The following is a 230,686-nucleotide window of genomic DNA, read 5'->3' on the forward strand; positions in this document are numbered from 1 at the left end:
CAATTTTGTGGATCACTGTGAATGTGGCGATACCGCATACGCCAGATAATATAAATGAGTACTGCTCAACCTCAGACAAGTAAATTTCAGCAATAAGGAATATTCCCAAGGCCGCCAGTATTTCAGCGGCAAACTTAAATTTTCCTAGATATAAAAGCGGACGTTCGATGGGGCCGACCCAATGATCATCTTTATCTTGGCTTAAGAAAAAATGTAGGCCGACTAATAATAGGAATGCACCACCAAACCCCATCAGAGAGATATGGGCGCTTTCCATTAACATTTTATATTGAGATGGGTCATCTATTGCAATTCTTATGGCTTCCCATGGCGAGACTGCTGCAATGACGGAGACTACGGCGACAGGAAATACAATACGCATGCCAAAAACGGCAATGAGGATCCCCCAAGTTAAAAAACGTTTGCGCCAGACCTCGTCCATGTCTCGCAATACTGTTGCGTTAACGACGGCATTATCAAATGACAGTGAGATTTCAAGCACTGACAACACGAAAACTAAAAACAAAGCTTCAAAGCCGCCTATGCTGTAACCTGCGACAGCACCTGCGAATGTGACTAAAAAACTTCCCTTAAAATACTTCAAACTGTCCATTTATTATTGCTCCTATATATACTCAAATGGCATGCGGGTTCTGATGCCGTGAGTATCGTTATTTTATGGGAAAACATGGCGGTGAATATAACAATTAGTCTTAGATTAACCAAACTTTTTTAAATTAAATTTTGTACATAGTTCTTTTGTTATCAATATGTTTCTATTCTGGAGTGTGTTATTATTAGCTTGACGATTTGATTATTATTTAGGAGAGAAAAAATAAGCTCAAATTAAGCTCAATAGATCGGTTATCGGCAGGGTATTTTTCGCCACAACTTTAATATCAAATAAAGATTCGGATAAACAATATAATCAGCCTTCATTCAAAGGCCAATTCATTTGGCGCTATTGCAGTTATCTTTTTCTACTTACTGAGATTGACGGTATCTATTATCCATTTTTGTAGACCTTTGGTGTTGGTCATGTCTCCTTTAAAAATATATTGAGGGAGGTAACTTTCATTATTACCTCTGAGCCGTTTTCGATAGACCTTTTGTGCAAGGCTAAACCTTCCTAGTCCACTGTTTAAATTGATGATTCGAATATCCATATAAACGGTGTCAGCTGAGGTTTCTTCACCTACATGTATTAATCCCGGAATCGATAAACTGAGATCCGCGAAATCTAAACAGGCGCTGCCACAATAACTGTCGGTTAACAAAATGGTTTTTCCTTGGTACGAGGGTTTGGTTGTTAATTGCTGGAGATCTCGTGATGGGACAGGTTTAGTTTTTTCATGTGTAATCTCACTTTCCGATTGAGCTTGTTTGACATATTTCTGATTGTTTTCTAGTGCTTCTTTCATATTAACTTGTGTTTGGATGAAGGATTGGGTTATGTCGCTCTCGCCACCAAACTGCTGAATTAAACTGTCTTGTATGCTCGATAAATTTGCCAAGTTATCAGGGCTTACTCGCCAAAGAGCATAACTATTATCAGGTGTGAGAGTCGATAATTCTTCTATGTATTGCTTGCCATAGATAGCCTGAGCAATATCGACCCCCCATTGAGAATTACCTCCTCCATTGCCACGCACATCAAGTACGATCATTTCACTGTTTCTAAGCTGTTTGATTTGTTCAATGATGTCTTTTAGTGCTGTGGATTCGACTGCGTTGGTATTAAATGTCGGTAAAGTTAACCAGTAATGATGGGGGAGAAACTCGAGAAGTGTAAACTGACTTGGTAAGACACCAGTGTTTAGCTTATCGGTGAGTTTGGTACTATCAATACTGTTCCAAGTGAGCTCAAAGGAGTGCGTATTACCATTAAATGTAAAGTCGCAATGATTAGCTTGGCTTCGCTCTCCTATACCATCGTGGATGAGGAGTTTTGGCGCGTAGCGGACTTTTCTAGCATTAAGCTTGTTATTGTTAAATCGGTAGCGGAGAAGATCTTCTTGCATGATGTTAGGAGTACTTCGCTTGTCGCAAGAGGTGAGTGTTGCACCAATAGGGGGTAAGGGAGTGGGCCAGTTTAATTCACGATAAGTGACATTATAGTCATTACCTTGCTTCTTGATCCCAAGACCTGCCCAAGATTGATAACGAGCTTGATAGTTGAATCTTATCCCAAAATGCCCATCGGCAAATCCTGCTACGTAGTAAATCAAACTGTTCATGGCATCTTGAAGTGATGAGGCTTGAGTCGCTCGTTCAAGTCCTTCAAGATAACCCTCTTCTAGCCATTTTTGAAAGTAAGGATTCTCATCATCTACAGCTCCTGGATGATTGGCTTTGGTCGTTTGGTAGATTTGTTGCAGATCTTTGGTTGCTAGTTCTGCCCAAGGGTTATCAGTTAGGTCTGTTGTTATTGAGGGCGGTGTATCGGTGGCGCTCAGTTGAAAACTTATTACTAAGACGAGAGGAAGTAAAAAAGGTTTAAACATTTATCAATTTTCCTTTTGAAATATCACTTATTATTGTATTTTTGTGAATCCTTAAGACAAGGACGGGCGTCAGTTTACGATACTCAAATGGTATAAACCAGTTTATTGAATGTTAGGTGGACTGTCGTACCTTGATATTTATATTCAAAACCTTTACCTGTTGGTGAATTATCAGAATTATTGTTAACTCTTAACAAATCAGGTAATCATGGTTTAACATTTTTAAGATAAGCGATTCATATGAGTTCTGCTGAAAACAGTAATTGAGCAATTATAAATTGAATGGATTTGATTCGCCATAATTAGGCCTGTCTCTTGGTCTGTTCTCTAACCGCGACATCTCTTTGGTTATCTTAGCTTAGGCGTGATTGTTTTATCATTCCCATTGAGATCGGGGCCTATTTTTGAAGGAAAATATCGCATAATACTGCTACACTGCCAGCCACTTTATTTAGGCTTATCATGGGTGTTTTTATGTCTTTTTCTTCTCTGAACTTGAGTGCTAAATTAGTCACAGTATTAACGGAGCTAGGTTACTGCTTCCCTACTCAGGTACAGGTCGAAACGATCCCGGCTATCTTAGCGGGTGACGATGTCATGGTAGGTGCGCAGACTGGGACTGGTAAAACAGCCGCATTTGCGTTGCCTATTTTGCAGCAACTCAGTGAAAAAATCAGCGTAGATAATGTCGAGACTAAGGTTAGGTTTGTGCAAGCGTTAATACTAACCCCTACTCGTGAGTTAGCACTTCAGGTGCATCAAAGTTTTGTTCGCTATGGTAAAAGTTCAGATCTTCATAGTGCTATTGTCTATGGAGGTGTGAGTATTGATGCTCAGGCCGCTATTTTACAGGCTGGTGTTGATATCCTTATCGCGACACCTGGTCGCTTGCTTGATCACTTAAGGCGCGGATCATTAACACTGAAACAACTTGCCTTTTTGGTGTTCGATGAAGCAGATCGTATGTTGGATATGGGCTTTAAGGATGAAATAGATGCGATCCTCAAACAAGTGAATCCTAATAGGCAGACGTTATTGTTTTCTGCGACGTTCGATAAGGGAGTATTTGATTTAAGCCATACCTTGCTTAGGGATCCTAAACGCATCGAAGTGGGTAAACGAAATGCCGTTGCTAGCAAGGTCGAGCAACGGGTTTATGTTGTCGATGCCGAAAGAAAAAGTGAACTAATCTGTCATCTTATGAGGTCTAAAAAATGGCAACAAGTATTGATTTTTATCCGTAAAAAGCAAGGCGTCGATAAGTTAGCTACGACTTTGGTTGATGCGGGAGTTAAGGCTGAGGCGTTTCACGGTGATCTTTCCCAGAGTGTCCGTGAAAAAGTGTTGCAGCAGTTTAAGAAAGGTGACATTCAGGTGCTGGTAGCCACTGATGTTGCGGCGAGAGGATTAGATGTTGAATCATTAGAAGTCGTGGTGAATTATGAACTTCCCTTTATTGCTGAAGATTATGTTCACCGTATTGGGCGTACTGGTCGAGCAGGGAACTCAGGCATTGCTATCACCTTATACAGCGAAGAAGATGCTTTACTGCTTGAGGAGATTGAGGCAGTGCTGGATACTCGATTACCACAGCAGTGGTTGGAAGGATTCGAGCCAGATCTGACTCGAAGTTCTATGGACATCAGAAAAACCCGCAAGTCAGCTCAAAAGCAGCGTGCTAGACGTAGAGCTGTAGGCAGTAGGAAACAATAAAATAAGGTTAACGGTATTTGATGCTATCGAGATCTGATGCAACCTAATGTTAAGCCAAATGTGTTAACGGATTATAGAATATTCCCGTGTTATTTTGAGCGACGTTGGAGGGAAATTCACTAGCCAATTTGAGTCGTATTGTCGCTATAAAGACAAAGATATTCAATATGGGTAAGAATAATGGGCAGGTAATCGACTATTCTGGAATGTGGGTTTTAGTTGGTTCAGTTCGGCAGTAACTTCAAGTAGGGTATTATCAGGTTTAATGGATTGAGTATAAGGTGTTGGGAGATGAAGCTTAATGGGTTACGTAAAAAGTCCACAGTAATAAAGCGATTGAAATGAGCCCTAGGGCAAGGTTTGTTGACCCTTTTTACTACGTTGTCACTTCTTGGTGTAGAATCACTAGACGACACAAGTTTACCCTTGTGTAAAAAACAATCATGAAAGATAAAAAGGTGCTAAAACCTGAGTCTGTTATTAACCAACTTTCATGATGTTTGTCACCTGTCGTTCCAGTACTTTAAATCTCAACGGGTCTAATTCATCACCACTTGCAACGTTGACTATAAATACGATACCTCTCTTCGCGTAGTTAATTTGAGCCAAAACGACCCACTCGGGCGAGGTCGTTTATTTTTTGGTTATTGAGTTATAAAGTCTGTTTGAGAATAGATATTGAATAAATCGTATTTACTAAAGTAAATGTCTACTAGTCAGTCATCTGCTTTGTGCTTTTAAAGTATTGCTGTACAATTCGCCGCCAATAACTGCGCTCCTTGGTTTTTCTGTTAAGTGAAGCCTTCAGCGTAGCGTCACTCTAAATGTGTAGTGATTATTTACAGTGTTTAGGCGACAGTAGAAACATTGAGTGAACAGTCAGTTTTTTATCCGAGCCGTTTAGCGGCTCTTATTTGTCATGGCCTTCAACATTAAATAGAGGGTAAAAAGGTATTAGTATGCAGTCTGAACAACACCCCATTAAACGAGAACTTACTTCTAATCAAGAACGAAATTCTATGACATTACTCGATCGTTATTTTACTATTTCAGACAGGGGTAGTACGGTACGGCGTGAGATGATTGCAGGTTTAACGACTTTCTTAGCGATGGTCTATTCGGTTATTGTTGTGCCTAATATGTTGGGAACTGCAGGGTTTGATACTGGTGCTGTTTTTATTGCGACTTGTTTAATCGCTGCATTTGGCTCTTTGTTAATGGGACTTTGGGCCAATTTACCGATGGCGATAGGCTGTGCAATTTCGTTAACAGCTTTTACGGCTTTTAGCATGGTATTAGGGCAGGGGATCTCTATTCCTGTCACTTTGGGTGCTATCTTTTTGATGGGGATTATATTCACCTTTATTAGTGTAACCGGAATACGTCAGTGGGTATTAACTAACCTGCCTAAAGGTATTGCCCATGGTACAGGGATTGGCATTGGTTTATTTTTATTGCTAATTGCAACCAATAGTGTGCAGTTAATCGTGGCTAATGAAGCTGGGTTACCTGTTAAATTGGGTGATATCAATAGTCTTTCTGTTGTTGCGGCTATTATAGGTTTAGCCGCCACTATAGGGCTAGAGCGTCGTGGTACACCCGGTGGTATCCTAATAGTCATTATCGCACTCTCAGTATTTGGGTTGATATTCGATCCTGCGGTTCAATATAAAGGTTTTTTCGCGTGGCCTAATTTAGTGTCAGATCAATCTATGATTGGTCAACTCGATATCATGGGAGCGTTAAATCCTGTAGTACTGCCTATTGTATTGGCCTTGGTCATGACGGCTATTTTTGACGCTACAGGTACTATTCGTGCTGTAGCAGGTCAGGCTGATCTACTTGATAATAAAGATAATATTATTGGCGGTGGCAAAGCGCTTACTTCTGATTCTGTAAGTAGTATCGTGGCTGGTATTGTTGGTGGTGCTCCGGCTGCTGTGTATATAGAATCTGCAGCAGGTACAGCTGCTGGTGGTAAAACCGGATTAACGGCGACGATCGTTGGTGTTTTGTTTTTATTGATGATGTTTCTTGCTCCGTTAAGTTATCTAGTGCCTGCTTACGCGACAGCACCTGCTTTGATGTATGTAGGATTACTGATGCTAAGTAATGTGACTAAGCTTGATTTTGAGGACAAGGTCGATGCGATGGCAGGGCTGACTTGTGCGGTATTTATTATCTTAAGTTGTAATATTGTCACCGGGATTATGATTGGTTTTACCACCTTGGTAATAGGCCGATTGTGCAGTGGTGAATGGCGTCAATTAAAGCCTGGTGTTGTGGCAATAACTTTGGGTTTAGTCGTTTTCTACATGGGGGGCTGGGCGATTTAATGATAAATTTTATGTTCATTGAGTGGGGGTCACGGTGACGTGTCCCACTCTCACATTTATCTGTTAACTAGAATAAGCTCGTAATAGATCTTTCCAAGTGATAATACCCACTAGTTTTCCTTGTTGTAATACTGGTAGTGAGCCTATCCCATGTTTGACTAATAGCTGGCTCGCATCTTTGATTGTTTTGTTGTCTGCTATGGTGATGGGGTTTCGAGTCATCACTTGATGGGCACGTTTTAGTAGGGTATCAGTATCTCGTTCCGTCTCATTGATGTTACCAATGTTTGGGCTTAACGCGCGTAAAAAATCTCGCTCTGAGAGGACACCTTGCAGTTCATTATCTTCGACAACTAACAGGTGATGGAAAGGGGCGTTATCAAATATTTCTTTAGCGATATCGAGTCTATCATCCATTTCGATAGTGACTATTCTGCTGGTCATAATTTCTGATACTTTTATATCCATAATTGCACTTCCGTATTTACCTATTCAGATAGGAATGAAGCCTAATGGTGTATGATGTCAACTGGCAATAACACTTCGTAGATAAGCTTGAACATTCAATTATGTTGGTTTGACTAAAATGCTTGAGGGTAAAGATATTTTGAAAAGACAACCCTTTTCGATATCAGAGGTTAAACTAATTTCTCCTTCAAGCTCAAGAGTGACAAGATTGTAGACGATATTCATGCCTAAGCCACTGCCCCCTTTACCGCGTTTAGTTGTAAAAAATGGGGCAAATATTTTTTCTTGTATCTCTTCTGACATACCGCAACCATCATCTTTGTAGTAGAGCTCAATGCCTGACTCTGAACATAAAACCTCTAAATTAAGATTGCCAATACGACCATCTGGGAATGCATGAACGAGGGAGTTGTTTATTAAGTTGCTAATAATTTGGTAAAATGTACCGGGATTACTTTTTATCATAATGTGATCTTCACATTGATAGTGATAATGATGAATAGTTCGTGAGAGCATAGGGTTAAGCGATAGAAAAATTTCATCAAGATAGGATTTTAGATCAAACTCTCTGATATCTTCATGCGATTGATCGACAGATACTTTTTTAAAACTTTGAATTAATTTAGATGCACGTTCTAAGTTCGTTAACATTAGTTTTGAGCAGTTAGCGACTTCGACTTGATATTCTTCAAACTCTTCATGAGACACATCACCGTTGGAATAGCTTTGATTAAATCTGTCAACACTGGTTTGAAGGTGAGATGCAGCTGTCACACTGATCCCGATAGGTGTGTTGATCTCGTGTGTGATACTTGACACTAAACCACCTAAAGTTGCCATTTGCTCTTTATCAATCAATTCAGTTTGAGTTATTTTTAATTCTGCGAGAGTCTCGGCTAGCTCGCTATTAATCAGTTGTAATTCCTTTGTGCGACTGGAAACTCTGCTTTCTAAATCTTGATTTAATGAACGTAATGCTGCTTCTGTCTCTTTTTGTGATTGAATGTTCTTAATTGTCCCTGCTAGTCTAGATGGGCGAGAGAGCTTATCGCGAGCAACAACCTGTCCTCTATTTAATACCCATAACCAGTTACCATCAGCCAGCTTAGAGCGGTACACTAATTCGAATTTATCTTCCCCCTTATTCATACAAGTATCAATTTTTTGTACGATAGCAGAGATATCATCGGGGTGAACACACTGCAACATAGTGTCATTTAAATTTGTTTCATTTTCTGGGTATTCTAGGAATAGATTGGTACGTGTAATATGTTTTTCTGTAATATTCCAATCCCAAAACTCATCCCCACTTCCCCATAATGACAGCTGTAGCCTCTGTTCACTTTGCGCGATTTCTTTTAGCAGCTGATTTTGCTGGTTGTATTTTCTTAATTTAGAGTAATAAAATAGCGAAAATAAGGTGATAAAGCTTATAAAATATAGAGTATATGCCCACCAAGATAACCAAGGTGGTGCTAATATTTGAATCTCGAGTTGTCGAATTGGGCTATATTTACCATCGATGTCTTTTGCCCTTAATAGAAAGGAGTATCGACCTGATGATAGGCCAGTAAATTGAACACTTTGCGATTCATTGGCGATAAACCAGTTATCATGCAAACCTAACATTTTGTACTCATAAATTAATCGGCTTGCTCTATGGAGTGCTGGATTAAGAAAGGTGAGATTAAAAATGTCTTGGGTATGGTAAAGGGTAATTTTTTCAACTTGTGATATATTTGATTTTTGTGTCTTAGTGCTGTTTGACTGAGCGTCATTTAAAATCGTCAGTGTATCTAGTAAAGGTTGTTTAAGTGGAGAGGCGGTTGGGAGTTGAGATATGAAAAAATGGTTAAAACCATTCACGCCGCCAAGATAGATACGATTATCGGTATCAATAAAGCCTGCACCAAAGTTAAATTCATTATCTTGTAGTCCATCAATATAGGTAAAGTTTCTGATGTTTAAACTATGAGTATTGAGCATGCTAAGGCCTGAAGCTGTACCTATCCATAGGTTTTTCTTATGATCCATGATAGTTAAGTAGGCCACATTACCAATTAACCCTTTTTTAGTGTTGAATAATTCAGTTTTAAAAGTTTGAGTATTAAATGAAAAAATTCCATCATTGGTACTGATCCATAAGGTATTTTTATCTCCTAAATGGATCGACATCAAATGTTTATTTGGAATAGCTGATTCTGTTTGAGTGTTAAAATGGGTAAACTTCCCTTGTTTGTCTAGTTTACTTAGTCCGTTGTCGTAAGAGGTAAACCAGTAATTCCCATCCATATCTTGAACTAGGTTGGTTATTTCATTACTGGGCAGTGAGTTCAGATTTTTTTTGTCATGTTTATATTGAATAAATTCTTTTTCGTCATCTAAATACCTTACAACTCCAGCATCTTTAGTTGTGATCCAGGCACGATCTTCATCATCAAAGAACAAGCTATAGAGATAGTTACTTGGCAACCCATTTTTGTTTTTGGCTTGATGTCGGTAATGCGTGTAACTTTTTTTATCTGATGAAAAGATAAATAGCCCTTTTCCTCTTGTACCTACCCAAAGTCTGTTGTGCTTATCTTCTTTTATAAAGCTAATAAAAAGATCATTGATTTGGACTCCAGATACTTCCAATGGTGAAAAACCGATTATTTCTCTATTTTTATTTTCATGGGCTCGGAATAGACCCGCGGCTGTGCCTACCCAAAGTTGCTGTTGATGATCTCTGAATATACTTCTTATATTACTATTTCCAAGCGGATTAACCTTAAAGGTTCCTGTACTGATATGGCCGAAGCTTTCTGCCTCTAAATAGGTTTTGTTCAGTCCACCGCCTCTGGTTCCTATCCAGAGTTGGTGTTCATTATCTATGGTAAATGAAGTGACATGGGCATTATTGAGACTGTATTTGTCTTGTGCTGAACTATTGAAAAATAACAAGCGACTAGATTGAGGTGAGTATCTAGCGAGGCCTTTACCATGAACCGCTATCCATAATCGACCAAACCTGTCTTTTTTAAGGTGGGTGATCGTGTCATTATTAAGTTTGGAGGTGGCAGAGATAGGGGTAAGTGACTCTGTTTGAATATCGAATAAATATAATCCTTTCTCTTTAGTACCAATCCATAAAGTATTGCTACTCCCTATCTCTAAGCTGCTGATACTATTTCCTAATGTTGTATTTATCCTTGAGTAATTTTTGACTGTATGTTTTGCATCTATCATGGATAACCCTTTGTCAGAGGCTACCCAAATTCGGTCAAATTGGTCGCCTAAAAGCAAGGTTAGTTTATTACTGGCAATCACTTGATTTTCTGATGTGGTGAGGAAATGGTGAATGATTTTATTTTCGCTGGGTGAGTAATGGAGTAGTCCATTATTGTGAGTGGTTAACCATAGGTTACCATCATCATCTTGATATAAATCAATTATCTCAATATTAGAAAGTGGGCTATTGGATTCGTTGAAGGAAGTAAAACTATCTGATTCAGGTAGGTATAAATTTAAACCATCACTCTTAGTGAGTAGCCACAACTGGTTCTTCTTACCAAAAAAAAGTTTTTTGATATGTTTTTCTGTGGGCCCTTTATCTTGGTTTACTTGATAGATTTTGAAATTTTTTCCATCGTATCTATTCAGTCCCGCTTGAGTCGCGATCCAGAGAAAACCCTTATCATCGGTTACTATATCATTAATTGTATTCATAGATAATCCTTGTTCGTCTCTATAAGAGTCGAACAAGGGTTGAGTTTCCATGGCAAAGAGAGGGTTGCCAATTAACCAGATCGAAAATAAAATTAAAATTCTCATTCGATAGAGTTATTTCACCTTGTGTTGATGGGTGATAAGTCTATAAGTCTAGAAGTGAATAGCAAAATAGCGAGCAGGTTGAGGAAATATTTGCGTAAATAAAGAGTGGTAAAACCACTCTTTATTTACTTATGTTAGAAAATGAGGTGGGCTATGCCAGCGATGATAGGTAGGGTCACTAAAGTTCTAAGTATAAAGACGACAAATAATTCGAGTATATTAACAGGAATTTTACTGCCGATAAGTAGCGCTCCGACTTCGCTCATGTAGATAAGCTGGGTGACAGACATGGCTGCGATAATGAATCGCGTCATATCTGACTGTATCGAACTGGCTAGAATTGAAGGTAAGAACATGTCGGCGAAACCAACGACTATAGTTTTTGAAGCTGCTGTAGCCTCTGGAACTTGAAGTAGTTCTAACAGAGGTATAAATGGCATTCCTAAGTAATCGAAAATAGGGGTATGTTCTGCAACGATAAGGGCCAGTGTACCTATTGCCATGACGACAGGTATTACGCCAAATACCATATCAATAACATTTTTCATACCGTCATTTAATGTGTGTTTTAACCCTCCCGCTTTTGATGCTCTTTCTAATGCTTGTTCTAACCCCCAAGAGAAAACGCTTTTACCAGCTGGTATCATTTCATCATCAGCATGTCTCGGTGTCTCGTCAATATAAATGTCTTTCTTCCATGATAAAGGAGGAAGTTTAGGTACAATAATAGCAGCCATTATTCCTGCAAAACAAACGGTAAGGTAGAAGGGAACAAACATATGTTCTAATTTAACTTGAGAAATAACGACTAATGAGAATGTTATCGACACAGCTGAAAAAGTTGTGCCAATGACAGCGGCCTCTCTCTGAGTATAGAAACGAGATTCGTATTGTTTACTTGTCATTAATATGCCAACACTGCCATCGCCTAACCATGAGGCCATACAATCTATAGCACTACGACCTGGAAGGTTGAAAACTGGACGCATTAGTTTTGTCAGTAAAGTACCAAATAACTCTAATAAACCAAAGTTAAGTAGTAATGGAAGTAACATACCGGCGAAAATAAAGACACAGAATAATACTGGGAGTAAATCATTTAGCACTAAAGCACCAGTATTGCTAGAACGAATAGCCTCTGGACCAATTTGTGCGAATGTCAGTAGAATAAAGGCTGCACCTATTACACGAATAATAACCCACATTGCTGATACGTTAAGCAGTGAATTAAGAAAATGTTGTTGTGTGATAAAAGCTGGTTTTAGTCGCTTTGTGATTACAGATGCAATAGCGGTAAGGCAGACAATCGCCGTTACTATCGCGGTTAAAAAGTCACCAAGGAATGCTTGTAATCCTTTTGATATGATAGCAATTGGGATTGTGATAGCATTTTGATAGCTGATAGGGGTCATAAATAGGAGTAAGCCTATTAACGACGGAATAATAAATGTCAGTATGGTTTTTATATTATAATTTTGTTTTTTAGCCACGTTTTAATACTCTAAATTATCGGTTCAGCACAATTGCAATAAGTTTTTCTCATTATATTTTTTAAAAATTTTTTTTGAATATAGATTCAATTCAACGAGGCAAGATTACCCCCTAAACTCGAGTATGTAAAACCTTATCTATTTTCTCTAGCAATTCTTACAACCGTGAATATTTTATTGATAATTTTAACTGTAAATATCACGGATTTTTTTTGCTTTATTTGTATTGTTTTTTTGATTTAACATACTGAATTTTATAGATTGTGGATGGATCCCTTTTTAGTTAGTGCAGGTTAAACCAATAGAGCATACGGTGCTATTATTTAGCCAATTATATCGAAGCAGAAGGTTTAGAGGATTAAAGCGTTGCTACTATTGATAGCCTGTTATTCTTAGGTCTATTGTCTGTTTTAGTTAGTTGTTAATGTCGTACTGACATCTTTTTTGTTGTGGTTATGTGGCATTTAAACTTTAAGTTCAGTGTTTTAGCTTGCTTTAAGGTGTCAATATCTTTCTATAAAAAGCTAACATATTCCTCCTTCCATGGAGGTTAAGTCGTTTAAAGTGTTGAAAATGGGCTATTAGAGCCGATATGACGAATAATTTTATCTCTATTTAGTAAAACCGTGAGATTGGAAAATAATATTGGCTTTATCGCTGCTCAAGTAACGATAAAACTTTTTCGCAGCATTTTCTGCATCATTACGGATCACAAGGTTAAGATCTCTATAAATTCGACGTTCAGCTTCAATCTCAACAAGATCTGCTTCATTTGAGTTATTTATTTGCCATTCAGGCCAAGAAATCCAGGCATCGGCGTGACCTTGGCTTGTTGCTTTTCCATTAGCATCTATTCCTTTGAATGCTTTAAATGCAGCTCCACTACCTGGCGCCTGTGAAATGATTTTGTTGCGGAAAAGTTTGATGTCTTCTAATTTACCTAAACGTCCTGCTATGTCTTCCCAAATTGCAGTACCAGAAGTGAGGCTTTGTCGTGTTTGATTATTAACCACAATTTTTTTAACTTGATCGTTGTGAATAAGATCATCGATTCCAGTGATTTTTAATGGGTTTCCCTTCTGTACTAGGATGACCGCTGGTCGCAGGTAAATCGGTTCGACTTTACTCGAATCAAATCCAAGTGGTTCAAAGGTACTGATAAGGTCAAGAATAACATGCTCAGCAGTACCCCAGATAATATCAGCTTTTTTTTCTTCACAGCCGATTTCTTTACCTTGAGCACAAGCTTCCCAGCGAGTAACAGGACCAGGGATCACTTCTATTTTAATATTTTCATTGCCTGCTTCCTGAGTAAAAGCGTTAGCGACATCTTTTATTGCATGGTGTGGACCACCAGCTCCATAGAGGTAGACCGTGTTTTTTGTTTCAGCCATAGCGACAGATACATTGCCGAGACTTGCTAGTATGATAGAGACGGTGTAAATTTTTTTTATATAATTCATAAAATAATCCTATTTTGTGTAAAATATTACATTTCTTTTAAATCAATACTTTAAGTAGTAAAGCTCATTTTTTAATGTTGAGCCATGATTCCGGAACCATTATTTAACTTCGCGCTAAAAGACCCGTTGATTTGCCGATTTATTTCAAAGTAGTCGATTTTTTGTTGTATTTAACATTTACAACAAGATTCTATAATGATAAATAATAATTTTTTGGATTTTATTAAAGGTAGTATTTTTTAGCTTGAGTCAGATTGGCTGCATAATTGAACGTTTTTCGTTATAGTCGAGTAGGACGTTGTTGCTCAAATCTCGACTCTAAACGCAGCACCCCAAGGTGTTTCACCCAATTAGGCAGCGTGTTTCCTAACTGGCATTCCTAACCCTATGACTTTATTCATTGCTTTAACACCCGCTAACGCTTCACCTACCTGAGCGTTATAATCCCGAAGACTCAGTTTTGGACTAATTAACTGTTTATATCGATACATCGCTGTTTCTGATAGTGATCTCTGATGATAATCATTATCCTGTTTCCATTGCGCTAATTGGTTAGCCTTGAGTGCTTTTACTGCTTCATTTCTGGGGTGGTCATCCTCCCAATATCCAGCATGACTTCTCGGAGGGATAGTTGGCTTGCATCCTTTGCGCTGAAGTAGTTTATGACATGCCTTAGTGTCATAGGCACCATCAGCTGAGACTTGAGTTATATTTCTTCTTAATGGGTTAAGTAATGTGGGAAATACTTCATTATCGGCAACGTTAACTAAGCTTATTTCAGCTGACACAATTTCATGGGTATTACTATCCACTGCAAGGTGTAGCTTTCGCCAAGTACGGCGTTTTTCTTTACCATGCTTACGCGTTTTCCATTCTCCTTCTCCATAAACTTTCAGACCTGTTGAATCAATCACAACATGTGCCGCAGAGCCACGACTCGGTGCTCGATAGTTGATCTCAACAGTCTTAGCTCTTTTGCTTATACAGCTATAACTTGGTGAGGTCAGTGGCACATCCATAAGTTGAAATACAGAGTTGGTGAATCCTTCAAGTGCTCGTAATGACAAGTTAAAAACGCCTTTCACAACGAGTGCTGTTTCAATAGCAACATCAGAGTAAGTGAACCCTCGACCACGACGCCCGTGGTGTTCACAACAATACCAAGACTTAATTGCTTGCTCATCAATCCAGAAAGTGAGTGAGCCTCGATTAATCAACGCCTTATTGTACTGAGACCAATTGGTTATTTTATGTTTAGATTTTCCCACTTTTCAGCTTCCGTATAGCTATCTTTAGGGATCAGATCACGCTAACGGCAAAAGGTTCCCTCGATTTAGGAAACAAGGCTGTCGAGTAGCATTAAAAAATTTAATCTCCCACTTCTTTCGTTTACAAAATAAACATTGATTGACGATTGATCAGGTGATGTTTAATTCGATTATAATCCTCATGTTTCCCTCTAGTGTCTGAGTATTATTAATAGTGTGATATTAATAAAGTAAAAAATACCTCTGCAATCAGTAATATGGTGATACTGATAGTATGCAGAGATATTTAATATTAAGTGCTATACAGCGTTAGTATTAACACTTCTTAAACATGAGGCCGTAACGATGAGATAGTTTTCCATCGATGGTATCTGTGGTGATTAAGCCACTTTTACTATTATCTCGTGTGTTATTGACTTTTATTTCCGTTTTGATCACAACAGGTGCAGTTGCATTGCACGATGACCATACTAGACTGTTAATTCCTAAACGGTCACTAATTACGTAATCCTTCGATATTGGCCCAATAAATTTAGAACTTAATCGTGCTTCTTGGCGTTCACCAGCAAAGAAGTAAGTTGATGTTTGCATTGCTTCAACTTTTTTGTCTAAATCTGCATAACCACGATAGTTTACATCAGCAATGGTAAATGCATATCCATTAGGGATGTCGAGTACTGCAGTCAGTTGGCAAGTTTTTCTATTTTCGCGTCTAGGTATACCAGGACCTACTTCAGCAATATATTCGTCGAAGCCCAATACAAATGATTTTCCATCAGGTGCGACGGTAGAAGAAACTGTGCCAAAAGGACAACCAGATCCTGAACTTTCCATACTGATAATTGAAACTTCAGTAGAATCAAAGTGAACGATTTCATTTGTTGATTTTGCAGGAGCTGGCAGAGAATTGTCTTCTGCTATTGTTGCAGTTGATACAAGTGTCGTTGTTATTAAACAGATGGCTGATGCTAATAAATTCTTTTTAATCATTCTCATTGATATTTCCATTTTAAATTTCATAAATTAATATTTTTACTAAAAAACCTCAGGTATGCAGTGAAATATTCAATTTAACCTTTTGGTAACATCATGTTATCACACTGTTCTGTTATCGTCTGCTATGTATTTATCACTATCTCTATTTTTAAATTTATTAAAGTTGTTCGTCACTTCAATGTTTTTATTATTAAATAATACTTTAGGGTGGTTTCTTTATATTCAATATGGTTTTCTAAGTTAGATATACAAAATATAATCCTTAAAGCTTACGTATTTATACTTACTTTTTTGTTTAACTAAATAATGTGATTAAACTAATTATCTTGTATTATTTTTGTGATGGGTAATGTCTAGGTTTTATGTCACGATAGACACTGAGCTTAAAGTTTTTAGAGATTAGATTTAACTGCTTGATTGTCTAAATCATACCGTATTTGATAACCTGTATATTGGAGCTGTTCAAAAAAAGAACTGAACATCTAATGGTTTCAGCGTAGGTACTTAGTCAAATAATGGTGCGATAGGGAGCTTTCATCGAATGTTTAGTCCTATATGCATCATGTAAGCTAGGTTGTTTGCACCATTATTATGACAGATAAGGCTGTAACGTGGCTAAAAAATAAATTTATAGATTAATTTTCAATGTTAAAACTCCAAAATATATTATTCAACTAAACTAGTTAAGTAGCTAACTTTTATCTGGTGTTCAAGGTGTTACTGCAACGGGAGCAATAGGTCGTTATTGTCCATTACAGTGCACCATTTAGATTAATTTGAGATCAACTATGAAAAATGTGCAGTTATTTATCTGTATCTTTATTTATCTATATATCACAAGGTTAGCATTAGCGGCTGATATTGAGGTAGAGATTTATGCCGACGATTCCTATCCTCCCTACTCATATAATGAAGGCGGTGAGTTGAAAGGAATATATACCGAAATCCTTAAAAAAGCATTTTCTAGGATGAAAGGGTATCAGGTTAAAATCAATGCAGTGCCTTGGAAGCGAGCTTTATCTTACATCGAAAGGGGAAAAGGTTTCGCTATTTATCCTCCTTATCATAGAGCTGAAGATAGACCTTATATGTGGCCTTATTCTATTCCTATCTTAGATGAAAGAGTGATTGTTGTTTGCCGAGCTGAAGTTTTTTCCGATTCTGTTAGACCCGTTTGGCCAGATGATTATTATGGTTTAGTTATTGGTCAGAATGCAGGCTTTGCATCAGGGGGAGATAAATTTAATCAAGCTGTGAAAGATAAAAAAATCATCGTTAATGAGGCAAACGGTAATGAGAAAAATATTATTATGCTTGGCGTCGGACGTAGTGATTGCTACATTAATGATCGAATTTCAATTTTATGGCAATTAAAGCAGTTAAAAAAATCAGGGAAGTATGATGAAGGTGGCAAGCATGCAGCGTTGATGGAGGGAGTGACAATTAGTATTGAGCAAGGTTTTTTAGCTTTTACCGCTAAAAGTGGTGCTAATTACCCTTATATGGATGACTTTATTTTACAATTTGATACAGAGATTTATGCTATGAGAAGAAGTGGTGAATTGCAGAAGATCATTGACGATTTTATTCGGTGATCTTTTGTTTGTGTATACCAAAATTAGATGATTTAAAATGGACTGTTACATTGTATCATCAAACGTTCGCCGCTGAAGGGATGTTCGAAGCAGAGTTCTGTAGCATGTAGCATCATACGTGTTGTCATAAAGTAAGCTTCGTCACTGGCATAAAGATCACAACCTAAGATCGGATGGCCAATGAATTGTGAGTGGACCCTTAATTGATGAGTTCGACCTGTTATGGGTTCAAATTCAATGAGCGTGACATGACGAGGAGTAGACGTTGTAAAGGAGCGGTAAAAGCTATTAGTTTGATTTTGGGTATAACGTGCTAACACACGATATTTTGACTTAGCAGGTTTGCCTGAGTGCTCGCATAGTTTCATTAAGGGGAAGTTATTAACATCTTTTGCAATCGAAGACTCTATTATCCCATTGTCATTTATTACCAATCCATGAAGTAAAGCTGTATAGCGTTTCGTCACCGTCCTATTGCTGAATTGTTTACAGAGTAAAGCATTAACTGTTTTATTTAAGCTCAGTAATAAAATACCTGAAGTGCCGAAATCCAATCTATGGATCATACTACAGGTAGGGTAATCCTGAATCAATCTGTGATGAACTGAATCAATATTCAGCGGGTGTTTACCTGAGAGACTTAATAATCCACTTGGTTTGTTAACGACCAAAATATGCTCATCTTGATACAATATTTTAATTGAATCTAAGCATTTTGGAACAATAAAAGGATCAGTTTGAGGCTGCATGCATTCACTCATAGAACAATTCAGGCTCAATAATAGCGAAAATTTACCATGGACAAAAGCTTGTTGTGCTGATCGAACATAATTCATTACACATCTGGATCAAGCCTGAATGGTAGCTGAACAAGTAAGAAGTAATGTGTTTAGTCGTGACTTATTATCTCTACCTATTCGTTAAAGGTGTTAGCATCCTAGTTAAATATAAAAATAACGTAAGTAGGAATATATATCAAAATGTTAAGAAAAGCTGTTGCAGTTTTGATGATATTGTTTTTTTTAAGTGGTTGCAATTCATCAGATTATAGGCTTAATAGTACATTGCTACATAATGGGAATTTGGTTGGGCCACATCAAATAAACCTTAGGATTGGGGAGACTGTAGATATTCCGATTAAGACTGAGTCAGCTAATATCTTACGTCTCACTTTGATTGAGAATGGTGAAGTTGTCGATGTTATTGGGCAACTTGTCTATCGAATGGATGATTATCGAAATTCTTTCAGTCTTCCAAGCATCACTCTTGTTCCAGATGGAACAAGAGTATCGACAGAATCTCAAGAGCTTGAATTAAAAATTAAATGGACTATATCCGTATCGGAGTTATAAATTTAAAATGTTTTTATAATCAAATAATGTCGACCATTGTTTAATTTTTTCTACGTATGTTATACGCCACTGGCAAGCATGACGCTCTGAATAGGCGAAGCAGCAAAATACACGGTTTATTTACTGTTGTACTATAATTATTTAGTCGCCATTTTCAGTTAATTTCATAGGCTTAAATAAGGTGTGTATGAGAGTTGTAAAAGGAATATTGCTCGGGCTGGTGTCACTCTTCATTTGCTATCGTTCTTATGCTGTTGTTTTAGATAATTCAACCTTAATGATTGATAATATTCAGCCTAGTGATGTGTTTATGAGGGCACGTTTAATCGAAGGAGAACTTCTAACCTTTGATTTAAATGAAGATTTATTTACTAAATATAATTCAACAGTCGCTTATCAAGTGATAAATGCACAACCAAGGGAAGTTTTTTTTATTGCTAAGTCTTTGAACCTTAACGCTAAGCGATTTAGCTTTAAGCACACTGATAATGTTGGTCGTGAGTTTTCTGTTCATGTCTATCGTAATGAACCTTTGCATGTTTATCGAGTTTTTAGCGAAGTATTAAAGTCTATTCGTGCGGTACAATCTTCACTTACCATCGAAAGCTATAATATACGTATCCCACATGAGCCTGCTACTCCGACCCAAGTTTATAATAAAACTTTGTCTAATAATCGTTTACTGTCAATATTAAACTCCAATAAGATGCAGCCAAAGGATGTGATTAAGGTGGTTGAATATTGTTATGAATTAAGTCTATTGTTATTTGCTAGTCAGTATCCTGGAGTCAAAATAGCTCCCTATGTACAACTTGAAATTGAGCCCATTGACAAGACACCAACTGATGTTTTTTATCTCTTAATTGATACTTTTCAAACTCTAAAGTCATATGCAAAGTTGAATTTTAATTTAACCAGTATGGATATCATAGCAGTAGACATATCAAGAGAGATCTTACCATCTGATGTGATTGATCTGACCATGGCATTAAATGCTGAGCTGACCTATCTAGCTTATCAAGCTAAAGTAAAAATTCCAGCCAATAAAGATAGAGGGCGACAAGAGGTAACGCCAAGCATGGTGTTCGATATGGTAAGTAGAATTCAACACGTATTGAATCAAAAAAATGATTAACTGGTCATACTTTGTTATTTTAGTGATTATGGGTGACCAGTTTGAGAATAATATGATGCAGCAAAATATAGAAACTGAGCGATTAGTACTACGACCTTTTAAGTTAAGCGATAGCAAGAGAGTGTCCGAATTAGCCGGAGATAAGCAAATCGCAGAAATGACGGAAAATATTCCTCATCCTTATAACGAATCGATTGCCAAGAATTGGATTCTAGGCAGTGAAGCCCTTTTTGCTGAAAGTAAAGGCATCGTTTATGCGATTACTTTTAAGCAGAAGGATGAGATCATTGGTGCAGTTAGTTTTCCTAAACTCGTAGATGGCAGTGGTGTGTTAGGATATTGGGTTGGCGTTCCTTTTTGGGGGGTGGGTATAGCTTATGAGGCTGCTGCGGCTTTAGTGGAGTATGGTAAACAACATTACGGTTTAAATAAGCTCGAGGTAACCCATTTAACAGAAAATAAACGTTCTAAATCAGTGGTAAGAAAACTCGGTGTACCTTATGTTAAAAACAAAATTAAGCATATACAAGGTCAAGATAGAACTGTATGCGTATATGCCTCTAAGATTTGATAGCGGAATAATGTCAGTTTAATTAGACTCGATACTCTACAAGGTTCCTGTCGAAAAATGAGTGACGTGCAAACAATCCAAATCGAAGAAACAATGCTTTACTATTGTTGATAATAAAAAGCTGTAGATGTGGCTACGAGCTTCCAAAAAAGACGTTTTGGTAGAGCTTATAGCGACATATTTACAGCGTCTCACTGAAGCATCTACACATAAACTTGCAGCAAGCAATAAACACCAATAATACTATAGTAATTTTGTGGGGTGTTAATCGCTAAAGCCTTCGCGTAAAAACAGGTGGCGTGTTTGGTTAAAGACTGATTCATCAGCTTGTATAAAGTCGATGGCGAGCTGAAAACTCTCTAAGCGACACTTAGTGAGTTTAGCAATTTCATACTCATTCATCACAATATTCATCGCCTCCACTGTCCACTCTGGTTCGCCTAGGCCAATATCCGTTTCATCAGGATCATAATGAGTGATCATCCAATCTTGAAGTTGCGCAGTGGTGATAATTGAATTGCCCCAAGATAAAATAATATCGGTGAGTACTTGTTTACTGATGTTAGGTTTGTTTGCAGTCTTGCTCATAAGAAATTGGCTCTTACTAGGGATTGTAGTGCTGTAACGCCAAAGGGTAACCGAATTGTGTGCTAAGAGCGAGAATAAGAAAAGCAATGGGGATAAGTTGTTGTGTCGGCATAGTCAAGGGCAATGAACTTGCCCTCGATATTAAGATGTTAATTTAGCTCGTAAATTTATAGATCTGCGTGCGGGCCAAAGACTTCGTAATGGATGCGATCGTCACTGACATTTAATTCAAGGAGTTGTTGCTTAGCAAAACGCATAAATGCAATTGGACCACAGAGGTAGAAATGACCATCTGTTAATGGCAGTTGTGATTTCAATAGCGCTAAATTCATAAAACCTTGCTGAACATTTGCATTGGCTTCAGGATTTTCTATGCCACTTGCATCACGGTACCAAGTATGGTGTTGCAGATTTATTTTTTCGCTTAATAGGCTTACACGTTGATTAAACGAATGTTGCTCGATGCTTTCACAAGCATGCAAGTAGAACACAGGCTTATCAAATTGTTTATCTGCTAGCATTTCCAACATAGATTGCATTGGTGTCACGCCAACACCTGCTGAGATGAGTGCCACTGGTGCGTTACGCTCAACGTAATGAAAGTCACCTGCAGGTGGATAAATATCAACAATGTCATCAACATTAAGATCGTCGTGCAGATGGTTAGAGACTACACCTGGGATCCCAATTGCTTCTCGTTTGACCGAGATTCGATAACTGTTACCATTTGGTTTATCTGATAGTGAATATTGGCGTATTTCGATAAACTCATGATTTTTAGGCTCCACCTTAATACCTAAGTATTGACCCGGTTGATAACTGATCACCGCTTGTTCATCGATAGGCTTAAAGACAAAACTGGTGACTAAACTTGACTCTTCACGCTTTTCAGCCACTTTGAATTTTCTTGCACCAAGCCAACCTCCAACCTGATTAGCACTGTTTTGATAAAGCTCATCTTCACGTTTGATAAAGATGCCAGCGAGTAACCCGTATGCTGCGCCCCAAGCTTCTTCAACTTCAGCGGTGAACGCATCTGGAGCGAGTTCTTTGAGTGTTTCTAATAGGTGATGGCCGACAATGGGGTAGTGATCAGGTTGAATATTAAAGGTGGTGTGCTTATGAGCAATGCGTTCGACAGCGCCAGATAGTGCGCCTAAATTGTCAATGTTTTTAGCATAGGCTGCTACCGCGTTAAAAAGTGCAGCAGGTTGACCACCGGTTTGTTGGTGACTCATATTAAATACGTTTTTAAGTTCAGGATGATGACTGAACAGTCTTTTATAAAAATGCTCAGTAATTGCAGTATTAGCAGATTCTAATAAAGGAATGGTGCTTTTAACGATGCTGATATGTTTTGCAGATAACATGTATATATCCTTAATTGTATGATGATTGCATCAAAATAGGTGTAATAATCGGGTTTGTGTTATTTAACTGACTCTTTGGCTCATTAGAATTCGAGCGTAGTGCCAAATAAAGAGAGAGAATGCAGCAATCCAGCAGACGGCGCTGATGTCCCAACCTAGGCTCGACATTTCAAATAGCGGTAGCAAAAATCTTGTTGCGGTCCCGATAAATATCAGTGCGAAAGCCATGTTTAACGATGGGTGTGGTTTAAGAGCTCTGCCTGTGTGTCCTAAAGAGACACGAGCAATCATCGCTAATATCATGCCGCCTACGGTACCAATAGTGATCAGATGGAGTGCATCAGCAAAGGCTATCGAGTGAGTCAGAAAACTAATACCTAGCATAATGAGTCCTAAGCCAAGAAAAAAATAAGCCAATTGTAGTGACCAAAGTAGGGGGACTTTTCGGGTAGAAAGTGGATCCCAATGTAATAACCTTAGCAAATGTATCGTACCTGCACCGATTAAAAGAATGGCAGGGGTCATAGGCAGTCTAGTGAACTGGCTCATAGCAAAGACACCGATCCCAATGATGGTGAGCACAGGCAAGATTTTATCGAGTATAGGTGTCGCTGTGACGGTAGCATTTTGGCCACCACGCTCAGTAAAAAAAGGGATCACTCGCCCTCCAACGATCCCGACTAAGAGTCCGAATGTCAAAATAGCAATGTGAGCCAGATGAAGTGCAAATTTAGTATCACCAGTAAAATCGGCGATTAAAAAACTCATATTGAGTAGCATCATGACTGACAATAACGGGATAAATTGATAATTTCGGCGACTTTTGGCACTAAACACCATAGAGGCTAGAAAACTAATACAGGTTAACCACCAAATGCCTTGGAGGACAATGGCGATGACTTGAAGCCTATGATCGCTGCTCCATAATAATGTCCGTACCATTAGCCAAATTAAGGTCAAACATAACAAAGCACTACCATTGAGGCTGCGTTTTTGAGTCCAAGTTTGCGCTGCCGTTAGTAAAAATGCGACAGCGATGGTGGCGCCAAATCCAAATAGCATCTCGTGAATATGCCAGGCTAATGGTGTAAGTCCAGTATTCGCTAGCGCTGGCAGATGACCATGGAGAAAGAGTAGCCATGCTCCGATACTGAGTACTGAACTTAATGTGCTAATGAGAAACCAAGGACGAAATGCAAGATCCCAAATAGGCAGCTGGGTAAAATCTAATACCTGAGCAGGGAGACTGTTTTTTATGTGATCCATTTCTCCTGGTCGGTTTGACAAGTCGCCAGTAGAATTAAGCTGCTGGTTGAGCCTTGTCTTGCTGCTGAGTGTTTGTTTGGTTGGCTCACTTATCATACGTAAAGGTTGGCTCATTAATGACTCTTATTATCTAGTTATTGTTTACACCTAAGCGATATATACATCTTAAAGTTGAATAGCACCTAAACCGTGTAAACCAATACAGCGCATGACGTATCCTATTTTTAGTGCTGCTGCCAAGAGAATAAGTGCAACGTGGCTGGCAACTTGAGTCCATAAAGAGAAATACTCATCATGGGTATAACCAATGATGATACACATTATGATCCCTAACATTGCGACGAGCATAATGCCGTTACCACTGAGCATGACACGTGAAAAATTGCGTTGATACTCTTGATCTGAAGATCCATTTTCAGCAGAAGTTGATGTCACCGAAAAACCTGATTGAGTAGCAGTTTGTGATGTGTTCATACTTAAACTCCTTAAATGGATGATCTATCATGCAGTTAGTGGTCGAATAAAGCTGGCCAGTTACGCATGTGAATCTTGTAAACGGGGTTAACTTAAATTATATAAAGCTATTATCATGCCAACTTTACAAACACTTATCTTTTAAGTGTTTACGTTATTCCCAAGGCTTGGATAGAGTCATAATGACCTTTACTTTGTGTAGTCGTTATGACTCTTATGATGTGTTTTGTATCACTCTGTGTTAAATTTACTATCCCACACGATAAACAAATGAATAAAGAGGTTAATCTTGGATGAGATATCGCCACAAGCTCTGATAGAACTCGCCTTGGATCTGGCGAATAGTCTAACCACGAAAGATAGGTTCGAGCGTCTGCTGAGCACTGTCAGGCATGTAGTAACCTGTGATGCGGTGGTGTTGTTAGATGTTGAGTCGGGCTTTCTTAAGCCTTTAGCACAACAAGGATTAAGCCAAGATGCATTAGGACGTCGTTTTGAGATCATGGCTCATCCGAGATTTGCCGCTATTTGTAACTCTGTGACACCAGTGCGCTTCGCAACTGAAAGCCCTTTGCCTGATCCTTATGATGGAATGTTGCTTGCCTACGAAGGTGATTTACCTGTACATGCTTGTATGGGGTTGCCCTTAATGTCTGATCATAAATTGATCGGGGTGCTGACTTTGGACAGCATGAGTCCTCATGTTTTCGATGATATTCCCAAGCGTACTCTAGATATTATTTCAGCCATGTCAGCGGCAACGTTAAAAACGGCGATTTTATTGCAAGAATTGGAACGTCATTCTGTTCATAACCAGCAAGTGTTGGCTGAATTGACCCATGAAGCTTTGGTCAAAGATGGTGGAGAACTGATGGGGAACAGTCACGTCATGTTGAAACTTAAACGTGAGATTGATATGGTCGCCATTTCAGACTTCTCCATTCTTATTGAAGGTGAAACCGGCGTAGGCAAAGAGTTGGTGGCCCGAACGTTACATCGGCAATCCAAACGAGGTGAAGGCCCGCTAGTGTATGTCAATTGTGCAGCCCTGCCAGAAAGCTTAATTGAGAGTGAGTTATTTGGTCATGTTAGAGGGGCATTTACGAGTGCTGATCGAAACCGGATAGGTAAATTTAGTTTGGCTGATGGTGGTACCATTTTTCTTGATGAAATTGGTGAATTACCGTTACCTGTACAAAGTAAGTTACTGCGAGTATTGCAAAATCAAGAGATCCAAGTGGTGGGAAAAGATGCCGTTGAGCAGGTCAATGTGCGCATTTTGGCAGCGACTAACCGTCAGCTTAAAGTGGAGGTGGCACAGGGACGTTTTAGGGCCGATCTTTATCACAGGCTCAGTGTATATCCGATCTCTGTTCCTCCTTTGAGGGGACGTGAGGGGGATGTTACTTTACTCAGCGGCCACTTTATTGAGTTGACCCGTAGAAAACTGGGTATGCAACAACTCACGTTGAGAGCATCAGCGATAGATGCACTCAATCAATATGATTGGCCTGGTAATGTCAGAGAGTTAGAGCATGTGATAGCCCGTGCCGCCTTACGCGCTAAAGGCAGTGCGAGTTCTGGCATTATTCGCATTGGTTTAGAGCACATGGAGCATCTTGTTGCAACTCAGTCTCAGTTATCAACCTTGGGATCACAATCAGGTTTACCACAGCTAAATGACCATCTTTCAGAACAAACTTCTGTTGCTGAGTTTGACAATGATCTTAAATCGGCTACCGAAGCGTTTCAACGTAAAATGATCACTCAAGTACTGTCTGAAGAGTCAGGAAATTGGTCCGCTGCGGCCAAGCGCTTGCAAACCGATAGAGCCAATTTAAATCGTTTAGGCAAACGTTTGGGGATACGAGTGACTAAGAATATAGTGACAGGGAGTTAATGTTTGTAGCGTTATCTTTACATTAAATGCGCATCCTCTTTAGCGTTTAGTTGACTTAATAGCCTACTGATATGTTAGGATTTTGCGCAACTGTAAGTTCAGTGATTTTAAAATTTAATTTATTGAATAACTTACGCCCCATCGATAAAGAAGGCTGGTATTGTTAATGACGAAACAGGAGGTAGCGTGAGTCTATTCTTTATCATTTGATATGTTACGATCTGGAAGATAATAAAAAATGAATAATAATACTGCTTCACAGACCAAACCCGACTTTCCAAGAATATTTTGGATTGCAAACGGGGTAGAACTACTAGAACGTGCCGCCTATTATGGTGTGTTTATTGTTATCACCCTCTATTTATCTCGAATTTTAGGTTTTACCGATGTTGAAGCAGCCTGGTTAGCGGGTTCGTTTTCTGCTGGTTTATATTTTTTACCCACTTTTACCGGTGCACTTGCCGATAAAATGGGATTTAGAAGTGCTTTGTTATTAGCCTTTGCTCTACTAACGATAGGTTACTCAGGTTTGGCCATATTTCCTGCATTACTCGAGGGCCAAGGCTTAGTCGAGTACGGTAGAGAGGTGACCTATCATGGTTTGAAAAGTGCTGACATACGTTGGGTGATAGCCCCTATTCTTATTGTTATCATGATCGGTGGCTCATTTATTAAGGCGGTGATCACGGCAACCGTGGCCAAATCGACCACCACAGCCAATCGAGCAAAAGGTTTTTCTATCTTTTATATGATGGTTAATATCGGAGCTTTTTCGGGGAAAACAGTGGTTAAGCCGCTGCGTGAGTCGATGGGGGATCTGGGATTAATCAACTTAAACTATTTTGCCGCCAGTATGACCTTAGTGGCGTTTATTAGTATCTTATTTTTCTTTAAAAATGCTGAGTCAAACGCCGAAGGTAAATCCCTGACGGAGGTGGTGAATGCATTAGGTAAAGTGTTAACTAATACGCGTTTGATCACGCTTATTTTGATCATTACCGGTTTTTGGATGGTGCAACACCAGTTGTATGCCACCATGCCTAAGTATGTGCTGCGTATGGCGGGAGAGGGGGCTTCACCTTCTTGGTATGCTAACGTTAATCCTTTAGTTGTGTTTCTTAGTGTTGGTTTTGTGACCTCACTGATGAGTAAAAAGAGCGCACTTTTTTCGATGACGATAGGTATGTTTATCATGCCGTTATCAGCATTACTGATGGCATCAGGTAATATGCTGCATGAGAATATCGATCTTGGCTTTATGCAGATGCACCCCATTGCCGCCATGATGATATTGGGTATTGTGTTTCAGGGATTGGCAGAATCTTTTATCTCACCGCGATTTTTAGAGTATTTTTCGCTGCAGGCACCAAAAGGTGAAGAGGGGCTCTATCTTGGGTTTTCACATCTTCACTCTTTTATCAGTTCGTTACTCGGGTTTGGTTTGTCTGGCTACTTACTGCAAGCTTATTGCCCTGATCCACGTACCTTCGAGACCCATGAAGCGTGGGCTAGTGCTGCATCTAATGCTCATTATATCTGGTATGTATTTGCTGGAATTGCCACAGTGTCAGCCATTTCCTTGATGATCTATGGTGTTGTGATTAAGAGGTTAGATGCCGATAAATTTGATGAAACACAAGCTGTGATAGCCTAATTTTTTATTAAGGTAAATATCACCGACTTTAAGTGGATAAGCTTTAACTATGATATTGTTACTTAATAATTGAAGGTTCGTAGCTTGTTAAAACAATGGGTAACGTACAACTCGGTCGTTTACGGCGGCCGAGTTTTTGATTGCTTTATTGGCTATGAGGAGCAAATCCTGTGAATAACACTTAGGAGTCAGACTCCTTTGCAAAAATATAAAAATATTGAATTTTTACATGAACCATTATTGTATTCATAAATAATGACTGTAACTAGAGGCATCCTTATTCTTTATCTATTGATTCATCTTTTCCAAACCAAAATTTTTCTATCTCCTTTAATTTACCACTCTCAATGAGTTTCTGTTTTCCGATATCAAAATCTTGTAAAATTGTCTGACCATTAGGGTTGGTTTTAAGCACTGCGATATATTCTTTGGTAGAACCAAAAGACGGCATTTTGTTATATTTATTGCTCCAACCTTGTTGTTTTAAGATATAATCCCACGTATTTTCATAGCCTATAAATCCATCAATACGTCCCTTTTCAAGCATCTGAAATCCCTGTGAAATTGTATTTACATCATACTTTGTCACATAATCCACAGAATGCCACTTATCGCCATAGTTAAAACCACGTTTAACGCCAATCACAAGGTTGTTAAGTGATTCGAGTCCTATCCACTTAATAGGACTCTCTGCTCTAACATAAATTAAAAATTTGGCTTCATTAACAAATTCGTGAGAGTAATCAAAAACCTTTAATCTCTCTTCGTTCATTCCTGTTGGAAAAAGAATGTCTATCTTGCCCGTTTTGACATTTTGCATTGCACGTGGCCATGGTGAGACCGACAACTTAATGGTGTATCCCATAATATGAAAACTTTCTCGCAGAATATCCCAGCTATACCCTTGATAACCTGGTATGTTCTCTCCTGGCCGAACAATTGTTTCTACAATACTATTCCCCTCAATAAAGCTAAAAGGGGCATAATCACCTAAAGTCGTCACTGATACTATGTTATCTTCACCGTAAAGCATCGAACTTGTAAAAAACAGAACTAAAATAACACTGTTCCATTTACCATACATAAATTACCACCCACTTTTCTAAAAGCTACTGTAAATTTCCAATTGCACTCTTATGTTCAATTTCTAGTAACAATAGCTGTATCTTCCTACATAAAAGCTATGATTTTGCTATTAATCATTAACCCCTTCCTAGAAGATAAATATTGTACAACAAAGGTGTGTCATCACAATAACCATAGCCTCTTACTGATGTTGTCGCAAACGGATGAAATACTGTATAAACCGATTAACACTGATTCCTTCAATCATCATTCGTGGTAAATCAATCCAAAATCAGTTTTGTACATGCGTATGTACCAAAGGGGATTTGATGTATGTGATACGAAATGTGGGCAGTAAAAAGATTCGTAACATTTATACCTAAGCCAAAGTTAAGCGCGCCATTAACACGATAATGAGGCTTTGAGCTTCAATAACACTGTTTAATTAAAAATTAGCCTAAATAGACAATATGATCAGATTTCATTTAAAGTTTCAAAACCTTAGTATCCGGTTAACTCGAGATATCCTTCTCCTTGATGGCTGCCGGAGATGAGTACTGGACCTTCCCAGTAAGAGATAGTTAACGACATTTTAGCGTTAGGGTTTAAGGCGTTGATCTTAATATCGATGTGTTCAGATGGAATGGATATTTGCCATGAAGTTGGATATCGGGTTAAGTCTATTGTATGCCAGTCTAGCGCCGTGAGAGTGATGTTGGTAGATGCTATATTGTGTCCGCTACCATCGGCAAACATGCGTCTTGCACTGTAAAAGTTAGCTGTGCTTTGATTCGCTGGTGATTTGGCTTGATCCCTAAGCTGAAACAACATCAAGGTTGATCCGTCATGTAATCTAAGCGCAAACCAATCCCAACCAGCCTGTGTTTTATTTAAAAACTGCGAACTCCATTCTCTGTCTAGCCAAGCTTGACCTGTGACGTTATGCTCTTCTCCTTGCAAAGTGATGTTACCAGATACTTGAATGTAGGGTTGACTATAGTAATGTGAAGCGACAGATCCATCTGCGGTTTTTACGCTATAACCTTGGTTACCTTGTCGCTGATAAGGGGCACTTGAATGCAAAGTTAGCCGATAATTAAATTGTTCTCCTGTTACCTCTAAAGTTGCAGGAAATAGGGTGTTGCCATCACTTATCCAGCGCCAGTCATCTATTTTTACCGTGAATGGGTGATTGGATACATTAGCAAGTTGTGGGTGCTGCCTTGACCATTTCTCTGTGGCGAAATGCTGACTGGCACTGGTCACCGCAGCGTGAGCCATATAGAGCTGATTGCTTATCCAGCTCGGTTCATTGTTTTTTATTGATATTGGCTTATTCGATGATGTTGCAAGCTGGTTTTTTAATAATGTTGAGTGGGGTGCTACTGGCGTCATCGCGATGCGAAACTGGGTCCATTGTAGGCCGATTTTTTTGCCATGTTCAGTTTCTAAGTTAGCGGTTAAGTACCACCATTCTTGTCGAAAATCGTCATGAGCTAAATGATCTTGAGGAAATACAATGACCTTATTTTTATCGACTTGAGTGTATGTATTATTTGCGTGTGGAGATGAACTCATTAATTGTCCCATAGAAAGAGTGTTGTTAGCTGTTTGGGGATCTGAGCAAGCGCCAAGTATTAACCCTAAAATTATGCTGGTAAATATTGAGTGATAATAGGTGTTTTTGATTATCATATAACCTCACGTTGCAAGCTTGAAACAAGCGGTTTTTTGACTTGTTGGTACAAGGGCAGAGCAACAGCCACTAAACTTGAAGTAAGCGCTAAGGCCACCACCTTGAAATAAGCTAACCAATCCCATTGCATCGCGATACTCCAGCCGAATGCTTGTAGGGTTATTTTATGGATTAATATATACCCTAATATCAGACCTGTTGGCAGGGCGATTAAACAGGTAAATAGCACAATAATGATCATCTGAGTGAACACCATTTGAGTCAACTGAGCCTGCGTGACACCTAAGGTGTGTAAGCGTGCCATTGGCGCTATTCTGGCTTGAGTTAGCATAAAGCAAGCACTAAACAGGCCAATTGCAGCCACCAATAAGGTCAAACTGTTGAGTACTTGTGTGATTGAGAAGGTTTTCTTAAACATAATAATAGCTTGCTGCTTTATTAATGTCTGACTGTAAATCATTGCATTTGGAATTAAAAAATGTTGTTGCAAACTTTGCTTTAATTCGTCAATGGATCCGCTATAGCCCACAGCTAAGCTGATTGGATCACTTGGAAAGCCCTGACTTCGCCACACAACAGGTGAGATAACGATTTCGCCATAGGGATCGCCATAGCTATAAAATATCCCACCAACAATAAACTCTTTATTGGGTATCGCGGTTAAGATCAGTTTGTCACCTAAGCTAATGTTAAGTTTAATCGATAATGGCTCGCTTATCATTACGAGCTTACCGGCCATTAATCCTAGCCAAAGATCACCCAAAGCTGATTTAAGTACTGTGGTTTGCTTAAGAGATACTTCATCACGAGTCACTAGATTGATAGGCAAGTTTTGATGCTCGCTTCTAAGAGACCACTGTTTATATATCGCATCGACATCGCTGCGCGCCCTTAGGAAAGCATCGATTGCTTGTACTTGCTCTGAGGCAGGCTTGATATAAAGTTCTGCATGTAATCGTGAGTCTAACCATTGCCTAAGTGTACTTTCAAAACTGCCCACTAAAGTGTTCATTGATATATTGGCTGTCAGTGCTAATAACATGGCCATCATGGCTAATGATAGGGGCGCTATTAGCTCCTTGGTTTCAGCCACTTGATAGTAGAATAACCCTCTGTATCTGTGTTCAGACTTGAGTTTTACAAGCAGTTTAAGTAATAAGTTAATCATCATGAGTAGCGATGAGGGTAAAGCCAAAGGGATGGCGATAAGCACCAGAGCAAGTAAGGCCATGCTATAGCGATGATCTTGACTCAATGGCAGTAAGACGCTCGCGATAACCGCTAATATTGCTGCTGTCATTAACTGAATTTTTTGCATTTTAGCTGTACTGCTTATTTGAGGTAAATGGCTGATATTACCTGACAGAGGCTGGTGAATAAGCTGTAATAATAATGAAAAACAGGCAGAAAATGCAGCAAGTAGTGTTAATGAAATAGCGTGAAATAACCAAGACCATTGCCAGTTCCCGGGCAGTATTTTAGCACCGTAGAGCTGCTCTAAGGTAACTGATATCATAGGTTGCAGCCAGTAGCTCAACTGTAAGCCAAAGATAAAGCCAATGACAGATCCAATGATCACTAAGATAAGTATTTCAGTGAGCAGAGCCGACATCAAGGTGGTCTTCTTAACCCCCAATTGTTGAAGTTGACTTAATAGTCTTTGCCGCTTAAGTAAGCTGTAGCGCACCCCGTTATAGGCGATAAATAGTCCGACGATGAAAGCCAGCAAACTCATGGCCGTCAGATTAAGATGAAAACTTTGCGTTAATGCGGTGAGGCTGTCCCCCTTATCGTTTTCAATCAGTTGAGCGTGTTTGCCAAGCAGGCTGTTCAGCTGAGTTTGTTGTGACGAAATATCATTAAACAGTGCGATATAGCTCAGCTTTCCGACCTGATTGAGAAGTTTCTGAGCCAAAGATATGTCCATTAATATACTTGAGCCTAAGTGACGGTTGTCATCGAGGACGATAATGCTGAGTTCTACACCAGCAAGCGATAACTTTTTTTGTTTACCAAATTGTTCAGCCACGGTCCTGCTCATCATGATAATCGGCGCACCAGATAACATCTCTCCAAGAGGGAGCTGGGGTGAAAGTATCGTGGATGGGGTGGTATTGCTTTTATTTGCGTTGATATCCGTTGAAGTATTGTTACTAGCAAGTGAAGTTAACGCTGCGACCAGATCGCTTCCTTGTATTTGCCAGCGTTTGCCATCTGGGCTGGTGGCTGTGCCCTGCAGTACCGGGAGGCTGCGGTTAAATCCAGCTGCGCGGAGCTTAAAATACACTGACTCATCTAAGTATTTCTCCCCAAGAGGAGCCGTAATGTTCCATTTGGCTTGTAGGCTTAATAGTTCGGTGGCTGAGTGGTAGCTTTGCAACGCATTTTCATTGGTCGCACGGACACCAGTTAGTAACGTGACGGCCAATATGACACCGACAGTAATGGCGCCAGCCTGCAGTGGTGCTTGACGATAATGGGCGATAAATATACGTAAACTTAGCCAAAAGTTATTCACCAGTTTGCCTTGTGATGTAAATATAGGGTGCTGTCACATTGGCATCGAGAGTTACTCATGGATCTTACCCTCCTTTATATGCCACCTTTGTTGCATAAAGTTAGCGCACTCGATGCTATGAGTGACCATTAAAATGGCCGTATTATGCTCTCCTGCCAGAGTGCATAGTAGCTGCATTACTTCAAGGCTTGCTGCTTGATCTAGGTTACCTGTCGGTTCATCAGCTAAAATAAGCGGTGGTTTATGGGCAAGCGCACGGGCGATTGCTACTCTTTGTTGCTGCCCACCTGAAAGGCTATTCACATGGCGTTCGAGTAATGAACTCAGGCCTAAACTATGGCTTAAATGTTCGCACCAAGAATTCCAATTTTGGTGATTAAGTCTAAGAGGGAAAGCAATATTATCTTTGACGTTAAGCGGCGTCAGTAAGTTAAACTGTTGAAATATAACACCTAGCGATTGTTGCCTAAATAGGCTCCAATGTTTATCTTGCCAGTTTATTGTGTTTTGGCCAAGTAAAGTTAGTGTACTCTTGGGTGGCTTTGGAGCTGTGACAGGGTCTTGATTTGAGTCGTGCTTCTCGAATCCTGCGATCACATTAAGTAAAGTGCTTTTACCGCTCCCACTGGCTCCCATAAGGGCGACTGTTTGTCCTATTTTTTGGTCTAGTGTTAGGGAGATTTTGTCCAGAACACTGTGTTGCTGTTCACCATCGATGAACGTTTTACTGACATTAGTGAGTTGAACTAAAGGTGCATGAGTGGTCATTTCAGCTTCATTACTTGTGCTTAATTGAGGGTAAATGCGAAGTTAGAATAGCCTAACTTTATTGTGAGTGGTTATTTATTATTGGAACCATTTGATCGATAAAGTGATCATTATTCTGAGTTGAGCAGCTAGATCATCAAGGGAATGAGTTAGCATTTTTGCCATTGGTAAGAATTAAAGTCACTTGAAAATTATTTTATTCTATAATTTATAGTTAAATCACATGTATATAGACAGGATTAAATATTTTAAGGTGGTTTGGTAATAAATAATAATAAATACTTTAAAATCAAAGTTTTATAGGTTTGCCGCTGATAAGGATGAAACGAATAGTATGGGAAATAAACCGTTAACAGAATTTGAATATTTAGATTCGATGCCCTGTAATACTGAAGTTTACATGCAGATTTTGACTCAAAGTAAACCGATCCGTTTAAAAACTCGCCTTATTGGTGTTCATAGTCAAAAAGCCATCATTTTAGAGTTCGGTGAAGATAAAAATTGGGTATTAGCGAAGCATTGTATTTGTGACAATACCAGTGTTGTTGTACGTATGTTTAATAGCTTTGATCCCAATGCTCATGTGGTTGCATTTAGGTCAAGCATCTCCAAGTTAATGTCATTGCATCATTGGATTGTTATCTATTATCCAAAAAACTTAGAAAAAATTGCTTTACGCCAGTCGGGTCGGATCCCGGTGAATATTCATGCCCAATTAAGTCACAATAGTAACGATAAAGAGGAGCAATCAGGGTGTTCAGTTGAAGGTCACTTAGTCGATATTTCAATTCGAGGTGGTGGGTTTATTGGCACTGAAAATGAGGAGCTTAGCGTTGATGATAAATGTACATTAACACTACTTGGAGCTGTGGGTGATGAGGCTATTCATGTCAATGTTATTATTAAAAACAGACAAGTTTTTGATGCTGAAAATAACCTCATCCACTATGGTTTAATTTTAGATTCCGATCAAAATGCTGCTGAATGTTTTGTGCAACAAATAATACTAAGACACCTTAACCAGTAACGTCATCTACATTCAGTGTATACCCAAACGACCTCAAGATGCAGGATCCAGCATGTCGAGAAGTGACCGAGTTTAATGGCGTTAATTGTTGCTGCATAATTCTACCTTCTCCCATCAATGGGCTCGTACCTCCGATATCCAGATCGTCGTGCTTCGCCCAGCTCCTGAATCCGGCGAGTCGTTGATGATTGTTTTCTTATCAAGGCTATATAAATCCTGCTACGATTTTAAAATTCATATAAATACAGTGACTTAGTGGTGTGTTTGTTTTAATTTAGCCAAATGACATGGGGTTCTATGTTTCTATGAGGAGTGGTGATAGACTTTGGTTACATATTGTTAACTTTTTACATGACGGAACCCCATGATGAAAGTTGGACACCGTTTTACCTCCTTGTTAGTTGCTGGTGTACTCAGCATACCCACCTATTCATTGGCTAATACTGAAGATGTTGATTTATTACACCAGACTTATCGTCCAGTGAAAGTGAAGCAAGTATCCTTAGATCATGCTTTTCATCAACGGATTTTACCTGGAGAAGTTAGCGCCTCCGATCGCGCGACTTTATCTTTTCGTGTGGCAGGTGAAATTGCCACGATTAATGTGCACCCGGGAGAAGATGTTAACGCCGGTGATCTGCTGGCGACATTGGATCCTGCTATTTTTGAACAGCAATTAGAGGTGGCCAAAGCTCAATTTTATCTGAATAAAGTATTATTTGAACGCTCGTCCAATCTTGTTGAGCAAGGGGTGGTATCTCGTAATGATTTCGATCAATCCAAAAGTGACTACGCGATAGCGCAAGCTGCCTTGGATAAAGCCAATACTGAACTTGCCTATACTCATTTGTATGCGCCTTATGATGGGGTTATTTCTCGGCGTTTTATGCGCATGTTCGAATTTACACAGCAGCAAGAAGCTGTCCTTGGGATTCAAACAGAATTATCCGTTGATGTCAGCTTTCAATTGCCCGAACAGTTCATCGGTGCAGTGCAGCGTAACCGTGCTAGTGGTGAAAGTCATGCCGAAGTTCAAGTGAAGTTTGATAGCCGCGACGAATGGTTTGATGCCAAGTTAAAGGAACTTAACACCGTTGCCGATCCTTCAACGGGGAGCTATACCATTATTTTAACCTTACCAGCTCCTGATGAGCTGAATGTATTCCCAGGAATGGCGGCAAAAGTGAAAGCAATATTGCCTAATAATGAAAGCTCCGCCAGTTTTCTTATTCCTTCAGGTGCATTAGTTGAGGAGGCAAATCAAGCTTATGTCTTCATATGGTTGCCTGATATCAATCAATTAAAGAAGGTGCCAGTGAGTGTGAATGGTGAGCAAATCGTTGATGGTTTACAAGATGGTGATTGGTTAGTTGTCGCCGGTGCGAGTGAGCTCAGCGATGGACAAAATGCGGTACGTTGGGTAAAAGAGAGAGGGCTATAAAGATGAAAAACATAATACTTTTATCTTCTCTTCTCATGTTGGCTTTATTGATTGGATGTGGTGAGCCCATCCCTATTAATGACAATATAAAACGAGTCAACAGTTTCATCTTACCTAAATCAGATAACCAAGTGATCCGCGAGTTTAATGCTGTCGCCAGAGCACAAGATTTAACTCGGTTATCGTTTCGTATTGATGGCCACATTGCCAGCATCCCAGTGTCGAAAGGGCAGCGAGTAAAAAAAGGCGAGTTGCTCGCAGTATTAGATAAGCAAGATTATCAAATTGTCTTAAATGATCGTAAAGCCCGCATGCAACTTTCTAAGAAGCAGGTACAACGTACTCAGCCTCTGGTGGATAAAGAGCTTATCTCTCAGTCTGAATTTGATAAGATTAATGCTCAATATCTAGCCGATCTTGCCGAGTTTCGTCAGGCGGAATTATTGCTACTTTACACAGAACTCAGAGCGCCATTTAGTGGTGTCGTTAGTGATGTATTGTTGCAATCTTTTGAAAATGCCCAACCCGGGATTGTTGTTGTGACTATGCACAAGCTTGAACGGATTGATGTTGAAGTACAAGTGCCTGATATTTTACTAGCAGTATCGAAACGTAAAGAAGTTATCACGTCACCAAAAGAGTTTGATGTGAGCTTTGATGCGTTTCCTGGAGTGATATTTAAGGGCACAATGTTAGAAATGAATACTGAAAAAGATCCTGAAACGTATACCTATATTGCCACATTAGCGGTGCCATTAGACCCTCAATATAAAGTGCTTGAAGGTATGCCTGCAAAGGTGAAAGTTAATTTAAGTGACATCACATACACATACAGTCGTCAATATCTCATCCCTATAGAGGCAGTAATGATGCGTGATGGCAGTCATATAGCCAATCAAAATTCTGGCGTATGGTTGTATCAGTCAGACTCGAAAACTGTTAAATACCAGCATGTTATTCTTGGCGTTATCGTGGGGGATACCATTGAGGTTGTATCTGGTTTACAAGATGGCCAAGTGATCATAACCCGTGGCGCAACCCGTTTGGTTGATGGCCAAGCGGTTGAGCTGATAAAGGGATAAGGACAAACAATGAACATAGCTGGATATTTTGTCAAAAATGCCGTGATTAGTTGGATGTTTATACTGATTTTACTTATCGGTGGGTTAATAGCCTTTACAGGGTTAGGTCAGTTAGAAGATCCTCCATTTACCATTAAAGATGCCGTTGTGGTGACGCTTTATCCTGGGGCGATATCTACCGAAGTCGAAGAGGAAGTGACCTATCCAATAGAAAAAGCCATTCAAGCTTTACCTTATGTTGATAAAATTCGTTCTTTAAGTACCTCTGGTATGTCACAAATTACGGTGACGATGAAGAATAATTATGGTCCAGATGAGCTGCCTCAAATATGGGATGAACTTAGACGTAAAGTGAATGATATGTCCAATCAACTCCCACCAGGAGTTCATTCACCTATGGTGAATGATGATTTTGGTGATGTTTATGGCATCATGTATATGGTTACTGGAGCAGATTATAGTTACCGTGATTTATTAGATTATGTTGATTTTGTTAAACGTGAACTTGAGTTGGTCCCTGGAGTGGGCAAGGTTTCATTAGCTGGCACTCAGCAAGAACAAGTGTTCATCGAAGTGTCGCTAAATAAATTATCGAGTTCAAATATCGATCCTACCACGATAACCGATCTGCTTAATTCACAAAACATGGTTTCAGATGCGGGTAATTTACGTATTGCAGGGGATAATTTACATATTCGTACCAGTGGTGGCTTTAATAGTGTACTTGAATTGGGTGACTTACTTATTCCTGGTACCGCTGGTGCTAAACTCATATACCTCAGAGATGTAGCCACGATTAAACGAGGCTTTCAGGATATTCCAAGTAATGTGCTGAGCTTTAATCAACAAGATGCAATTAATATTGGTATTTCATTTTCTTCTGGTGTCAATGTGGTTTCGATTGGTCAAGCAATTGCTAACAAATTAACTCAAATTGACCGTGCACGCCCTGCGGGCATGAAAATTGAAACCATGTACAATCAACCTCAAGAGGTGGATAAATCCGTCAGTAGTTTCGTCTGGAATTTGATTGCTGCGGTGGCTATTGTCATTGGTGTCTTATTGGTTTTTATGGGATTTAAAAGTGGTGTGTTAATCGGCTTAATCCTGTTTTTGACCTGTCTTGGTACTTTTATTTTAATGCAACAGGCTGAAATTGAACTGCAACGTATTTCATTAGGTGCATTAATCATTGCGCTTGGTATGTTGGTCGATAATGCCATTGTGATCGTAGAAGGGATCTTAATTGGTCGCCAGCGTGGTCAATCCACGCTAGAAGCCTCTCAGGCGATTGTTAAACAAACTATGTGGCCTTTATTGGGGGCCACAATCATTGCTATTATTGCTTTTGCTCCTATTGGCTTATCGCCAGATGCCACCGGTGAGTTTGCCGGTTCATTGTTTTGGGTGCTACTGTTTTCATTATTTTTGTCTTGGATCACAGCTATCACCATCACGCCATTTTTTGCCCAACTATTCTTTGGTGAAAAAGCGCAATCCACAGGAGACACAGCACTAAAAGATCCTTACTGTGGTGCTTTTTTTACTTTTTATAAAGTGCTGCTGAATGTGTGTATGCGTTATCGTTGGGTGAGTGTTATTTGCGTAGCCGTAGCATTTGTTGCTTCGGTTGCGGGCTTTGCCTACGTCAAACAATCTTTCTTTCCTCCATCAACCACTCCGATATTCCTGGTTGATGTCTGGTTACCTGAAGGGACCGACATTCGGGAAACTCAGCACATCACTCAAAAAATGGAAGCTATGTCGACTCAGGTTGAAAATATTGAATTTGTCACTTCAACAGTGGGCAAAGGTTTTCCACGTTTCTTATTGACTTATAGCCCCGAGAAAAACTATTCATCTTACTCTCAATTAGCATTACGGGTGAGTAGTTTTGATGCTTTACAATCGACCATGATTAGCTATCGAACCTTAGTTGAAGCTGAATTCCCTCAAGTACAATTTAAATTCAAACGCCTTGAAATTGGCCCGTCTACGGATGCTAAAATAGAAGCGCGGATCAGTGGCTCAGATCCTGATGTATTGCGAACTATAGCTGCGCAAATCATGACCGAATTTAATCACACTGCGGGTACAGTTAATGTTCGTCATGATTGGCGTGAGCGAGTAAAAAACATCTCTCCTCGTTTTAATGAATCTCAGGCACGCCGTTTAGGGATCGTTAAAAGCAAAGTAGATGAAGCCCTTAATTTTGCCTTTGCTGGACTGCAAGTTGGACTATACCGTGAAGGAACCACGCTGCTACCAATCTTAAGTCGATTACCTGAAGGTGAACGGGTCGATATTGGTTCTTTGGAAAGCCTGCGTATATGGAGTCCGGTATTAGGGGCTTATGTGCCTATGCAGCAAGTCGTTGATGGATTCGATGTTAAATTTGAAGACCCTATTATTCAACGCCGTGATCGTAAACGTACTATTACCGTCTTTGCTGATGCTGATTTCGCCTATGAGGTCTTACCTGCTGAGTTGTTTACCAAGGTTCGCTCTAAGGTCGAAGCCATCAAGTTACCTTTGGGCTATGAACTGGTTTGGGGGGGCGAATTTGAATCCTCTAACGATGCACAAGCGTCGCTCTTTGCCACTTTACCACTAGGCTTCTTATGCATGTTTTTGATCACTGTATTTCTCTTTAATTCTGTGCGTAAACCTTTAGTGATTTGGTTAACCGTGCCATTGGCTATTATTGGGATCACCGCAGGGCTCTTAATATTAGGCAAGCCATTTAGTTTTATGGCTTTGTTAGGAATGCTGAGTTTATCAGGCATGTTGCTTAAAAATGGTATTGTGTTACTCGATCAAATTAATACTGAAATTGAAAGTGGCACTGAAATATTCGAAGCGGTATTTAATTCAACGGTAAGCCGCGTTCGCCCTGTGTGTATGGCTGCGGTCACGACGATTCTAGGCGTGTTGCCCTTGATAACCGACGCTTTCTTTGAATCGTTAGCGGCGGTGGTGATGTTTGGCTTAGGCGTTGCGACTATTCTGACTTTGCTTATTGTGCCAGTATTTTACATTATCTTTTTCAACGTTAAATATCGCGATTATAAAAAGTTTGCTCACTAGTTATCATTATGATAACTAGTGAGCTTAAATATATTATTAATAAATAAGCTTGGTGACAGTGTTACCAGGCTTTTTTAATGCATGTCTTACTGAGTATGGATGCATATTAGAACCAGTGAACAGATAGGATCTAATACAAATAATAAAGCGTTATGGACTGTTATGTCTGATTGTTTTATGCATCAAATGAAGATGGCTATCGATTTATTCGTCCGTAAATTAGGTTAAAACCCCCGTCTTTAGACGGGTAGCTTTCAGCTAGCAGTTTGCTTTATGATAAGGGATGAAATATCGACGTAGTTCACATACAAAATTTAAACTCGAATATCACTTTGTTTGGGTTACTAAGTATCGTTATAAGGTCCTTACAGGTGATGTTGGCCTACGAGTTCGAGAGTTGGTAAGACAAAGTTGTGAACACCTTGAAATAGAGATACTCAGAGGAGTTATCAGCAAAGATCATGTTCACCTGTTAGTGTCAGCCCCTCCAAATATATCTCCTTCAGATATCATGAAGCGAGTTAAAGGAAGAAGCTCAACTAAACTTTTTCAAGAGTTCCCACGTTTGAAAAAGAGATACTGGGGTCAGCATTTTTGGGCTAGGGGGTTTTTCTGTGTCACTGCGTGAGAGTTAACGAAGGAAATGATTAATGAGTATTTGGAACATCATTTCGAACGAAAAACAGAAGATAACTTTGATGTTGAGTGAACATATGGGCTTCTTTACCGGCTTTAGCCGGAATGCTGGACTTTCAGTCCGCGTGCTTTTAACCCACCGTCTTTAGACGGTGGTTGTTTAGTACTTAATCCCTGTTTAAGACAAGCCATTAATGTTGGAGAAATGATGTCTTCCTGATTATCATCTTTAACGGATGCGGCACAGTGTTTACTACTGAGATAATTGCGTATTTCTTTTGTATTAGAAAGGAGTGATTCAGGCCTGTATACCACAGCAGTCATAGCTTCCATACTTCTTTTTCCTGTTTCTCTGGTCTTAATATGTCCTCCATCTACATTGATGATCAGTTGCTCTGCAGGTTCGACTGTGAGCACTTCTTTCTCTATGTTGTTAATCTGAGAAACCTGTAGACCAACGGACTCAACACTTTGTTTAACCCGGACATGATTATTGACTTTTCGTTCACAGTTAGAAAACAGATCTAGTAAATACTCTGCTTCTCGAAATGTGTGTTGAGACCCCAGTTCAGACTGGATCCTAGTGAGTTCACCAGTAAAAGTCATCCCTATTAGTTGCTTCACCGTTGAAGGAGTTTTAAAAGCACAACTGGGACACCTGAGGCGGTGAATATAAACCGTATGGTCGGTAAAAACGTCATGTAAGGGTGAGTCCTGACGACCCACCCGATTCAGTTTATGCTAACAGTCAGGGCAGTCCATACTCTGGCTAGCATCCAACAATCCCATTTTTTCTGACAAAACAAGAGCCTGAATCTGGCGGATAAGCGTAAGCTGATTCCCCATGGCCATGGATATGTTCAGATAATTAGTAGGTGTCGTTATTTGAAGATCCATGACTTCTGATTCTCTGAGTATTTCTGCTGGAGATAAGGGGTCATAAGTCTGGACTATAACGCGACAATGGATGCTAATAATAAAACCTGATTAGGGACTAATTGGGGAAAACCTATCAGATTTATGAATCAAAGTTAACCGCTGTTAATAACACTTCCTCCAATGCTCAACAGGATAATGATAAATTCCAGTATTTCATCTTTATCCTTCATCAAGCCATCTGTAGTCTTTTAGTGCTTTTAGTGCTTTTAGTGCTTTTAGTGCTTTTAGTGCTTTTAGTGCTTTTAGTGCTTTTAGTGCTTTTAGTGCTTTTAGTACAATTAATACCCTGATTAGCTCCGTGAAGTCGAGCCAAAGCGAGAGAGCTTGCAACGGGGTTTTTTATTTTTATGCTGCATTGATTTAGGCTCTTTATTTTGGTGTCTGTATATCAAAAGTGCATGAAAAATAAAGAAATAAAACGTATCAATATGTACAGGTAAATACCAGTTTTGACATCATAATCTCATCAAGATTGAAGTGAGATAATAGTTATCATGCACTCCGAAATAAGCGTTAGTTAAGTCGTGTGACCAACAGGGTTTAATTTTAACGATAAATTATCTAACTTAAGAGAAACTTTAAAATGCAGTGTAAAACAGGTAAAAACTTTCGCGGTTACAAGAAAGCGCGGGGATTGGCCTTACTCGAAATCTTAATCGCCATTGGCATCTTAGGCATTATTGCAGCGGGCGTGGCTACCTTGGCCTCTCGTACGTTTGAAGAGCAAAATGTTAATGATATTAATGATTCAGTTGTCGATCTTTCCGTTTCTTTAAAAGATGCGTACAGACGATCCGGTGGGTATTATCTATCAGGTAGTAGTGATGAGACGTTAGATACATTAATCGATACTTCTGCGATATCAATTGATTCAGTACGAAATCCAGTTACAGGTGCATATTATGATTTTTTCCCAACGAAGAAAGATGGTGCTGGTGCCACGGCTAATAACGATGCCTTTGTACTAACGATAGATGGATTAAGTGACTCGCTGTGCAGAAAACTTGTCACGGGATCTATGTTTCAAGATGCTACCTATTTAGAAATCGCAGCTGGTGGCTCCACAACAGCGACAACAAGCTTTAATGTTGCTCCTAGCGTTACAGTTGTTAAGACACTCCAAGGTTATATGAGTGGTCCTGTTACTCCTCCTGGTGGTGGTGCTCCTACTGGTAGTACTTTAGATATGGATAATCCTTTAACCTATGATTTATTATGTACTAATGGCAGCAATGCTATCTTATTCGGATCTTACTAAGTTATAAATAAAGAGCAGCGTTTAACTAGAAATAGTTAAACGCTTTCTCAACCATCTTTGTATTTGGATATTTGTCTATGAAGAAACAAAATGGTATTGCGCTATTAGAAGTCTTGATCGCTGTTTCAATTGTTGGAGTGATAATGCTGTATGTTTCACAGTTGCAAAGCAGCCAATTAGTGCATAAATCACAAACACTAGCAGCAGCCAAAGTCGCTAAAATCTATCAATTGACAACAGAGGTGATGTTTGACCCCTTGGTAAGACGAAAAAATTCAGATATTAATGACATTGAAACTTGGGAAACCAATGACACCATTGAGGGATTAAAAAATAGTATATCGACAGGAGTTGAATATATTTATCTTGATGCACAAACGCCAGGTAATCAAAAGGTCGCTAATTTTTTTAATGGTGCTTATTTCAATACCAATAGGGATAGTTGTGCTGTTAGTAATGGGGTTGAAAATGAGCGAGTTGGTTGTACTGCGGGGCTTGAAGACGAATTTATCTTAGGTCACAGCTACAGGGTTAAAGGTATAAAAGTCGATGGCGTAGAGCAATCGTATTTCTCAATAAATCATCTTGATAATTCAAATATCAGTGATGTTAAACCCACCGTTATTACTATATTTATTGATGGTCTTCATGGGCAAAAGGGTCTTAAGGATATTTATGATCTCGCCGAAGCGGTGAGTGAGCAAGTGTCACAAATCGATGACATGAACAGCAGTGCGTATGCGGATATTCATATTGCAGATTTCAGTGGGGCGGTGACGAGTTATGACACAGGGATTAATACCCACGAAGCCCTGTTAGGTGACACTTCAATTACAATAACTGGAGATATGGGGCTTGCCATTGTTTTTGACTTGAGTGGCACCCAAGCGTTAAGAAGCGATGGCATGATAGCGATGCAAGCAAGTCGCTCGCTGTGCTGGAATGTCAGCACTGGCAGCAGCGGGGATGATTTAATTTGTCAGTCGGCCATTGCATCTGATGTTACTAGTGATAATGGCGCCGATGGTAACAATGATCCGTCAAGGTTTATAAAAACAGAAGGCAACTTACTCTATCAAACAGCGGATCAAGAATCGACGGATAAGGTTTATCGCACCCCAGTCGAAGTTGTGGTAGAGGCGTTTCAGTCAGGTAATGCCCCTATTGATATAGCAAAGCCTGTGTGTCCGACAATTCAAGGAGATGAGTTATTGCCGTATTTATCTGTGGTCGGCAGCTCGTTTTCTAACAGCGGTGTGGGTGACTTTCCTGAAGTGGATGACACTAATTATGGTGATAACAGCGTCTCTGATGTTAATAATGAAGCTGAAATGGTGTCGGGGATATTGTTTCGATGGGAGGATAAAACAAGTTATTGGGAGGTGACAGGCAATGTCGGCTCAGCAAATGATGCAACAGGTTATGAAGGAACAAACCCAGAGTCATTACAAATAGTGGCATTACGTTGGTGTGAAGCGGAAAAAACATAATGAAAATAAAGTTAATATTAATAAGCGTGCTGAGTTTAAGCTTATTGCCGACGGTTGTTTTGGCAAATGATGATTTAGCAGTGAATGATGATACGAATATAGAGATTAACGGCGAGAGTAATATAGAAACTAACGACGAAACGAATATAGCAATGGACGATACCAGTAACAAAATAAGTCTTGTCATTGAAAAAGGCAGTAGTGTTGAATCTATTTTGACTGACTTTGTTACACAGTTTGATTATCAAATAAAATGGGACACCGAAGATTTTATTTCTGGCTATCGCGTGAGCTATGTAGCCACGGATCCTATGGATGTGCTTAAACAATTTATTAATGATGTACGTGAAAATGGTAAGCTAATTAAAGCCACTATTTACAAAAATAATATATTGGTGGTAGAAAATGAAAGTAAGTAAGTTATTATTTGTTGTTATCACTGGCCTATTATCAGCCTGTGCCGACATGTCGTCCTTGACACGAGAAACCGATGAAATTAAAGCTAGAAAAGGTGAAATGGAAGCACAGTTTTCATCTTTTAAAGTTTCAGACTCTAATTACTTGGACATACAAGATAATAGTTTGTATCCGAACAGTTATTGGGCATTAAATATAAAAACAACCTATTTTACTCCGGTATCGCTTAATGAGGTGCTTGCTGATCTGGCGAATAAAATGCATGTATCTTATTTTGACAAAGGGAATAATACCGATCCCAAAATAAAGATCATGTTTGAAGGTTCAGTGGATGACTACCTTAAATATTTGGCCGATGCTTATGATGTGTTTATTGATGTGGATAAAAGTAAAATTGTCAAAAGAAACCATAAAACAAAAATATATAAACTTTATAATTCACGATATCTTAAAAATGAATCTAATTATGCGTTTGGCTCACAGGTTGTTGAGGGGGGAGGAAATGGTTTTTCAGGTTCAATAGCCATTGGCGGTACCGTCGATTTATGGAAAGAGGTGGAAGATTATCTGGATTCGATGGAAAAGACCAGCGGCGCTTTTAACTATTCTATTTTTAGAGAGTTTTCGCAAATCTCGACAACTGGCTCTAAAAATGAGTTAGATCGTGTTGCACTTTTTGTTAATAAATATAACAAGTTGGCTTCTACTGAGGTTAAGATTTCCTATAAAATAGTGACGATTAGTCAAGACTCAATGAAGGCCATTGGCGCGGATATTCAAGGCGGTGATGGTTCATCATTCCAAATCGGCGCGTCGGCAGCAGGCGGATATGGTGGCCAGGATGTGGGCTCTATATTACTTGGTTATGCGGTAGATGGCAGTACAGACAAGATAGGTGGCTCGTTAACGGCACAGTTAGTAAAAAGTGGCGCTAAAATCATGAATGAAGGCGTTGCGATTAGTTTGAACGGTAAACCTGTGCCAGTTAATTCAATAGATGAAATAGGCTATGTGAGCACGATTACTCGGGAGCCGGGTAGCGACAATGTTGAGGCGGCTGAGACAATCGAAACCGATACATTAGAAACCGGCATGTCGTTTATGATTGTTCCTGAAGTGTTAACTGATGGTCGAGTGAATATCACCATGGGATATTCAAGAAAAAGATTGAATCAATTGGTACCCTTTGGTGATGAAGGGGATTCGGTGCAATTACCCGATGTATCACGCAATGAGAATATAAATAATCTTATTGTAGAAGAAGGCCAAGAAACCGTGGCTGCCATATTTACAGAAGAGCAAACTACTCGAGGTGACTTTACTGGACTAATGGGCAAGTCGATGAGTGATTCTGATTCAGGCAGTGTTACTGCGCTTATCGTTAAGGTCGATACCAAGAAATGAAAATCATCACGGATTCAATATGGTATTGTAGCCACCCGGAAAAATTAAATTTTCTTGAGAAGAATAAAGGTATATACAAACTTATATTTAATAGTGATGAGTCGGGGAAAATAAACTTATGTATTAATATGAAATTGCAAAGGAAAGATGAATCTAAAAATATTCCATTAGCAAAATTTCTTATTGATAAAGAGTATATTACTCAGGAGGGTCATTATTATGTCGATTATAAAGATGGTAACCAATACAGTATTTTTTATAAACATGACATGATATACCCTTTTTCAGACCGAGTGTGCAGTGAGCATATCGTTAAGCAACTCAAACGATTCTTTGCTATCGAAGATACTCAAACGATTGTACTGGGTAAAGAAGACTTAAAACTGGTCAAAAATAAAGAGATTATGATTAAAATGAGCACAGTAATAAAAATAATACTAGGTATATTTACCTCGTCGACATTAGCATCATTAGCCTACTTTTTTTTATAGATCATTATGGATATCGTATTAAGTAAAGCCAAGTTGTATTTATTGGTCGCCGCAGCATCTGCGGTGGTGATGGGGGGGGGAGTTGGCACCTATGTTTATAAAGAAAAAAAGAAAAAAGAAGAAGCACATCAGCAGGAACTGAGAAAGATTAGCGCGGCTAAAAAAGACTATTTAACATTAATGAACAGTGTTGAAAAAAAGTTGTCATTTTCGCTATCAGATTATAAAAAAGTAGAAAGTGAATTCTCGAATCTCAATTTACTTGGTTGGCAGCCAGTAGAGTTTACATGTCAATCTCTAGCTTGTGAATATACATTAAATACCGATAACAAGCATTATGTTGGTATACCGAATGTCGCCATGGGGTATCAAGATTTAAATATCCTGATGTCGGGTGACAACTTGATGATAAAGGGTATTAATCTTGTAAAAGTAGAGCGAGTGTTTGATAGTACCGCCTATGAAAGCTTGCCTCTTTGTACTGACTCTTTATCTGACATGAGAAAGTTTACTGATATTGCCGACTTTTCAGTGGGCAATCAAGGAGGCGCTAACGCATCGACATTTACTTTTCAGCAACCAGCTGTGTTAGTAAAGAATAAAAACTTGCTAGTGAAAGCAGGGGCTAGCTATCTCGATATCTATGGTATTAATTGGAATGCACAGGGATTTGACCGGATGAAAATAAGTTATTTATCTCGGTATATCTCAAACCGAAAAAATGTCGGGATATCAGCAATGCGTAAACGTTATGGTGAAAAGAACCTAGGTTACAGCGTGACTGGAACAATTTATTGTAAGGCGAATTAGATGAAAGTTAAATTATTGTGTGTATTAACCTTGTTAGCCTCTGTTAACGTTTTTGCCGTCACTGAGGCCAGTGATGTTGATAATAAGAAAGAGGGGAATCAACAAATTGCAGGAGATGTATTAGAGACGGCAAACTTAATGGATGAAATTAATCTATTAGAGCTTAAGCTTGCCAAAGAAAAGCTGGATAAATCGTTAAATGAAGCATTGTTAAGTAATATCGAAATTAAAAAAGAAATCGATAAATACCATAGTGTGGGGAGGGCTAAAGTCGATGATCCGGCGGATGGCCCCTTTAATCAAAATGGCATTAGGCTCTTATCCGTGACGTCTTTACAAAATAGCCAAAAAATGGCGGTATTTAGCTTTTATGGTCGCAAGTATAATCGTGCACCCGGCGAAACATTTAAAGGTTCCAATGTGTTAATTAATGCTGATGATGTTGTTTTTAGCTACAACGGACAACAGTATACGTTTAGGTATTAGCCCGATGGAAAACATAATTACTGCACAATTCGGTGATATCTGTCTTGAGAGGAGTCATATTGTACCGGGTAAAAAAGGGTTAATGATCTGCTGGTTAATTAGCGAAGAAAATTACTTCTTGGTTGATGATAGCGGCGGAAAACAAGCTATCTTTGATTATTTGATATTGGATAATTTTAAGAATGAATTTGGCGCTTTACCCAAGTTTGCTGCCGTCGCCATTATTTCTAATACTGATTTTTATAAAGTATTTACCGCTCTGGATTCGAACTCGGATAATACGTCAAGACAAAGTACAGATTTGGCCGATTCTATTGATGCCTTGTTTGAAAATGCCATCATGGCTGGTGCCAGTGATATTCATTTTGTTAGGAATGATCAAGTGGCTGTGATATCTCTCAGGGTTAATGGTTTGCTGACACGATTAAAAACCATATCCTCGGAGAGTTGTGATGAGATGATGTTTGTCTCTTACAATATTTTGGCTACGACTAAGGAGTCTACATGGAATAGGAATATCCCTCAGGATGCCAATATATTGCGGGAATTACCTTCTGGATCCTATCGATTCAGATACGCGCATATGCCAATATTTGGCAGTTTGGGCGGGTGCTATCATGCGGTATTGAGGATCATCAAGGCGGAAGCTGGCGAAATATTTGATGTGGTTGAAAGCAAAAACCCGTTAGAAATACTGCAGCTCAGTGCTGATGAGCAACAGGATTTACAGTTGATGATGCAGTCACCCCATGGCCTCTTGTTAATCACAGGTGTCACAGGCTCCGGTAAATCAACCACAATCAAAAATGTACTTGAGTGGATGTATAACAAAAAATACGGCCGCAATGCGTGTTTTGTGACGGTAGAAGATCCGGTGGAGTATCGGATCATGGGGGCAATACAAAGCTCGGTAGTTCGGCTTAAAGCGGATGTGAATCCTTTTTTACCGGCACTTAAATCGGCCATGAGGCGAGATCCTGATGTGTTGATGATAGGTGAAACCCGTGATGGTCAAACGGCCACAGCATTAACAGGGGCGATTGAAAGTGGCCACTATGCGGTGACTACAGTGCATGCGGGCTCAGTAACTACCGCGATTCAGCGACTAGAAAGCTTAGGGGTAAAAAAAGATCGCTTGGCTTCTCCCGGATTTATTGCGGGGATCATCACCCAAACGTTGATCCCGACACTATGTGAACATTGTAAAATCTATTGCACGACGGATTGCTTTGAAAATCAACTTTTCACCAAGAATGAATCAGGCTGTGAAAAATGTAAGTATTCGGGCACCTCTGGCAGAAGGCCGGTGTTTGAAATGCTGGTGCCGGATCTGAATATTTTACAGGAAATCACGGCGGGTAATCCAACAAGAGTCTATACATATTGGCGCGATAAACATAAGGATCAGGGGAAACTCAATCAAGGTTACCTGATGAAAGAAAAAATATTTATTCTGGTGATGGAAGGGCTGGTCGACTACCAATGGTTTATCGATTTTTACGGTGCCATAGATGAAACTATTATGAGAGAGATGCATGAGAAAATTACCAACCAGTGACCGTATACAACTCTACCAAATGTTAGCTGACTTAATGAAAGATGGCTTGCCTTTATTTGAGTCATTAAGTCTTATAGAGAAAGAAGGCAGTGGGGTATATAAGGCGTCATTTTTAAAAAAAGTTAATCTAATTTTAAAGCGATTACAAGGATCTTCATCTATTTCAAATGCGTTCTCAGGTATTATTCCGGATGGTGAGCAATCGGTGTTAGCTTCATCTGAGTTGGCTGGCGACCTCGTTGAAGGCTTGGAAGCTGTGATTAGCTCAGTGCAGGTTAAAAAACAAATATACGCGAAATTAGCCAATGCGCTAACGGTCCCTGCCATATTAATCTTTGCCTGTATATTAGTTGTTATCATGTATAGCGTAAAAGTATTCCCAGCCTTTGAAGCCGTTATCCCATTAGATAAATGGCCTGATCTGTCCTATGTGATGTATAGCTCGGGATTATGGTTGATGAAATCAGGCTTGATTATTTTATCTGTTGTATTTTTGGTTTTGTTTGTTGTTATTTCGAAGTCCATGTCTTCATTAACGGGTAATTTTAGAAATAACGTGCTCGATAAACTTCAGCCTTTTAAAACCTATAAGAAACTACAGTCGTCCCAGTTTTTGATGGATATCTCCATCTTGATCAAGTCAGGTGTACCTATTGCGGATGCGATTGAAAAAAAGGCTGAAATGTCGACAGGTTGGGTAAAATATCATTATGATCTAATGTACCGGAACCTATCAATAGGCCTATCCTATAAAGAAGCACTAGATACGGGATTTTTTTCCAAAGAGGACATCTTTGTTATCACTATCTACAGTACACTCAATGGGTTCGTGGAAATGTTAACGCAAATATCGAATAAATCTAACGAGTCCACCATAAAAAGTATTGAAAAATTATCTGCTGTGTTGAATCTATTGTCACTACTAATCTTTGCCTGTGTCGTATTAGCGATATTTGGCTCAACCTTTATGTTGAGTGGTTCAATCGCGGATGCACGGTAATGCTCGCAGTGTTAATGTCGCTGATTATTGCCATGGCTTGTAGCTGTATTATTAGTTTTTTACAACTTTGTTTTTATAGAATTAAGTCTGGTTTTAGTTTAGTTGATATGTTGTTTAAAGCATCTCACTGTGAACATTGTAACAGTAAAATAGGTGCACTTTTCCTTATTCCTGTTTTTGGGTTTATGTTATCAGAAGGTTCGTGTCAACATTGTAACAAGTCTATTTCTGTAAAGTATTTTATTGCTGAACTATGTATTTTTATTATATCACTCTATGTATGCTTTCAGTTCATTATAAAGTCATCATATTTTACGATATAAAACATGAGATAATTTAAATTAATTTAATATCAAGGAATTAATCCATGCTTAAGTTTTTATCTATATTGGGAACTACTCTATTGCTACTTTCTTCTATGAGTCAAGCCGATGAGGGGAATGTCATACACTCTTCATCTTATTTAGCCGGTGTGAGTAAGTCATTTTATATTAAATTTAAATTATACACTGATGGTAAAGATGGTGGTGATGATGGATTTGAATGGTTTGGAAATATTACTATTCGTAAAATGAATAATAAAGATCTTGATCTCACTATATGGAGTTATAATGAAGATGATTATACTAATAGCGGGCAAGATGATTTAGTGGTGGAGCCTAATAGTGCCATCGTGATGTCTGATGCTAAAGAACCGTATTTTACGCTTGAAGCTGATTTACGAGATCAAGATGGTGGTCTGACTGGAAACCCTGATGTGATCTGTAAATTTAGTTCTAGCTATCATATAACTGAGAGTGACCTTAATAACACTCTTACAGATAGTAATAGTAGTCTGATTTATGATGATCACAGTGACTGTCGTTTTCAGTTGCTTAGGTTTGAAAGAATTTGATTTATTTATTACTCATGATGCTTATAATTTTTTCTGGTAGTAAGCCTTGAGTCTCTATAGGAGTCTGCTATTCATATTCAATGTTATAAAGTTATGTGAGATAGGTATGCTACACCAGTAACCTCTTCAATAAACTTTGGGTATACAGGAGGCATTATAAATTACTTCATCTTAAGCTCAGCCATCTTTGTCTTTTAGTGTGCGATTTTTGAATTTCATGGTTGAATTTTATATAAACCCCTTCTTTATTGGGAGGGTGGGAGAGTTTTCACTGCGGCACATGAGATATCTAGGCATTGACGATGTAATACGTTACAAATAGTTTTTTAATCTTACAATATCATGTGGAAAATAAGGTGTTTTAATTGTTTTAATTGTTTTAATTGTTTTAATTTATTTGATGTTAGATTGTATTAAAAGTGTGGGTGCTGTAGTTAATTATCATGAATTATCATGAATTATCATGAGTTATGGCTTTTTAAGTATCTCAACTTATATATTGATAATGTTTAAATGATATTTTTTTTATTTTTTTTAAATGTTGGATGATATCATTTGTAATTCCTGGTGATTAAGAGTGGTTGACGATTTTAATTGTTTTAATTGATATCTAATCACGTGTTAAGTTTTTAATAAATTAATACCAAACATAATAATAATAACTGTGAACTTTAATTATGAATAACAAATTGCTTTTGCTTGAGAATTACTATTACCACCATGATGGTATTCTGATTAAGTGTGACAATAATGATAAATATTATTTACCTAATCAGGAAAATAAAGTCTTACAATCCCTGATTAAACATTCCGGTAGATTGATAAGTAAACAGGTATTAATTGAGGAATCATGGGGACATTTAGATGTCAGTGATGAGTCCCTTACCCGCTGTGTTTATAGTTTGAGAAAGTGTCTTTTTGACAATGGTAAGGAATTTATAAAATCGGTATATGCTAAAGGTTACTTACTACGTTCAGCTGAAATGGTATCAAAAAGAGAGTCTCCAGAATGTGATTCTGGTGTGTTGATCTATCCTTTTTCTTGTGAAAATTCGTTAGAATTACAATATTCATTAATCAAATTACTTGTAGAAAAAAATGAGTTTAATGTATATCCCGCTTCTTTAATTGATTATGGTAAAGAGATTAAAGTGGGTAAGCAATCTACGTTTAAAGTGATGGGGAGTGCTATTTCAAATAAAGGAATAAGATTGGATATAGTTGATGGTGATAGTAATTATTTAATTGGTTCAGAATTGGTTAATAATGATCTTAAGTCTATTTTTAGTGGGATCTGTGAAATATTGGGCCTAATGAATCAATCGATAAAAAAGTTAGTACATTCACTGTGATTTCTATCATTATTACCTGTTCATCATCATTGGGAAACGTTATCTTCCCACCCAGGGTGAGAGCATGAACGTTTTTCGAACCAGAACTGAATGATTTTAGAACTTGTGTAGTGCAATAAGCAATCAAACCAATACAATCAGTTCTGAATTAAGCTTGTATATTGAACATAATTAATAAAGAAAATTCACTCGTGATCTTGCTCTGCCCCCTATGTCAGGGTAGTTGTTATTACATAAAAAAACTATAAATATCTTTAAAAAATAAGGCTGAGAAATATAAAATGAAAGATATAAATAAAATAATATTATTAAGCATAGAGAATAAATATTCTGACATTCATTTATCTACTAAAGAAAAAAATATATGTTCGACAAAAAGGTTCAATTTTAGAAATTTCAGACTTTACGGTAAATGATGATTATATTATTAAGTTTATAAGTGAAACTTGTCAGGAGATAGACTTTAATTTTAAGAAAGATATTAATTATGCTTACAGATTTAATGAAAATACTATGTTGAGAGTTAACTTTTACAGGCATAACTTTGGATTAGGTCTAGTCATTAGAGTTTTAAATCAAAATATTATCGATTTAGAGTTTTATGATAATGGTGATGTTTTAAAAAAAATAGCCGATCATAAAAAAGGATTGATTTTATTAGCTGGAAGCACAAATAGTGGCAAGTCAACAACTCTTTCGTCGATGGTTGATTATATAAATAAAAGAAAAAACCTCCATATTTTGACTATTGAAGAACCAATAGAAACCGTGTTTAAAAGGGATAAGTCAATCATCAATCAAAGGGAAGTTGGCACCCATGTCGCTTCATTTGAAGATGCTATTTATTCCGCTCTTAGGGAAGATGTTGATGTTATTGTGGTGGGGGAAATAAGAAATAGAGAAACATTAAGAGCATCATTATTAGCGGCAGAAACCGGACACTTAGTGATTGCGACCATACATACATATTCTTCCTTAAAAACAATTGATAGAATCATTAATTTTTTCTCTGGAGATGAGCAACCTTTAGTGAGAGACATTTTATCTGAAACGCTCACATCTATAATATCACAAGAATTAACGTTAGATAAAGATGGAAATATTATTCCAATTCAAGAAATAATTATAAATAACAATGCAGTTTCTAACTTAATTAGAACGAATAAATCATTGCAAATACCTTCAATCATACAATTGGATAATTCTTTAGGAATGATTACCAGAAAAGATCATATTAAGAGATTAATAAATAATGGTGTCCTATGTCCTTGTTATAATTGAACGCGAATTTTTAGATCCGTTTATAATAGAACCGATAATTTAACATGAACGCTTCTAGAAATAAGATTATTGGTGCCCTTTGGCCTGTCTCTTGATCAGATCTCATAAGGATTGGCCTGACTCTAACATTTGTTTGGCTATCTGTTATCCAGTCACTCTTTCTTGCAGCTTATCCCAACCGTCCCAAATGGTGGTCAAGATGTATATGGCGAGATGAATGTATATTTAAATCAGTCAGATGAGACTCACAAAGTGTGGGAGAGAAGTAAAAACGATACTGTCGAAACATTAACGATAAATGTTGTTACAGGCGCGCTTATTGGTAGCGAGTCAAAAGAGAACTATATTACTCTTTCAGGCAATATTTGGGATGACGATCTTGCAGGTAATCCAAATGATCATCTTTGTAACCTCAATTCAGGTGTTAAGATTTATCAAAAGGACGTAGGGAAGAGGTTAACAAATGTCTTTACGGGAGGTGATAGACAATGTGAATATTTAGAGGTGACTAAATTCACTCTAGCCGAATAGCGGTAGCTTGTTAGATGGAGCGAGATCTTACTATCTCGCTCCCCTTAATGCTGCACGAGTCAGGTGCTTGAGGCCTCAGGTTATAAAAGTAATAAGTCATTCGTTACTTTTTTTAAAACGAGCATCTTAAATTCATTTTAACCGTACTACAGGCCATTAAGTTAAAACTTGCCATAGGTATGTCCGGCGTAATCGGAGTCTGGTGTGATCAGTGTATTATTACTTCCAGCTTGCCATGTCCAGCCACCATCGTGACGTCTTTTTACACATTTCCATTCAATTTTAGTGGTTGCTGCCAGCCCGGATATTAGGCCGGTCCACACCGGATTTGAAGGTCCAGGGCCATGATGTCCCAATGGAGGAGAGCGGATATATTGCCAATAGATACTGGCATTCAATTGCATGCCTTGAGCAGGATCCCAATTGCCTAAAGAGGAGGTGTTTCCGGTCACATAAATGGCTTCATCTGTTGTTACCCAAGCATTATCACAAATGAAATTCGCAGAGGTGACAGGGTTAACCGCGCTGAGTGTAAATGTAAACTTCTTAGCTTCAGTGACGTTTAGCTTGTCTGATTTCGCTAAAATAAGATTATTTTCTGCATTAAACCACCCAGAGCTTGACGACTCAAAATCACTGATATTTGTTTTTTTAACTAAGGGAACCCCATTCATCTTAACTGCAATGGCTTGTTTACGATCAACCACAAGCTTGATTAAATTCTGTCGTTTATTTAGCGCGCCAGCATAAGTCCCCTGCGCTGCCGCGACAGTAACAGTGGCACTGTTAGCATTAATCTTCTGAGAAATTACCGATGTGCGAACTGAATAGACGGGGTTGCTAGTAGAGTCATAAGCTAAGGTTTCACCGTCATCTTCGTATAAGGTAAAGTGACTAGGCTCAATATCTGCATAGACTTTCACGATCAATTCATCATGTGCTGCAGCACCTACTTTTCGATTGCCAAAGGCATCCTTAGTCGCAGTATCCACATGCATCTGCGGAAAAATCCCTCCAGCTTTGGCATAAACAGGCAGAGTGAACAGGCCATTTTGATAAACAGGCACATTTTTTACCCATTCTCCCTTACTGTCGACCCACTCATTAGTGTGATAATTTATCCAGCGTGCAGCAGGTAAATAAATATCGCGCTCATACTCACCGTGGCTGGCCACAATTCCCACCAAGAGTTTTTCACCGATCAACTTTTGGTGACCTAAATTACGCACATTACGATCGTTCTGATAATAATAAACTAACGGTGGGATCACCGGCTCTGCGAATAAATGTGCTCGATGAGCCAAAGAATAATAATAAGGGATCAGCGCATAACGTTGGCGGATATTAGCCAAGTTTGAGGATTTACTTCCTACTAAATTAGGCGATGTTTCATAACGTTGGCTAGTTTGAAAAGCATTATCTGTATGGGGGCGAATGGGAATATCGAACCAGGCAGCATTGGCAAACCATTGGGTGTACATTTCATCTTCATACTGACGGTGACCAGAATGTTCAGCATTGTAGGGCATGGCTTCTCGCCGAAAGCCTCCTACGTCTGCGCCATAATAATCGATGCCTGAAAATGACATGTGTAATTGTGCATTAGAGTGAGTCGCTAATAATGCTAAATTAGCTCCGATATCACCAGACCAGATCGCGGTACCAAATCGTTGGATCCCAGATGTGCCCGAGCGACTCAGGACAAAAGATCGGTGATCTTCTTCAGCTCGCTTGTCATAGTACCCATCATAAATAGACTTCACCCACATAAAAGCATACAGGTTATGAATATCTCCATGGGTGTTTTTTTTGCCCTTAGCGTCTGTTTCTATGCCGTGATAACAGGCATCGGCGTCATATTTTTCAGGCTCACCCAGATCTGTCCAATGAGTGAAGATCCCTTTTTTTGTCAAATTAGGATAGCGTCGATTATCATGGATCCATTGAGATGCTGCGGGATTGGTCCAATCTATCATTGCTCCATGACCAAACCAGTCAGATAAATGGATCGGTGTGTATAAATCAGGATCACACTTTCCTGCAGTGCGGCCATAAGCAAAAAGATTGCCCTCGTTTTGCATGGCTGAAAAGGTATCGGTATTGAGGTTGACATAAGATTCCTCAATGGCCACGAGACCAATATGATCTCGGCTCAAGTCTGCGATCTTTATTTCAGGGCTTGGAAAATAATAATCATTGTCATCGGTATTGCTGATATCCCAATCTAGCTTGCCCATTGCACTGTTGGCACTATTAGCTTCAATGCCACCAAACCAGAAGAGATCAAGCACAAAGCCATCTAAAGGGAAGTTATCTGTACGTAGGCTGTCTTTAAGATCATCAATATCATGCCAGTTTTTATAACCGAATTCTGACACCCAAAGACCAAAAGATTTTTTAGCGGGTACTGGTGGGTGGCCAGTTAATGCCATGTAATCTTCTCTGAGGTCGATAAGATTTTTTCCAGTCATGATGTAATAACGTAACTTATCTCCCCACATGTTAACTTGCCAGTTGGCCTGAGTAAAATCCCATTGGTGTTTATACACATTATCGATAAACAAGGCATATTGGAGATTATTATCTCCAAGCGCATACATGATGGGGAACTGCACATTGCCAACCATGCCCGCCTGACCAAAAGGCATAAATCCATTGCCATGAGCTTGACTTTGTCCTGAGGGTTGCGCTTCGCGGGAACCATGACTTAACCAGTCGCCATCTGCCGATCCCAAACGTTTAAATTGCTGGCCTAATCCATAGACATGTTTTATTTGACCCGGATCAAGTGTCAGTCCTTTCCAATCTAACGTAAGATCGGTAGGGCATATTTGAGTTAAAAACGCATTTTTATTTTTTTTATCCCATGATTTTACACATAATGTGCTCGTATCCACTTCTAATTTTATTTCAGCCGTTTCTAAGGTCTTGCCTTGCTGAATTAGCTTACTTGCACCCGGATAATCTGTCTTATCCACCATAGGGGAGGTGGGTAAGGGCAATGTAATATCGGGCCCTGTACCTGTGGCTGAAATTTCAAAATGAATAAGATCGTCAGCTAGAACTTCAACAATTAAATATTGTGTTTCAGAGTCATGAAAGTATTTTGTTCGAAAAACATTTGCTTGAGCCAGCGGTGACAATAGTATAATAGCCATGGTGACTAGTAGGCGTTTTTTAACTGATTTTAATCTATTTGCCATCTTAATCCTTGAGTAACCTAATGTCTTAACTTGTATGTCAGCGCAAGTATTTATGCATTAGGTTATATTAACCATAAAAAATCAGGAAGTGCTCAGGTAATAAATAGGTTAAATGGCGTAGTTCTAGTCTTTATTTTTATAGTGTTTATTTTCATTGATGAATATCGAAATAAAGATAAATAAAAATGGGATATTGATTAAGCTGGAAGCTAATTTTAAAAAAGGTTTTTCAAGCATGGGTGATGAGATGGACGCCCCCTAATTCGGCGTCAATGCGCCAAACTGATGTTGACCATTCAGTTACATTAAGGAGCGTCCACTATGAAAGTTACCACTATTGCTATCGATCTTGCAAAGAATGTATTCCAAGTACTTGGAATGACTGCAGATGCTAAGAAAGTCTATAACAAACGGCTGAACAGAAATCAGCTTAAAGAGCTGTTATGCAACACGCCTGCTTGCACTGTGGTTATGGAGGCCTGTTATTCATCACACTATTGGGGGCGTGTCGGTTTACAATTTGGCCATAACGTTAAGTTGATACCCGCTCAACATGTTACCCCATTTGTTCGCGGCAATAAAAATGACAGTAACGATGCATTAGCTATCTTTGAAGCAAGTTCAAGACCTAATATTCGTTTTGTGCCAATTAAGTCAGAGGCTCAGCAAGAGGTCTTGATGATGCATAGAATAAGAGACCGGTTAATCAAGCAGCGCATTGCTTGCACCAATCAAATTCGAGGATTATTGGTTGATTTTGGCTTTGTTTTCCCACAAGGTTTTACCGCTTTTGAACAAAACATCTGGGATATCATCAATGACAGTGAGCAGAGACCTTTACTCAGATATCTCCTCAACCAAGTTTATGATGAATACTTGCAAATAACTAAGCAACTCAAAGACCTCAATAAGTTGATAAAACAGAAAGTAGAGCAAACCGAAACAGGACAGATACTGCTCAGTATACCGGGTATTGGTCATGTAATAGCCTCCGCTTTTGAAGCTTGTATCGACAAAGGCCAGGCTTTTAATACCCCTAAAGAACTCGCTGTCTGGCTTGGGCTAACACCGAGGCAATATGCCTCAGGAAATAAAAGCCAGCTTTATGGTATTACTAAGCGTGGTGACAGCTATTTAAGAAAACAACTCATCCATGGGGCGAGAACCGTTGTTAGTCATGCACACAAAAAAGATGACGCACTCAACCAATGGGTAACTCAATTAAAAGCGCGAATAGGTTTTAATAAGGCCACGGTAGCGACAGCACATAAACTGGCAAGGCTGATGTGGATATTATTAAAAAAACAAACACGTTATCAAGCACAAAGCGGCCAAACGGCAGAGATAATATCATGCGTCTGATAATGTTAATGGTATCGACTATCAAGCAAAGCTCGTTCAAGACAAGAGCCGATACTGAGCCCGACTGGGTGTAGTGAGCACTTGATAGTCACCTCTTAGAGAAGTGGTTAAATTGATGACAAAAGACTCAGTTCATCCTGCATAAACCCGTTAGAGACAAGGGTAAATAACCCGACTGGGTGTATTTTATTTTTGGGTGTGTAGGTACGGAATTCATCAGGGGCGCATTTTCTCTAAAAAGAGAACGTGTTAAGCCCGTATATATGTCAGCACTATCGCTTAAAGCGAAAAGAGTCAGTCAATAAACACGTAACGAGAGGTAATAGTTAACAAAGAAACTAAGGTCAAAAATACCTTGGTTAGATGAGTATTACCTTGACTAACCGGGAGCGTCCATATATGTGTTAATTTAAGTCATTAACAATTAGCCGCTGACTATGATGACTGTTAATTTAATCAGTTTTTGATAAGCATCTCAGTTTCATTCATGTCCACCATCATGTTTAAAACCTGACCAAAGCTAGATATCATGGGGCTTTAAGCGGATGTTATGCTAAAATTGCCGTATCAGCTTTATGAATGTGCAACATATCTCATTTGTTTGACTGAGCCTAGTCGAAACCGTACCGTGATTAATGAATGAGGATACAAAATATGAGCAAATTAAATGCTGAAGAGCGTAAAGCCCGAGATAACGAACGTTTTTCACAGCGCGTGGATGAGCGTAGGGTAAAGGGGGAAGATGTTGTTGCGTACGCACTTGCCAATAAGAAAGCCTTTAAGTTTCTGACTAAATCAGAGAAATACAGCCTTAAAGAAAGACAAGCAGCGCTTTTGGAAGAAGTGAATGTTAAAGAGCAACAAGCGCTTAAGCTCAAAGAAGAGCAAGAATTAGAAAAGGTTCAAGCGGCATTTACCGAGCAGTAAACAGCAGTGCAACAATAGTAAAGAATAACGGGCATATTTTTTATTGATGCCAAATACCGCTTAAAGTGACAAGGATCCTCGTTGGAAATCCTTCGCTCCTTTGAAGGATTTCTTTAGGCATTGTGGCTAATAGCTAAATTTTGATATTTTGCCGTAAGTTAGGGTTCTCATTGATTAACAATGACTGGCCATAGTTAGTATCGATAGTTAGTATCAATTAGTTTCGTTCTGATTGATTTTCAATAACAATTTGCGAGCCTTTTTGAGCATAAAAATCCACACGAAATGTGGTGTCTAAGGTTAAGTATTCAACTTTATGCCAGTACTGAGGTGGAGAAATAGCACTGCAACCTGATTCAATCATGATCTCCTGCTCTATCTCTCCACGTCTGTCTGTGAAACCGTAAAATTTCAACTGACCCGTTAAGACATGAATTTTACCGTATACGCCAGCTTTAGTATTATGCAAGTGCAGAAACATCTTAGGGACATTTGTTTGGGTAAAAACAGCAGTGGATTTATAATGAACGAAATCATTGGGTATTGTAGACATATTATCGCCAATTCATTGAAAATAAGACGTTAAAGATAACCTTAAATTCAATTGTAAACCATGACCATTATCGATGTTTTACTAAAATGTCAGCTTATCACTAACAGGTTTCAGTTAATCATTCGTCAATCATAGCTCGCCATCGTCAATGGCAGCCTTTAATCATGCCACCCAGTGCACCGAGATAAATCGGTAGAAGATTTGAGGTGGGTGGCCATGTTCTTTGTTCTTGGCTGTCGTGTGCGAAGCCGCATGCAGGGTGGGGTTGGAGGTTAGAGACCTCCGGCTACTCGATTATGTATATATTTACTCATAACCTAAATAGTCACTTGCCTATACTGCTCAATATTCCCTTTCAATTCTTTATCAGCAAATATGATCATAGCTTCATAAAGGTGTTCAGCCATGCCGCTTTGATAATTATCATATACTGCCTTTGTAACAGGATTCGAGATAGTTTGTTCTGCTAAAATTAAATACCCCTCATATCCTATACCTTTAAAGCTATCTCCGTGAAGCTTTTTAAACAAAGAGTTCATAAGAAAATAATGTTTGTTTACTTGTTCTTGAACTTCATCAGAATCAATAGGAATAAGTAACGTTAACTTATAGTTAAAAGCCCATTCATCAGTTTGTTTTTTTGATGATTCTATTTCAAGCTCACTGAGCTCTCCAAGTGAAGAAAGCATTGAGTTATAAGAATCTTCGTCTTCCTTTAATGTTATTAGTTTGTCATTAAAACTTAATGGCATATCACTAAAAAGTAGTTCTAAATTTTTTTCACCTGCTAAAACATTCATCGTAACCTCGATACTGTTAATAATTAATTGAGTTTCTTCTTGTCGTTTTAACAGTAGCTTTTTTTGGTCACTTAAGGCTTGTACAAAACTAAACTCATTAGAATAAATTAAGTCTTTTATTTGAGTAAGGCTAAAGTCTAATTCACGATAAATAATAATTTGTTTAAGTAATGCAAGGTGTTTTTGAGTATATTCACGGTAGTGATTATCAATCCGTCGATGTGGTTTTAATAAATTAACCTTGTCGTAATAATGGAGTGTACGAATAGTAACTCCAGTTATTGCACTTAACTTACTTACACTATAAATTTTATTATCTAACATAAACTTCCAATTACTAACGGTTAATGACAAATAGAATTATCAACTATTACGTAAGGTAAGAGTCAAGCGGGATTTATCCGTTTGAACGCCTGTTAGCATACGTAGACACTAGCGCTGATTTAATGCTGCGACAGCCAAATCTGACGACTTTAATGATGCCACCCATTATTATTTCACTTTCTAGGCTAAATATCCTCTGATCATATAATTAGCTCACCTTATTGATACACATTACCTACAAAAACACTTTGAGGTGTAAATTCGTTACTCATTATAAAAATATCGATTATGTTACCTGTAAACAGGCAACAAACATGCCGAAAAAAAGTTCGGTTTGAGTTTATGCATTATGGTTATGTGGCTAAACGATTTTACTAAGCACTATCCAACCATCGTCGACAGTTAGCTGCACCTTGCCTTCGCTTACGCACTAAATGTTCGCAATACACATCAAGTTCTTCTAGCGTTCCCACAGGTCCTTTAAATAGACGACTAAAATCACTCGTGAGTTTTATCCAGTTTTCTTGAGGAATATTTAACCTTTCAAGTAGTTGCATGATAAAGAGATGGGACAGGCATAACTTTATCTTGCTTGAAATAACGGGTGTAGATACGGCTGTGAGCTTCCAAAACAGGGATGTTTTGGCAGAGCCCACACGGAAGTGCTTGCGGCGTCTCGCAGAAGTGTCTGGACATACCCCGCTGGAGGCGATAAATAAAAGTGAAGGTACGACCTTCAACATTCTACCCAAAGCCAGAAAGTCGGGACAGCCATATCTTTTGTTCTAACCACAAGGATATGTTAAAAATATTATGGGTGATGAGATGGACGCTCCCTAATTCGGCGTCAATGCGCCAAACTGATGTTGACCATTCAGTTACATTAAGGAGCGTCCACTATGAAAGTTACCACTATTGCTATCGATCTTGCAAAGAATGTATTTCAAGTACTTGGAATGACTGCAGATGCCAAGAAAGTCTATAAGATAAAGAGATGGTAAAGAGATGGGACAGGCATAACTTTATCTTGCTTGAAATAACGGGTGTAGATACGGCTGTGAGCTTCCAAAACAGGGATGTTTTGGCAGAGCCCACACGGAAGTGCTTGCGGCGTCTCGCAGAAGTGTCTGGACATACCCCGCTGGAGGCGATAAATAAAAGTGAAGGTACGACCTTCAACATTCTACCCAAAGCCAGAAAGTCGGGACAGCCATATCTTTTGTTCTAACCACAAGGATATGTTAAAAATATTATGGGTGATGAGATGGACGCTCCCTAATTCGGCGTCAATGCGCCAAACTGATGTTGACCATTCAGTTACATTAAGGAGCGTCCACTATGAAAGTTACCACTATTGCTATCGATCTTGCAAAGAATGTATTTCAAGTACTTGGAATGACTGCAGATGCCAAGAAAGTCTATAACAAACGGCTGAACAGAAATCAGCTTAAAGAGCCGTTATGCAACACGCCTGCTTGTACTGTGGTTATGGAGGCCTGTTATTCATCCCACTATTTGGGGGCGTGTCGGTTTACAATTTGGCCATAACGTTAAGTTGATACCCGCTCAACATGTTACCCCATTTGTTCGCTGCAATAAAAATGACAGTAACGATGCATTAGCTATCTTTGAAGCAAAAAGTTATGCCTGTCCTATCTCTTTCTCCCATCTCTTTCATAGGACATAAGTATGAACGTCCTAATTGTTTCTTTAATGCTAATGCATAAGTAGACATTAAGGTATTTAAAAGTAGTCCATATTGTCAATCATTAAATTTCACGTATAATTAAGTAGGCGTAAAGGTATTTAAAAGCAAGCTTTGGTGTATATATGAATGTCAGCATGGCACTTAACAAGTTACAGAATTTCGATGCGAAAGGGTTCTACGTGTTTACCAAACGTGATCTTCGAAGGTTGTTCTTTGATGATACAGATACTGCCTTTAAGCAAGGCGTTGCACGGCTGGTTAAAAGACGTTTATTAGAACAGGCTACAAAGGGTATCTATGTATATGCTTTGAGCAAGAACAAAGGCGATCGAACAATTGAAAAGATCGCTGGGGCACTGAGAAAGTATGAATACAATTACATTTCACTGGAATCTGCTCTTTCAGAATATGGTGTTATTTCTCAGATCCCTATCGATAGAATTACAGTGATGACGACAGGAAGAAAAGGAACGTTCAAGACCAGTTATGGTGTTATCGAGTTTACCCATACCAAGCGTTCGCGAATTGATATTATTGAGAACACTGTCAAAATGGTGTACCCGTTGAGGATGGCTAAAAAGGCAACGGCATATCGCGATTTAAAGCGTGTAGGTAGAAACACAGAAATGGTGGATAGGAGAGCACTTGATGAGTGAAGATTTTGGAGAATTAGTGAAAAAAGCAATGGCACAGGATGGTGTCGGGAAAATGCAGCCTGTAGTAGAAAAAGAACTGCTTCACTACGATATTCTGTTTTGCTTGGAAAAAGAAGGACTGTTGGATAATTTAGTGTTTCAGGGCGGGACATCGCTAAGGCTTTGTAGAGGAGGGAGTCGATTCAGTGAAGATTTAGATTTTGCTGGTGATGTAGATTTTTCATCTGAAAAGCTTCAAGCAATCAAAGCTTGTATTGAAAACTATATTGGAGAGCGCTATGGGCTCGAAGTGACAGTAAAAGAGCCATCGACACTAAAAAAACTATCCGAATACGCAGAGCTAAAAGTCGATAAATGGCAGGTTGCAGTAATAACCTCACCCAAACGAAAAGATTTGCCAAAGCAAAAGATAAAACTGGAAGTTGCGAACGTACCAGCACATAAGCCAGAGCCCGTCGCTTTAAACATAAATTATGACTTTTTGCCTGATAGCTATGCACAGACGATTATAATTGCTGAAAGTATCACTGAAGTCCTAGCAGATAAAATCATTTCTCTTCCTGCCACTCAAAACTACGTACGTTATCGTGATGTATGGGATTTAGTCTGGCTTATTCAGCAAGGGGCAAAGTTAGATATTGAGCTTGTTAAACAGAAGATTAAGGATTACCGTATTGAAGATTTCGAAGCAATGCTAACTTCTTTGCTTGAAAGGCTGCCTGAAATTGTAAACAGTGATGATTTCAAACAGCAAATGGAGCGATTCTTACCCTCTAATGTTGTAGGTCGCACATTGGCAGAGGAAAAGTTTGTTCAATACTTGGAGATAACATTAACTAAGCTTTTCTCTGATGTGACTGAAGAACTACATGGTGGCAAGTCAAATGAAAATCATGAGTTTAAGATGTAGCAAGGGCTCTGGGTAACCAATAAAGGTAACCTTAAATTCAATTGTAAACCATGATCATTATCGATGTTTTACACAAATATCAGCTTATCACTAACAGGTTTCAGTTAATCATTCCTGCTGACAATTGGCTCAAAATCACCACAGAGTTTGGGCAGCTATTTCATGGCCCAGTAGAGATGAAGAGATAAGAGATGGGACAGGCATAACTTCTAGATTATGTAAAAACCTTTCAGATTAGCTTTTCTAAAGAAAAAACCTTATTCAGCTTGATTGCCTTTAAACCTGCGAAACTAATAAAGGGGCAAAATGAGTTCCCCACTAAACCAAATCGAAGAGACACGCTTGCTTGAAATAACGGGTGTAGATACGGCTGTGAGCTTCCAAAACAAGGCCGGAAATGTTCCTTACATTTCTAGGCATTTCCCACATCCTTGTGGGTCAGACGTTTTGGCAGAGCTCACTGGCCTATTCAGTTCCATACTGAATTAGGCATTTCCACCGTCCGTGGCGGTCAGATGTGCTTGCGGCGACCTACACATACGTCGTTCTATAACATTCTGTTACCACGACATTGGTGTGTCCTACACGGCACCCGCTGAGCAAGTGATAGATGACCATGAAGGTTCGAGCTTAAACCACTTACCATATCCCAATATAACCTAGACCCAACAACACTAAATGTGATCAGCCTTCATTCGAAGGCTGTGGTAAATCCCAGACACAAAAAAGCCTACACAATGTAGGCTTTTTTGTTTTAATTGGTGGCCCCTCACAGACTCGAACTGTGGACCTGACGATTATGAGTCGTATGCTCTAACCAACTGAGCTAAGGGGCCTACTTAAGGAAGTCGTCACTACCGAAAGCGAACAGAAGTATACGAGGTTTAAATCCCATTGTCACCTGTGATTTGATAAGAAATGGCCACTTTGAATTCAACTGCTTATCTGTTAATCAATCTAGGCGCTTTTAGTCGAATATTACTCAAAAAAAACCTGCTAATTAAGCAGGTTTTTAGGTGATGTGTCATTCAGGCATCATTTAATGACTATTCATCCAGGAAAGATTTTAAGATCTCTGAACGAGAAGGGTGGCGCAGCTTGCGCAGGGCTTTAGCTTCAATCTGACGAATACGTTCACGAGTTACATCAAATTGTTTACCGACTTCTTCAAGGGTATGATCTGTGTTCATGTCAATACCAAAACGCATACGCAGAACTTTAGCTTCACGAGCCGTTAAACCGGCAAGGACTTCATGAGTCGCATTTCTTAAACTTTCGCCTGTTGCTGAGTCTAAAGGAAGCTCCAATGTGGTATCTTCAATGAAATCGCCTAAGTGTGAATCTTCATCATCACCAATAGGAGTTTCCATTGAGATAGGCTCTTTCGCTATCTTAAGTACCTTACGGATTTTATCTTCAGGCATTAACATACGCTCAGCCAGCTCTTCAGGACTTGGCTCACGACCCATCTCTTGCAGCATTTGACGAGAAATACGATTCAGCTTGTTGATTGTTTCAATCATGTGCACTGGAATACGGATGGTTCTTGCTTGGTCAGCAATAGAGCGAGTAATTGCCTGACGGATCCACCACGTTGCATAGGTTGAGAACTTATAACCACGACGGTATTCAAATTTGTCAACCGCCTTCATTAAGCCGATGTTACCTTCTTGGATTAAATCTAAAAATTGTAAACCACGGTTGGTGTATTTCTTAGCGATAGAGATAACGAGGCGTAAGTTCGCTTCAACCATTTCTTTTTTCGCTCGGCGAGCTTTAGCTTCACCGATGGACATGCGTCGATTGATGTCTTTGATTGATGCGATAGCAAGTCCAGTTTCGGCTTCAATGGCATCCAATTTTGCTCGACAACGGCGCACATCATGTTCGACCATTTGTAAACCTTCGACATAAGGTTTCTTAGAGGCAAGTTCTTCGTTAAACCATTCAATGCTACTTTCGTTACTGGTATAACCTTTAACGAAATTTTTCTTTGGCATTTTTGCTTGTTCAACACACAGCTTCATGATGAGACGTTCTTGAACACGTACTTTATCCATCATAGCGCGCATGTTTTTGACTAAGCGATCGAACTGCTTAGGCATAAGACGAAACTCTTTAAAGAGCTCACCAATTTCAAACAGTGCTAGGGTAGACTCTGGATGACCACGACCTTTAAGTGCGATAATTCTCAGTGTATTTTCGTGTACTTCTCTTAACTGAGTGAAACGCTCTTTGGCTTCTTCAGGATCAGGACCTTTTGGGCCTTCCTCTTCGTCATCTGCATCTACATCAGTTTCACTATCTTCATCATCTAATTCTTCTTCAGATAGCTCAGAACCTATATGAGTCGCAGTTGGTGCAACATCTTCAGCATTTGGGTCGACAAAACCTGAAATGATGTCAGATAGGCGGACTTCTTCGGCTTCGTAACGATCAAATTGCTCAAGGATCATCGCGATTGCTTGTGGGTATTCAGCCACCGATGCTTGAACAGTATTGATGCCTTCTTCGATCCGTTTGGCGATAACAATCTCACCTTCACGGGTTAGCAGTTCAACGGTGCCCATTTCACGCATATACATACGTACTGGATCGGTTGTGCGGCCTAACTCGGCTTCTACAGTAGCAAGCGCAGCAGCAGCTTCTTCGGCAGCATCATCATCGGTGCTGTCCTCAGACATCATGATATCATCAGCATCCGGAGCCTGTTCGTAGACGCGAATACCCATGTCATTAATCATCTGGACAATATCTTCGATCTGTTCAGCATCGACCATATCTGCAGGTAAGTGGTCGTTCACTTCTGCATAGGTTAAGTAACCTTGCTCTTTACCTTTGGCAAGCAACAATTTAAGTTGCGACTGAGGAGTGTGCTCCATAGATATCATCCAAGTTGGGTAACGGTTAAAACGGCGCGCATTTATTGCTGCGCAAAACGTCAATTATAGCCTTGTGTGTTTCAGTGTTCTAGTCAAAAAGCATAATTTTAAGGCATTATGTGCCTTAATGTTAACCTTTTATGACAGCGATAAGCTTAGTTAGCTGTATCCTTTCTTCTTTAGTATGGTTCTGTTTTAGACTCAATTCCTGATATCGCTGTTCAATATACTGATTATTGAGCCAGATTAAGGTTTTTTTAAACTCAAGTTGCAAGTTTTCATCCGCCACTTGGTGATCCCATTGGGTCAGTTTTTTAAGGGTGTTGAGTTGATTATTCCCCCTAAATTGTTCAAGTAGTTGTGCGCTGTTTTTGACTTGTACTCGAGTCATGTCTAATAAGAGAGCTAGCAATTCTATACCGGCCATCTTTATGTGTTTCAGTGCGGTTTGCTCATGCAAACCTTCACCTAAAAGAGGATTTTGTACTAGCAATGCAATGGCTAATCGCAGTGGTGTTCCTCGTCCTTTTAATGCTTTTGTTTGAAGTGGTTTTGCTTGCTCCTTAGAGGAGAAGCCCAACTTCCGTCTTAGCTCTTCTGCATCGTTCATTCCCAGTTTATAGGCTAGATTTTCTAGCAATAAGCTTTGTAAAACGGTGTCTTGAACTTTTTCAATCAGTTTGATGGCCTGTTTGGCTAGCGTGCCTTTATCTGAACTATGTTGTTTGGCTAGGGTTTCAAAAAGAAACTCAGGCAGTAATTGTGCTTCATCAATTTGTTGTTCAAATTTCTCTTTTCCTACCTGGCGAACCATGGTGTCTGGATCTTCACCTTCAGGCAGAAACATAAACTTGACCTGAACACCCGGTTTGAGCAGAGGCAGTGCGGTTTCAAGTGCCCGCCATGCTGCCTCGATTCCAGCTTTGTCACCATCGTAGCAACAGATGACGTCTTTGGCTGTACGCAGTAACAGTTGAAATTGTTCTGCTGTAGTCGATGTCCCTAATGAGGCTACTGCGTAGTCAACATCGAATTGTGCCAGTGCGACGACATCCATATACCCTTCGACAATAAGCACTCTTTGTGGATCTCGATGTCGCTGTTTTAGCTCATAGAGGCCATAAAGCTCATTGCCCTTATGAAATATGGGCGTTTCTGGAGAATTCAAGTACTTTGGTGTTCCATCGCCTAAAACTCGACCACCAAAACCGATCACTCGGCCTCTTCTATCTCGAATGGGAAACATAAGTCTGTCACGAAATCTATCGTAACGTTTGCCATTATCATTTTTTATGACCATTCCAGCGGTCAGTAACTTGTCTTGTGCATCCTGATTTTGACGGTAGCGGCTTAATAAGCCATCCCAGCCATCGGGTGCAAATCCAATATTGAAATGGTCAACCACTTCATTGGAAAGTCCTCGATGTAATAAATAATCAAGCACCTTTTGTTTATCATTATTCTGTCTAAGCTGATGTTGAAAATAGAGACTTGCTTCTTCCATTAACTGGTATAAATCACGACTTAATCCTTCGTCGCGCTTAGGCCCAGTTCCTTGCTCTCTTGGGACGTCAACACCAAGTTGTCCAGCAAGGTCTTCAATGGCATCAATAAAATCGAGTCTGTCATACTCCATCACGAAATCGATGACGTTGCCATGTGCTCCACATCCGAAGCAATGGTAAAATTGCTTATCCCGGCTTACGGTAAAAGAGGGGGATTTTTCACTATGGAAAGGGCAACAGGCAGAGTGATTCTTACCCGCTTTTTTTAGGGGTACTTTAGCGTCGATAAGATCAACGATATCAATACGAGCTACCAGCTCATTGATGAAATCACGAGGTATCGCCATTAGTCAGTCATTAATACCTTTCGCGAAGAGAAAACAATACGTATAAACAAACAAGCCGCGCAAGAGCACGGCTTGTTCACGCATAAAACTAAAATTACTTAAGTTTAGCTCTGATCATGGTGCCAATGACGGCCATATCAGCTCTTCCTAAGACTTTAGGTTTTAATGCTCCCATTACTTTACCCATATCCGCCATGGAGGATGCTTGCATTTCATCAATGCTTGCATCAACTAGCTGAACAATTTCCTCTTCGGAAAGAGGCTGAGGCAGAAAATCTTCAAGAACTTTGATTTCTGCTGCTTCAATTGCTGCTAATTCATCACGTCCGGCAGCACTGTATTGTGCAATCGAATCACGACGCTGTTTAACCATTTTGGTTAAGACCGCTATAGCTTGCTCGTTAGTCAGATTTTCGCGGGTATCCACTTCAATCTGCTTAACAGCTGCTAGTGCCATACGAATCGTTCCCAAGCGCAGCTTTTCTTTAGCGCGCATAGCATCTTTCATTTGGTCTTTTAGCTGATCAATTAGGCTCATAAGAGATTAGTATAAACGTACGCGACGAGCGTTTTCGCGTGAAAGTTTTTTAGCAAGACGTTTAATAGCAGCGGCTTTAGCACGCTTACGGCAAGTTGTTGGCTTTTCGTAAAACTCACGAGCACGAACATCAGCTAAAATACCAGCTTTTTCACAAGAGCGCTTAAAACGACGTAGAGCTACGTCAAATGGTTCGTTATCGCGTACTTTAATTATTGGCATACGCCATCACCCCTTAGGTGTAGTTGTTGGAGCCAATTACTCGACTCTAGTTAATTTAAAAATGGTGCGGAATTCTATACCGAGTCCGGGCACTTTGTAAAGTGAATATTGCGATTGCGATTAAGTTCTTATGTTCTGTTATTGTTATCTTATTAAGACTAGTCGCATTTTCAGCTTGATAAGTGCAGATTATACCTGCATTTTTATTGAGTTACTTGATTATAACGATTTATCAAATAATGGGGTTTTTGATGAGCGCTTTGTATTTAAAATTGTTTTATTGGCATGTTGGGCCGATCAGCTAGAAATGTGTCCGGATTATATTGGTATAAAGGAGAAACTGCAGTAGAATTGCAGCCTATTTTGACTGCTTGACGGGATATGATGCGAGTTTTAGGTATTGAAACATCTTGCGATGAAACTGGAGTTGCTGTTTATGATGACAAGCTAGGCTTGTTATCGCATGTATTATACAGTCAGGTTAAACTTCATGCAGATTATGGTGGTGTTGTCCCTGAATTAGCCTCGAGGGACCATGTTAGAAAAATCGTTCCTCTTGTGAGACAAGTGTTACTTGAGGCTAATTGTACGTTAGATGATATTGATGGTGTGGCCTATACCAAAGGACCTGGACTCGTCGGTGCTCTGTTGGTTGGTGCGTGTATGGGCAGAGCATTAGCTTACTCTTGGGGCAAGCCTGCTATTGGGGTTCATCATATGGAGGGGCACCTATTAGCCCCCATGCTGGAAGATAATGCCCCCGAATACCCATTTTTAGCTTTGTTAGTGTCTGGTGGCCATTCAATGCTGGTTGCCGTTGAAGGCATTGGCGAATATGAAGTATTAGGTGAGTCGGTCGATGATGCCGCTGGTGAAGCGTTTGATAAAACAGCCAAGTTAATGGGATTAGATTATCCAGGTGGACCACGTTTAGCCAAACTCGCGGCTAAAGGTGAAGCTGGACATTATCGTTTTCCAAGGCCAATGACAGATAAGCCAGGCCTTAATTTTAGCTTTTCTGGTTTAAAAACATTCGCAGCCAATACTATCGCCTCTGAGCCTGATGATGAGCAAACTCGGGCTAATATTGCACTTGCGTTTGAAGAAGCTGTGGTTGATACCTTGTCAATTAAGTGTCGCCGTGCATTAAAGCAAACAGGGTATAATAATTTAGTGATTGCTGGTGGCGTCAGTGCCAACACGCGTTTACGCACCTCATTGGCTGAGATGATGACATCGCTTAATGGTAAGGTCTATTACCCTAGAAGTGAATTCTGCACTGATAATGGTGCCATGATAGCGTATGCGGGTTTACAACGGCTAAAAGCGGGTCAAACTGATGATTTAGCAGTGAAAGGTGTTCCTCGTTGGCCACTTGACTCATTGCCTTCTTTGGTTGATGAGTGAAGTCTGTGTTACTGTTTGCTATTTTGCTTTTTACGTGAAAACCTCGATTCTTCACCTTTAAGCAATCGGCGAATATTGTCTTTATGGCGGATAAGAATTAAAGCAGATAGCATGGCCACTGGGATGACAAATCTATCATCCAGATACCAAGTATAAAATGGTGCGAGCAATGCTGTTACGATGGCTGCAAGGGAAGAATAGCGGCAAAGCATTAGTATGAAAATCCAACTTCCGATTAAAAGTAGTGCCAGTTCAGGGCCGATAGGCGCCATTGCACCAAAGGCGGTAGCCACGCCTTTGCCTCCTTTAAAATGAAAAAATAGGGGGAATATATGTCCAAGGCAGGCTGCAACGGCAATGATCCCCAATGCAAAAGAATCGAGTCCTAAGCGAAAGGCGATATAAGCAGGTAAGGCGCCTTTGAGCATGTCAAAAAATAGTACGAGTGCTGCAGCGCTCGCGCCGCCAATACGGAGCACATTGGTCGCCCCAGGGTTACCAGAGCCTTGAGTTCTTGGATCGGCAAGACCGCGCAAGCGACACACGAGTACTGCACTTGAAATCGACCCCGCGAGATAGGCTAATAATATCATTCCTAACGTCAGTGCTGTTATGGTCAAATTGGTTTCCTTATCCGTCTTAAGGTATCATCTGGCCACAATACTTTCAGCTTACATTTATCTTGTGTTGCTCTAGATAATGAGAGTGAGTTAGGCAGTTAAAGTATTAAGGTTAAATGACACATTATTGGCACTAGCAAGGTATTATGTGTCTTTGCTATTGAAATCTGTTTTTTTCGTTAGTCACTAGACAATATCACTGATTAGAGCGGGATTATATCTTCTTTATTCGATTTAGCTTATCTAAACTAAGTGATTGACATTGAGTATTGCGACTATTTAATAAGTTTTATCATCGAGGATGTTATGGATAAGGTGTTAATCAGGCAGTTAAAAATTGAAACCATTATCGGTATTTATGAGTGGGAAAAACAAATCCATCAGACCTTGTTGGTCGATCTCGATATGGCTTGGGATAATAGGCCTGCCGCTGCAACTGATGATCACCAGCATGCGCTTTGCTATGAAACAGTATCAAATCGCTTAACGGCACTGATCACTGAAAAACCGATTGAACTGATTGAGACAGCGGCAGAGATGATTGCTAGCTGTGTAATGACAGAGTTTACTGTACCTTGGGTTAAGGTGACGCTAATGAAGCCTGGGGCAGTACCAACAGCAGCTGCAGTTGGCGTTGCAATAGAGCGAGGGCATGGTTAATGAGTGCAAGAATATTTATTAGTTTGGGCAGTAATATTGAACCTGAGCGCTACATTAAGGCCGCATTAGACGAGTTGAGTCGTCATTTTAACCATTTGCTTTGTTCATCGGTTTTTGAGAGCGAATCAGTGGGCTTTGCCGGATGTAACTTTTTGAATATGGTGGTTGCTGCAGACACTGAGCTGAGTATTGGTGAAGTGGTTGCTGTGTTTAAGCAAATAGAACAAGCTCATGGACGAATAGCAAGTGCTAAAAAGTTTTCAGCAAGAAGTCTGGATCTTGATCTACTGCTTTATAATGATGTCATAAGCCAAGATCCTATCGAACTGCCTAGAGCTGAAATTTTAACCAATGCTTTTGTGTTATGGCCTTTAGCTGAAATTGCTCCCGAGCTTATCCATCAAGGAGTTGGAAAGAGTTACCAATCCTTGTGGGATGAGTACGATAAGACTCGTCAGAAGCTGTGGCCTATTCCGTTTACGTGCCCACAAATGGCATAGTTGAACGTTTTTTCGACTTCATTGGCTCATCAATAAACGATTAATGTTAAAGGATATTCATGGACACTTTCCAGGTCATTGTATTGGCGCTTATTCAAGGCTTGACCGAGTTTTTACCAATTTCAAGTTCAGCGCACCTTATTTTACCTTCGCAAATCTTGGGTTGGGAAGATCAAGGGCTAGCATTTGATGTGGCGGTTCATATCGGTTCATTGTTAGCGGTCGTGCTCTACTTTCGTCAAGAAGTCGTCTCCTTATTGACCGCTTGGTTTGCTAGCCTTGTTAAGGGGCAGCATAATGATGATAGCAAGCTCGCTTGGTGGATTATTTTAGCCACTTTGCCTGCTGTTATCTTGGGTTTTGCTTTGAAAGATATGATAGAGCTGTATTTACGTGGCCCAGGTGTTATCGCAATCACGACGGTTATCTTTGGCTTACTCTTGTGGTGGGCTGACAGAATGTCACGTCTTGAACTGACTGAATATCAGACAGGTTGGAAAAAAGCGTTATTAATTGGTTTTGCTCAAGCGCTCGCGCTGATACCGGGAACATCACGTTCTGGTGCCACGATCACGGCAGCGTTAATGTTAGGCTTAGGCCGTGAAGCGGCGGCACGATTTTCTTTTTTAATGTCGATCCCTGTGATATTGGGCGCAGCGATGTTGATGGGTAAAGATCTGCTAGAAAGCGGCCATGTTATCGATTATTCCTCATTGGCGCTGGGTGTTGGCGTGTCATTTGTTGCCGCTTATCTGTGTATTCATTTATTTTTGAAAATTATTAGCCGTATGGGAATGACCCCATTTGTTATTTATCGTCTGGCTCTAGGTGCATTCTTATGTGCCTTTATATTTATGTAACATAAGAGAAATCATGAAAAGTCTTTATCTTTGCCCTGTGTGTGATCAACCTCTGTTAATTCATGAGGCATCTCAAGGGCTACACTGCTGTAAAAAACACCATTTTGATAAAAGTGACAACGGCTACTGGGTTTTTAATCAAGCTAAGAAACCACAGATTGATTCAAGACAAATAATGAGAGCTAAGCGTTTCTTATTGGAATCGGGAATATTTCTCCCAGTGGTTGAAAGCATCCAAACCATGATAGAGCAAGTAACATTTGCTGATGGAGCCATTAACTATTTAGATTATGACTGCGGTGAAGGGTATTATTTAAGAACCATCAAACAAAAGTTAGCGTTGAGTATAGAGGGCAAGGCGCTTACCTCAAGATGGAATACTTATGGGATCACCGAGGCTGAAAATGCGCTGTTTTCAGCAGCAAAAATTCAATCTGAAACTCACTTAGACACTGAAAGTGATGCCACGTATGGTACTGACAGTCACTTTATTGTCAGCACGCTAAAGAAGCTACCTTTAGCTAATGAAAGCTTTGATTTAATCACTTTAATAGATAAACAACTTAAAGGAAAAGAGCTCATTCGGGTATTAAAACCCAATGGATTGCTAATACAAGTGTCGCCTGCGCCGCGTCACTTATGGCAGATAAAATCTGAGGTATACCCAGATCTAACGGAAAAAGAGCTTATCTTGCCTCATGCTAGTGAGCTAGAATTACTGCAAACTGAGCGGGTACGTTTTACCTTGGGGGCAGAGGGGAGCCAAGCGATAGCTTTACTTGAAATGACACCTTATGCTTGGAGAGCCAATGATAAGGTACGTAAAAAGTTGGCCACGAATGCTTATGAAGCGTTAGAAATTGATTTTATTATTAGTTTATCTAGGAAGAAATGATCCTCAGCACAGGTGTTAGTAAGCTGTCTGTGGTTAAGCATGAATATACGTCATGGTTTTTAAATCAAAATAAGCATTAAATATCTATTAGGAAATCGAGTTTATTATGATACGAGTTATGCTGTTGTTTATTTTAAGTGTAATTTCTACATTGGCTGTAGCTAATGTGTATTCTTTACCTGAAAAGGGAAGTCGACTCATTGGAGAAATCCAACAACATGTAGTCGTGAAAGGGGATTTTTTTCAAACCATCGCGAAGCAATACAATGTGGGGATTCTTGAATTAATCGAAACCAACCCTGGGGTTGATCCATTCTTGCCCACGGTTGGCACTAAACTGATTATTCCCACGCAGATGTTATTACCAGATGTACCACGCAAAGGAATCGTGATCAACTTACCTGAATTGCGGCTTTACTACTTTCCTAACAAGGGTAAAGAAGTGCATGTTTTTCCTGTTGGTATTGGCCGTATTGGCCGCGAAACACCAGAAATGGTGACGAAAATTAAGGCTAGGATCCCTAACCCTAATTGGACGCCGCCAGCGAGTATTCGTCAAGCCCATTTAGAAGAGCTCGGTGAGATACTTCCTCGGGTGGTACCGGCAGGCCCTGATAACCCGCTGGGTGATTATGCAATGCAGTTATCTTATGGTGATGGTAGTTACCTTATTCATGGCACCAATAAAAATTTTGGTATAGGGATGCGAGTGAGCTCTGGCTGTGTACGTTTAAACCCTGATGACATTGAATGGCTATTTAATCAAACTAAATATGGCGATTCGGTCAGGATCATCAATCAAACGGTGAAAGTGTCAGCAGAGCCGGACGGCAGTCAGATAATCGAGGTTCATTCTGCGTTGTCTAAATCAGAATCCGCTGTTGATCAAACTAAAACGGTGACCATGTCTGCAGGGGTGGTTAAATTTATCAGCCAAGCTGATGTTGATAACATTAAAGCCAATGACGCCTTACTGACTCAAAATGGGTTACCGGTGGATATCAGTCAGTAAATAATCCGCATTGAATCATTAATATGGAACTGAGCGTTCTTTGTGGGCGCTTTTTATTGTTTGAAATTTGAGAAGTGTGGGTTGGGAGATTGATAAGTATGACGTTGTTGTGAGGTGAAATGTTATATTTTGATAGGTAAGTAGATAAACGGCTATGTAGGATAAATATCGTATCGGCAACACAAATATGCTGCCGATACTGACAAATTACTTCTTGTAAGAAGAAGCAACATTGTCAATGCGATCGTTTGCACGCTTAGCTTCTGCTTGAGCATCCATAGCTGCAGCTTTTGCATCTTTAACATCTGCAGAAAGAGCGCCTTGCTCTGACTTAAGTGCGCTAACTTCTGAAGACAGTTGGTCAATTTTGTTACCAAGATTATTATTACTTTCTTCAAGCGCTGTCGTGTTTGCACAGCCACCTAGAAGGGCAGTCATTGCTACACCAGCAATCATAAGTACTTTTTTGTTCATTGGAAAATCCCTTGATATAGGTTGGATTAATTAGCACAGCTGTACAGTACAACTGAACAGGTTAATTATGTCATAGCTAATAGATATTGCTATGAATTTTCACCCTAAGACATGATTACCTTAGTGAATATGTAAAAAAATGCAAGTTGAACAGCATTTTTTTTGGAAAATGACGACATTTGGTTCACACTTTTAATTTATATCGTTATCAAGTAAGCGTTAATTTAGACAAGATTCTTAAATTCGTTTTTAAATTTGGTGATGACTTTAATACGCTCAAGTCGCAGTTGCTGCTTAATTTCAGCACCGAGAAACCCCGCTTCTATGATTGGCTTTACAGCAACTGAATTAGCAGCGTTAAACACCTCTTTCACATACTGAGCTTGCGGGTAAATGTCATGCTCGAAACCTAATCTTCCTTTTGAGTCTGCTTCACAGGCTGTAATCAGTTGCTCAAGCCTATGTGGTTTACGCCATAAGTCAGCCTTGTCAAATATTTTCATTAAGGTTTCGGGACGAAGTTCATTGATATTGTGGATATTTTGGTGTTGATCACACACGAGCAGTGCTAGGTCACGGTAGTCATTTGGCACTTTGATCCGCGCACAAAAGGCTTTGATCACCGCTAAGCCAGTTTGGCCGTGGCCATGATGTTTTGGGAGTGAATCTTTAGGACTTAATGCTTTGCCCACATCATGGAGTAATGCCGCAAAGCGAACGCTATTGTCATTGGATAATTTAGCCGCTTGTTCAAGCACCATCAAGGTATGTATACCAGTGTCTATTTCCGGATGCCACTTTTCTGGCTGAGGGATCCCGAACAGGGCATTAATCTCTGGAAAAAGTATTTCAAGTGCCTGGCATTGCCTAAGCACTTCAATAAAGATATGTGGGCTGTCGGTTGCAAGTGCCTTATCCAGTTCGAGAAAAATGCGTTCAGGCGTCAAGGCTTGGAGTTCCCCACTATGACTTATCTGTGTCATTAATGCCAGGGTGTCATCAGCAACAGTAAAGCCTAATACATGAAAACGGGCGGCAAACCGAGCGACTCTCAATACGCGTAAGGGGTCTTCTATAAATGTACCAGAGACGTGACGCAGCTGTTTGTTGTTAATATCTGCTACACCTCCGTAGGGATCAAACAATGTTCCTGTATCATCTTGTGCTATGGCGTTAATGGTGAGATCCCGGCGCAGAAGATCTTCTTCTAGTGTCACATCAGGATCCGCATTACAGCTAAACCCATTATAGCCGGGTTCAGTCTTTCGCTCTGTGCGGGCTAGAGCATATTCTTGTTGGGTTTTGGGGTGCAAAAAAACCGGAAAGTCTTTGCCTACCTGTTTGTAGCCTTGATCAAGCATCTGCTCAGGTGTCGTACCTACCACCATATAATCGCGATCTTTAATGGGAAGTTTAAGCAAGTTATCGCGAACTGCGCCGCCAACGAGGTAAATTTTCACTATTGGATTCAGTCTGTCTTTCAATGCAATGAATGAAGCTTACCATGCATTGAAAAGGTTGAGTTGCTAATTGTTGGTGATTAGTCGCATTTTTTCATCCATTTTTTGACATCAAGCTCGGTTAGCTTTAATTTGAGGTGATTTTTACTCTTTTTGTTATAAGGATAGATAACCGCATGTACAAGGCGTTTTTTGGATTAAATGATAATCCATTCTCTATTGCACCTAATCCGCACTATATGTTTCTTAGCGACCGCCATCGAGAGGCGTTAACACACTTAACTTACGGTTTAGGAGACACGGGAGGATTTGTCTTGTTAACGGGTGAAGTTGGTACAGGGAAAACCACGGTTTCACGTTGTTTACTGAATCAATTACCAGAAAACACCGATACCGCTTTTATCCTTAATCCCTCTTTGACAGAGCTTGAATTATTGGCAAGTCTTTGTGATGAATTGTCGATTAAGTATGACAAAGATCCTAGCTTGAAACAGTTAACGGATCTATTAAGCCAGTACTTGTTAGCCAATAATGAACAGGGCCGTAATACGGTGTTGATTATCGATGAGGCTCAACATTTACGAGCTGAAGTGCTTGAGCAATTACGCTTATTAACCAATCTTGAAACCAATACTAAGAAGCTTTTACAGGTGATTTTAATTGGCCAACCTGAGCTTCAACAACTGCTCAAACGTCGAGAATTACGGCAGTTGGCACAGAGGATCACTGCAAGATACCATTTATTGCCGCTGAATGCTGAAGAAGTGGGTTTATATGTGCACCATAGGCTGCAAGTTGCCGGACGCCATGAACCTTTGTTTAATGCTGGGGCGATTAAGGCGTTGCATCACTATAGCGGTGGGATCCCGCGTTTGATTAATTTGTTATGTGAGCGCGCCTTAATGGCGAGCTATGCGAAATCAAAAGTGCCAGTAGACCGAAAAATGGTGGACTTAGCTTCTGCTGAAGTACAAGGTGAGGAGATTAAGCAAGTTCATTATTTAGTGCCAGTGGGCATGGCAGTGACATTGCTGTTGACGTGTGTATTGGGATACTTAGTCTTTTTTCAGCAAGAGACAGGGCCTCTTCAGTCGGTCGAATCTGTTCCCATTACTAGTGCAGAGATTAAGGCTGAAGCACAACAAAAGAGTCGTGATATTAAGCTTGATGCTAAACAAAGAGTACTCAATGATGCCATGGCTAATAGCCGGCATATTGACACGGCCTACGCCAGTATTTTGGGCTTGTGGGGTAAAGTGCCTTATGTTGGCTTGACTGCATGCCAGTCGGCTAAGCAACAAGGTCTATCTTGTTTTCAGCAACAGGGCAATTGGCATTCCTTGATTAGACTTAACTTCCCAGCGGTGGTGTATTTAGTTGATGATAACAATCAAGCTTTTTATGGCACATTAGTGTCTCGAAATGAAGAACAGCTATTATTGCAACTTAATGAACAACAGCTTTGGGTCGATAGAGAGTGGTTTACTCGTCATTTTAGTGGCACATTTGAAATACTTTGGCAGGCACCTAATGATCGGCAACGTGAGATAGGGCAGGGATCAGATCTTGCTCAGATCCAGTGGTTAGAAAATAGTTTGGCTAAAATCGATAATAAAACGCCTCGTTTGATTAAGCAATTTGATACAGAGCTTGAAAATCAGTTAACACGCTTTCAGCGTAAGCATGGTTTGAGGGCTGATGCCATTGCTGGTAGTCAAACATTAGTTCAACTCAATTTGTACCTTAGTGCAACAGGACCAAGATTAATGCAAGCTAAAGGACACTATTAATGTCGATTTTACTCGATGCCGTAACACGGTCAAAGCAGGATGATTTGAATGTTAATTTGGATCCTGTACTCCCCCCTAGGACCCAGTATGAAAAAGTGAGCAGAACTAAGCATATTGGACTGCTTGTATTACTGAGTATGATTATTTTGCTCTTGTTAGTGGTCATAGTTTGGCTTAGCCGCAGTCAAACTATGGTGTCAGTTCCCGTGGTTGCAAGCGTCGTTGAGTCAGCACCTAAGTCTCCCAACGAAATAATTCAAAAGAACGAAATGCAAGATACTGAGTCGCCTTTTGCAAAAAATGGGGTGCTGTTAGCAGGTAAAGTCGCACTGCCAATCGCCGTAGCTATGCCGGTACCGGCACGCTATAAAGCTGAGACAGAGCCTAGACAATCACAAGGGCGCTCTTCTGTCGCCAGTACATTGGTTGCGACAGATCCGGGGAGTGAGCCAATCATTTTGGGGGCTAATGCTAACAAGAAAGGTCAGGCGTTACTGGAATCGTTACAATATCAGGTTGATCTTGCGGCAAAAGAACTTGGCTTGGATAAATTAGGCTCAGCCCCTGAAGATAGTCATCCTTTGTCTCAGTCTGAGATTAAGACTCAGACGGGCACTCGAGAGTATCAGAGTGAAGGCAATCTATTAGCTGCATTTGAAGCTGCATTAAAGGAAGTTGAAACAGCTGATCAAGTTGAAGCTGCTGCGGTGGATGAAAACGTCGATCAAATGTTGGGAATGAACACGGGTGATATTCCTAACTATGGTCAGTTACCTGTGGCTATGCAACTGCAAGTGCCAGAATTTAGTATTAATGCCCATGTTTATGCGAGTGAGCCGAATAAACGATGGCTTAATGTCGATGGTAATGAACTTCAGCAAGGTGACATGATTGACGGTAAGTTAGAAATTATTGAGATTAGGCCAGGAGATGTCGTGTTAGCGATAGGAGGCACGGAATTTAAGGTGCCTGCGATTTAATCCCCGTTACATTTAGTGTTAATAAAAAAGCCTGCACATTGAATTGCAGGCTTTTTTGTTTGCACACATACAGTCTATAGGTTAGTGATAGAAATGATTGGCGAGCAGCAAGGTCAAGCCATAGCCTAAGCTATAACAAAGCAGTAAAGCGGGTACGTATCTTAGGTAACTCACGAAAGTTAACTCCTTCACTTTACTCATGGCTATAATGCCAGATGCTGAGCCTATGACTAATAGTGAGCCTCCAACGCCAACAGAATAGGTGAGTCCTAACCATTCTGGAGTACTTAAGACTGGACTTGCTTTCAATAATGCAGCTGTTAGTGGCACGTTATCGAGTATGGCAGAGCCAATACCAGTGACAAAATTTGAGATGTTAGGATCATACATAGCATAAACCTGTGTTAATAAGTCTAACGTGCCTATCTCTTTGAGCATGCCCACTAACAGTAATATTCCGAGGAAAAATAATAAGGTGTCGTATTCAACTTGGCGAATATATTCGAGGATCTGAATTTCTTCTTTCTTGCTTCTGAAGATGTGTCCCACGAGGAATAATATGGATAAACCGGTTAAAAAGGTGAGTACGGGGGGGATCCCAAACAAAATATTTAGCATCATGGTGGCGACAATCGTACAAAAGAAGATTACGGCAATGACCACATCGACCTTGTGATAATCGCGCTTTATCGGTGACGTGCTCACATGACCTTCTGCCTTAAGTGAAAACAGTACAGCGAGTAGCATGACGCTGACTGCTGCTGGTATAAAGAGGATGAGCAGCTCTGACATTTGCACATGGCCACCAAGAAAAATCATTAAGGTCGTTACATCACCAGTAATTAATGATACGCCTCCGGAATTGACAGCAAAAATAATCAATACCGCCATTCTACGCCGCATTTGATTGTCGAGTTTGAAGGTGGTTAATAACCCTAATGACACTAAGGTGGCGGTGACATTGTCGCAAATAGCCGAGAGAACTAATGAGAACAGGGCCACCTGCATCATTAGCATACGTACCGATACTTTTTGTGGGAATAACTTCTGCACTAGGATTTGGATCATCCCTTTTGCATTAAGATAAGCGACGAATGTCATGGTTGACATCAAAAATAGCCAAAGAGTCGCTATCTCCAATAGATTTTCATTTAACTCTGTTTCAATTAGCTTTTCATGGCCAGGATCCCCCGCAGATATAAAGAGTACTATCCATGAAATACACCCTAAAAATAGGGTGGTTTTGGCTTTATTAAGATGAGTGACTTCTTCAAAAATAATACTTAACAGTGCCAAAACGGCAAGTGAGATCAGGAATATGTGGAGCATGCGACAGTTCCTAGTGCTGATTATTTACTGTGAGCAGTAAATAAGGTTTTGAATCAAGGTTTGGTTAATCTAGTGTTTTAGCGGTGCGAATTAGGCCATAGAGAGGCGAATAAAACAAGCATTAACTGGTGTGATCGTTGAGAAGAGTTGACCCTGAGCAATTTTTAAAAGAGCACCTTAGATGGATGATTACAATAGGCTTAGTGAGTTAACACTGGTTACATCATGATACAGTTTTAACCGTGCTGAGATACATATTGAATTCGGATGATGAATACATAGATATTTTTTTAAAATGCAGTTTACCAGCAGCATTTTAGAGCAATGGATTTTATTGTTGAAGTCTGGGTATATACAGGTTTCAATCTTTTTATTGTTTTCTATTTTCAATGATAATCAATCGCGACAAAATGTCGCAGTTAGTCGATTAGCATTTGTTCGCCCATTACCACGCTGTGATAATTAGCCATCAATTTTATTAAGAAAACATATGAACTTCATTAAAAAAAGTATATTCGCATTTTTGACAATCACGCCTACTGGCGCTGCTCTGGCTACCTACGACACTGAAGAAATAGAAAAGATAACAGTCGTCGCTTCTAAAGAGCCTATGCTCGAGAGCATTAAACTCGATGACGTTGAGAATAAGGCTGCTGGGGATCTTGGTGAACAACTCAGAGAGATTAATGGTGTGTCTTCAGGGCGACAAGGTGGCAAAGGTTTTTCGCCTGTGATCCGTGGTCAACAGAACTCACAGTTGAACATACTGCTAGATGGAGGGCAAGTGAGTGGTGCTTGCCCTGCAAGCATGGACAATGCTACCAGCTATGCCATGGTAGGGTACGATAAAGTGGTGGTGATAAAGGGGAATCAATCTGTGCTTTACGGCGCAGGAGGAAGCGGTGGAACCATCTTACTAGAACGTGAGAGACCTGATTTTAGCGAGTCTGGCTTAACAGGCACTATTGATATGACAGCGACCAGTAATACCGGTCGAAGAAAGTTATCTACCGACGTTGCAGCAGGAAATGATAGAGGGTATGTCAGAGTTTTTGGCAGTTATGATCAGCAGCAGGACTACTATCAAGATGGTGACGGAAATGATGTCGGTGCAGGTTATGATAGTAAGAGCGGTGGAATTGTCATGGGAGTCGACTTAACCCCTGAAACCAGTGTAGAGCTTAGTTATGAGAGTGTCAGGGATGAAGATATTTTTTATTCTATTGAGCATCCAATGGACGTCCCTCAAGCAGACAGTGATAGCTGGCGAGTTAAACTTAAACAATCGATAACCGTGGGGCCTTTTCATACTCTTGAGGTTAATGCTTATCGTAGCGATGTGTATCATGTGATGGATAATTTCTCTGTACGAGATAGGCTTGACACAATATACGTGCCTGGACATGACATGCCGATGAAGGGAGTGAGTGAGTCGAATACCTCAGGAGGAAAAGTTCAGGCAATAGCGACGCTAGGCAGTGCAGAGCTAACGATTGGGATGGAATACCTAAATAACTACAGTGATGGTGTCCATGCTATGGATCATGGGAGTGGGTTTGAGACCAGTGCAATAGAATGGCCAGGCGTTCAGCAAGATCAATACAGCGCTTTTGGTGAAGCCGATGTGAGCCTTGATAACAAGAATAATATGAGATTTGGCTTCAGGGTTGACCGTAATTTTGTGGATGCAACTAAAGCGAATGATGTTCCAGACATGAATGTTCCGGGTTCATTTGCACTTAACCCAACTGAACTTTATAAAAAATTCTATGATTCAGATACCACTGAGGTTGACGAAACGAATATTGGAGCTGTGTTAGGTTTTACTCATCAACTTACCCATGAACAAGTGTTGAGTGCTTTCGTTACCCGATCTGTAGTGACCGCTAACGCCAATCAGCGTTTTCAGGCCAACGATATGCATGGCTATTACTGGGTAGGTAATCCTGATATTAAGCCTGAAGTGCATAAGCAGGCAGAGCTGGGTTGGCAGAAAGGAGATGAACTTAGCCAAATGGGGGTGAGTATATTTTATGACAAGGTAGATGACTATATTTTGCAATATAAGCAAAGTGAAAAAGTGGTGTTGCAAAAAAATGTTGATGCAACTTTGTATGGGATGGAAGCTGAATTTAGCCATTCTCTCTCTGAGAGCTGGCGTTTTAAAACATCTCTGTCTTGGACAATAGGGCGTAATGTGACCGAAGGAGGAGATCTTCCTCAGATAGCGCCACTAACCAACGTTAATACATTAGACTGGCGTAATGATGACTGGTCGGCAGGTATAAGCTGGGAGTTAGCCGCAAAGCAGGATAAAATCGATATGAACAGTGGTCTAGATGCAGGTGAGACCGCTGGCTATGGCATTGTCAATTTGTTTGCCAGTTATAAGGCCCCTCATGATCTCGTTTTTAAAGCTGGTATTAATAATCTATTTGATAAAACCTATGCACAACACTTGAATAAGCAAGCTGACGGGTTAATTACTGAAGCTGAGCAAGTGAATGAACCTGGTCGAGAGTGTTGGGTTAACGTTAACTGGACATTTTAAGATGTGTTGTTAGAAAAAATAAAGGACGCTAAAAGCGTCCTTTATTTTTTCTATATTAGCGTGAAGTGATGCTATTTATGTCGCCATTTTAGCAAATACGCGTTCAGCAGCAGCCAATGTCTCTTCTATTTCTTGTTCACCATGAGCCATGGAAAGAAAACCTGCTTCATAGGCGCTAGGGGCTAAGTAAATGCCTTCTTCTAGCATGTAGTGATAAAAAACAGGAAATTTGTCAGCATCACATTGAGTGACTTGCTCAAAGCGAGTTATTTTTTCTTCTTCAGTGAAGAATAAACCGAACATACCACCTACATAGTTGATGGCCATTGGAATGCCATGTTTGTTCGCAGCGGCCTTAAATCCTTCAGCAATGCGCTGAGTTTTAGCGGCGAGCTCTTCATACAAGCCTTCACTGCCTAGCGCCTCCATTTGAGCAAGGCCTGCCGACATGGCAATAGGGTTACCTGATAATGTCCCTGCTTGATAAACTGGACCGGTAGGCGCGATAAACTGCATTACATCCTTACGACCACCGAACGCGCCCACAGGCATACCACCGCCGATCACTTTGCCTAGTGTGGTCAGATCCGGTGTTATGCCGTAGTAACCTTGAGCGCCGCTTGATGACACGCGAAACCCTGTCATCACTTCATCGAGAATTAATAAAGCCCCGTATTGATCGCAGATGGCACGCAGTCCCTCAAGGAAACCTGCAATAGGAGGGATACAGTTCATGTTGCCGGCAACGGGTTCAACAATAATACACGATATCGCTTGTGGGTATTGTTCGAACAATGACTGTACTGAGCTAAGGTCGTTATATACTGCTGTGAGTGTGTGCTTAGCGAAATCTTCAGGAATACCAGGAGAGCTTGGTTGACCTAAGGTCAGCGCCCCAGAACCTGCTTTAACTAATAAGCAATCGGCATGTCCATGGTAACAACCTTCAAATTTTAGGATTTTGTCACGGTTAGTGAAGCCGCGAGCGAGACGAATGGCACTCATGGTTGCTTCTGTTCCTGAGCTCACCATGCGGACTTGTTCTATTGAAGGCACCATCTCGATGACTTTTTCTGCCATGTTAATTTCAAGTTCGGTTGGTGCACCAAAGGAAAGGCCATTTTCAACAGCGTCTAATACCGCTTGGCGGATCTTAGGGTGGTTATGGCCTAAGATCATCGGTCCCCAAGAGCCCACATAGTCAATGTAAGCGTTGCCATCAGCATCATAGATATAAGCGCCATCGGCTTTATGGATAAAGCGCGGTGAGCCACCGACGCCGTTAAAAGCACGTACTGGTGAATTAACCCCACCAGGAATAGTTTCTTTAGCCTGTTCAAATAGTTCGTCAGAGCGAGTCATTATCAATCCTTTAAAAATCAGTTGCCGGATAAGAGATCGGCTTTTCGTGAATACCAGTTAACCGGACACTCGTATTTTTGTAGTTGTGTGTCAACTCCCAATGTTAGCGCAAATAGTGCCATTCGAATAAGCAGTCCATTATCAGCTTGTCTAAAGATAGCGAGGTTGGGGTGACTGTTAAGGTCATTGTCTAACTCATTGGCTTGCTCACGTGAGTCTCTTGGCAATGGGTGCATGATCACTGTGTTTGATTTGCAATTTTGTGTGTAAATACTGCGGTTAAGCCGGAACTTGCCACGGTATTTATTTGCTTCTTCCTGTGAAGGAAAGCGCTCTTCTTGAATGCGGGTAAGATAGAGTATATCGGCTTTATCTAGGTTGCCTTCAAGTTGATCAGTAATGGTAATGTTATGGCCAGCATTTTCGATGTCGCTGAGCACATAATCAGGCATCGCCAATTCTTTTGGTGACACCAAGGTGAAGCTGACATTTTTATGCATACACAGTAGGCGAGAAAGAGAGTGCACTGTGCGGCCAAATTTAAGATCGCCCACCATGGCAATATGCATACCACTGATATGTTTATCTTGGGTGGCCAGTTCTTTTTGTATGGTAAAGAGATCCAATAGGGCTTGAGTTGGATGTTCGTTAGACCCATCACCACCGTTAATCACTGGAACACGGCTACCCTGTGAAAATTCTTCAATTGAAAAAGCCTGTGGATGCCGCATGGCAATAACATCAGAGTAACTGGAAAGCACACGGGCAGTGTCGTAGAGAGATTCACCCTTTGACAGTGACGATGACGCCATGCCGACAGTTTCATTTACTTTACCGCCAAGCAGGCTAAATGCACAACCGAAGCTGATGCGAGTTCGTGTGCTAGGCTCGAAAAAAAGATTACCTAAAATAGCGCCTTCTAGGACAGTGGTGCGTTTCTGTCTTAGTGCATAAGGCGTCATACGAGTAGCAACATTGAATATTTGTTGAACGGCATCCAAATTAAGCTGGTTTACCGAGAGAATATGCGATCCTTGAAACTGAGTCATCAGCCTTTATTTCCAATTAATGGGGTGAGTTACCGGTATAAACCCGATTATCTCACCTGAAGTTATCTAGGGTCTGTTTATCTTTCTAGCTTGAATTATGCTCAATTTCAATGGGTTTAGTGTAAGACGTCGGGCGATGAGGCTTAATGGGTTAAGTAAAAAGCCCGCAACACAGCAATAAAACCATTGAGATGAGCCCTAGGGCAAGGTTTGTTGACCCTTTCTACTGCGTTGTCACTTGTTGGTGTAGAATAACTAGACTACACAAGTTCTGCCTTGTATAAAAGGTCAACAACTCCTTGCAAAAACAACCATGAAAGATAAACAGACCCTAGGGTGGCTGAGGCGATACTATACTCGATTTGCTGCGGTAGTTAAATATCTGTGCTGAGGATATATATCAAATAAAAAATCCAACGTGGCTGTTGGATTTTTTATTGTAGGCAAAAAACGTCGCGCTATTTAACTAGCTTCAATGGTGCTTGTTGTGAGTAGTAGTAGGCGACATTTTTCATCTCAGCTTCCGATAACATACCTGCTTGCGCCTGCATGATGGGGTTGGTTCGAACGCCACGTTTAAACTCGATAAGTTGTTTAAACAGATAGGCTGTTTTCTGTCCCATCAAGCTGGGGTAAGTGGGCATATTGGTCAGCATGGCACTGCTGTGACAAGCGATGCATCGTGTGTTTGCTAGCGTTTCACCTTGGGCAATATCAAACTTTTGTGTTAATAATGCCTTGTCGAGTTTAAGCTCAGAGATAGCTAAAGACTCACTAAAGGCTTGCTCTGCACTGATTGCTGCAGGCTCAGCGGCGATAGATGCAAAGGAGCATAGCAGTCCAGCGGTTAGTAGCGATCCCTTTAGGCTTAATTTTTTCTGATGGATGATCATTTATGCTCCTTCTTTTCTGGCAGAGGAGGCATCTGAGAGGCTTCTAGGAATTTACGCCTAAAGATTTCCATGTCGATACCCGATTCATTATAATAAGTCTCTAGGTAGTCCAGCACTGGATCCCACGTCTCATTAAGATCCCATAAACCTTGGGTATCAATCATCCATTGGATTGTTTCTCGCCAGACCTCACGGTTGCCTAGATTCTGTGGGATAATTAAGCTGGTATGACATGCATTACATTGGTTTTTAACTATTTCCCAACCAGGAGCCATGATAAGTCCGGTGGTTTTATCTACCGGGTACTGCTGCTCGGTAGCAACGGCATTGACAGTGCTTGCCGTGAGAAGTAAGGCTAAAACATGAAGGTGTTTTTTCATTATACGACCCTTATAGCCACTCTATGACAGCCGTTGAATAGATAGCCTTTTGGATTCCACTGTGGCTGCACCATAGGCTGAGCATCCCCTTTGGTGTCAGTTGCTTTAGCCCAGATTTCGTAATAGCCCGTCAATGGTAAGGTTAGACTCAGTTTCCAATGCTGCCACGCCATAGGGTTGACAGGTTTAGTTAAAGCCGCGGTTTGCCAAGTTGTGCCATAGTCATAGCTCACTTCTACTTTTGCGACCTCTCGGGTACCAGCCCAAGCATGCCCACTGACTTCCAATGATTTACCGAGCGTTAGTTCTCCGCCTGTTTGTGGTGCTGTAATAAGGGACTTAACGATCATCTCTTCGATGATCTTAAAGTCTTTATTGTCGACTTTTTCGCCCGGAGCTACAGGGTTCTTAGGTACCTGATAAGCTGGGGCCGCCATTTTAGTACCATCATGTACGCGATTACGTACGCCCATACCAGTGGCACATTTTTGTGAGACAGAGGCTGGACGTCCACCAAAGACGATACGCAGAGGGTAACCGTGCAGGTAAGGGATATCCTCTCCATTCATGGCCCAAGCTATCATGGCGTTTTCATTGACTGCCGCTTCAATAGGCACTCCGCGTGAAACTGCAGCGCCTTTACCACTGAGATGTTTATCGGCACCATAATTTGCGGTGTAAACGGCATCACTTTTTATACCGCAGTCTGCGAGGACATCTTTAACCAGTACCCCTGTCCATTCTGCACAGTATACTGCGGTATTGCTCCACTGGTTTCCCTTAGCGTTAGGATAGAAATTTTTACGGCTGTTACCGCCACATTCGAGTACCAGTTGCTGAGTGTGGGTCTTAAATTGACGTTTTAATTCGGCAATAGTATAGGTTTTTGAGGTTTCAATAGACTCGCCATCGACGGTGAATTCCCAAGTATCTGGATTGATATTCTCAAAGTCTGGCAGTTGACCATTCCAGCGGATAAACGCAACATCAGCAGGCGTTTTCATCGGTGCAAGCATATGTTCTGGTGGGAAAGCGTTCAGTGGATTTGAATTTAGCACGGTAAAATGTGTAGGAAGGTTTTCAACATTTGACCAAGTGACTGCTGAGACATCAAGAGGCGTGATCCCTGCTGGCCGATTTTGAGCAAAAACCCAATTAATCGGTAAGATTGCTGATACTGAAGTGGCCACAGCGCCTTTTAAAAATTTACGTCTATCGATAGTCATTCTTATTCTTCCTTACCGTTATGAAAGTAGCTTGCTATAGCTTCCATTTGTTCAGTACTCAGTAGTTTGGCGACTTTACTCATGGTCTTATCTTGGCGTTGGCCATTTTTAAATTGTGCTAACTGTTGCACCATATAGGCTTGATTTTGCCATTTTAGATTCGGAATAGAAGTAAACTGGCTATTTCCATCATTTCCGTGACAGGCTTGACACATATTTAATAGGTTTTCGTCACTTGCAGCGATACTCATGCCACTGGTTATGACCATAGATAACCCTATTGAGAGGCTTATAGTCTTTGTCGTAGAAGCCTTTTTATTCTTATTTATGCCCATATCCTTCCTTACATTTTATCTCATTTGCTAGCCTTTAAAGGCCTTTTTTTTAATCAGTATTGATTTGATTCAAATCAATACTTTTTGCTAAATTTCACTATAGATTACCACAGCAATGACGCTACCTTTAATTTCTGTTTATTGTATGTGAAAAGATATAAAAAATTATAAAAATATAATAAAAATATAATAAAAATCATTTTAAAACAATACCTAATCTAATATTGGTGTTGAAGGCTCTCATCGACAGTTATTTAGTTAAGCCAGGATTTATAGTCATAGGTAATGTCATTGTTACTCTGAGGCCTTGTTCAGTTCAATGTACAAAAATGAATACGCTAGAAATTAAGATAAAAACGTTTCTAATATGGATTAGAGTATTCATTTTTATATCATTTACCTTTCAAATTCCTCATCTCATTCGAGAATATTGATGTTACTTTGCTGTCTCAACTGATGTTTTTTTGGAGCTAACAGCAAGGCCTCTCAAGTTGCATGCTGCAACATGTATCAGTATCTACAAGATGATTCAGTGGTGGCGGTTATGTACTCAAATTTAAGCGAAGAGGCATCTGTAGAAACAGATTTGTTAGGTGAGAAGTGATCCCTTAAAAATGGGCTAGGGAATTATTACTTGAAGTTAATTTAGAGGTCGCTGCGATAAGGTCGGCATGTGAACATGCCGCTAGATTATTTCTGTGTCTTAATTTGCTATTACAAAAATGCCCAAAATTAGTTTCTGTGGAGCAACTTGATGAATTTTTTCAAAGTAAACTTTCGACCTAAATTTATACATTTTTATACATATTTTCCCACAAGCTTATGCACACTCATTTTGTGTAGTCTATAGTCATGAGTTCCTGTAGAAGGTTTTGGTCTTAAGCTCACATTACAAGGTACATTGTGAGTGTTTATAAAAAATATAAGTTTCATTTATAAGTTTTTAATATCAATGGTTTAGGTTTAATTTTAAGTGTCTATATTTATAGTGAGGAAAGGTATCATGTTTAATTCTACTATCAGCAAATTGGCAACAATATCTCTAGCAATAGCGGTATTTATGGGGAGCAGTACAAGTGCAATAGCCAATGCAGATATGCTTATTTTGACTGATTTAAACACGACGATTGAACAGAACATGGCAATACAGATGCAAGAGATGATGCAGGTGGCTCAAAGAGAACTTAGCATGTCGTTGCAGACACAACTCTCTTCTAGCATGTTTGATATGGCTGGTGTTGAACAATTTGATCAAGAGCCTGAAGAAGTTGTTATCACGAGTGCGATGGTCAAAGACTAACTAACCTGAATAGTGCTTAAATTGTGCGCTTTAATATGCCTATATTAGGGGGCGTTTGTTAGTCATAAACAGCTATTAAGTGTGAGATTGTGCTTTGATATCGGTAACGACGTCAGCATTTAGCCAAATATAAGGTAAATGATAATAAGTGAAAATGATGAATTGGTTGATTTTAATTGAAAGGTCATTTGGGCACTGTCACTTGCTTTATGGCGTTAATTTATGTTGTGCATCAGTTCTCAGTTCATAAAACTGAGTGATAGAAAGCACTGCTAATCAAAGCCTCTGTTTTTATTAATGAAAGAAAAATAGAAGTTTCTGATACTAAATTTCTACGTTATTGTAACGATAAGTTGTGTATAAAGAGGCGCCTATGTCAGCGCTTAGTGCATGCAGCTATCTTAAATTTGACCTGACCGTATCTCTTTTTGTAATGCCCCCCAGCTGACAACACCGACAATGTTCTCTTTTTTATTTTGATAAATGTAAACTTCACCACGACGTTCTCTGGAAAGAATTTTATACACTTCATTGAGTGTTGCAGTATCGGGTAGTCCTTCAATGGGGTGACGAGTGAGTGCGCTTTCACTATCATAGCGTTGCATCTCCAATTGCAGCATTTCCATCTGATCTTCAGTGCTTCTTACTAATACGGATCGTCCTTCTGCGCGTTTGAGAACTTCAAGTTGAAGCTCATTATTGTCAGAGACGATCACCATGCGTTTATCCATACGTGCTCTCACACCGGTTTTTTGTAGTGCTTGCTGAACTGCTGATACACGGTAATCAAGCCCCATGATGTCCAGTTGTTCTAAAAAGAGTGATTTGGTATTAAAGGCCTGATGGGCAATGAGAAAAGCAGGAATACTGACAAACATTGCGGGTAATATAATAGAGGGGTTATTGGTCATCTCTAGTAGCGCAACTAACGCTGCCAGTGGTGCACTTAAGCAGACCCCCATAATCGCGGTCATACCTATAATGGTATAGAGACCAACATAGGGAGCAATAGAGGGGAATAATATGGCGCTGGTTAATGCCAAGATAGCTCCTACTAGTGCGCCGATCCCGAAAATTGGGCCTATAACCCCGCCGGGGATCCCTAACCCAATAGCAGCAATCGTGGCGATTATTTTGGCGACAAGGAGTGCGATTAAAAAGAGAATACTAGGATGTTCACTGATGGCTTGATCTATGGCAAGCTCTTCACTTCCCAGTGCTTCGGGCATTAGCATACCCACAATCGTTGTTACTATACCCGCGAGTAATACACGGTAGAGTAAGGGCCAGCTTTGTCCTGTCGCAGTGACTTTTAATAGTGATGAATTAAACAGAGCTGCGATGCAACCTAAGAGTAAGCCACAGATCGCCAAGATTGGGTATTGAGAAAGAGGAATATGTATGATGCCAATTTGGTCATATTCATGTATGTTACCGAACATTAGCTGGTTGGTAACAGTGCCACATATGGCAGCGATAATGATCGGGAAAAAATAGTGAACTTTGTATTCTCTTAAGATCACTTCGAATACGAAGATGACAGCGGCTAGCGGAGTGTTAAATGTGGCGGCTATTCCCGCAGCAACTCCGCTAGCACACATGATGCGAACGCTGTTATCAGGTAGTTTAAATTTTTCGGCTAATACACTGGCGGTGACAGCCCCTAAATGTATGACCGGTCCTTCTCTGCCAACGGAGAAATTTGTTGCTAAGGCAAACAGGGCTTGAAAAAATTGACTTGGCGCTGATTGTAAGGGAAGTTTACCGTAATGAAGTTTAACTCTATGTAAAACATAAGCAATTCCCATTCTTTTATAACGTTTAGAGCTTATTTTTGCGACAAACCAAATTAAAATGGCCCCCACCATAGGTAATAACACTCGCCAGCCGTCGGCTATGCCAGTAAAATCAAGTTCAGTCGTTTTTGTGTAAGTGTTTATCCACAGAAGCAATAAACGAAATAGGATGATAACGGCCGATGCCATCAATGCAAACAGTAAAGCAAGTATAGACAGCTGTAAGCTGATTTTTGCCTGAGATAAGGTATCTTTAAGCTCTGAATTGAGATGCTTTTGCCATTGGGCACGCATTTTTTTGAGTCGATATAGCACAAGTACCGTCCTTAACATCCTTTGTCTAAATGATACTCAAACAAGACAAAAGTTAATATAAGTAATTACAATAAGAGGTTGTTAATTAATGCTAAGTCATTATTCTTGGGTGGAACGAATACAAGTTTTTGAACGAAAAATTAGGCCGTCGAGCATGTACCTTCTACTTTTAATGCTATTGGCTTTTACCATCGGCTGCCTAAGTATGAATCTTTGGATTGAGTATAATCAACCCATTGAGAAGAGTAACACACAAGAGACTGATAAATTGACTGAAAAATTCAACATTCAAGCTCAAGTACTCGTATCTAAAGAATTAGAACTAACGCTGGTAAAAGAAACGAGCAATAAAATGCAGCAGATATTTGCCGAACAACACAATAAACAGCGCGAATTAGAGAGGGAACTTAATTTTTACCGTAGTGTTGTGGCGCCAGAAAGCAGTGCTGATGGGGTATTTATTGACGAGATTAACTTAACATTAAGCTTATTGCCAAGACAATACCGACTTAAACTTATCCTCACTCAATTGCAAAAACGTAAACAGTCACTAAAAGGTAAATCGTCTATTATTTTAGTGGGTATTCAAAATAAAAAAATAGTTGAGTTAGATCTTGCTCAACTACTGGATGATAAGGAGTTATTTGATTTTAATTTTATCTATTTTCAAATACAGGAAATGGAATTTACCTTACCGGAAGGGTTTGAATTATCTAGAGTTAAGGTGAGTGTCAAAGTGCCATCGAGTCGTTGGGAAAAAGGCTCTGTTGCTAATATTGAATACAGTATAGAGCAATTATTGCCTGAGTTGGTCATGTCTGATACTAAGGCTAATAATAACAATCCTAAAGAAATAGATAAAAATACACTAAAATATAACGAGGAAAAAAGTGATAAAGACTTCATTTCTGATATTTTATCTGAGGTTAGCTCTTCGGGAGCGAGAATGCATAGTGTTAACGCGTTTGAAGATAACATTTTGAATGAGTCACAGAAATAAAATAGCATAAGTATAATACTTGAACAAAATGGTCAGGTATTAGATAATCCTTGTTAGTTAATCGATGTAAGAGGTGCTAATGTCTGAAGAGATAGCTGAACAAGCGGCAGAACAAGATGAATTGCCAATCCAGTTTACGGATGCTGCAGCGTCAAAGGTTAAAACCTTGCTTGAAGAAGAAGAAAACGATGCGTTGAAACTGCGAGTGTATGTTACCGGTGGTGGCTGTTCTGGTTTTCAGTATGGTTTTACGTTCGATGAGAAGGTTAATGAAGGCGATTTTACGATAGAAAAGCAGGGCGTTTTACTTGTTGTCGATCCTATGAGCTTACAATATTTAGTTGGCGGTGAAGTAGATTACACCTCAGGATTAGAAGGTTCTCGTTTTTTTGTTAGAAACCCTAATGCGACAACGACATGTGGATGTGGTGCGAGTTTTTCTGTTTAACACTACCCATAAAAAAGCCAGTTGAGAAACTCTACTGGCTTTTTTATGTTCATAATAAGAAAATAATTAAGATTAACTTATGATATTAAAGTTAACTTTATCATTAAAGTAGGTTTTTACCTTAGGAGTAAATGCTATCCATACTTGCAGCAACGCGAGTATAATTAATAAAGCAAAAACTATCTCATCTGGAACGTTACTTTCAAATTTACCAAGCCTGAACATAGAAGGGTTGCCTACCACTAAATTATCTGGATCATACAAAATAACGGGTAATATGCAGAGTAAACCAAGTTGGATCACGGTATAAGCTTGTAGCATATACATGGCCGTTTTTTGGCGACCAAGTATGGCAACGACCATCAGCAAAGTCAGCATACAAAATAGCACTCCCTGTTTTGCAACGATCCCGCTGATAGAGGCTATTGTGAAAAAAGCACACAATATAGCAAGCCTTTTAGGCAGCTTACTTTTATGTTTTGCTAAGCCAGTATAACCCTCCTTTACGTATGGTTTTACAGTCTCCGTAGTGACGTTTGTTATGGCTTTCGAGGTTTTGCTTTCCAAGATTATTCTCCTTGAATAGCGAAGTTTATTTAGTGTTTTTGTTGCTTCTTTGGTGTTAAACGTTGTTCAACATCATAAGGTTCGATGACCACGCCGAGATCTTCTTGGACTGGAAATATAGCCACACAAAGATTGTCGTCTTGCATACCTGGAACCCAGCGTTCTAACCATTCATTCAGTGGGATCGATAATGGGGTACAATCTTTCCAGTCATCAACAGCCCACAAATTTGCTGTTTCTTCACTTGGCCACATAGGGATGCAGTCTTCATCATCAGTGGTTAGCATTACGCAACCATCATTATCTTGCAGGGTCCAGAGTGTTTTATGCTCTTTGGCCTGTTCGACTAAATAGTCGTAGCGTGCTTCGGGAGTCATATTGGTTGCATCTTTTGCGCTTTTACTCATGGTCTGTTCTCATTGATTAGCAAGTCTTCTCGTCTATTGCTGCAGATAATAGCATTTCACTGCAAGGAAATTAAAATATTTTGGATCAAACCTGCTTATTATACCAATTACGTTAAATAGACTGGTTTTCAATTAATCATTATCCTTCTTTAACACTAAAAAGTTTGTAGATCATCCCCGCTAAAATTGCCCCAGCAATAGGGGCTACCCAAAATAACCACAATTGAGAGGTAGCCCAATCGCCAACAAACAGAGCTGGACCTGTACTACGTGCTGGGTTAACTGAGGTATTGGTGATTGGAATACTGATAAGGTGGATCAAGGTGAGCCCAAGACCGATAGCAATAGGAGCAAATCCTTGTGGAGCCCGGCTATCGGTAGCGCCTAAGATAATCATTAAGAAAAATAGGGTCATGATCATTTCTGTGACTAAGGCTGCTGTCATGCTGTAGCCTCCAGGAGAGTGCTCACCAAATCCATTTGAGGCAAAGCCATCGGTTAACGTAAAATCTGCATTGCCTGAGGCGATGAGATATAAAACGCCTGCTCCAGCAATAGCACCTGTAACCTGAGCGATGATATAAGGCAGTAATTGATTTGCGGGAAAGCGTCCACCGGCCCATAGACCGAAAGAGACAGCAGGGTTTAGATGACAACCTGAAATGTGGCCAATAGCGTAAGCCATGGTGAGTACCGTTAGACCAAAGGCAAAAGAGACACCTAATAGGCCTATTCCCACTGCTGGAAAAGTGGCTGCTAATACAGCGCTACCACATCCTCCTAAAACAAGCCAAAGGGTTCCAATAAATTCCGCAGCCATTTTTTGCGTCATATTCATATCATTATTCCTTATGCTTTGTCGTATTCTTAAGTTATCGAAAGAGCGATAGAATCTACTGCTAGGTTAATGTTGGTTAAGTGACTATTGATTAGGTTAAAGTGTATTAAGTGGCTGGAAATAGAGAACCTAGTATCGCTTCTCTAGATGCGCCAGTGACAGCTGGGAGGTTCCCCGACAAGCCGTTATGGTGTCTCATGGCCAGCCAAGCGAAGGCAATGCTTTCAACCCATTGTGGGTTCATGTTAAGGATTGCAGTTGAGTTTATTTCGTAATGAATTAATAATTTTTTAAGTCGAGTCATTAATTCGGTGTTAAATGCTCCACCACCACAGACAAATAACTCACCACCGGTAGAAAGTGTTAATACATCTTTGGCTATGCTGTGGCAAGTGACGTCGAGTAGCGTGGATTGAATATCGGCTTCGCTAAGGTGTCCAAATGCTGCCATTTGTTGTTCTAGCCAGGCTTGATTAAACAGTTCACGGCCTGTGCTTTTAGGAAATGCCATGGAAAAATAAGAGTGGGAGAGTAGATGCTTAAGCAGTTTTTCATCGGTTTTACCACTGGCCGCCCAATCGCCATTTTTGTCATAGTCTTCATGTTTTACTTGTTGGATCCAGGCATCGATAAGCGTATTACCTGGGCCAGTATCGAAGCCTATCACAGGTTGTTCATTCCCTGGTAGATAGGTCACATTCGCTATCCCCCCAATATTGAGTATGACTCGGCTTGCGTCTTTTTTAGCAAACATCTGTTGATGAAATGCAGGGACTAATGGGGCACCTTGTCCACCAAGGGCAATGTCTTTTCGCCTAAAATCAGCGATAACATCAATACCCGTTTCGACAGCAATGGTATTAGGATCACCTATTTGTAGGGTAAAGCCCATATCCAAATTTGGCATATGTCTGATGGTTTGCCCGTGGCTACCGATGGCGATGACTTGTTCTTTTGCTATGTCAGCTTTAGCTAATAAGGCGTTAACAGCAGAGGCAAATAGTTGTCCAACGCTACGATCAAGTTGCCCCAAGCGAGTGATTTCATCACTTCCCGGTAAGCAAAGACGCCGCAGACCACTTAATGTATGTTTTGGAATATTTTGGCTGTGTCTTTCGATGAGTCTTGTTTGCTTTTGGCTGAAGTCGACCAGTACCGCATCGACACCATCCATGCTGGTTCCTGACATTAAGCCAATAAAATAACGTTGATTCATTAAATATGATTTACCTTAGTTGAGCTTTGTCATAGCGTTAATGTTAGCGCTATGACGAATAATATATCAGGTACTTATGATTGTTAGTCATGCGACTGTGAAGCAAGTAATACTTGTTTGTTCTGCTGAAGCTTAGTCATTATTTGCTTGCTAAGGGCTAAAAATGTTGATTTTTCTTTATTGGCAATCGGTAATGATTTTGGTAGCTTAACGGTTCTTGGATTGCGGTGTGTTCCATTCACGATGAACTCATAATGAAGATGTGCACCGGTCACTCGACCTGTTGACCCTAATGTACCAATTATCTGCCCTTGTTTAACATTCTCGCCTTGTTTAACTTTACGCTTTTTAAGGTGTAAGTATTTAGTGGTGTAGGTGTCATTGTGTTTAATGAACACGTAGTTACCATTGTATTGATTATATGCAGATTTGATCACTCTGCCTTTACCTGCTGCTTTAATGGGGGTGCCGACGGCGGCGACATAGTCAACTCCCCTGTGAGCACGTACTTGGCCAGTTACAGGGTGAAGTCGTTTAGGATTAAAGCTGGAACTGACATACTTAAAATCGACAGGGGAGCGTAGAAAAGCTTTACGCATACTACGTCCATCTTCCGAATAGTAGTTACCATCAGTGTAACGCACGGCGGTATAACGATCGCCTTGATTAATAAACTCAGCGGCGAGAATATTACCGTTACGTAGAAATTTACCATCAGCAAACTCTTCTTCGAAGATGATGGCAAAGTTATCCTCTTTTCTGATATCTAGGGCAAAATCAATATCCCAGCCAAAAATGGTGGCGAGCTGCATGATTTGATTTGGCGTGAGATCTGCGGAAACACCTGAATTCCAGAAATTGCTATTGATTGTAGCACTGGCAAATTTAGGACGGTTTTCGATTTCTTTGTTCACGATTTTTTCTTTATAACCGCTGTCATTTTTAGTGATGATTAATGTCGAGATAGGATCTAAATGGAACGTAAGCTCAGTGAACTCCCCTTGAGTATTTTTAGCGATGATGATTTCTTGATTTGGCATGATCTTAAGCAAGTGTTTTTTTGCTTGAGGCAGTAACGTTATTTCATAAACATCACGTGAACTTAAATTTGCACGTTTAAAGAGTGCCGCTAAGGTGTCACCACTTTTTACTTTAAATTTTTCGGTGTTGTTCATTGAGCTGTCTATATTGACGGTTGTTGTTTGTTCAGCACTCTTTTGTTCTGTGTTGCTGGAAGAAGGTGATACTGGGGTGCGAAAAGCAAGGGGAACTTTTAATTGTTCTTGGTTGTTGAGTGTATTTTTGTTTGAAGATGGTGTACCGAGATGATCAAGCTCAACGGTACCAGAAAGCTGCTGGTTAGCATGTTTTAATTTTTGTGTGTTATCAACGAGTAGAATTAAAATAACTAAAGTGATGGAAACCAAAACTGTTAGCAATATTTGGTGCATTTTGGGTAGCAATTTTAATAATGTTATAACCTTTCCCATCGACCCCTTTCCTATTGAGCTAAGTAGCAATTATTTATTTATCGAGATCCCTTAAGTGTACACGCTTTCAATTGTGCTGGCTAACAAGTAACATAGCTCTCTTTATTTGATTCATAGGCTCTTTGGAGTAGCTGGCGAGATGGCTGATTTAGACCAAGTATTAGCAGAAATTAAACGTGGTACCGATGAGATTTTACTCGAAGCGGATCTGCTGGAAAAGTTGAAAGAGGGGCGCCCTTTACGTGTTAAGCTTGGTGCTGATCCTACAGCTCCAGATATTCATTTAGGCCATACCGTCATCTTAAATAAGATGCGTGCTTTTCAAGAGCTTGGCCATGAGGTTATCTTTCTTATCGGTGACTTCACTGGCATGGTGGGAGATCCAAGTGGCAAGAATAGCACTCGCCCTCCTTTGACTCGTGAGCAAGTATTGGCTAATGCTGAAACGTATAAAGAACAAGTTTATAAGATTTTAGATCCTGCTAAAACGCGTATAGAATTTAATTCTAGCTGGTTAGAACCACTTGGTGCTGCAGGTATGATACGCCTAGCATCACAGCAAACTGTGGCGCGTATGATGGAGCGTGATGACTTTAAGAAGCGCTATGCTTCGGGGCAGTCTATTGCGATTCATGAATTTATGTACCCTTTACTCCAAGGTTATGACTCTGTAGCACTAGAGGCCGATGTAGAGTTAGGTGGAACGGATCAAAAGTTTAATTTACTTATGGGCCGAGAGTTACAAAAAGCGAATGGCCAAAAACCGCAAACTGTGATTATGATGCCTTTGTTGGAGGGCTTAGATGGTGTTAAGAAAATGTCTAAGTCAGCGCATAATTATATTGGGGTAAGTGAGCCTGCTGGTGAGATGTTCGGTAAAATAATGTCAATTTCTGATGTTCTAATGTGGCGTTATTTCGAGCTGCTTTCTTTTCGTCCATTAAGTGACATTGAACAGTATAAACTCGATGTTGAGCAAGGGACCAACCCACGTGATATTAAAATAGCGCTTGCGAAAGAAATTATTGCGCGTTTTCATGACGAACAGTCGGCAGAAGCTGCTCATCAAGAATTTATTAATCGTTTTCAAAAAGGGGCTATCCCTGATGATATTCAAGAACTAGAGATCGTTGCAGGTGAGGGAATTGCTATTGCTAATTTGCTTAAAGAAGCTGGTTTGGTCAATTCAACTTCTGATGGTATGCGCATGATTAAGCAAGGAGCAGCTAAAATCGACGGTGTTAAGATTGAAGACACACGCCTGCAGCTGACTGCGGGTACGAGTGCAATATTCCAAGTCGGTAAGCGTAAATTTGCTAAGATAATCTTAGTTTAATTGAATCTTGGATTGAATAAAACGGCTTAAAGACCCACTTTAGGCCGTTTCTTTAGTGAAATATTGAATACCGTTACTGAATAGCCAGTTGATCAGCCATTGTTTGATAATCCATAAGATCTAGATGTTCCTTAACTCTATTTGTATCTTCATCGAATGTCACTGTTGTGACACTGGGGATAGCTAAGTCAATGATTTTTCCAGGTTTACCAAATTGTTCCCCTGGGCCTTTGTAATGATAATTACCAATCATTACCACCAAGGAATCAGAATTAAACATATGTTCTATATTAAAATCATATTCCAGCACACCTTGATGTGCACGCTTTAAAAAACTGAGAATATCTCGTTTTCCTGTATAGGTTTTATCGGCTGTTTTATCGTTAAAGACACTATCACGGTTATAGAAGTTAACTAAGGTGTTATAGTCGTGATCTGTCACTGCTTTAATGTATTTTACCGCTAACTGTTGCTCTGAGGGCATTTGGCCATTTGCCGCCATTGAAGGCAAGATAATAAATGCAAACATGAGACTGATATATCGCAACATCATGAGTTCTTATTCGATAGATTTTTTAGAGTAAAGTCCTGAATAACAGATGAGATCTAATGATCATCAATTGCCACTCCTAAAGCTTGCCAATGTCGCTAGGACTAAAGTTTGTTTATCTTGTTTAATACAACAACAAGTGTATGCCATGCGCACCTACACTGTCACCTTATGATGCAAGATACTTAGAATAATGCCTCCTCTTACGCCAGTTATCAAGCCTATAAATGAGAGAAGGGCTAACGTTACATATGTTTCTATAGGATTATGGTAGATAGGGTTAAATTAAATAGATTAGCATGAAACACTCAATCATACTTAGTTGAGCGGAAAGTTGCGTAAACCAGCCCAAATCAAAGGAATGAGTATCACAAAACCAACCCAAATAGAATGGCTCATTCTTATTAATCTAATGGCGTCATTAATGGCATGTTCACCTGGCAGTTGGCCGTAAATAAGTTTGTTGGTGATCACTTTGATGCCATTGAATTTCATCGGCCCCCCAAGCTCGATATTCAACACACTGGCAGCGACAGCATAAGTATTTAATTCATGATAAATACAGCCATTTAGTGTGATAGGCCTCATTAAAGTCAGTAGGCTTTTAGGTCCGCCTTGCACCGCAAGAGTGATGTTCCAAAGCCAACTAGGGAGTGCAAATATTAACGTGTTCAACAGGTAAACAGGTAAAGAAAAATAGCGAAAATGAGGATTGAACGGTAACCAACAAAGTTCAAGTTGTTTAAGCATTCGAGCAGCAAGTACTAGCGGGGCTCCACCGAGAATAAAAAAGAGTACACAAGCTGCGGTGCCATAGACTGGTGTGGTTACCAGTTTTTCTATGGTGGCTTTCCTTAAACCAATGATGGTAAGTTCTTTAGTATCTCGGCTGAGCCATGGTGCTAATATTTCTCTTGCGAGCACTTTATCTTCATGTTTGATTGCATGATTAATTTCCTTGGCAATCAAATTAAAATTCTCATCATTTAGGCATACATAGAGAATAATAAACTCGAATAGCCAAGGAAAGTCAGCAAGTTGCAGCAAAAAGGTGATGATGGCCCAGAAAGGAATAACTAACAGGAGTGTGGATAGGGTACCTGCTATTGTTTGCTGTGTATGTGATCGCCCTCGTCGGTTGACTTTTTTCGCTAACTCCCTACCCAGTAAATTAAACCAGGCCAGAGGTTGGATAGTGCGAGGAAGTGGTGCAATTTTTGATAATAATAAACTAACAAAAAGGGTTATGGCTCCCTGATATAATGAAGAATCATGGAGTAATTGCTGAGCAAACTCAGGAACCATAGTCGTAGCCTTGTGATTACTTGTTAATTATGATGATGCTAGGGATTATAGGTACTTTAGTAAAGATATCACCATAAGAGCGGAGTGGTGTCCTGCTTTTACTATGTATGAATCAAAATCGACCGGTGAGTCATTATTAGCATTGTCAGACAGTGAACGAATAACGACAAATGGGATCGAAAATTGATGGCATACCTGGGCAATCGCAGCCCCTTCCATTTCGCAAGCTGCCATTAATGGAAAGTGTGTCAGCATGGCTTTAGTGCGAATAGGATCGCAGATAAAACTGTCACCAGTACAAATAAGACCTTCGATAGCTTTCACTTTACCTAAATGCGTGACGGCTTTATTGGCAGCTTTTTTTAACTTTTCATCAGGTATAAAAGCGGCTGGTTGCTGAGCCATTTGACCTATTTCATATCCAAATGCGGTGACATCTACATCGTGATGACGCACTTCAGAGGATATAACTATGTCACCGATAGCTAATGAATCAACAAACCCACCAGCAGAGCCGGTGTTAATAATAGCGTCAGGTGCATATCTTTCGATAAGCAGTGTGGTAGCGATACTTGCCGCTACCTTACCTATGCCTGAACGAGTCACAATGACTTCTTTGCCGTTTAATGTACCAGTAACAAATTCAATACCAGCGATGGTGTGTGACTCAGTGTTATTCATTGAAGCGATTAAGTGGACGACCTCAGGCTCCATTGCACCTATGATACCTACTTTCATTGATTTAACCTTAAATTGTCATACGGGATCGAATGGGCATTAATATAACATGGCGTAGAGTAACTTTGTGGATAATCCCTTTTTTCTTCTCTAGGCATGAAACTTTGTTATTTCGAATTCTGAAGTAGGTCGATGATGAGACAAATGAACTATAATACAAAAATTAATGAGTGTTAAAACCCCTGTAGATGCACTTGTAAAATGATTTTAGTTACTATAGCGATATGTAAGGTTGATAGATGGGAAGAACTTACGCTTTAGGCAAACATATATTTTTCGATAAATTAAAGGGAGAGATCAGCTATGGTGATAATGTTGTTAATATAGGAGGGCGCGAAGCAGCAATATTAACCATCTTGATAAATCATAAAAATCAAGTTGTTAACAAGTTTGATATCAACGAGGAAGTGTGGAATGAGGTATGCGTGAGTGATGCTTCATTAACTAAAGCTGTTTCGAATTTACGTAAATCTCTGATGTTATTTGATGGACTTAACTGTGAAATTAAAACGATCCCTAAAGAGGGGTATATGCTGGTAATTGATAGTGATCTTGTACCTCAACATCAACCAGTAACAGAAGTGGTAAGAAGCGATAATAAATTGTTCAATCAGCTAATGGATGTTGTAGCATCCATATTTAACCACAAACGATACCAAGGTGCGTCCTCTAAACTACTGATGATAATTTGTCTTATTTTAGCACTGATTGCATCAATCGAAGCCATTACTGCCATTTGGCTTTTAACAAACAATTTCGATTAAAATAATGTTTCCCCTCTTGGTATAGCTGTTAACTTTCAGCTTGATAAAATACCCTATTTTCTATCTTAGCCAGTTTCAGTGTGGCTTAGCCTGTTTTGATATGATTACAGATTGGTAGAGATGAAATTATTTTTTAAGGCGGGACTCGGTATTGAAAACGAGGATTGATGGTAGCAAAGTGATAAATAATGGTAAAGTATGCGACGACATTATCATGACTTTCTGTTTTGCTACTTTTATTTTTAAGGACATTCTTTTGCCTGCAAATATTTTATTACTGTTTATCGCTGCTATCTGGGGGCTTGGTTTTGTGGCTCAAAGTTTAGGGATGGATCATTTATCTCCCTTTATGTTTAATGGATTACGATTTTTAATTGGAGCAATTAGTTTATTACCATTAGTTTTTTTCTTTCATCGACGAGGTAAAATCAAGATCGAAAGTAGGGGCTCTTTGTTATTAGGATCATTGACGCTTGGGGTCCTTTTGTTTATCGCGGCTTCATTTCAGCAAGTCGGTTTATTATATACAACCGCTGCCAATGCCGGGTTTATCACTGGTCTATATATTATTTTAGTGCCTATTTTAGGGTTAATGTTAAAACATAAAACGGGAATCAACACTTGGATTGGATGCGCAGTTGCAGTATTTGGATTGTATTTTTTAAGTATCAAAGAAGATTTTACTATTGGCTATGGTGATGCATTGCAGCTTATTGGTGCTCTATTTTGGGCAATGCATATTCTAGCCGTTGATCATTTTACGCGGAAAAATTCTGCTATTTTGCTGGCTAAATTACAGTTTTTGATGTGTGGTTTATTGAGTTTGATGGTTTCCACTGGTTTAGAAATTACCCAGATTGAAAACGTTGCTGCGGCATGGGCGCCACTTGCTTTTTCTGGCATCGTGTCTGTGGGTATTGCCTATACCTTACAGCTGGTGGCACAAAAAGGCGTTAACCCAGCACATGCTGCAATTATTTTAAGTTTAGAAGCGGTATTTGCTGCGATTGGTGGGATAATTTTCTTGGGCGAAGACATGGATGGACGAGCCTTATTTGGCTGCGGCTTGATGCTATTTGGCATGTTGGTTTCTCAAATTCCACTCAAATATTGGATTAAGTCACAAAGTCCGCAGTTAGAACTAGGAAATTAGTATTAATGACTTATACCCAAGCATATTGAGGTCGTTTAGGTATATCTAGGGGCTTTATATTGTTTAAGGAAGTTCATTTCCGAGAGTTTACTCTATTAAAGATGCTATATAGCCGCCAATAAATAACTGGATAATGAATGTATGGCGAAGAAAATAATATTAGACACAGATCCTGGCATTGATGATGTTATGGCTATCTTATTCGCCGAGTCACATCCAGAAATAGAACTAAAGGCCATTACCACGGTTTTTGGTAATGTTACCATCGAGAATGCGACTCGTAATGCGCTTTATTTGAAGCAAAAATATCAATTAAAAGCTGATGTTGCTCAAGGTGAGAGTAAACCTCTAGTTCGACGTCCTGCCGGTCCCACGGTTGTGGTGCATGGTGAGAGTGGTTTTGGAGATGTTGAAGTACCTGTCGATGTTAGAGGAGAGATAGATGATCGTCCCGCGTTTCAATACATTATCGATGCCGTTAAAGCTGAGCCCAATGAGATCACGTTAGTGGCGATTGGTCCCTTGACTAACTTAGCGTTAGCCCTGCAAGCAGAACCAGAAATTGTTAATTTGGTAAAGCAAGTGGTCATCATGGGGGGGGCATTTGGGGTCAATGATCACCGTGGTAATGTGACCCCTTATGCCGAGGCTAATGTTCATGATGATCCCCATGCGGCGGATAGTGTTTTTAGCGCATCTTGGCCTGTGGTCATCATTGGGCTGGATGTCACCGAGCAGAGTTTTTTTACAGTTGATTACCTTGATAAACTGCGTGACGATGCTGGTGAAATGGGTCAGTTTATCTGGGATGTCAGCCGTTTTTACCTGAGGTTTTATAAACAAAAGGTCGGTATTGATGCGTGTCATGTGCACGATCCATCAGCGATTGCTTATGTGATAAAACCCGATCTGTTTACCCTGAGAGAAGGGCCTGTGCGTGTGGTGACTGAGGGGCCTGCAGAGGGCATGACGATTCAGAAATTTGATCAGTACCTCAATGATGAATGGGAGAAGTATACTGCTCAGCGTGTGGGCATTGCGGTGAAAGATACAGAGCTGTTGGAAATTTACCGTCAGAGCATCATAGCTTACAGTCGTAGAATTGGTTAATGACTAAGTCTCAAAATAAAAAGCCTAGTATCGAAAATTAGGCTTTTTCTTATTTCAGCCATTACTGGAATTTATCTTAAAAGGAACCTAATGGATTGACATCATAACTGACCAATAAGTTCTTGATGTTTTGATAGTGGAGGTTATGTACTGCGCCATTGGGGGGAATAGTATTCGAATAAGTTGGTCAATGTAGCGCTCGATATCGGGGGTAATTGGCATGAGTAGCGATGGCGTAGCAGTAGTTGATCGGTGATTAACATGTTATTCACGGACATAGATTTATGAGTTGCACCACAGTCAACAAATCTTAGTATTTATTCCCAGTCAGGTACATTTAGTAGAAACTGCACTTTTGTGCCATCTGCTGGGGAGTTATTATCGATTTGATGGCAATGTCAGCCGCAGTGCCCAGCATTTAGGGATCAGCCGTAATCCCCTTGTATAGAAAATTAAAAGCGTGGGATTAAAATAAAATTAAGTTAGTTTGAACTGAATTTGGGCTAGGCTGTATAACCACCTAGTATTACATTCAGACTTACCTGTTTTTAACTTGTTGTTATTTGACTTACTATGCTTGCTTTGTTGTTTTTATATGGCATTTATTGTTGCTGGGTGATACTCATCTTGTTAGAATCTCGCCGTTGTAAGAGTAGTCATGTAGCGCCTGTGTCATGGATAACACTTGCTCTCATGTTTTCTTACAGCGTCGCCTACATAAATGGGCGGAACTACCTATCATAATAAAATAAAAGGAAGTATTTGATGTCTAATCAAATTAAATTAGTGTTGGCAATTTCTGCCGCGCTGTCTCTATCTGGCTGTCTAGAAGTTGAAGATAATAACAATAATGATGCTGCGACGGTAACCTTATCAGGAACGGTAAAAGGGGCCACCGATGATGTAAACTTGTCAGATGCACAAGCATCCATTAAGTTTGCTGGAAAGTGGTCAACGCCTGTACAGATTAATGACGCTAAATTACTGCTAGAAAAACAAGCCGCATTTAGTGACTTTATGCTAAAACTCGAAAGCCCTTCTGATGCTTTTGTTACTATGGTATATAAAGGTGAGACGAAAGAGGGTTTACATGGAGAGATCAAGCAAGACTTAGGAGAGATGATTGTTGGTAAGCCCAAAGAAAAGCTGCTTACATTACTACAAACTGGTGATAATACTTATGTTGAAGACTTAGAAGTCTATTCATTATATGTGACCGATAAAGATCCATATGCATTAGAGCTACAACAGCCCGATGATGTTGCTGTTTACACTGAAGCGACGGGCGAATATAAGCTGACGTTACCTGAGGGGATCCCCTCCGAATTACACGCCAAACTTGATGTGGATAATGACGGTGTTGATGATTTCGCCCTAGAGGTTAATCTTTCTGAGGATAATTCTGAAGAATATACCGCTTATGATCCTGAATATAAAAAAGTGCTAGAATCTAGATTATTAAGTGCAGATAAAGTATGGGATGAAAATACACTTTACCTTAAAGAAATCAATGCTCTAAGAGAATATGATTTACGTCTCACCTTGTTAAGTGAAGATGGTTCAACATTAGCTGGCGCGCGAGTTGCCGCCAGTGGCAACGATGATGGTAATACCTACTTTGATTATGACTCTACCACTGCTCAGTACGTGGTAGAGGCAAGGTACAGAGGCAAGCTTAATATTGTAATTCCTAGCTTTGAAGTCGGAGAGCTTGCTTATAGTAATGCACAAGTAATAATTGATCCGACAGAGTTTGAGCAGCAATATAAGGTGTCTATTTCAGGCGTACAAGCTCAATCCTTTTATACAGAAGTGGTCGATGGTGAGCTGAATTTAGCCGTGACCTTATCGATGGCGAGTTATCAGATCCCTGCAATTACAGTGTTGTCGAGTAAAGTAAAAGATAATAACCTTGAAATGTTTTTTTCAGCTCCAGTCGCCTTAGTTAATAATGAGGAAGAGCACTCAAGTGTTGAATTAACTTCTATCGATGCAGTGAAAATCATAGCTGGAAATACAGTTAATGAGCAAGGTGTCACTCCAGGAGATACTTATATAGAGCTTGATAATCGTGCTATTGCTACGAAAGTGGTATTGACTCTCAATGGGACAAAATTGACTGCTTCACCAGTAGATGCCGCATTAGCTGAGGGAGAGTATCAATATAAGGTCGGTAAGCTCGTTAATACCGCTTCTGGCACAGAAGAGAATATCGCGAATAGTCAACAATCATTTGTTGTTTATAACAACGAGTTTGATATTAATGATGTGGTGTTAGATAACAGTAATTTTACCACTAATGGTATCGTCATTGAGGGAAAAAATACCGCAGGTGAAGAGGCATGCTTATATGGCTGTAGCGGGAGTGGTAGCGCTCAGTTATTTTTTCCATTATCTATTAACTCATTGAAAGATTTTACTTTAACTTTAACTTCATATGTTGAAAATGGAGTTAATAATGAAATCTACAAGGTCTTTAATGTGGTTAAAAATGACGCACTTCTTGATAATTTATACAAGAAATATGTTGTAAAAGCCGCTGAAAATGAACGTATTGATCGTAACAGTATAAGTATTCAAACAGGAACCAGTTTAGCATCAGGCTACCGATATTCAACTGACATTTACTATGTGTATTTATATGATGATACTGCTAGTCAGTCAAACTCTGCTACGTTTGATTATAGTTACACCACTAAAGCAGGTGTAACGCAGACAGGCACAGTCACGTATAAGGTTAAGTAATTCGCATAACCGTTAATTAAAAAAGCCCTGCTATTTTTAGCAGGGCTTTTTTATGGTTAAAGATTAACGCATAACTAATGGCGACTTGTTCATCTAACTTGTTAATAAGAAAGATTAAAAATCAAAGGTTCTCGCGACTGATACCACGACTCGTTCATCGCTTGTATCCCAGTTCATGCTGGTATCTTCGACGGCGAGATTAAAGTTGAAGCCCTTCCAGCTGGTCATGTATTCAGCCCGAAAGTGGTTATAGCTCTTGTCACCATCCCAATCGTATTTGTCTTCATCGAGGGAAGTTGAGCGGTCAACACTGAGGCGAATATCATGGCCTTCAGCCAAGGTAAAGGTGTGGGCCGCCATCATGATGTAATGACCAGCATCAGTACCAAAATAATCCCATGTGTACCAAAAGTTCAGCTCAGTTTGTCCGAGCGATGAAGCGTAGCCAAACTTGGTATACAGCTCAGGATATTGGTACTCATCTGAGTCTGAATCACCATGGTAAGTATAATAGCCAATACCGGCATCTAGAGATACCGCCTCGGTTAGCTGAAAGAACTTGCCGCCATAAAAATCGAGCTCTAACCAGGTGTCATCACCTGAGCCGTAATCAAAATTTGATGCCCATGTTCCGACATACCAGTTATCGTCTGCCGCGTAATCCAGGCTGGCCTGTAAAGCGGGGTTGTTGCCTGTTTGGCTCACACCATTAAAGGTGTAATCTGAGGTGGCGGTCACCGTTGAGCTAAGCCCTGCGATGGCGGTACTTGGTAAGGCGATTAAAGCCAATAATGTTATTTTTCTCATTGTTATGTTCATCATTTCCCTTTCTTTTTTAGTTAGCTAATTCAATTTTGCTAAAGTCAATTTTGTTTTCTGTCGGTGAGCATTCAATGCTTGCTACCTTGTTATATTTTTTGGCTAAGATGTAACCGAAACAACTCAAAATCAAGCCGATAGCTAAAGCGCCAACCCATTGGATTTGCAAGAAGTCGAGTTTAAACAGCAAGGTTAAACCACTCATTAAAATAACATTACCTAAAATATATTTGGTTTTGCCAAAGCGTTCGACGGTCAAATTTAGGTTGTCGGTATAAAGGCGAATTAACGAGTCTAAGGAATTGATGACAAAGGTGATGCCAACAAATACCATGGCCAAGTTATAAAATCCCGTTGTGGCGATGTCATTGGCGCTGTAGTAGTACAATACCGTAAACCACACCGCAATTGGCAGCGAGGGGAATAGCATCATAGCAATAAGCACTTGGTAGGTTTTCATTCCACCGACAAAACGTGAGGTAAATTGGCCAATCATGATGCTCCAAGCAAACCACCAGAACAGGTAAAATTCATGGTAATCATTCAGCGGCAGAGCAAAACGATGGATATTACCAAAATAGTCACCGATCAAGGCAAATGTGCTGAAAAATTCTCCAACACCAGAATCATCAGATAAAAAGGCGCCAGCCCACATGATGGCAATTAAGCCCATAAATAACCAAGTGCTGGTTAAGCTCAGCATTTTTACGTAGCGAATACTGGTACTTGAGTAGACAGCGGCGGCGATCACTACAAAGACGATAAGATAGAAACTGCTCACAAGGCTCTCACCATCGCCCATTTCTGGTAGGTACCAAGGCAAGTTAGTTAATAAAAGGTAAGCGGTAAAGGCACAGGTACCAATGATAACTAAGTTGTTGATAAATTTAATTATGGGTATCTCAAAGAACTTGACTCTTGGTTCTATAACACAGAAATAAAAACAGGTTAGAAAATAAAAAGCCCAGATAAGAAATGCCCAGAAGCCAAATTCAATGGCCAAGGGATTAGTGAAGCCATACTCAGGGCTGGCGCTTAAATCGGCATAGCCGGCAAATTCAGTGAGGGGAAACATGATAAGACCCACATCTAATCCTGAAGTAAACAAAATCGCAATGAAGGTAAAAGTACGTACTGGCGTGACACCAATACATTCAATATTTCCCCAGCGATAAATCACAAAAGCAATTGCTGCAAAAGTAAATATTATTCCTATGCTAAGCCAGATTGTCATTGTTATTCTCCAAGCTTACGTTCTTATAACACATATTGTTAGTTCCTTATTTTGGTGTTAATTATGCCAACCAGCAGCAAGGTTAAGCTGCAAAATCCTCCAAGCCTTAATTATCGTTTTGACGAAAGCTAAGGCTTGATAAATTAAATTTGGCGATGAAGGCCATTGAGTCTTGTTGACTTAGGTTGGCCTTGAACCTAGATGATGAGTTAGAAAAGTGTATTAAGCGAGTGGTCTTGTTGGCGGCTTGTTTCGTTGTTGCTGCTGCCAGTTTTCGGCGATGGTGACGCTTGCAGTGCTTGGCGCGAGAGGGGGATTGCCTAAAATAAGATCAGCGGCCCGCTCAGCTAACATAATGGTCGGTGAGTTAAGGTTACCATTTGGAATCGTGGGGAAAATGGAGGAGTCCACCACCCTAAGGTTTTGTAACCCATGAACCTGAGTTTGGGAGTTGACGACCGCCATGTCATCTTCGCCCATTTTACAGGAGCAAGATGGGTGGTAGGCACTTTCGACAGAGCTTCTCACAAAGCTGTCAATCTCTTCATCGGTTTGGACTGTGTTACCGGGTTGAATTTCTTCGCCGCGATATTCATCCAATGCGGGCTGATTGATGATTTCACGCGTTAAACGTACACAGGCGCGAAAACCTTCGATATCATCAGGGTGAGACAGGTAATTAAATTGAATGCTTGGTGCAACATGAGCATCATTAGAGACAATTTTTACACTGCCGCGGCTTTTGGGTTTATTGTGACCAATATGGACCTGAAAACCATGACCAGCAAAGGCTTCTTTACCGTCATAACGCATGGCAGCAGGTAAAAAGTGATACTGTAAATCAGGCCATTCAAGTCCTGCTTTTGAACGGATAAACCCGCAAGATTCAAAGTGATTCGTCGCCCCAAGCCCTGATTTATTGATTATCCAGCGAGTGCCGATAAAGAGCTTATTTAAGGGGTCGATTTTGCCATTGAGTGAAATAGGTTGTAGGCACGTAAACTGAAAATAAAATTCAAGGTGATCTTGTAAATTTTCACCCACGCCAGGTAATTGGTGTATTTGCTGTATCCCCGCACTTTTGAGTGTGTCAGCTGAGCCGATCCCAGAGAGTTGTAAAATGTGGGGTGAGCCAATTGAGCCTGCCGATAGCACCACTTCTTTATTGGCTTTGACATCAATCATTTTACCTTTGCGCTCAAAACGAACACCGACGGCTTTTTTACCTTCAAACAGCACTTTGTGCACTAGCGCATGCGTGGTCACGGTTAAGTTGCTGCGTTTCATTGCCGGTCTGAGATACGCATTGGCTGTTGACCAACGCACGCCATTTTTAACGGTCATGTGCATGGGGCCAAAGCCTTCTTGCTGCGCACCGTTATAGTCGTTAGTGGCTAAATATCCGGCATCGACTCCTGCATCAACAAAAGCTTGGTATAACGGATTTTTCATATTGTTACCGTTATTGACCGCCAGTGGCCCTTCATTACCACGGTACTCATCCGCCCCAAATGCCCAATGTTCGGCTTTTTTAAAGTAAGGTAGGCAATGAGCATAATCCCAATCTTTAGCTCCCTGTTGCTGCCATTCATCGAAATCACGCGCGTGACCACGGACATACACCATGCCGTTAATTGAAGAGGATCCGCCTAACACTTTACCTCGAGGGCAATGCATACGGCGGTTATCAAGATAAGGCTCTGCTTGGGTTTCAAACTGCCAAGCATATTTAGCGGTATTCATTGGGATTGACAAGGCTGTCGGCATCTGAATAAAAATACTTTTATCACTGCCGCCGGTTTCAAGCAGTAAGACGTTGTTATTTGAATCGGCAGATAAACGGTTGGCGAGCACGCAGCCAGCACTGCCAGCACCGATGATGACATAGTCGTATTGTTCAAAGGTATGTTGAGTCATGTGGGCTCCTTAAAATGGGCTTTCAAGAGGCTGCATACCAACGTATACGGCTTTTATTTGGGTGTAAGCTTTCAGTGTTTCGCTGCCATTTTCGCGGCCTATACCCGACATCTTGTAGCCCCCGACAGGCATCTCTGCTGGTGAAGCCCCATAGGCATTTATCCAGCATATTCCTGCTTGCATCTGATGAATAACGCGATGTGCGCGGGTAATGTCTTGAGTAAATACGCCAGCGGCTAACCCTAGGCGAGTATCATTGGCACGACGGATAACTTCATCTTCTTCATCAAAAGTCAGTACTGACATCACTGGGCCGAAAATTTCTTCTCGACTTAAGGTCATGTCGTCAGTGCATTGACCAAAGATGGTGGGAGCAACAAAGTAACCATGCGGGCTGTTTTCAGGTTTAAGCGCATGACCACCTGCGAGTAATTGAGCGCCTTCTTGTTTACCCATATCGATAAGGCTTAACACTTTATCTTGATGGGCTTTTGAGATGAGTGCACCAAAGTTGGTGTCAGGATCCATAGGATCGCCGCAAATGATATTATCTTGAGTACGCTGTAATAGTTTTTCAATAAAATGAGGGTAGATATCTTGTTGGACAAACACGCGGGTGCCATTAGTGCAGATCTCACCTTGAGTGTAGAAATTACCTAGCATGGCTGCTGAGACGGCATTATCGATATCGGCATCATTAAAAATGATCAAGGGTGACTTACCACCGAGCTCCATGGTGACTTGTTTAAGTGAGCCTGCCGCTGCTGCCATCACTTTTTTGCCGGTACCGACTTCACCCGTGAATGAGACTTTCGCAATGTCTTCATTATTGGTGAGCCAAGCACCAACACGACCGTCGCCTTGAATAACGTTAAAGACGCCATCTGGAACGCCGGCTTCAGTAAATATTTCGGCTAACTTGATCGCACCCAGTGGTGTTTCTTCTGATGGTTTAAAGATCATAACATTACCGCAAGCTAACGCCGGTGCTGATTTCCAGCAAGCGATTTGTAGCGGGTAATTCCAAGCGCCAATGCCAGCGCAAATACCTAATGGTTCACGACGAGTGTAATAAAAATCTTCACCAAGGGATTGTTGATTGCCTTCAATACTTGGGGCCAACCCGGCAAAAAACTCAATCGAGTCTGCACCGGTGACGACATCGACCGCTGAGGCTTCTTGCCAAGGTTTTCCGGTGTCTTGCACTTCAATAGCTGCGAGTTCGTCATTGCGTTTACGCAGCAGTGAAACGGCGTTAAGTAAGATCCGGCTACGCTCGATAGAGGACATTTTTGACCAGGTATTAAACCCTTCTTTGGCACTTTTAATGGCGGCTTGTTGAATTTTCTCATCAGCGACTTCGACTAAGTAACTCACCGCTCCGTTTGCGGGATTGATGACTTCAAAGGTTTCACCTGTTTCATTTGAGAGGGGGTGCCCGTGGATATAATTTTGGTAAACAACAAACGACATCAATTTTCTCCGTACTGCATGATCACGGCCTTGATAAAGGCTTTACATAGCATTTGGTATTTGAACTAGGGCCTAACATTTCACTCACTAAGTTGGTGATGAATATGAGGCTTATAGTGGGGTAACGTTCCCTTTAAATATATTATTTAACAAACGATTAGGTTATTTTCAATCAACCGCTGTCGCCTGATGTATTTTATTGGCGGGCGAGACATAAAAAAGCGGATCCTTAATCATTATAATTGTTAAATTAACGTTAGATGAGCACCAACTCTAATGGTTAGGGGGTTAACTATCAACCTTTATTCCAAATCTGGATTTCGTTCACCGATTTTTTTCAATGATTTATGTTGGAGCATTTCAATTCTAAGTCTTTGTTTAATAATGAGTAAGTTGAGTGATGGATTATTGATAAAATGAAATAAATAGAACTTAAATTAATCGTTATGGTCATTTAGTGAAAAAAGCGCTCCTGTCGGAGCGCTGGAATGTCGCTATGGGATCAGTCTTCGAAAGTGTTGAGGATCCCCAAAGCTGCATCGCGTCCTTCAGCGATAGCCGTGACCACGAGATCTGAACCGCGCACCATATCGCCACCGGCAAACACTTTAGGGTTGCTGGTTTGAAAAGGATTGTCGGCCTTCTTAGGGGCGATAACACGTCCCCATTCATCCAAGTCTACATTATGCTGTTTAAGCCAAGTAGCAGGACTTGGCTTAAAACCAAAGGCGATGATGATCGCATCAGCATTAAGGAGTGCTTCACTGCCTTTAATCGCCTCGGCCCGTTGTCGCCCGCTGCCGTCAGCGGCACCCATTTGTGTTTCAATACAGGTAATACCAGTTACTGCTCCATCTTGAGTTTCTATCTCAATAGGTTGTCGGTTAAAGAGGAAATTAACGCCTTCTTCTTTCGCATTTTGGACTTCACGGCGTGATCCCGGCATGTTTGCCTCGTCGCGGCGGTAAACACAGGTGACTTCGGCTGCATTTTGGCGTATCGCTGTGCGAACACAATCCATGGCTGTATCGCCCCCGCCGAGGACCACTACTTTCTTACCTTTCAAGTTAAGGTAGGGGGATTGAGGATCTGTGGTGCCCATGATGTGATGGGTGTTACCAATAAGATAAGGTAAGGCCTGATAGACGCCTTGGGCATCTTCACTGGGTAGATCGGCTTTCATGGCGGTATAAGTGCCCATTCCTAGGAAGACGGCATCATATTGCTCAACCAATTCATCAAAAGCGATGTCTTCACCTATGTGAGTGCTCATGTTAAATTGGATCCCCATCCCTTCGAGTACTTCACGGCGGGTAGCCATCACGGCTTTATCAAGCTTGAAAGCTGGGATCCCGTATGTGAGCAAGCCTCCAATTTGTTGGTTTTTATCAAATACAACAGCTTGGACACCATTACGGGCAAGAATATCGGCGCAGCCTAGTCCTGCAGGTCCAGCGCCGATAATGGCGACGCGTTCTTTTCTTGGTGTCACCTTGGTTAAGTCTGGACGCCAACCTTGAGCTATTGCCGTATCGGTAATGTATTTTTCAACATTACCAATAGTCACAGCACCAAATTCATCGTTGAGGGTGCAGGCCCCTTCACATAAGCGGTCTTGTGGGCACACTCGGCCACAGATCTCCGGTAACGTATTGGTTTCATGAACCAGATCGGCAGCTTCTAAGATCCGTCCTTGTTCGGCGAGTTTGAGCCAGTTAGGAATATAGTTGTGCAGTGGGCATTTCCACTCACAATAAGGGTTACCGCAGTCAAGACAGCGTTCTGCTTGTTCTTTGACTTCAGGCTGAGAGGATGGCTGGTAAATTTCGATAAACTGCGTTGTGCGCTTCTTCGCAGGGTGTTTAACCGGATCTTGGCGATCAACTTCTATAAATTGAAAATCGTTGCTCATACGTTGTTACCCCGCTACTACAGCTAATTCAGGTTGTGATTGCTCGAGTTTTAATAGATCTGAGACTGACACACTCTTAGGTTTGATTAAAACGAAGCAATCGATCCAATTCTCGAAATCGGCCAATAACATTTTGGCATGCTCACTGCCTGTTTCAGTGAGGTGTGCTTCTATCATGTCTTTTAGGTGACGCTGCTGGGCAGGAGAGTCAACTTTTTGAGTATCAACTAATTCAGTATTCACTCGGCGATGAAAATGACCGAATCGATCAAATACATAAGCAAAGCCTCCAGTCATACCTGCTGCAAAGTTAACCCCTGTTCTACCTAAAACAAGTACGACACCGCCAGTCATATATTCACAGGCATTGTCTCCTACGCCTTCAACGACTGCGATAGCACCTGAGTTACGAACAGCAAATCGTTCACCTGCTGTCCCTGCGGCGAATAGCTTACCTCCAGATGCACCATAGAGGCAGGTGTTGCCAATAATGGCGGAGCGATCACTAAGGAAGGTACTGCCTGATGGCGGATGTACGGTGATTTTCCCTCCCGACATGCCTTTACCAACATAGTCATTAGCATCACCACATAGAGTGAGTTCGAGTCCTGGGCTGTTCCATACACCGAAACTTTGTCCAGCGCTGCCATTGAAATTTATCTGTATCGGCTGTTTTGCTCCCTGTTTACCTGCTGTTTGCGCGATAAAACCTGATAGTGATGCCCCGACGGAACGATCGGTGTTATTGATATTAAATCTGGCTTGGATTGATGTGCCTGCAATAACGGCCTCTCGCACTTGACGAAGTAACTCAATGTTTAATTCACCTTTATCTAAAGTGGGATTGAGCTCTTGCCATGTTCTGGCGCTGTTGATAGGGATTTCAGGCGTGTATAAAATAGGAGTTAAATCCAATCGCTGTTGCTTTGATGTTTGCCCTTTTAGTGTGGTTAACCATTCACTGTGACCGATAAGATCTTCAAACTGAGTGACCCCCAGTGCTGCCATGCCTTCGCGGATCTCTCTTGCTACAAACTCAAAGTAGGTAATGACGCGTTCTGGAAGACCATGATAATGCGCATTTCGCAGTTTTACATTTTGAGTGGCGACACCAGTGGCACAGTTATTTAGATGGCAAATTCGTAAGTATTTACAGCCAAGTGCTATCATAGGGACGGTGCCAAAACCAAAACTTTCAGCGCCGAGTAGGGCAGCTTTTAGTACATCTTGTCCTGTTTTTAATCCGCCATCGACCTGAAGGCGAATTTTATGCCTAAGTCCGTTTTTAACCAATGCTTGGTGTACTTCGGCTAAGCCTAGTTCCCATGGACTGCCTGCATATTTAACCGATGTAATGGGGCTTGCGCCAGTGCCACCATCATAACCAGAAATCGTGATCATATCGGCGTAAGCTTTTGCCACACCAGTGGCGATAGTGCCGACACCGGGTTCAGACACGAGTTTGACCGAGATCATTGCTTTGGGGTTTATTTGCTTTAGGTCAAATATCAGTTGTGCCAAATCTTCAATCGAATAAATATCGTGGTGAGGCGGTGGTGAGATGAGTGTCACACCAGGCCTCGCGTTACGCAATGCTGCTATTTCGACACTGACTTTATGCCCCGGGAGTTGCCCCCCTTCGCCAGGCTTAGCGCCTTGAGCAACCTTGATTTGCAATACTTCAGCATTCATCAGGTAGTGAGCTGTGACCCCAAAACGTCCTGACGCGATTTGTTTAATTTTCGAGTTACGCTCTGAGTTGAAACGCGCAGGATCTTCCCCACCTTCACCCGAATTTGAGCGACCTCCAAGTCGATTCATCGCTACAGCCAACGCTTCATGTGCTTCAGGGCTTAGGGCACCGATACTCATGGCTGCGCTGTCAAACCTTGAGTAAAGCGTGTCTGCTGATTCAACACTATCGAGTTTGACTGGAGTGAGTTTACCTTTAATGGCGATAAGATCGCGCAGGGTTGCTATGGGGCGGTTATCGACCAGTTGTGTAAACCTTTTATAATAGGAATAATCTTTATCTTTTAGGCAGGCTTGTAGTGTGTTGACGACATCGGGGTTAAAGCAATGGTATTCCCCTCCATCGACATATTTAAGTAAACCGCCTTGTGCTAGTGGCTGGTGGGCACGAAAAGCCAATTTGTGGAGTTGGACTTGATCTTGCTCAAAGTCGATAAAGCTGGCTCCCTCGATACGACTTATTACCCCATTAAAACAAAGGTCGATGACGTTACTGGCAATACCAATGGCTTCAAATTGTTGACTACAGCGGTATGAGGAAACGGTGCTTATGCCCATTTTGGACATTATTTTCCGCAGGCCTTTATCGATGCCTTGACGAAAATTAAGCATTAAGGGGTAGTTGTCTGCAATATGATGAATTTTAGCCAGTGCCGCTATACTTTCGTAGGCAAGGTACGGGTAAATCGCTGTTGCTCCAAAACCCAGTAACACGGCGAAGTGGTGAGGATCACGAGCAGATGCGGTTTCAACGATGATATTAGTGTCACAACGCAGACTTTTATCCACTAATACTCGCTGAATAGCGCCTACAGCCATTGCCGCTGGGATCACTTGCTTAGAGTGTGCCGTTGTTCGGTCAGATAAAATAAGTAAAGTGGTCCCTGAATGTGCCAAGCGTTCAGATTCATGACAAATACGAATGATGGCTTGTTCTAGGCCTTCTGTGACCTTGTAATTGAGATCAATGGTGTCGGCACGGTAGTAAGTAGAGTCGAGTGCTAATAGTTGATTAAAGTCGCTATAGAGCAATACGGGAGAGTTAAACATCACTCGGTAAGCATGGCCGGTTGTTTCATTGAACAAGTTTTGTTCTCTGCCGACGCAAGTAGAGAGCGACATTACATGTTTCTCTCTCAATGGATCGATCGGAGGGTTAGTGACTTGAGCAAATTTTTGCCTAAAGTAGTCGTACACAGTACGTGACTTTTTAGAGAGTACGGCCATGGGAGTATCATCTCCCATTGAGCCGGTCGCTTCTTCACCTTTTTGAGCTAACACCCATATCACTTGCTCAAGTTCTTCGCGTGAATAACCAAAGTGTTTCTGGTATTGCAAGAGTTTATCTGGCGTAAATTCACATAGGCCTTGTTGGGCTGGTGGGATCTCTTCTGCTGGGATCAAAGTTTGACTGTTTTTTGCCATCCATTCCTTATATGGGTGGCGGCGTTTAAGATCATTATCGATTTCAAATGAAGAATAAAGTTGTCCGTTTAGTGTGTCTAATACCAGTAATTCTCCTGGACCTACGCGGCCTTTTTCTACCACTTCATCGGGAGCATAATCCCAAATACCCACTTCAGATGCTAAGGTGAGAATTCTGTCTTTAGTGATAATATAACGTGATGGGCGTAAGCCATTACGGTCAACCGCACAGGCGGCATATCGGCCATTAGTCATAACAATACCGGCAGGTCCATCCCAAGGCTCCATGTGCATAGAGTTGAAATCGTAAAAGGCTTTAAGCTCTTCATCCATTTCAGGATTGCTTTGCCATGCGGGTGGAATAAGCAGACGCATAGAGCGATACAGATCCATGCCACCTGCCAGCAGCATTTCAAGCATGTTATCCAGTGAAGAGGAGTCTGAGCCCGTTTCATTAACAAAAGGCGCAGCTTGTTGCAGATCTGGCAACAGTGGTGCGTTAAATTTATAAGCACGTGCTCGTGCCCATTGTCTGTTACCTGTAATTGTATTTATTTCACCATTATGAGCTAGATACCTGAATGGTTGAGCGAGCGGCCATTTAGGTGACGTATTAGTGGAAAATCTTTGATGGAATAAACAGATTGAACTTTGCAACCTGATATCAGCTAAATCTAGGTAAAACTCAGGCAGATCTACAGGCATCATTAAGCCTTTATAAACGATAACTTGGCCTGATAGGCTGGCGACATAGAAATGGTTATCATGATGCAATTGCTGTTCTAATCTGCGTCTTGCCATATACAGACGGCGTTCGAGATCTTTCTCTCTCCAACCAATTGGGGAATTGATCAATACTTGATAGATTTGAGGTTGGCTTTCTTTGCCTATAGGCCCTAGAACATCGGGATTTACTGGCACTTTTCGCCAACCAGCGACACTCAATGTCTCTTTTTCTAATTCGCGTTCAAATAGTTGCTTAGCGTGATCTGCTAATGGAGTCTCTTGGTTAAGAAAAATCATGCCGACGGCAAATTTACGGCTTAAATGCCAGTCATTTTCAGCCGCGATTGTTTCAAAGAATTTGATGGGAAGCTGCATTAGCAATCCACAGCCGTCACCCGTTTTTCCATCAGCAGCGACGCCACCTCGGTGTTTCATACGGTCTAAGCCATGAATGGCGGTTCTGATGATGCGATGGCTAGGTTCGCCATCCATCTGGGCTATTAGGCCAAAACCACAATTATCTCTCTCAAAACTGGGGTGATACAAGCTCATTACACAAACTCCCTAAACTTAAACTGAATACTACTCGGGAAAATGTTGTTATATATATATGCACCCGAACCATTCAAATTAACGCTTGAGTCGGTAAAGGTCAAACCTAATAATTGCATGTATTATATACTCCTTTAGCATATGGATATATAATCAATGTCAATCTAACGTTAACGTAAACTGTCAACGTCATCTTATAACCTTATGAATAAGTGATGTTTTTAATAAAAAAAATCAATAGCTATTGATAGGCTATAATCAAAACTCTCATGTTGATTTTTGATTAATATGAATTTAATTATAAAGACAATGAATTATTCCTGATGTTTTATTTGACTGTTTATGCACTGCTAGTGAGTTAACTACATTTTTATTGCTGTTTTTTTGCGGGATCTGTATTTTGGTCCTCTTCCCCGTTGTCATAAATGAGTACAGAGCGGTGGGTTAACATTGATATTATTAGCGTTTCACTATCAATGGCTTCAACAGTAAGAGGGATGTTGACTAATGATTGGTTAGAAAATGGCTAATAAGTGAATGTTATTTAGTCTTATTACTCATTTAGTTGCGTCAGCAATTATAGTGAGTATTATGTTGTAAATAATATACATTCAAATTTTTTAAGGGGTGCCTTAATATGGCTACAGCTGAAATAGAGTCAATTTTAGATCTTAATACTTTAGAGCAATATTGCAGCGCGATCGGTGCGGGCACTTTATTAAAAAGTGTCGTGTTATTTGAGCAGCTAATGCCTGAGTATGTGGGGAATTTGATTAATGCTAAGGAAGCTCGTGATAAAGACACTTTATGTTCAGAAGCCCATAAGTTTAAAGGTGCTGCAGGTTCGGTGGGTTTAAAACGTATTCAGCAGTTTGCTCAATTACTCCAGCATGGTGAAGATGCTGAATGGGAGACTCATCATGAAATTTGGCTACAAGGAATTGTAGATAATGCAAGTTTAGATCTGGCTGAACTTAAGCGATACTTGGAATCTAAAGCTTAATCTAGACTTAGACATTAATATACTCAAATGACCATAAAATGCAGGATTTAACCTGTCGAGAAATAACAGAGTTCAAAGGATGAACTTGTTATTCTCGGCTCTGGCATCTTCGGTAACGACTCTCAATGAGATGCTTGATAATTCTCCTGCATTATTCTTCCATCTGATCCATAGGGAAATGTCTTTTTTTGCTATGGAGTAAAGTAGGCTATGCAGTCGCCATTTAATGAAAGTATTGATGAAGGATCTTCTCATTAGTGCTTTTTATGGTGGACAATTAACGAAAGTTACATCAATAGTGTGATAGAGTTAATATTGAATATTCGAATGAAAATATTAATTGGTAATCGATTTTATGAAGCACTTACCTAGTTTAAAAAATCTCTACTATCTCGTGAACCTTTATCAAGAACAGAACTTTAATCGTGCTGCTAAGGTGTGTCATGTCAGCCAGTCCACGCTTTCTAGCGGCATACAGAACTTAGAGGAACAACTTGGTCATCAGTTGATTGAGCGTGATCATAAATCATTTATTTTTACTGCAATAGGTGAAGAAGTCGTACTGCGTTCACGAAAGCTGTTGACAGATGTTGATGATCTTGTTGATTTAGTGAAGTATCAAGGCGAGCCTATGACGGGGGATATTCGCTTAGGCTGCATACCGACTATTGCGCCATTCTTGTTAAGTCGAGTGCTTAAGCACTGTCAGGATACCTACCCGAACCTAACGATGTTCCTCAAAGAGGATACTACTGAAAGGTTGCTTGATGCGTTAGGTAAAGGTGAACTTGATCTTTTATTATTAGCTCTGCCTGTTGATACTAGTGGCTACCATAGCATGAAGGTTGGTGTTGATCCCTTTAAACTCGTGTTGCATCGTGATTTGGCGAGTCGAATCATGGCACCTTTAGATTACCAATCTTTACCAGATGAAAGTATTTTTTTACTTCAAGCTGAGCATTGCATAACCGGACATGCCGTCAGTGCTTGCCAATTAGTCGATAGTACAAAAGTCAATTCATTTACCGCAACGAGTCTGCATACTTTGGTGCAAATGGTTAATGGTAAGCTAGGAACGACATTTTTACCTCAAATGGCTATTGATGCAGGGATACTTAATCATACCGATTTAGTTGTAATGCAGCCCCCAGGTGAAACACCTTATAGAGATATAGGCTTAGTGTGGAGACAAACTTCGAGTCGTATATTGACCTTTAGAACGTTAGGTTTAGCGATCCAAGATCTATTAAAAAAAGGGATATAAACGTAAATTTTACAAGTAACAAAAGCCTGACTTTATTTCAGGTTTTTGATGATTAGTTAACGCTGACACCAAATACTTCAATGGAGTGTTGTTTCCCCTTTAATTTTACAGGGCCAAGTTGGTTGAGTGTGTATTGACAGTTGTCTTTATCTACGAGAGATTCAAGTTCGCCTGAAATCAACATTCTCTGATTGAGTGGATGACATTGCTCTTGCAGCCTAGCCAATGTATTCAGAACATCGCTAAAGAAGCTTATTTCTTGTTTTTGGACACCGACGACAGCAGCGACGACTTGCCCACAATGTGCAGCTGCTTTGAACTTAGGGACAAAACCATATTGTTTTTTGAAATATTCACGTTGCCAATGTAATTGTTGACTGAATTCAAAATAGATATTGAAACAGCGATCTGCACGTATCCCTTCTTTTAAAGGCCAATGTATTAATACAGCATCGCCCATATAGCGGTATATCTCGGCTTCATTATTGACAACGGTATCAGATAATTGGCTGAAACTATCTTGTATTAATCGACTGAAACGATAATCTCCTAGGGTTTCGGCATGATTGGTTGAAGCAACCATATCGAGATACAGAAATAATCTTTGTTCATACCTAGGTTTATGATATTTACCTAGTCCAATATTAAGCAATACACGTGGACCGACAAGTAGAGCCATTTGTTCGATAAAGGCTAAGCCGACTCTCACGACAACCAGATAAACGATAATAGCCTGAAATGAGCGATTATAAATGATGTGCGGCGTTAGCATTTGTCTTAAAGTTGTCATGTGGTTTTCTACGGCCCACATGTTGAGAAATTGGGTGATATATGCAAGTGTTGTAGCACCGAGTAAGAGAAATAAGCCTTTAAAGATAACTGAGAATAAATAAGGAAGACGGTTTATTGCACTAAAATCGGCTATTAGGTTAGACATCCAGTGTAAGCTACCGAAAACGATCCCCATATAGATAGATAATGTGGCTAGATCGGCTGTGCCTACCGCCCATTGTGGAAGATTAGGAGTTTGTGCGTACCGAAAGAACACAAATCCCGCCATGGCGATTCCCCAAGCGAATATCGCAAAAATGAGTTTTTTTGCTTGTATACGAGTTCTCACGGTTACGTGTATATCCTAATGCAGCCTACAAGGCGTCATTTTATAGGAAGTATCTATCATTTCCAGTAGTATTTGTGATCTATGTCAAATGAAAGCCAGTTACTGACGTGGATTGGAATCAATGCTCATGGATATATTAATGAAAAAGAATGATTTTATGTTCTTGATAGATGTAAAAATGGGATCTGTTATGAAGGAGAATATTTTCAAGAAAATGCTTGAGAAAGTATTGATTGAGTAAAGGGTATTTTGAGATAGAAACCTCTAGGGTTGGTCATTTCAGTCTCGCCATTCATACCGATACTTTTTGTGACAGATCGGCTATTGGCTCCTTTTGGTCTTAGTTGCAGCACTTCCCCGTGTCTGGCTGTAAGCTGTTTTATTTGACCGAGAGCAATAAACTCCATTATTTCTTCCCAATCTTGCTTCAAAAGCGCGAGTTCAGTGGCATTAGGGCTCCATAGTAATGGCGTGCCAATTTGCCGCAAAGCGACAGGAATATTTCTGTCACCCTGAATAGGTACCCAGAGTACAGTTTGTAATTTATGACTGACAATGCTCGTTTCCCACGTTAATCCTTGAATACCAATCAAAGGGGCAACCGTGACATAAGTTGTTTCTATGGGTTTGCCTTTGTTGTCCACAGGGATAGTTTTCAGTTCGATACCCAAATGTAGGAAATCAGGCTCAGGTTTAGAACCGGCTAGTGCACCTAGTTCATATTCAATTAACTGGCCAACCCAGCCCTTATCTCGCTTGAGGTTGATTGGAGTCATAAAACCGTGAGATTCGGCAAGTTGACCTAACGTGAGTCCCGCCATAGCATGTGCACGGCTCATTAACTCATCGATTGTTTTAGGTGAAGTAGGCGTTTTCATTGTTATATTTTATCAAAAATAGTGGCGATAGCCAATGCTTGGTCAAAAAACACCCAAGCTTGAAGGTGTTAATAACTTACGTGGTTATTTTTATTCTAAGGTATTGATAATAATCATTAAGAAACTATACCCATTTACCAATGACTTATTCATTTATGAATTACTTTGCTTTTCCCCCTACTTTTCCAACATAGTTATCCACAGAATTATTGGATAACTTCTAAATAGGAATAAGAAACTGTAAATTAATGAGATGTCAAACAGATATTTAGGGTAAAAAATGATGAAATTAGATTTAATATCTACTTTGCTTGTGAATAACCTAAAAAATTAAAATAGAGATTTATTTAAATTCTAATTATCGTTCAAAAAACGACCTTGTTATTTTTTAAAAGTTAACCAGCAACGTTTTTTTTTCACTTATCATTTTGTAATTAAAGCTTTTTATCTTCACTTGTTAATTCTTTTTACATTCTGAACATCGTACGTTTTTTATGTTTTCAACCGTTACTAATGAGTTAAGAACAGAGATATCCACAGATTTTGTGGATATCCTCATTGATTAATAAAAGCCTCTGTTGATAAAAATGGTTTTTTTGATTTTTTATCCAAAGTTATTCCATTGATGGATATTTGCTGAAGTGCTTGCTTTGTGAAACAATCAAATGATTAGAGTGACGAATTCACGGAGTCCATGTGATTGATAGTGACGGCTTTCGGGCAAATGTGGGCATCATTATTTGTAATCGTTTTGGGCAGGTGATGTGGGCGAGAAGATTTGGTCAACATTCCTGGCAATATCCTCAAGGTGGGCTCGATGATGGTGAGACACCTGAGGAAGCAATGTATAGAGAGCTCTATGAAGAAGTTGGGCTAAGGCCTGAACATGTTCAGATCTTAGCTTCGACTCGCTCTTGGTTACGTTATAAATTACCCAAACGCTTAATTAGACAAGATAGTATGCCAGTCTGTATTGGGCAAAAACAAAAATGGTTTTTACTGCAACTTAAGAGCAATGAAAGTGCGATAAACCTTAATGCTTCTGGCCACCCAGAATTTGATGATTGGCGCTGGGTGAGCTACTGGTATCCGGTAAGGCAAGTTGTGTCATTTAAACGAGATGTTTATAGAAAGGTGATGAAGGAGTTTGCCCCTATGGCACTTTCATTTCAGGCTCGGGAATCTCATCATGGTAGAAGAAGTCGGCGGCGTTAAACATAGGCATATAAAATCGTAAATGACTCCTGCATTGTCTATTTTGTTCCAGAAAAAATAAGATATGGCCTTCTTTCCTTAGAGAGCTGATGCAAAAGGTAGAGCGAAGCATGAGGACATGGATATAGAAGGTACATGTTAATGCAGGAGCAATTAACGCCCTTAAACTTGGTTACTTTTCGATAGGCTGAATCATGTATATTAAGGTTGTTTGAGTATATAAGGTGGCTTAAAGTGTCTATTTAAATGGTCTAATTTGAGTCGTATGGAGGTTTATTAAGTGCTAAAAACACTAAGAGATATAACACAGGCTGTTGCAGCGGCTAAGGATCTCCACTCAGCGTTAATGCTATTGGTGTCGCAGACTAAATCTGCTATGGCGACCCAGTGCTGCTCCATCTATTTATTAGAGGGGCGGGAACTTATTTTATCTGCAACTGATGGTCTGCTTGTTGATGCGGTAGGACAGGTTAAGATGCCTCTTAGTGAAGGTTTAGTGGGTCTCGTTGCTGAACGAGAAGAAGCGGTTAATTTGGCCGATGCCCGCGAACATCCTAGGTTTAAAGGATTTTCTGAAGTCGAAGAGGATAATTACCGAGCATTTCTTGCCGTACCAATAATTTATCAAAAACGTATTTTAGGCGTGTTGGTTGTGCAGCAGATAGCTGCATGTCGGTTTAATGAAGGTGAAGAAGCCTTCTTAATGACATTAGCTGCACAACTCTCTATGGCTATCAGAAATCTGAGAATGAAAGATGAAGCGCAAAGTCGCTCTAATCAACTCCACTTTACTGGTACCTCAGCTGCTAATGGCATTGCTATTGCTCATGGCCTTGTCTTGGGGGGACAGATAGATTTAGAACAAATAGAGTCCAGAACAAATCATATTTCCTTTGAAGAGGAAAGGCTTCACACTGCTATAGAGGCATGTAAGACTACGTTAACAGCCTTGTCTCAACGGTTCGAGCAAGAACAAGATCATGAGGTTGTCTCCATTTTTTCTGCGCTTCTTTTGTTGCTGCATGATGCCAGTTTAGGAGGGGAATACGCGAAAGAGGTCAAGGCGGGGTGGTGTGCCGTTTCTGCTGTTAGTCGTGTTTCACTACGTTATATCGAGCAGTTTACTCAGATGCAAGATCTTTATCTGAAAGAGCGTGCCAGTGATATTCGTGATTTGGGTCAACGAGTGTTACGCCTTTTGATTGAGCCTGAAAAGATGGAAGTAGATCCTGAAATTCCAGTCATTTTGATCACTAAGGAAGCTGATGCGACCATGCTGGCTGAATTTCCTAGGCAAAAATTGGTCGGTATTGTTACTGAACAAGGCGGGGTCAATTCACATGCTGCCATTTTAGCTCGCGCGTTAGGTGTGCCTGCTATCATAGGCGTTGAAGGCGTGCTTAGTGCAGGTATTGATAACAAGTTGCTTATCATCAATGCTAATCGCGGACAATTATTGGTTTCTCCCTCAAAGACGTTAATTAACGAATATCGACATCTGATCTCAGCTGAAAAAGCCTTACAACATCAATATGCGATGGAATTAAATCTACCTGCTGAAACACTCGATGGCAAACGTATCCGTCTATATTTAAATGCAGGTTTGTTAAGTTGTTTAGCATCAGAAATAGCGGAAGGATCCGATGGCGTTGGTTTATACCGTACAGAGATCCCTTTTATGTTGCATGAAAGATTCCCCAGTGAATCTGAGCAAGTGAAGGTATATAAAGAGGTTCTTAATTCAGCCATTGGGAGACCAGTGGTAATGAGAACCTTAGATGTTGGGGGGGATAAGCCTCTGTCTTATTTTCCTATTAATGAGGAAAACCCTTTTCTTGGCTGGCGTGGGATCCGTTTGTCATTGGATCATCCTGAGTTATTTTTGGTTCAACTTCGAGCAATGATCCAGGCTGGGGGGGAAGGTGAACAATTGCATATTTTACTGCCCATGGTGAGTAGTCTTGATGAGATAGATTTGGCGAAGGCTTATTTAGAGCAGGCATATTTTGAATTAAAAAAGGATGTTAACCCCAATATTGTTAGGCCCAAATTAGGGATAATGATTGAAGTGCCTACTTTATTGTTCCAGCTTGCTGAAGTTGCACAACGTGTTGACTTTGTTTCAGTTGGTTCTAACGACCTAACTCAGTATCTACTTGCCGTTGACAGAAGTAATCCTAGAGTCAGTACTCTTTATGATAGCTACAGCCCTGGTATATTAAGGGCCTTAAAGCGCGCGCGTTTCGATTGTTGGCAGTATCACTTACCTGTCAGTGTCTGTGGCGAGTTGGCTGGAGAGCCTATAGGTGTGATTTTACTGGTTGCTATGGGGTATGATCAACTGAGTATGAATCAGGGAAGTTTGGCTAAAGTCAATTACCTTCTAAGACGTGTTGCTCATTCTGATTTAAGTGAATTATTGGAAATGGCGCTGAGATTAAACAATGGTAAAGAGGTGAGAGAGCTTGTCAGGGAGTACTTTGAGTCTCGTGAATTAGGATCACTTCTTAACTAATTATGGCTTTTGCTATAAGCTGTGGCTCTTTTTTCTTTGGAGTGTCACCTTGGATAGCATTATTTGGTTTTTTTCTTGTTGTTTAGTCGTAGGCACTTTTATTGGTTTTATGGCGGGTTTACTCGGCATTGGAGGGGGAATTATTGCTGTCCCCGTGCTGTTATTTTTGCTGCCGAGTATCGGATTTTCTCCTGAAGTGACTCCCCATGTGGCAATTGCCACTTCACTTGCTGCTATTATATTAACCTCTTTATCATCTGCACATGCTCATCACCGACGTGGTAATGTGCCTTGGGCTATGTTTAAACCCATACTACCGGGACTTATTTTAGGCTCGGTTGGCTCTGGATTTATCGCGCAGATGATCAGTGCAGAACAGCTACAACAGGCGTTCGCGCTGTTTGTGATTTTTATGGCGATTCATATGGTGCTTCCTTTTCGTGTTGCTGCTGAACATAAACCACTTCCTGCGACTCCTATTTTGTTTTTTACATCAATCGTTATTGCTATTGTTGCTGCTTTAATGGGCATTGGCGGGGGGTATTTTACTGATCCCATTTTTGAGTTGGTGTGGATTGCAGATGCGCAGTGCAGTGGGTTTTTCATCGGCCTCAGGTGTGTTTATTTCCTTATTTGGCAGTGTTGGTTACGTGATAGCTGGTTGGCAAATGTCAGATTTGCCTGAAGGGACATTAGGCTATATTTATCTGCCTGCACTGATTGGGATCGGGTTGACATCAGTATTGATGGCCCCTTTAGGAGTGAGAGCTGCGAGTCGTTTACCAACCCCAATATTGAAGAAAATCTTCGCGTCATTGCTTATCATTACAGCAATTAAATTAGTGATGCCATGACGGGCATAGACCCAAGCCACTTCAAGATGCTGAGTTGAGCATGTTGAGAAGTGACATACATTAAATTTATATCTCATTTGAACGTACCACCAAGAGGGTAAATAGCAATGGATCAGTATCTTGCGTTATGTAACAGAATTATTGATGAAGGCACTTGGGTTGAGAATCAACGTACCGGTAAACGTTGCCTAACGGTAATTAATGCCGATTTGGTCTATCACGTTGGGGCTAATGAGTTTCCCTTAATCACGACTCGAAAAAGTTTTTGGAAAAGTGCCATTGCTGAAATGCTGGGCTATATTCGCGGCTATGATAACGCCGCAGATTTTAGAAACATTGGGGCTAAAACATGGGATGCAAACGCGAATGATAACCTCGATTGGTTAAATAACCCACATCGTAAAGGGGTTGATGATATGGGGCGTGTTTATGGTGTTCAAGGGCGAGCTTGGCGTAAACCTGATGGTGGCTCAATTGATCAGCTAAGAAAAATTATTGATAATCTTAAACAAGGTATTGATGATCGGGGTGAGATCTTAAGTTTCTATAATCCTGGTGAGTTTCATATGGGCTGCTTACGTCCTTGTATGCATACCCATAATTTCTCTTTACTTGGTGACACCCTTTATCTCAATAGCTTTCAGCGTTCATGTGATGTGCCATTAGGCTTGAACTTTAATCAAGTTCAAGTGTTTACTTTACTGGCTATCGTGGCACAAATTACCGGTAAGAAAGCGGGGACTGCTTTTCATAAAATCGTCAATGCCCACATTTATGAAGATCAGTTAGAGATGATGCGCGATGTTCAATTAACAAGAACCCCTTTTTCACCGCCATCATTAACCATAAATCCAGATATTAAATCCCTTGAAGATCTAGAAACCTGGGTTACGATGGATGATTTTACAGTGTCAGATTATCAGCATCATGAAGCAATAAAGTACCCTTTTTCAGTGTAATTATTACGTCATAACAGGTGCTATTGGATTTCATGGCAAGGGTATGCAAATAATGAGCATATCCTTGCCGTTTTTTATTATTCAAACATCGTCATTTAAGTTAGATTTTGGTTTCTAATGATTTTTTCAAAAAATTAATTAAAGACAACTTGATCATTAGTTAAATTATTCTACACTAAAGCGTCGGAAATACCGATGTTTATAGCTGATGGAAACGAATATTCAAGTGTATATGTGTAGTCTACACTCAAGTTAATAGATTTTTTGGAGCGTATTATGGAAAAGGCGATTAAAAACTTTTTGAGCCAAGAATCTGCAGGTGGGATCTTGTTGATGGTTGCGGTTGCACTGGCGATGATAATGGCCAATTCCCCTTTAGCGAGTCTTTATCAAGGTTTTCTCGGCACAGAAATGCAAGTGCGTGTTGGCAGTTTAGATATAGACAAAACGTTAATACATTGGATTAACGATGGCTTAATGGCGCTGTTTTTCATGCTGATAGGCTTAGAGGTGAAACGAGAGCTGCTTGAAGGAGCATTATCTAGTGCTGCTAAGGCTTCTTTACCGACATTTGGCGCCATTGGCGGCATGGTGTTTCCTGCCGCTATCTACTTATTTTTTAATTATGGTGATCCCATTACTCAAGCAGGTTGGGCGATTCCTGCAGCGACTGATATTGCGTTTGCATTGGGTGTTATTGCCCTGTTAGGCAGTCGTGTACCTGTCGCACTCAAAGTTTTTTTGCTTGCATTGGCGATTATGGATGATCTCGGTGTTGTTGTCATTATTGCCATGTTTTACAGCACAGATCTTTCGATGTTGAGCTTAGTGGTCGCGGCAGTGGCGATTGTGGGACTAATAGCGCTTAACCGCAAAGGTGTCATGACATTAGGCCCTTATGGCGTTTTAGGGCTGATATTGTGGATTGCAGTATTAAAATCTGGCGTTCACGCTACCTTAGCAGGTGTGATTATTGCTTTTTGTATCCCATTACGAGCCCCGAATGGCAGTTCGCCATCTGAAAGCTTGGAACATAGTCTGCACCCTTGGAGTACCTTTATCATTTTGCCCATTTTTGCATTTGCTAATGCAGGGGTTGATTTAACGCAAATGAGTGTCAGTGATTTATTGTCCCCAGTTCCTGTTGGGATAGCGCTTGGCTTATTACTTGGTAAGCCGCTAGGTGTATTAGTATTTTGTTTTATTGGTGTAAAGTTAAAACTTGCCGTATTACCTGAAGGGATCGGATGGCGACATATTGCGCCCGTTGCAGTGATGTGTGGTATTGGTTTCACCATGTCGATGTTTATCTCTTCATTGGCGTTCGTCGGCGATGCGGAGATTTATGGTGACTTGGCTAGACTAGGTATTTTAGTTGGATCCTTAGCGTCTGCCCTGGTTGGTTATTTTTGGTTATCTGCGGTATTACCTGAGACATCTCGGGCAAAGAAAAATAATAAAGGAGAAGTAACATGAGAACAGTGTTAATGACTTTGGCTTTGAGTGTAGGGATGGTTCCCATCGTGAGTGCAAGCCAACTCAATTCGTGTAACTCCGATGTTAAAAGTGAATCTTGTCAACATTACCTTGAAGGTGTTGTTGACGGTGCTTTGATGTATAAACCCAGTGCTACAGGAAAGCGTATTGAAGTCGATACTTACGAGTCGCGTGCTCTCAAATACCGTGGTGGTAAACGTTTTCAAGAAGCAAATCGTACCTATTGCGAAGGACGTATCCCAGATCGTGAGCAGTTAGTGACAGGACTTGAAGAGGCTTTTAGCGCTGGTAATATACAGAATGTTGAAATGCTCAATAATGTGATGTATGGCCTCATGGACTGCCAGCGGCTCAAATAGCTAAAGTCAATCAAGGTAGATATGTCACATCTGAACTATAACCACCTGTACTACTTTTGGATGATTTATAAACGAGGTTCGGTGGCCAAAGCTGCCGAGGCTTTATGCTTAACACCACAAACGGTAACTGGACAAATCCGAGTACTTGAAACACGGTTAAAAGGACGCCTGTTTAAACGTGTAGGCCGCTCTTTAGAGCCGTCTGAGCTGGGGGAATTAGTATTTCGTTATGCTGATAAAATGTTTAGTTTGAGTTATGAAATGCTCGATATTTTAAACTATCAGAAAACGGAAAGTATGTTGTTTGAGGTTGGTATTGCCGATGCACTTTCTAAAGCATTAGCGAGTCGGGTGCTATTGTCTGTTGTACCCAGTGACGGTTCTATGCGACTTGCTTGTTTTGAGTCGACCCATGAAAGCTTAATGGAACGCTTAAGAGAGCATAAGCTGGATATTATTTTGTCAGATTGTGCGGGTGAATCTTTAAAGTACCCTGAAATCTTATCTAAAAAATTGGGCGAATGTGGGATTGCCTTTTTTTCTTCCGAGAAGTTTAGTTTGCCTTTCCCTGAATGTTTAGAGCAGGGAAGATTACTTATTCCAGGCAAACGAACGTCCCTTGGTCAGCAGCTTTATCATTGGTTTGATGAGAATGGGCTTAACGTCAACATCTTGGGTGAGTTCGATGATGCTGCGATGATGAAGGCATTTGGTTACTTCAATCAAGGAATTTTTGTTGCTCCGTCTATTTATAAGCAAGATATTCTTTCTCATAATGTGCATTTGCTTGGTGAAACTAATGACATCCAAGAAGTCTATCATGTGATGTTTGCAGAAAGAATGATCCAACATCCAGCTGTGAAACGTCTGTTAGCTACCGATTTTACCGATCTTTTTGCGGGCCGAGATCCACAAGTACAACAATTATAATCGAAAGCCGTTTTAGTTTTAATCAGCTTGTACACATTGAAGTCACTAGATGATAAAGCTACACTAGTTGCAACTAAGAAAGAAGGAAGAGTGACGTGTCCGAAGCCATGAAAATATCGAGAGTAAGATGGGCTTGCCGTAGAGGTATGTTGGAGCTTGATGTGTTATTTCAGCCATTTGTAGAAGCCCATTATGAACAAATGACGCTTGAAGATAAAAATATTTTTGTTCGTTTGCTTGAGGGAGAAGATCCGGTACTGTTTGCTTGGTTTATGGGCCACGAGAAGTGCCTTGATCCTGAATTGTCAAAGATGGTCATTCGTGTTCGTGGAAGAGAAGCACCATAGTTTTAATCTTACTTCCTCATTCGATCAGCGGTTCTCGTTGGTCGTTTTTGCCAGCGTATGCCTGACATCTTTTCTTGCTTGGCCTCCTTTCGATAATGCAATTTATTGGTTAATTAAAGCGACCTTGTTGGTTATAATGTTACTGTTTTTTATTTATCAATTTTGGAAGCTTAATCGTTGGACATGCAAATTCTCCCTTAATGCAGTAGGCGAAGGCCATTTGACCGATCATGGTAAGTTTACTTTATACAAAAGGGCCTTTGTTACCCCTTTTGTCTGTTTTTTTTATATTCAGACTGACAAAGAGCAGCGTCTCATCATCATTTGGTCTGATATGTGTGACGACACCAGTTATCGTCACTTGTGTCGATTATTGTTAATTACCCCCACGGTTAAGGGATAATTTCCTTGGTAGAGCTAAAGCTACTCAGTAAAAAATGAAAAAATTATCTCCAAGTGATTTTATTGAGCTTATCAAAAATAAAGTGACTTTAGATCCTTGGGTTTCTATTCACCGTGTCACAGAAGTGTTTACACATTCGACCGGCTGCAAGCAATAAATAAATTCCCATGATGGTGCGGTGATCTGTAAGCTAACCAAATGCCAAATCAGCCTTATGAACCCAGCCCAAAAAAGAGATTTAAAACTTGTTATCCGTCAAGTATCACCCTCTGAGCAAACACATCTTCAGTTGTTAGCGTGAAGATTTGGCTGCTTTAATAAAATAGCAGCCAGCTAGCAGCGAGCACTTTAATCAGGTTGTAATATTGTCGGTACAGGATTGGGGAGTTGCTCTGGGTGATCGATATTATAGTGAAGTCCACGACTTTCTTTACGTTCCATGGCGCAACGAATGATCAGCTCAGCGACTTGTACTAAATTTCTTAATTCAAGCAGGTTATTACTTACCCTAAAATGACTGTAGTATTCTTGGATCTCTTGTTGCAACATAGCACAGCGACGTAAAGCACGTTCTAGACGCTTATCTGAGCGCACAATGCCGACATAATCCCACATAAACAGTCGAAGTTCATGCCAATTATGGGCGATCACGACTTCTTCATCTGAGTTTGACACTTGACTCTCATCCCAAGCGGGAAGTGCATCTGGCATTGGCGTTTTATGTAATAGACTTTCAATCTCTTGGCCGGCAGCACGAGCAAAGACTAAGCATTCGAGTAATGAATTACTGGCTAAGCGGTTTGCACCATGTAAACCTGTGTAGGCGACTTCACCAATGGCATATAAACCATTAAGATCAGTCTTACCTTGTTTATCTGTGATGACACCACCACAGGTATAATGCGCTGCTGGCACCACTGGGATGGGGTCTGTGGTAATGTCGATACCAAATTCGAGACAACGCTTGTGTATCGTTGGGAAGTGCTTGATGACAAATTCAGCCGGTTTATGGGTGATATCCAAGTAAACACAGTCTGATCCTAACCGCTTCATTTCAAAATCGATAGCACGGGCGACTATGTCCCTTGGGGCCAGCTCGGCGCGTTCATCAAAATCGGGCATAAAGCGGCTGCCATCAGGACGACGTAAGTAAGCCCCTTCACCACGTAATGCTTCAGTGAGAAGAAAATTTTTGGCTTCGGCATGATAAAGGCAGGTTGGGTGGAATTGGTTAAACTCCATATTTGCCACACGACAACCCGACCGCCAGGCCATGGCTATACCATCACCTGAGGCAATATCAGGGTTTGATGTATATTGATATACTTTAGAGCTTCCGCCTGTGGCTAATGCGACAAAACGTGCTCTGACTGTTTCTACATGTTCTTGATCTCTATTCCAGATATAGGCGCCGAGTACTTTATCTCCTGGAAGGTTCAATTTACGAGAAGTGATCAAGTCGATGGCATTATAACGTTCGAGAACAAGAATGTTTGGATGTGATTTAGCTCTATCTTGTAAAGTGACCTGAACTTCTTTGCCTGTTGCATCTGCAGCATGAAGAATACGTCGATGACTGTGTCCGCCTTCGCGTGTGAGATGGTAGGGTGCTTGACTAGTATCACCTTTAAAACCTTCTTCTTTGTCAAATGCAACGCCACATTTTATTAGCCATTCCATGGCACTTTTTGCATTTTCAGCGGTAAAAGTGACGATGGATTCATCACATAATCCTGCTCCGGCGATTAACGTATCGGCAACATGAGACTCGATAGTGTCCTCTTCATCAAATACTGAGGCGATCCCACCTTGAGCATAATAGGTTGAACCTTCATTAAGATAACCTTTAGATAATAATATAACTTGTGATTTTTCAGCAAGATGCAAAGCTAGTGTTAGGCCAGCAGCCCCACTACCAATAACCAAAACGTCAGATTGGTGTTCAACTACATGTGTCATCAGGTATCATGGTCAGTCTATGAATATTATCTATGGTAAACCAAGTCAGCAAATATGGATACATCCCTAGGTAATAGAAAATAAATTCAACTCTTATGCATTTTTTCAGAACTTTTTAGAAGTAAGCTAGTCTACATATGTAAATATGATTCGAGCGACTGAGAAATCAGCATTACAGATTTAGGAGTAGTCGGCTCGAATGAGTGGACCAACAAGTGATCAACAATTAGTTGAGAGAGTACAGCAAGGGGATAAGAACGCGTTTAACCTCTTAGTGCAAAAATATCATAACAAGGTCATGAGCTTGGTATCGCGTTATGTGCGCAATCAAGCAGACGTTGGGGATGTTGCTCAGGAAGCGTTTATTAAAGCTTATCGAGCATTGCCTAATTTTAGAGGCGAAAGTGCGTTTTATACTTGGTTGTATCGGATCGCGGTGAATACTGCGAAAAACCATTTAGTGGCACAAGGGCGCCGCGCACCTGCGAATGATATTGATGCTGAAGACGCTGAGTATTATGATGGTAGCGATGCGTTAAAGGAGTTTGCATCTCCAGAGCGCTTAATGATGTCAGAACAAATTCAAGAGATGATATTTGACACATTAGATGCTTTGCCTGAAGAGTTAAAAATGGCTATTTCATTACGTGAGCTTGATGGGATGAGTTATGAAGAGATAGCCAATGTAATGGATTGCCCTGTCGGTACGGTAAGATCTCGTATTTTTAGGGCGCGAGAGGCAATAGATAAAGTGCTTAAGCCGATGCTAGAGCATTAATATCTTTTACTAATGATACGTATAATACAGGTGAAAAATGGATAAATTAGGTCAAGAATGGGTATCCGCTGCAGTCGATGGTGAAGTCGATGAGCAAGCGTTGGCTGAACTGATAGCTAACCAGGATTCACATGAGCAGTGGCATGATTATCATATGATCGGCGATGCCATGCGTGGCGAGTTGCCTAAAGCAATCAATCTAAACCTTTGTGCCAGCATAGCGGCAGCAATTGAATTAGAGCCCACTTTTTTGGCACCAGTTAAACCTAAGCTTGAGGAAGCCACGCCGGCCATTAAGTCGAATGTGATCCCTATGTTTAAGCAGTTTGGTCAATATGCCATCGCTGCGAGCGTGGCATTGGTTGCTGTCGTTGGCGTGCAAAATTACAGTCAAGATAGCATCGATACGTCACCTCTACCGGTTCTCAATACTCGTCCGCTTTTGGGCAGTGTGACACCAGTGAGTTTACAAACAGCTCCGGTTAAAAATAACCAAGGTTACAATAATGTGCAGGTGATGGAGCAGCGTCAACGTATTAATGCATACATTCAAGATCATATGTTGCAGCAAAGATTGAATAATGGGGTTAATATAGACGACAATAGTCAAAATGAGAATGCGCCAGCTGCATTGAGCAACTAATATTCTCTATCTGTTATTCTCATGAGGAGTGAGCTTGCGTCTTTTCATATTAACACTGCTAGTTTTACATTTTCCTGCCATTGGGCAGGAAGGTATGTCTGCAAAGGTTTGGTTGGATAATATGAGCCAAGCTTTGCGTGAGCAAGAATACAAAATATCCCTTATTCAACTGCAAGCGGATCATATTCGTCCTTTAGTCTACATCCATGGTAAAATTGACGACCAAGAAGTTGCATTTCTTGAACACCTTAATGGCGCACCTAAGAATGCGGTGCGAGTCGGCGATACTGTGACTTTTATCGAGCACGACCAAGCTGCCTACAGTATTAAAACCAACCGGATACAAGGGTTATTACCACAGGCATTTGCAGGTAACATAGATGAGTTTTCATCAGGCTATCAATTTGTATTAGGTGGACGCAGCAGATTGGCAGGACGTCCAAGTCAGTTAGTGCGCATCATTCCTGTCGACAAGTTTAGATACGGTTACCAAGTTTGGTTAGATTTGGATACTTATCTGCCTTTGCGCTATGACATGTTGACCGAAGACAAACAATTATTAGAGCAAGTATTAGTGGTTGAGCTTCTGGTGTTAGATAGCGTACCTGCGATACTTAATGAAGCCTATAAACAACAATGGCCTGATGTGATAGCTCAGCCAACCCGCGATGTGGGTGGAAATTGGAAGTTTAATTGGTTACCTGAAGGTTTTAAGGTTTTAGTGAAGGACAGCCACAGATTAATGGGAAGTCATGAAGCAGTTGAATATATCGCCTTAAGTGATGGCATGGCCAGTATCTCAGTGTATGTTGCTAAGGCAAGTGATGCTAAGATGCCCGAAGAATTAGTGACGCGAAACGGACTCTCTTTAGTGACTGAACGCATTGGCAATGCCGAAGTCGTTGCTGTGGGGAAAGTGCCAGCTAAAACATTATTACGTATTGCAAAAAGTATTACGATTGATTAAGTGCTGAGAATATTTTTTTATGATGGAAGAAATGGCAAAAGTACTCGAATGTGATGGCAGTGGTTGGGTCATTGTCGAGGTCCAAGTAAAAAATAGCTGCAATCATTGTGACAACAGTGAATCATGCGGAACTTCAGCGGTCGCTAAAGCTTTTTCACCTAAAGTGCAGCGTTTTTCTATTCCATCAGAACGTCAATATCAACCCGGTGAACTATTAAAACTTGGGTTACCAGAAAGTGTGATCTTAAAAGCGGCGGCTCTGATGTATATATTCCCTTTAGTGGGACTATTTTTGGGCATGGCATCGGTGTCTTTCATCGCATCTCAATACCATTTTCAACTTAATGAACTGGTGATTATAGCCTCTGCTTTTTTAGGGGGCGTGATTTTTTGGCGAATAGCAAAAAGCCTTGCTCACCGAATAGAAATCGATAGTCAACCCGTGATTATTTCGTATCTTGGTCAGTCAATATCGTCTTAATTTTTATGTAAACAGTGTTATTAGATTGGTATTGCTTGCTCAATCGGGTACAATTCGGCACTTTTTAAAAATTTCAACTTCGAGTAGTCATTAGTCATATCATGAAGCATATTAGAAACTTTTCGATTATTGCCCATATCGACCACGGTAAATCCACACTCTCAGATCGATTGATCCAAGAATGCGATGGTCTTTCTGCTCGTGAAATGGAATCCCAAGTATTGGATTCAATGGACATTGAGCGTGAGCGTGGTATTACCATTAAAGCGCAGAGTGTGACGCTCGATTATGTTGCCCAAGATGGTGAAACATACCAGTTAAACTTCATTGATACACCAGGCCATGTTGACTTTTCTTATGAAGTCTCTCGTTCATTAGCGGCTTGTGAAGGCGCGCTGTTAGTGGTTGATGCAGGACAAGGGGTAGAGGCTCAGACACTCGCGAATTGTTACACTGCACTTGAAATGGAATTGGATGTTGTTCCTATATTGAACAAAATTGATCTCCCTCAAGCCGATCCTGATAGAGTAGCCGAAGAGATTGAAGACATCGTGGGTATTGAAGCCACTGATGCTGTTCGTTGTTCAGCGAAAACAGGCGTTGGTATTAAAGACGTGCTTGAAGTGATCGTCGCACAAATACCAGCGCCGCAAGGTGAGACTGAAGGACCGCTACAGGCCTTAATTATTGACTCATGGTTCGATAGCTACCAAGGTGTTGTGTCATTGGTGCGTGTTAAACATGGCACCCTGAAAAAAGGCGACAAGTTTAAGGTCATGTCTACCGGACAAACTTATAACGCAGATCGTGTTGGTATTTTTACGCCTAAACAAACTGATACTCTGGAACTCAAAACCGGTGAAGTCGGCTTTGTTATCGCGGGCATTAAAGAGATCCATGGCGCGCCAGTTGGTGATACTTTAACCCATGCTAAGCATGGTGCAGAAAAGCCTCTTGCTGGTTTTAAAAAGGTTAAACCACAGGTTTATGCTGGTTTATTTCCTATTTCTACTGATGATTATGAGAACTTCCGTGATGCATTAAATAAGCTGAGCTTGAATGATGCTTCTTTGTTCTTTGAGCCTGAAACCTCATCGGCACTTGGCTTTGGTTTCCGTATTGGTTTCCTTGGCTTATTGCATATGGAGATCATTCAAGAACGGCTTGAACGTGAATATAATTTGGATCTTATTACCACAGCCCCGACCGTAGTATATGAAATAGTGACCACCAATGGTGATACCATTTATGTCGATAATCCATCAGACCTTCCAGCCATAAACAACATTGCTGAGATGCGCGAACCCATTGTTGAAACCAATATTTTGGTGCCAAAAGAATACCTTGGTAACGTGATCACCCTTTGTATTGAAAAACGTGGTGTGCAGAAAAACTTGGTTTATCACGGTAATCAAGTTGCGCTTAGCTATGAGTTACCTATGGCTGAAGTGGTGATGGACTTCTTTGACCGCCTCAAATCAACGAGCCGTGGTTACGCGTCTCTTGAATATAATTTTATTCGTTTTGAGCCTGCTGACATGGTGCGCTTAGATATTTTGATCAATGGTGATAGAGTTGATGCACTTGCGATGATTATCCATAAAGGGCTCATTCGCAGCAAGGGTCTAGCACTTGTAAATAAAATGAAAGAACTTATTCCTAGGCAGATGTTTGACATTGCTGTTCAAGCAGCGGTAGGCAGCCAGGTTATTGCACGTTCTTCGATTAAAGCGATGCGTAAAGATGTCACAGCTAAGTGTTATGGTGGTGATGTTTCTCGTAAGAAAAAGTTATTGAATAAGCAAAAAGAAGGCAAAAAACGCATGAAGCAAGTTGGTAATGTGGAAGTGCCACAAGAAGCCTTCCTTGCGGTATTGAAACTTAATGATTAATGCCACAATGGTTAATTGTTGTTAAATGAAAGCGCCGCAGTTTGCGGCGCTTTCATTAGTGAAGTATAAATGTGTTATCGATTCACTAACTGAGTTAGTGATTACTAATGTTTAGTTTATGGCAGGAGTTAATTATTTATGGCAGCCTATTTTTCCCTAATTTTGGTATTAGTGACCTTATGCACCGGCTTGATTTGGATGCTTGATGCGTTGTTACTTGCACCTAAGCGTCGTGAAAAACTTGCGATGGCCCAAGCTGGTGATGCAAATATCAGTGATGACATTGCCGAAAAAATTACCCGTGAACCGGCGCTCGTTGAAACCGCTCGCTCCATGTTCCCTGTTATTGCATTTGTACTGGTGTTACGTTCATTTATCTATGAACCATTTCAGATCCCGTCGGGTTCTATGATGCCAACACTATTAGTCGGCGACTTTATTTTAGTTGAAAAGTTTACTTATGGACTTAAAGATCCGGTTTGGCGTAGCCAGCTGGTTGACAATGGTAAACCGGAACGTGGTGATGTGGCGGTATTTAAGTACCCAGTTAATCCTCAAATAGATTACATTAAGCGGGTTGTTGGCCTGCCCGGTGATCGCATTGTCTATCGGAATAAGCAGCTTTATATTCAGCCTGCTTGTGCCGAAGGAGTAGCGTCTTGCCCTGAGCTTGAACAGGTATCACGCGTGTCAGTCAATCAAGGTGAATTTACGCATAATGGGACTCCTTTATTGCGTTATACAGAAAAGTTGGGTGATGTGAGTCATGATATATTGATTGATCCGAGTCGCCCAGATCCCACTAATTATTATTTCCGTGAAGGGAATTTACCTGTAGGTGAATTTATTGTCCCTGAAGGACAATACTTTATGATGGGTGATAACCGTGACAACAGCACAGATAGTCGTTTTTGGGGCTTTGTGCCAGAAGGCAACTTAGTGGGTAAAGCGGTGGCTATTTGGATAAGTTTTGAATTTGACCGAGCTAAAGCTGATTTATTACCAACATGGATCCCAACGGGTGTCCGTTTTGAACGTGTAGGCGGTATCACTTAACATGGAACCGATTAAAAACATACCTAGACTTTGTAGAACATTAGGTTATGCCTTTAATGATCAAGCTTTACTTGACCATGCTCTGACTCATCGAAGTGCTGCTAGCAAGCACAATGAACGATTAGAATTCCTTGGTGATTCGATCTTATCAGTGATCATTTCTGATGTGCTGTTTCATCAATTTCCTAAGGTAACAGAAGGCGATTTAAGTCGCATGCGAGCAACACTCGTGTGCGGTAAAATGTTGGCCGAGATAGGATTTGAATTTAAGTTAGGTGACTACCTAAAATTAGGTCCTGGTGAATTGAAAAGTGGAGGTTTTCGCCGCGAATCTATTATCGCCGATGCTGTTGAAGCCATTATTGGTGCTATTTATCTTGATTCTGATTTAGAAGTGACGCGTGCCTTAGTGCTAAAATGGTATCAATCGCGCCTTGAGGTGATAGAACCGATTAATCAAAAAGATCCAAAAACCTTGTTGCAAGAATTACTGCAAGGTTTTAAAAAGCCACTTCCTGTCTATAAAGTGACAGACATTAAAGGGGAAGCCCATGCGCAAACCTTTACGATTGAATGTTATGTTGATGAGCTGACTAAGCCCGTTGTTGGGATTGCCAGTTCTCGAAGAAAAGCCGAGCAGCTCGCTGCTGCCGAAGCTTTGGAGTTAATTAAGCGATGAGCAAGCAAGATAGCAGTGGTAAAAACCAGCCGAGTTTAGACGATCTTTTGGCACAAATGAATAATCCATCATCAGCGACAAAATATGATGTGACTTATTGTGGCATGGTAGCGATTGTTGGTCGTCCTAACGTAGGTAAATCAACACTGCTGAACAATCTACTTGGTCAAAAAATCAGTATTACGTCTAAAAAACCGCAAACGACACGTCATCGTATTATGGGGATCCATACTGATGCAGCACGTCAGGTGGTGTTTATCGATACTCCAGGTTTACACATGGAAGAGAAACGGGCCATTAATCGTCTAATGAACCGTGCAGCAGCCAGTTCATTAGCGGAAGTGTGTTTGGTTATTTTCGTTGTTGATGGTATGAATTGGACCGAAGATGATGAAATGGTACTGCGTAAATTGCAAAGCCGTGACGATGGCCGTAAAACCTTATTAGCGGTGAATAAAGTCGATAACATCAAAAATAAAGAAGAGTTATTTCCTTATCTTGAGACTTTATCAGCCAAGTTTCCTTTCGATGAAATTTTACCGATCTCAGCGACTAAAGGCACTAACGTACAACGTATTTTAGAGATGTCAGTCGCAGCGCTACCAGAGTCGCCTCATTTTTTCCCTGAAGACTATGTGACGGATCGCTCACAAAAATTTATGGCTTCAGAAATTGTTCGTGAAAAATTGATGCGCTTCCTCGGTGATGAACTCCCTTATGATGCGACGGTTGAAATTGAACAATTTAAAATGATGGAAAACGGTGTTTATCAAATCAATGCCTTAGTACTGGTCGAACGTGAAACGCAAAAGCGGATGGTCATTGGCAATAAAGGCGATCGTATCAAGAAAATAAGCTCTGCTGCTCGAGTGGACATGGAAGCCTTATTTGATAATAAGGTCTTCTTAGAAATGTGGGTTAAAGTCAAATCTGGTTGGGCCGATGATGAGCGGGCCTTACGCAGCTTAGGTTATGGCGACGAATAATTCCCATTTGATATTATGCCTTTCAGCTTTGTCTGATGGGCATTTTTTGTCATGTGCCTAGCGATTTTTTGGTAAAGGTGGGCAATGATGTTACGTGGCTATGTATTGCATACTCGACCTTTTCGTGACTCTAGTGTGATCGTCAATATGTTGGTTGATGGTCAAGGCCGTGTCGATTGTGTGGCACGCTTAGGCAGTGGAAAAACATCGATTAAAAGTATACTTCAGCCTTTTCAGCCGCTTATTTTTGAATTGTCAGGTCGTAGTGGTTTAAAAAACTTGATCCAACTTGAAGCTGGTAGCCCAGCTGTGCCCATCAGTGGCGAGGTAAGTTTTGCCGGTTTTTATCTCAATGAATTGCTCGTTCGCTGCATTAGTGTCGATCATGGCGCCGAGCAGCTTTTTTTTGTTTATCACAAAACCTTAATGGCCATGGCGGGTGGTTTTTGCCAGAGTCAGCTGCGTTATTTTGAGCTTAGCCTGCTGCAAGAAATAGGCTTGATGCCGACCCTTCACGTAGACACTTCTCAGGATGCAATAGAAGCCGATTATTATTATAGGCTTTTACCTGATGAGGGGTTTGTCAGTGCGCTTGGGCCTAAAACAACGCACTATCGTGGTGAAATGTTGTTATCGCTGCAAAGTCACTGTCTGCAACCAGAGCATTTTACCCAAGCTAAGCATCTTATGCGATCGTTATTAGCCCCCTGTTTAGGCGATAAACCCCTTAAATCCCGAGCCTTATTCAAACATAAAGCCAAATCTCAGTATGCTAGATAATGGGGGCTGTTTTTTCATTATTAAATTAGTACAATACCTACAAATAATTTTATACCGAAGGATATCTCATGAGTCGTATTTTACTTGGTGTGAATATTGATCACATAGCGACATTACGTCAGGCCCGTGGTGTCTCATATCCTGATCCTGTTCATGCCGCAGCGGTTGCCGAACATGCAGGTGCAGAGGGCATTACTGTGCATTTGCGTGAAGATAGGCGTCATATCGTCGACAGAGATATTTATTTACTGGCTAAGACAATAAAAACCCGAATGAACTTCGAAATGGCCGTCACTGATGAGATGCTAGATATTGCCTGTGAAGTTAAGCCTACATATGTCTGCCTTGTGCCAGAGAAGCGTGAAGAGCTCACCACTGAAGGTGGTTTGGATGTTGCCGGTCAAATGGGCAAAATTGCCGCGGCGGTACAACGTCTTAATGATGAAGGGATTAAAGTATCACTGTTTATTGATGCGGATAAAAAACAGATAGATGCAGCGGTTGAAGTGGGTGCGCCCGTGATTGAAATTCACACAGGTTGCTATGCTGATGCGACGAATGGTGTTGATGTAGCTAAAGAGTTGGCTCGCATTACTGATATGGCGAGCTACGCGCATGCTAAAGGCTTAATCGTTAACGCAGGTCATGGTCTTCACTATCAAAACGTTAAACCCATAGCTGCTATCCCTGAGCTGCATGAACTTAATATTGGTCACTCAATTATCGCTCGTGCTGCGATAGACGGTTTAGCCACAGCAGTAAAAGACATGAAACAGCTCATGAACGAAGGACGCCGCGGAGAATAAGTGACAAGGTTTTAAAGTTTGTGATGTTCTTGTGTGTTTTGAACTTAAGGCTCACAAATTTATACAACATTTTTGTTTTTAAGGAGAGGTATGATTGTTGGCCTAGGTACCGATATTGTCGAGATAGAACGTATCGAACAGAAAGTACCAGCGGCAGGCAATCATCTCGCGCTGGCTACATGTCGTTTGGCAAAGCGGGTGCTAACAGAGCCTGAGCTGGCACTCTTTGTTGCTTCATCTCAGCCGGGACGATATTTAGCAAAACGTTTCGCTGCTAAAGAAGCTGCAGCAAAAGCATTGGGAACCGGGATTGGGCGCGGCGTCTCATTTCAACATATCGAAATAAGCAACAATGACAATGGTGCTCCTGTGGTGAGTTTTACCGGTGGTGCTGCCGAGCGGCTGGCTCTGCTCGGCGGTACTGGTGGGCATATCTCTATTGCAGATGAAAGGTATTACGCGACGGCAACCGTGATCCTTGAATGATAAAGAATGTAATCTTGTGTGTGGTTTGCAATGGCCCGTTTACCATAATTGTCTCAAGGAAGATGAATGAAGTGTCCTACAGATGGAAATATATTAAAAGCGGGTGAAGTCGAAGCGCATGCAGGTTATGGCTGTTCATCATGTAAAGGTGCTTGGTTACCTAAAAGCTATGTTGCTTCACTCAAATATACCAAAGAATTTGAGCCAGAAAAATTTTGGACGAATTTAACCAATAAACCTCATCACATCACTCAATTTAGGTGTCCATCAAACTGCGGTGTTTTACACTCTATTGATGATTTAGCAGGCATTAAGTATTGCTCTACATGTTTGGGAATGTGGTTTGAGTCAAGCACATTAACAATGATGCTTAAAGGTTATCGTAATAAAAAAGAGCCTGTGACTATTACCGATGCAACAATGGGCTTTTTTGACATTATTGGGCATTTACTGCCATAGCGACATAACGAATTACTGAATTTAATCATACTGGTGGGGAATAAGTTAAAAATAATGATGGCACAAGTCGAAACCGCGATTGAGGTCGCTTATCAAAATCAAATATCATCTCTATATAATGTATTGTCAAATGCCATACTGATGGCTAATGGTAATGATAGCCAACTTCACGAAGCAGAAACGCTGTTTTCCACCGGTTTAGACTTTGCATCTGACGTTCGTTCTCGTGCAAGAAAAGCTGCTGGGTTATAAGTTTGACCAAAACTAATAACGTTTCTGTTTAACAGCTAATTCGGCATGCATGCCTTTTGAACATAGAGTTTAGCTACGAGAAACTTCGCCTTGCTTTGAAACATGCAACATGCAACAGGAAAGAGGTGAAAACGGACGGTAATTGGCAGCTTGCACGTTATTGTTTTATTATTGAGCTGTAGGAACAATATAATTTTGCTCCACATTCTAGGTGGATGTACACACCATGGAGGATTGCAATTGCCAAATAAACCTTGGGTAAATATTTATAATCATATCTATGAAGATTGCATCGTAGGCAATACTGCAGGGCTAGAACTGCTTAAAAAAGCGATAGATAAAGCATTGGCTGAAGGTGACTGTCAGATGGAGGATGAAATGGAGTCTGATTTTATCTCTATTTATTCGACAGAAGATGTGCTTCCTGAAGAGAAGCAAAGTAAAACCTCTAAATTTATCGGTATATTCATTATGTCATTACTCTTTATTTGGCTTGTAGCGCTTCCCACTCTAGGGATTTACAAGTTATGGGCGACACTGTAGTTAATTGTTATTTAACCACAAAAAGACTTGTGGTTATTTTTCTTACTAATCATTTAATAAGATAAACAGATACTCATTCATTTCACTTTTCGGTTGTCCTTAGACTAAAGTCGTGATTGTTTCACAAAAAATTACTGATATATTTCTTAGGAATGAGTACCGCGATATAGCGTCGGTTATTCCTAAAATCTCAGGACGACTTTACCCTATCTGGTATTTTTTATTTATAGCAACAAGTTATTACCTATATGTTGCAATGTTTAACACTTGAGCTGGGAAATCCCCTCTGATATTCCAAAGCATAAGGGGATGCGTGACAAGACCTAAAGCCCTAAGTTGATCTCCTTTCCTACAGTGTCATTGTTGTAAAAAATAATATCTTGTTGTTTTTATTGTTAACTTTAGGTGTTGAGTTCTTAAGATTACGATCAGGCATAAAATAAAAAATTTAGTCTAGGGGTTTTAAGTCCAATGGTACGGTTTGTACTATAATCAATAACTTTCTAATGTATAACAATATAATAGGTATCATCACACTACTTTTCTCCGTCAGTCGAATACCTTAATATCAATTTAGCCCCTTTAGATATTGATCGTTTATGTAACCGTGACTATCTATTTTGAGATGACCTTGATAATTTAAATCTGAGTTATATAAATCAATTTATAAGGTACGTCATGCTTATTGGTAAATACGCAAATCCTGAGTTATCAGCAATATATAAGAGAAAAGACATACATCAAGGTAATCATGCTCCCACAGCAAGTGATTGGTGGGCTAATGATCCTACATTATTACGACAAGGCCCCTCAACACGAAGACCTAAAGGTAATGGGATCTGTAAAGGTACCGCGAGTGCATGGTGCATCGCATTTCTTAATCAGGTACCTGAAGCTACTGAGTCTCAAGGGTATGAGGGCTATTATGAAAATTATTTAAGATTTCAAGCCACGATGATAAAAGATTTTGAGGGAGATATAGACTCCCATCTACGGGCATTTAACAATTTAGGTATCGATACTAAGGTTAATGTTGTTAAGCAAATACAAATTGTGGATCTTCATGTAAACATGATCCCAACTACGGGCAGGTGGGCTGCTTATATATCACTTTGTAAGCATGATATCGCAATAGGAGGTGATAATTCTACCGGCCGCTATTATATTAATGAGCCTAACACCGGATTATTAACTTACCTCACATTAATTAACTTTCTAAACGACTTGAATAGTTATATGAGATCTTTTCGGATTCAAAGAAGAGTACAGATCTATACGAAAGTTAAATTTTGGATAGTCAAAAAGAAGTAAGTTGTTACACATTCACAATTTAAAGCTTAAATAGTAAACGATAAGTATTACCCATTGATATCTAATATAGTGCACTAGCTTACAAATGACTTAACAGGAAGTCACCATTTTCTCATCAATGTGCCTTGAATGGAAAAACCTGAAATGTGAAGTGGTTAATTATTTAATATAATGGGTACAATAAAATAAAAACAAGGTGTTAGTATGTATGATTTTCAAGGGAAGCTCTATCTCATTACAGGAGCGACGAGTGGGATGGGGTTGTCCGCTACAGAAAGTATTATTGATCATGGTGGCAAGGTTATTGCTGCAGGACGAAACAACAAGAAGCTCAAAGAGTTAGAAGCGCGATATGGTTCAAATATTGTTGCGGTTGAAAATGATTCAGGTAGTCCATCTACAGGGGTTGAACTTGCTGAAGTCGTCAAAAAGTATGGTTATCTTGATGGTCTTTGGCTTAATGCTGGTATAGCGAGACTTGATGGTTGTGATGAAATAACAGAAGACATTTATAAGCAAGTTATGGATGTCAATGTTAGGGGGCCCATATTACAAGTTTCGGCGTTAAGTCAATATCTTAGAAAGAATGCTTCTGTTCTTGTCTCGAGTTCTAGTTCTGTCTATGAAGGAGCTGCTCTAACGAGTTTGTATGCAGCGTCAAAAGGTGCGCTACTAGCAAGTGTACGAGTCTGGGCTAGGGAGTTTGCTCCAAGGGGTGTCAGAGTGAATACATTGGTTCCAGGGCCTATTGAAACCAACTTTCGTCGTTTTTTACCTGAAGATGCTAAGCTAGCGTTTGAGAGTTTCGTTATTAATCAAGTTCCCTTAGGAAGAGCTGGTACAGCGCAAGAAGCGGCATCAGTAGCTTTATTTCTTTTGTCGAGTCAATCATCATATATTACAGGTAGTGAGATCCCCGTCGATGGTGGTTTGATTATGCGTTAAACTGATATTAAACCAATGTTAGGCATGGCCTTATGATGTATTATCGTTAAACAAGGTGTTAAGAGGTAAATAAGTGATTGAGAGAAAAAGTGGGATCTATGATGGACGTAATAAGTCATCGGCGTACAAGGATTTAGTTTGGACTGTCGCCACATCTTCTGATACCTCGGCTGGAATTGAGGAGCAGACAAGATTAACGTTAGCGACTATTGAAGCTAATTTAAATGAGCTGAGCTCAGATAAAACTCGGATTGTTTCGGCTCAAGTCTATATTGCTAATATGCTTGATAAACCACTAATGGATTCGGTTTGGCAAGCTTGGTTAGGTGTTCATCCTCAGCATTGGCCTCAACGAGCATGCTTAGGTGTCCAGCTTGAAGGTAATGTGTTGATAGAAGTGACGGTAACAGCAGTGCGAAAATAGGCTGCTATAGCATGATTTTTTAAGTTTTAATGCCACTTACTTTTGTGCATAGCGCTCTGTAAAAAACGCTCTAAGTATCATATTGTTCAGTTTGCGTTATTGCGACAGCAACGAAGAAGTATAAAATAAGCCTTGTTTTCTTCGCTGATCCAAGTGGTAATATTTATGCGAAATGGTGGCAGTCAATAAAAAATAAGATTGATAGTCCGCTGAGTCTTTCTTTTGAAAAATTAAAGGCTCTATCAGGATACTTAATTTTTGTCATTCTTGGAGAAGGACAGATGAAATCCGCTGAAGAACAGCTATCGACTTATAAAAGCGTACATTTGAATCGCAAGAATGTGAACACCCACTTTGTGGGAGTTCCGCTGATAATCTGGTCGGCATTTGTCATGTTAAATACCATCCCGTTTAGTTTGTTAAGGTTTGATTATCTAAATTTTGAGATTAATACCGCCACAGTATTGTCTATTGGTATACTGATTTATTACTTCGCATTGCATGTTCGTCTAGCCATTGGTCTTACTCTGTTTATTTTCCCGGTACTTTATAGCTCCTACCTCGTATCGCAGTCAGGCAGTGTTTGGTTGATTGCAATTGGTGTGTTTGCGATCGGTTGGATATTTCAGCTTATTGGTCACCAATATGAGCAGGCAAAGCCCGCTTTTATCGATGATTTAAATCAACTGTTAATTGGGCCATTTTTTCTGATGGCTGAAGTTTACTTTCTACTTGGATTTGAAAAGGATCTGAATGAACTTATCACGACAATGGCGGTAGAAAAACGTCGTGCACTAGAAGATGAGCGGTGTAAATCGCACTAACCAATATTCAGTATCATTTGAGAAAGTCGTAGGTAAAAAAAAGCATCCATTATCTCTATTGAGATAAGGATGCCACATCATTCTAGTAAGAATGATGATGTGAAAGGGGTTAAGCTATTAGCGCTAGCAATTAAACTTAATTCTTCTCACTGGGGCTCAAAATAAGCGCCCTAAGGGGAGGTGATGAACCATGATGAAAACATTAAACTCATAACATCTAAATCGTTACATAAGGTAAGAGCCTCACTTGTGGAAATAGTTCATATTTTCTTTAAATTATTTGTTTAGCGTGTGATGTTCACAAAAAAAAGGCAACCATAGGGTTGCCTTATGACCTCTTGGGTCAAGGGGACCGCGCTAGAAGCCCCAGGGAGAATGATGAACATGAAATACTCTTCACTGTTCATCTATTTTGAGCTAATAATGCTGTTAAAGTTCAATTTTTTTGAAATTTTTTACGATTTTATTCTTTCGTTATCTGATCCAATTAGTAAATTTTATTCTTAACTTTTGTTTTTAAAGGGAATTGTTTTTCATGTAAGACTGAGTTTGTGTTGTCTCGTTATTCAACACAAACAAGTGGCAACGCAGTAGAAAGGGTCAATAAACCTTGCCCTAGGCTTCCAATGGCCTTATTGCGGTGTTGTTTTTTACTTAACCCTCATCATCGACGCCTTACACTCAATTGATTGAGGTTGAGCAATATTTATACTTTAAATCTAATTCCTGCGCCAAATAGGTCTAAACTTAAATGGTTAAGAATAATAAAATAATATTTTTCTATAGCATTAATGCTCGATAAACCGATGAGTCATTATTATGGGGATTTTTGTATTTATTAATCAGGGGTTTACTATTGATGATCCATAAAGTGATAATGTTATTATTACTGTCTGTTAACCTTTTCGGTTATAGCTTCTCATCTTTCTGTGCCCCCTCACTGGATCAATCTTTTATTTTTTATGCCGAAGCAGGGCAAGAAACACCACAAGCCTACACCGAAGTGACGGATTGGATGTCGACATTAGATAAGGCCGATGCTATTAGTTTGACTGGAGGCAATTATTGGCTGGTTGTGCCAGCTAAAATATATACTCGAGATACTAAATGGGCTATTAATGTTCGAAACTCTATCATTGAATCAGTAGACTATATTTTATTGGGCAGTGATGGAAGTGAACAGATTCGCCATAGCGGCTACTATGATCCTTATGAATTTTTGTTTGAATATGGACGTGAGGTTGAGCTTCATTATGGCGTTAATTACTGGTTCGTACTTCGGATGGATAGCCGTTACTTTTCATCTTTTCCTAAGCTAGAGATTGAACCTTACTATCAGCATAAAAAAAATGCAGATATTGAAGCTATGTTGGTCATGCTTTGTTTAGGAGGTTTGCTATTTATTGCTTGTTATAATTTACTCATTTATTTTTCTACTCGAGATCGTGCATTTCTCTATTACGGACTCTATGTGATTACCTACTTTACTGGCTGGGCATTAACCTTTCATCTTGGTGCACATCTTTTTGATTTTCACAAGCTAGAGATGCATCATTTGTTTTTTATCGGCTTGCCGATCTTTAATATCTTATTTTATAAACACTTTCTACAGCTCCCTGAGTACTCACCTAAGTTATGGAGGTTGAGCCAATTGTTGATGTGGGCATGCATTATTGCGTTGCCAACGAGTGTATTTTTACTTTCTTATACTGCGCTTATCGCTTCAGTATTGATCATGCTCTGGATAGTTCTGGCAATCACATGTGGTAATGTGTGTTTAATTCAAGGATTCTATCCAGCTCGTTACTTTATCTTTGCTTTTACGTGCCTTTTATTACCGGCAGTGATCATACTGCCGGGTAATATGGGAATAACATCAGATTTAATTGAAAATGCGGAATTGGCCACCTTAATCGGCGGAACTGCTGATGCGTTAATGTTATCTTTGGCGTTAGCCTACAAAATAAAATTGTTGTCTGAAGAGCGTCAAACCTATATAAAAACATTAAGAATTGCTTGGGAGAAAGCGAGGACAGATCTATTAACTCAGCTACCTAACCGACATGCATTCGATGAACATATGTTATCAGAGACCTTTTTTGGGGTCGATACAAAGAATACATTCGCGCTTATTTTGCTTGATCTTGATGGGTTGAAATTGCTTAATCACAATTTAGGGCATCAGGAAGGAGATAGCTTATTGGTCTATGCTGCCAAAGAGCTAAAAATAAGTTGTGAACTGTTAGATAGTGTCAATTTGTTTAGAATAGGGGGGGATAATTTTGTTATTTTACTTCCACAAGATCAAATCTCTGATATGTTGAAAAAACTTGATGAGCTATCAAATTCCATTATTAATCAAGTGTATAAAGATGCTGGGATCAGTTATGGTTACGCACTTAATACGGGGGCTAAAAGTGCCTGTGAATGGTTAAGAATGGCTGACAGAGACATGTATAAGCGCAAAACGTTAAAACGGCGTGATGATCAGTTGCAAAGAATGTCAGTGCAAGATAAATCCTTGGTTTAAATCGCTTGCAGTAGGTTAATATTCTACCTAGAAAAACACTAATATCCCTATGTCGACTGGCTTATCTGAGATAATCTTGGACAAAAAAGCATGACAATCATATCTTTTATTTAAAGATGACAAAAATCCATAGCAAAAATCCATAGACATATATGGACGCTCCCGGTTAGTCAAGGTAATACTCATCTAACCAAGGTATTTTTGACCTTAGTTTCTTTGTTAACTATTACCTCTCGTTACGTGTGTATTGACTGACTCTTTTCGCTTTAAGCGATAGTGCTGACCTTCTTGTTATAGTAAGAGGCGGGCTTAACACGTTCTCTTTTTAGAGAAAATGCGCCCCTGATGAATTCCGTACCTACACACCTAAAAGTATTTGAACAGCCAGTCGGGTTATTAACCCTTGTCTCTAACGGGTTTATGTAGGATGAACTGAGTCTTTTCTCATCAATTTAACACTTACCTAAAAGGTGACTATCAAGCGCTCACAACAGCCACTCGGGCTCAGTACAGGCCCTTGTCTTGAACGAGCTTTGCTTGATAGTCGATACCGTTAACATTATCGGACGCACAATATTATCTCTGCCGTTTGGCCGATTTGTGCTTGATAACGTGTTTGTTTTTTCAATAATACCCACATCAGCCTTGCCAGTTTATGTGCCGTCGCTACTGCGGTCTTATTAAAGCCTATTCGCGCTTTTAATTGGGTTATCCATTGGTTGAGTGCATCATCTTTTTTGTGTGCATGACTGACAACAGTTCTCGCCCCATGGATGAGTTGTTTCCGTGAATAGCTGTCACCACGCTTAGTAATACCATAAATCTGGCTTTTATTTCCTGAGGCATATTGCCTCGGTGTTAGCCCAAGCCAGACAGCGAGTTCTTTAGGGCCATTAAAAGCCTGGCCTTTGTCGATACAAGCTTCAAAAGCGGAGGCTATTACATGACCAATACCCGGTATGCTGAGCAGTATCTGTCCTGTTTCGGTTTGCTCTACCTTCTGTTTTATCAACTTATTGAGGTCTTTGAGTTGCTTAGTTATTTGCAAGTATTCATCATAAACTTGGTTGAGGAGATATCTGAGTAAAGGTCTCTGCTCACTGTCATTGATAATATCCCAGATGTTTTGTTCAAAAGCGGTAAAACCTTGTGGGAAAACAAAGCCAAAATCAACCAATAATCCTCGAATTTGATTGGTGCAAGCAATGCGCTGCTTGATTAACCGGTCTCTTATTCTATGCATCATCAAGACCTCTTGCTGAGCCTCTGACTTAATTGGCACAAAACGAATATTAGGTCTTGAACTTGCTTCAAAGATAGCTAATGCATCGTTACTGTCATTTTTATTGCCGCGAACAAATGGGGTAACATGTTGAGCGGGTATCAACTTAACGTTATGGCCAAATTGTAAACCGACACGCCCCCAATAGTGTGATGAATAACAGGCCTCCATAACCACAGTACAAGCAGGCGTGTTGCATAGCAGCTCTTTAAGCTGATTTCTATTCAGCCGTTTGTTATAGACTTTTTTAGCATCTGCAGTCATTCCAAGTACTTGGAATACATTCTTTGCAAGATCAATCGCAATAGTGGTAACTTTCATAGTGGACGCTCCTTATGTAACTGAATGGTCAATATCAGTTTGGCGCATTGACGCCGAATTAGGGAGCGTCCATCTCATCAGCCATCGTTAATTGCACTTCCTGTCGCTGTCACAAAATCCATAGACAGCCATTGTTAATTGCACTTCCTGTCGCTGCGACTAAAATTTAATCATGGTGATATCATTGGAGTGAGTTATGCCACAGCCTAGAAGAACGCTAATCAGTATCGAAGACACGCCTTATTATCATTGTTGTAGCCGTGTCGTGCGCCGCGCATATCTCTGTGGTGATGATAAGTACACAGGTAAAAACTATGACCATCGACGCGGTTGGGTTGAGGCGCAAATTCTTAAATTATCTGAAGTATTTGCGATTGATGTGGCTGCCTATGCGGTGATGAGTAATCATTTGTATATTGTGTTATATATCGATTTAGATAAAGCCAATGTCTGGTCAGATAGGGAGGTGGTAGAACAATGGCATCAATGCTTTAACGGCACAGCACTCACACAAAAATTTGCTCGAGGTGAAGTGATTGATGAGCACCAAGTGGCTAAATTAAAACATCTTATTGCAACTTACCGCTCACGACTGAGTGATATTAGCTGGTTTATGCGATGCCTTAATGAGCCGATTGCCAGACAAGCCAACTTTGAAGATAATTGCACAGGTCATTTCTGGGAAGGGCGGTTTAAATCTCAAGCGCTTTTGGATGAAGCGGCAGTGCTGGCCTGTATGGCTTATGTCGAGCTTAATCCTATTCGCGCTAAGATTGCCAATACGCCCGAGAATTCAGACTACACCAGCCTTCAATTGCGAGTCAAAGCAGCAATTAATGGAAAGCAGCCTACCAGATTACTGCCTTTTATTGGGGATGAACGGCTGAATCAACCCAAAGGCATAAACTTCGCGCTGAAAGACTATCTTGAATTAATTGATGAAACAGGCCGTATTATTCGAGATGATAAACGCGGAGCAATCTCAGCCAATGCAGATAAGATATTAACGAGGCTAAACATTCCTGCTGAAAATTGGCTCAAAATCACCACAGAGTTTGGGCATCTATTTCATGGACCAGTAGGAACATTGCAAGAGCTAAGTCGTTACTGTGAACACTTAAATAAAAGACGACGGCATTTTTCCACGAGTTGTGAGTATCTGAAAGTAGGCTAGGCGCTGGATTCACGTAATAAGTGCAACAGAGCTTTAATATACCTCCAATAAAATCTTCCTCAGTTTATCAACAGAGCAGATATTCCTCGTCTAAAAATCAACTTTTTACGACAAAAAACCTCATTTTGTTAAGAGCACTCGGTTATATGAGCTTAACACTCCTTCCTTTCATGAGTTGATAGTTGCAAAACATAGAGCGTTCGCTAGAATATAGGTATGTTATTGATTAACAATGGCTGGCTATGATTTCCCGTTTATCAACCGAGCAGATATTCCTTGTCTGAAAATCAACTTTTTATGACAAAAAGCCTCATTTTGTTAAGAGCACTCGGTTATATGAGCTTAACACTCCTTCCTTTCATGAGTTGATAGTTACAAAACATAGAGCGCTCGCTAGAATGTCGATATGTTATTGATTAACAATGGCTGGCTATGATTTTCTAACACTTAAATAAAAGACGACGGCATTTTTCCTCGAGTTGTGAGTATCTGAAAGTAGGCTAGACGCTGGATTCACGTAATAAGTGCAACAGAGCTCTAATATATCCCCAATAGAATCTTCCTCAGTTTATCAACAGAGCAGATATTCCTTGCCTGAAAATCAACTTTTTACGACAAAAAACCTCATTTTGTTAAGAGCACTTAGTTATATGAGCTTAACACTCCTTCCTTTCATGAGTTGACAGTTGCAGAACGTTGAAGGCTCGCGGGGATGTCGTTATGTTATTGATTAACAATGGCTGGCTTTGATTTTGGGCTTTGATTTTGGTTCGCGGGGATGTCGGTATGTTATTGATTAACAATGGCCTGGCTATGACTTTGGACTCCTAAATAAGCCTCCGGCTTTGCCGGAGGTAAGTTAACTTCGTGGAGCCCAGTGAAGTAACTATCTCTAAACTATCTAAAATGAAGGCTAACGCTACAACTTGTCCCCGTTGGAAATCCTTAGCTTTTCAGAAGGATTTCGCCGGGGCGTCATAGGTGGATGCAAGGAGGATAAGGACGAGCAGTCCTCCTTGCCCTGTGCAGAGTGGAACACTGCGACTTTAATTTAGGCCTTTGTCCACCGAGCAAACAAGTTGCCCTCCCGCTCAGGGCTACCGACTCTACACCGTGTGAACGTGAAGCCAATTCTGATCACTCAGTATCATAATCCTCGACCTGATCGCGACCAATATTGGTCACTCAAAGTAGCGTGAGGGTGGGTGATTCGATTTGCTATTAATTATCTTGAAAAGGTGATCCTAGCAAGTTTTAATCTTCTGCCTTAGGAGTCGTAATACTTTTTCTTGACATAAAATTAATCTTAACTAAAATGTCGCGAAATTATAAATATAATGTTAGATATCTCTTGATTATTTAGAGATATCTGTTAGAGAAAAAGATCAAGAACGGTAGCTGTTAAGCGACCGAATATAATGTAACTACATGAAAAACCAATTTAAATTATTGATATTTAAGTGAGTTAACCCAGTGTGGAATAACGTTGATAGGTTTGTCGATTACGTTAAGTATTGGTTGGATTCTACTTAAGTATTTACCTTTTTTGAAAAAATTATTAGATGACATTTTGAGATATTAGATTTATGAGCAGTAAAAATATAGATGGTACACAAGAATCAGAAGCTGTAATAGGTGCTAAGGAGTTAGGTTATGGTGGCTGGCTGAGGTTTTTAAAAGCATATCTAACCATATCTATGGTGGGATATTTAATTGTTATTATTTTTTATGCAACTCACATTGTTTGGGAATATTTGATATTCGATAAAGCACTAGATATTTATGCTCTAATGCTTGGAGTACTACCTGGTTTCTTTCTTTCTTTTGCCATATTGAAAATATTAAAAATACAGAAAGAGCATATTCCAAACAAAATAACATTATATATAGATATTTATTTTACACTTAGCGTCGTTATTTATTTTTTACTTATTTATCTTTTTAATGAAAGCTACATATCAGAAAAACCAGGGATTATGGCTTTTGAATTTATATTTCGTTTTTGTTGGATTCGTTATTTTAAAAAATCTAAAAGAGTACTTTCGTATTACGGTAAGAATGCTGAAAAAGGTTATGGTTTGGCTTAGTGATAGTTAAGCTTGTTTTATTAAATATATGGTTATTAATTTACATTGTATTAAAAAACAGGACAGGCATATATTTCAACTATCCCAAGCGCCGCCCAAAGTTACAACTTGTTTCCGTTGGAAATCCTTCGCTTTTCAGAAGGATTTCGCCGGGGCGCCATAGGTGGATGTAAGGGCGAAGCTTATTGCAATAAGCTCTCTAAGCGAGAGGTAAGGATACCGAACTGGCTATTAACAAGGATGTTGTTGATGAGGCCGCTCTTTGACATCCATGTCACCGCGGCATTAGTGAATCCATTCACATCCGACGAGCAGCCCTCCTTGCCCTACTCTTTATTGCAAGAAGGAATGGCATTCCACGATGTTTGTCAGGCGAAGCCTGACTCAAGCCCACAAAGAGTGAGTCTATGATCACTCAACATCATAATCCAAAACTGGTGTTAACCAGCGCTCAACCTCTTCCACACTCATGCCTTTTCTTGCCGCGTAATCCTCGACCTGATCGCGGCCAATATTAGTCACCCCAAAATAACGCGATTTAGGGTGGGCAAAGTACCAGCCAGATACCGCAGCAGTTGGAAACATGGCAAAGCTTTCGGTGATGTTAAGTCCGATAGTCTCATCGGGTTTAAGTAAGTCCCACAGCAAGCCTTTTTCGGTGTGATCGGGACAAGCCGGATACCCAGGTGCAGGACGAATACCTTTGTACTTTTCACGGATAAGTGACTCGTTATCGAGCACTTCATCCGCCGCATAACCCCAGAACTCTTTACGCACGCGTTCGTGCATACGTTCTGCAAAGGCTTCGGCTAAACGGTCGGCGAGACATTTGAGCATGATGGCGTTGTAATCATCGTGATCGGCTTCAAAACGTGCCACATGTTCGTCGATGCCATGGCCGGTAGTGACAGCAAAGCCACCCATGTAATCGGCGACGCCTGAGTCTTTTGGCGCAACAAAGTCGGCCAGACAGAAGTTGTCGTTGCCCACACGTTCAATTTGCATGCGCAGGTGATGGGTGGTCATCTCAAGCTCGGTGCGCGTTTCATCGGTGTAAAGTTCGATGTCGTCATGATTAACTGTATTGGCTGGAAATAAACCGATCACCGCTTTGGCGGTTAGCCATTTTTCCTCGATGATTTGTTTCAGCATGGCTTTGCCATCGGCAAAAAGCTTGGTGGCTTCTTCTCCTACGACATCATCGGTTAAGATTTTAGGGAAGTGGCCGTGTAACTCCCAGCTGCGGAAAAACGGCGTCCAGTCGATACGCTCAACTAAGTCTTCCAGCGGGTAGTCATCAAATACCTGACGGCCGAGCACATTAGGCACGAACGGGGCATACGTGTCCCAATCATGCTGACAGCGGTTGTCACGCGCAGCTTCAATGGAGGTGATTTGTTTACGTTTAGCTTGTGACAGACGCTTTTCGCGCATGATGTCATATTCTTCATAAGCAGCGTCAATGGTCGCCTGACGTGTCTCGTTGTTAATCAGTTTTGACACCATAGGCACGGCGCGTGAGGCATCGGCAATATAGATAGCTCCGGTTGGTGCATGAGGGGCTATTTTGACTGCAGTATGGATTTTAGAGCAAGTTGCGCCGCCGATAATCGAAGGGATTGTTAGTCCAGCTTTATGGAAGGACTTGACGTTATGTACCATCTCATCGAGGCTCGGAGTGATAAGGCCTGACATGCCGATGATGTCGACATTTTCAGCCACGGCCACATCAATAATTTTCTCAACCGGCACCATGACGCCTAAATCGATCACTTCATAACCGTTACAGGCCAATACCACACCGACAATGTTCTTGCCGATATCGTGTACATCACCTTTAACAGTGACCATTAAAATTTTACCGTTGGACTGACCTGGCGTCTTTTCGAGTTCGATATAAGGGTTGAGATACGCCACGGCTTTTTTCATCACGCGGGCCGATTTTACCACTTGTGGCAAGAACATTTTACCAGAACCAAACAGATCGCCAACGATATTCATCCCGTCCATTAACGGACCTTCAATCACATCCAGTGGACGAGTCGCCGCCGCGCGTGCTTCTTCAGTATCTTCATCGATATAGTCGGTAATGCCTTTCACTAAAGCGTGAGCTAAGCGCTCATTAACTGATTTAGTGCGCCATTGAAGATCCTCTTTTTTTGCGACTTGGCTGCCGTCACCGCGAAACTTTTCAGCGACTTCTAATAAGAGTTCAGTGTTGTTGCTTGGTTCACCGTTAGCATCGAGTGCAGTACAAGGCAGGTTTTGGACGATGGCCTCAACCCTTGCTTTTAATTCAGGGTCGATATCGTCATAAATCGCCAGTTGTCCGGCGTTGACTATGCCCATGTCCATTCCCGCTTGAATGGCGTGGTAGAGAAATACCGCATGAATCGCCTCACGCACCGGATTATTACCACGGAATGAGAAGGATACATTGGACACACCGCCGGAGATCATGGCATGAGGCAAGGTGCGCTTAATCTCGGCAGTGGCTTCGATAAAGTCGACGGCATAGTTGTCGTGTTCTTCTATGCCAGTGGCGATAGCAAAAATGTTCGGGTCAAAGATAATGTCTTCTGGCGGAAAACCGACTTTATCAACCAGCACGCGATAGGCTCGGGTACAAATTTCAATTTTACGTGCTTTGGTGTCGGCTTGGCCTTGTTCATCAAATGCCATGATAATGGCGGCAGCGCCATAGCGCTTGACTAACCTTGCTTGTTCGATGAACTTTTCTTCGCCTTCTTTTAAGGAAATCGAGTTAACGATGCCTTTACCTTGAATACACTTAAGTCCGGCTTCGATCACCTCCCATTTAGAGGAGTCGATCATGATTGGTACGCGTGAGATATCCGGCTCAGAGGCAATAAGGTTGAGGAATTTATGCATCATTTCTGCGCCATCTAACATGCCTTCATCCATGTTGATGTCGATGACTTGCGCGCCGCTTTCTACTTGTTCGCGGGCGACACTAAGGGCTTCTTCGTATGCGCCGGTTTTGATAAGACGCAAAAATTTTGCCGAGCCAGTCACATTGGTGCGCTCACCCACGTTTAAAAACAATGAGTTTTCATCAATAGTCAGCGGTTCAAGCCCGGATAGACGACAAGCAACCGGAATATTTGGCAGTGGACGAGCAGGGTGCTTTATGACGGCGTCGCGGATCACCCGAATATGCTCTGGCGTGGTACCACAACAACCACCGATAATATTGAGAAAGCCTTCTTGGGCCCACTCGCCAATAATATCAGCCATTTGCTTAGGCGTTTCATCATAGCCACCAAATTCATTGGGCAGACCCGCATTGGGGTGGGCTGAGACGAAACATTCTGAAATTTTAGACAGCTCTTCGACATAAGGTCGCAGCTCTTTTGGCCCTAGGGCACAGTTAAGGCCGATAGATAGGGGCTTAACGTGACGTAGCGAGTTATAAAAGGCTTCAGTTGTTTGGCCCGTCAAGGTACGACCCGATGCATCAGTGATGGTGCCTGAGATCATGATGGGTAAGCGGCCACCGAACTGATCATAGGCCGTTTCGATAGCAAATAGGGCCGCTTTGGCGTTTAGGGTGTCAAAAATGGTTTCTACCATAATGATGTCAGCACCGCCTTGAACCAGTGCCGTGATCGATTCGACATAAGCCTCGACGAGCTCATCGAAGCTGACGTTACGGTAACCGGGATCATTCACATCAGGGCTGATAGAGCAGGTACGGTTGGTCGGGCCAAGCACACCAGCAACATAACAAGCACGGCCAGTTTGTGCGGTGACTTCATCACAGGCGGCGCGGGCTAAACGTGCGCCTTCAAGATTGATTTCGGCCGACAAGTCTTGCATGTCGTAATCCGCCATGGCAATACGGGTGGCGTTAAAGGTGTTGGTTTCGATAATATCAGCACCTGCAAGCAGGTATTGTGTGTGGATTTGCTTGATGGCATCAGGTTGAGTGAGCACTAACAGATCATTATTGCCTTTAACATCGCTGGGCCAGTCTTTGAATCGCTGGCCGCGAAAATCATGTTCTTCGAATTTACAGTCTTGGATCATAGTGCCCATAGCACCATCCAAAATGAGGATCCCTTGGCTCAGTTTTTTGGCCAATGTAGCGCTGAGTTGCTGACCTTTCTCATTGATATTATTCGGAATATTGAGGCTGTTTGTGGTCATAAATTCTACCTGCTGTAACGGCTAAATTGCTCAAACTTAAGCATATGTTTATTATTTCTACATTTCTGATTTTTTATATTATTATAATTCAGTCATTTATGTATGTTCGAATACGTCATTGACACGACCATGAGTGTTTTTGGAATAACATTCTGTTTGGATGTTTATACGTATAGACGGCTATAGTAAACCAAGTCAATGCGATAGTCGAGTGACCTATTTTATTCTCAAGTGACCTTAAGAGGAGAATAAGTTTGAATAAACATTAACATCAAGTTGAATTTACTTTTAACAGTGTTAGCTTGTAGAGAGTGACAACATATGAGTTAACACGAAAACCAAATAGCCAACTGATGAAAGATCACTGATGAGGAGATAACATGGAAAATAATGACACTCATGATTGGAGTAATGGTGTTACCACGACTTTTTATTTGATGCTTAATGGCGAATGTGTCGGTGGAGAGATACTGCGGGGCCAGACAGATACAGCCTTGAGTCAACTTGGTATCGAACAGATGAAAAAGGCGATGACAGGGATTGATATTCAGTTCAATCAGCTGATTTGTTCTCCTCTGCGACGTTGCAGTGAATTTGCCTTAAAACTGTACCTTGAACAAGGGATCCCGTTGAAAATGGAAGAGGGGTTTAAGGAAATTGATTTTGGTGATTGGGATGGCGAAACTTTAGAGAGCCTGTATGAAGAGCATTCAGGTGTGCTTGACATGTATAGGAAAAACCCATGGGCATTTACGCCTCCCAATGGTGAGACAATGCAAGCGTTCGAGGCGAGAGTAAATCAAAGCTGGGAACATATATTGAGTCAATATAGCGGGCAATCTTTACTCGTATTGACCCATGCGGGGGTGATCCGGCATTTAATATCCAGTGCTCTTGGGGTTACTGGTGCAGTAGGTTTTTATACCCATCTTGCGCTCGCGTCTGCAAGTGTAGTGAAAATAACCGTTTGTACTGATGCTCAAGGTGTGCATTTTTCCACATTACATTGGGGTGTAAGTGATGATGTTGCTCATGTGCTGTAAGATCAATAAAAGACAATCGTTTGATCTAGTTGGCCTTGGGAGTTAAAAACGACATAATAGTGCCTCTTGAAGTCACGGGACAACGTAACATGCCAGATGCAATATCATCTAAGGCCGAGGTTTTACAGGTCGAAGGCTTAAGTTGGCGCGTTGAGGGGCGTGACATCTTATCCAATATCCATTTTTCGCTGAATCAGGGAGAAATGTTAGGCATTATTGGTCCAAATGGTGCGGGTAAATCTAGCCTATTACGCTGTTTATATCGTTATATTAAGCCTAATGTGGGCAACATGACCTTATTTGGTGATGATATCTCGGTTTTTTCGGCGAAAGAGTTTGCTAAGCAAGTTGCAGTAGTACTGCAAGACACTCCTCATCATTTTGATTTGACCACTATCCAACTGGTGGCCATTGGGTTAACCCCGCATAAGGGGCCCTTTGATATCACCAATGTTAATGACAAGGAAAGAGTCACTGACGCTTTGGCTAAAGTGGGTTTGAGCCATAAAGAAAATCAAGCATATGAGCATCTTTCTGGTGGTGAAAAACAGCGGGCACTTATTGCTAGGGCTATCGTCCAGCAACCTAAATTACTTATCTTAGATGAGCCGACCAATCATCTTGATATTCACTATCAAATACAGATCTTAGCATTACTGCGTAGCCTTAACATTTCTATCATCACCTCGATACACGATCTTAATCTTGCCAGTGCCATGTGTGATCAGCTATTGCTATTGGATGGCGGAATATGTGTTGCCCACGGGGCACCTCCTCAGGTGTTAACTGAGCAGAAGATAGCAGATGTATTTGGTGTGTGTTGTTCGATTACAGCTCACCCTCAACATGGAAATCCACAAATTAGTTATTTTTATGATTACGATGTTGAGGGGCAAATAGGATGATAAGGAGCCAAACATGATCAAGCTGAATATCAATCATGGCTGGGTGATCACTGCTTTATTGATCCTTTGCGTGGTCTCTATCATGTCTGCTGTTAGTTTTGGTGCTGCTAATCTGTCGTTTAGTGATGTGGTTAAGGTGGTACTGCATCATCACTTAGGTATTGGTGAGGTGTCAGCGATTGCTGAGCGGATCATTATTGAACTTAGGTTTCCACGGACGTTACTGGCTTTTATTGCTGGGGCAGGTTTATCCATTGCTGGTAGTGTATTGCAAACCGTGACGCGTAACCCGCTGGCGGATCCTTATCTGTTTGGTATTTCATCAGGGGCCTCCTTTGGGGCTGTGGTGGTGTTGACGCTGTTTGGTGCCAGTGGGCTGCTGGCCAGTTCAGAACTTTTGTCTGGCTCAGGACTGTTTTCAAGCTCAGGACTTTTTTCAGGCTCAGGACTGTTTTCAAGCTCAGGGCTGTTGGCACAGCTTGATTGGTTAACCTTGCCATTAGGGGCATTTATTGGTGCGGGTTTGTCGGTACTGATGGTATTGAGCTTGTGTGGTAGAAGCATGAATAGTCAAATTGAACGTATGTTACTTTCTGGTGTGGCTATTTCGTTTATGTTTGGTGCGTTAACCAGTCTGCTGCTGTATTTTTCGAGTCCACAAGCTGCGGTGTCTGTGTTGTTTTGGAGTTTAGGCAGTTTTGCTAAAGCCAGTTGGGAAAGCCTACTATTGCCTGCCATTGTGGTCAGCGGATCCATGGGGGTCATTTTGTTATATAAACGTCAGATCATGGCCATGCGAGCAGGAGATGAGACTGCGCATACATTGGGTGTTAATGTGGGGCGACTGCGATTACAAATGTTGCTGCTTTGTTCATTCATTACCGCCATCTTGGTGGCTAATTGTGGTGGGATCGGTTTTGTGGGCTTGATGATCCCTCATACAGTAAGAATGCTGTTTCCTGGTCGTTTTTCGTTACTGACGACGGCCTTGTTTGGTGGGGGATTTATGATCTGGGTCGACGTACTTGCCCGTACTTTACTGAGCCAACAAGAATTACCCATCGGGATCATAACAGCGGTTATCGGTAGTGTCTTTTTTCTACTCATTTTGGGTAATAAAAAATAGCCTGATTGTCAAACATTGCAGTGTTCACCGATGCAGTGGTGTCGATCACGACAGGAGCATCTTTTCTGATTGAAAGGATAATAATATAGAAGGTTTTATGCAGTATAAAAAAAACCATAAGTCTACGAATAAACATCAAGATAGTACACCAGCTCAGGTGCTCATGGTACAAGGAACGACCTCTGATGCAGGAAAAACCACGTTAGTTGCGGGATTATGTCGTCTATTTGCTCGACGGGGTGTCAAGGTTGCTCCCTTTAAACCGCAGAACATGGCGCTTAACAGTGCTGTAACCATAGAAGGGGGGGAAATAGGTCGGGCCCAAGCGTTACAAGCCATCGCTTGTGGGTTACCTTTGCAGACCGATTTTAACCCCATTTTACTTAAACCTAGCTCTGATACCGGTGCGCAAATTATTGTGCAAGGCAAAGCTTTAGATCAAATGGAAGCAAAGACTTTCTTTGGATTGCAAGGGGGAGGGGCTAACGAAAAAACAGGCTATCGCGTTAAAGCTATGTCTGCAGTCCTTGAGTCCTTTACTCGATTATCCGCCAGTTATGAGACGATATTTGTTGAGGGAGCTGGAAGCCCGGCTGAAATTAACCTACGTGAAGGTGATATTGCCAATATGGGGTTTGCTGAGGAAGTGGATTGTCCGGTTATCATTATTGCAGACATAGATAAAGGGGGAGTTTTTGCTCATTTAGTGGGCACCTTGGCCTTATTATCAGAGTCTGAGCAGGCAAGGGTTAAAGGTTTTGTGATCAACCGTTTTCGAGGTGACATATCTTTATTACAGCCGGGACTCGATTGGCTTGAAGCTTATACGAATAAGCCTGTACTTGGCGTATTACCTTACTTACATGATCTGCATTTGGACGCCGAAGATACCATTGTTCCACCATTAAAAGCAGCGTCAGAAGGTAAAGAACACCGTCATAAACTTAAGGTACTCGTGTTTATTTTTCCTCGCATGAGTAATCATACCGATTTCGACCCTTTACGCTTAAATCCTCAGATTGAATTTCATTACGTATCAATGCAGACACAGTCGCAGTCTACTAGCTTACAATTACCGGCAGCAGATTTGATCATCTTACCTGGCAGTAAAAATGTACGTGCAGATTTAGCATTCATGCGTCAGCAAGGCTGGGATATCGGCTTAGCGAAACATCTGCGTTATGGGGGGAAGGTGTTGGGGATTTGTGGCGGATTTCAGATGTTGGGCTTGCTGATTGACGATCCTACCGGAGTTGAAGGTGAAGCTGGAGAAACAGAAGGTCTAGGTTATCTTTCACTGGTAACTGAACTCAAGCCCAACAAGGTATTAAGGCAAGTGAGTGGCCAGCTGTCTTTGCTTGATGAGCAGGCTCAAGTTAAAGGGTATGAGATCCATTGTGGCATATCACGGATCCTCAATACTCAACAGCAACCGGTAACGTTGGAGGTTGATGATGAGCTGCTTAACGACGGTATACTCTCCAGCGATGGTCAGGTATTAGGGACCTATTTACATGGATTATTTGATTCTCCAGAGGCTTGTTCTTTACTGCTTAAATGGGCGGGACTTAATCAGGCAACAGCCGTTGATATTAATGGCATTCGTGAGGAACAGCTAAATCGATTTGCCGATCAATTAGCACAAAATTTAGATATTGCACAAATAGAGAGCATCTTAGCTCGGCGCTAAAATGATGGCTTGTTAAGCTTACTTTGAAATTATACCTAGAAAATACAGGAATATCATGACAGATAACCAAGAGATCCCAAGTCGATCAGAAGAACGTAAAGCTGAGCGTCACAAACAAAGACAACAGAAAGTGAAAGCGACGGTGGATGCAAAAATTGCCGCCGCCCAAGAAGAGAAAGGAATATTGTTGGTATTAACCGGTAACGGTAAAGGTAAGTCGACCTCTGGTTTTGGTACCGTAGCACGCTCAGTTGGCCACGGTAAAAAAGCCGCCGTAGTACAGTTTATCAAAGGAAACTGGGATTGCGGAGAGCGGACCTTACTCGAAGGTGCTGGCGTCGAGTTTCATGTGATGGGGACCGGATTTACCTGGGAAACCCAAGACAGAGATAAAGACACTCAGGCGGCGAAAACCGCTTGGGAAGCGGCCGAAAAATTATTACAAGATGAGCGCATTGATTGTGTCATGCTTGATGAACTCACCTACATGGTCAGTTATCATTATCTCGATGTTGAACGCGTTATAGAGGCGCTAAAAAATCGTCCCAAAATGCAGCATGTCATCGTCACAGGCAGAGCGTGTCATCGAGCGATCATCGAATTAGCCGATACTGTCAGCGAAGTGCTGCCGATTAAGCATGCGTTTGATCATGGGATCAAGGCTCAGCCCGGTTTCGATTACTGAATTTCTTCCTGCTAGTTTCTGTGGCGTTATTGTCTGCGCTTTCTCACCCAATTACATACTACTCGTATGCTCATGGGCTTACTCTTTATTGAAGTTTGGGCTTGACGGCTTAGCCACAAAAGCTAGCAGTTTGACATTACATTTCTTTGTTGTCGTTGAACCGATACATTGGGTTTAGCGACACGATTAACAGCTTTAAATGTGACCTGCCACATAGGCAGAAAAACCTTTTTTTATGGTTTTAAGAAGAGGTTTTTATTTATATCTCAAGTTTAATTTTTAACCAATTTAAAATCATGAGTACAATTATCAACCAAAAAGCTGGGCCATATATTGCCCGCTGGGCCAGATCTTGCTCAGCTCTGGGCCATATATGGCCCAGCCTATTTTTCTATTTTTATCATATCCTTTTAAATCAACGCCTTAGTTAGTTGGCATTATTCTTGCTGTATATTGGGCAGATCACGATAACGTGTATCGTTAATTAATTGTTAATAAAAGGAATTCCTATGCCAACACCATGTTATATCTCAATCAAAGGCGAAACTCAGGGCCATATCACAGCAGGTGCATTCACCGCTGATTCTGTCGGTGATATTTTTGTTGAAGGCCATGCAGATCAAATGATGGTTCAACAGTTTGATCACGTCGTTACTGTGCCAACCGATCCTCAGTCTGGTATGCCTTCAGGTCAGCGCGTTCATAAGCCATTTCAATTTACCGTTGCCTTGAACAAAGCTGTACCGTTAATGTATAACGCATTAGCAACAGGTGAAAAAATCACTGAAGTGGAACTTAAATGGTACCGTACATCCATTGAAGGTAAGCAAGAGCATTACTTTACCACTTCACTTGAAGGCGCCACGATTGTGGATATCGAATTCGGCATGCCTCATTGTCAAGATCCTACTCAAGCGGATTTCACTCAGTTGATCACTGTATCAATGGGCTACCGTAAAATTAATTGGGATCACGTTGTTTCTGGTACTTCAGGTGCTGATGACTGGCGTGCCCCGGTTGAAGCATAAGCATTTGAGCGCTTACGCTCAAAAAGTGCGTTAAGTACACCTTTTAAAGTGGGGGCACTCTTGGTGCTCCCACTTTTATTGAACCGATTTACACAAGGATATTCGCTATGGCGCAGTTAGGCTCAGGATTGCGGTTTCATTTTACAGCCCAAGGCTTAGATGACACTCGCTTTGGTGTACTGGATTTCAAGTTTGTTGAAAGCCTATCACAACCCTTTGAAGTTAAACTTAATTTATTAAGTCGCTTCGATGATTTAACCCCTGAAGCCATTGTTGACCAAGCAGGGTTAATGAGTTGGAGCAAAGGTGACAGCATTGAGCGTCACGTTCATGGTATTGTCAGTCAGTTCAGTAAAGGTGATACGGGTCATCATCATACGCAATATAGCATCACTTTAGTGCCGGCCTTGTCTCGACTGACGTTAAGGCAAAACAGCCGTATATTTCAGCAACAAAGTGTGTTGACCATCATATCAACCTTGCTGGTTGAAATGGGGATCAGCGATCATGCTTTTAGCTGCGATGCCAGATTTCAATCTGATGTACGCGAGTATTGCGTCCAATACCGAGAAACTGATTTTGACTTTATCAGCCGCTTAGCCGCCGAAGTTGGGCTGTTTTACTATTTTGAGCACACAGAAGGCAAGCACACGTTAGTGTTTTGTGACAGCACCACTAAATTGAGTGCACTCGCGACTCCTTTCCCTTACAACGCCCTCAGCGGTGGTATGGCCGAATTGCCCTTTGTCAGTTCATTTGCATATCAGCATCAAATAAAGCCAGCCATTGTGAGTTTAAAAGATCAAAGTTTTAAAAAACCGCAGTACAGTTTTTTGCAAAGTAGTACGGGTAAACAATTAGCATTTCAACAAGCAGATTACGAACACTTTGATTATCCTGGGCGTTACAAAAGTGATGCCACAGGTAAGCCTATTGCCCAAGTAAGACAAGAGTCCCTACGCCGAGAAGCGCAGATGAGTGTGGGTCACAGTAACATTATGCAGGCCATATCAGGCGCTAAGTTTACCTTGGCTGAGCACAGTGATGCGGCGCTTAACCGTGACTGGGTGTTAACCAAGGTCATCCATACGGGTGAGCAAGGCGCTGCCGCTGAAGAGGCAAACACGCAAAAGCCGACTCGCTACAGTAACGACTTTGAAGCCATTCCCGCCAGTAACCCCTGGCAGGCGGGCCCTTGCGTTAAACCGCTGGTGACGGGGCCACAAATGGCTACCGTGGTAGGCCCTGAAGGCGAAGAGATTTTCTGTGACGAGTTTGGTCGGGTCAAAGTGCAATTCCCTTGGGACCGCTATGGCGAAGGCGATGATAGCGCCAGTTGCTGGGTGCGGGTGAGTCAAGGTTGGGCTGGCGGTCAATATGGCATGATGGCGCTGCCGCGTATTGGTCATGAAGTGATAGTGAGCTTTTTAGAGGGCGACCCAGACCAACCGATTATTACGGGGCGAACTTTTCATAGCATCAATCAAGTGCCTTACGCGCTGCCTGAGCATAAAACTCGCACTGTGATTAAAACCCAAACCCATAAAGGCGAAGGCAGTAATGAGCTCAGGTTTGAAGATGAGCTCGATAAGCAAGAAATTTACCTGCACGCGCAAAAAGACATCAACACCTTAGTCGAAAACGACATGGCTGAGCACGTTAAGCGTGATAAGCACCTACTCGTAGATAACGAGGGTGTCAGCCAAATCAAGGGCAATGACCATCTTACGGTTGAAGGCGAGCGCCGTACTGCGGTTAAGCTCGATGTCAGTCTTGAGGTCGGCGGCAGTGTGCATCAAAAAGTCGGGAAAGCCTCAATATTAGAAGCTGGGATTGAAGTGTACATGGCATCTGGTCAAAAAGTGGTGATTGAAGCGGGCGCAGAAATCACCCTCAAGGCGGGGGGCAGCGTGCTTAAAATCGACCCTGCCGGCGTGCACTTAATCGGTGCTGCGATTAACCTCAACTCAGGCGGGAGCGCAGGCTCTGGCTCTGGTTATGGCGGTCAAGCGCCGATATTACCGCTTGCCGTTGCAGAGGCCATATTGGCTGAAGGTGAGCAAATACAGCTAGCCGAGGCAAGTTTAAGCAGCGACTATACCAGCACCGCCATTGGCGAGCGTCCGCCCATGCCAGTTATGGGGGGAGGAGAAGCGGCAGCGAGTCCAGCCACGACGAATTCAGCTGCTCAGACCATTGCCGCTGATAAACAAATCGCTGCGCTTAAAACAGATGATCCTATTTGTGAGGTCTGTGAACAAGACAAAAGCTCTGATGGCGGAGCTGCAACATGATCCACCCAGTACTCGATATATCGTCCTTGTCTAAGTTAACCAAGCAATACCTCTATTTGTTGCTCGATGGCAGTAAAATTGAACATGTAGAAAAAGAGCTATACCTACGTTTAGGCAACCCTCTTTATCAACCGATTTATTTGCTTAAACCTTATGATGTATTAAAAGAAGTCACCCCATGTTTAATTCAACTATCTTTGGCTAACCCTGCAGATAACGACTTGTTAGCTTGGTTCATTGATAATAAAGATAAAAGATGGGGTTACCTTTTTAGTAGTAAAGCGTCACTTGACATTCAGACTGAGAGATTGCGGCGACAAATCCAAATCATCACACCGTACGGCAGCAAAGCTTTATATAAGCTTGCCGATCCCGAAGCAGCTTGGCGTTTATTTTCAGCCAAAAGTGCTTTTTTATGGCAAGGAGTTGAGCAAGTGTGGATCCCGTCTACCATGGGATGGCACAGTCTTATTAATGACCATTATCCTCTGCCAGTGGATCCTTTACTCTGGCAGCTAACAGACACTCAATGGCATGTACTCGGTGAGGTCAGTTACCAAAACTGCCTGAATAACATCAGTAAGCATCTACACACATGGTTTCCAGATACATTAATTAAGCTAGCCCATCATCAACACGCACGGGATGTGCGTTATTGGGCTGATTTTGCAAGAGCGCAAGGGTTTACTCTCGAACAAGATCTTTTGTACTTTTTTAATGTATTAGCCTACTTAGGTGAAGATGTATTCGCCGATAAAGGCGAGCATTTACACCCTGAAATTTGGCCTCTAATCCATAATAAATCCTTGCAAACCCCTTCACAACGGATTGCCCATGCGGCTCAATTAGCCGCCGCTTCACTGCAAGATAAAAAGCCATATATTGATACGCAAGTGGCTCGTACCTCTACACATCAAGGAGTATTAGTCTCATGAGCAGTCCCAATGACGCCGCTAAAGCTGGTCGTAACAAAGAAGCCGATAATCCAGTTGCACCCTGCCCACTGATGAAAAAAGCAGTACAACTTATCCCATTACGCTATGGCTTGGTAGAACGTTTATCACCTACAGATATTAAATTACCTTATAAAACAGAGTCAAAACCTTTAGGGATTAGGTTATTGCGTGATGGCTGGTTATATATTGTGGTAGGTGATACTGCGGATGCCATTTTACATGAATACCGCATTGAAAACGGAATGATCACTCAACTTCTATGGAGTCAAAATGAAGTGAGTGCAGACATCCGAAACCAAAATGTCGGTGAAGCCAGTTTGATTTTTGAAAAAAAGGCATTGTTATTCGCGACCTACAGTGAGCTCCAGTGGACTGCGGCAAAGTGTGCACAAGTGATAAAAAGTCCAATTGAACGCAAACACTTTATGCAATCAGTGTCATTGTCAGGCGTAAATGCCGTTAAAGGTGCTAAAAATCTACTCACGCCAATTCAAGCGCAAACATGGTTAGCTGAAGCATCAGAGCAAGCGTCAACCGAAGTCCCTCCTCAAGGCGCATTTGATGATGAATTTACTGATTATGCTTGGGAGCATAAAGCCCTCTTTTCGGCGACGCTACTTGATACATTAAAAGGCACGGTTAACTGCGAACATGAAAATGATTATCTGTATTTAGTCTTAAACGATGACATCGGCGTGCTGCGAGATTTAGCCAGCCATCAAGATCTCGTTGTAGGTTGGATAAGCCAATGGGCAGAAAATAAAACAGTAAATCAGCAGTATGCTGAAGGCTGTTATATTGAAACCCAATTAGAGATGACGCCTGAAGATATAGACAACTCGCCATTGCTCACCAACAGTGCCTTTGAAAATGCGAAAACAGAGTTAACAGCCACGCACAAAGAGGCCATTGCCGATTGGATTGCACTAAAACAACAAGGCGATGATATTAATGAAGAAAAGCAATTTGCAAAACTAAAACAACTGCTTGGCCCTGAGTTGGCAGACAAGTATGAGCCGTTAATTTTAGATCTTGAACAAACTCATGATGAGTCACTTAATGGTGTACCTTGGTGGAAGGTGTTAGATGAAAATGTCGGCGCTCTTGGCATTAAAGATGTGATCACCCAAACAGCAATGGAAGCCTTTCTCACTCAGCAACGAGAGCACCTAGCAAGGTGGGATCAACGCTTAGACTTGATCACCCAAGATAGGATAAATTTTCTAGATAAATTTTATCAGTCTGCGTGGTATTTCGATCCTAATCAAAGTCAGCAAGTACTAGAAGCCTTATCAACAGAATATTCTTGCATTAAAGATATTTGCCGTACCGATAAAGCAACAGAGATGGTAACGGCATTATTTAATGATAAACCTTGGTTAATCTATCCTGCTTTTTACACCTTACCCTTGGCAAATAGTGCAGTACTGCAAGAACAAATATTAACTAAAATCAAAGAAATAAAAATCAGTATGGACGCCGAAGCGAGTGTCGCAGATGTCAATAATATCAGTGTACAGCTTAATGGTTTGGTGAGTAATGATTTGCACACCATGGGGTTAATTAATGGGGTCGATGAGGCCGTGACCCATTTTCATCAAATCAATCACACTGTATATTCCCCAGTGCATCAATTGGCCCTTGCTGGGGAAGCGCAAACCCTGTTTAATGGACTCAATCAAAGTCAGAATATTGATCCCAATAAAATATTGCGTAATTTACCTAATGCCACTTGGTTATCTGTATTGGCCGCCCACGAGAGTACAGGTACCCGTGTAGAATTTGCCACCAAGGATGAGGTTAAAGCCTTCAAAGCCGATAGTGCTGAAGCGTTACGTTTAAGGCAAAAGAACACTTCACTAAAAAATCTAAAGCGCGAGACTCGAAAACAGATACGCACCAAAGGGAAAACTCAGCAAAGGCTCAGCAGGATAGCGGAACTAGACAATGAGTTTCGCAGCAATCAAGCTCGTCTTGCGCAGCTTGAACCCGCATTAGCGAAAAACATGACCCCGCTTGGGGATGGGCCCAGCAGAGTGGGCTTTAAACTCACTGGCCTAAGTGCGCCGCAACTCAATGAGCTTAAATTACTGGCACAAGACCAGAGCAAAAAAGTCAATACCCGCCTATTTCCCCGTGATATGCTGGCCGGACTGTCGGTATTGATAGCCTTTTATCAATTGAACAATGCACGAACAGTGGTGTCCAGTTATTTTACGGAGGGCTCTAAAGTGAGTGTAGCAAACCTTGGTCAATCGCTCTCCAGTGCCCTAGGCGCCAGTTTTGGGGCCGCCCAAGCCTTGTATGCCGCCAGAGACATGGCAGCGCTAAAAGCATTTACCAGTGCCAGCCAACAATTAGCCTACGGTGCCAGCTTAGGTCGCATGACGGGCATCTTAGGGGCGTTTACTTACTTTTATAGTGGTATTTCTTCAATAATTAAGGCTTCCTCAGCTATTGTTGACTTGTTAAAAGGGTATCAGAGTGGTAATCAAGCATTGATATTAAAATCAGCCCTAAATTTAGGAGCCGAGAGCAGTTTGACCGCCATTAATGGAGTTGCATTGGCTAGAACAATGGTAATTGTGCAGAATGTGCTGAAATCGTCAGGTGAGCTTCGTGCGATAGCCTGGGCGGCTAACAGTGGCAAGCTACTGTCCATCGGCATCCGTGCTAACCTGCTTGGCATTGCGGTCAGCGCACTGCAGCTCGCGGGCACGGTTTGGTATAATCGTTCGCAGCTCAATGACTATTTACGCTGGGTGAAAACCAGCAGTTGGGGCATAGCACCAAGTGGCGACAGTTTAGCTCAAGGGGAGCTGGCACTGGCCCGTATCGTCGCCAAGCCGAGCATAGAGTTCAAAGTTGTCGATAAAGGCGCTGTGTTGGTGGTGTCCATGCCCGGGTGCACTGCGCGTGAGCTTAATCAAGCCGATATTAAACTCGCGGCTTACTGGCAAATTGACCTACGCACCAATACATGGGAGCCTTGGAGTCATGAGTTATCTGGCCAGTGGCGCTTACTTAGTGGCCTTGAACAGCCATTAACATTGGGCTTGCCCATCTACCCCAATGAGCAAAATGCCCAGCACAATATTGCCATTGAGCTGCATTATCGTCCATCGGTGCACAGTGATGATGTGGAGATTATTCGTTTTCAAACATCGCAACTAAACCAATCACAGCAATTAACGGCGGTGAAAATGTTTAAAACGGCCCAACTTAATGCGCCATTAGTGGCGTTAAATTATGACTCTCTCACGGGAGAAGCGCTGAATGAATAAGCCTCAAGCACAATGTTAGTCAGGTGATTGATACCCTCATTATTATCATTCACTATCGTAATAAATCGACAGGAGCTTATGTGAGTAACAAAAAAACCAACAATCAATCAAGCGACGGGCTCGATGTCAGCAATCATCCCCCCACCGCAGGTGAAACGCGCAGTATCCCCTTGGGCCAAGCGCTGTTTTTATCGCCGCTACCCCTGCCCACCACCCAGGGCGGGGGGCTGGATATTAATGGCAGTTTTTTAGCCGTCAATGAGGTTTATTTAGACATTGGTACGAGTAACCGCGATAAAGACTTTCAAGTACAGTTAGGCACTTCAGTGTTAAGTTCGTTTGCTTTATTTTGTTTATTTTTGACTTTGTTTGTTATTTATGCTGAAGGAGTAAGAGACGGTTATGCCCACAGTTATGCCGAATATACAGTGATGGTGTTGCAGGATGATGTGTACCCTGTTTTATTCGGAATTGGGATCGGCACCTTCCTCTTGTTGACCTCGACTATTTTGTATAGTACCTACCAAAAGTCCAGCCAGCGGCCAATCCGTTTTAACCGCCAACGGCGGGAGGTGTGTTATTTCCCTGATAGTAGCGACAGGGCGGTGATTTGTCCGTGGGAGTCGTTAATCACTTGGATTGCCAGCAGCAGCGGCACAACGGGCAGCAATATCATGACCACTTACACCTTTGGCATGGCCATAGAAGATAAGGAAAAGGATATGTATTGGTTTATTCGTCAACCCGTGATCAATGTGCTTAGCGCCCAAGCGCAGTGGGAGGCGATCCGAGACTTTATGGAACAAGGCCCGCAACATTGCCCCGCTCAAACTGAGCATACTGGCCGCCACACCTTTGATGAAAAGCGCACAGAATTACACCGTAAATTTAAACATGGGCCAAGATATTGGTTTAAATTTTCTCAGTTTGAATGGTCAATTTCTTATACTGGCGTTGCGTGGTTTTATATTTGGAATGTGTTGTGTTGGTGGAAATTCCCCTATTATGTTGCCGAATGGGATTTACAGTTTTCGATGAAAAAAATGCCAGCGAGTATTGAAGCTTGGTCATCAACACTTGCCGAAGACGAATGGGCTAAGCCGAGCGAGGAGTTACGGGTACAAACGGCCAAAATGGAAACTCATTTAGCCGCAGGCAAGGGATTTACAGATTTCTTTACTGAGACAAAGGCCCAGAATAAGAGCAAGAAAAGAGCTTAATGTATCGATTTAAACGTATCGCTATTTTGGGAGATGAAGAGAATATACAGAATACCAATTGTATTAAATATATGATCAATTCAGAGACGCTCAAACTTTTCAATTCAAGGCGCATTGATGAAAGAATGGTTGTTCCCTTGTGAATCAGTGCAAAGTAGAAGTGGAATGTTTGAGCGCCTCCCGGAGGGCGGGTTTCAAAGCCCTCCAGGCTACGTTAAATGATTTTGATATAGAATAACTATTAGCATCAATCATTCGCCTTGCCTTCAGGGCTTTGAATTCCCGCTGAATGAACAACTACTTAATACAATTGGTATAACACAAATGGCGGAGCTGGCTCGTCGTCTTGGTCGTGCAACCCTAGAATATGACGAACTGCCGCCATCATTACGCGACGATCCACTGCAAGTATTGGCATTTGAAAAAAAACTCACCGAGTATCTAGGCTGTCGTTATTTAGCCGATAATGCGCAGGCGGGATTAGAAAGTAATCCTGATATGAATAATAATGCCAAATTTCAAGAGGTACTAACGGCGCAGCAAGCAAGGGCGAATCAAAAACTAGCAGAGCTGCAAGATGAATATCGGTTCACCCCAAGCCAAGCGCAAACAGAGAAGTGGGTGACAAGTACGGTATTTAGTGATGAAGTCAACTGGACCGACATCGATACGTACCTCACTGAGCATTACACCCAACTTCAAGGTAAAGATGAGAAAATTAACGCCTTGTATGATGATTTTAGGGCGGCGTTTGACGCTCTGGGAACCGATCCTTTAGCCCTCGGCTTAGATAATCAAGATGAGCAGGGGCAAGCTTACTTACTGACATTAGTCAGTCAGTTTCTGAGCGTGATTAAACAAGTAGCGACCACAGAAGAACAAATTAAGGCACTGGATAAAAGCGTATCGCTGGATTCACCGAAAAACCTGTTTGCCTTGGCTTCTCTGGGGTTCTCAATGCAGAACTGGCAAGCGCTGAATGATGTCGTCGATAGCATAGATAGCAGTGTATTATCAAGCGCTAGCGCAGGAGATATGAGTGCCTTTTGGTCTCGATTGGCGGATTGGGATGGCCTTAGCGGCGATACTCGAATTCAAGAAAAAGCCTGGTTTAAGGCATTAATCGAGCCCGTTCAACTCAGTTTTATGGCGTTGCAAAAATCGGTCTTGGGCCAAGCGCAGCATAGCTGGCGGGCAACGATGGATTTGCTGTTTCCCAGTCAATGGCAAAAAAAGTCAACCAGCCTGAGTCTCGCCAGTAACTTAAAATTAGTGCTATTAGAGGCCATGATGACCGAAGAGGCCATTGTGATCCGCAACCCCGAATATAAGTCAGAGCTTAAGGTTTTTCATAGCAAACTCAATGTGTATCTGCAAGAGCTTGAGGACGTCACCAATGTTCGTCCGGGGCATGTGGCGCCTAAAAATCATCAAATCCAAACGGCCAAAGCGGCGCAGATTAATATTCAGCGGCTGTTGGCCAATGATTTACCCATGATGGTCATGCTAAAAAATGATGCCGTCAATAATACCACCAAACAAATCATCAACGAGCATGTCACCTCCCTGTGGCGTCAAACGAGTAGCGCTACCCAGACAGTCAGCAAGGCGATTGGCGGTTGGGGCGGCATTGTTGCGGTGCTCAACCTGTGGAATACCTCGGCGGTATTACAAGATATTGGTTTTAAAATGGAGCAAGCCTCAGGCAGCCACCCCGACATTAATCCGGCATTACGTGAGGCCATGTATGCCAGCAGTTACGCCGTGTCGGCCATCGCCGCCATCTTCAGAGACGGCGCCTGGAGCAAAATCATCAAAGATGAACAATTGTTGAAGATGAGTTTAAAAGAAGCCATTAAAGACAGTACAGTGACACAGGCGCAATTAGCCAGCAGCTTCGCCAAATACACGGCGGTGGTGTCTGTGTTTGGTTTAATCGCGTCGGGGTTAGAGGCGTGGGAAAGTTGGAATAAGTTTTCAGACCCGCAGAATGATTCAATGGAAAATATCGGCTATGGCCTAAAGGGAGGGGCAGCATTAGCGCAAGCTGGAGTTTTTGTTGTGCAAAGTGGTTTTACCGTGCTGAGCCGTTTTGCTCCTAACTTTATATCCGTTTCAACCGGTGCCGTACTCGCCCCTTGGATGATCAGCACCCTGATGGTGGCCGGCATTGTTTATTTGCTGGCGGTGGTGATTATCAATGTGTTTACACGCTCGGAGCTGGAAACCTGGTTAAAGCAATCGACCTGGGGTAATGACAGCCAAGGCTGGAGCCCATTGGAAGAAGTCTCTCAGTTAGAGCACATATTACATCGTCCCCAAATGCGCTTAGACAAGGTCTTATCGCGCGCCCCGAGTCAATGGATGGACACCGGCAGTACTCAGTGGCAGCTGAGCATCACCTTGCCGCCCTTTACCTTGGGGCGCAATATTGGCCTGCAAATAACCCGCATGCCAGCGAGTGCCACTTATATCTCGGGCGCCGCCCCAGCACCCAGTCCCCCAGTTTTACTCAATGAGCAACAAGGCAGCTGGCGCACCGACAAGGAAGATAATGCAATTTACAGCTTGACGCTGGGGGGCAGTGATACAGACACCGTGGTGGTGGCCATAAAAATGCCGTTTAATTGGGCATCGTCATCACAAGCGCTAACCGATGAGCAACAAAACCTGTATTATGTCGCTCATGGCAGTCAAGAGGGGGCACTCAACGTCAGTCCCCGCAGTCAGGGCAGCACCAAAGAACCCGCGACCCGCATTATCACAGTTGGAGGCAAGGTGTCATGATCACTGAGCAAGATATCCAAGCGTTAAAGCAGCAAGTTTACCAAGAGCCTGTGATTTATGAATGGGAATTTATCGGGGCAGGCGGCAAACACGCACCGTTAACTCGTTGGGTTCTTTCTATTCTGGCAGGATTTACTCTTCCCATTTTTTTATTTTGTGTAGAAGATGTGGGATATGGAGGAACATTCACATTACTTTCTGTAGGAGTTATAGGAATGCTAATGAGCCGCTACTTATTTATCCCTGACAACCATTACCAGTATAAATTAACCAAGTTGGGCATACATTATACTCAAGAGCAGGTCATCCCCGAGGTGGCTTACACCGTCATAAGGGGCATAGCCTGGGTCGGCATCTTAGTGTGTTTACTTGCCTTGATGGTGATAGGGCCGCTGGCATTTGTTGGCGCGGGGGCATTTGGCTTGATGGCATTTGGTATGACCAATTTTACATCTAAAGTTGATAAATTTAGTATTTTGTTCTACGAAGCTAACGTGCTGTTTAATACTAAGAATGATCTTATGTTGGATATCAGGCCCCAGAAAAAGTCTGGATTGGCATTTGTCGGAAAACTTTTATCGAGTTCCTTAGAGCAAAAACAAATATTGATCGAGCAACTCGTGCCCTTGCTTAGCGCGCTGGGTGAGCTTGAAGTGATTGAAATTAAGCGACACAATGACATATATAAACATCCAATGTACGACGAGAAACCGGCACAATAATATCTGCGCGCCTCTTCAGCTTTTCTAACAGTGAACAGCAGCTTGATTAAGTCAGTCAAGCGAGCCTAGACGGTGTGATCGTGCCCGCCGCACTAATGGATGGAATGGATGGACGGCGGCAGTTTGAAGTTGCGGTTTAGTGCCGTCAGTATTGAAGTGGAAAGTGGAAAGTGGAAAGTGGAAAGTGGAAAGTGGAAAGTGGAAAGTGGAAAAGGAGATGGAAAGTTAAATGGAACAAGTAAGCGATAAGGACGTCTTTTTGTTCAAAAAATTAGGGCTAAAAAACAGCGCCAAAACTCCCGCGACCCGTATTATCACAGTTGGAGGTAAGGTGTCATGATCACTGAGCAAGAGATCCAAGCGTTAAAGCAGCAAGTTTACCAAGAGCCTGTGATTTATGAATGGGAATTTATCGGCTTTAGTGGAAAACATGGGCCTTTAATTCGTTGGGTTGCTTCTATTCTTGTCGGATTTTCTTTCCCCATTTTTTTATTTTGTGTAGAAGATATGGGGTATGGAGGAATATTCACACTACTTTCTGTAGGAATTATAGGCATGCTCATGAACCGCTACTTGTTCTTGCCAGATAACCATTATCAATATCAGTTAACCAAATTGGGCATACATTATACTAAAGAACAAGTCATCCCCGAGGCGGCATACACTGTCATCAGGGGCATAGCCTGGGTCGGTATTCTAGTGTGTTTACTTGCCTTGATGGTGATAGGGCCGCTGGCATTTGTTGGCGCGGGGGCATTTGGCTTGATGGCATTTGGCATGACCAATTTTAAGTCAAAAGTTGATAAATTTAGTATTTTATTCTCCGATGCTAATGTGTTGTTTGATCTTAAAAATGATCTTTTGCTGGATATTGATTCTATTAATGAAATTAATTTAGTTTTTTCTAGGACTCTTTTTGCAAATTCCTTAGAACAAAAACAAATATTGCTTGAGCAACTCGTGCCCTTGCTTAGTGCGTTGGGTGAACTTGAAGTGATTGAAATTAAGCGACACAATGACATGTATAAACATCCAATGTACGACGAGAAACCTGCACAATAATATGTGCGCGCCTCTTCAGCTTTTCTAACAGTGAACAGCAGCTTGATTAAGTCAGTCAAGCGAGCCTAGACGGTGTGATCGTGCCCGCCGCACTAATGGATGCAATGGATGGACGGCAGTCGTTGTCAGCGGCGGTTTAGTATAAAGTTATGCCTGTCCCATCTCTTCTTTTGGACATTAATTGGTTAACTTGTCAGATAACAAGTTTCAAGTCTCTTTTTAGCTGGGGTTCATTGGGCTGGTTTGGTGTTTGATTGGCTTATTGATGACCAAAGTTTCAAATTAGATTAATCACCTGCCGTGGGCCTATGTGCAGATACTTCTGCGGTACGCTGTGAATACTTCCATGTAAGCTCGACGATGGCATCCATGCCATCAACGGCCGCAGCCGTATCTACACCCTTGTATAAAGCCAAGACTCGTTTCTTCGATTTTTGATTCTTGGTTGCTAGCACGGTTTTGGACAGAAATCAGATAGGTTATTTACTCTAATTCGGGAGGTCCAGATGAGAAAAAGTATCTTAGTTTCTTCGTAGGATCAAATTTGATCCGTCCCCTTATACCCTCGCAAGTTAACAATGAATGGCAGTGACCAAACGTTGCTTTCACCAACAATACCCAGCAGACTAAAGATGTGCATATCTTTTCTGATCATACACATAAAATGTTAAAAAGCATATGGTCGACTACTTAACAATAGCTGGCTATGATTTTTTTAATGGTTAAGGAGGAAGAGTGGGGAATACCCACGTAAGCTGATTTTGAATTATCCGCGACTTTAGGTAAATTACACATCAATAATATACATATTAGCTCGCAGCATCTGTTGATAGAAAAGAGTTAGCTTGTATTTATGATTGGGTATCTATTTCCACATTAATCAAGAATCATCATCACAGTGTTCAGGTTCGACTAGTCTAGTTGATTATTTTATTTGTTATTCCTAACGTGCCATTTTTCTGCTTAGGATTCATGTTTAATTTACAAAGAGGTTATAATGAAGCGATACGAAACAAAGTTTAGTCTTTCCATACTGTCAGCTACGCTAGTGGTCGCTTTATCTTTTTCCTCTGCAGCCATGGCCGCTGATTCAGATGGTGATGGTCTAGATGACAGTATCGAAAGGATGTATGGCTGGAACCCCTATGATGCTAACTCTCCAGGTGAAACAGATACAGATTTAGATGGGCTTACCGATCTGACCGAGTATAAAGCCTATACCAATATCTTTGATGAAAATAACCCTGTCTATGATGGCGCGTCAGATGATGATGGTGATACTTTACCTAAAGGTCTTGAAGTGTTTTTAATGGGGACAGATCCAGATAATCCCGATACTGATGGCGATGCTTTACGTGATGATGTTGATCCGAACCCTGTTAGTCCAGCAGTAGGACCTGGTCCAATTGCTAGCAATGTTAACATTATGGCGAATGGTTCGATCAGCACCGCTAATGGGAATACTCTGACAGGAACTTATACATATCTGTTGAATGAAGATAGCCCAAAACCAGAAGGTCATTCGCAATGGCAATGGAAAGCCGATGAAGTTGTATTAGAAGCAGGAACAGGAAATGAAGATACTCAAAGAGTTTTACCACTAGATTCAGAGGCTTTAAAAGAGGTTGTGGGCAGTAAAATATCATTTTGTGTGATGCCTGTGGATATTGATTCACAGGCTGGATTAGAATCTTGTGCTGAAGTTGGCCCTTTAGAAAGTGGTGATAATAATCTAATACCTAATTTAGTACAAATGAGTAGTTATTTACATCAAAATGGTCAATATGATCTTTATGCACCACAACCTGAATCTGGCGAAATAGTGTCTACTTCTTCAGCATTTGCAAAAATTGAGACAGATAGATCAGTAATCGCTTGGGGGAATGCGGCGAATGGTGGTGATGCTAGTGTTGTACAAAGTGAGTTAAGAGACGTTATAGATATCTATGCAACTAAGAATGCTTTTGCAGCATTGAGGCTCGATGGCAGCCTAGTTACTTGGGGGAGTGCAACTTATGGTGGGGACTCTAGTACAGTACAAGATCAATTAATGAATATCAAAACAGTCTATTCAACGGGTAGCTATAATAATAGCGGTGCTTTTGCAGCTCTTAAAAATGATGGAACCGTAGTTACTTGGGGAAGTGCAAGTTATGGTGGCAATTCTAGTGCAGTACAAACGGAACTGACTGGTGTCACAGCAATTTATGCTAATACAGGTGCTTTTGCAGCTCTTAAAAAATGATGGAACCGTAGTTACTTGGGGAAGTGCAAGTTATGGTGGCAATTCTAGTGCAGTAGCAGAGCAATTGATCAATGTATCTGTAATTTATGCAAATCAATGGTCTTTTGCAGCTCTTAAAAATGATGGAACAGTGGTTACTTGGGGAAATGCAACTTATGGCGGTAATTCTAGTAGTGTACAAAATGAGTTAACCGAAGTCAGTGAAATTTATACGGCAGAATGGAGTTCGGCAGCATTAAAAGATGATGGTACAGTGGTGACGTGGGGAAGCGCAAGTTATGGTGGTAACTCCAGTGCTGTACAAGCTCAACTTACTAACGTTAAAACAATGAGCTCTAATTATAGCGCTTTTGCAGCTTTAAAAAATGATGGAACTGTGGTTACTTGGGGAAATGCAGGTTATGGCGGAGATTCCAGTACTGTACATGACAAGCTCATCAATATAGTGGCCATTTATCCTAATCAGCGTTCTTTTGCAGCTTTAAAAGATGATGGTACTGTGGTCACTTGGGGGAATGCAACTTATGGTGGGAATTCCAGTGCAGTAGAGGAGCAATTAACTGGAGTCGTTACAATTTATTCAAACGAGCGTGCTTTTTCGGCTCTTAGAAATGACGGTTCCGTGGTCAGTTGGGGGACTGCGACTTATGGAGGGGACTCCAGTACCGTAGAGGAACAATTGACTAATGTAACAGCTATTTATTCCAATGATTACGCTTTTTCAGCCATGAAAGAGGATGGAAGTATGGTATGTTGGGGGAGAGCTGGGTATGGTGATACTTGTCCTACTCCTTAACTATTTTTGTTTAGTAAAATACAGATAGACACCGCATTGAAGATGCCAGCATAAGAATGTTGGCATTATTTCCAAGCAACTTGCCATATTTAGTTTATATTAGAATTTATTTCACATCTGAAAATATTCTTAATATTATAGTGATGAATTGATGTTTTATAATAGCCTTATCTCATCAGTCTGAGGAAGTGTTATCTATAGCTGCAGCCAGTCCATTAAGCAGCATTCAATACCGCTGTTCGCCATAGTTGTCTCCACTCCTCCTGACTTGCCAAAGCCGCTCTTATTTGTAAAATAGGCTCTAATCCTTCTCTTGACCAAAGCATATGATGCTGACCTTTACAACTGAAGATATGGTGAAGAGATGGGACAGGCATAACTTTATAGACTACACAAAAGCCTTTTACATTAGCTTTTCTAAAACTAAAACTTTATTCAGCTTACTTGCCTTTTTATCTGCGAAACCAATTTTGGGGGCAAAAATAAGCCAGAAAACTAACCAGCAAGGCCAAATCGAAGAAATACGCTTGCTTTACTAGAAGGGTGTAGATACGGCTGTGAGCTTCGATGACAAGGCGAAGTTTCACAAAGTGAAACTCTATGAGCGAGAGACATTGATGTAGAACTGGCCGTTTAACATGGACGTTATTGGTTTTAGTAGAGCCCACAAGGCCCATTCAGTTCCATACTGAATTAGGCATTTCCTCCATCGGTGGAGGTCAGATGTACTCGCAGCGTGTCATAGAAGCATCTACACATAAGGTCGTTCTTAGGCATCTGACCCATAGGGATATGGGAAGTCTTGAGATGCAGGGAGCACTCTGACCTGCCTTTACGACATTGGTGCATCCTTGCACGGCACCTGCTGCAAGCAATAAGTAACAATGCAGATACACTGTTATTGACACGTGACCAAGTGAGAAATATGGAGGCTAAAGTTCCCCTTTCAACATTATGGGGATCCCCACAATTAATATGCCCCTTGTGTGAGTTGGGGGTTATGGAGACCCAATTGGGATTACAGCTCATAAGCGATCAAGAAAACCCCAATGTGGTGCAAGTCCGGCAACGGCAGCGTGATACCTTGCCTTCACAGCCGTTAACCCCTTGGCCGCTTGCATTAACCCAGCTCTTAGGAGGCTAGTATGCCCAGTTCAGCTGATGTCACATCAGGTACAGATTCAACGTCAGACAGTGACGCCGCCCTTGGCGGTTCACTCGATAGCGCAGTGGAGCTAGCGTCTAAAAGCTTGCTCACCAGTGGTGAAAGTGCCCAATGTGATAATTTTGCCCGCATCGGCTTAGCCCCTAGGCCGTCAAATACCGGCCGAGAGCCGCTGTGTATCAGCGCTTTTTTATCGAGTAAAACTCGCCAATTTATCGAATTTAGCTTTGTCAGCACTAATGTCCATGCGGCGCAAATGCTGATCTGGGTGCGTGTATTGATTCTGTGTATGATCTTATATGGCATGTGGGAATTAACTATGGAGAGGAATCCACTTCTGCTTCTTCCGATGACCTTACCTCTGTTGATGGGTTTTTCTCTCTGGTTTTGGTTGGAGCAACAAGACATGGCTCGGGAGGCCTCTAGTCAGTTACCGCTGCGCGTTCATGGCCAACGCCAAGAAGTGATCTTGTCTCGCCCCCAAGCCAATCAGCCCATCCCTCAACGACCGTCACTTATGGGCAGCCACTGGTCAATCTTTTTACTGATTTCAGCGTTTTTTTTGTTCTCAATAGGAGGAATATTCTTACTCGGGCAGCTAGACGGACAATTTTTATTCATGGAGTTTAAAAGCTCAAGAGGACTAAAATCTGTATTCATTCCCGGTTTAATCTTATTTTTACTGAGTTTTATTCCCCTCTACAAACTGGCGCAACCTTGGCGCCAGTATTTTAGTGATAAAAAAGGCTTGGTGGTCAGCGAAGAGTTACTGGCCGTGCCTTGGGAAAAGCTGGCCATTGAGTACCAATCCTCATCTATGATGAGCCTATTTACCGCGACCAATATGCAGTTTTTAGTCTTAAGTGCGCCTGATGTTAACGACCCAAGTAACAGTATTGCTGCGGTCAGTATTCCGGTGCACTCACAGGAAGAGGCGTTTTGTTTATATGAGTTCATCCGTCAATACATGGATGAATATCAAGACACTAAAGGCCAAGACAATGCCACTTTGGCGGCCCTTGATGTTGCAGAGCCTGAATATAACCGCGCTGGCTATCAACGCCTGTTACAACAGCGCTGGCAGTATAACCCGGTGAGCTATTTTTTATGGCGCGGCTGGTATTGGCTGACGTTACGTTATTTGGCTCATTGGATGTTGGAATACCATCACGACATCATGCCAGCTAAGGTGCGTGCGCGTGAAGATTTACAAACCTGGTCGGCAGCATTGCCAGAAGCTCAGTGGAAAACCACCTCAGCGGCGCTCAAAACACTCAACCAAACTCTGGAAGCCTTATACCAACAGGGCCACCAGTGGGAAAGTGAGCCAGTACAGGCCATATTGGCCCAGCAACGTCATCGCGGCGAAGAGCGAAAAGATGTTGATGACATCGCAGTGAATAAGCCTCTAGATAAATAGGTTAATCACACCTACCATCTTGAAGTGGCTTAGTTAACTGTTGTGATTTATCTAGCAGAATGCTTAAGAGAAGCCATAAGACTGATGGACATATTCTAACCACGAGCTTATGTTAAAAATATTATGGATGTCCACTTAGTGCAATTGCAGAGGCTATGTGATGAAGACAGAGGATATATTTTAAAATCAATAGTTTAAACATTACCTTGCTCAGGGGTATTGTAGGTTATAAAGGGTAAATTTATCTTATGTTAACTATGAGTGGCTTAGTTAACTGTTTGTTAGGTAATATGTTTACAACAAACACTTACAAGTGATATTTTTGCGAAGAAACTGACAAGAAAGCAGTATGTTATCCTGCTGCTAATCAATAAGCTGTTATGCAACAACAAATATTCGGAGTTAATTGATGAGTGAAAGTGTAACGACAATTATTAAGGTATTGTCATCTTTAACCTCTCCCAAGGCATCAGTGAAATATATATCTGTTGGTATCTTCATGTTACTCACGTGGAAATACATTAGTAAAATAGTTGATATTACAGGTATCTCGAGTGAGCAAAAAAGTGTAGTAGTCCTTTTTATTGGTTTAGGACTTGGATCTCTTATTGGTCACTTAATGTATTTAGGCTTTGATTATTGTTACTCAAAACACAAAAAATCAAAAGAAAAAAAAGCCAAACTGAAAATAGAAGAATCTGAAAGCAAAAAGACTCTTGATGAGTTTAAAAAAGTTTATCTACATTATGATCATTGGACAAAGAAGATTTTAAGGGATCTATCCAATAAAGAACTTTGCATTGAGTGGGAAAGGTATGGTTTGGATGCTCCCAAAGAGAATGGTTACATTCAAAAGGTACTGAATGTAGATAGCAGTAAAGATATCTACAAACTACACCCTGCATTGACTAGCTTTGTATCAAATGAATGGAGTGATGAGGTAAAAGCTAATATGGGGCAGTTATTTGATGACTTCAGTGAAAATAAGAAAAGCTTAGTAAAATTGTTAGAGTTTAAAAATAGAGGTCAAGAAGGTCCGCTAGCAGTAGATGCTATTGACGTGGCACGTAACCATCAATACATTTTTAATATCGAAGTAGAAGATGAAGATGGTTTTTATATTACATTAGAGCAACCATACCACGACTTGATTTGCGAAAAATTAAATGTTGAACTTGCTGATGAAACATACATATTAAAATCAAGAATAATATTGATGGAAAATGTTGCCTAATCGGGTGCCGGAGGTGTCTAGCCTCCAGCCCCCGCACCACCCTGCATGCGGCTCCGCACACGACTAAATGGATTTAGGAGGTAGGGCGAAGCAGGATGCCAGAGCCGAGGGCGGTTCATGGCTAGCACTCAACAATAAAATGTCCTAACTTCAACTTTCTTGCTAACTTCTTTGCTCCGAGTGAACTACGATCCATCCATCTCTCAGTGAACATAACCCCGCTTTCTTAACCATTACTTCAAGCTTTTCATTACTCGGCGCTTGCTGTATCCCTCTAGTCTACGCCTCATATAATGTTCTTGTTCATCAGCTCCACTCTTTAATCCTTAACAGGGCTAGCGGCTTGACCACCAAGGATGGTGGAAATGCAGATATTGCAGGAGCAACATATCAGTCCTTCAGACCAAGCCTCGCTATTCGCTAGTAGTTAGCGTTTAATAACAGTAAGTTATTCTCTTTTAGAAAGAGTAACGGTGATCTTCCTACAGAGCTTATGTATAATAGAAAGTCACCTCATTAGTTGATGCCGATGCTGGGCGTACACAATACGTTCAATGTTCGCCAGCAAAGCTGGCTGGACCGCTAAAAGCGCTGCTTCGCAGCAACGCGGCCCATTAACTCAGTGTTAGCTGTATTTCCCAAATTGGTTTGCAAGTGCTACTATAGTGATACTATTTGAGTGGGGAATATTATGAGAGTAGAACTAGTAACAACACTGAAGCGTCAAGCCACTAAGATATTATCTGAACTTCACTCTTCTAAAGAGCCAGTGTTGATCACTGAGCATGGGCAACCATCAGCATACCTTGTAGATGTCGATGACTTCGAATTCATGCAAAAACGAATGCAAATTCTCGAGGCTCTTGCAAAAGGTGAGCAGGCAATAAGTCGTGGTGAAACCATGTCTAATATTGACGCTAAAGAGAAAATGAATAAATGGCTGAAATAATCTGGACAAACCCAGCTCTGGAAGATATTAACGATGTTGCTGAATATATTGCTTTGAGTAATCTACAATTAGCTAAAAATTTGGTGGCGAAAATCTTCAATAAGGTTGAACGTCTCGAAGCGTTTCCCGAATCAGGGAAGAAACCGATTGAGTTAACTAACCTAAATTATCGTGAAATAGTGGTTAACCCGTGTCGTATATTTTATAAAATAGACAACGATAAGGTTTTTATTTTGCACGTTATGAGGCAAGAGCGTGATTTAAGAAAGTTCTTGTTGCTAGCGTAGTACACAGCTAACAGATTAGGATAGGCCGCGCGCAGCCGCGCCGCTTAATATCGCTATCTTGGCCCCTATCTTTGTTGTGCTTTCTAGTAATAGCCAGCTATTACGTACGAAATCCCGCCTTGATATCGACAAAAATGTCGGCATTAAGCCAGTGGGTGGGTAAATAATAATCAGATGAAGTTTAACTTATTGATTTTAAGTGAAAAATCAAACATATCTGACACTCGTTATCCCGAGTTCAGGTTAACTAAGCGCTTTAGCTGCTTTTAATTAGGAGCCTTTCAGCTGTATTTGAAATAGCTGTCAGCGGCTTTAGAGAGCGTGTATGCTCATGGCTTTGCAGTTTATTGAAGAGTTTGATTTGACGGCTAGCCCTCGTTCATAACAATGTGGTCTTTTGGGGTGGCGATCTTGGATTTTAGAGGGTTTTAATGAGATTTTTATCAAGAGTCAGCCTGTTGCTGGTGGCTATTGGCGCTGCAAATATGGCGCTGGCAGCGCCTGCCAAGCGGGTGATAGCCTTGTCGCCACATTCGGTAGAAATGTTATATGCCATCGGGGCGGGTGAGTCTATTTTAGCGACCACCGCTCACACTGATTTTCCGCCAGCCGCGCTCAGTATTCCTCAAATTGGGGGGAATAACGGTATTTTAATTGAACGTGTGCTTGAGCTTAATCCCGATCTTGTGGTGGTATGGGGCAGTGGTAATAAGGCTGAAGATATTACTCGGTTAAAGAGCTTAGGGTTTAAGGTATTTAATAGTGATCCTAAGAGTTTGGACGGGGTGGCTGCTGATGTGAAAGCATTAGGTGAACTGACGGGTCATACAGATGAGGCGAACAAGGTTGCTGATGATTACCTTGTCGAACTTGCAACATTGCGTAGGCGTAATGCAACTAAAGCCGATGTTAAGGTTTTCTATCAGCTCTGGTCTACCCCTTTAATGACGGTGTCTAAACACAGTTGGATCCAGCAGATCATTGATGTTTGCCACGGTGATAATGTGTATGTTGACGCTGCCAGCGATTACCCGCAAGTGAGTGTAGAAAGTGTGCTATTGAAGATGCCGGAGGTTATTTTACAAAGTCAGGATAAAGGCAACATTTTAGGTGTTGACTGGAGTCAGTGGCAAGAAATACCCGCAGTTAATAATAAGCATATCTATCAACTTAATGCCGATCTTTTACATCGAGCGACGCCTAGGGCATTATTGGGAGTTAGTGCACTGTGTGAAGCTTTGGATAAAGCAAGATAGCTTTTGACTCAGTATTAGAACTAATGATGAATACCAAACGAATTGAGCATCAGTCATGTTTTGGATTGTGCTTGATGATAATCAATAGGCATCACTGCCTGATAATTAACAGGATTTCTCTATGACAAGCTTACTCATCTGCTTATTTCTGGCAATGTTATTGCCTTATTTGACGAAAGGCCCTCTAGCATGGGCAATGGCGAAATCTGGGGGATATGATAATGCCCATCCAAGAGATCAACAGGCAAAATTAACCGGCTTTGGTGCGCGTGCATTAGCGGGTCATCAAAACGCATTTGAATCGCTGCTGATTTTTGGACTCGCGGTATTGACAGTGATTGCGACTGATAACGTCAACGATACTGTGGTGACGTTAGCCATTGTCCATATTATTGCGCGATTTGCTTATCAGTTACTGTATTTACTTGATAAAGGCACACTGCGTTCGCTGTCTTGGTTTGTGGCAGTCTTGTGTTCTTTTGCCATTTTTTGGCAAGCGATTTAAGGTCATAGTATCTATCATTGTGGTTATATTGATGCCGTGATGGTTTGAGACCAAGCGGTGAATGCAAAGGTGAATGATTTCAGGTTGGATCATGATTAATTTGGAGCTCGATTGATGGACACTTCTATCTCTTTATTATCGCTTATTTGGGCACTATTGGGTGGCATGTTAATTGGTTTTTCGGCTATTGGCTTAATGGTTTTTAATGGCAGAATAGCGGGGATCAGCGGCATTTTATCGTTTGCGATTTTTAGCAATAAAAAGCAGGCTAGTGAGGCCAATAAAGGCTTAGCGTGGCAATGGTACTTTTTATTTGGCCTTATGCTCGTAGGTGTTGTGTATGTGCAAATCGCAGGACCCATGGGGATCGCGGCATTTAAATTTAATCAAGTGCCCACATTTTTGTTAGTGATGGGCGGACTATTAGTGGGGCTGGGGAGCAACCTAGGTTCTGGCTGTACCAGTGGCCATGGGATCTGCGGCATAGGGCGATTGTCGCTTCGATCTATCATCGCGACTGGCGTATTTATGTTAACGGGCATCATTGCTGCGATGTTAGTCCATTAATAATTTTTTTTAAAGGTGAAGATTAGATATGGATAATAAATGGGTCGCGTTTATTTCAGGGCTTCTTTTTGGCGTAGGATTGTTAATTTCAGGCATGGCAGATCCGGCTAAGGTGATCGGCTTTCTTGATTTGAAAGGTTTGTTTAATGGCAGCTGGGATCCCTCGTTAATACTGGTTATGTTGGGGGCCTTGCTGGTTTATATGCCGGTGTTTCATTGTTATATTAAACCAAGGCTCAATGCTGTTCCTGAACATAAAGCTACCGCTATTTGTGGCAGTGATTATCACCTGCCAGTGGCAGAAAAACCCAATCGTAGGCTAATCATAGGGGCTGGACTATTTGGCATTGGCTGGGGGATAGCTGGGATCTGTCCCGGGCCTGCTTTGGTCAATATTGGCAGTCTAGATATCAGCTTAGCCTTGTTTATTATTTCTATGTTAACCGGGATCTATATGGGTCAATTGAGCCAGCGTTATCTGAATTCCCACGCTTAAATTGACACTAAAATCATTATGATACCTATGATTTTTGCTGTTCTCTCTTTTACCTACCGCTATAAATAAGTTGTCCGTTTTCACTGCGGACACTTATTGTCTTATATGGATAAATAATCGGACACTTTCTCATATGTCCGCGGACATATTATTCTATCTGTTTATGTATAATTCTTAGTAACTAACTGATAAATATTGAATTGTAAATCTTGGCATATAATCTGCTTAGTTAGCTGTAATAACATATGTTGAACACTTTTTTGTTGAACTTTCATGATATGGACAGTTAGGAATAGATGATGATTAAGGATACCAGTGGACAGGACACTGTGGTATTGCCGAGCATGGGCAAAAAGTTAACATGGCCATTAGTGGCTGGGGCTGTGGTGTTGTTAGTCTCGGGTCTGGTGTGGTCAAGTGTTGGTGGCAGCAAGATCAGTGAGTCGATTAACCGTAGTGAGCTGAGATTTGCCACATTAGAGCGGGGCACATTAACCCGTGATATTGCTACCTCAGGTAAAATAGTCGCAGCCAATGCGCCCATTCTTTACAGCACAGATCAAGGCACAGTCACGTTACTGGCAAAGCCCGGTGACAGGGTCGAGCTGGGTGATGTGGTCGCCACTATCGAAAGTCACAAACTGACGAATAGCCTTAAGCAAGAGGAAGCACTGTTAGAAGGGATGCAAAGCTCATTAGAGCGAGCCCGTCTTGATGCCCGCCGTGAACAACTTAAAGCCCAGCAAACCATCGATGTGGCTAAGGTCGACCTTGAGGCGGCCGACAGAGAGAGTCGCCGTGGTGATGAGCTTATCGAAAGTAAATTGATCTCTACAATAGATTTTGAAAAGGGTAAAGATGATCTGCATAAAGCCAAGTTACTGTCGGCTCATGCACGGCAGGAAGCACAGTTGACGCGAGATACCTTAACCTTTGAAGTTAAAAATAAAGCGGCTGAAGTTAATCGACAAAAATTAGTGGTCAGTGAGCTTGAGCGTCAGGTTAGAGCATTAAATATTAAATCCCCTGTGGGGGGGATTATTGGTAATTGGTTGACGGAGCAAAAAGCGCGTATTGCTCAAAGTCAGCCTATTTTAACCGTTGTTGATTTGAGTGCTTTTGAAGCGGAATTGGCCGTGCCTGAGTCTTATGCCGATGAATTAGGACTGGGGATGAATGTGGAGTTGAGCTTTGGCGCGTTAACCTTAATAGGAGAGTTATCATCCATTTCACCAGAGGTGAGAGATCGTGAAGTAACAGCACGAGTTAAATTTGAGCAAGATGATCGCTTACACCTGCGGCAGAACCAACGATTATCGGCTCGTGTGTTACTTGAAAACCGCCCTAATGTGTTGATGGTAAAGCGGGGCGCATTTGTGTCAACGGGCGGCGGCAAGGAAGTGTATGCCATGAACGGTGATATTGCAGAGCAAACAGATATTCACTTAGGTGCCCGTAGTATGAGCCATATTGAGGTGCTGCAAGGGGGGAAAGTGGGTGATGTGTGGGTGATTTCCAGCATTCAAGATTTTAACCATGCAGAGCAAGTATTGGTGCGTTAGGAAGAGCAATATGAATATTTTAAATCAAGGTGTTAATGACAAAAAAAACGTTAATAAGGTCGACCTTGTTAGCAAAAAAATAGTCCTAAGCACATTGGCATTAATCCTACTGGCTGCAGTACAGGTATCGACGCAAAATGCAGGTGATTGGCTGCTGCTAGGCTTGAATATTTTAGATATGAGCCTATTTGAGACGACCCCCATTATTGAGGTTTCTCATGTCAGTCTCAGCACTCATTTTAATTCTGATTTTACTCATTATTTGAGTTAAACCGTGGAAATGATAATGAACTTAATTAACCAAGCCATTGAGTGCGTACGTGACTCAGTGTTGGTGACATTCATATTTTAAAAAATAGCTAAATAATGTCGGTTAAACTGAACGCGTTTCAGTATCTACAAAAAATAAATAAACAAATAAGACAGGGAATATACATATGTTATCCATGAAAAGTATCAGCAAAGTGTTTAAAACGGATCTGGTCGAGACCCATGCACTGCGTGATTTTAATTTAGAGGTTAATGAAGGCGAGTTTGTGGCGGTAACGGGACCGTCAGGCTCAGGGAAAACGACTTTCCTTAATATCGCAGGCTTGCTTGAAGGCTTTACCCATGGTGATTACTTTCTCGATGGGGTGAACATCTCAAACCTCAGTGATAACAAGAGCGCGGTGATTCGAAATGAAAAAATTGGTTTTATTTTCCAAGGGTTTAATTTGATTCCAGATCTAAATTTAGCTGAAAATGTTGAAATGCCACTGCGCTATCGCGGTTTTAATGCACAAGAACGTCAGCGCCGTGTCAAGCTCGCGCTTGAACAAGTGGGTTTGGCTGCGCGTATGAAGCATCTGCCATCACAATTGTCTGGTGGTCAACAGCAACGGGTGGCGATTGCCCGTGCTTTAGCGGGCGAGCCAAGGTTTTTACTGGCCGATGAGCCAACGGGAAACTTAGACAGCATGATGGCGCGCCAGGTGATGGAATTACTGGAAAATATCAATAAAGCTGGCACGACCATCATCATGGTGACCCACGATGCAGAGCTGGCGCGTCGCGCCCAGCGAAATATTCAGATAGTCGATGGTCAAGTATGTGACTTTACTATGTATCAAGCAGGGACTCATGCTGATAAGCCCCATCTGGTGACGAGTGCAGATAAAGGTCGTGACATGTCTGCGCGAGATAACACTGAGCAAGCGGCAAGCTAAGGGGCATTTTTATGTTTTTTTATTATTTAGATCTGGCTTGGCGCAGCATTAAAAAAACGCCATTTTTGTCACTGCTCATGGTATTAGCGATTTCTATCGGTATTGGTATCACCATTACTACCTTAAATATTTATCAAATGGCCTCTATTAACCCTGCGGGTGAGCGCTCAGCTAAATTATTTGAGGTGCGGCTATGGAGCCAGGGAGTGGATACTTGGGATGAATTGAATGAACAAATCACCTACCAAGATGGGTTTAATTTACGTAACAGTCCGGTTCCAGTTCGTCAGACCCCGATGTTTAGAACGGGTTTTGCGGTGCAAACCGATGATTCTAATTTTGCCCCTATATTAGAGAGTGTGCGGGTGACAGACTCTGATTTTTTCGGATTGTTTTCGGTGCCATTTCTCTATGGCAGCGCTTGGAGTCCACAAGTGGATAAAGAGGCGGCTTACCAAACGGTGATCAGTGCAGATCTTAATGATAAATTGTTTAAGGGTGAAAATAGCGTTGGCAGAACCATATATTTCAATAAAAAATCTTATCAGATTGTGGGGGTCACGAAAACATGGGATCCGAGTCCTAAATATTATGATGTGAATAATGGTGCTTTTAAGGATGCGGAGAAAATCTTTGTGCCTTATTCACTTGCGGCGATAGAGGAATATAGAAACTGGGGAAATAATCAGAGTTGGAAGCATGAGTACACCAATACTTATGCCGAGCGACTCGCATCAGAGTCTCATTGGAATCAATATTGGGTTGAGCTTGATAATCCTGAGCAAATTCGGACTTATAAGGAGTGGCTGGCTAACTATATTGAGCAGCAAAAACTTATCGGTCGTTTTGAGATGTCCAGTGCCACTGCCGAGTTAGCTGATGTCGAACAATGGCTTAACATAAACAAAGTGGTGCCAGAAGATAACAAGATACTCGTGGGGTTGAGCGCCCTGTTTTTACTGGTATGTTTGGTTAACATGCTGGGATTGTTACTGGCAAAATTTCTTAAGCGTGCCCCTGAAGTGGGGGTACGCCGGGCCATTGGTGCGAGTCGGGCGCAGATATTTGCTCAACATATGGTGGAGGTTGGCCTTATTGGTTTTTGTGGTGGCTTGTTGGGCTTGATGTGGGCGTGGGGATCATTGTCTATGCTCTCAGCTCATTTTGAGCTTCAAGATGCGCTGACTCAGCTGGATTTGACCATGTGGGTATTGGCGCCATGTATTGCTATTTTTACAGCTCTTATTGCAGGTATATATCCAGCGTGGCGCATTTGTGCAACTAACCCCAGCGTTCATTTGAAGAGCCAGTAAAAGGAGTTAATGATGTTACAAATTAAGCCTATTTTAACGATGTTGATGCGCAATAAGAGTGGCCCAATACTGCTGCTTATTCAGATCGTGCTATCGGTGGCTATCGTTGCCAATGCCAGTTTTATTATCTGTGAACGTATCAGCTTGATGGACAGAGACTCTGGAACGTCGGAAAAGGAAGTATTTGATTTTAAAATTTACAATTTTGATACTAATATCGATTTAGAGTCTCAAACTCAGCGCGATATCCGAGCTATTCGAGCGCTACCTGGGGTCATTGATGCATCAACAACAAGCATGACGCCACTGAGCGGCGGTGGTTGGTCAACAGGTTTCACTGTGGGAAGTAGTCTGGGAAAAGCCAAAGATACTGAGACTTCAGCCGTTTATTATGGTGACGAGCATATGCTCAATACTTTAGGTGTGAACCTAGTTGAAGGCCGTAACTTTTATGAGGAGGAGGTGCTGACAGGCAGTCCAAATTTGGCGACCCTTGCAATAGTGTCAAAAGCGTTTGCTAAAGTGACGTGGGGAGATACACCTGCGGTCGGCCAAATTATGTATGAAGGGGATTTTGGTGACCAGCCAATTAAGGTAATAGGTATTGTTGATAAATTACAAGGCGCATGGGTTAACAGTAAATATTTAAATAACAGTGTTATCTTAAATACACAATTGGTGCGGGCGTACACCAGGGTATTGGTTCGCGGGGAGGTTGGAACCTTAGCTCAACTCAAAGAGTCGATCCCTATTGCGCTACATAAAGATAATCGAGATCGTGTGATAGATGGTTTTACCCTGATTAGCGAGCATAGAAAGCGGGTTTACCGTAACCATGAGTTGATGGCGACGGTATTGTCTATGATGGTGGTCCTCCTGTTATTGATCACCTCTCTCGGGCTCGCGGGCATGGTGATGTTTAACATAGAGCGGCGCACCAAACAGATAGGCACGAGACGGGCACTAGGGGCCAAGAAGCGTGATATTATTAGTTTTTTCTTGGTAGAAAACTATATTATCTGCCTTGTTGGTGGACTCATTGGCGGCTTAGTGGCAATACAATTAGGTAAGCAGTTGATGAGTATCTACAGTTTACCCCAGCTTGAGCTGATGTATCCGCTGGCGACGGTGGCAGGATTAGTGGTACTGACCACCATTGCGGTTATTTTACCCGCAAGAAAAGCGGCTGATATTTCCCCAGCTATCGCGACGCGCAGTGTTTAATGTGTGGTAGATAGAGGGATAAATATCCCGCCCAATATGACGATTCGTAGTCGTTAACTGCTATTAAATGTTTGGCTTGCTAAAGCGAAAGAGGATTAGCCTTTAATTCTCTTTCGCTTTCAGTTAGTTTGAATACCATCTCTCTATTTTTGATTGCATAAGATTAATAAAAAGTATGGATAAAATCCTAATTGTCGACGATAACCAAGCCGTGTGTAATGCATTGGCGTTGATGTTAGAGCTTAACGGCTTTCATCCCCTCATATGTTTGTCTCCTGAAGTGGCCCTTGAACTTATCGGTTTGCATGACATTGCCCTAGTGATTCAGGATATGAACTTTACTCAGGACACGACATCGGGCGAGGAGGGCAAAGCACTTTTTTATGCACTGAGGGAGGCTCAGCCTCAGCTGCCGATTATATTACTGACCGCTTGGACGCAAGTTGAGGTAGCGGTTGAGCTCGTCAAAGAGGGCGCAGCGGATTATATGGGTAAGCCTTGGGATGATGCTAAATTATTGACTAGCACTAATAATTTAATTTCCATGTATAGGTTATCCAAAGCCAACACTCAACTGACAAGAGTCAATAATGACCGACTGTCTGCGATTAAGGGGGCGGATTTGTGTGGCATAGTGTTTGGCAGTGGAGCAATGCAGCGCTGTGTGGATTTAGCCTTACAAATTGCTCGCTCTGACGTGTCAGTATTAATCACGGGCCCCAATGGGGCCGGTAAAGACAAGCTGGCGGATATTATTCATGCCAACTCAGCGTTAAAAAATAAAGCCTTTATTAAGGTCAATGTCGGTGCCTTACCCATGGACTTGTTAGAAGCAGAGCTATTTGGCGCTGAGGCGGGGGCATTTACTGGCGCGAATAAGACTCGTATCGGCCGTTTTGAAGCAGCCGATGGCGGCACTTTATTTTTGGATGAAATAGGCAATTTGTCCTTATCGGGCCAAATAAAATTATTGCGGGTATTGCAAACCGGAGAGTTTGAACGCTTAGGCAGTCATCAAACACGTAAGGTGCAGGTGCGGGTACTGAGCGCCACCAATGCTGTGCTGGCTGAAGATATTCGTGCGGGGCGCTTTCGAGAAGACTTGTTTTATCGCCTTAATGTTATCGAGCTTGAACTGGCACCGCTTAATCAACGACAGGATGATATTATGCCCTTGGTCGAACATTTTATTGGCAAGGATTTCTCGTTTAACAAGCAGGCTCAGCAAGCCTTGATGGCACATGCTTGGCCGGGCAATGTGCGTGAATTAGAAAATGCCTGTAAACGGGCGATGATTTTAGCAAAAAGCCGTGTATTAACTGCAGCAGATTTTGGTTTACATGCTGTGGCTGATGCTGGTCGTGTTATCGATAAGCGTGAGTCAGCTTTGCCTGACACTGGCATTAATCAGCTTGTGGTAGATAAGGCTGAATTTAATGCCATAGAATCGAGTAAAGTGGTACTTGAAAAATCGGATATTGAAGCGGCACTGGTTGAGCATGGAGGCATTATTGCTAGAGTGGCTAAGTCGTTAGGTGTGAGTCGTCAAGCCTTGTATCGGCGCATGGAAAAGTTCGGGATCGATAGATAGGAAAGTCATTGATTCGTTATTTTTATAAAGTGTAACGTAATAGAGTGTTGAGTTTTTATGGCATTGTTATCCTATTTTTCTTTACGTACCAAGCTGATTCTCGGGGCTATTTTTGCTTCTCAACTCAGTACAGGCTTGTCGCTGTTGTTAATGAAGGGGCTGGTGCATCCACAAACCTTTATCGCCAGTTCAGCTGTGGTGTTTGTACTGATATTTATCTCGGCTGGGCTCTGCGCTTGGTGTATTAGTCACTTTGCCACTCGCACTCTCGCCACCAGTCTCAGCGCGCTTGAGGTGGGCTTGCTTAACTTTAAAGACAATGACTTTAGCGTGACGCTTCCCGTTCGTGGCGATCGTCAGTTACAAGCGCTGATGACCTTGTTTAATGAATCTGCTGAAAGCTTAAGGCAAGAGCGACAATATATTTATCAGCGGGAATTACTGCTCGATAAGGTGATACAAAGCTCCCCTAATGTGATGTTACTGCTCGATGATCAGCAAAGAGTTATTTATGCTAATGATGCGGCCAGACATCTGTTTAATCAAGGCTGCCCTATTGATGGTTTTGCGCTACCGGATTTGATTGAGCGTGTCAGTGATGAATTGTCTTTAGCCCTGAACACACTCAAAGGCGGGTTATTTACCTTGCCTGTAACAGGTCAAGATGAGGATGATAGCTGGCATCTGTCTCGCGGAAAATTTATGCTCAATGGTCAGTTTCACCACTTGTTAATACTCAAGCAGATGACCCATGAACTTAATCGTCAAGAAGTGGCAGTGTGGAAGAAGGTGATACGAATTATTAGTCATGAGCTTAATAATTCTGTGGCCCCTATCACATCGATGGTCAATTCAGGGCGGATGATCACCAAAGATCTCAACGATCCTAAACTGTCGATGATTTTTGATACCATTGAAGACAGAAGCCATCACTTAAGTCAGTTTATTGCCAATTATGCCCGTTTTGCTAAATTACCTCAGCCCAAAAAAGACAAGGTAGATTGGCGTAAGTTAGTGGATCAGTTAAAGCAGCATTATTCATTTGAATTACGAGGACAATTACCGAACGAAGCTGGGTATTTTGATCTGATCCAGATGGAGCAAGTATTATTGAACTTGCTCAAAAATGCCCATGAATCAGGTTCAAACATTGATGAAGTGAACTTAAGCATTACCTCATCTCAGCCACTGAATAAGATGAACATGACTGGCACAGACTTAGATAGCAAAGGGCTGGCGATTCAAGGAACCCTCATTGAAGTGAAAGATAAGGGAGCGGGCATGTCAGCCGATGTGCTCAAACAAGCCTTATTACCTTTTTACTCGACCAAACAATCAGGTACAGGTTTAGGCTTACCTTTATGCCGTGAAATCATCGAAGCCCATGATGGACGAATAAGCTTACATAATCGCGATAATGTCGGCTTATGTGTGAGCGTGTTTTTACCGCAATAATCTAATTAACATGCGAGATCTCAGCAATAAACGAAACACGCTTACCTTAGCCATTTGAGAGTCTATTTGATCTAGTCACCGTTACATTTATAAAAAGTAAGTGTGTATTGGTTTTTTTTGATCGATTATCGAGCTTACATTGTTTTGTTTTTAGAATAATCTTACCCATAATAAAAACATCATTATCGTTTTGTTATCATAACTTTTGTGATAAGCAAAAAAATTGGCGCTAAACTTGTTATTTAATTACAATTTACCTGTTATGCAGCCAATGATGTTGCAATTAAAATTATTTAAAGGTTAATAAAATGAATAGCAAAAAAGTAAAGCTCACTTTAGTGGCATTTGTCCATGTGTGTTTGTTGCTAACATGTTCAGCTTATGTCCAAGCAACGCCAAGTGACGGCAGTGAAGATACTGCAACAGACGTTGACATGAGTCATTGGTATTTAGGCGGGAGAGCGGGTTGGGCTAATTTTCAAGATGCGTGTAATGATAATAATACCGATTGTGCTAACGACACCTTAGGGTACGGTGTTTATGGGGGTTATCAATTGACGCCTTGGTTTGCGCTAGAGACGGGGGTCACTGACTATGGTAGCCCTGATGCGTCTTATGGTCGTAATCATATTGAAGCTGACGTATTAGGCGCTCAGGTGACAGGCGTTTTCTCTTATGGATTATCAACCAATCTTGATGCGTATGCGAGAGTCGGCGCAAGCTATCAAATCATAGAAAAGCAGCGCTCATGGGCAGATGAGCAAACGTCGAATCAATGGGGAATAATATCAGCAATTGGACTTGATTATGCACTTTCTGATAACTGGTCTGTTAGGGGGGAGTACCAATTTATTGACGGTATTGGTGATGATGAAGTGATGCAAGCAGATTTACATTTCGTTTCATTGGGGCTGACTTACCGTTTTGGGCAAACTAAGCAGCCAGTTATGGTTGCAGCCCCTTTAGTCCCAGCGGTTATTCCTGTACCTAGTGTAACTACAAAGGTGGTACTAAATGGTCAGGCTTTGTTTGGTTTTGATTCTGACGTGGTTCAATCAAGTGAAGAATTGACAGCATTGGTGCAAAAAGCGGTTGATGTTAATAATGGCGCGCTGATGATAACTGGGCATACCGATAATCTTGGTCAAGCTGAATATAATCAAAAGTTGTCAGAAAAAAGGGCGCAAGCGGTGGCGAGCTATCTCAATGCTAATGGGGTCGACACGGCACGTACAAGCATCATTGGGCTTGGTGAAACAATGCCAATTGCCCCGAATACAGATCCTGTAGGCCGAGCTAAAAATAGACGTGTGGAAGTTGAGTTTACTGGCTCAGAGACAGAGGTTCAAATGCAACCTAGTAATACGAAGGAAATCAAATAATGAAGAAAATTGTTCATGTGAGCATTCTGTTATGGTGTTTTTTGCTGGCAAGTTGTGGTGGTAGTAATGGTGACAGTGGACTATTGAGTGCAGATCTTGGATTGGACTTAAGTGGCCTTCAAGTGACTCCGGTTGATCAATCAATCCCCGTTGATTTTGGTTTACAATATACCGCAACGGCCATATTGACCGATGGTAGTACCCAAGATGTGACTGCAGATCCGGCCTTGTTATGGCGTAGTAGCGATTCGACCATTGCCACGATTGACCCCAATACAGGTTTTGCTACCGGCGTGATGCCTGGTGAGGTGACCATTAGTGCGTCAGGTACTGCTAACGGGGTGGCATTTAGTCAAAGCGTGACGCTAACGGTGACTGATGTCAGTGTGACGGAATTACAAGTGACCCCTGTTTTTGCTACGGTTCCAGTCGGGTTTGAGCAGCAATATATTGCCACGGCTATTTTTTCTGACGATCATACACTTGATGTCACCACCAATCCCTCTTTGTCATGGACCAGTAGCGATCCAAGCATCGCGAGTATTGATGCCAATAGCGGTTTAGCGATAGGGTTAGTTGTAGGTGAAGTGACAATTAATGCCTCTGGTACAGCTAATGGAACGCCATTTAGTCAAAGTGTGACATTAACTGTCACAGATGCGGTCGTCACAGAATTACAAGTGACGCCTGTGGAGGCTACCGTTCCTGTCGGGTTTGAGCAGCAATACATGGCCATGGCCATTTTTTCTGATGGCCATACGCTCGATGTTACCACTCACTCTGCTTTGTCATGGAGCAGTAGCGATCCAAGTATCGCGAGTATTGGCGCTAATACCGGTTTAGCGGTTGGGCAGCGTGTAGGTGATGTGATCATTAGCGCTTTTGGTGAAGCTAATGGGTTGACTTTTACTCAAACGGCGTTATTAACCGTTACAGCCTCGTCTGTAACAGGGCTTGAGGTCTCGCCGCCGAGGATCACAGTGCCAGCAGGCTTTGAGCAGCAATATACCGCGACTGCTACGTTTTCTGATGGTCACACATTAGATGTGACCACCAATGAAGCGTTATCCTGGAGCAGTGGTAACACGAATATCGCGACGATAGATTCAAATACAGGGCTTGCAACGGCAGTAGGCATTGAGCTTGGCGATGTGGTGATAACGGCATCAGGCATTCACAATGGCGAGCAGTTCAGTGAAAGCGCCATATTGACGGTGACGAATTCTATCGTAACGGATTTGAATATTTCCCCTTTAACTATGAGTATACCAGCAGGTAGACAGCAGCCATATACCGCTATTGCCACGTTTTCAGACGAGCATACCTTAGATGTGACCACCCATGAAGTGTTATCTTGGAGCAGTGGTAATACCAATATTGCTACCATAGATCATGACACAGGATTAGCGACAGCTGTAGGCATTGAACTTGGCGATGTCACTATTACCGCTTCTGGAAGCTATCAAGGTGTAGCGTTTAGTCGAACAGCGATATTAACGGTTACGGATGCAACTGTTAATCCGGGTAGTAGTGTGGTGACTATTGAGCTAAATAGTTTAGATGGACAAACTTTTTCGTCTACTATTCCGGTGCAATTGGAAGCCACTTCCAGTTTTAGTGATGGCAGTAGTCATTCGACAACAGAAAGCAACAATGACAGATACTTTATGAGCTGGAGTATTGCTGGAAATACAAGTGCGAGAATCACTGATGAGGGATTACTAAACACCACAGGAGTTATTTCAGGTACAGCATTAACTATCACGGCTACTGGTAAGCCGTTTACTGATTATGAGGGTGAGGTGGATTCAATTATAGTGATTATATTGGATTTACCACCTGCTGCGACCGTTACTATTGATAATCGTTTTAAATCACCAGCTGTTGGTGTGACATTATACGGACAATATACGTATATACCAGCGGCTGATTCTATTGCAGAAGGTGAATCAATTATTGGTTGGGATATTGATGGAGTAGGTACTGGTATAACATGCTCTGTAATAGATGTAGCGTTAGGTCAATGTAGTTATGTCGTTAAGGATGATGATGCTGGTAAGTTGATACAGTTTTGCGTTACACCTGTTAATTCTAATGGTTCTAGCGGTGTCAAAGTTTGTGATGATATAATTGCTACTTCAGTAAAATATAGCGGGAATTTTAATTTATTTGAAACTATTAATGCAGATTTAGTCGGATATTCAAGTAATATAGAAACTCGCTGGGGAGTCACTTCATCTTTTGGTATTCAAGATCTGCAAACGACAGGGTTAACATATAAAATAGAGTATCGACCTCTACTAGGGTTTACACAATTAGCAAATGCTATAGTGAGTCAGGATATTGAGTTTTGTGTAAAAGATCTTGATAAAGGCTATAACGAATATTGCCGTCGAGTTTCTAAAGATACATCAGAACAATTCTTGACTATTAGTGATGGCACTTTTGTTGGCGGTGGTATCATTAATCGATACAACAAGCCTAAAGGAGTTGCTCCTGCTACCGTGTATTCTGACACGACAACGGGCCTTAAGTTTATGAGGCCGCTAACGCCAGAAGAATCTGTTTTTGTTGGTGTTACAGCTGATAGTACAGTTGGCGATAGTAATGTGACGATAGGTCATTATAGTCTAGCTAACGCAATGCAATTATGTTCTTTGTTAGCGGTTGATGGTGGTGGGTGGCGCTTACCTACTTTTGACGAGCTTCGTAATTTTAATACTAATTTACCTACTTATAACAATCTGGTTGTAGGAAGCACACCACCAACTACATTATCTTCGTTGAAATATGAACTTGGTTGGCAGGGGGTGCGCTCACCGTGGAGTGGTATTGGTGAATCTTTGCGGTCATCGGATGGCAGACTATATAGTGTTACTCCTAATGCAGAAGGAGAAGTTTCAATTGTTGATCAAGATAATAAGTTTTTCGCCGTAAGTTGCGTTAAGTGATTATATGAAATTGGAGTACCTTATTTGATCAAAGTGGCCACTTTTTGCTTTTATCAAGTAATGACTATTTATAGAGTTGTTTAATTTAAAAGTAACACGAAATAGCGGGCTTCTTTCATTGTATAACTTAGCCTTAGAGTAATGCTGAAGCTCGCGATTAATTAATATAGTACCTATAATAAGTCAGTAAAAAATCCAGACAAATTAACTTTTGTACTGGATTTTTTGACTTTTAATTGATTTTTTTAGCGTGTCTTCATAAGCCGAGAGTGGGTAAATGAACATCGTAGGATCTAAGTTAGAACGAATGAAGCCACATTGTTCATAAAAGCTCTCTTTTCCTGCAATAGATTGAAGAAATAGCGCATTAACGTCAACATCTCAGATGCTTCTTTCTCTAAGTTCTGATGACTGCTCTGAAAGTGGCTGCTCCGAAAGTGACAGACAGCTGAACGGTATCGATTTAGTAAGTAACTTACTTAACATGGGCTCGGGTTAAGCAAGGCCATTCACATCCATCATATTTTCAAATACTTGATAAATACTTTAGTAATCAAGTATTTATCACATGTTCTTTGTCTATATTTTCGGCGGTGAGGTTTTTATGAACACGATTTTACTGGTGACACAGCAAGCACATATCGGCTCTCTTTTGAGTAAAAAACTGGATCTTTCCCTGAGTGTACATGGGATTAACTTTACCGAATTTACTCTTATGTATCATTTACAGCAGGCGCAAGATAACAAACTTAGCCGCATTGCTTTGGCTGAAAAAGTGGCACTCACAGCGTCGGGAGTGACACGGGTATTAGCCCCTATGGAGAAAATCCATTTGGTGACCAAACAAAGTAACCCGAGGGATGCACGGCAAAGCCTCGTGGTGTTAACGAAGGCCGGTGAAGAGATTTTACAAGATGCACTCGTCACGGTTAAACAGACGAGTGACATGATATTTTCACTATTGGATCAACAGGAATTATCCACGCTACTCACGCTGCTAAATAAACTTAAATGCTGACAGTATTTGAACTGGATCAAAATATAAAGATGACCAAAGGATATGGAATTAAATTATGAGTAAGGTCGATTACAGGCAAGCCCTGATAGTTAATCTGTAAGTTAAGTACGGCTTTGCCAATGCCAACTTGGTGTGCTGAGCAAATCTTGCCCGCGTATTTGGGTTTGGCCTAGTTGCTTATCGAGTTCGATCAAATTGCAATGTTCGAATTCATTGATGGCATTGATGAGGCGGTTGGAATGCGAGACTATCCATAATTGACACTGCTCTGATGTCCTTGCGATGAGACGTGCAAGGGCGGGCAGTAAATCTGGATGTAAACTGGTTTCTGGCTCATTGAGCACCATGAGTTCTGGTGGTCTAGGGGTTAACAAGGCAGCGATCAGTAACAGGTACCTTAGGGTGCCATCTGATAACTCCGCTGAGTTTAAAGGACGCAGTAGCCCTGTTTGATAGAAATGAATACAAAACATACCATTGCATTCATATTCAATATGCACATTGGCCCCAGGAAAGGCATCGCTGACAGCGGCGTCAAACCCCTCTCTATCACCCACTTCGAATATGGTTTGAATGGCTGAAGCCAGATCTCTGCCATCGTGATGTAGCACTGGGGTGCGGGTACCTAATTGTGGTTGACGAGCTGGGGCATCACTGTCACTACGAAAGTGATCGTAAAATCGCCAAGCGCGAATACTGTCACGTAGTTTGATGACTTCTGGGGTGCGATCAGGATCGGCAAACTCACTAAAAATACTATCACTGAGTTGCATTTTTTGACTTAAGGTTTGCCAGCCTGCTTGCTTATTTTGCTCTGCACGACTTTTGACTAAAGGACCTCGGCGTTCTACTAATACGGCGGCTGGGCGGTATTTATTACCCACCCAAATCGCTTCACGTTTTATTTGGGGATCTTGACTAAATAAAGAGGGTGAAGGAATGGGAAGACCCAGCTCGATAAGATAACTGTATTCATCACTGGCAAACCCAAGTTTAAGTCGTTTAGGGCGCTGCCGCACCGTGGGTTCGATGGGAGTTTCACCTCTGTGCATACCCTTGGTGATGTTTTCTGGGCCCGCCCAGAAGCTAGAATCTAGCCCACCTTCCAATGCTAACGCGTGTACGACGCCACCTTGAGCTGTTTGCGCTAATAGACGCAGTGCTTTATAGAGATTTGATTTGCCACTTCCATTGGCCCCAGTGATCACATTAAGTCGTTCAAGAGGAACACGGATATCACGCAGTGAACGGTAATTTTGAATGGCTAATGTGGTCAGCATAAAGGTTTTTATTTATGTGGATTATTGGTAGCTGATAGTGCCATTTTTTTGTATTTAGAGCCATAAGCCAGTGGAGTTAATGAAGCCGAATTAATATGATCTAATAGAAAATTAATGAACTGATTGTTAATTTTTTATTATTAATCAATGTTTTGTTGGTTTGTGCTGGTTGAAGTATAGAGGTATGAATTACTGCCTATACTAAAGGCTAATTTATAGTACATGCTAGTTGGCACTTTTGAATGAGTGTGTTGGACAAGTATTTAGCGCTTGGCTACCTTGACATTGACTTGGCCTTAAGTGAACATCAGTGGCTAAAATAACTAACAGGTTTTCAATAAAAACCGATCACAGCAAATTAGGGGACCTTATGTTCTATCGCACGCTGACACTTGCTTTATTGTTTGTTTTATCTTCGGCAGTGAGTGCTGAAAATTATTCTATTGGTACTGGTGGGCAAAGTGGGGTGTATTATCCATTTGGTGGTGCATTAGCTAAGGTATGGTCTGAAAAGGTCCCAGATGTCAATGTGAAAGCTGAGGTGACCGCCGCATCGGTTGAAAACACCATTAAGGTTGTACGTGGTGATTTGATTGCCGGTATTGCCATGGGGAATGTGGTACTCGATGCTTATAATGGTGAGGGTAAATTTAAAGGTAAGCTGCCCGTAAAAACCTTGTTCGCACTTTATCCTAACTTGGTGCACACGTTGACGTTACAGAATTCTGGTATCAAATCATTAGCCGATCTTAAGGGCAAGCGTATTTCGCTCGGTGCACCCGCAAGTGGTACGGCAGTAACATCTGCCGCGTTACTTAAGTCTATCGGCATCGATGTAAAAAAAGATATCGATGCTGTTTACCTTAACTATGCAGAAACGACTAATGCCTTGGCCAATGGCCAAATAGATGCGGGCTTTATCGTTGGCGGACAAGGTGTGGGTGCGGTGACTCAGGTTGCCTTGACGCATAACATCACTATTTTGCCTATTTCAGAGCAAGAAAGTACGGCATTTATTAATGCATTTCCTGCCTATAGCAGCTATACCATTCCTGCTGATACGTATAATAAGGTGGCGGCAGTGTCGACATTGAGCGTATGGAATGTATTAGTGGTTAACGCCAATATGAGTGATGATATGGCGTATAACCTGACTAAGGCAGCATTTGAAAATATAGAACAGGTGCGCAAAGTGGTAAAATCTGCCGATGTGACAACCCCTGAAAATGCCCATCGCCTTCAAGGTGTACCTTTGCATGCTGGTGCGCAAAAATATCTTGATTCTCTTTGATCACATATTAGAGACAAGGTTGAGGGCGTGATCCTCAATCCTGTCTCATTCCAGTCTTAATTTTTCTACTCAATATCAAAAATAATAATAAGAGGATAAAAATATGGCTCCTCAATCAGAGCTTAGTGCCGTGGATGATCCTATTCTAAAGGGGACTCAAGCGCGAGTGATTAAATACTTTGGCTATGCCATTTTAATGTTAGCGGTCGCGCTGTCTGCATTTCAAATTTGGCAAGGGATCACCTCGAGCCTTTCTGCTACCTACTTTAGGCCTGTGCATCTTTGTTGGGTATTAGTGCTGATTTTTTTACATTATCCACTGATAAAAAATCGAGAGAGCAAATTATACCTGCCGGGGAGAGTGTTTGATCTGGCACTGTGTGGGCTCGCTCTGTTCGCCGCTTACCGACTGTCGATATTTGATTACAATGATATTGATCATCTACTTTATGGGCTAGGGATGCCAGACTTAGCTGCGGGTGGCGTACTGTTATTACTCTTAATGGAGGGCTGTCGACGCACCGTTGGTTGGGTTATGGTATTTATTGCTGCTATTTTTCTTTCCTATAGTGCTTTTGGCGATCTGTTGCCCAGTGGGCTTGCGACTAAATCGTATTCGCTACAGGAGCTGATTCAGTTTCAGATCTATTCGGCTAATGGGGTGTTTGGCTCTGCGCTAGGTATTGCCGCCACGACCGTGTTTATTTTTGTGCTCTTTGGGGCATTTTTAGAAGTCACGGGAGCGGGCAAGTTTTTTATCGACTTGGCGTTTTCTATTGCGGGTCAATATCGTGGCGGTCCTGCTAAAGCAGCCGTATTAGCGTCGGCGGGGTTAGGTTCTATTTCCGGATCTGCGATTGCCAATACCGTTACCACGGGCTCAGTGACGATCCCGATGATGAAACAGTTAGGTTATAAACCTGAGCAAGCGGCCGGAATCGAGGCTGCTGCGTCCACAGGCGGACAGATCATGCCGCCTATTATGGGGGCGGGGGCGTTTGTGATGGCGCAATTTACCGGCGTTCCCTACAGTGAGATCATGCTTGTCTCTATTGCGCCTGCTATTCTCTATTTCTTTTGTACGCTACTTTATGTGCACTTGATGGCCTGCAAACTCAACCTTAAAGCTGCAAGTCGCAGTGAAGCTGTTATTAGCGTCATGAAGCAAGGGGCACATCATTTGATACCACTTGCGTTAATTACCACGTTATTGATGATGGCGTATTCACCTTTGCTGGTTGGGGTTGCGGGGTGCGCTGCTATTTTAGTGACAGCTGCCTTACGTCAACACAGTCGCATAGGCTTAACTAAGTTTATTGCCGGAATGAAAAGTGGTGCCTTGATGGCATTGCCTATCTCTGCGGCTTGTGGCGCTGCAGGCATCATTGTCGGTGTGGTAGGACAAACGGGGATCGGTTTGCAGTTTACTCAGTTTGTGATGGCGTTTTCAGGTGGTTATATGCTGGTGGCATTGGGCCTTATCAGTATTGTGGCACTGGTGTTAGGGATGGGCTTACCCGTTACTGCGGCCTATATCGTATTGGCCGTGATGGCCGTTCCCATGCTAGGTGATTTTGGCTTGCCGCTGTTAACTGCGCACCTCATCGTATTTTGGTTATCGCAAACCTCTAATGTGACGCCTCCCATTGCACTGGCGGCATTTGCTGGTGCTGGAGTGGCCAATGCCAATCCAATGAAATCGTCGGTAGAAGCGTTTAAGTTAGCGGGCGGCTTATTTATTATTCCTATTATGATGGCGTATACGGATCTGTTAAATCCAGATGCGGGTGTCATGGCATTTGCATTTTCTGTGGTGCAAACGCTGGCGATTATAGTCGCTATCGCCATTACGATTGAAGGGTATTTACTGCGAGTCATGTCGAAGTTTGAGCGAATTTCAGCTTTGATAACGGTGCCTATGTTGTTGTTTAATCCATTCGATGCCGGCTTTGTCGGGATACTTATCATCCTAGGTTTGATAGTGATTCAATGGAAGCAAAGAGATAGCTAATGATTAAGTTGCTGAGTGCTTTAATGATGAGTGTATTTATCTAGCTAAGCCGAGTTCAGGCTAGCTAGGCGTTATGGAAACGTGTGCCTTCATGGTTACCTATCACCTAGGGTGGGTGCCGTGTAAGGCCTTGTATTTGCCGGACATACATAATACCCCATAGCCTTATGGGGTCGACTCTGATAATGAGCCAGTCTCTCCTTCGAAAAATATCACCATGTGAAACCTCACCTTACTTTTATTAATATAGAGTCAAAGTAAAGCATCCTTGCTTCGACTTGAGGTTTATATCGCTTTTGCTTGTAAGCTTTTTTTACGTCTCATCAATACAGTGCGCATAACCATTCCTATAACAAATAAGATGGCCAGTACTTTGCTGATTAGCTGCATGGTTTGCTGATTTAGCTCTGTGCTGCTTGGCTTTGCGGGCACTTGATAATTAGCTTTGAAATCGAGTGAAATTGCTGGACCCAATGCTAAGTCGACACTTTGGCCGTCGCGAGTGCCAAACTCAGCACTGTTAATGACAATTGTGCCAGCCCCAGCTTTGTCAGAGGAGGTAAAAAACAATCGTGCGATTTGACCGTGACCATTGACATCTTTGGCGGGACTGACTTGACTGACGACATAGTTAATGACCCCAGTATTGGTGTCTGCGGTATTGTTAAGGGTAAAAAAGTTGTCAGTATCAAAAAAGTGACCATCGCTGATTTGTAGCCCAGCTTTGTCATCATGACTATCGATTAAGCTGAACATATTTGCTGTGTATGCAATTTCAAACTGCACGCCATAGACATCAGGTGCGCCACTGACTAACACATCAAGATAAAACTCACTGCCAGTTTTAATTTGCTGCGAAGGAGTCGATAAATAAACCTGTCCCTCACTGGCTATTACAGGTAGGCAGTAAATCAGTAACAGCAAGATTGAGCATAGTTTTGTCAGGTATCTGTTTTTCATGAGTATCCTTTTCATCAATGATAAAAAAGCTGGAAATCCTAACTTCACATTCGATCTGCAGCCTTGATAGCTTGCTTAAGTTACTTCTTTTAGTTGCTACTTAATTGGCCTACCAGCTCTGAGGGCCTTGTTTACCAAAGTTGCTGCCCAGTAAAGATAAGTCCTGAATATTGATTTGATTGTCACGGTTAAAATCGGCTGCCGAGGTGTAAGGGGCACCATCGGATTTTTGGCTGCGATAGGCGGCTAATAGCATGGTTAAATCGGCGATGTCTATGCTATTATCGCCGTTACAATCTCCGCCGAGCAGGGTCACCATGCCAAGGTCGGTGTCTTGATGATCGGCGTCTAATTGCAGTTGTTTCTCGCCAGTTAGAAAGCCTTGGACTTCGACTCTAATGGTTACTTCACCGGGCCGAGTTTTAAGATGAAAGCTGCCATCGGCCTCAACCTCACGTACTTGACCATTTATCAATATACGCACATTGTCATAGTTGCCATCGATACCCAAACTTGCCACATTGCCGCTTATATTCAGCGCTTTTTTCACCGTAATGCTGTAGTCAGTAGAGCTATTTAACAATAGCTGGCCTTGTTGACCGGAAAATTGTGCCGTGAGTGTAAGGTCTATGGTGCCAACCTGCTCTGCGACATAGCTGACAGTGGCGAAGGTGCCAGAGCCTGTGACTGCGGGAGCGGGTTCCATTAGCGTGAGTGCCCCTTGCCATTGAGTGTCAGTCACTGTACTGGGTAGGCCGATACGCTTATCTTCAGCAAAAAAATCCCCATATTGGCTATCTGTGAATCTAATCATACCCGCTTCATTTGCGGTTAACATGCCATCAATACCATAGAGCTCATGACCGCTGACGATTACATCTAAGCTAACTTGCTCCCCCTCATACAAGGTTTGTGGCAAAGGTGCGAGGGTCATACTGACCGACTCATCGCTCCGGTAGCGCTGGGCGTAAATATCAGAGTCATAACTATCACCATCTTGAACCATACTTTCCCAGATAATAACAAAGTCACCGTTAGATAGACCTGTGATGCCCTGATTACCTTGACTACCTGTGGTGTCACTATTGACCAGAAAGGCTACACCATTGGGAGAACCGTCAGGGTGATAGCTCTGGGCATAAATGTCATACTCCCAGTCATCATCATTTCGGTCACGACTCATCCAAGCAATAGCCGTGCCCCCGTTAGAAAAGCTACTAATCGTTGGCATATATATGACCGCTGTAGCATCAGTATGGACCAAAAATTCTGCACCATCAGGGGAGCCGTCAGCTTGGTAGCGTTGGGCATGAATGCTTCGACTATCAACATCTGGATTAGAGTTTAACCAAGTAATAATAAAACCACCGTTAGTCAGCTTGCTGATACTTGAACTGAATACAACACTTGTAGTGTCAGTGTTGACTTGAAACTCTGCTCCATCAGGAGTTCCATTAGCTTGATAGCGCTGAGCATAAATCCCCTTGTTATTTATAGAAGAGTCCCAAGCAATCACAAAGCTACCATTAATCAAACCGCTGATATTCTGACCATGTTGGTAACCCATGGTATTGGTATTGACCTGAAATATTGCTCCAGTAGGGGAACCATCGACTTGGTAGCGCTGTGCATAAATATTACTACTCTCCCCCCAAGCAATCACAAAGCCCCCATCACTCAGGTTGCTTACTGTCGAACCGTATTGTGGAGCTGTGGTATTAGTATTGACGAGAAACATTGCGCCATTAGGGGATCCATCAGCTTGGTAGCGTTGAACATGAGTATAAGGATCTAGACCACCATTATCCCAAACAATCACAAAGCCCCCATCACTCAGGCTACTGACAGACGGAAAATATGCACCATGGGTAGCGTCACTATTGACCTGAAACTCATCACCATCAGGGGTACCGTTAGCGTGATATCGCTGGGCATAAATGGCATCCCCATTTGGATCACCTTCCGACCAAACAATCACAAAGCCGCCGTTAGTCAAGTTACTGATAACAGGGTCACCTGGGTGGCCAGCTGTATTGGTATTGACTCTAAATGGCACACCGATAGGAGATGCTGCATAGCCAAGGATAGGAATACCTAATAAGAGGAGAATAGTTAGATGTTGGAGAACTAACTTAGCCCTTTGGAAAAGTAACCAGATTTTTCCTCTTAGAGTTGTAAGCATAAGGGTTAACTTAATCATGACTTGATGTAACGAAAAAACGCATCGATATTGAAATAACATAGTACTTTCCTCGCTGTTAGTTAATTCAGTTAAAATTGGGTACTCACTTAGCAGAGAAAAGCTTTTCTGCTATTAGCTTGCCGACTGGTGGATAGTATTATCTTTTTATCTTGATGTTTTTTCTTATGAAACTAGAAACGTTGCTGAGAAATGGTAGTACAAATGATAGCGTTAGCAACTCAGCCAAATCAAAGAGATACCCTTGCTTTAAATTAGTGAGTGTCGGTGTCGCAGATAGTGGGTAACATATTTTAAGTATCTTGTTAAGATAGGAGCATTTGGCTATTTCTTTATTTTCTTAAATAAGATTAACCCTTGGTTTTTCAAGGGTTATCGTTTAATTTAGGACACATAAACCTTACTCTGTCTTTTAATTATGGTGATGTTATGAAACGTGTTCTTTCCATTCAATCTCATGTAGTGTTTGGTTGTGCAGGCAATAGTGCAGCGGTCTTTCCAATGCGAAGAATGGGAATAGAAGTGTGGCCAATTAACACGGTGCAGTTTTCAAATCACACGCAATATCAACAAGGCTGGAAAGGCATCGCCATGCCTGCAGGCCATATTTCAGAATTGCTTGATGGCCTGTCAGCCATTGAAGCCACAACAATGTGTGATGCGATCTTAAGTGGTTACTTAGGATCCGCCGCGCAAGGCCAAGAAATTATGACGGCGGTTAAAAAAATAAAACAAGATAACCCCAATGCGTAATGGTCAAGTTTTTCTGCTCATGATAAACAGCTTTAAGATTTTGCTTATTTTAAGCTGTAAGTCTCTACAGTTTCATTAGACCATTACACATGCCACTCATAGTTAAAATAGTTGGTTAAAATAAGTGATGACGAAGCCAAAACCAACTGTTATTTATCCTTTTGAGTGACTTGTTAACTGGCTTTTTACTGCTCAAATCTTTTTTCATCATCGATCATACAGGCTTCAATTTTTTTGGGGTGATTTGTTTTATCAATAACCCAACATTCTTCATAAATAGAGCAATAACAAAGCTCTATACTTATTGAACCATCGGCTATCACAAGCGCTTTTGTATTCTCTCCTTTGTAATAAACTGGAGTAATGCTGTTTTGAGGTGATAATGTACGATTACTAATATGTGATTGTATAATACTTTTGAAAGGCTCGATTTCTTTCCACATTTTGATGGGGTTTCCGCCATATTGAATCTTTGCATATTTTATTAGAGCCGGACCCGTACCATTGTTCGTAATCCCGTAACTAAATGAATTTCCGTTAAAACTTCTGAATATTTCCAACCTTGGCCAAACAGATGCTCTTGCATATTCACGATCAACATATGCCGAATAAATTGAAGTGACAGCAGTGACAACCCCTATCAAAAGAGCAGATAAACCTACTATCATCTCAGGACTTTTATACCACTTAATGTTATCCATTATTTTTAATAATCCTTAACTAAAATAGTGACAGATAAGAAGCTAGTTAATGTTTTGTGCAACTTGTTGAACGAAGTCGCTCAGCGGCAGAAAAGATAAAAAGTCTCTTTGCTTGCTCACCCTAAGTACTTTCTAAAGGCGGCTCAGCTTGGTCGTATCTTAAGAGTATTATTTCATATAACAGGGAGGAAGCATACCCGAACAACACTTTCATTCTCTTTATTAACAATACCTTACCAACTTAACATTACAAGGCAAGCGACCCGCGACTATCGATGCATATAGCCGTGCAGTACGCCGTCAACTTTATTTGACGGCTGTTCTGACAGCCTTTCAATCGATGATTTGAAGCGTTATTTTACTTCCCTCATCGAGTCACATACGTTCTGTTATTTGCTATTAAGGTACAATTTCTCACTAGCTCGGGCTTGTTCAACACTTGGGATAAGGTAGCAGCTTCGAGTGGCGTATCTTTATGTTATATGATTTTACGCGCTATTATGTGACTTGCGTTACTTAGAATCCCCGACATTGTTGAACTTTCAACTGCCTTAGATAACTCTATATTGAACCCATCGAGCATACCTTCAAGTTCACTTTGCTGACTATGCCACATTGGAACACCTGCACCTGAAGTAAACCTAAGACTTTTGTCAGAACAAAACTCAGCTAAATAAAGAACACCATTAGGTTGTAGAACTCGACGAAGTTCTTTTAATAGTTTCTTGCGAGCATACTGGCTAGGAATACACGTGAATACTGCACACGTAATTATCGAATCAAACTCATGGTCAGGAAACGGTAATATGCTATCTGAAATGGGACGTAAATCTAGATACGGATATTCATTTAAGCCTCTTTTTATCATTTCCATCGAAGAGTCTACCCCGATTAAATGGCTGTAGCCTAGCTGATTAAGTTGGTTTGTAATGCGACCATACCCGCAGCCAAAATCAAGGACTTTATTTCTTTTAGATCCCGTAGTAACAAAATCCTCAATAGAAATTTCAAGATTGAAGTCAACTTCCTCTGCTATATTATCCCATTCGCTCAATGAGTTACTCCATTAATGATTTACGTCCAATTAACGGGCAAAAAATTGTTGGTTAAAATTAGTGACAACGAAACCAAAGCCAACTTTTTTGCCCTTATTCAACACTTTGGATAAGGTCGCGGCTGCGCGCGTGCTATCTTTATTTTTAGTCCGCTGTGAACTCTTGCGTGGAGACGAGTGAAATTTTTGGATGCTTTGACAAAGTAAAGTGATGGTGGTCAATGATTGATAATGCATCCAAATGAGGTTTGCTGTGAGTTGTATGGGCATCACCTATCAAGGTAACTTGATAACCTCGACTAGCTGCGCTAAACGCTGTTCGATCAATGCAGAAGTCCGTTGAGTAACCACAAATAATTACATGCTCAATGCCTTCTTCATCTAAATAAGCACTTAGGTCTGTACCATTAAATGAGTCTGGAGACTTTTTCCTGATTTTGACAGCAGAACCCATACTATTCAGACCAGCAACAATTTTCCAAGCATCACTCTCAGGCTCAAGTACTCCCGGAATTTCATGTTGTATGAACACCGTTTTATGTTTACGAGAGTTCGCATAACTAATAAGTTTACTCATATTTTCAATAACATTTTCGGATAAATACGGAGGGTTACTTGAGCCAAAAACTCCATTTTGTGCATCCACTACTAAAAGTGCTGATATCATATAATCTCCTTTGAAGGCTAACACTTAAATAAACCACGCGGTGTTATTTTTTGCTGAACAATATCTTACCAACTTAACTCAGCAAGGCAAGCGACCCGTGACTATTGATGGAGACAACCGTGCAGTAACCAGGGCAAGATCGCGAACGTTTTTTGAACGATACTGAATATATTTGACCGTGATTCTACTTTGTGATCTTATACTCCCTTTTAGTGGAAGTGTATGATAGACCTTAATTCCTTTGACGTAAAATCCATAGACAAATAAAATCCATAGAAAATAAATCCATAGACAGCCATCATAAATAAATCCATAGACATATATGGACGCTCCCGGTTAGTCAAGGAAAATAAATCCATAGACAGCCATCATAAATAAATCCATAGACATATATGGACGCTCCCGGTTAGTCAAGGTAATACTCATCTAACCAAGGTATTTTTTGACCTTAGTTTCTTTGTTAACTATTACCTCTCGTTACGTGTTTATTGACTGACTCTTTTCGCTTTAAGCGATAGTGCTGACCTTCTTGTTACAGTAAGAGGCGGGCTTAACACGTTCTCTTTTTAGAGAAAATGCGCCCCTGATGAATTCCGTACCTACACACCTAAAAGTATTTGAACAGCCAGTCGGGTTATTAACCCTTGTCTCTAACGGGTTTATGTAGGATGAACTGAGTCTTTTCTCATCAATTTAACACTTACCTAAAAGGTGACTATCAAGCGCTCACAACAGCCACTCGGGCTCAGTACAGGCCCTTGTCTTGAACGAGCTTTGCTTGATAGTCGATACCGTTAACATTATCGGACACACAATATTATCTCTGCCGTTTGGCCGATTTGTGCTTGATAACGTGTTTGTTTTTTCAATAATATCCACATCAACCTTGCCAGTTTATGTGCTGTCGCTACTGCGGTCTTATTAAAGCCTATTCGCGCTTTTAATTGGGTTATCCATTGGTTGAGTGCATCATCTTTTGTGTGTGTTAATGAACAAGAATATCATATGAGGCGTATGCTAAAGGGATCCTGCAAGCGCTGAGTAATGCAAAGCTTGAAGCAAGAGTCTAAGAAAGCGGGTTCTATGTTCACTAAGAGATGGATGGCAGTTTACTCTCTTTGTTAGACGACTCAGTTATATGAGCTTAACACTCCTTCCTTTCATGAGTTGATAGTTACAAAACATAGAGCGTTCGCTAGAATATAGATATGTTATTGATTAACAATGGCTGGCTATGATTTTATTTTTTAAGATAGGAGCATTTGGCTATTTTTTATTTTCTTAAATAAGATTAACCCTTGGTTTTTCAAGGGTTATCGTTTAATTTAGGACACATAAACCTTACTCTGTCTTTTAATTATGGTGATGTTATGAAACGTGTTCTTTCCATTCAATCTCATGTAGTGTTTGGTTGTGCAGGCAACAGTGCAGCGGTCTTTCCAATGCGAAGAATGGGAATAGAAGTGTGGCCAATTAACACGGTGCAGTTTTCAAATCACACGCAATATCAACAAGGTTGGAAAGGCATCGCCATGCCTGCGGGCCATATTTCAGAATTGCTTGATGGCCTGTCAGCCATTGAAGCCACAAAAATGTGTGATGCGATCTTAAGTGGTTACTTAGGATCCGCCGCGCAAGGCCAAGAAATTATGACGGCGGTTAAAAAAATAAAACAAGATAACCCCAATGCGATTTACTTTTGCGATCCTGTGATGGGACACCCTGAAAAAGGCTGTATAGTCGCACCCGAAGTGGAAGTGTTTTTTAAAGAATCGGCATTAGCATCAGCAGACATCATAGCGCCAAATTTACTTGAGCTAGAAAGTTTATCGGGCATGACCATTAACACGTTAGAGCAAGTTATTGCAGCGAATGAGCAACTGCTTGAAAAAGGCGTAAAGATGGTATTGGTGAAACATTTAAGCCGTGCAGGCATTCAAAAAGGCTGTTTTGAAATGCTATTAACCACCAAAGAAGGCAGTTATCACATTTCACGTCCTTTATATGACTTTGATGAAAAGCGTCAGCCAGTCGGAGCCGGTGATTTAATCAGCGCTGTGATGTTGGCCAATTTAATGGCGGGATATTCAGCTGTCGATGCATTTGAGCGAACGAACGCTGCCGTTGATTCTGTGATGAAAGAAACCTTTAAGCAAGGGGCGTATGAGTTACAGCTTATTGAGTCACAAGCACAATTCAACGCGCCAAATATTAGGGTAAACGCAACAAAAGTGGCTTACCCCGTTATGTTTCACAACGCAATAACCTAACAATCATCAAGCCATCCATCATAAAACATGGGCTAATATGATGATGGTCAGTGATTGATAACACCTCTATTTAGGTGGCCAAATTAACTATACCTATTTACCTCGGCTCTGGCATCCTGCTTCGCTCTACCTCCTAAATCCATTTAGTCGTGTGCGGAGCCGCGTGCAGTGTGGTGTGGGGGCTGGAGGTTAGATACCTCCGATTACTCGATTAGCAATATTACACTCTAACTTAGCCACTAGTTAGTTCTATTGACGATTGAACTCTTCATATCGCTTTTCTATATGTAAATATTGATCTTCCCAATTATTTTCAACAGCAATATTTTTTAACACCGAAGGTGGCTTAAATAAGTTAATAACTTCAGTTAAGTCTATAACTGAAGAGCACTCTAGATCAGATTTGATTTTCTCAACTTTTTCAATAATGGATGTGCAATCAGATTTTTTAGAAATCTCAAGGTTACATAGGATTATTGTTAAGAATCCAATTTTCAACTCGTTCATTTTAACTTCTAAATCAGAAGCTTTTTTATTTCTACTAAATAACCAATTCCACATAAATATCCTTACACTGCTAACGCCCAATTAACAGGCAAAAAATATGTTGGCTAAAATAAGCGACGAAGGAGTATAAGCCAACTGTTTTTTGTCCTTGTTTAATTTCTTGTGTACGCCCAGCATGAGCATGAACTCATGGGGTGACTTTCTATTATACATAAGCTCTGTAGGAAGGTCACCGTTCAATAACATACAGTTATTAAACGTTATTAACTATTAGCGAATGGCAAGGGCTTATCCGTGAAGAATTTGTCTAAAGGAGTGATATGTTGCTCCTGCAATATTTGAATTTCCACCATCCTTGGTGGTCGAGCCGCTAGCCCTATTAAGGATTAAAGAGAGCGTGTTAATGAACAAGAATATCATATGAGGCGTAGGCTAGAGGGAGACAAAATCCATAGACAGCCATTGTTAATTGAGTTAAAACCCAGCTAAATTTATTAACTTTTTCCAAATCCATTTAAGAACACCTAACCCAAAGAACATAACAGCTTATTAATTAGCTACAGCAATAACATTGTTATCTGTGCGTCTCGATAACATTCCACTTCCTAGCATAACTCATTGTTTTAGATGATGACACTAACAAAGCTCGGACATTATCTACACATCATCACGTCGATAGATAGATATTTGATTGTTACCAACAAAAAGTACATAGACCGCAAAAGTACATTGATTAACAATGGCTGGCTATGATTTTCGCAACACTCCTTCCTTTCATGAGTTGATATTTGCAGAACGTTGAAGGCTCGCGGGGATGTCGGTATGTTATTGATTAACAATGGCTGGCTATGATTTTCTTATATTTGATACAGCATAAACTATTAATACAATGCAGCTGGTTAGTAAAGTAAACGCAGCAAAATCAACACCAAAAAACATGAACTTTCAAACATAATTTTTTATCAGCAGCTTTCAATGCATGCACTACATATTACTAAAAAAAAGCTTAAACTTCAGTACGCTTTTTCGCTGGTATTTTGCTACGTTTTTTAGATATTATTTTTTCGTTGCAGAAAATGTTTTACTAATAATCCGCCAACCCTGCTCCCTTTTATACATAACAAGGTAATCTATATAGTTATTTTTTGGGGTATCAAAATCCATTTTTACCATTGCCATGGTATCACCTACAATGTCAACAGAAAGGATTTTCGCAGTCCATGTATCATTAGGCTTTTTAAAAAATGTGGCAAATTCCTTAAATGTATAAATTTTGATAGTTTCTTTGCCTGTTTCTTCATCTAAACTTACTATTTTAGCGTGACCAAAATCCATATCCAAAGCTTTGGCAATTAATTCTTGGTTTGCATTCGCAAGCCCATTAAAATAATTATAAGCTGTTTCAACAACGGCCTGATGTTCTTTATTAATTACAGATTCTGCCTGCGCCACAGCTGACAGATAAGCTATTATAAGTATAAACTTTACCAAGATATTTCTAAATATTTTCATTAACATTCCTAATTTTAAATTTTTATTAATTCCTAATAAATCTACCACGGCCTTACAAAGGAAAGGAGCAATATATGACTTTAATGTGTAACTTGAAGTGTCTATTAGAGAGTTCCTTTCAACTGGAATCAGACAAAACTATGCAAGTTTCCATAGACACAATGCCTCCGAATGTGGGTTGATTTAACAAACCAGAGGCTAGTATAACTAAACATAAAATACTTTTCGTTTGCTTAGACACTCATAAATTATTTGCTGAAATCACTTACATCGAAGGTGAGCGTTGAAGCAAAGCTATCCACTTAGGTTGTATACTCTGTAATAAAGTCGCATTGACTAAATGGGCTCAACAACTTCAGTCTAAATCCCTGATTAACAATTGCTGGCTATGATGTTGTCTGACTTTCAAGGAAAGGAAGAAATGTCTTATTTTATATGGAAAAAAATAGACCATTTAGTCGTGCGGAGCCGCATGCAGGGGGGGAGATTAGAGACTTCCGGCTACCCGTATATATTTTATTTACAACAACTATCTATCAATACGAAATAGACCGTAAGTATCTTTTGAATAAATATTGTATCCATCAATGCACCCGCTGACTCTTACCTTAACAGTTTTAGCTGCAACCAGAGCAGTGGTTGAAAGTGATATTACATTATTTAGATGACTGTGATCACCCTCTACTATAATGATATTCTTATAGGTACAGTCGCTACCAGTAATATCTTTGTTTAAAGTTATAAAATAGGCGCCATCACCACGCTGTAAAACTTCATCAACAATTGCACCCTCAACGGTAAAAACACCAGCAATAACATTTGAAGTGTGTAAGATAGCAGCTATTGTAGCGACTGAAAATTTTTTTTTAATCATTGTTAAACCTCATTTTGATGATATGTAATGTTTATAAGCTTTTGTAAGGATAGCTAAAGCGGGTTGCTCATTATTAGGGAAGATCCGATACGCTTTATGGTGTTTAATCAAGCTGGATTTTTTATCGCCTTGACTGATTAATAAACCGAATGTCGCCGCTGTTTGTGCCAATAACTGTTCATTGGCGCGTACATACAGGGTGATGGGTTTAACGATATTTTGCTCTTTTATGCGAGTTTGATATTGATCAGCCGAAATGATCAGGCTATGGCGACCATCACTGGCTAATTTAAGCTTAGTGTCGACGTTGGCGTCGAGAATGATAAGCCAGTCATTTTGTTCAAGATGAGTCAGTAGTGCCTGTAAGGCATCGCCTAAGTGCACACAGGCTTGAGCTGCACTGTACTGATCATTAATACGATTAAATAGCGAGGGCAGTTGAGCCCCTGCGCCCATGCTTCTGGCATCGCTGATCCACTGAGTTAGATCATTGGCAATAAGCTTTGCAAAACGGCGCTCTTTTAATGCTTGCACCATCCAGCTGCACAAAAAGTGGCTTTCAGCGGTGGCAGTGTTAATCGCATTACCATTGGCGGCTCTTTGCTCAAGTGCCGCAAGCCCTGCTTGCACGAGTTGTAAAAGGGCTTGATTATAAGTTTGCTCAGTCATGGGCTCTCTATTCAGTGTTGTACTACATTCAGTGTTGTACTACGGCGACGACTAACGCATTTACTTTGATTTTTTTATCTTAGCGTTAGATGAGTTTTTCACTTTTACGCGACGACCTTGCATATTACGCTCAGCAATGACTTGCTCAGATACGTTGTCTTGACGATGCTGTTTTTTGGCAAAACTGCGGCGTGTTTGCAGTTGTTTTATCAATAATTCACGGCTACCGACTTCATATCCTGGGATGGTGATACGGGGCAGTTTTTTACCAATAAGCTTTTCGATATCGGCTAAGGTACGTTCTTCTTCACGGCTAACTAAAGAAATAGCGACACCGGACTTACCTGCGCGGCCAGTACGACCGATACGGTGAACATAATCTTCAGCTAAGAAAGGCAGATCATAGTTGACCACATAGGCTAAATCTTGGATATCCAAACCACGTGCAGCGACTTCTGTCGCGACTAATACACGTACCTTGCCCTCTTTAAACTCGCGCAGTGCACGGCGACGGTTGCCTTGGGCTTTTTCACCGTGAACGACCGATGAAGTAATGCCATCTAAGTTTAATTCTTTAACCAGTTTGTCAGCAGCGTCGCGAGTGGCGGTAAACACTAATACCTGCTGCCAGTTTTTCTTGCCGATCAACTCAGAGACAAGCTCGCGTTTACGACGTTGCTCGACAGGATAAACCACTTGGCTGACGGTATCTGCGGTGGTGTTTTGCTTATCGACGCTGATGAGTTTAGGTTTGACTAAAATATCATTGGCCAGTTTTTTTACCGATGCAGAGAAGGTGGCTGAAAACAGCATTTTTTGGCTGCTCTTATTTGCTGCTTGTAATACTTTTTGGATATCGGCAATAAAGCCCATATCGAGCATGCGATCCGCTTCATCTAATACGATAAAGTCAACATTTGAAAGGGTTAAGTTACAGGCTTGAATATGTTCGAGTAGGCGACCTGGTGTTGCGACGATAATGTCCGCGCCACGTTTAATTTTTTGCGCTTGAGTTTCAAGTTTTACCCCGCCATAGAGGGTGATGACTGATATTTGCATATGCTTGCTGTAATCATTGATATTATCAGCAATTTGACTGGCTAGTTCACGGGTTGGTGTCAATATCAGCGCCCGCGTGTTAGAACGCTGAGTCTCACTTGGTTTGTCTATCATTCTTTGTAAAATAGGCAAAGCAAATGCGGCTGTTTTACCTGTGCCAGTTTGGGCACTGGCCAGTACATCTTGGCCGCGACGAATAGCGGGGATCGCTTCTTGCTGAACTGGCGTCATTTTCTGATAACCACATTCAGAGATAGCGCGTAAAATCTCGGGAGCAAAACTAAAAGATTCGAATCTCATCTTGGGTTTCCTGTATTAAACCAATTCCCGACTGACCATCATTGGCGCCGGTTTCGCGAGTAAAAGCCATCAAAATGGCGGTGGCGGAGTATAGCAAGTCCACACTCAAAGCTCAATTAAGAGTTACTTTTGGGCTTGCGAGCGATCTTGGCAAAATCGCTGTTTGATTGGTGCTTTAGATAGCTTTAGTCGCATGTGTTAACCAAGTAAGTTCATCGCCCTGCATGAATGGAGATAAGGTTGTTAAAACAAGTTGGTGATAATCGTTAAACCAATTTATTTCAGTCTCTGTGAGCAGGCTTTTGTCGATAAGACGAGAGTCCATAGGGATCATGGTGAGGGCGCTAAACTCAAACATCTCTCGCTCAATCCCTGCTAATGCTTCACAGGGGCGAACGTACACAAGGTTTTCTAGACGGATACCGAATTCATTGGCTCGGTAGTAACCTGGTTCATTGGAGAGCACCATTCCGGGAAGCAGCGGGACATCATTACTGTTTTTTCCGATCCGTTGTGGCCCTTCATGGACGTTTAAGCAGTGACCGACACCATGGCCCGTGCCATGATCATAATCAAAACCGTGTTGCCAAAGGTATTGGCGCGCAAACCCATCGAGTTGTTGCCCTGTGGTTCCGCGAGGAAAGCGTGCTTGATCTAAGGCAATGTGTCCTTTTAGGACTAAGGTCACCATCTTTCTTTGTTCATCGCTGACCTGACCGATAGCGATGGTACGAGTAACATCTGTGGTGCCATCGAGGTATTGAGCCCCAGAGTCTACAAGATAGAGGCTGTTATTGGTCATTAATGCTGGCGTGCCATTGTTGTGGTTGTAATGACACATGGCTGCGTTGGCACCTACCGCAGAGATGGTATCGAAACTTGGCTCTAGGTATTGTGAGTCGCTTAAACGAAAGGTTTCTAGCTTATCGGCAAGTTGACCTTCATCAAAGAAGTTGTCGGCTGCGACTTCAGTGTCTAGCCAGGCCAGAAAGCGAGTGACGGCAACACCATCACGGATATGACAGGCTTTTATGCCGGCAAGTTCGCTGGGGTTCTTCTGCGCCTTGATGAGAGAGACGGGATCAGAGCCTGCAATTAAGTTGGCACCAGCTTGTTCTGCGGTCAGTTGTGACCATGCGTTGGCTGAGTGTGGATCTGCCAGTAGTTTACTGCCCGAAAGCGACTTTAAGGTTGGTTCTAGCTCAGTTTCAGCTTTAAAGCTGACTCCAGTACCGACATGGGTATTAATTCCTGTCGGCAGTTTATCTAATTGAGTAAAAACGAGCATATCACCGTTGGCGTGGAGTAGTGCTGAGCCTAAGATAACAGGTAAGCGAGGCACATCGCTGCCACGAATATTGAGCAACCAGCAAAATGAATCAAGCGAGGTGATAAGGGCCATATCAGCGCCAGAGTGGTTAACTATGTTACCGATCTCAAGGCGTTTTTGTTGACTGGTTTTTCCGGCGCTGTGGTGATCAAATAAGATTGCCGGCGCCGCTGAAGCCGCGGGTCTGTTTTGCCAATGGTTGTCGATAGGATTATCTTTAATAGCAATAAGTTGCATTGAGGCTTTAGTGAATTCAGTATTTGCTTTTTTTTGCCAACTTAATGGATGTAAGCGTGGATCATAGCCGATACGGGCATCAGCCGATAAAGTATCGACTAACCACTGAATTTGTGGAGTATCAGTTAGGCTTAAATATTGAAAAAGTTCACTATCTACCTGTTGTCGGACTTGCAAGGTGTAACGGCCATCGACAAAAATTGCTGCGCTATTTTTTAATACGATAACCATTCCTGCTGAGCCTGTGAAATGGCTTATCCATTGCAAGCGTTCATTACGTTCTGGTACATATTCACCTAAATACTCATCGGCCCGTGGGATAATAAACGCATCGAGGTTATCTTGGGCCATGTCGTGACGCACAGCATCGAGGCGTGAGGCAATGGTAGGTATCATATTAGCTCCAGTGATGGCTGAACGTGTGGATATGGGATGTTGATCAGCAGGGGTTAGCATTGCCTATGATTATCGCAGCTAACATTAGACTAGGGAAGTGACGCAAGCGTGATTTTTTTCATGTAGATTTAGCGTATATGTCAGCTACTTAAGCTTTTTTCGCGAATAATGGTTGCAATTAGCGACATTTTGCCACTATTTTCGAATGATTGTTAACACGAAAATAGTGGGCAGAGTAAGGTTAAGCTTCTGTGATAATCACAAAACCACGGGTTTTATTTTGATCTTGAGTTGCCATTGCTTGCAATAGATCGTGTGTGCTGACCCATACCCATGTTTGATAGGTGTTAGATACGTCCATAATAAGAAATGAATCGGATGTTTCATCATAGGCGGCTAAAGGTGAAAAGTGCCCACTACCCTGTTGATTTAAGGTCTTTCTAGAATAATTAGCGATCACATAGCTATCGGGTTGCTCAAGGGCACGTTTGAGTTGTTCCTTGGTTGATAGGACATAATTAGCATCGTCGAGTTGCTTTGGCATGACATTGGTGGATTGAACCTTTAGGGCTAAAGATTCGGCCAGCGCCGTGATCTCAGATAGCTGCATACCGTAATCGTGTTTTCCGCCTTTAATTTTAGGCTCACCTAATATCTGTGCCCGTGTTTTGTTGCTCTCTTTGAGTATCGACTCTTGGCTGTAGCGATGAAATAGGGGACTGACGCCTTTGGGGAAATAAGCGCCTTCAGCTTGAGTGAGGCGACTGTTATCTAAAGGAATGTCGGTATTTTCCGGGGAAGATCGCAGGGTATTAGCAATAATGACCATAGAAGCCACACCGCAGAAGGTCTTATTTGATTGTCCTTCAAATTGAGGGGCTAAATGGAAAAAATCTTGTTTTATCTTGGCAGCGCTGAGCCGGCTGACTCCCTCTTGGCTAGCCCAATCTAGAGTGTCGCCTGCAAAACTTGGAGCTTGTGATAATAACAAGATAAAGCAAGTCAGAGGGGCTAAGTATCGCTTCTTTTTTAATAACATCTAAAGTCTCATTAAAGTGAATACCTGTGCTGACAGGCATGATCTAATTATCGAGAGGTATTTTTAAGAATGACCACTTAATTTACCAATTAAATTTTATTCATTTAGATTAATTTTTGTTGGTCTAATAGGTATCTCTGCGGCTTTTTAAAGGCTGTTTAGCATGCTAATAAATCATCAATTTACATAAAAGTAAGCATGTGACATTGCATATTTTATCAAATATTACCTATGCTAATAATGGCTGACAGCGTTGTCATCCTATCGCTAACATGTATCTATATAAAGGCAGACCAACATAAAAGTTGGCACGCAAAGCCTCCAAATTAAAGAGATGGTTTGAGAGGGAGAGCTCTCAAAATCATGGTGGTATCTATGAACGTGGGGATATTACAGGGCGTTTCTTCATGTAGTGCTCGATGATTCAGATTACTGATAAGGTCAATGGATCAGGTACTCGTGGTATTCAAGATAGGCTTTACTCCTGTTGGTGCTTTGTTTGTCTTATTTTGATGAATGTATAAAAATAACAGAATAAGGACATCCAATGGTTAATACAAAACTATTCATGGCTGGGTTAGTCGTTGTAGGGGGGATTTCAACATCAGTGTATGCCGCCCCTGGAAAACCGACTATCGGCTGGGGTGAAACAAAATTTTCGATTATAGAAGTCAATCAATCTGCTTCTGCATATAACCAACTTGTGACGGTTAAGGATGCCGCCGAGGTCTCTGTTAGTTGGAGTTTGTGGAGTGGCTCACTCGGTGATAGAGCTAAAGTGTTACTTGATGGGGTTGAGGTGTGGTCTGGAGCATCAACGGCTTCTGGGGTCGCTAATTTTAATGTGCGCCAAGGTGGGCGTTATCAAATGCAGGTGGCGTTATGTGATGTTGACGGCTGTACGTTAAGTGACGAGAAATCCATTATTGTTGCTGACACCGATGGTAGTCATCTATTGCCGCTCGATACTCAGTTTGGTGAAAACAATCAACCTTATACTAATCAATCTGGCAAGGTGGTTGGCAGCTACTTTGTTGAGTGGGGGGTGTATGGCCGCCAATTCCCGTTAGATAAGGTTCCGACCAAGAATCTCACTCATATTCTTTATGGTTTCACGCCTATTTGTGGCGGTGATGGCATCAATGACAGTTTGAAAGAAATAGAAGGGAGTTTTCAATCGCTGCAGCGTGCTTGTAGTGGCCGTGAAGATTTTAAGGTGGCGATTCACGATCCGTGGGCTGCGCTGCAAATGCCTCAGTTAGGTGTCAGCGAATATTCAGACCCTTATAAGGGCAATTTTGGCCAGTTAATGGCCCTTAAACAGGCACAACCTGATCTTATTATTCTTCCTTCTGTTGGCGGCTGGACCTTATCTGATCCTTTTTACTTTTTGGGCGATAAAATTAAGCGTGATCGTTTTGTCGCTTCAGTGAAAGAGTTTTTACAGACTTGGAAGTTTTTTGATGGGGTTGATATCGATTGGGAATTTCCTGGTGGCAAAGGGGCGAATCCTGACTTAGGCGATCCTGAAACAGACGGTGAAACCTATGTTTTACTGATGAAAGAGTTACGTGCCATGCTTGATGAGTTAAGCATTGAAACCGGAAGGGATTACCAGTTAACCTCAGCGATTAGTGCGGGTGCGGATAAAATTGCGATAGTCGATTACCAAGATGCACAGCAATACATGGATCATATTTTTCTGATGACTTATGACTTCTACGGAGGATGGTCTAATACTGATTTAAACCATCAGACTGCGCTTTATGCCGCAAGCTGGAAACCAGAGACTGAATACACTACTGAGATAGCCGTAAACAAACTGTTAGCACAGGGGGTGACACCAGAAAAAATAGTGATTGGTACGGCCATGTATGGCCGTGGTTGGACTGGGGTTAATGATTATCAAGATGGCAATCCATTTACGGGAACAGCAACAGGAAAAGTAAAAGGAACTTGGGAAGGTGGCGTTGTCGATTATCGTCAGATAGTGAATGAATATATGTCTGGTGAATGGCAATACGAATATGATGAAGTTGCTGAGGCGCCTTATGTATTTAAACCATCAACGGGTGATTTAATTACTTTCGATGATCCTCGCTCTGTTAAAGCCAAAGGTCAGTATGTCACAAGGCATCAGTTAGGTGGGTTATTTGCTTGGGAAATCGATGCTGATAATGGTGATATTCTCAATGCCATGCATGAAGGTTTAGGTCATGGAGATGACACAATTCCACCTGTGAATAAGGCGCCAATTGCCAATGCTGGAATGGCGCAGCGAGTAACAGGGCCTGTTGATGTGACTCTTAATGGCAGCTTATCTCGCGATCCTGAAAATAAGGTGCTGACTTATGCATGGTCACAAATATCGGGTCCTGTTTTAGTGTTAGGTAATGTGGATAAGGCACAAGTGAGTTTCACTTTACCGATAACCGTTACCGATATTGTTTATGAGTTCTCATTGACAGTAACAGATCCTGAAGGTTTATTTGGTAGTGCATCAACTTCTGTCATTAATATGGCGCCTCAAGCTAATCGAGCTCCTGAGGTGCTACTTGATGCGAATGTATCAGTAAATTCAGCTAAACAAGTGACGATTAAAGCCAATGCCAGCGATCCTGATGGTGATAGCTTGACCTATAACTGGACGGTACCAGCAGGCTTAACAGTCACAGGTGACAGCTCTGATACTTTAGTCGTGACGGCGCCGAATGTGGCAGAAGATAGTACTTACACCTTAAGCCTCTTGGTTTCTGATGGCAGTTTGGATGCATCGGCTCAAACAGTATTGACAGTGAAAGCTGCATTACCTAATGATTGTGACATTATTGATCCCGATGCTGATAATTATCCAGCTTGGGTTTCCACAAAGGTCTATAACACCGATGATATTGTTAGCCATCAATGTGTAGTCTGGAAGGCTAAATATTGGACTCGCGCTAATGAACCGAGTGTGACAGCAGATCAATGGTTACTGATGAGCAGTGCTAGCTCAGCGTGGAATCCAGACATTGCTTATCATGGTGGTGATAAAACTACACATAATACTCATACTTGGCAGGCTAAATGGTGGACTAAAGGTGAAGAACCTGGCGTGACGTCTGCTTGGGATGATCTTGGTGTTACGACGGTTAAGTCACAAGATTAAGGACATGGCGATGAAGCATGATTTATT

The 230,686-nt window shown here is 41.2% G+C and carries 189 protein-coding genes, 1 tRNA gene, 5 pseudogenes and 1 riboswitch (2 of these 196 cut by a window edge); of the genes and pseudogenes, 124 read left to right on the forward strand and 71 right to left on the reverse strand.

The genetic code is table 11. From position 1 onward, the window contains the following. Nucleotides 1-613, reverse strand: the 5' portion of a protein-coding gene (locus HQQ94_RS06390; protein WP_173293632.1) for a DUF475 domain-containing protein. It extends 419 nt beyond the left edge of the window; 613 of the gene's 1,032 nt are visible here — the first part of the coding sequence; its start codon is at nucleotides 611-613; its stop codon lies off the left edge, out of view. A gap of 367 nt (nucleotides 614-980) precedes the next feature. Then, nucleotides 981-2,504, reverse strand: a complete 1,524-nt coding sequence (locus tag HQQ94_RS06395; RefSeq protein WP_173293633.1) for a S41 family peptidase — start codon at nucleotides 2,502-2,504, stop codon at nucleotides 981-983. Between the two features lie 474 nt (nucleotides 2,505-2,978). Here HQQ94_RS06395 and HQQ94_RS06400 point away from each other — a divergent pair, with 474 nt between their 5' ends. Together HQQ94_RS06400 and HQQ94_RS06405 are read left to right on the forward strand one after the other, a co-directional pair. Then, entirely contained in the window at nucleotides 2,979-4,217 is a 1,239-nt protein-coding gene (locus HQQ94_RS06400; protein ID WP_173293634.1) for a DEAD/DEAH box helicase, read from the forward strand. A gap of 1,019 nt (nucleotides 4,218-5,236) precedes the next feature. Next, on the forward strand, nucleotides 5,237-6,553 hold the full coding sequence (locus tag HQQ94_RS06405; RefSeq protein WP_173296545.1) for an NCS2 family permease: 1,317 nt from the start codon (nucleotides 5,237-5,239) through the stop codon (nucleotides 6,551-6,553). A 63-nt stretch (nucleotides 6,554-6,616) separates the two neighbouring features. Here HQQ94_RS06405 and HQQ94_RS06410 read toward each other — a convergent pair whose 3' ends face one another. The 6 genes from HQQ94_RS06410 to HQQ94_RS06435 all read right to left on the reverse strand — a co-directional run bounded on the left by HQQ94_RS06410 (nucleotide 6,617) and on the right by HQQ94_RS06435 (nucleotide 16,051). Further along, nucleotides 6,617-7,021, reverse strand: a complete 405-nt coding sequence (locus tag HQQ94_RS06410; protein WP_173293635.1) for a CBS domain-containing protein — start codon at nucleotides 7,019-7,021, stop codon at nucleotides 6,617-6,619. A gap of 99 nt (nucleotides 7,022-7,120) precedes the next feature. Then, the gene (locus HQQ94_RS06415; RefSeq protein ID WP_254304014.1) at nucleotides 7,121-10,729 is read right to left on the reverse strand and encodes a two-component regulator propeller domain-containing protein; all 3,609 of its coding nucleotides are present in this window, start codon (nucleotides 10,727-10,729) and stop codon (nucleotides 7,121-7,123) included. 239 nt (nucleotides 10,730-10,968) lie between these two features. Further along, complete coding sequence (locus HQQ94_RS06420) at nucleotides 10,969-12,324, reverse strand: YjiH family protein (protein ID WP_173293637.1); 1,356 nt, start codon at nucleotides 12,322-12,324, stop codon at nucleotides 10,969-10,971. Between the two features lie 611 nt (nucleotides 12,325-12,935). Continuing rightward, nucleotides 12,936-13,787, reverse strand: coding sequence for a substrate-binding domain-containing protein (locus HQQ94_RS06425; protein ID WP_173293638.1), 852 nt, complete (start codon nucleotides 13,785-13,787; stop codon nucleotides 12,936-12,938). A gap of 350 nt (nucleotides 13,788-14,137) precedes the next feature. Continuing rightward, the gene (locus tag HQQ94_RS06430; RefSeq protein WP_173293111.1) at nucleotides 14,138-15,055 is read right to left on the reverse strand and encodes an IS5 family transposase; all 918 of its coding nucleotides are present in this window, start codon (nucleotides 15,053-15,055) and stop codon (nucleotides 14,138-14,140) included. Between the two features lie 315 nt (nucleotides 15,056-15,370). Then, on the reverse strand, nucleotides 15,371-16,051 hold the full coding sequence (locus HQQ94_RS06435) for a DUF4360 domain-containing protein (protein WP_173293639.1): 681 nt from the start codon (nucleotides 16,049-16,051) through the stop codon (nucleotides 15,371-15,373). Nucleotides 16,052-16,839: 788 nt separating this feature from the next. On the opposite strand from HQQ94_RS06435, the gene HQQ94_RS06440 reads away from it, so the two are divergent. Then, on the forward strand, nucleotides 16,840-17,646 hold the full coding sequence (locus HQQ94_RS06440) for an ABC transporter substrate-binding protein (protein WP_173293640.1): 807 nt from the start codon (nucleotides 16,840-16,842) through the stop codon (nucleotides 17,644-17,646). A 32-nt stretch (nucleotides 17,647-17,678) separates the two neighbouring features. On the opposite strand, the gene HQQ94_RS06445 is transcribed toward HQQ94_RS06440, so the two are convergent. Beyond that, the gene (locus HQQ94_RS06445; protein ID WP_173293641.1) at nucleotides 17,679-18,395 is read right to left on the reverse strand and encodes an RluA family pseudouridine synthase; all 717 of its coding nucleotides are present in this window, start codon (nucleotides 18,393-18,395) and stop codon (nucleotides 17,679-17,681) included. 231 nt (nucleotides 18,396-18,626) lie between these two features. Here HQQ94_RS06445 and HQQ94_RS06450 point away from each other — a divergent pair, with 231 nt between their 5' ends. From HQQ94_RS06450 to HQQ94_RS06460, 3 genes are all read left to right on the forward strand, one after another. Then, complete coding sequence (locus HQQ94_RS06450; protein ID WP_173293642.1) at nucleotides 18,627-18,998, forward strand: hypothetical protein; 372 nt, start codon at nucleotides 18,627-18,629, stop codon at nucleotides 18,996-18,998. A 187-nt stretch (nucleotides 18,999-19,185) separates the two neighbouring features. Next, entirely contained in the window at nucleotides 19,186-20,133 is a 948-nt protein-coding gene (locus HQQ94_RS06455; RefSeq protein WP_173293643.1) for a hypothetical protein, read from the forward strand. Further along, a complete protein-coding gene (locus HQQ94_RS06460) occupies nucleotides 20,126-20,704 on the forward strand; it encodes a GNAT family N-acetyltransferase (protein WP_217274006.1) in 579 nt (192 codons plus the stop codon). The genes HQQ94_RS06455 and HQQ94_RS06460 overlap by 8 nt, the downstream gene beginning before the upstream one ends. Nucleotides 20,705-20,968: 264 nt before the next feature. On the opposite strand, the gene HQQ94_RS06465 is transcribed toward HQQ94_RS06460, so the two are convergent. The 4 genes from HQQ94_RS06465 to HQQ94_RS06480 all read right to left on the reverse strand — a co-directional run bounded on the left by HQQ94_RS06465 (nucleotide 20,969) and on the right by HQQ94_RS06480 (nucleotide 24,402). Next, nucleotides 20,969-21,292, reverse strand: a complete 324-nt coding sequence (locus tag HQQ94_RS06465; RefSeq protein ID WP_173293644.1) for a hypothetical protein — start codon at nucleotides 21,290-21,292, stop codon at nucleotides 20,969-20,971. A gap of 167 nt (nucleotides 21,293-21,459) precedes the next feature. Beyond that, nucleotides 21,460-22,662 (reverse strand): NO-inducible flavohemoprotein, encoded by a 1,203-nt coding sequence (gene hmpA, locus HQQ94_RS06470; protein WP_173293645.1) that lies wholly within the window; start codon nucleotides 22,660-22,662, stop codon nucleotides 21,460-21,462. 63 nt (nucleotides 22,663-22,725) lie between these two features. Continuing rightward, nucleotides 22,726-24,042, reverse strand: a complete 1,317-nt coding sequence (locus HQQ94_RS06475; RefSeq protein WP_173293646.1) for an NnrS family protein — start codon at nucleotides 24,040-24,042, stop codon at nucleotides 22,726-22,728. A 51-nt stretch (nucleotides 24,043-24,093) separates the two neighbouring features. Beyond that, nucleotides 24,094-24,402 carry a hypothetical protein gene (locus HQQ94_RS06480; protein WP_173293647.1) on the reverse strand — a complete coding sequence of 103 codons (309 nt, stop codon included), beginning with the start codon at nucleotides 24,400-24,402 and terminating at the stop codon, nucleotides 24,094-24,096. Between the two features lie 289 nt (nucleotides 24,403-24,691). Here HQQ94_RS06480 and norR point away from each other — a divergent pair, with 289 nt between their 5' ends. After that, nucleotides 24,692-26,302 (forward strand): nitric oxide reductase transcriptional regulator NorR, encoded by a 1,611-nt coding sequence (norR, locus tag HQQ94_RS06485; RefSeq protein ID WP_173293648.1) that lies wholly within the window; start codon nucleotides 24,692-24,694, stop codon nucleotides 26,300-26,302. 238 nt (nucleotides 26,303-26,540) lie between these two features. Further along, nucleotides 26,541-27,956: an MFS transporter gene (locus HQQ94_RS06490; RefSeq protein WP_173293649.1), complete on the forward strand. Its 1,416-nt coding sequence runs from the start codon at nucleotides 26,541-26,543 to the stop codon at nucleotides 27,954-27,956. A gap of 277 nt (nucleotides 27,957-28,233) precedes the next feature. Here the strand turns inward: HQQ94_RS06490 and HQQ94_RS06495 are convergent, their stop codons facing one another. The 4 genes from HQQ94_RS06495 to HQQ94_RS06510 all read right to left on the reverse strand — a co-directional run bounded on the left by HQQ94_RS06495 (nucleotide 28,234) and on the right by HQQ94_RS06510 (nucleotide 34,003). Continuing rightward, the gene (locus HQQ94_RS06495; RefSeq protein ID WP_173293650.1) at nucleotides 28,234-29,040 is read right to left on the reverse strand and encodes an ABC transporter substrate-binding protein; all 807 of its coding nucleotides are present in this window, start codon (nucleotides 29,038-29,040) and stop codon (nucleotides 28,234-28,236) included. A gap of 482 nt (nucleotides 29,041-29,522) precedes the next feature. Continuing rightward, nucleotides 29,523-30,599 carry a lipocalin-like domain-containing protein gene (locus HQQ94_RS06500; protein ID WP_254304015.1) on the reverse strand — a complete coding sequence of 359 codons (1,077 nt, stop codon included), beginning with the start codon at nucleotides 30,597-30,599 and terminating at the stop codon, nucleotides 29,523-29,525. Between the two features lie 113 nt (nucleotides 30,600-30,712). Continuing rightward, the gene (locus tag HQQ94_RS06505; RefSeq protein WP_173293652.1) at nucleotides 30,713-33,235 is read right to left on the reverse strand and encodes an FtsX-like permease family protein; all 2,523 of its coding nucleotides are present in this window, start codon (nucleotides 33,233-33,235) and stop codon (nucleotides 30,713-30,715) included. 51 nt (nucleotides 33,236-33,286) lie between these two features. Beyond that, nucleotides 33,287-34,003 carry an ABC transporter ATP-binding protein gene (locus HQQ94_RS06510; protein WP_173293653.1) on the reverse strand — a complete coding sequence of 239 codons (717 nt, stop codon included), beginning with the start codon at nucleotides 34,001-34,003 and terminating at the stop codon, nucleotides 33,287-33,289. Between the two features lie 334 nt (nucleotides 34,004-34,337). Here HQQ94_RS06510 and HQQ94_RS06515 point away from each other — a divergent pair, with 334 nt between their 5' ends. The 5 genes and pseudogenes from HQQ94_RS06515 (at nucleotide 34,338) to tnpA (ending at nucleotide 41,349) form a co-directional block, all read left to right on the forward strand. Further along, nucleotides 34,338-35,030: a PilZ domain-containing protein gene (locus HQQ94_RS06515; RefSeq protein WP_173293654.1), complete on the forward strand. Its 693-nt coding sequence runs from the start codon at nucleotides 34,338-34,340 to the stop codon at nucleotides 35,028-35,030. Nucleotides 35,031-35,394: 364 nt separating this feature from the next. Further along, nucleotides 35,395-36,471, forward strand: coding sequence for an efflux RND transporter periplasmic adaptor subunit (locus tag HQQ94_RS06520; protein WP_217274007.1), 1,077 nt, complete (start codon nucleotides 35,395-35,397; stop codon nucleotides 36,469-36,471). Nucleotides 36,472-36,473: 2 nt separating this feature from the next. Then, nucleotides 36,474-37,553, forward strand: coding sequence for an efflux RND transporter periplasmic adaptor subunit (locus tag HQQ94_RS06525; RefSeq protein ID WP_173293655.1), 1,080 nt, complete (start codon nucleotides 36,474-36,476; stop codon nucleotides 37,551-37,553). A 9-nt stretch (nucleotides 37,554-37,562) separates the two neighbouring features. Beyond that, nucleotides 37,563-40,640: an efflux RND transporter permease subunit gene (locus HQQ94_RS06530; protein ID WP_173293656.1), complete on the forward strand. Its 3,078-nt coding sequence runs from the start codon at nucleotides 37,563-37,565 to the stop codon at nucleotides 40,638-40,640. A gap of 283 nt (nucleotides 40,641-40,923) precedes the next feature. Next, a pseudogene (gene tnpA / locus HQQ94_RS06535) lies at nucleotides 40,924-41,349 on the forward strand (IS200/IS605 family transposase). 23 nt (nucleotides 41,350-41,372) lie between these two features. Here the strand turns inward: tnpA and HQQ94_RS06540 are convergent. Further along, nucleotides 41,373-41,882 (reverse strand): hypothetical protein, encoded by a 510-nt coding sequence (locus tag HQQ94_RS06540; RefSeq protein ID WP_173293657.1) that lies wholly within the window; start codon nucleotides 41,880-41,882, stop codon nucleotides 41,373-41,375. Nucleotides 41,883-42,798: 916 nt separating this feature from the next. On the opposite strand from HQQ94_RS06540, the gene HQQ94_RS06545 reads away from it, so the two are divergent. The 14 genes from HQQ94_RS06545 to HQQ94_RS06610 all read left to right on the forward strand — a co-directional run bounded on the left by HQQ94_RS06545 (nucleotide 42,799) and on the right by HQQ94_RS06610 (nucleotide 55,188). Further along, the gene (locus HQQ94_RS06545) at nucleotides 42,799-43,473 is read left to right on the forward strand and encodes a prepilin-type N-terminal cleavage/methylation domain-containing protein (RefSeq protein WP_302051838.1); all 675 of its coding nucleotides are present in this window, start codon (nucleotides 42,799-42,801) and stop codon (nucleotides 43,471-43,473) included. 77 nt (nucleotides 43,474-43,550) lie between these two features. Continuing rightward, nucleotides 43,551-44,963 (forward strand): prepilin-type N-terminal cleavage/methylation domain-containing protein, encoded by a 1,413-nt coding sequence (locus HQQ94_RS06550; protein WP_173293659.1) that lies wholly within the window; start codon nucleotides 43,551-43,553, stop codon nucleotides 44,961-44,963. Further along, a complete protein-coding gene (locus HQQ94_RS06555) occupies nucleotides 44,963-45,382 on the forward strand; it encodes a hypothetical protein (RefSeq protein ID WP_173293660.1) in 420 nt (139 codons plus the stop codon). Before HQQ94_RS06550 ends, HQQ94_RS06555 begins: the two co-directional genes overlap by 1 nt. Continuing rightward, nucleotides 45,369-46,784, forward strand: a complete 1,416-nt coding sequence (locus HQQ94_RS06560; RefSeq protein WP_173293661.1) for a hypothetical protein — start codon at nucleotides 45,369-45,371, stop codon at nucleotides 46,782-46,784. Before HQQ94_RS06555 ends, HQQ94_RS06560 begins: the two co-directional genes overlap by 14 nt. Nucleotides 46,785-46,912: 128 nt before the next feature. After that, a complete protein-coding gene (locus HQQ94_RS06565) occupies nucleotides 46,913-47,275 on the forward strand; it encodes a hypothetical protein (RefSeq protein ID WP_173293662.1) in 363 nt (120 codons plus the stop codon). 6 nt (nucleotides 47,276-47,281) lie between these two features. Then, on the forward strand, nucleotides 47,282-48,085 hold the full coding sequence (locus tag HQQ94_RS06570) for a hypothetical protein (protein ID WP_173293663.1): 804 nt from the start codon (nucleotides 47,282-47,284) through the stop codon (nucleotides 48,083-48,085). After that, nucleotides 48,086-48,571 carry a hypothetical protein gene (locus HQQ94_RS06575; protein WP_173293664.1) on the forward strand — a complete coding sequence of 162 codons (486 nt, stop codon included), beginning with the start codon at nucleotides 48,086-48,088 and terminating at the stop codon, nucleotides 48,569-48,571. Nucleotides 48,572-48,575: 4 nt separating this feature from the next. Continuing rightward, a complete protein-coding gene (locus HQQ94_RS06580; RefSeq protein ID WP_173293665.1) occupies nucleotides 48,576-50,129 on the forward strand; it encodes an ATPase, T2SS/T4P/T4SS family in 1,554 nt (517 codons plus the stop codon). Then, a complete protein-coding gene (locus HQQ94_RS06585) occupies nucleotides 50,107-51,129 on the forward strand; it encodes a type II secretion system F family protein (protein ID WP_173293666.1) in 1,023 nt (340 codons plus the stop codon). Before HQQ94_RS06580 ends, HQQ94_RS06585 begins: the two co-directional genes overlap by 23 nt. A gap of 32 nt (nucleotides 51,130-51,161) precedes the next feature. Beyond that, on the forward strand, nucleotides 51,162-51,452 hold the full coding sequence (locus HQQ94_RS23060) for a prepilin peptidase (protein ID WP_375335715.1): 291 nt from the start codon (nucleotides 51,162-51,164) through the stop codon (nucleotides 51,450-51,452). A gap of 44 nt (nucleotides 51,453-51,496) precedes the next feature. Continuing rightward, entirely contained in the window at nucleotides 51,497-52,024 is a 528-nt protein-coding gene (locus tag HQQ94_RS06595) for a hypothetical protein (protein ID WP_173293668.1), read from the forward strand. Nucleotides 52,025-52,701: 677 nt separating this feature from the next. Further along, nucleotides 52,702-53,376, forward strand: coding sequence for a winged helix-turn-helix domain-containing protein (locus tag HQQ94_RS06600; RefSeq protein WP_173293669.1), 675 nt, complete (start codon nucleotides 52,702-52,704; stop codon nucleotides 53,374-53,376). A 513-nt stretch (nucleotides 53,377-53,889) separates the two neighbouring features. Then, on the forward strand, nucleotides 53,890-54,657 hold the full coding sequence (locus HQQ94_RS06605; protein ID WP_173293670.1) for a type IV pilus twitching motility protein PilT: 768 nt from the start codon (nucleotides 53,890-53,892) through the stop codon (nucleotides 54,655-54,657). 213 nt (nucleotides 54,658-54,870) lie between these two features. After that, complete coding sequence (locus tag HQQ94_RS06610; protein ID WP_173293671.1) at nucleotides 54,871-55,188, forward strand: hypothetical protein; 318 nt, start codon at nucleotides 54,871-54,873, stop codon at nucleotides 55,186-55,188. Between the two features lie 161 nt (nucleotides 55,189-55,349). On the opposite strand, the gene HQQ94_RS06615 is transcribed toward HQQ94_RS06610, so the two are convergent. After that, nucleotides 55,350-58,391 carry a TIM-barrel domain-containing protein gene (locus HQQ94_RS06615; protein ID WP_173293672.1) on the reverse strand — a complete coding sequence of 1,014 codons (3,042 nt, stop codon included), beginning with the start codon at nucleotides 58,389-58,391 and terminating at the stop codon, nucleotides 55,350-55,352. A 321-nt stretch (nucleotides 58,392-58,712) separates the two neighbouring features. Between HQQ94_RS06615 and HQQ94_RS06620 the strand changes: the two genes are divergently transcribed. Beyond that, nucleotides 58,713-59,753, forward strand: coding sequence for an IS110 family transposase (locus HQQ94_RS06620; protein ID WP_173293673.1), 1,041 nt, complete (start codon nucleotides 58,713-58,715; stop codon nucleotides 59,751-59,753). A 654-nt stretch (nucleotides 59,754-60,407) separates the two neighbouring features. Next, nucleotides 60,408-60,680: a DNA polymerase III subunit epsilon gene (locus HQQ94_RS06625; RefSeq protein ID WP_173293674.1), complete on the forward strand. Its 273-nt coding sequence runs from the start codon at nucleotides 60,408-60,410 to the stop codon at nucleotides 60,678-60,680. 217 nt (nucleotides 60,681-60,897) lie between these two features. Here HQQ94_RS06625 and HQQ94_RS06630 read toward each other — a convergent pair whose 3' ends face one another. From HQQ94_RS06630 to HQQ94_RS06640, 3 genes and pseudogenes are all read right to left on the reverse strand, one after another. Then, entirely contained in the window at nucleotides 60,898-61,233 is a 336-nt protein-coding gene (locus HQQ94_RS06630) for a DUF1971 domain-containing protein (protein WP_173293675.1), read from the reverse strand. Between the two features lie 317 nt (nucleotides 61,234-61,550). After that, nucleotides 61,551-62,357 carry a MerR family transcriptional regulator gene (locus tag HQQ94_RS06635; RefSeq protein WP_173293676.1) on the reverse strand — a complete coding sequence of 269 codons (807 nt, stop codon included), beginning with the start codon at nucleotides 62,355-62,357 and terminating at the stop codon, nucleotides 61,551-61,553. A 374-nt stretch (nucleotides 62,358-62,731) separates the two neighbouring features. Next, a pseudogene (locus HQQ94_RS06640) lies at nucleotides 62,732-62,911 on the reverse strand (transposase); the annotation flags it as partial. Between the two features lie 784 nt (nucleotides 62,912-63,695). Here HQQ94_RS06640 and HQQ94_RS06645 point away from each other — a divergent pair. The 3 genes and pseudogenes from HQQ94_RS06645 to HQQ94_RS06655 all read left to right on the forward strand — a co-directional run. Next, nucleotides 63,696-63,993, forward strand: a pseudogene (locus HQQ94_RS06645) (IS110 family transposase); the annotation flags it as partial. A 194-nt stretch (nucleotides 63,994-64,187) separates the two neighbouring features. After that, the gene (gene abiEi / locus HQQ94_RS06650; RefSeq protein ID WP_173293677.1) at nucleotides 64,188-64,721 is read left to right on the forward strand and encodes a type IV toxin-antitoxin system AbiEi family antitoxin; all 534 of its coding nucleotides are present in this window, start codon (nucleotides 64,188-64,190) and stop codon (nucleotides 64,719-64,721) included. Further along, complete coding sequence (locus tag HQQ94_RS06655; protein ID WP_173293678.1) at nucleotides 64,714-65,631, forward strand: nucleotidyl transferase AbiEii/AbiGii toxin family protein; 918 nt, start codon at nucleotides 64,714-64,716, stop codon at nucleotides 65,629-65,631. The genes abiEi and HQQ94_RS06655 overlap by 8 nt, the downstream gene beginning before the upstream one ends. Before the next feature lie 759 nt (nucleotides 65,632-66,390). Here HQQ94_RS06655 and HQQ94_RS06660 read toward each other — a convergent pair. The 5 genes from HQQ94_RS06660 to rpsU all read right to left on the reverse strand — a co-directional run bounded on the left by HQQ94_RS06660 (nucleotide 66,391) and on the right by rpsU (nucleotide 71,125). After that, nucleotides 66,391-66,467, reverse strand: a tRNA-Ile gene (locus HQQ94_RS06660). 210 nt (nucleotides 66,468-66,677) lie between these two features. Then, entirely contained in the window at nucleotides 66,678-68,513 is a 1,836-nt protein-coding gene (gene rpoD / locus HQQ94_RS06665; protein ID WP_173296548.1) for an RNA polymerase sigma factor RpoD, read from the reverse strand. Nucleotides 68,514-68,643: 130 nt separating this feature from the next. After that, the gene (gene dnaG / locus HQQ94_RS06670) at nucleotides 68,644-70,365 is read right to left on the reverse strand and encodes a DNA primase (RefSeq protein WP_173293679.1); all 1,722 of its coding nucleotides are present in this window, start codon (nucleotides 70,363-70,365) and stop codon (nucleotides 68,644-68,646) included. A gap of 94 nt (nucleotides 70,366-70,459) precedes the next feature. Next, complete coding sequence (locus tag HQQ94_RS06675) at nucleotides 70,460-70,903, reverse strand: GatB/YqeY domain-containing protein (protein ID WP_173293680.1); 444 nt, start codon at nucleotides 70,901-70,903, stop codon at nucleotides 70,460-70,462. A gap of 6 nt (nucleotides 70,904-70,909) precedes the next feature. Then, nucleotides 70,910-71,125, reverse strand: coding sequence for a 30S ribosomal protein S21 (rpsU, locus tag HQQ94_RS06680; RefSeq protein ID WP_173293681.1), 216 nt, complete (start codon nucleotides 71,123-71,125; stop codon nucleotides 70,910-70,912). Nucleotides 71,126-71,509: 384 nt separating this feature from the next. Here rpsU and tsaD point away from each other — a divergent pair, with 384 nt between their 5' ends. After that, the gene (tsaD, locus tag HQQ94_RS06685) at nucleotides 71,510-72,532 is read left to right on the forward strand and encodes a tRNA (adenosine(37)-N6)-threonylcarbamoyltransferase complex transferase subunit TsaD (protein ID WP_173296549.1); all 1,023 of its coding nucleotides are present in this window, start codon (nucleotides 71,510-71,512) and stop codon (nucleotides 72,530-72,532) included. An 8-nt stretch (nucleotides 72,533-72,540) separates the two neighbouring features. On the opposite strand, the gene plsY is transcribed toward tsaD, so the two are convergent. Next, nucleotides 72,541-73,152, reverse strand: coding sequence for a glycerol-3-phosphate 1-O-acyltransferase PlsY (plsY, locus tag HQQ94_RS06690; RefSeq protein ID WP_173293682.1), 612 nt, complete (start codon nucleotides 73,150-73,152; stop codon nucleotides 72,541-72,543). Between the two features lie 306 nt (nucleotides 73,153-73,458). Between plsY and folB the strand changes: the two genes are divergently transcribed. The 5 genes from folB to HQQ94_RS06715 all read left to right on the forward strand — a co-directional run bounded on the left by folB (nucleotide 73,459) and on the right by HQQ94_RS06715 (nucleotide 77,079). Beyond that, nucleotides 73,459-73,812, forward strand: a complete 354-nt coding sequence (folB, locus tag HQQ94_RS06695) for a dihydroneopterin aldolase (RefSeq protein WP_173293683.1) — start codon at nucleotides 73,459-73,461, stop codon at nucleotides 73,810-73,812. Beyond that, a complete protein-coding gene (gene folK / locus HQQ94_RS06700; RefSeq protein WP_173293684.1) occupies nucleotides 73,812-74,312 on the forward strand; it encodes a 2-amino-4-hydroxy-6-hydroxymethyldihydropteridine diphosphokinase in 501 nt (166 codons plus the stop codon). Before folB ends, folK begins: the two co-directional genes overlap by 1 nt. Nucleotides 74,313-74,371: 59 nt before the next feature. After that, entirely contained in the window at nucleotides 74,372-75,172 is an 801-nt protein-coding gene (locus HQQ94_RS06705; protein WP_173293685.1) for an undecaprenyl-diphosphate phosphatase, read from the forward strand. A gap of 13 nt (nucleotides 75,173-75,185) precedes the next feature. Next, the gene (locus HQQ94_RS06710; RefSeq protein ID WP_173293686.1) at nucleotides 75,186-76,067 is read left to right on the forward strand and encodes an SAM-dependent methyltransferase; all 882 of its coding nucleotides are present in this window, start codon (nucleotides 75,186-75,188) and stop codon (nucleotides 76,065-76,067) included. A 106-nt stretch (nucleotides 76,068-76,173) separates the two neighbouring features. Beyond that, entirely contained in the window at nucleotides 76,174-77,079 is a 906-nt protein-coding gene (locus HQQ94_RS06715) for a L,D-transpeptidase family protein (RefSeq protein ID WP_173293687.1), read from the forward strand. 207 nt (nucleotides 77,080-77,286) lie between these two features. On the opposite strand, the gene HQQ94_RS06720 is transcribed toward HQQ94_RS06715, so the two are convergent. Both HQQ94_RS06720 and HQQ94_RS06725 read right to left on the reverse strand, forming a co-directional pair. After that, nucleotides 77,287-77,553, reverse strand: coding sequence for an Lpp/OprI family alanine-zipper lipoprotein (locus HQQ94_RS06720; RefSeq protein ID WP_173293688.1), 267 nt, complete (start codon nucleotides 77,551-77,553; stop codon nucleotides 77,287-77,289). A gap of 224 nt (nucleotides 77,554-77,777) precedes the next feature. Then, the gene (locus HQQ94_RS06725; RefSeq protein ID WP_173293689.1) at nucleotides 77,778-79,013 is read right to left on the reverse strand and encodes a multifunctional CCA addition/repair protein; all 1,236 of its coding nucleotides are present in this window, start codon (nucleotides 79,011-79,013) and stop codon (nucleotides 77,778-77,780) included. 176 nt (nucleotides 79,014-79,189) lie between these two features. Between HQQ94_RS06725 and HQQ94_RS06730 the strand changes: the two genes are divergently transcribed. Together HQQ94_RS06730 and HQQ94_RS06735 are read left to right on the forward strand one after the other, a co-directional pair. Beyond that, the gene (locus tag HQQ94_RS06730; protein ID WP_173293690.1) at nucleotides 79,190-80,803 is read left to right on the forward strand and encodes an ExeA family protein; all 1,614 of its coding nucleotides are present in this window, start codon (nucleotides 79,190-79,192) and stop codon (nucleotides 80,801-80,803) included. After that, entirely contained in the window at nucleotides 80,803-81,783 is a 981-nt protein-coding gene (locus tag HQQ94_RS06735; protein ID WP_173293691.1) for a general secretion pathway protein GspB, read from the forward strand. Before HQQ94_RS06730 ends, HQQ94_RS06735 begins: the two co-directional genes overlap by 1 nt. Nucleotides 81,784-81,864: 81 nt before the next feature. Here the strand turns inward: HQQ94_RS06735 and nhaD are convergent, their stop codons facing one another. Further along, nucleotides 81,865-83,112 carry a sodium:proton antiporter NhaD gene (gene nhaD, locus HQQ94_RS06740; RefSeq protein WP_173293692.1) on the reverse strand — a complete coding sequence of 416 codons (1,248 nt, stop codon included), beginning with the start codon at nucleotides 83,110-83,112 and terminating at the stop codon, nucleotides 81,865-81,867. Nucleotides 83,113-83,602: 490 nt separating this feature from the next. Between nhaD and HQQ94_RS06745 the strand changes: the two genes are divergently transcribed. Beyond that, nucleotides 83,603-85,663 carry a TonB-dependent receptor domain-containing protein gene (locus HQQ94_RS06745; protein WP_173293693.1) on the forward strand — a complete coding sequence of 687 codons (2,061 nt, stop codon included), beginning with the start codon at nucleotides 83,603-83,605 and terminating at the stop codon, nucleotides 85,661-85,663. 75 nt (nucleotides 85,664-85,738) lie between these two features. On the opposite strand, the gene hemL is transcribed toward HQQ94_RS06745, so the two are convergent. From hemL to HQQ94_RS06775, 6 genes are all read right to left on the reverse strand, one after another. Beyond that, a complete protein-coding gene (hemL, locus tag HQQ94_RS06750; protein ID WP_173293694.1) occupies nucleotides 85,739-87,025 on the reverse strand; it encodes a glutamate-1-semialdehyde 2,1-aminomutase in 1,287 nt (428 codons plus the stop codon). Between the two features lie 17 nt (nucleotides 87,026-87,042). Beyond that, nucleotides 87,043-88,074 (reverse strand): aspartate carbamoyltransferase, encoded by a 1,032-nt coding sequence (locus HQQ94_RS06755; protein WP_173293695.1) that lies wholly within the window; start codon nucleotides 88,072-88,074, stop codon nucleotides 87,043-87,045. Between the two features lie 458 nt (nucleotides 88,075-88,532). After that, a complete protein-coding gene (locus tag HQQ94_RS06760; protein ID WP_173293696.1) occupies nucleotides 88,533-88,967 on the reverse strand; it encodes a c-type cytochrome in 435 nt (144 codons plus the stop codon). Then, nucleotides 88,964-89,347 carry a cytochrome C gene (locus tag HQQ94_RS06765; protein WP_173293697.1) on the reverse strand — a complete coding sequence of 128 codons (384 nt, stop codon included), beginning with the start codon at nucleotides 89,345-89,347 and terminating at the stop codon, nucleotides 88,964-88,966. The genes HQQ94_RS06760 and HQQ94_RS06765 overlap by 4 nt, the downstream gene beginning before the upstream one ends. Next, the gene (locus HQQ94_RS06770; RefSeq protein WP_173293698.1) at nucleotides 89,347-90,573 is read right to left on the reverse strand and encodes a sulfite oxidase; all 1,227 of its coding nucleotides are present in this window, start codon (nucleotides 90,571-90,573) and stop codon (nucleotides 89,347-89,349) included. Before HQQ94_RS06770 ends, HQQ94_RS06765 begins: the two co-directional genes overlap by 1 nt. A gap of 2 nt (nucleotides 90,574-90,575) precedes the next feature. Next, the gene (locus tag HQQ94_RS06775; RefSeq protein ID WP_173293699.1) at nucleotides 90,576-90,842 is read right to left on the reverse strand and encodes a c-type cytochrome; all 267 of its coding nucleotides are present in this window, start codon (nucleotides 90,840-90,842) and stop codon (nucleotides 90,576-90,578) included. 1,069 nt (nucleotides 90,843-91,911) lie between these two features. Between HQQ94_RS06775 and HQQ94_RS06780 the strand changes: the two genes are divergently transcribed. Beyond that, nucleotides 91,912-92,208: a hypothetical protein gene (locus HQQ94_RS06780; protein WP_173293700.1), complete on the forward strand. Its 297-nt coding sequence runs from the start codon at nucleotides 91,912-91,914 to the stop codon at nucleotides 92,206-92,208. A 401-nt stretch (nucleotides 92,209-92,609) separates the two neighbouring features. Here the strand turns inward: HQQ94_RS06780 and HQQ94_RS06785 are convergent, their stop codons facing one another. Next, entirely contained in the window at nucleotides 92,610-94,298 is a 1,689-nt protein-coding gene (locus HQQ94_RS06785; protein ID WP_173296550.1) for a chloride channel protein, read from the reverse strand. A 226-nt stretch (nucleotides 94,299-94,524) separates the two neighbouring features. Here HQQ94_RS06785 and HQQ94_RS06790 point away from each other — a divergent pair, with 226 nt between their 5' ends. Together HQQ94_RS06790 and erpA are read left to right on the forward strand one after the other, a co-directional pair. Then, entirely contained in the window at nucleotides 94,525-95,319 is a 795-nt protein-coding gene (locus tag HQQ94_RS06790) for a DUF6776 family protein (protein WP_217274008.1), read from the forward strand. 79 nt (nucleotides 95,320-95,398) lie between these two features. Further along, entirely contained in the window at nucleotides 95,399-95,767 is a 369-nt protein-coding gene (gene erpA, locus HQQ94_RS06795) for an iron-sulfur cluster insertion protein ErpA (RefSeq protein WP_173293701.1), read from the forward strand. A gap of 72 nt (nucleotides 95,768-95,839) precedes the next feature. Here the strand turns inward: erpA and HQQ94_RS06800 are convergent, their stop codons facing one another. From HQQ94_RS06800 to HQQ94_RS06820, 5 genes are all read right to left on the reverse strand, one after another. Continuing rightward, entirely contained in the window at nucleotides 95,840-96,232 is a 393-nt protein-coding gene (locus HQQ94_RS06800; RefSeq protein ID WP_173296551.1) for a hypothetical protein, read from the reverse strand. A gap of 131 nt (nucleotides 96,233-96,363) precedes the next feature. Next, a complete protein-coding gene (locus HQQ94_RS06805; RefSeq protein WP_173293702.1) occupies nucleotides 96,364-96,741 on the reverse strand; it encodes a DUF2750 domain-containing protein in 378 nt (125 codons plus the stop codon). Between the two features lie 139 nt (nucleotides 96,742-96,880). Beyond that, on the reverse strand, nucleotides 96,881-97,579 hold the full coding sequence (aqpZ, locus tag HQQ94_RS06810; RefSeq protein ID WP_173293703.1) for an aquaporin Z: 699 nt from the start codon (nucleotides 97,577-97,579) through the stop codon (nucleotides 96,881-96,883). A gap of 106 nt (nucleotides 97,580-97,685) precedes the next feature. Beyond that, on the reverse strand, nucleotides 97,686-98,795 hold the full coding sequence (locus tag HQQ94_RS06815; RefSeq protein WP_173293704.1) for an anhydro-N-acetylmuramic acid kinase: 1,110 nt from the start codon (nucleotides 98,793-98,795) through the stop codon (nucleotides 97,686-97,688). An 83-nt stretch (nucleotides 98,796-98,878) separates the two neighbouring features. Continuing rightward, a complete protein-coding gene (locus HQQ94_RS06820) occupies nucleotides 98,879-100,285 on the reverse strand; it encodes a peptidoglycan DD-metalloendopeptidase family protein (protein ID WP_173293705.1) in 1,407 nt (468 codons plus the stop codon). A gap of 139 nt (nucleotides 100,286-100,424) precedes the next feature. On the opposite strand from HQQ94_RS06820, the gene tyrS reads away from it, so the two are divergent. After that, nucleotides 100,425-101,621, forward strand: coding sequence for a tyrosine--tRNA ligase (gene tyrS, locus HQQ94_RS06825; protein WP_173293706.1), 1,197 nt, complete (start codon nucleotides 100,425-100,427; stop codon nucleotides 101,619-101,621). 73 nt (nucleotides 101,622-101,694) lie between these two features. On the opposite strand, the gene HQQ94_RS06830 is transcribed toward tyrS, so the two are convergent. The 3 genes from HQQ94_RS06830 to mtnN all read right to left on the reverse strand — a co-directional run bounded on the left by HQQ94_RS06830 (nucleotide 101,695) and on the right by mtnN (nucleotide 104,214). Next, complete coding sequence (locus tag HQQ94_RS06830) at nucleotides 101,695-102,150, reverse strand: nuclear transport factor 2 family protein (RefSeq protein WP_254304016.1); 456 nt, start codon at nucleotides 102,148-102,150, stop codon at nucleotides 101,695-101,697. 339 nt (nucleotides 102,151-102,489) lie between these two features. Further along, entirely contained in the window at nucleotides 102,490-103,476 is a 987-nt protein-coding gene (locus HQQ94_RS06835) for a cobalamin biosynthesis protein (RefSeq protein WP_173293708.1), read from the reverse strand. 45 nt (nucleotides 103,477-103,521) lie between these two features. Then, nucleotides 103,522-104,214, reverse strand: coding sequence for a 5'-methylthioadenosine/S-adenosylhomocysteine nucleosidase (gene mtnN, locus HQQ94_RS06840; protein ID WP_173293709.1), 693 nt, complete (start codon nucleotides 104,212-104,214; stop codon nucleotides 103,522-103,524). A 239-nt stretch (nucleotides 104,215-104,453) separates the two neighbouring features. Here mtnN and HQQ94_RS06845 point away from each other — a divergent pair, with 239 nt between their 5' ends. The 5 genes from HQQ94_RS06845 to HQQ94_RS06865 all read left to right on the forward strand — a co-directional run bounded on the left by HQQ94_RS06845 (nucleotide 104,454) and on the right by HQQ94_RS06865 (nucleotide 109,986). Further along, nucleotides 104,454-104,978, forward strand: coding sequence for a winged helix-turn-helix domain-containing protein (locus HQQ94_RS06845; RefSeq protein WP_173293710.1), 525 nt, complete (start codon nucleotides 104,454-104,456; stop codon nucleotides 104,976-104,978). Nucleotides 104,979-105,234: 256 nt separating this feature from the next. Then, nucleotides 105,235-106,131: a DMT family transporter gene (locus HQQ94_RS06850; protein WP_173293711.1), complete on the forward strand. Its 897-nt coding sequence runs from the start codon at nucleotides 105,235-105,237 to the stop codon at nucleotides 106,129-106,131. A gap of 141 nt (nucleotides 106,132-106,272) precedes the next feature. Continuing rightward, on the forward strand, nucleotides 106,273-107,241 hold the full coding sequence (locus HQQ94_RS06855; protein ID WP_173293712.1) for a nucleoside hydrolase: 969 nt from the start codon (nucleotides 106,273-106,275) through the stop codon (nucleotides 107,239-107,241). A gap of 289 nt (nucleotides 107,242-107,530) precedes the next feature. Further along, nucleotides 107,531-107,689, forward strand: coding sequence for a hypothetical protein (locus HQQ94_RS06860; RefSeq protein WP_173293713.1), 159 nt, complete (start codon nucleotides 107,531-107,533; stop codon nucleotides 107,687-107,689). 317 nt (nucleotides 107,690-108,006) lie between these two features. Continuing rightward, the gene (locus HQQ94_RS06865; RefSeq protein WP_173293714.1) at nucleotides 108,007-109,986 is read left to right on the forward strand and encodes a hypothetical protein; all 1,980 of its coding nucleotides are present in this window, start codon (nucleotides 108,007-108,009) and stop codon (nucleotides 109,984-109,986) included. A gap of 114 nt (nucleotides 109,987-110,100) precedes the next feature. On the opposite strand, the gene HQQ94_RS06870 is transcribed toward HQQ94_RS06865, so the two are convergent. The 6 genes from HQQ94_RS06870 to gltB form a co-directional block, all read right to left on the reverse strand. Then, nucleotides 110,101-110,805, reverse strand: coding sequence for a TorF family putative porin (locus HQQ94_RS06870; RefSeq protein WP_173296552.1), 705 nt, complete (start codon nucleotides 110,803-110,805; stop codon nucleotides 110,101-110,103). A 16-nt stretch (nucleotides 110,806-110,821) separates the two neighbouring features. After that, a complete protein-coding gene (locus HQQ94_RS06875) occupies nucleotides 110,822-112,039 on the reverse strand; it encodes a BCCT family transporter (RefSeq protein WP_173293715.1) in 1,218 nt (405 codons plus the stop codon). 222 nt (nucleotides 112,040-112,261) lie between these two features. Further along, nucleotides 112,262-113,956 carry a choline dehydrogenase gene (betA, locus tag HQQ94_RS06880; protein WP_173293716.1) on the reverse strand — a complete coding sequence of 565 codons (1,695 nt, stop codon included), beginning with the start codon at nucleotides 113,954-113,956 and terminating at the stop codon, nucleotides 112,262-112,264. 9 nt (nucleotides 113,957-113,965) lie between these two features. After that, a complete protein-coding gene (betB, locus tag HQQ94_RS06885) occupies nucleotides 113,966-115,429 on the reverse strand; it encodes a betaine-aldehyde dehydrogenase (protein WP_173293717.1) in 1,464 nt (487 codons plus the stop codon). Nucleotides 115,430-115,931: 502 nt separating this feature from the next. Then, complete coding sequence (locus HQQ94_RS06890) at nucleotides 115,932-117,341, reverse strand: FAD-dependent oxidoreductase (RefSeq protein ID WP_173293718.1); 1,410 nt, start codon at nucleotides 117,339-117,341, stop codon at nucleotides 115,932-115,934. A 6-nt stretch (nucleotides 117,342-117,347) separates the two neighbouring features. After that, a complete protein-coding gene (gltB, locus tag HQQ94_RS06895; RefSeq protein ID WP_173293719.1) occupies nucleotides 117,348-121,796 on the reverse strand; it encodes a glutamate synthase large subunit in 4,449 nt (1,482 codons plus the stop codon). A gap of 637 nt (nucleotides 121,797-122,433) precedes the next feature. Here gltB and HQQ94_RS06900 point away from each other — a divergent pair. Together HQQ94_RS06900 and oxyR are read left to right on the forward strand one after the other, a co-directional pair. Beyond that, nucleotides 122,434-122,799, forward strand: coding sequence for an Hpt domain-containing protein (locus tag HQQ94_RS06900; protein WP_173293720.1), 366 nt, complete (start codon nucleotides 122,434-122,436; stop codon nucleotides 122,797-122,799). A gap of 355 nt (nucleotides 122,800-123,154) precedes the next feature. Continuing rightward, nucleotides 123,155-124,063, forward strand: a complete 909-nt coding sequence (gene oxyR, locus HQQ94_RS06905; protein WP_173293721.1) for a hydrogen peroxide-inducible genes transcriptional activator OxyR — start codon at nucleotides 123,155-123,157, stop codon at nucleotides 124,061-124,063. 52 nt (nucleotides 124,064-124,115) lie between these two features. On the opposite strand, the gene HQQ94_RS06910 is transcribed toward oxyR, so the two are convergent. Beyond that, nucleotides 124,116-125,183: an adenylate/guanylate cyclase domain-containing protein gene (locus HQQ94_RS06910; RefSeq protein ID WP_309247238.1), complete on the reverse strand. Its 1,068-nt coding sequence runs from the start codon at nucleotides 125,181-125,183 to the stop codon at nucleotides 124,116-124,118. Between the two features lie 206 nt (nucleotides 125,184-125,389). After that, nucleotides 125,390-126,061 carry a DNA mismatch repair endonuclease MutH gene (gene mutH, locus HQQ94_RS06915; RefSeq protein ID WP_173293722.1) on the reverse strand — a complete coding sequence of 224 codons (672 nt, stop codon included), beginning with the start codon at nucleotides 126,059-126,061 and terminating at the stop codon, nucleotides 125,390-125,392. Between the two features lie 696 nt (nucleotides 126,062-126,757). On the opposite strand from mutH, the gene rppH reads away from it, so the two are divergent. The 9 genes and pseudogenes from rppH (at nucleotide 126,758) to HQQ94_RS06960 (ending at nucleotide 135,140) form a co-directional block, all read left to right on the forward strand. Continuing rightward, nucleotides 126,758-127,276 (forward strand): RNA pyrophosphohydrolase, encoded by a 519-nt coding sequence (gene rppH / locus HQQ94_RS06920; protein ID WP_173293723.1) that lies wholly within the window; start codon nucleotides 126,758-126,760, stop codon nucleotides 127,274-127,276. A gap of 280 nt (nucleotides 127,277-127,556) precedes the next feature. Continuing rightward, nucleotides 127,557-129,791 (forward strand): phosphoenolpyruvate--protein phosphotransferase, encoded by a 2,235-nt coding sequence (gene ptsP, locus HQQ94_RS06925; RefSeq protein WP_173293724.1) that lies wholly within the window; start codon nucleotides 127,557-127,559, stop codon nucleotides 129,789-129,791. Between the two features lie 49 nt (nucleotides 129,792-129,840). Beyond that, nucleotides 129,841-130,645: pseudogene (locus tag HQQ94_RS06930) on the forward strand (sulfite exporter TauE/SafE family protein). Between the two features lie 107 nt (nucleotides 130,646-130,752). Next, complete coding sequence (locus HQQ94_RS06935) at nucleotides 130,753-131,604, forward strand: thymidylate synthase (protein ID WP_173293725.1); 852 nt, start codon at nucleotides 130,753-130,755, stop codon at nucleotides 131,602-131,604. 276 nt (nucleotides 131,605-131,880) lie between these two features. Then, nucleotides 131,881-133,080: a Na+/H+ antiporter NhaA gene (gene nhaA / locus HQQ94_RS06940; protein ID WP_173293726.1), complete on the forward strand. Its 1,200-nt coding sequence runs from the start codon at nucleotides 131,881-131,883 to the stop codon at nucleotides 133,078-133,080. Then, a complete protein-coding gene (locus HQQ94_RS06945) occupies nucleotides 133,077-133,460 on the forward strand; it encodes a hypothetical protein (protein WP_173293727.1) in 384 nt (127 codons plus the stop codon). The genes nhaA and HQQ94_RS06945 overlap by 4 nt, the downstream gene beginning before the upstream one ends. 21 nt (nucleotides 133,461-133,481) lie before the next feature. Next, the gene (gene nhaR / locus HQQ94_RS06950) at nucleotides 133,482-134,390 is read left to right on the forward strand and encodes a transcriptional activator NhaR (protein ID WP_173293728.1); all 909 of its coding nucleotides are present in this window, start codon (nucleotides 133,482-133,484) and stop codon (nucleotides 134,388-134,390) included. 107 nt (nucleotides 134,391-134,497) lie between these two features. After that, on the forward strand, nucleotides 134,498-134,737 hold the full coding sequence (locus HQQ94_RS06955; RefSeq protein ID WP_173296554.1) for a succinate dehydrogenase assembly factor 2: 240 nt from the start codon (nucleotides 134,498-134,500) through the stop codon (nucleotides 134,735-134,737). Beyond that, on the forward strand, nucleotides 134,718-135,140 hold the full coding sequence (locus tag HQQ94_RS06960) for a protein YgfX (protein WP_173293729.1): 423 nt from the start codon (nucleotides 134,718-134,720) through the stop codon (nucleotides 135,138-135,140). The genes HQQ94_RS06955 and HQQ94_RS06960 overlap by 20 nt, the downstream gene beginning before the upstream one ends. A 348-nt stretch (nucleotides 135,141-135,488) precedes the next feature. Here the strand turns inward: HQQ94_RS06960 and nadB are convergent, their stop codons facing one another. Next, on the reverse strand, nucleotides 135,489-137,099 hold the full coding sequence (gene nadB / locus HQQ94_RS06965) for an L-aspartate oxidase (RefSeq protein WP_173293730.1): 1,611 nt from the start codon (nucleotides 137,097-137,099) through the stop codon (nucleotides 135,489-135,491). 199 nt (nucleotides 137,100-137,298) lie between these two features. On the opposite strand from nadB, the gene rpoE reads away from it, so the two are divergent. From rpoE to HQQ94_RS07060, 19 genes are all read left to right on the forward strand, one after another. Next, the gene (gene rpoE, locus HQQ94_RS06970) at nucleotides 137,299-137,877 is read left to right on the forward strand and encodes an RNA polymerase sigma factor RpoE (RefSeq protein WP_173293731.1); all 579 of its coding nucleotides are present in this window, start codon (nucleotides 137,299-137,301) and stop codon (nucleotides 137,875-137,877) included. A 37-nt stretch (nucleotides 137,878-137,914) separates the two neighbouring features. Next, nucleotides 137,915-138,520 carry a sigma-E factor negative regulatory protein gene (locus HQQ94_RS06975; RefSeq protein WP_173293732.1) on the forward strand — a complete coding sequence of 202 codons (606 nt, stop codon included), beginning with the start codon at nucleotides 137,915-137,917 and terminating at the stop codon, nucleotides 138,518-138,520. A 34-nt stretch (nucleotides 138,521-138,554) separates the two neighbouring features. Further along, nucleotides 138,555-139,487: a MucB/RseB C-terminal domain-containing protein gene (locus HQQ94_RS06980; protein WP_173293733.1), complete on the forward strand. Its 933-nt coding sequence runs from the start codon at nucleotides 138,555-138,557 to the stop codon at nucleotides 139,485-139,487. A 19-nt stretch (nucleotides 139,488-139,506) separates the two neighbouring features. Next, a complete protein-coding gene (locus HQQ94_RS06985) occupies nucleotides 139,507-139,968 on the forward strand; it encodes a SoxR reducing system RseC family protein (protein WP_173293734.1) in 462 nt (153 codons plus the stop codon). Nucleotides 139,969-140,069: 101 nt separating this feature from the next. Beyond that, entirely contained in the window at nucleotides 140,070-141,860 is a 1,791-nt protein-coding gene (lepA, locus tag HQQ94_RS06990; RefSeq protein WP_173293735.1) for a translation elongation factor 4, read from the forward strand. A 138-nt stretch (nucleotides 141,861-141,998) separates the two neighbouring features. Continuing rightward, nucleotides 141,999-142,916: a signal peptidase I gene (gene lepB / locus HQQ94_RS06995; protein ID WP_173293736.1), complete on the forward strand. Its 918-nt coding sequence runs from the start codon at nucleotides 141,999-142,001 to the stop codon at nucleotides 142,914-142,916. A 1-nt stretch (nucleotide 142,917) separates the two neighbouring features. Continuing rightward, nucleotides 142,918-143,595 (forward strand): ribonuclease III, encoded by a 678-nt coding sequence (rnc, locus tag HQQ94_RS07000; RefSeq protein ID WP_173293737.1) that lies wholly within the window; start codon nucleotides 142,918-142,920, stop codon nucleotides 143,593-143,595. Continuing rightward, nucleotides 143,592-144,581, forward strand: coding sequence for a GTPase Era (era, locus tag HQQ94_RS07005; protein ID WP_173293738.1), 990 nt, complete (start codon nucleotides 143,592-143,594; stop codon nucleotides 144,579-144,581). Before rnc ends, era begins: the two co-directional genes overlap by 4 nt. A gap of 87 nt (nucleotides 144,582-144,668) precedes the next feature. After that, entirely contained in the window at nucleotides 144,669-145,361 is a 693-nt protein-coding gene (gene recO / locus HQQ94_RS07010; protein ID WP_173296555.1) for a DNA repair protein RecO, read from the forward strand. A 68-nt stretch (nucleotides 145,362-145,429) separates the two neighbouring features. After that, complete coding sequence (gene pdxJ, locus HQQ94_RS07015) at nucleotides 145,430-146,167, forward strand: pyridoxine 5'-phosphate synthase (protein WP_173293739.1); 738 nt, start codon at nucleotides 145,430-145,432, stop codon at nucleotides 146,165-146,167. 90 nt (nucleotides 146,168-146,257) lie between these two features. After that, the gene (gene acpS, locus HQQ94_RS07020; RefSeq protein ID WP_173293740.1) at nucleotides 146,258-146,653 is read left to right on the forward strand and encodes a holo-ACP synthase; all 396 of its coding nucleotides are present in this window, start codon (nucleotides 146,258-146,260) and stop codon (nucleotides 146,651-146,653) included. Between the two features lie 66 nt (nucleotides 146,654-146,719). Then, nucleotides 146,720-147,112: a hypothetical protein gene (locus HQQ94_RS07025; RefSeq protein ID WP_173293741.1), complete on the forward strand. Its 393-nt coding sequence runs from the start codon at nucleotides 146,720-146,722 to the stop codon at nucleotides 147,110-147,112. 54 nt (nucleotides 147,113-147,166) lie between these two features. Beyond that, nucleotides 147,167-147,364 (forward strand): hypothetical protein, encoded by a 198-nt coding sequence (locus HQQ94_RS07030; protein WP_173293742.1) that lies wholly within the window; start codon nucleotides 147,167-147,169, stop codon nucleotides 147,362-147,364. Nucleotides 147,365-147,604: 240 nt separating this feature from the next. Further along, nucleotides 147,605-147,907: a hypothetical protein gene (locus HQQ94_RS07035; RefSeq protein ID WP_173293743.1), complete on the forward strand. Its 303-nt coding sequence runs from the start codon at nucleotides 147,605-147,607 to the stop codon at nucleotides 147,905-147,907. Nucleotides 147,908-148,585: 678 nt separating this feature from the next. Further along, nucleotides 148,586-149,218 (forward strand): hypothetical protein, encoded by a 633-nt coding sequence (locus tag HQQ94_RS07040; RefSeq protein ID WP_173293744.1) that lies wholly within the window; start codon nucleotides 148,586-148,588, stop codon nucleotides 149,216-149,218. A gap of 204 nt (nucleotides 149,219-149,422) precedes the next feature. Further along, entirely contained in the window at nucleotides 149,423-150,163 is a 741-nt protein-coding gene (locus HQQ94_RS07045) for an SDR family NAD(P)-dependent oxidoreductase (protein ID WP_173293745.1), read from the forward strand. 73 nt (nucleotides 150,164-150,236) lie between these two features. Beyond that, a complete protein-coding gene (locus tag HQQ94_RS22490; RefSeq protein WP_173293746.1) occupies nucleotides 150,237-150,587 on the forward strand; it encodes a RidA family protein in 351 nt (116 codons plus the stop codon). Between the two features lie 281 nt (nucleotides 150,588-150,868). After that, the gene (locus tag HQQ94_RS07055; protein ID WP_173293747.1) at nucleotides 150,869-151,411 is read left to right on the forward strand and encodes a DUF962 domain-containing protein; all 543 of its coding nucleotides are present in this window, start codon (nucleotides 150,869-150,871) and stop codon (nucleotides 151,409-151,411) included. Nucleotides 151,412-152,270: 859 nt separating this feature from the next. Then, entirely contained in the window at nucleotides 152,271-153,941 is a 1,671-nt protein-coding gene (locus tag HQQ94_RS07060; RefSeq protein ID WP_173293748.1) for a 7TM diverse intracellular signaling domain-containing protein, read from the forward strand. A gap of 559 nt (nucleotides 153,942-154,500) precedes the next feature. On the opposite strand, the gene HQQ94_RS07065 is transcribed toward HQQ94_RS07060, so the two are convergent. Then, entirely contained in the window at nucleotides 154,501-155,544 is a 1,044-nt protein-coding gene (locus HQQ94_RS07065; protein WP_173293749.1) for an IS110 family transposase, read from the reverse strand. Between the two features lie 196 nt (nucleotides 155,545-155,740). Between HQQ94_RS07065 and HQQ94_RS07070 the strand changes: the two genes are divergently transcribed. Together HQQ94_RS07070 and HQQ94_RS07075 are read left to right on the forward strand one after the other, a co-directional pair. Continuing rightward, nucleotides 155,741-156,718, forward strand: a complete 978-nt coding sequence (locus tag HQQ94_RS07070) for a transposase (RefSeq protein WP_173293750.1) — start codon at nucleotides 155,741-155,743, stop codon at nucleotides 156,716-156,718. A 1,586-nt stretch (nucleotides 156,719-158,304) separates the two neighbouring features. Then, a complete protein-coding gene (locus tag HQQ94_RS07075; protein ID WP_173293751.1) occupies nucleotides 158,305-158,805 on the forward strand; it encodes a hypothetical protein in 501 nt (166 codons plus the stop codon). Between the two features lie 411 nt (nucleotides 158,806-159,216). Here HQQ94_RS07075 and metH read toward each other — a convergent pair whose 3' ends face one another. Beyond that, complete coding sequence (gene metH / locus HQQ94_RS07080; RefSeq protein WP_173293752.1) at nucleotides 159,217-162,975, reverse strand: methionine synthase; 3,759 nt, start codon at nucleotides 162,973-162,975, stop codon at nucleotides 159,217-159,219. Nucleotides 162,976-163,355: 380 nt separating this feature from the next. Here metH and HQQ94_RS07085 point away from each other — a divergent pair, with 380 nt between their 5' ends. From HQQ94_RS07085 to HQQ94_RS07150, 14 genes are all read left to right on the forward strand, one after another. Then, complete coding sequence (locus HQQ94_RS07085; protein ID WP_173293753.1) at nucleotides 163,356-164,018, forward strand: histidine phosphatase family protein; 663 nt, start codon at nucleotides 163,356-163,358, stop codon at nucleotides 164,016-164,018. An 89-nt stretch (nucleotides 164,019-164,107) separates the two neighbouring features. Continuing rightward, nucleotides 164,108-164,923 carry an ABC transporter ATP-binding protein gene (locus HQQ94_RS07090; protein ID WP_173293754.1) on the forward strand — a complete coding sequence of 272 codons (816 nt, stop codon included), beginning with the start codon at nucleotides 164,108-164,110 and terminating at the stop codon, nucleotides 164,921-164,923. Nucleotides 164,924-164,936: 13 nt separating this feature from the next. Beyond that, nucleotides 164,937-166,049 carry an iron ABC transporter permease gene (locus HQQ94_RS07095; RefSeq protein ID WP_173293755.1) on the forward strand — a complete coding sequence of 371 codons (1,113 nt, stop codon included), beginning with the start codon at nucleotides 164,937-164,939 and terminating at the stop codon, nucleotides 166,047-166,049. A 97-nt stretch (nucleotides 166,050-166,146) separates the two neighbouring features. After that, on the forward strand, nucleotides 166,147-167,739 hold the full coding sequence (locus tag HQQ94_RS07100; protein WP_173293756.1) for a cobyric acid synthase: 1,593 nt from the start codon (nucleotides 166,147-166,149) through the stop codon (nucleotides 167,737-167,739). Nucleotides 167,740-167,794: 55 nt separating this feature from the next. Beyond that, nucleotides 167,795-168,424: a cob(I)yrinic acid a,c-diamide adenosyltransferase gene (gene cobO, locus HQQ94_RS07105; protein ID WP_173293757.1), complete on the forward strand. Its 630-nt coding sequence runs from the start codon at nucleotides 167,795-167,797 to the stop codon at nucleotides 168,422-168,424. A gap of 509 nt (nucleotides 168,425-168,933) precedes the next feature. After that, nucleotides 168,934-169,452 (forward strand): Hcp family type VI secretion system effector, encoded by a 519-nt coding sequence (locus HQQ94_RS07110; RefSeq protein ID WP_173293758.1) that lies wholly within the window; start codon nucleotides 168,934-168,936, stop codon nucleotides 169,450-169,452. A gap of 107 nt (nucleotides 169,453-169,559) precedes the next feature. Then, nucleotides 169,560-171,746 carry a type VI secretion system Vgr family protein gene (locus HQQ94_RS07115; protein ID WP_173293759.1) on the forward strand — a complete coding sequence of 729 codons (2,187 nt, stop codon included), beginning with the start codon at nucleotides 169,560-169,562 and terminating at the stop codon, nucleotides 171,744-171,746. Next, the gene (locus tag HQQ94_RS07120) at nucleotides 171,743-172,681 is read left to right on the forward strand and encodes a DUF4123 domain-containing protein (RefSeq protein ID WP_173293760.1); all 939 of its coding nucleotides are present in this window, start codon (nucleotides 171,743-171,745) and stop codon (nucleotides 172,679-172,681) included. The genes HQQ94_RS07115 and HQQ94_RS07120 overlap by 4 nt, the downstream gene beginning before the upstream one ends. Further along, entirely contained in the window at nucleotides 172,678-175,986 is a 3,309-nt protein-coding gene (locus HQQ94_RS07125; RefSeq protein WP_173293761.1) for a toxin VasX, read from the forward strand. Before HQQ94_RS07120 ends, HQQ94_RS07125 begins: the two co-directional genes overlap by 4 nt. A gap of 80 nt (nucleotides 175,987-176,066) precedes the next feature. Beyond that, a complete protein-coding gene (locus tag HQQ94_RS07130; protein ID WP_173293762.1) occupies nucleotides 176,067-177,206 on the forward strand; it encodes a DUF6708 domain-containing protein in 1,140 nt (379 codons plus the stop codon). Between the two features lie 324 nt (nucleotides 177,207-177,530). Beyond that, entirely contained in the window at nucleotides 177,531-179,993 is a 2,463-nt protein-coding gene (locus HQQ94_RS07135; RefSeq protein WP_173293763.1) for a hypothetical protein, read from the forward strand. Next, the gene (locus tag HQQ94_RS07140) at nucleotides 179,990-180,715 is read left to right on the forward strand and encodes a hypothetical protein (protein ID WP_173293764.1); all 726 of its coding nucleotides are present in this window, start codon (nucleotides 179,990-179,992) and stop codon (nucleotides 180,713-180,715) included. The genes HQQ94_RS07135 and HQQ94_RS07140 overlap by 4 nt, the downstream gene beginning before the upstream one ends. Before the next feature lie 108 nt (nucleotides 180,716-180,823). Beyond that, nucleotides 180,824-180,964 (forward strand): hypothetical protein, encoded by a 141-nt coding sequence (locus HQQ94_RS07145; RefSeq protein WP_173293765.1) that lies wholly within the window; start codon nucleotides 180,824-180,826, stop codon nucleotides 180,962-180,964. An 87-nt stretch (nucleotides 180,965-181,051) separates the two neighbouring features. Further along, on the forward strand, nucleotides 181,052-181,777 hold the full coding sequence (locus HQQ94_RS07150; protein ID WP_173293766.1) for a hypothetical protein: 726 nt from the start codon (nucleotides 181,052-181,054) through the stop codon (nucleotides 181,775-181,777). 287 nt (nucleotides 181,778-182,064) lie between these two features. On the opposite strand, the gene HQQ94_RS22840 is transcribed toward HQQ94_RS07150, so the two are convergent. After that, entirely contained in the window at nucleotides 182,065-182,193 is a 129-nt protein-coding gene (locus HQQ94_RS22840) for a hypothetical protein (RefSeq protein WP_302051840.1), read from the reverse strand. A gap of 581 nt (nucleotides 182,194-182,774) precedes the next feature. Between HQQ94_RS22840 and HQQ94_RS07155 the strand changes: the two genes are divergently transcribed. The 21 genes from HQQ94_RS07155 (at nucleotide 182,775) to HQQ94_RS07250 (ending at nucleotide 206,401) form a co-directional block, all read left to right on the forward strand. Then, nucleotides 182,775-184,022, forward strand: coding sequence for a hypothetical protein (locus tag HQQ94_RS07155; protein WP_173293767.1), 1,248 nt, complete (start codon nucleotides 182,775-182,777; stop codon nucleotides 184,020-184,022). After that, nucleotides 183,970-184,818 carry a hypothetical protein gene (locus tag HQQ94_RS07160; protein ID WP_173293768.1) on the forward strand — a complete coding sequence of 283 codons (849 nt, stop codon included), beginning with the start codon at nucleotides 183,970-183,972 and terminating at the stop codon, nucleotides 184,816-184,818. Before HQQ94_RS07155 ends, HQQ94_RS07160 begins: the two co-directional genes overlap by 53 nt. A gap of 1,012 nt (nucleotides 184,819-185,830) precedes the next feature. Then, the gene (locus HQQ94_RS22845) at nucleotides 185,831-185,962 is read left to right on the forward strand and encodes a hypothetical protein (protein ID WP_302051841.1); all 132 of its coding nucleotides are present in this window, start codon (nucleotides 185,831-185,833) and stop codon (nucleotides 185,960-185,962) included. A gap of 1 nt (nucleotide 185,963) precedes the next feature. Then, the gene (locus tag HQQ94_RS07165) at nucleotides 185,964-187,403 is read left to right on the forward strand and encodes a hypothetical protein (RefSeq protein ID WP_173293769.1); all 1,440 of its coding nucleotides are present in this window, start codon (nucleotides 185,964-185,966) and stop codon (nucleotides 187,401-187,403) included. A 409-nt stretch (nucleotides 187,404-187,812) separates the two neighbouring features. Continuing rightward, on the forward strand, nucleotides 187,813-188,637 hold the full coding sequence (locus HQQ94_RS07170) for a hypothetical protein (protein ID WP_173293770.1): 825 nt from the start codon (nucleotides 187,813-187,815) through the stop codon (nucleotides 188,635-188,637). A gap of 691 nt (nucleotides 188,638-189,328) precedes the next feature. Continuing rightward, nucleotides 189,329-189,586 (forward strand): type II toxin-antitoxin system Phd/YefM family antitoxin, encoded by a 258-nt coding sequence (locus HQQ94_RS07175; RefSeq protein WP_173293771.1) that lies wholly within the window; start codon nucleotides 189,329-189,331, stop codon nucleotides 189,584-189,586. Further along, nucleotides 189,574-189,873 (forward strand): type II toxin-antitoxin system RelE/ParE family toxin, encoded by a 300-nt coding sequence (locus tag HQQ94_RS07180; RefSeq protein WP_173293772.1) that lies wholly within the window; start codon nucleotides 189,574-189,576, stop codon nucleotides 189,871-189,873. Before HQQ94_RS07175 ends, HQQ94_RS07180 begins: the two co-directional genes overlap by 13 nt. Nucleotides 189,874-190,304: 431 nt before the next feature. Continuing rightward, nucleotides 190,305-191,129: a cobalamin-binding protein gene (locus tag HQQ94_RS07185; RefSeq protein ID WP_173293773.1), complete on the forward strand. Its 825-nt coding sequence runs from the start codon at nucleotides 190,305-190,307 to the stop codon at nucleotides 191,127-191,129. Nucleotides 191,130-191,250: 121 nt separating this feature from the next. Further along, entirely contained in the window at nucleotides 191,251-191,634 is a 384-nt protein-coding gene (locus tag HQQ94_RS07190) for an MAPEG family protein (protein WP_173293774.1), read from the forward strand. Nucleotides 191,635-191,748: 114 nt separating this feature from the next. Next, nucleotides 191,749-192,201 carry a YeeE/YedE family protein gene (locus HQQ94_RS07195; protein ID WP_173293775.1) on the forward strand — a complete coding sequence of 151 codons (453 nt, stop codon included), beginning with the start codon at nucleotides 191,749-191,751 and terminating at the stop codon, nucleotides 192,199-192,201. Between the two features lie 28 nt (nucleotides 192,202-192,229). Beyond that, complete coding sequence (locus HQQ94_RS07200) at nucleotides 192,230-192,697, forward strand: YeeE/YedE family protein (RefSeq protein WP_173293776.1); 468 nt, start codon at nucleotides 192,230-192,232, stop codon at nucleotides 192,695-192,697. 299 nt (nucleotides 192,698-192,996) lie between these two features. Beyond that, complete coding sequence (locus tag HQQ94_RS07205; RefSeq protein ID WP_173296556.1) at nucleotides 192,997-194,259, forward strand: efflux RND transporter periplasmic adaptor subunit; 1,263 nt, start codon at nucleotides 192,997-192,999, stop codon at nucleotides 194,257-194,259. A gap of 10 nt (nucleotides 194,260-194,269) precedes the next feature. Then, a complete protein-coding gene (locus tag HQQ94_RS07210; RefSeq protein ID WP_173293777.1) occupies nucleotides 194,270-194,530 on the forward strand; it encodes a hypothetical protein in 261 nt (86 codons plus the stop codon). 166 nt (nucleotides 194,531-194,696) lie between these two features. After that, a complete protein-coding gene (locus HQQ94_RS07215; protein ID WP_173293778.1) occupies nucleotides 194,697-195,467 on the forward strand; it encodes an ABC transporter ATP-binding protein in 771 nt (256 codons plus the stop codon). An 11-nt stretch (nucleotides 195,468-195,478) separates the two neighbouring features. After that, the gene (locus HQQ94_RS07220; RefSeq protein WP_173293779.1) at nucleotides 195,479-196,780 is read left to right on the forward strand and encodes an ABC transporter permease; all 1,302 of its coding nucleotides are present in this window, start codon (nucleotides 195,479-195,481) and stop codon (nucleotides 196,778-196,780) included. 12 nt (nucleotides 196,781-196,792) lie between these two features. Further along, nucleotides 196,793-198,004, forward strand: coding sequence for an ABC transporter permease (locus HQQ94_RS07225; RefSeq protein WP_173296557.1), 1,212 nt, complete (start codon nucleotides 196,793-196,795; stop codon nucleotides 198,002-198,004). A 175-nt stretch (nucleotides 198,005-198,179) separates the two neighbouring features. Further along, entirely contained in the window at nucleotides 198,180-199,595 is a 1,416-nt protein-coding gene (locus tag HQQ94_RS07230) for a sigma-54 dependent transcriptional regulator (protein WP_173293780.1), read from the forward strand. Nucleotides 199,596-199,652: 57 nt separating this feature from the next. Further along, nucleotides 199,653-201,050, forward strand: a complete 1,398-nt coding sequence (locus HQQ94_RS07235) for a PAS domain-containing sensor histidine kinase (RefSeq protein WP_173293781.1) — start codon at nucleotides 199,653-199,655, stop codon at nucleotides 201,048-201,050. Nucleotides 201,051-201,358: 308 nt separating this feature from the next. Next, complete coding sequence (locus HQQ94_RS07240) at nucleotides 201,359-202,432, forward strand: outer membrane beta-barrel protein (RefSeq protein ID WP_173293782.1); 1,074 nt, start codon at nucleotides 201,359-201,361, stop codon at nucleotides 202,430-202,432. Further along, the gene (locus tag HQQ94_RS07245; protein ID WP_173293783.1) at nucleotides 202,432-205,383 is read left to right on the forward strand and encodes an Ig-like domain-containing protein; all 2,952 of its coding nucleotides are present in this window, start codon (nucleotides 202,432-202,434) and stop codon (nucleotides 205,381-205,383) included. The genes HQQ94_RS07240 and HQQ94_RS07245 overlap by 1 nt, the downstream gene beginning before the upstream one ends. Before the next feature lie 604 nt (nucleotides 205,384-205,987). Further along, complete coding sequence (locus HQQ94_RS07250; protein WP_173293784.1) at nucleotides 205,988-206,401, forward strand: MarR family winged helix-turn-helix transcriptional regulator; 414 nt, start codon at nucleotides 205,988-205,990, stop codon at nucleotides 206,399-206,401. 101 nt (nucleotides 206,402-206,502) lie between these two features. On the opposite strand, the gene HQQ94_RS07255 is transcribed toward HQQ94_RS07250, so the two are convergent. Then, nucleotides 206,503-207,681: an AAA family ATPase gene (locus tag HQQ94_RS07255; protein ID WP_173293785.1), complete on the reverse strand. Its 1,179-nt coding sequence runs from the start codon at nucleotides 207,679-207,681 to the stop codon at nucleotides 206,503-206,505. A gap of 370 nt (nucleotides 207,682-208,051) precedes the next feature. Here HQQ94_RS07255 and HQQ94_RS07260 point away from each other — a divergent pair, with 370 nt between their 5' ends. Both HQQ94_RS07260 and HQQ94_RS07265 read left to right on the forward strand, forming a co-directional pair. Then, nucleotides 208,052-208,972, forward strand: coding sequence for a TAXI family TRAP transporter solute-binding subunit (locus tag HQQ94_RS07260; RefSeq protein ID WP_173293786.1), 921 nt, complete (start codon nucleotides 208,052-208,054; stop codon nucleotides 208,970-208,972). 103 nt (nucleotides 208,973-209,075) lie between these two features. Then, entirely contained in the window at nucleotides 209,076-210,983 is a 1,908-nt protein-coding gene (locus HQQ94_RS07265) for a TRAP transporter fused permease subunit (RefSeq protein ID WP_173293787.1), read from the forward strand. A gap of 285 nt (nucleotides 210,984-211,268) precedes the next feature. Here the strand turns inward: HQQ94_RS07265 and HQQ94_RS07270 are convergent, their stop codons facing one another. Both HQQ94_RS07270 and HQQ94_RS07275 read right to left on the reverse strand, forming a co-directional pair. Further along, nucleotides 211,269-211,943, reverse strand: a complete 675-nt coding sequence (locus HQQ94_RS07270; protein WP_173293788.1) for a cohesin domain-containing protein — start codon at nucleotides 211,941-211,943, stop codon at nucleotides 211,269-211,271. 109 nt (nucleotides 211,944-212,052) lie between these two features. Beyond that, complete coding sequence (locus HQQ94_RS07275) at nucleotides 212,053-214,185, reverse strand: dockerin type I domain-containing protein (protein WP_173293789.1); 2,133 nt, start codon at nucleotides 214,183-214,185, stop codon at nucleotides 212,053-212,055. A gap of 387 nt (nucleotides 214,186-214,572) precedes the next feature. Here HQQ94_RS07275 and pdxY (HQQ94_RS07280) point away from each other — a divergent pair, with 387 nt between their 5' ends. Beyond that, on the forward strand, nucleotides 214,573-214,896 hold the full coding sequence (gene pdxY, locus HQQ94_RS07280) for a pyridoxal kinase (protein WP_217274009.1): 324 nt from the start codon (nucleotides 214,573-214,575) through the stop codon (nucleotides 214,894-214,896). Between the two features lie 185 nt (nucleotides 214,897-215,081). On the opposite strand, the gene HQQ94_RS07285 is transcribed toward pdxY (HQQ94_RS07280), so the two are convergent. The 3 genes from HQQ94_RS07285 to HQQ94_RS07295 all read right to left on the reverse strand — a co-directional run bounded on the left by HQQ94_RS07285 (nucleotide 215,082) and on the right by HQQ94_RS07295 (nucleotide 217,318). Further along, nucleotides 215,082-215,597 (reverse strand): hypothetical protein, encoded by a 516-nt coding sequence (locus HQQ94_RS07285; protein WP_173293790.1) that lies wholly within the window; start codon nucleotides 215,595-215,597, stop codon nucleotides 215,082-215,084. Nucleotides 215,598-216,075: 478 nt separating this feature from the next. Continuing rightward, complete coding sequence (locus HQQ94_RS07290) at nucleotides 216,076-216,651, reverse strand: class I SAM-dependent methyltransferase (RefSeq protein WP_173293791.1); 576 nt, start codon at nucleotides 216,649-216,651, stop codon at nucleotides 216,076-216,078. 145 nt (nucleotides 216,652-216,796) lie between these two features. Further along, nucleotides 216,797-217,318, reverse strand: a complete 522-nt coding sequence (locus tag HQQ94_RS07295) for an isochorismatase family protein (RefSeq protein WP_173293792.1) — start codon at nucleotides 217,316-217,318, stop codon at nucleotides 216,797-216,799. A 1,370-nt stretch (nucleotides 217,319-218,688) separates the two neighbouring features. Here HQQ94_RS07295 and pdxY (HQQ94_RS07300) point away from each other — a divergent pair. Then, nucleotides 218,689-219,588, forward strand: a complete 900-nt coding sequence (pdxY, locus tag HQQ94_RS07300; protein WP_173293793.1) for a pyridoxal kinase PdxY — start codon at nucleotides 218,689-218,691, stop codon at nucleotides 219,586-219,588. A gap of 249 nt (nucleotides 219,589-219,837) precedes the next feature. Here the strand turns inward: pdxY (HQQ94_RS07300) and HQQ94_RS07305 are convergent, their stop codons facing one another. Both HQQ94_RS07305 and HQQ94_RS07310 read right to left on the reverse strand, forming a co-directional pair. Then, nucleotides 219,838-220,149, reverse strand: a complete 312-nt coding sequence (locus tag HQQ94_RS07305; protein WP_173293794.1) for a hypothetical protein — start codon at nucleotides 220,147-220,149, stop codon at nucleotides 219,838-219,840. 1,002 nt (nucleotides 220,150-221,151) lie between these two features. After that, a complete protein-coding gene (locus HQQ94_RS07310; RefSeq protein ID WP_173293795.1) occupies nucleotides 221,152-221,607 on the reverse strand; it encodes a nuclear transport factor 2 family protein in 456 nt (151 codons plus the stop codon). Between the two features lie 203 nt (nucleotides 221,608-221,810). Between HQQ94_RS07310 and HQQ94_RS22495 the strand changes: the two are divergent. Beyond that, nucleotides 221,811-221,972 (forward strand): annotated as a pseudogene (locus HQQ94_RS22495) (IS110 family transposase); the annotation flags it as partial. A 164-nt stretch (nucleotides 221,973-222,136) separates the two neighbouring features. On the opposite strand, the gene HQQ94_RS07315 reads toward HQQ94_RS22495, so the two are convergent. From HQQ94_RS07315 to HQQ94_RS07335, 5 genes are all read right to left on the reverse strand, one after another. Beyond that, complete coding sequence (locus HQQ94_RS07315; protein WP_173293796.1) at nucleotides 222,137-222,481, reverse strand: hypothetical protein; 345 nt, start codon at nucleotides 222,479-222,481, stop codon at nucleotides 222,137-222,139. Nucleotides 222,482-222,490: 9 nt separating this feature from the next. Further along, a complete protein-coding gene (locus HQQ94_RS07320) occupies nucleotides 222,491-223,150 on the reverse strand; it encodes a DUF2913 family protein (protein WP_173293797.1) in 660 nt (219 codons plus the stop codon). A 60-nt stretch (nucleotides 223,151-223,210) separates the two neighbouring features. Next, nucleotides 223,211-224,509 (reverse strand): DEAD/DEAH box helicase, encoded by a 1,299-nt coding sequence (locus HQQ94_RS07325; RefSeq protein WP_173293798.1) that lies wholly within the window; start codon nucleotides 224,507-224,509, stop codon nucleotides 223,211-223,213. A gap of 175 nt (nucleotides 224,510-224,684) precedes the next feature. Then, a complete protein-coding gene (locus tag HQQ94_RS07330) occupies nucleotides 224,685-226,472 on the reverse strand; it encodes an aminopeptidase P family protein (RefSeq protein ID WP_173293799.1) in 1,788 nt (595 codons plus the stop codon). Nucleotides 226,473-226,713: 241 nt separating this feature from the next. Then, the gene (locus HQQ94_RS07335; protein ID WP_173293800.1) at nucleotides 226,714-227,511 is read right to left on the reverse strand and encodes a phytochelatin synthase family protein; all 798 of its coding nucleotides are present in this window, start codon (nucleotides 227,509-227,511) and stop codon (nucleotides 226,714-226,716) included. 277 nt (nucleotides 227,512-227,788) lie between these two features. After that, nucleotides 227,789-227,906, forward strand: a riboswitch (cyclic di-GMP riboswitch). A gap of 152 nt (nucleotides 227,907-228,058) precedes the next feature. On the opposite strand from HQQ94_RS07335, the gene HQQ94_RS07340 reads away from it, so the two are divergent. After that, nucleotides 228,059-230,659, forward strand: a complete 2,601-nt coding sequence (locus HQQ94_RS07340) for a glycosyl hydrolase family 18 protein (RefSeq protein WP_173293801.1) — start codon at nucleotides 228,059-228,061, stop codon at nucleotides 230,657-230,659. 10 nt (nucleotides 230,660-230,669) lie between these two features. Further along, nucleotides 230,670-230,686: the 5' end (the start) of a chitinase gene (locus HQQ94_RS07345; protein ID WP_173293802.1), read on the forward strand. The gene runs 1,675 nt beyond the window's last position; the window shows 17 of its 1,692 coding nt (coding positions 1-17); it begins with the start codon at nucleotides 230,670-230,672; the stop codon falls past the right edge of the window.

It is taken from the genome of Shewanella sp. VB17 (genome assembly GCF_013248905.1).
Taxonomy (GTDB): Bacteria; Pseudomonadota; Gammaproteobacteria; order Enterobacterales; family Shewanellaceae; genus Shewanella.

Excerpts from the sequence above, each read along its gene's own strand:
- HQQ94_RS06760 (WP_173293696.1), bottom strand. The coding sequence starts at position 88,967 with ATGATCATCCATCAGAAAAAATTAAGCCTAAAGGGATCGCTACTAACC.
- metH (WP_173293752.1), bottom strand. The coding sequence starts at position 162,975 with ATGACCACAAACAGCCTCAATATTCCGAATAATATCAATGAGAAAGGT.
- HQQ94_RS06735 (WP_173293691.1), top strand. The coding sequence starts at position 80,803 with ATGTCGATTTTACTCGATGCCGTAACACGGTCAAAGCAGGATGATTTG.
- nhaR (WP_173293728.1), top strand. The coding sequence starts at position 133,482 with ATGTCACATCTGAACTATAACCACCTGTACTACTTTTGGATGATTTAT.
- HQQ94_RS06525 (WP_173293655.1), top strand. The coding sequence starts at position 36,474 with ATGAAAAACATAATACTTTTATCTTCTCTTCTCATGTTGGCTTTATTG.
- HQQ94_RS07245 (WP_173293783.1), top strand. The coding sequence starts at position 202,432 with ATGAAGAAAATTGTTCATGTGAGCATTCTGTTATGGTGTTTTTTGCTG.
- HQQ94_RS06870 (WP_173296552.1), bottom strand. The coding sequence starts at position 110,805 with ATGAACATAACAATGAGAAAAATAACATTATTGGCTTTAATCGCCTTA.
- HQQ94_RS06395 (WP_173293633.1), bottom strand. The coding sequence starts at position 2,504 with ATGTTTAAACCTTTTTTACTTCCTCTCGTCTTAGTAATAAGTTTTCAA.
- HQQ94_RS07320 (WP_173293797.1), bottom strand. The coding sequence starts at position 223,150 with ATGACTGAGCAAACTTATAATCAAGCCCTTTTACAACTCGTGCAAGCA.
- HQQ94_RS07135 (WP_173293763.1), top strand. The coding sequence starts at position 177,531 with ATGGCGGAGCTGGCTCGTCGTCTTGGTCGTGCAACCCTAGAATATGAC.
- HQQ94_RS06500 (WP_254304015.1), bottom strand. The coding sequence starts at position 30,599 with ATGAGTTCATCTCCACACGCAAATAATACATACACTCAAGTCGATAAA.
- gltB (WP_173293719.1), bottom strand. The coding sequence starts at position 121,796 with ATGAGCTTGTATCACCCCAGTTTTGAGAGAGATAATTGTGGTTTTGGC.
- HQQ94_RS06845 (WP_173293710.1), top strand. The coding sequence starts at position 104,454 with ATGGGAAGAACTTACGCTTTAGGCAAACATATATTTTTCGATAAATTA.
- HQQ94_RS06770 (WP_173293698.1), bottom strand. The coding sequence starts at position 90,573 with ATGACTATCGATAGACGTAAATTTTTAAAAGGCGCTGTGGCCACTTCA.
- HQQ94_RS06955 (WP_173296554.1), top strand. The coding sequence starts at position 134,498 with ATGAAAATATCGAGAGTAAGATGGGCTTGCCGTAGAGGTATGTTGGAG.
- HQQ94_RS07090 (WP_173293754.1), top strand. The coding sequence starts at position 164,108 with ATGCCAGATGCAATATCATCTAAGGCCGAGGTTTTACAGGTCGAAGGC.
- HQQ94_RS06675 (WP_173293680.1), bottom strand. The coding sequence starts at position 70,903 with ATGAGCCTAATTGATCAGCTAAAAGACCAAATGAAAGATGCTATGCGC.
- pdxJ (WP_173293739.1), top strand. The coding sequence starts at position 145,430 with ATGAGTCGTATTTTACTTGGTGTGAATATTGATCACATAGCGACATTA.
- HQQ94_RS07240 (WP_173293782.1), top strand. The coding sequence starts at position 201,359 with ATGAATAGCAAAAAAGTAAAGCTCACTTTAGTGGCATTTGTCCATGTG.
- HQQ94_RS06705 (WP_173293685.1), top strand. The coding sequence starts at position 74,372 with ATGGACACTTTCCAGGTCATTGTATTGGCGCTTATTCAAGGCTTGACC.
- HQQ94_RS06595 (WP_173293668.1), top strand. The coding sequence starts at position 51,497 with ATGCTTAAGTTTTTATCTATATTGGGAACTACTCTATTGCTACTTTCT.
- HQQ94_RS07210 (WP_173293777.1), top strand. The coding sequence starts at position 194,270 with ATGAATATTTTAAATCAAGGTGTTAATGACAAAAAAAACGTTAATAAG.
- HQQ94_RS06400 (WP_173293634.1), top strand. The coding sequence starts at position 2,979 with ATGTCTTTTTCTTCTCTGAACTTGAGTGCTAAATTAGTCACAGTATTA.
- HQQ94_RS06435 (WP_173293639.1), bottom strand. The coding sequence starts at position 16,051 with ATGAGAATGATTAAAAAGAATTTATTAGCATCAGCCATCTGTTTAATA.
- HQQ94_RS06635 (WP_173293676.1), bottom strand. The coding sequence starts at position 62,357 with ATGTTAGATAATAAAATTTATAGTGTAAGTAAGTTAAGTGCAATAACT.
- HQQ94_RS07180 (WP_173293772.1), top strand. The coding sequence starts at position 189,574 with ATGGCTGAAATAATCTGGACAAACCCAGCTCTGGAAGATATTAACGAT.
- nadB (WP_173293730.1), bottom strand. The coding sequence starts at position 137,099 with ATGACACATGTAGTTGAACACCAATCTGACGTTTTGGTTATTGGTAGT.
- HQQ94_RS07100 (WP_173293756.1), top strand. The coding sequence starts at position 166,147 with ATGCAGTATAAAAAAAACCATAAGTCTACGAATAAACATCAAGATAGT.
- HQQ94_RS06900 (WP_173293720.1), top strand. The coding sequence starts at position 122,434 with ATGGCTACAGCTGAAATAGAGTCAATTTTAGATCTTAATACTTTAGAG.
- HQQ94_RS07305 (WP_173293794.1), bottom strand. The coding sequence starts at position 220,149 with ATGTGGAATTGGTTATTTAGTAGAAATAAAAAAGCTTCTGATTTAGAA.
- HQQ94_RS06545 (WP_302051838.1), top strand. The coding sequence starts at position 42,799 with ATGCAGTGTAAAACAGGTAAAAACTTTCGCGGTTACAAGAAAGCGCGG.
- betA (WP_173293716.1), bottom strand. The coding sequence starts at position 113,956 with ATGACTCAACATACCTTTGAACAATACGACTATGTCATCATCGGTGCT.
- HQQ94_RS07075 (WP_173293751.1), top strand. The coding sequence starts at position 158,305 with ATGAGCAGTAAAAATATAGATGGTACACAAGAATCAGAAGCTGTAATA.
- HQQ94_RS07110 (WP_173293758.1), top strand. The coding sequence starts at position 168,934 with ATGCCAACACCATGTTATATCTCAATCAAAGGCGAAACTCAGGGCCAT.
- cobO (WP_173293757.1), top strand. The coding sequence starts at position 167,795 with ATGACAGATAACCAAGAGATCCCAAGTCGATCAGAAGAACGTAAAGCT.
- HQQ94_RS06655 (WP_173293678.1), top strand. The coding sequence starts at position 64,714 with ATGAGTGAAGATTTTGGAGAATTAGTGAAAAAAGCAATGGCACAGGAT.
- HQQ94_RS06975 (WP_173293732.1), top strand. The coding sequence starts at position 137,915 with ATGGATAAATTAGGTCAAGAATGGGTATCCGCTGCAGTCGATGGTGAA.
- HQQ94_RS06765 (WP_173293697.1), bottom strand. The coding sequence starts at position 89,347 with ATGAAAAAACACCTTCATGTTTTAGCCTTACTTCTCACGGCAAGCACT.
- HQQ94_RS06890 (WP_173293718.1), bottom strand. The coding sequence starts at position 117,341 with ATGAGCAACGATTTTCAATTTATAGAAGTTGATCGCCAAGATCCGGTT.
- lepA (WP_173293735.1), top strand. The coding sequence starts at position 140,070 with ATGAAGCATATTAGAAACTTTTCGATTATTGCCCATATCGACCACGGT.
- HQQ94_RS07205 (WP_173296556.1), top strand. The coding sequence starts at position 192,997 with ATGATTAAGGATACCAGTGGACAGGACACTGTGGTATTGCCGAGCATG.
- HQQ94_RS07060 (WP_173293748.1), top strand. The coding sequence starts at position 152,271 with ATGATCCATAAAGTGATAATGTTATTATTACTGTCTGTTAACCTTTTC.
- HQQ94_RS07330 (WP_173293799.1), bottom strand. The coding sequence starts at position 226,472 with ATGATACCTACCATTGCCTCACGCCTCGATGCTGTGCGTCACGACATG.
- HQQ94_RS06945 (WP_173293727.1), top strand. The coding sequence starts at position 133,077 with ATGAGAACAGTGTTAATGACTTTGGCTTTGAGTGTAGGGATGGTTCCC.
- HQQ94_RS06425 (WP_173293638.1), bottom strand. The coding sequence starts at position 13,787 with ATGAATTATATAAAAAAAATTTACACCGTCTCTATCATACTAGCAAGT.
- HQQ94_RS07070 (WP_173293750.1), top strand. The coding sequence starts at position 155,741 with ATGCCACAGCCTAGAAGAACGCTAATCAGTATCGAAGACACGCCTTAT.
- HQQ94_RS07030 (WP_173293742.1), top strand. The coding sequence starts at position 147,167 with ATGATGGCACAAGTCGAAACCGCGATTGAGGTCGCTTATCAAAATCAA.
- HQQ94_RS06530 (WP_173293656.1), top strand. The coding sequence starts at position 37,563 with ATGAACATAGCTGGATATTTTGTCAAAAATGCCGTGATTAGTTGGATG.
- HQQ94_RS06610 (WP_173293671.1), top strand. The coding sequence starts at position 54,871 with ATGAATGTATATTTAAATCAGTCAGATGAGACTCACAAAGTGTGGGAG.
- HQQ94_RS06415 (WP_254304014.1), bottom strand. The coding sequence starts at position 10,729 with ATGAATACAATTAATGATATAGTAACCGATGATAAGGGTTTTCTCTGG.
- HQQ94_RS06550 (WP_173293659.1), top strand. The coding sequence starts at position 43,551 with ATGAAGAAACAAAATGGTATTGCGCTATTAGAAGTCTTGATCGCTGTT.
- HQQ94_RS06460 (WP_217274006.1), top strand. The coding sequence starts at position 20,126 with ATGATTAACTGGTCATACTTTGTTATTTTAGTGATTATGGGTGACCAG.
- HQQ94_RS07055 (WP_173293747.1), top strand. The coding sequence starts at position 150,869 with ATGAAATCCGCTGAAGAACAGCTATCGACTTATAAAAGCGTACATTTG.
- erpA (WP_173293701.1), top strand. The coding sequence starts at position 95,399 with ATGTCTGAAGAGATAGCTGAACAAGCGGCAGAACAAGATGAATTGCCA.
- betB (WP_173293717.1), bottom strand. The coding sequence starts at position 115,429 with ATGTCGTTTGTTGTTTACCAAAATTATATCCACGGGCACCCCCTCTCA.
- HQQ94_RS07150 (WP_173293766.1), top strand. The coding sequence starts at position 181,052 with ATGATCACTGAGCAAGAGATCCAAGCGTTAAAGCAGCAAGTTTACCAA.
- HQQ94_RS07220 (WP_173293779.1), top strand. The coding sequence starts at position 195,479 with ATGTTTTTTTATTATTTAGATCTGGCTTGGCGCAGCATTAAAAAAACG.
- dnaG (WP_173293679.1), bottom strand. The coding sequence starts at position 70,365 with ATGGCGATACCTCGTGATTTCATCAATGAGCTGGTAGCTCGTATTGAT.
- HQQ94_RS06555 (WP_173293660.1), top strand. The coding sequence starts at position 44,963 with ATGAAAATAAAGTTAATATTAATAAGCGTGCTGAGTTTAAGCTTATTG.
- HQQ94_RS06560 (WP_173293661.1), top strand. The coding sequence starts at position 45,369 with ATGAAAGTAAGTAAGTTATTATTTGTTGTTATCACTGGCCTATTATCA.
- HQQ94_RS07045 (WP_173293745.1), top strand. The coding sequence starts at position 149,423 with ATGTATGATTTTCAAGGGAAGCTCTATCTCATTACAGGAGCGACGAGT.
- HQQ94_RS06410 (WP_173293635.1), bottom strand. The coding sequence starts at position 7,021 with ATGGATATAAAAGTATCAGAAATTATGACCAGCAGAATAGTCACTATC.
- HQQ94_RS06475 (WP_173293646.1), bottom strand. The coding sequence starts at position 24,042 with ATGAGCCAACCTTTACGTATGATAAGTGAGCCAACCAAACAAACACTC.
- HQQ94_RS07310 (WP_173293795.1), bottom strand. The coding sequence starts at position 221,607 with ATGAAAATATTTAGAAATATCTTGGTAAAGTTTATACTTATAATAGCT.
- HQQ94_RS07265 (WP_173293787.1), top strand. The coding sequence starts at position 209,076 with ATGGCTCCTCAATCAGAGCTTAGTGCCGTGGATGATCCTATTCTAAAG.
- recO (WP_173296555.1), top strand. The coding sequence starts at position 144,669 with ATGTTACGTGGCTATGTATTGCATACTCGACCTTTTCGTGACTCTAGT.
- rpsU (WP_173293681.1), bottom strand. The coding sequence starts at position 71,125 with ATGCCAATAATTAAAGTACGCGATAACGAACCATTTGACGTAGCTCTA.
- HQQ94_RS06815 (WP_173293704.1), bottom strand. The coding sequence starts at position 98,795 with ATGAATCAACGTTATTTTATTGGCTTAATGTCAGGAACCAGCATGGAT.
- lepB (WP_173293736.1), top strand. The coding sequence starts at position 141,999 with ATGGCAGCCTATTTTTCCCTAATTTTGGTATTAGTGACCTTATGCACC.
- HQQ94_RS07255 (WP_173293785.1), bottom strand. The coding sequence starts at position 207,681 with ATGCTGACCACATTAGCCATTCAAAATTACCGTTCACTGCGTGATATC.
- HQQ94_RS07170 (WP_173293770.1), top strand. The coding sequence starts at position 187,813 with ATGAGTGAAAGTGTAACGACAATTATTAAGGTATTGTCATCTTTAACC.
- HQQ94_RS06615 (WP_173293672.1), bottom strand. The coding sequence starts at position 58,391 with ATGGCAAATAGATTAAAATCAGTTAAAAAACGCCTACTAGTCACCATG.
- hmpA (WP_173293645.1), bottom strand. The coding sequence starts at position 22,662 with ATGTTATCTGCAAAACATATCAGCATCGTTAAAAGCACCATTCCTTTA.
- HQQ94_RS06715 (WP_173293687.1), top strand. The coding sequence starts at position 76,174 with ATGATACGAGTTATGCTGTTGTTTATTTTAAGTGTAATTTCTACATTG.
- HQQ94_RS06565 (WP_173293662.1), top strand. The coding sequence starts at position 46,913 with ATGAAATTGCAAAGGAAAGATGAATCTAAAAATATTCCATTAGCAAAA.
- rpoE (WP_173293731.1), top strand. The coding sequence starts at position 137,299 with ATGAGTGGACCAACAAGTGATCAACAATTAGTTGAGAGAGTACAGCAA.
- HQQ94_RS06790 (WP_217274008.1), top strand. The coding sequence starts at position 94,525 with ATGAATCTTTGGATTGAGTATAATCAACCCATTGAGAAGAGTAACACA.
- HQQ94_RS06785 (WP_173296550.1), bottom strand. The coding sequence starts at position 94,298 with ATGCGTGCCCAATGGCAAAAGCATCTCAATTCAGAGCTTAAAGATACC.
- HQQ94_RS07175 (WP_173293771.1), top strand. The coding sequence starts at position 189,329 with ATGAGAGTAGAACTAGTAACAACACTGAAGCGTCAAGCCACTAAGATA.
- HQQ94_RS07235 (WP_173293781.1), top strand. The coding sequence starts at position 199,653 with ATGGCATTGTTATCCTATTTTTCTTTACGTACCAAGCTGATTCTCGGG.
- acpS (WP_173293740.1), top strand. The coding sequence starts at position 146,258 with ATGATTGTTGGCCTAGGTACCGATATTGTCGAGATAGAACGTATCGAA.
- tyrS (WP_173293706.1), top strand. The coding sequence starts at position 100,425 with ATGGCTGATTTAGACCAAGTATTAGCAGAAATTAAACGTGGTACCGAT.
- HQQ94_RS06875 (WP_173293715.1), bottom strand. The coding sequence starts at position 112,039 with ATGACAATCTGGCTTAGCATAGGAATAATATTTACTTTTGCAGCAATT.
- nhaD (WP_173293692.1), bottom strand. The coding sequence starts at position 83,112 with ATGCTCCACATATTCCTGATCTCACTTGCCGTTTTGGCACTGTTAAGT.
- folB (WP_173293683.1), top strand. The coding sequence starts at position 73,459 with ATGGATAAGGTGTTAATCAGGCAGTTAAAAATTGAAACCATTATCGGT.
- HQQ94_RS06625 (WP_173293674.1), top strand. The coding sequence starts at position 60,408 with ATGAGCAAATTAAATGCTGAAGAGCGTAAAGCCCGAGATAACGAACGT.
- HQQ94_RS07115 (WP_173293759.1), top strand. The coding sequence starts at position 169,560 with ATGGCGCAGTTAGGCTCAGGATTGCGGTTTCATTTTACAGCCCAAGGC.
- HQQ94_RS06490 (WP_173293649.1), top strand. The coding sequence starts at position 26,541 with ATGAATAATAATACTGCTTCACAGACCAAACCCGACTTTCCAAGAATA.
- HQQ94_RS07125 (WP_173293761.1), top strand. The coding sequence starts at position 172,678 with ATGAGCAGTCCCAATGACGCCGCTAAAGCTGGTCGTAACAAAGAAGCC.
- HQQ94_RS07195 (WP_173293775.1), top strand. The coding sequence starts at position 191,749 with ATGGACACTTCTATCTCTTTATTATCGCTTATTTGGGCACTATTGGGT.
- HQQ94_RS06865 (WP_173293714.1), top strand. The coding sequence starts at position 108,007 with ATGTCTAATCAAATTAAATTAGTGTTGGCAATTTCTGCCGCGCTGTCT.
- HQQ94_RS06580 (WP_173293665.1), top strand. The coding sequence starts at position 48,576 with ATGGAAAACATAATTACTGCACAATTCGGTGATATCTGTCTTGAGAGG.
- HQQ94_RS07340 (WP_173293801.1), top strand. The coding sequence starts at position 228,059 with ATGGTTAATACAAAACTATTCATGGCTGGGTTAGTCGTTGTAGGGGGG.
- HQQ94_RS07025 (WP_173293741.1), top strand. The coding sequence starts at position 146,720 with ATGAAGTGTCCTACAGATGGAAATATATTAAAAGCGGGTGAAGTCGAA.
- HQQ94_RS06440 (WP_173293640.1), top strand. The coding sequence starts at position 16,840 with ATGAAAAATGTGCAGTTATTTATCTGTATCTTTATTTATCTATATATC.
- HQQ94_RS06445 (WP_173293641.1), bottom strand. The coding sequence starts at position 18,395 with ATGCAGCCTCAAACTGATCCTTTTATTGTTCCAAAATGCTTAGATTCA.
- HQQ94_RS06520 (WP_217274007.1), top strand. The coding sequence starts at position 35,395 with ATGATGAAAGTTGGACACCGTTTTACCTCCTTGTTAGTTGCTGGTGTA.
- HQQ94_RS07040 (WP_173293744.1), top strand. The coding sequence starts at position 148,586 with ATGCTTATTGGTAAATACGCAAATCCTGAGTTATCAGCAATATATAAG.
- HQQ94_RS07215 (WP_173293778.1), top strand. The coding sequence starts at position 194,697 with ATGTTATCCATGAAAAGTATCAGCAAAGTGTTTAAAACGGATCTGGTC.
- aqpZ (WP_173293703.1), bottom strand. The coding sequence starts at position 97,579 with ATGAATATGACGCAAAAAATGGCTGCGGAATTTATTGGAACCCTTTGG.
- HQQ94_RS06575 (WP_173293664.1), top strand. The coding sequence starts at position 48,086 with ATGAAAGTTAAATTATTGTGTGTATTAACCTTGTTAGCCTCTGTTAAC.
- mtnN (WP_173293709.1), bottom strand. The coding sequence starts at position 104,214 with ATGAAAGTAGGTATCATAGGTGCAATGGAGCCTGAGGTCGTCCACTTA.
- HQQ94_RS06495 (WP_173293650.1), bottom strand. The coding sequence starts at position 29,040 with ATGTATGGTAAATGGAACAGTGTTATTTTAGTTCTGTTTTTTACAAGT.
- HQQ94_RS07065 (WP_173293749.1), bottom strand. The coding sequence starts at position 155,544 with ATGAAAGTTACCACTATTGCGATTGATCTTGCAAAGAATGTATTCCAA.
- HQQ94_RS07335 (WP_173293800.1), bottom strand. The coding sequence starts at position 227,511 with ATGTTATTAAAAAAGAAGCGATACTTAGCCCCTCTGACTTGCTTTATC.
- HQQ94_RS06480 (WP_173293647.1), bottom strand. The coding sequence starts at position 24,402 with ATGAACACATCACAAACTGCTACTCAATCAGGTTTTTCGGTGACATCA.
- HQQ94_RS07250 (WP_173293784.1), top strand. The coding sequence starts at position 205,988 with ATGAACACGATTTTACTGGTGACACAGCAAGCACATATCGGCTCTCTT.
- oxyR (WP_173293721.1), top strand. The coding sequence starts at position 123,155 with ATGAAGCACTTACCTAGTTTAAAAAATCTCTACTATCTCGTGAACCTT.
- abiEi (WP_173293677.1), top strand. The coding sequence starts at position 64,188 with ATGAATGTCAGCATGGCACTTAACAAGTTACAGAATTTCGATGCGAAA.
- HQQ94_RS06855 (WP_173293712.1), top strand. The coding sequence starts at position 106,273 with ATGGCGAAGAAAATAATATTAGACACAGATCCTGGCATTGATGATGTT.
- HQQ94_RS06710 (WP_173293686.1), top strand. The coding sequence starts at position 75,186 with ATGAAAAGTCTTTATCTTTGCCCTGTGTGTGATCAACCTCTGTTAATT.
- HQQ94_RS06515 (WP_173293654.1), top strand. The coding sequence starts at position 34,338 with ATGGGAAATAAACCGTTAACAGAATTTGAATATTTAGATTCGATGCCC.
- pdxY (WP_173293793.1), top strand. The coding sequence starts at position 218,689 with ATGAAACGTGTTCTTTCCATTCAATCTCATGTAGTGTTTGGTTGTGCA.
- HQQ94_RS07095 (WP_173293755.1), top strand. The coding sequence starts at position 164,937 with ATGATCAAGCTGAATATCAATCATGGCTGGGTGATCACTGCTTTATTG.
- HQQ94_RS06745 (WP_173293693.1), top strand. The coding sequence starts at position 83,603 with ATGAACTTCATTAAAAAAAGTATATTCGCATTTTTGACAATCACGCCT.
- HQQ94_RS07325 (WP_173293798.1), bottom strand. The coding sequence starts at position 224,509 with ATGAGATTCGAATCTTTTAGTTTTGCTCCCGAGATTTTACGCGCTATC.
- HQQ94_RS06450 (WP_173293642.1), top strand. The coding sequence starts at position 18,627 with ATGTTAAGAAAAGCTGTTGCAGTTTTGATGATATTGTTTTTTTTAAGT.
- HQQ94_RS06835 (WP_173293708.1), bottom strand. The coding sequence starts at position 103,476 with ATGGTTCCTGAGTTTGCTCAGCAATTACTCCATGATTCTTCATTATAT.
- HQQ94_RS07140 (WP_173293764.1), top strand. The coding sequence starts at position 179,990 with ATGATCACTGAGCAAGATATCCAAGCGTTAAAGCAGCAAGTTTACCAA.
- HQQ94_RS07085 (WP_173293753.1), top strand. The coding sequence starts at position 163,356 with ATGGAAAATAATGACACTCATGATTGGAGTAATGGTGTTACCACGACT.
- HQQ94_RS07165 (WP_173293769.1), top strand. The coding sequence starts at position 185,964 with ATGCCCAGTTCAGCTGATGTCACATCAGGTACAGATTCAACGTCAGAC.
- HQQ94_RS06405 (WP_173296545.1), top strand. The coding sequence starts at position 5,237 with ATGACATTACTCGATCGTTATTTTACTATTTCAGACAGGGGTAGTACG.
- HQQ94_RS07225 (WP_173296557.1), top strand. The coding sequence starts at position 196,793 with ATGTTACAAATTAAGCCTATTTTAACGATGTTGATGCGCAATAAGAGT.
- HQQ94_RS06985 (WP_173293734.1), top strand. The coding sequence starts at position 139,507 with ATGATGGAAGAAATGGCAAAAGTACTCGAATGTGATGGCAGTGGTTGG.
- HQQ94_RS07275 (WP_173293789.1), bottom strand. The coding sequence starts at position 214,185 with ATGTTATTTCAATATCGATGCGTTTTTTCGTTACATCAAGTCATGATT.
- HQQ94_RS07120 (WP_173293760.1), top strand. The coding sequence starts at position 171,743 with ATGATCCACCCAGTACTCGATATATCGTCCTTGTCTAAGTTAACCAAG.
- HQQ94_RS06570 (WP_173293663.1), top strand. The coding sequence starts at position 47,282 with ATGGATATCGTATTAAGTAAAGCCAAGTTGTATTTATTGGTCGCCGCA.
- folK (WP_173293684.1), top strand. The coding sequence starts at position 73,812 with ATGAGTGCAAGAATATTTATTAGTTTGGGCAGTAATATTGAACCTGAG.
- HQQ94_RS07315 (WP_173293796.1), bottom strand. The coding sequence starts at position 222,481 with ATGATTAAAAAAAAATTTTCAGTCGCTACAATAGCTGCTATCTTACAC.
- rpoD (WP_173296548.1), bottom strand. The coding sequence starts at position 68,513 with ATGGAGCACACTCCTCAGTCGCAACTTAAATTGTTGCTTGCCAAAGGT.
- HQQ94_RS07190 (WP_173293774.1), top strand. The coding sequence starts at position 191,251 with ATGACAAGCTTACTCATCTGCTTATTTCTGGCAATGTTATTGCCTTAT.
- HQQ94_RS06830 (WP_254304016.1), bottom strand. The coding sequence starts at position 102,150 with ATGTTTGCATTTATTATCTTGCCTTCAATGGCGGCAAATGGCCAAATG.
- HQQ94_RS06630 (WP_173293675.1), bottom strand. The coding sequence starts at position 61,233 with ATGTCTACAATACCCAATGATTTCGTTCATTATAAATCCACTGCTGTT.
- HQQ94_RS07155 (WP_173293767.1), top strand. The coding sequence starts at position 182,775 with ATGAAGCGATACGAAACAAAGTTTAGTCTTTCCATACTGTCAGCTACG.
- nhaA (WP_173293726.1), top strand. The coding sequence starts at position 131,881 with ATGGAAAAGGCGATTAAAAACTTTTTGAGCCAAGAATCTGCAGGTGGG.
- hemL (WP_173293694.1), bottom strand. The coding sequence starts at position 87,025 with ATGACTCGCTCTGACGAACTATTTGAACAGGCTAAAGAAACTATTCCT.
- HQQ94_RS06585 (WP_173293666.1), top strand. The coding sequence starts at position 50,107 with ATGAGAAAATTACCAACCAGTGACCGTATACAACTCTACCAAATGTTA.
- HQQ94_RS07145 (WP_173293765.1), top strand. The coding sequence starts at position 180,824 with ATGGACGGCGGCAGTTTGAAGTTGCGGTTTAGTGCCGTCAGTATTGAA.
- HQQ94_RS06620 (WP_173293673.1), top strand. The coding sequence starts at position 58,713 with ATGAAAGTTACCACTATTGCTATCGATCTTGCAAAGAATGTATTCCAA.
- tsaD (WP_173296549.1), top strand. The coding sequence starts at position 71,510 with ATGCGAGTTTTAGGTATTGAAACATCTTGCGATGAAACTGGAGTTGCT.
- HQQ94_RS07185 (WP_173293773.1), top strand. The coding sequence starts at position 190,305 with ATGAGATTTTTATCAAGAGTCAGCCTGTTGCTGGTGGCTATTGGCGCT.
- HQQ94_RS23060 (WP_375335715.1), top strand. The coding sequence starts at position 51,162 with ATGGCTTGTAGCTGTATTATTAGTTTTTTACAACTTTGTTTTTATAGA.
- HQQ94_RS07230 (WP_173293780.1), top strand. The coding sequence starts at position 198,180 with ATGGATAAAATCCTAATTGTCGACGATAACCAAGCCGTGTGTAATGCA.
- HQQ94_RS06465 (WP_173293644.1), bottom strand. The coding sequence starts at position 21,292 with ATGAGCAAGACTGCAAACAAACCTAACATCAGTAAACAAGTACTCACC.
- HQQ94_RS07260 (WP_173293786.1), top strand. The coding sequence starts at position 208,052 with ATGTTCTATCGCACGCTGACACTTGCTTTATTGTTTGTTTTATCTTCG.
- HQQ94_RS06510 (WP_173293653.1), bottom strand. The coding sequence starts at position 34,003 with ATGACCACTCATGCACCTTTAGTTCAACTCACTAATGTCAGTAAAACG.
- rnc (WP_173293737.1), top strand. The coding sequence starts at position 142,918 with ATGGAACCGATTAAAAACATACCTAGACTTTGTAGAACATTAGGTTAT.
- HQQ94_RS06600 (WP_173293669.1), top strand. The coding sequence starts at position 52,702 with ATGAATAACAAATTGCTTTTGCTTGAGAATTACTATTACCACCATGAT.
- HQQ94_RS06775 (WP_173293699.1), bottom strand. The coding sequence starts at position 90,842 with ATGGTCATAACCAGTGGCATGAGTATCGCTGCAAGTGACGAAAACCTA.
- HQQ94_RS06730 (WP_173293690.1), top strand. The coding sequence starts at position 79,190 with ATGTACAAGGCGTTTTTTGGATTAAATGATAATCCATTCTCTATTGCA.
- HQQ94_RS06805 (WP_173293702.1), bottom strand. The coding sequence starts at position 96,741 with ATGAGTAAAAGCGCAAAAGATGCAACCAATATGACTCCCGAAGCACGC.
- HQQ94_RS06755 (WP_173293695.1), bottom strand. The coding sequence starts at position 88,074 with ATGACTCAGTTTCAAGGATCGCATATTCTCTCGGTAAACCAGCTTAAT.
- HQQ94_RS06820 (WP_173293705.1), bottom strand. The coding sequence starts at position 100,285 with ATGGGAAAGGTTATAACATTATTAAAATTGCTACCCAAAATGCACCAA.
- HQQ94_RS06720 (WP_173293688.1), bottom strand. The coding sequence starts at position 77,553 with ATGAACAAAAAAGTACTTATGATTGCTGGTGTAGCAATGACTGCCCTT.
- HQQ94_RS07270 (WP_173293788.1), bottom strand. The coding sequence starts at position 211,943 with ATGAAAAACAGATACCTGACAAAACTATGCTCAATCTTGCTGTTACTG.
- era (WP_173293738.1), top strand. The coding sequence starts at position 143,592 with ATGAGCAAGCAAGATAGCAGTGGTAAAAACCAGCCGAGTTTAGACGAT.
- HQQ94_RS07285 (WP_173293790.1), bottom strand. The coding sequence starts at position 215,597 with ATGGATAACATTAAGTGGTATAAAAGTCCTGAGATGATAGTAGGTTTA.
- HQQ94_RS06540 (WP_173293657.1), bottom strand. The coding sequence starts at position 41,882 with ATGACTTTTACTGGTGAACTCACTAGGATCCAGTCTGAACTGGGGTCT.
- HQQ94_RS07200 (WP_173293776.1), top strand. The coding sequence starts at position 192,230 with ATGGATAATAAATGGGTCGCGTTTATTTCAGGGCTTCTTTTTGGCGTA.
- HQQ94_RS06455 (WP_173293643.1), top strand. The coding sequence starts at position 19,186 with ATGAGAGTTGTAAAAGGAATATTGCTCGGGCTGGTGTCACTCTTCATT.
- HQQ94_RS06780 (WP_173293700.1), top strand. The coding sequence starts at position 91,912 with ATGTTTAATTCTACTATCAGCAAATTGGCAACAATATCTCTAGCAATA.
- mutH (WP_173293722.1), bottom strand. The coding sequence starts at position 126,061 with ATGAAAACGCCTACTTCACCTAAAACAATCGATGAGTTAATGAGCCGT.
- HQQ94_RS07295 (WP_173293792.1), bottom strand. The coding sequence starts at position 217,318 with ATGATATCAGCACTTTTAGTAGTGGATGCACAAAATGGAGTTTTTGGC.
- HQQ94_RS06605 (WP_173293670.1), top strand. The coding sequence starts at position 53,890 with ATGTTGAGAGTTAACTTTTACAGGCATAACTTTGGATTAGGTCTAGTC.
- pdxY (WP_217274009.1), top strand. The coding sequence starts at position 214,573 with ATGAAACGTGTTCTTTCCATTCAATCTCATGTAGTGTTTGGTTGTGCA.
- HQQ94_RS06935 (WP_173293725.1), top strand. The coding sequence starts at position 130,753 with ATGGATCAGTATCTTGCGTTATGTAACAGAATTATTGATGAAGGCACT.